Origin of the sequence: Pseudoxanthomonas sp. (genome assembly GCF_027498035.1) — a bacterium.
Classification (GTDB): Bacteria; Pseudomonadota; Gammaproteobacteria; order Xanthomonadales; family Xanthomonadaceae; genus Pseudoxanthomonas_A.
On record NZ_CP114978.1, the window covers coordinates 1,723,983 to 1,954,668 of the forward strand.

Genomic DNA, 230,686 nt, shown 5'->3' on the forward strand with positions numbered 1-230,686 from the left:
GCCGCCGCGCAACCGCAGATTCAACAGGCCATCTTCCCCCGTGGAGAAATCCTCGATGGTCGCCTCGGTGCCGTAGGCGGCGGGCGTGGCCGGCTTGCCGGCTTCCTCGCCTTCCAGGATCAGACACACGCCGAATCCGCGACCACTGCGCCCGCATTCGCGGATCAGGTCCAGGTAGCGGCGTTCAAACACACGTAGCCCCAGCCCGGCACCGGGCAACAGCACGGTATGCAGCGGGAACAGCGGCAGGGATTCGGAAGACGGCATGGCTTCAGTGTAAACACGGCGCGGCAGGCAGGCCTGCACATCGCCTGGACGGAAAGGTCAGGCCCGCAGCGTGGCCAGGAAACGGCGCGGCGCGCCATCGAACCCGCCATTGGACATGAAGACCACCTGGTCGCCCGCCCGCACCAGGCCACGCAGCGCTTCGATCAGCGCATCGGTGTCGGGCACGGCGCGCGCATCACCACGCACCTGCGCAATCACCTTGCCCGCATCCCACGCCAGCTCCGGGCGATGCAGGAACACCACCGCGTCCGCGCCATCGAGTGACGGCGCCAATGCGTCGGCGTGCGCACCCAGACGCATCGAATTGCTGCGCGGCTCCATCGCCACCACGATCCGCGCATCGCCAACCTTCGCGCGCAGCCCCTCGAGCGTGGTCGCAATGGCGGTGGGGTGATGGGCGAAGTCGTCGTACACGGTGATGCCGTCATGCGTGCCGATCACTTCCAGTCGGCGCTTGACGCTGCGGAACTGCGCCAGCGCCGGCAGCACGGTGGCGATGTCCACGCCCACCGCATTGGCCGCGGCCAGCGCTGCAAGTCCGTTCAGCACGTTGTGCCTGCCCAACAGCGGCCAGTGCACTTCGCCGATCTCCACGCCGCTTTTCAGTACGGCAAACGCGCTGCCATCGGCGGCGATCAGGCGCGCACTCCAGTCCAGTGACGCATCGAAACCGAAGCGCTCCACCGGCGTCCAGCAGCCCATCGCCAGCACTTGTTCCAGGCGCGGATCGGCGCCATTGACGATCAACCGGCCATTACCCGGCACGGTGCGGACCAGATGATGGAACTGGCGCTGGATCGCGGCCACGTCCGGGAAGATGTCGGCGTGGTCGTACTCAAGATTGTTAAGGATCGCCACCGTCGGGCGGTAGTGCACGAACTTGCTGCGCTTGTCGAAGAACGCCGTGTCGTATTCATCGGCCTCGACCACGAACTCGGCACCCCGGCCTAACCGGGCGGAAACCCCGAAATCCTCGGCCACGCCGCCGATCAAAAAGCCTGGCGTGCGCCCGGCCGCTTCCAGCAGATAGGTCAGGATGGTCGTGGTGGTGGTCTTGCCGTGGGTGCCGGCCACGGCCAGCGTGGTGCGCCCCGGTAGCACCGCTTCGCTCAACCACTGCGCACCCGATGTGTAGTGGCGACCGTCGTTGAGTACCGCCTCCACCGCCGGATTGCCGCGCGACAACGCGTTGCCCACCACCACGGTGTCGCAGTCGGCCGAGATGTTCTGCGGCAGGTAGCCCTGCGCCAGGTCGATGCCCAGCTGCTCAAGCTGGGTGGACATGGGCGGGTAGATGGCCTGGTCGCTGCCTTCGACAGTGTGGCCCAGCTCGCGGGCCAGGGCCGCCACGCCACCCATGAAGGTGCCGGCGATGCCCAGGATATGCAGTTTGCTCATGGCGCGATTGTCGCCGATCACGCCGACCGGCACGACCTTCGCCCATGAAAGAACGGCAGGACGGCCGTTTCCCACGACACAGCCGCCCGAAGGGTGGCGCACAGGGAGGCATGCATGAAAAAGGCGCCTTGCGGGCGCCTTTTTCTTCATCGCGGAACAGGCATTCAGGCCTTGGCAGGCGCCAGGGCGTCGGTCAGGCGCTGGGTGACCTCGTCCAGCTCGCCCACGCCGTCGACCACGGTCAGGCGACCCTGTTCCTTGTAGAAGCCGATCACCGGCGCGGTGCTGTCGGTGTAGACCTGCAGGCGCTTGCGAACCGATTCCGGGTTGTCGTCGGCGCGGCCTTCGGCCTGGGCGCGGCCGGCGATGCGCTCGACCAGCAGTTCAGTCGGCACTTCCAGCTGCACGGCGGCGTCAAAGGGCTGGCCGATACGCGCCAGCAGCTGGCCCAGCGCGTCGGCCTGGGCCAGGTTGCGCGGGTAACCATCCAGGATGAAGCCGTTGGCCACGTCGGCCTGGGCCAGGCGCGATTCCAGCATGCCCAGCAGGATGTCGTCGGACACCAGGTTGCCGGCATCCATCACCGCCTTGGCCTGCTTGCCAAGCTCGGTGCCGGCGGCCACTTCGGCACGCAGCAGGTCACCGGTGGAAATGTGCGGGACTTTCAGGAAGTCCTTCAAGCGGGTGGCCTGCGTGCCCTTGCCCGAGCCGGGCGGTCCCAGAAGTACCAGTCGCATCGTGTCGCTCCAAAACATTCAATGAGGAAATCGGGGGAGCGAGACCGGGCTGCCAGCCTGCGGGCGGCGCCAACACGGTCCTCGCATCGATATGGGAAGCTTACCCCATCCGGTTCAGACCCCAAGGCGAGACGATGGTGGAATCCACTCTTCTATATGCCCAGTCCGGCGGCGTCACCGCCGTCATCAACGCCACCGCCTCGGGCGTGATCACCGAAGCCCGGCGCCGCAGGATCAAGGTCCTGGCGGCTCGCAACGGCATCCTGGGCGCCCTGCGCGAGGAGCTGATCGACACCTCCAGGGAATCCGCCGCCGCGATTGCGGCCCTGGCCCATACCCCAGGCGGGGCCTTCGGTTCATGCCGGGTCAAGCTGAAATCGCTGGATGCCGACCGCGCCCGCTATGCGCGCCTGCTCGACGTCCTGAAAGCGCACAACGTGCGCTGGTTCCTCTACAACGGCGGCAACGATTCGGCCGACACGGCCTGGAAGGTCTCGCAGCTTGCGCAGGCCTTCGGCTATCCGCTGACCTGCGTGGGCGTGCCCAAGACCATCGACAACGACCTGGCGGTGACCGACACCTGCCCGGGCTTCGGCTCGGCTGCCAAGTACACCGCCGTGTCGGTGCGCGAAGCCGCGCTGGACGTGGCCGCGATGGCCGAGACTTCGACCAAGGTGTTCGTCTACGAGGCCATGGGCCGCCATGCCGGCTGGCTGGCCGCGGCGGCAGGGCTGGCAGGCGCTACGCCTGACGATGCACCGCACATCATCCTGTTCCCCGAGCGCCCCTACGACGAAGCCAGCTTCCTGGCCCAGGTCGACAAGGTTGTGAAAAAGGTCGGCTACTGCGTGGTGGTGGCCAGCGAAGGCATCCGTACCGCCGATGGCAGCTTCGTCGCCGATGCCGGCGGCGCCAAGGATGCCTTCGGCCATGCACAGCTGGGCGGCGTGGCCTCGTATCTGGCCGGCCAGGTCAAGGGCACACTGGGCCACAAGGTCCACTGGGCGCTGCCCGATTACCTGCAGCGTTCGGCCCGGCACATCGCCTCGAAGAACGACTGGCTGCAGGCGCAGGCCGTGGGCAAGGCTGCCGTGCAATACGCATTGAAAGGCATGAACGCGGTGATGCCGGTGATCGTGCGCACGTCCAATGCACCGTATCGCTGGAAGATCGAACCGGCGCCGCTGTCCAAGGTCGCCAACCACGAGAAGACCATGCCCGCCAGCTTCATCCGCAAGGACGGCTTCGGCATCACCGCCAATGCACGCAAATACCTGGCCCCGCTGATCAAGGGCGAAGCACCTCTGCCCTACGGCAACGACGGCCTGCCCAAATACGTGACGCTGAAGAACGTGGCAGTCAAGAAGCAGCTGCCGGCCTGGGAAGACTGAGTCCGCGACCTGGATGGCGGATGTGGCACACGCCGCCATCCATCAACCCGCTCAGCGGCAGGCCTTGCCTTCCACTTCCAGTACCGCGGCGTAGGCCGGCAATGCAGCCAGCTTGCCGGCCGCGGCCTGCTGCTTGGCGTCTTCCAGGTAGATGCGGGCGCGGTCCTGGCCGTCCAGCTTGAGCGCCTGTCCGGCCGGCTTGCGCCAGACATGGACTACAGCCTGCTGGCCGCTGCAGCTGGCCGAGGGCACCTTGATGATGTCGTTGAGCTTCCAGCCCCTGGCGGCACTGGGCTGGACCTTGGCGTAATCCATGAACACCGCGCGCGCCTGGCAGTTTGGACTGGTGCGCATCACGGTCATATCGTAGGGCTTGGCCGGATCGCCGGTGAACTTACCCTCCATCCGGGCGCAGGCTTCGGGAATCTGCCGCAGCGTGTGCAGCGCGCCATCGGCCTGGGCGGTCCCGACCGGGCGCTGGATCTCGGGCGTTTCCTGGGCCGCGGCCGCCAGCGGCGACAGCGCGAGCGACAGGATGGCCAGGCGGAAATGGATGGATGGCATGAGCGGCTCCACAACTGGAAAGTTCGCCGGAGGCTGCCATGGCGTCCCTGAACGCGCGGTCGGGCGCTGCTCTTCGGCGCATGCCCCATCGCGGGCTCAACCAGCGGGCGTGACCGGCATCCCATGCCGGCTGCGTTCCTAGGAAAAAGCCGACGTCCTGCAGCTCCCCGCGCGAGGAGCGCGACCCATCGGCATCCCCCAGGCTTTTCCAGGAATGCGCCCCATGAAGATCGTCATGCTGACCGTGCACGAGGCCACCTCGGCCCGCAAGGTGGATTTTCACTTCTGGACCGACGTGCTCGCACGCCGCGGGGACAGGGTCGATTTCGTCACCGTCGGCATAAGCCCGCTGACCATGCTCAAGCGCCAGGGACGCCAGTTCCAGGGGCCGTTCAATGTGTGGCGAGACGTGGCGCCGCAGGTCCGCAAGCACCTATGGCGCCCGCTGTTCCACCCGATGTCACTGGGCAAGTCCGTGCTGAACACGTTGAGCAAGCCACTGTTCGCGCTGTATCCCATGCTGCTGTCGCGCAAGCTGTTGGACGGGATCGCCGATGCCGACGTCTTCATCGTGGAAAACGGCGCAGGCCTGTGCCTGGTGCCGACGCTGGCGCGCAAGTTTCCCCGGGCACGCTTCATCTACAGCGTGTGCGACCGCATCGCCACGTTGAACTACCACCCGATCATCCTGGAAGCCGAGCGCACCGCCCTGCCCTACTTCGATCTGGTGCGCGTGCCTGCCGAGGTGATGGTGGCCGACTACCCCACCGCCCGCAACGTGCGCTACATCCCGCACGGCCTGGACAAGGCCCTGTTCGACGAACACACCGCGTCGCCCTATCCGGTCGGCACCTGCAACGTGGTCAACGTGGGCGACATGCTGTTCGACGCCGATGCAATCACAACCATGGCCAAGGCCGAGCCGTCGGTGACCTTCCACCTGTTCGGCAAGAAAGCGTGCATCGATGAGGTACTGCCCAACGTGGTCACCCATGGCGAAGTGCCGTTTGCCACGATCGTGCCCTACATCCAGCATGCCGACGCGGGCGTGGCCCCATACCGGCCCGCCATCAATGCCGACTATCTGAGTCAGTCGAGCATGAAGATGACCCAGTACACCTACTGCCGGCTGCCGATCGTGGCACCTGACTTCGCCGCGCGCAGCACGCACATGTCGGCTTACGTCCCGGGCATGCCGGACTCCATCGTGGCTGCCCTGCGACGTGCGCTGACCTACGACCGGAGCAGTATCGACAACAACCAGGTGCTGGATTGGGATGACGTGACACAATTGATGCTGGCCCACGGCAACGCATCACAGACGGTGTTGAGCGACACCGCAGGGGCATCATCTACGGCGACGTTGGCGACATCCGTACTTGCAGCCGACATGGGCATGCCCGCCGGCGCCTGACCCCCTGCGTCTCGTGCGGAATGCGCCCTGGAAACCTCATCCCCTGGCGCGTCCCGCAAGCGTTGCCTGCTGCGCGTCCGCGGCACTGCGTCATGACCCCCGACTGGACCGGCCTACACTCAAGGCCGGCACGCAGCGCGCACCGCGCGGCCAATGCCAAACGCGCCACCGCCGCTTCCGGCTGGTGGTTGCAGTCCATCAGCCTTGGGAGGGGTCATGCTGGAACACTACGGTCTTGAGCTGGCATTGGTGTGCGCGGCGGTTGCGATCGCGTACGGCATCGTTTCATCGCGGTGGGTATTGTCACGCCCGGCCGGCAACGCGCGCATGCAGGAAATCGCAGCCGCCATCCAGGAAGGCGCACGCGCTTACCTCAACCGTCAGTATCTGACGATCGGCATCGTGGGCATAGTGCTGTTCGTGCTGGTCGGGGTGTTCCTCAACTGGCCCACGGCGATCGGCTTCGCATTGGGCGCCGTGTTGTCGGGTGCAGCCGGATACATCGGCATGAATGTCTCGGTGCGCGCCAACGTGCGCACCGCAGAAGCCGCACGCCACGGCATCAGCGCGGCAATGGATGTCGCATTCCGCGGTGGCGCCATCACCGGCATGCTGGTGGTCGGCCTGGGCCTGCTGGGCGTGGCCGGTTACTGGGCCGTGCTGACCCACCACATGGGGTTGAGTGGCGAAGCGGCATTGCATGCCCTGGTCGGGCTGGCGTTTGGCTCGTCGCTGATCTCGATCTTCGCGCGGCTGGGTGGTGGCATCTTCACCAAGGGTGCAGACGTCGGTGCGGACCTGGTGGGCAAGGTCGAAGCCGGCATTCCCGAAGACGACCCGCGCAACCCGGCCGTGATCGCCGATAACGTCGGCGACAACGTTGGCGACTGCGCAGGCATGGCCGCCGACCTGTTCGAAACCTATGCGGTCACCGTGATCGCCACCATGCTGCTCGGCGGCCTGATGGCTGCAGAAGCAGGACCGAACGCCGTCCTCTACCCGCTGGTGCTGGGCGGGGTGTCGATCATCGCCTCGATCATCGGCGCACTGTTCGTGCGGGTGAAACCCGGCGGCTCGATCATGGGTGCACTCTACAAGGGCGTGATCGTCTCGGCCGTGCTGGCGGCCATCGCCTTCTATCCGGTCACCACCTCACTCATGCGCGATGCGGCCGTCGGTGCGATGCCGCTGTACGGCTGCGCACTGATCGGGCTGGTGCTCACCGGGGTGATCGTGTGGATCACCGAGTACTACACCGGCACTCAATACAAGCCGGTGCAGCATGTCGCATCCGCATCGACTACCGGCCACGGCACCAACATCATCGCGGGCCTGGGCGTGTCGATGAAATCCACCGCGATGCCGGTGATCGCGGTCTGCGCCGCGATCTGGGGGGCACATGCACTCGGCGGGCTATACGGCATCGCGATCGCCGCCACCGCGATGCTGTCGATGGCCGGCATGATCGTCGCGCTGGATGCTTACGGCCCGATCACTGACAACGCCGGCGGCATCGCCGAGATGGCCGAACTGCCGTCGGACGTGCGCGCGGTGACCGATCCACTGGATGCCGTCGGCAATACCACCAAGGCCGTCACCAAGGGCTATGCCATCGGCTCGGCCGCGCTGGCTGCGCTGGTGCTGTTCGCCGACTACACCCACAACCTGGCGACCGCGCACCCCGGCTCGATCTACACCTTCGACCTGTCCGACCACCGGGTCATCATCGGCCTGCTGATCGGCGGCCTGATTCCCTACCTGTTCGGCGCGATGGCGATGGAAGCGGTCGGGCGCGCGGCGGGCGCGGTCGTTGAAGAAGTCCGTCGCCAGTTCCACGAGATCACCGGAATCATGGATGGCAGCGGCAAACCGCAGTACCACACCGCCGTGGACCTGCTGACCCGCGCCGCCATCCGCGAAATGATCGTACCCTCGCTGCTGCCCGTGGCCGTCCCGGTCGTGGTCGGCCTGCTGCTGGGCGCACAGGCGTTGGGCGGGCTGCTGATCGGCACGATCGTGACCGGGCTGTTCGTGGCCATCTCCATGACCACCGGCGGCGGTGCCTGGGACAACGCCAAGAAGTACATCGAGGACGGCCACTTCGGCGGCAAGGGCAGCGAGGCGCACAAGGCTGCGGTGACCGGCGATACGGTCGGCGATCCCTACAAGGACACCGCGGGCCCAGCCATCAACCCACTGATCAAGATCATCAATATCGTGGCGCTGCTGCTGGTGCCGCTGCTGCCGGCGGCAGGCGTTGGCTGAACGGGAACACAGGCCGGAACCGCCTACCGGGCGGCTTCCGGCCCACCGTCACTGCTGCGTTGCAACAGCCCTGCGCTAGAATGCCGCCCACTATCGACCAAACCTCACACTGGAGCAGTACATGGGCCTTGGCAGCGTCCCCACCGGCAAGAATCCGCCGGATGAGATCAACGTCATCATCGAAATCCCCAAGGATTCCGAGCCGGTGAAGTACGAAGTGGACAAGGAATCCGGCGCGATCTTCGTCGACCGCATCCTCTCCACGCCCATGCGCTACCCCTGCAACTACGGCTACGTGCCGCACACGCTGTGCGGTGACGGCGACCCGGCCGACGTGCTGGTCGTACTGCCGCTGCCGCTGGTGCCCGGTTCGGTCATCCGTTGCCGCCCGGTCGGTGTGCTGCGCATGAGCGACGAAGCCGGCAGTGACGAGAAGCTGCTGGCCGTGCCGGTGGACAAGGTGTTCAGCGGCTACTCGCACATCAATGACATCGCCCAGGTCAGTGGCCACTGGCTGGAGCGTATCGGCCACTTCTTCGAGCACTACAAAGACCTGGAAAAGGGCAAGTGGGTCAAGCTCGATGGGTGGGGCGGCGCCGAAGAGGCCAAGAAGATCCTGCTGGAAGCCATCGAGCGCGATGCGCAGCAGGGCCACAAGTAAGTCTTCGCTTCATGCTTGATGAAAAAGGCGCCTCACGGCGCCTTTTTCTATTGATCAGGCCGCATCCAGGATCGGCCTCCCGTGCTCCGCCCGGCCAGAACCGCCGGATGTCATGCGGCACAAGCGGGGCGCATCAGGCGCAGGACAAAGCAGCCGCCCGCCTCCCGCACGGATGCAGCGTGCAGGGAAAACGCTGATTCACTCCTTCGGCCGCTGCGCGCGCAGGATGGTCAGTCCGATCAGACGCGACACCACCAGCGCGATGTACATCACCCCGGCAAACTGCTCCAGCATCACCAGCGCGCGCGCCGGCGGCTGCACCGGCACGATATCGCTCAGACCCACTGCCGACAGCACGCTGAAACTCAGATAGAGCAGTTCCATCCAACTGCGCGGCGCAGCAGCTTCGCCGCTGGCACCGAAGCTGCCCGGATACCACTGCTGGCAGACCGAAAACGCGAACGCAAATGCCCACGCCAGCAACGTGAAGGTTGCACCGGCGGCAAACAGCTCGTCACTTGTGACCCGATGGTCTTCCAGCATGTAGGCCGTCAGGCTGGCCGCCGTGTAGAAGTACAGCAGGCACTCCAGCGCCTGGGCGAAGATCACCAGTCCGCCAATGTGCTGCACCGTTCCGGCCAGTGAGCACACCACCGACGGCACCGCGAGCAGCCAGGCAATCCAGTTCGCCGACGGACCGCGGTTGACCACCCACAAGGCAAGCGAGAGCACCACGATCCCGAACGCCCCCAGCAGCGCACGGCCGGTTGCCGTGTCCTCCACCAAGGGATACAGCACCACGCCCAGCAACTGGACCACCAGCAGCATGGCAGAAGGGTGGCGACGGAGCAGTTTCAGCGAGGGCGTCATGGTTGCGACTGGAGGGCGACAAGCGGCGATGGTACGGCCGAGCACTGCATGCCAACCGTCTGCGCCCCACCCCGGCATTGGCAAGCCGGATTTCGAGTGCCGATCAATGCCGCCTCATGACGGAAATTGCGCGAATGCGTCAATACGGCACGACATGAATGGCACCAGACCCCATTTCATGCCATGACTTATGGGGCATTGCGCCAACAACTTTCATGTGATTTTTTTCAAAAAATTTCCATTAATTGATTTTTGTCACATTTTTAACTGAAATTTGTTTCATAAAAATTCATTTATGTCTTTTGATGGCAAATATGTTTCACGACATCATTTTTTGCAAATTTACGGCAGGAATGTGTCGTTAATTTCTCGTTCGCTCGCTGTTTCGCATGCGTTACGCGGGCCGCTTCTATTGCAGAACCTGCGGTCCTTCGGCGCACGTTTCGTGCGTCGTTGACTTATTTGCCTCAATCGGGAATACACACATGAGCCACCGCCACACCTCGCGTCCCCTGCGACGCACCGCTCTGGCCCTCGTGCTGGGCGCAGCCCTCGCGCACGGCAGCGCCTTCGCACAGAGCACCTCCGGCGACATCACCGGTACAGCACCGGTCGCGCAGGGCGAGACGATTCAAGTGACCAGCATCAGTTCAGGCGTCACACGTCAGGTGACCGTCGATGCATCAGGGCGCTTTCGTGCCGCGTCACTGCCAACTGGCGCGTACACGCTGACACTCACGAATGCCAGCGGCGAAAAGTCGACGCGTAATGTCACCGTCATTGCCGGCCAGACAAGCACCGCCAGCTTCGGCGATGCCGATGCGACCAGCCTAGACCGCGTCGTGGTAACTGGCACCAACCTCAATGCGATCGACCTGTCCAGCGTCGAGTCACGCACTACCTTCACTGCTGACCAGCTCAACAGCCTGCCGGTCGGACGTGACATCACCAGCGTCTCGCTGCTGACACCCGGAACCGTGGCAGCCAGCGGCTACTTCGGCCCGGCGTCCTTCGGTGGCGCGTCGGCTGCTGAAAACAGCTACTACGTCAGCGGTTTCAACATCACCAACCTCTACGACAGCCTGTCGTTCTCGGAAGTGCCGTTCCAGGCCATCGACCAGCTGGACGTGCAAACCGGCGGCTATGGCGCCCAGTACGGCTTCTCGACCGGTGGCGTGACCAGCGTCAACGTCAAGCACGGCACCAACGAGTGGAAGGGCGGCGTTAGCTGGACCGGTGCGCCCGATTCACTGCGCGAGAATATTCCGGACACGACCCGTGGCGATGGGCAGACTGCCCGCTCTTACGAGAACAACTACAGCTCCTCGAACGTGACCACGGCATGGATTGGTGGTCCGCTGATCAAGGACAAGCTGTTCATCTACGCGCTAGGCCAGTTCAGTCAGTCGAACTCCACCAGCTATGCCGCTCGCAGCGGAACCAGCAAGACCTCGGTCTCCACCACGGCACAGGACTACGAGTCCAAGACGCCTTACTGGCTCGTCAAGCTGGACTGGTATCTGAACGACTGGAACCACTTCGAATACACCGGTTTCGACAATAGCCGCCGCTACACCTACGACTACTACAACGGCGCCTACGACGGCGTTGCCGCGGGTTCGGAAGCGCACAAGACCAAGTACCTGGGCCAGCTCGTCGGCAAGAGCGGCGGCCAGACCGACGTCTTCAAATGGACCAGCAACCTGACCGACAACCTGACTGCATCCCTGCAGTACGGCCAGATGCGGAATCAGAGCTCCGAGTTCCTGGTTTCGCCGGATGGCACCCAGAGCTATTACAGCGGTGACATCAATGGCCCGATCGGCGACTGCCCGGTCGTCTACTCCTACGATGTCGGCGGCTATCTGGGCTGCGCCGTCAGCCAGTCCTCCATCAACATGAAGGGTGGTTCGAACGAGCGTAAGGCAACCCGTCTGGATTTCGACTGGCAGCTGGGTGATCACAAGGTCGGCTTTGGCTACAGCGATGAGCGCTGGAAATCCAAAGCAGGTAGCGCGTATTCGAGTGGTGGCTACTACACGTATGACACCGATGACGATGGTGTGCCGTACGTCGACCTGTACACGTACCGCACCGGCGGCAAGGTCGAAATCGACCAGAAGTCCTGGTACATCGACGATCACTGGCAGATCACCGACAACTTCATGTTGTACGGCGGCATCCGCAACGACTCGTTCGACAACAAGAACACCGATGGCGTGAGCTTCGTCAAGCAGGACAACATCTGGCAGCCGCGCCTGGGCTTTGCCTGGGACATCCTGGGTAACGGCCGCGACAAACTCTACGGCTCGCTGGGCCGTTACTCCCTGCCGATCGCCGCCAACGTTGCGCTGCGTGCCGCCAGTGCGTCCTACTACACGGACACCTTCTACACCTACGACAGTATCGACCCTGTTTCAGGCAAGCCAATCAATCCCGTCTCTTATTTGAATGGCTCCGCAGACACCATCTCGAACGGTGAAAACGGCACGACTCCTGATCCGAAAGCCGTCGCCTCCAGTGGCCTGAAGCCATACACGCAGGACGAAGCCATCCTTGGCTACCAGCATCAGTTCTCCTCGGACATCGCGTTCCTGGATAACTGGACCGTGGGCATCAAGGGGACCTATCGCCGCATCAACAACGTCATCGATGACACCTGCGATGCACGGGCCGTCTATAACGCGGCCACTGCTCAAGGGTTGACGCTGTCGAACTGGGACAGCGAATGGGAGGTTCCAGGCAATCTGCCCGGCTGCTACCTCTACAACCCGGGAGAAGATCTCAACATCACCATGGATGTGGATGGCAACGGCACGCTGGACAACATCCATGTCGACGGCAGCGACCTGGGGCCGAAGGCAAAGCGTTACTACAAGGCCATGACCCTGAGCGCCGACAAGGCAACAGACAAGTGGTACGTCAGCGCCAGCTACACCTGGGCCAAGCTCAACGGCAACTACGAAGGCCTGGTCAAGAGCACTAACGGTCAGGATGACACCGGCACGACGTCAGACTTTGATTTCAAGGAAATCATGTATGGCGCCGACGGCTACCTGTTCAATGATCATCGCCACAGCTTCAAGCTCTATGGCGGTTATAAATTCACCGATCAGTGGTCCGTGGGTGCAAACCTGCTCGTTCAATCTGGTGCACCGATTAGCTGCCTGGGTGGCGGTTATGGCAGCTTCGGGACCAAGTATGGTTATTCGGGCGTGTTCCACACGTGCAACGCAGGTACCGACGATATCGCTAATCTGGGCAGCGCAGGCCGCACACCTTGGACGGCGACTTTCAGCCCGAACCTGAACTACACGCCATCCTGGCTGCCGGGCCTGAGCGCACAGCTGTCGATCATCAACGCGTTTAATTCGGTCAAGCCCCTGCAGGTGTATGAAACCAAGTACACGCAGAACTCGGCCGGCACGGTCACCAACTACTACAACTACAAGGTTGGCAAGTACTTCACTGATCCGCGCTACGTCCGCCTGCAGGTGCAGTACGACTTCTAAGCGGTGACCTCAAAGGCGTCTGTTCGAGCCGGATGTAGAAGAAGAACCCCGCCAGCAATGGCGGGGTTCTTTGCCTTGTCGCTGGCGCCGGCACGTATTTCATCTTTCGGCATATTCACTGCAGGACATCTTTGCGCTATTTTTCGCTCGGGAATCGAACTGACATTTTCGACAGGGGAAAGACAATGCGTGCATGGAGGCGGGCCGTTCTGGCCGCGCTGATGGGCGGCGCCTGCCTGGGCGCCATGGCCGCCGAGCCGGTACCGGTCGAGGCGTTCGCGAAATTCAGCAAGATGGAATCGCCACGACTCTCGCCCGACGGCAAATACCTGTCGGTGTCGGTGGACATGGACGAGGGACGCTCTGCCCTGGCGGTCTATCGGATCGCCGACATGACCCAGACCGCGCTGCTCAAATTCCCACGTTTCGAGATGGCCTACCAGGTCGAATGGGTGAGCAACCAGCGCCTGGTAATCGCCAAGGGCCGCAGGATCGGCACGCTGGAAAAGCCGCGCCCGTCGGGCGAAGTCATCGCCAGCAACTTCGACGGCACCAACCAGAAATACGTCTATGGCTACGAACAGCGCGCGGCCATGTCCACGCTCGACCGCGGCTTTGGCTACATCGAAGGCGTGCCGGAAGTGCCGAACGGCCACTTCTACCTGCGCCAGCTTTCGCTGGAGACACGCCGTTCGATGGTCTACGACGTGGATAGCGTGAAGCTCTCCTTCCATCTGGTCGCGGACATCGACAAGCCGGACCTGGACTTCGTGCTGGATCACACCGGCAAGGCCCGCTTTGCGGTCGGCACCGATGTCGACGACAACCCGCTGATCTATCGCTCGAACAACAACACCTGGCAGCCGATGTCCGCCACCAGCGAAGAACTGTGGCAGCCGTTCGCTTTCTCGCCCGACGATACCCAGGTCTATGGCTGGCTCACGCATCACAATGGCCCGACCCAGCTGGTGCGCAGCGACCTGCAGGGCGGCAATCGCCAGGTGCTGGCCAAGGATGACTTCGCCAGCGTCGGCGATCTGCAATGGACCCATACGCCGGGCGTGCCGTTCGCGGCCCGGACCGGGCGCGGGCCAGTGAAGTTCACGTACTTCGACACCAGTTCGGCCGATGCCCAGTTGCATCAGCAATTGACCCAGGCACTGCCCGGCAAGCACGTGGAATTCATCAACCAGAGCCAGGACGGCCAGGTGATCCTGATCGCCATCACCAGTGACAAGGATCCGGGCGCCTGGTACCTGCTCACACGCAGCGACAACAAACTGAATCGCTTGCTGACCCAACGCGAGGGCATCGATCCGGCCCGGATGGGCGAGCGCCGCTCGCAACGCTTCACGACTAGCGACGGCAAGGTGCTGGAAGCCATCCTGACCTTGCCCGCCGGCGTCTCTGACCCGAAGAATCTACCGATGGTGCTGCTGCCGCACGGTGGACCGCACGGTGTCGAGGACGACTGGGATTTCGATACCGACGCCCAGTTCCTGGCCAGCCGTGGCTATCTGGTGCTGCAGGTCAACTATCGCGGCAGCAGCGGACGCGGCTATGCCTTCCAGGAAGCCGGCTACCTCAAGTGGGGAACGCGCATCCAGGATGACCTGCTCGACGGGGTCCGCTGGACGATCGACCAGGGCATGAGCGATCCGAAGCGGATCTGCGTGTATGGCGGCAGCTTCGGCGGCTATTCGGCGATGATGACCGCGGCACGCGCGCCGGGCATGTTCCAGTGCGCCGTGGGCCTGGCCGGCATCTACGACCTGGACATGATGTACAACAAGGGCGACATCCGGACGACCGAATCCGGCCGCCACTACCTGCAGCGCGTGATCGGACGCGACCAGGCCGCGCTGGATGCCAACTCGCCGGTCAGCCTGGCCTCCAGGATCAAGATCCCCGTCCTGCTGGCACACGGCGAGGACGACCAACGCGCGCCGTTCGCCCAGGCCAAGGCCATGCGCGCGGCGCTGACGGCGGCAGGCAATCCGCCGCAGTGGCTATCCGTGCCCAAGGAAGGCCATGGGTTCTACAGTGAAGCCAACAACGTCACCTGGTTCAAAACGCTGGAAGCCTTCCTGGACGCGCACATCGGCACGGCCAGCCCCTGAGGCAGGAACGCCGGCACAGCCTGCACCGGCGCCCTCCTTCTTCGGCCGCGGTACCAGCCTTGACCACGCGCCGCAGGTAGATGCTGCGTGTTAATGCGCTGGCACAGCACCATGGTTGCCAAAGAAACAAAAATCAGCGCTTGACAGCCCCTGCAAGCCCATGTTTTTCTGCCGTCCTCATGAAGAACAGCCGTCACCCGCACCAGATCCTGCAGACCGCGCCCGCCGCGGCCTCGCTCCTCGTGCTCGTACTTATTCCCTCGCCCACCGGTGCGGAACGTACGGACGTGTAAGCAAGAATCACACGAAATCCTACGAAACCCCGCACTGCGAAGTGCGGGGTTTCGTGCTTTCAGCCCCCAAGAAAAGTTTCACCACCAACCTTCGACCGACCCACAGGACTGCCTCAATGACCGCTTCGACCTCCAATCTTCCCCAGCCCACCATCGCCATCGTCGGTTACGGCAGCCAGGGCCGCGCCCATGCGATGAACCTGCGTGAGTCGGGCTTCGATGTGACGGTCGGCCTGCGTCCAGGCGGCCCGACCGAAGCCAAGGCCAAGGCCGACGGCTTCCTGGTCAAGACCCCGGCCGAAGCGGTGAAGGACGCCGACCTGGTCGCCGTGCTGACCCCGGACATGGTCCAGAAGACCCTGTACTACGACGTGCTGGCCCCGAACATGAAGCAGGGCGCGGTATTGCTGTTCGCCCACGGCCTGAACGTGCATTTCGGCATGGTCGAGCCGCGCGCAGACCTGGACGTGGTCCTGGTCGCGCCGAAGGGCCCGGGCGCGCTGGTCCGCCGCGAATATGAAATCGGCCGCGGCGTGCCGTGCATCTACGCCGTCTACCAGGACAAGTCCGGCCAGGCCGAGCAGTTCGCCCTGTCCTACGCCGCCGGCCTGGGCGGTGCGCGCGCCAACATCATCAAGACCACGTTCAAGGAAGAGACCGAGACCGACCTGTTCGGCGAGCAGGCCGTGCTGTGCGGCGGCGCCTCGTCGCTGGTCCAGGCCGGTTTCGAAACGCTGGTCGAAGCTGGCTACCAGCCGGAAATCGCCTATTACGAAGTGCTGCACGAACTGAAGCTGATCGTGGACCTGTTCTACGAAGGCGGCATCACCCGCATGCTGGAGTTCATCTCCGAAACCGCGCAGTACGGCGACTACGTCAGCGGCCCGCGTGTGATCGACGCCGACACCAAGGCGCGCATGAAGGACATCCTGACCGACATCCAGGACGGCACGTTCACCAAGAACTGGGTCGCCGAGTACGAAGCCGGCCTGCCGAACTACAACAAATTCAAGCAGGCCGACATGGAGCATCCGATCGAAGTGGTCGGCAAGCAGCTGCGCGCCAAGATGGTGTGGCTGGCTGACAACGCACCGAAGGCAACAAACCAGGCCGCAGCCGCATGAACGCGACTGTCGCCACTGCCCCACGCAATGGCGCCCGCTGGATCGCTCACGCCCTGGAAACCGAGGGCGTGGAAACGATCTTCGGCTACCCGGGCGGCACCATCATGCCGTTCTACGACGCGCTGGTGGATTCAAAGCTGAAGCACATCCTGGTCCGCCACGAGCAGGGTGCGGCACTGGCCGCCAACGGTTTCGCGCGCGCCTCCGGCAAGGTCGGCGTGTGCGTGGCCACCTCCGGCCCGGGCGCGTCGAACCTGGTCACCGGCATCGCCGATGCGATGCTGGATTCGGTGCCGATGGTGTGTCTGACCGGCCAGGTCGCCACGCCCCTGATCGGCACCGATGCCTTCCAGGAGCTGGACGTGTTCGGCATGACCATGCCGATCGTCAAGCACAGCTTCCTGGTGCGCAGCGTCGATGAACTGCCGCATGTGTTCGCCGAAGCCTTCCGCATTGCGCGCGAGGGCCGTCCCGGGCCGGTCCTGATCGACCTGCCCAAGGACGTGCAGATCACCGATGCCTCGCATCTGCCTGACCACGTGCCTGCTGCGGTCGAACCGCCACCGGCACCGGCGGCCGATGCGATCGCCGATGCACTGGCCGCGATTGCCAGTGCGGAAAAGCCGGTGATCTACGGCGGCGGCGGGATCGCCCTGGGCAATGCGGTCGAGGCCTTCCGCCAGTTCGTCGAAGCCAGCGGCATCCCGACCGTGCTGACCCTGCGCGGCCTGGGCGCCCTGCCCGCCAACCATCCCAACTACCTGGGCATGCTGGGCATGCACGGCACCCGCGCGGCCAACATGGCCGTGCAGGAAAGCGACCTGCTGATCGTGGTCGGTGCGCGCTTCGACGACCGCGCCACCGGCAAGCTGGCCGAGTTCGCTCCGTTCGCCCGCGTCATCCACCTGGATGCCGATGCCTACGAGATCTCCAAGCTGCGCACGGCCAACGTTGCCATTCCCGGCGACGTGGCCACCGGCCTGCAGGCGCTGGGCAGCGCACGCAGCACCTGTTTCGCCTGGAAGGCACGCTGCGCCAGCAACCGCGAACGCTTCGGCTTCCGTTACGACGCGCCGGGCACCGACATCTACGCACCGGCCCTGTTGAAGCGACTGAGTGAAGTGGCACCTTCGGACGCGATCATCACTTCCGATGTCGGCCAGCATCAGATGTGGGTGGCCCAGCACTGCAAGTTCAACCACCCGCGCAACCACCTGACCAGCGGCGCGCTGGGCACGATGGGCTTCGGCCTGCCGGCAGCGATGGGCGCGCAGTTCGCCGAACCGAATCGCACGGTCGTGCTGGTCAATGGCGATGGCGGTTTCATGATGAACGTGCAGGAGCTGACCACCATCGCCCGCTGCAAGCTGCCGGTGAAGATCGTGCTGCTGGACAATTCCGCGCTGGGCATGGTCCGCCAGTGGCAGGAGCTGTTCTTCGCCGAGCGCTACAGCGAGATCGACCTGTCCGACAACCCGGACTTCGCCGCGCTGGCCAAGGTGTTCGGCATTCCAGCCCGTCGCATCGAAGTGCGCGATCAGGTCGACGACGCCCTGGCCGAACTGCTGGCCACGCCCGGTCCAGCCCTGCTGCATGTGGTCATCGACATCAAGGCCAACGTCTGGCCGCTGGTGCCGCCCAACCACGCCAACAGCTCGATGCTGGAATCCAACCCCGCAAAGGCCGCCACGGAGCCTACGTCCCATGCAATACCGGCTTGATCTGATCGTGAAACCGGCCGAAGGCGCCCTGGTGCGCGTGATCGGCATGGTGGAACGCCGCGGCTTCGTCCTGCGCGACGTGCATGCCACGCCACATGCCGATGGACGCTGGCGCCTGCAGATGCAGGTGGACAGCACGCGCCCGGCCGAAACCCTGCGCCACCAGCTGGAAAAGGTGTACGACTGCGAGTCGGTCACCGTCGGGGTGGCCGCTGCGGCCATGGTACAGACCGGAGTAGCGGCATGAAGATGTCCGCTGTTCCCTCGGAACCCGCTGTACGGAGGGGTCTTCTCGCACTCCACCGCGTTACGTGCCGCAATGCCTGACAACGGCCGCACCGGCAACATCCCCCATCGCGCTGGTGACCGTCAGGTTGCCGGCGCCGATGCGCTGGCCGCACGCCTGGGTGACACGCGGCCATGGTCGCGAAGTCAACGTGGCCTCCACACCCGCAATCGCCCAGAAGACCCACCGCTCCCCCCTCCTCCCGACGCCACCCCGCTGCAAACAACACGCCGCCCCATCGCCGTCAGGACGGCCGAAGCCGTAGAGGAATCCATCGCATGAATACCAATATCCAGACCGACAACGTACGCATTTTCGACACCACCCTGCGCGACGGCGAGCAGTCCCCCGGTTGCAGCATGTCGCCGCAGCAGAAGCTGGTCATGGCCCGCGGCCTGGCCGAGCTGGGCGTGGACGTCATCGAGACCGGCTTCCCGGCCAGCTCGCAGTCCGACCGCGAAGCCATGACGCTGATCGCACGCGAAATCCGCACGCCAACCCTGGCGGTGCTGTCGCGCTGCCTGCCCGGCGACATCGAGACCTCGCTGCGCTCGCTGGAGGCTGCCGCCAAGCCGCGCCTGCACCTGTTCCTGTCCACCAGCCCGCTGCACCGCGAGCACAAGCTGCGCATCACCAAGGAGCAGGTGCTGGCATCGATCGACACGCACGTGCGCCTGGCGCGCGCCGGCGTGGACGATGTCGAGTTCTCGGCCGAGGACGCGACCCGCACCGAAGAGGACTTCCTGATCGAAGTGGTCAAGACCGCGATTGCCGCCGGTGCCACCACGATCAACCTGCCCGACACCGTTGGCTTCACCACGCCGGAAGAAATCCGCGGCATGTTCTCGCGGATCATCGCCACGGTGCCCGGCGCCCGCGACGTAATCTTCAGCACCCACTGCCACAACGACCTGGGCCTGGCCGTGGCCAACTCGCTGGCCGCCATCGAAGGTGGCGCGCGCCAGGTGGAAGGCTCGATCAACGGCATCGGCGAACGCGCCGGCAACTGTTCGATCGAGGAAATCGTGATGGCGCTGAAGGTACGCAACGCCTTCTACAACCTGGACACCGGTGTGGACACGCGCCGCATCGTGCCCACTTCGCAGCTGCTGCAGCGCCTGGTCGGCATGCCGGTCCAGCGCAACAAGGCCATCGTCGGCGCCAATGCGTTCGCGCACGAGTCGGGCATCCACCAGCACGGCATGCTGCGCCATCGCGGCACCTACGAAATCATGCTGCCGCAGGACGTGGGCTGGCCGGACACGCAGATGGTGCTGGGTCGCCACAGCGGCCGCGCCGCGGTCGAAGCGCGCCTGCGTGCGCTGGGCTACCTGCTGGAAGAGGACGAACTGAAACTGGTGTTCGAACAGTTCAAGGCCCTATGCGAGAAGCAGCGCGTGGTCAACGACGCCGACCTGCAGACCCTGATGCAGGACGCCAGCGTCAGCGAAGGCTACCGGCTGTCGTCGATGACGATTTCCGATGTCGGCAACCGCGCCAACGCACTGGTCGAACTGTCCGACCCGGACGGCAACCGCGTGGCCGAAACCGCGCAGGGGAACGGCCCGGTCGATGCCTTGTTCGGCGCGCTGTCCGCGGCCACCGGCGTGCAGCTGACCCTGGACAGCTACCAGGTGCACAGCGTCGGCATCGGCACCGATGCGCGCGGCGAAGCCAGCCTGTCGGTACGCCATGAAGGCGTGGAGTACGAAGGCACCGGCACCAGCAAGGACATCATCGAAGCCAGCGCCCTGGCCTGGCTCGACGTGGCCAACCGTCTGTTGCGCGCGCGCCAGACCAGTCCCGCCACGCCCTCCGAAGCCGCGGCTGCCTGATCCCGTCCCTGCCATGACCACCAACACCACATCGCCCACGGCCGCCGCCGGCCAGACCTGGAACGCAACCCGCTACGCGCACGACGCCGGCTTCGTGCCGACGCTCGGCGCACCGGTCGCGGAACTGCTTGCGGCCCAGCCGGGCGAACGCATCCTGGACCTGGGCTGCGGCGACGGCGTGCTGACCGCGCAGCTGGCGGCCAGCGGCGCACGCGTCATCGGCGTCGACGCCTCGCCCGAGCTGATCGCCGCGGCGGTGGAGCGCGGTGTCGACGCGCACGTGATGGACGGCCACGCGCTGGCTTTCGACAACCGCTTCGATGCGGTCTTCAGCAATGCGGCCCTGCACTGGATGCGCGAACCCAACGCCGTGCTGACCGGCGTGCAGCGCGCGTTGAAGCCCGGCGGCCGTTTCGTCGGTGAATTCGGTGGCCACGGCAATGTCGCCGCCATCGTCACCGCGATGCGTGCCGCGCTGTGCGCCAACGATGCGGGCGAGCCGACCTTCGCCTGGTTCTTCCCGACCGCCGACGAATACACCGCGCTGCTGCAGGAACACGGTTTCGAGGTCGAGCAGATCGCGCTGATCCCGCGCCCGACGCCACTGCCCACCGGCATCGCCGGCTGGCTGCGGACCTTCGCCGATCCGTTCCTGGCTGATGTCGATGCCCAGGTGCGCCAACGCGTGCTGGAAGACACCGAAACCCTGCTGCGCCCGGCCCTGTGCGACACGCACGGCCGCTGGCACGCCGATTACGTGCGCCTGCGCTTCGTCGCGCATGCCACCACCTCCGATTTCAAGCAAGGCAATCCACAATGAGCCCAGCCCCCCGCACCCTGTTCGAAAAACTGTGGGACGCGCACGTCGTGATCCCGGAGAGCGACACCGCGCCTGCGGTCCTCTACATCGACCTGCACCTGATCCACGAAGTGACCTCGCCGCAGGCCTTCACCGAACTGCGCGCGCGCGGCATCGCGCCACATCGCCCGGACCGCACCAAGGCGACGATGGACCATTCCACGCCGACCTTGCCCCGCAATGCAGACGGCAAGCTGCCCTACTACACCGCCGCCGCGGAGAAGCAGGTCGAGACGCTGGAAGCCAACTGCGCCCAGTACGGCATCGAGCTGTTCGACATGGGCTCGGACAACCGCGGCATCGTCCATGTGATCGCGCCGGAACAGGGCTTCACCCAGCCGGGCATGACGATCGTCTGCGGCGACAGCCACACCTCCACCCATGGCGCGTTCGGCTCGCTGGCCTTCGGCATCGGCACCAGTGAAGTCGGCCACGTACTGGCCACCCAGTGCCTGCTGCAGCGCAAGCCCAGGACCATGTCGATCACGGTCAACGGTCCGCTGGCGCCGGGCGTGGGCGCCAAGGATGTGGTCCTGCACATCATCGGCGTGATCGGCGTCAACGGCGGCACCGGCTACGTACTGGAATATCGCGGCTCCACCATCGAGGCGATGGACATGGAGCAGCGCATGACCCTATGCAACATGTCGATCGAAGCCGGCGCTCGTGCCGGCATGGTCGCCCCGGACCAGGTCACCTTCGACTACGTCGCAGCCACCCCGCGTGGGCCGAAGGGCGCCGACTTCGATGCCGCCGTCGACTACTGGAAGACCCTGCGCAGCGATGAGGGCGCGACCTTCGACGCCAGCGTGGTGATCGACGCGGCCGACATCCGCCCGACCATGACCTGGGGCACCCATCCAGGCACGGCGATCGCCATCGACGCGCCGATCCCAGCCACCAACGATGCCGCCGCGCAGAAATCGCTGGCCTACATGGGCTTCGAGGCCGGTCATGCCGTGGCCGGCGCCAAGGTCGACGTGGTGTTCGTCGGTTCTTGCACCAACGGCCGCCTGAGCGACATGCGCGACGTGGCCCGCGTGCTGGCCGGGCGCAAGGTCGCCGATGGCGTGCGCATGCTGGTGGTGCCGGGTTCGGAGATCGTCAAGCGCCAGGCCGAAGCCGAAGGCATCGACGTCATCGTCCGCGCCGCTGGCGCGCAGTGGCGCGAGTCGGGCTGCTCAATGTGTATCGCCATGAATGGCGACCTGGTCGCCCCGGGCGAGCTGGCCGTGTCCACCAGCAACCGTAATTTCGAAGGCCGCCAGGGCCCCGGCTCGCGCACGTTGCTGGCCTCACCGCTGGGCGCGGCGTGGTCGGCGGTGCAGGGCCGCGTGGCCGATGTGCGCGAGATGTTCGAAGCAAATCCACAGAAGGAAGTGGCGTGATGTCCAGCCCCGAAACCACCCAGGCCGCCAGCGTGGCCTTTTCCGCTACCGTGGCCAGCGCACTGGCCCGCAGCATCCGCGACACGCCGCTGCGACCGCAGGCCGAAGCCCTGGCCGCCAGCGCCGCCGAGATCGTGGTCACGCCGCCCGTCGAAGACGCGCAGGAGGCCGTGTAATGGCCGGCCTGCAGACCGTTACCTCGCAAGCCGTGGTGCTGCGTTCGAGCAACATCGACACCGACCAGATCATCCCGGCACGCTTCCTGTCCACCACCGAACGCGCCGGCCTGGGCCGGTTCGCGTTCAACGACTGGCGCTGGAAGAGTGAAGGCGTGCCGAATCCGGAATTCGCCTTCAACCAGCCTGAAAACGCCGGCCGACAGATCCTGCTGGCCGGACGCAACTTCGGCTGCGGCTCCTCGCGCGAACACGCGCCGTGGGCACTGACCGACCTGGGCCTGAAGGCGGTGGTGTCCAGCGAGATCGCCGACATCTTCCGCAACAACAGCCTGAAGAACGGACTGATCCCGATCGTGCTGGCCGAAGCCGACGTGCAGGCGCTGATGGAGCGTCCGGATGACGAACTGACCATCGACGTGGCCGCGCGCGAACTGCGCACGCCCGATGGCCGCTGCTACACCTTCCCGCTGGACGGGTTCTCCCAGACCTGCCTGCTGCAGGGCGTGGACGAACTGGGCTACCTGCTGGCCCGCGCACCCGATATCGCACGTTACGAGGCTTCCCATGCACGCTGACATCGTCGTCCTGCCCGGTGACGGCATTGGTCCGGAAGTGGCCGCTGCCGCGGTCACCGTCCTGAAGGCCGTCGCCAAGCGCCACGGTCACGACTTCACCTTCGCCGAGCACGACATCGGTGGCATCGCCATCGACCGCCATGGCGTGCCATTGCCGGAATCCACCACCATCGCCTGCCAGAAGGCCGATGCGGTGCTGCTCGGCGCGGTCGGCGGGCCGAAGTGGTCCGACCCCAATGCCAAGGTGCGTCCGGAGCAGGGCCTGCTGGCGATCCGCCGCGCGCTTGGCCTGTTCGCCAACCTCCGCCCGGTGCGTCCGCACCCAGCCGCGCTGGATGCCTCACCGATCAAGCCACACCTGCTGACCGGCGTGGACATCATGGTGGTGCGCGAACTCACCGGCGGCATTTACTTCGGCGAGAAGACCCGCACCGCCGATGCCGCCAGCGACCTGTGCAGCTATTCGGTGGCCGAGATCGAGCGCGTCCTGCGCAGCGCCTTCCAGCTGGCCAAGGCCCGCCGCGGCAAGGTCACCTCGGTGGACAAGGCCAATGTGCTGGAGACCTCGCGCCTGTGGCGTGACGTGGCCACGCGCATCGGCCGCGAAGAGTTCCCGGACGTCGAGCTGGAGCACCAGCTGGTCGACTCGATGGCGATGCACCTGCTGGCCAAGCCGCGCGAGTACGACGTGATCGTCACCGAGAACATGTTCGGCGACATCCTCACCGATGAAGCGTCGATGCTGGCCGGTTCGTTGGGCCTGCTGCCGTCGGCCTCGCTGGGCCAGGAAGGCAAGGTCGGGATCTATGAACCGATCCACGGTTCGGCCCCCGACATCGCCGGCAAGGGCATCGCCAACCCCTACGCGACGATCCTGTCGGCAGCCATGCTGTTGCGGCATTCACTGGGCCTGGAAGACGAAGCCCAGTGCATCGAACGCGCCGTCAGCGCCGCCCTGGACACCCGCGCCTTCACTGCCGACCTGGCCAGCCCGGACATCGCCCTGTCCACCCTGCAGGCGACCGACGCCGTGATGGAGCAGCTGGACATCCACTGCTTCGTCGCCGACCTGCGCGACTGACCCGGCCCGCGGGCGTCCCGGTAACGCCCGCGGAAGCTGACGAAACAATGACGGGCATGCCAGTTCCGGCTGCCCGAGACTGTAAATATCGAACCGCCTAGTCTAGTATTAGCGGATGGCCCCGCAAGCTCCCAGCCCTTCATCCCCCGACCACGAACGCACCGCCCGTGCGCCGTCCGGCCCTGGCCGTCCCAAGGACCTGGCCAAGCGCGCCGCGATCCTGGATGCCGCCAAGGCCCTGTTCGCCCGTGAAGGCTTCGCCGGAGTCAGCATGGACCGCATCGCGGCCGAAGCCGGCGTCTCCAAGCTCACCGTCTACAGCCATTTCGGCGACAAGGAATCGCTGTTTTCCGAGTCGATCCGCACCCTGTGCGAAGAAATGCTGCCGGATGATTTCTTCAAGGTGCAGGCCGATGGCAGCCTGCGCGGCCAGCTGCGCCAGATCGCCGACGGCCTTTTCAAGCTGATGGTCAGCGACGGGGCCATCAGTACCCACCGGATCATGCTGACCCCCGGCCAGGCCGACCAGGGCCTGCGCCAGATCTTCTGGGAAGCAGGCCCGCAGCGCACCCACGATGCCTTTGCCGCATTCCTGCGCACGGCGATGGAGGACGGGCTGGTGGAGATCCCCGACGTCGATACCGCAGCCAAGCAGTTCTTCACCCTGCTCAAGGGCGAGCTGTACGCGCGGATGATGTGCGGCGTCTGCGGCCCGGTGGAAAACGAGGTCGAACGCCACCTGGACGCGACCGTGGACATGTTCCTGCGTGCCTACGCCGTGCGTTGAGCAACCCCATGCCCACAGTCCCGATGACTTCCGGCACTGCGTCGCGGCTGCCCTGCGCGGCCATCCTGATCATGCCGGACGTGCCCTGCACCGCTAGAATGCTAGGCCCCGCGCCCTAGAACACCCCCTACAAAGCACGCCCATGACGATCAATTACGCCCAAGCCCGCGAGAACATGGTGGAACAGCAGATTCGTCCCTGGGACGTGCTGGACAACCGCGTCCTCGAAACCCTGGCCACACTGCCGCGCGAAACCTTCGTGCCACCGGCGTACAGCGCCCTGGCCTATGCCGACATCGAACTGCCGCTGAGCCATGACCAGCGCATGATGAAACCGGTCATCGAAGGCCGCACGCTGCAGGCGCTGGATGTGCAGGAAGGCGAGGACGTGCTGGAAATCGGCACTGGCAGTGGCTTCATGACCGCCTGCCTGGCCACGCTGGGCCGCGAAGTGGTCAGCCTGGAACTGCACCCGGACCTGGCCGCCACCGCGCAGGCCAACCTGGACACCGCCGGCCTTGGCAGCAACGTGCGGATCGAAACTGCCGACGCCCTGACCTGGACCAGCGACCGCCAGTTCGACGTGGTCTGCGTCACCGCCGCGGTCGACACGCTGCCGGCATCATTCCTGCGCTGGCTGCGTCCGGGCGGCCGCCTGTTCGTGGTGCGCGGCCGCTCGCCGGTGATGGAAGCGGTGCTGATCCACAACGAAACTACCGGCCCGCGCGTCGAGTCGCTGTTCGAAACCGACCTGCCTTACCTGACCGGGGCCTCCCCGGTTGCGACATTCGTTTTTTGAGCGCCACAAACCTTCAAGGACTCCCGATGAGCCGTCTTCCCCTCGTTCTCGCACTCGCGTTGGCGCTGCCGTCCGCTGCTTCGGCCGCAGACCTGATGCAGACCTACGAAATGGCCCGCAACGGCGACCCGACGCTGGCCCAGGCTGAAGCCAGCCGGCTGTCGCAGAAGGAAGGCGTCGTCCAGGCACGCGCAACACTGCTGCCGCAGGTCAATGGCACGGCCTCGCTTGGCCGCTCCAGCGCCAAGGTCACCCACGGTGGCGACTGGGTGGAGAGCCCCCGCTCGCGCGACTACGCGGTCAACCTGAGCCAGAAGCTGGTGGATTTCAGCTCCTACGCCACGGTCAGGGCCCAGAACGCGCTGAGCCAGTCGGCTGACTTCGACCTGGATTCGGCCAACGACTCGCTGATCACCCGCACCTCCGCCGCCTACTTCAACGTGCTGATCGCCATCGAGACCCTGGCCTCGGCCGAGGCGGCCGAGGCGGCTTACCAGAAGCAGTTCGACTACGCGCAGAAGCGCCTGGACGTGGGCCTGGCCCCGATCACCGACGTACATGAAGCCCGCGCGTCCTACGACAGCGCGCGCGCCACGGTCATCAGCCAGCGCAACACGCTCAAGGACAGCTACGAGGCGCTGACCGAGATCACCGGCCAGCCGGTCAACAACCTGCGCGGCCTGCCGGACGACTTCAAGCCGCAGCTGCCGACCGAATACAGCGCTGAAGGCTGGGTCGACACCGCCATCGCCCAGAATCCAGCGCTGAAGTCGCTGCAGCTGCAGGTTCAGTCCGCTGAAGCCGGCGTTGCCGGCGCGCGTGCCGGCCATCTGCCGACCCTGAGCCTGAGCGGCGCCTACACCCGCAGCGCAGCCTGGGGTGGCGACAACACCGCCAGCAACATCAGCAGCCGTGGCCAAGCCGATGGTCGTTCGGTCGGCGTGACCCTGGACATCCCGATCTTCTCCGGCGGGGCGATCCAGTCGCAGGTGCGCCAGTCGATCGCCGAGCGTGACTCAGCCCAGGACGCCTATGAACTGCAGCGTCGCTCGGTCGTGCGCAATACCCGCAGCGCCTACCAGGTGCTGGAAGCGGGCATCAGCGAGATCGAAGCCCGCCGCTCGGCCGTGGTTTCGGCCCGCAGCGCCTATGACGCATCGCAGGTCGGCCTGGAAGTCGGCACCCGCACCGTGCTGGACGTGCTGACCAACCAGAACAACCTGGTCACTGCACAGCAGGAGTACTCGCTGGCCAAGTACAACTTCCTGCAGAACCGCCTGTTGCTGGAAGCTGCAGCCGGCACCCTGGACGCGGCCGACCTGCAGGACGTCAACGCCCTGCTCAGCGCCGATGCCAATGCGCGCCTGAACGGCGATGACCAGAAGATCATGGGCGCGCCGAGCAAGCTGTAACTCCCGGCCTTTGCAACACCGACAACAACAGCCGCGTACGCGGCTGTTGTTGTTTATGCGCCAGTCCCGCCCAGTGCACGCCCCCGCGAAACCACGGCACTCAGGCCTGCAAGTCATCCACCGGTTCGACCTCGGATAGCGACGATGCGCCCTGCCCCAGTCCCGCATGCGCGCGCGGGAACCACAACGTCATCACCGTCCCCACGCCCACGGCGCTGTCGACATCGATGAAGCCGCCTGCCTGGCGCATCAACGCGTACACCTGGGCCAGACCCAGGCCCGTACCCCGGCCCTCAGGCTTGGTCGTGAAGTAGGGTTCGAACAGCCGCGACATGGCTTCCTGACTCAGGCCGCTGCCGGTGTCGGACACCGACAGGGTCACGTAATCACCAGCGGCTCGGGCATGGGTTGCCCAGGCCTCGCCCACGTTGCCTTCGTCGCAACGCAGCGTGATCTGGCCAGCGCCATCGCAGGCATCCCGCGCATTGATGCACAGGTTCATCACCGCCTGGCCGAGGCTGTGGCGATCGGCGACCACCGGAAACGCCTGCGCTCGCTGCTCCACCAGCAGCTGCACGTCCGGTGGCAGGCTCTGCTGCATCAGCTCGGCCATCTCGATGGCCACATCCTGCACATCCATCGGCTCGGCCCGCACCGGGTGCTGGCGGGCAAAGCCCAGCAGGCGCTTGGCCACCGTGGTGGCATGGGCCAGCGCATCGCTGCCACGTCCCAGCAGTTTGCGCTGCAGGGGCGTCAGGGCTTCGGGATCATCGGTCACCACGCTGATGGCCGCCACCGCGGTCTGCAGCATGTTGTTGAAGTCATGGGCGATGCCGGCGACCAGCTGACCGATGGCCTCGCCCTTCTGCGCCTGCATGGCGGTGTGCTCGGCCATGGCGCGGGCCGCTTCGGCGATATCGCGCTGCTCCAGCGCCTGCAGTTCGTGGTGGCGAAGGCGCTCGCTGATCGCCTGGGTGCGGGTCAGCGTGGCCTCCAGGTATTCGTTGTACTCGCTAGTGGCGATCGCGCGGCTTTCCGCGCCCTGGAGCTGGGAAGACAGGCTCGCATTGAGCGTACGCAGGGCCTGCTCGACGCGGTGGATCTCGGTGATGTCGCGTCCGACCACCACCAGCGATTCGACCTGGCCGGCCGCATCGCTCAGCGGCCCCATCGACACCGACCACTGGCGCTCGATCCCGCCCAGGGTCGTCAGGGTGCCGGTGTACTCGCTCTGTTGCCCATCCAGGCCACGGCGCACCGCCTCGCCGACCACCGTGTGCATCTTTGCGGGCCAGAAATCCTGCCAGGCCCGGTGCACGACATCGTCGCGCCCCGAGGCGTGCAGCATCTCCAGTCCATGGCGGTTGATCGAGGCGATACGCCCGTCCGCGTCCAGCTCCAGGATGCAATCCTCGGAGAGCTCGACGATCTGGCGGTAGCGGTCGCCCGGCGGCATCGGCGCCCATTCTAGAGAGTCGCGGCACCGCGGATGAAGGGGTCACTCCGACTTCACATGGACCGAGGCAGGCTCCGAGCGTCTTTTGCCCCGGAAATCCCATGTCCACTGCCAGAACGCCGCTGATCCTCATCGTCGAGGACGACCAGGGCGCCCGGGAGATCGCAACGATGATCCTGGAAGCAGAGGGCTACCGGGTGATGGCGGCCAGTGGCGGCATGCAGGCGCTGGATGCGCTGGCCCGGGCACAGGACGTCGACCTGATCTTCAGTGACATCAACATGCCCGGCGGCATGGATGGCCTCCAGCTCGCACGCCGGGTGGCGGATCTCAATGGACACCTGCCGGTGATCCTGACTTCGGGACACGCCCTGCACAACTTCCGCGACTTCCCGAGCAATGCAGCCTTCCTGGCCAAGCCCTATAACCGCCAGGCGCTGCTCGGCGCCATGCGCAAGCACCTGGCCTCCTGACCAGCGCATCGACGACGCCCAGGGCAGGTCGTCACCCTGGCGACGGCATCACTTTTCCTTGTGCCTCGTCGCGCGGCGGAGTCCATCCGGAATGCATCCGCGCGCCCTGCAGGACGCCACTAACGTTCGCTGTAAGGCACGCCGCCCTTGGACTTCGAATCGCGCGGCGCTTCGACGATCTGCACGACCACGCCGGCCGGATCGACGGTGAAGTGTTCGGCCACCGCATCGGTGATGGCCTTCATCAGGTTCTTCTTCTGCTGCGCGGTACGGCCTTCGACCGCGAACACGACGACTTCTGGCATGACGTTGGTTCCTGCGTATTTTTAGAGGATGTGTCGTGGTCGTCAGCGGCGGGCAGCGGCGGCTTCGCCACGCATCACCGATTCGACTTCCGCCAGTGAGGCCATGGCGTTGTCGCCCGGCGTGGTCATGGCCAACACGCCGTGCGCAGCGCCCAGTTCCACCGCCTGCTGCAGGTCCGTGCCTGACAACACGCCATGCAGTAGACCAGAGACGAAGGCATCGCCGCCACCGACACGATCCAGGATGTCGACCGCGTACTGCGCCGAAAGATAGGTCTTGTCGCGCGTGCACAGCACACCGGCCCACCCGTTGCGCGAGGCATTGCTGGCATCGCGCAAGGTGAAGGCCACCGCCTTGAGTCGCGGGAACTGCTGTAGCGCGCGACGCGCCGCAGCCTGCGCCGGCACCAGATCCATTGGCGTGCTGCGCTTGCCCAGATCAGCGACCTCCATGCCCAGGCAGGCGGCGAAGGAATACTCGTCGCCGACCAGCAGGTCGCATTCGGCGGCGACCGCGCAGTTGATGCGCTGGGCGGCATCCGGATCTGGATGGCTGTTCCACAGGCTGGCGCGGTAATTGAGGTCGTAGGACATACCCACACCATGCGCACGCGCGGCGCGTACGGCGGCGACCGCCGTGCGCGCCGTGCTTTCCGACAAGGCAGCAAAGATGCCACCGGTATGCAGCCAGCGCGTGCCCTGCGCGCCGAACAGTGCTTCCCAGTCGAAGTCCTCCGGCGTGATCTGCGAAGCCGCTGAGTACGCACGATCGGACACACCCAGCGCTGCACGCAGGCCGAAGCCGCGCTCGGTGAAGTTCAGCCCCATACGCGTGTTGCGGCCAATCCCGTCGTAGTCGCGCCACAGGATCTGCGCGGTATCGGTGCCACTGGCGGCGATCATCGATTCGGCCAGGACGCCCAGCTCGCTGCGCGGCAACGCGGTCAGCGCCGCGGTGCGATGGCCGAAGGTACTGCGCAGGCCGCGGGCGACGTTGTATTCGCCGCCGCCTTCCCACACCCGGAAACTGCGCGCACTGCGAATGCGGTCTTCACCCGGATCGAAGCGCAGCATCACCTCGCCCAGTGCCACGCAGTCCCAGCGCTGCTGCTGCGCGGGCCGCAACGGGAACAGGGCTTCAGCACCACTCATTTTGCGCGACAGCCGAACAGCGACAGGTCGATGGCATTGGCCAGGCGCACGTAGCCTTCGTCATTGGGATGCAGGTGATCGCGGGTGATGTTGTCCGGCAGCGATTCGGGTCTGGTCGGATCGCGCAGGGTCTTGTCGAAGTCGAGCAGCGCATCGAAACCGCTGTCCTTTCCGCGCATCCAGGTGTTGAGAGTGGTGCGGGTCTTGGCCGACACCGGCTCATAGCGCTCCGAGCCACCGAACGGCGTCATCGTCGCCGCATACGCCTTGATGCCATGCTGGTGCAGGCGCTGCGCGATCTGCCGGTAGGCCAGGATCATGTCGTCGGCATTGCGGCCCGGAACCATCTCCGGCGCACCGCCGTGGCGGATGTCATTGATGCCTTCGAACAGGATCACCTGGTCAGCCTGCGACACCGCGATCACATCGCGATCCAGGCGTGCCAGCGCGCTGTGGCTGCGGCCCGGATCCATCACCTTGTTGCCGCTGATGCCCTGGTTGAGCACGACGAACTGGTCCGGGCACACCTGCTGCAGGCGCGTGCCCAGCAGCTCAGGCCACTGTCCGTGGCTGCCACGCGTCGCGGTGGCGCCTTCGGTGATCGAATCGCCCAGCGCCACGACAATCGTCGGCTTGGTCGCGCGTTCGGCATACACCGCCGAAACCACGTTCTGCAGGTAGGACAGCTTCACCGTGTCGGCCACCGCGGCGACCTTGCCTTCGGCCACGCGCAGTGGCGTGCGGCGCACGACGGCAATCGTCGGTTCGGGAAAGTAGACCGTCAATGCGACTTCAGCCATCGCTGGCACGGACAGCGGCACCGGGTCACTGAGCAACGCCGCGCCGATCGGCACCACGATGTCGTTGCGCCCGTCGAAGGTCACCGGCAGCGGCTTGCCCTTGCCGCCTGCCAGTTGCGCCGACAACGCACTCACCTTCAACGGCGCCACGCCCAGCTCGTTGCTGATCCGGAAACGCAGCGCCTTGGCCGAAGTGCCCAGGCGCATGTCCTGGCGCACGGTCTGGTTGGCGAACTGCACCGGCTTGTCCGGGGTGCCGTCCTTGCGGTCGGGCGCGGGCGATGCGGTCCACGCCGGGACCCACACCTGCGCACGTGCCGGCAGGGCCGCGATGCACGCGGCCATCAGAAACGGTATTGCGATGCTCCAGCGCATGACAGCCCTCCCAGGCGCGATCAGGAAAAGTAGGTGCCGCCGTTGACGTCCAGGTTTGCCCCCTGGATGAAGCTGGAGGCCGGCGATGCCAGGTAGACCGCGACATCGGCCGCCTCGGCCGCATCGCCCTGGCGACGCAGCGGCGTGGCGCCTGCGACGGCGGTGCGCACTTCCGGCTTGGTGAATTCGTCATGGAAGCGCGTGGCGATCATGCCGCAGCACAACGCGTTGACGCGGATGCCCTTGGGTCCGAGTTCCTTGGCCATGGCGCGGGTGAAGGTCATCACGCCGGCCTTGGAGGTTGCATAGATCGCTGCGCCCGGACCACCGCCATCGCGCCCGGCTTGCGAAGCGAAGTTCACGATGGATGCCCCCTCGCCCATGTGCGGAACCACTGCGCGGATGGTCAGGTAGGTCGAGGTCAGGTTGAGGTCCATGACCTTGTGGAAGAAGGCCTCGTCGATGTCGGCCAGCGGACGACGTTCGACCATGCCGCCGGCCACGTTCACCAGCACGTCGATCTTCTGCCCGAACGCAGCCTGCGTGGCCGCGACCAGGCCATCGACGGCCTTGGCATCGCTGACGTCGGCACGATGCACGATGGCCGTGCCGCCCGCGGCGGCGATCTGGTCGGCTGTCGCCTGTGCGCTGGCCTCGTCGTTGGCGTAATTGACGACGACCTTGGCGCCGGCGGCTGCCAGCTTGATCGAAACTTCGCGGCCGATGTCGCGGCCACCGCCGGTGACGATGGCGACTTTGTCTTTGAATTGCATGGGATGTCCTTGAAGTGGGGAAACGAAAGGCATTGCAGGTCAGCCGCGTCGTGCGGGACCGTCGAGCTTCCTGATCGGGCCGGTGATCCACCACGTCGCGATCAACGACAGCGGCACCAGGGCGGCAACCAGGATGAAAATCGGGGCATAGGATTTGGCCGTCATCACCGGCACCAGCCAGGTGGTGATCAGCGTTCCGGCGACCGCGGCCATGCCGCCGATGCCAGCCATCGAGCCGACGGACTTGCCGTTGAACAGGTCACCCGGCAGCGTCTGGATGTTGCCGATGGCCACCTGGAAGCCGAACAGCACCGCCGCAATCGTGATCACCGCCCACAGTGGATCGGTGGCGAGCACCGCGCCCAGCAGCGCCGGCGCCATCACCACGCAGCCCAGGGTGATGGACCATTTGCGCGCGCGATCCACGCTCCAGCCCGCCGCGATCAACCGGCCCGAGAGCCAGCCACCGCCCAGGCTGCCCAATGCAGCGCCGACGTAGGGCACCCAGGCGAAGATACCGATCTGCTTGATGTCGAAGCCGAAGGTCTCGGCCAGGTAGATCGGCAACCACGACACGAACAGCCACCAGATCGGGTCCAGGAAGAACCGTGCGATCACGATGCCCCAGCTCTGCCGGTGCGACATCAGCTGGCGCACGGTCGGCAGGTATTCCGGCACGGGATTGGCTTCGGACTGCGCCGGTTTGTCCAGGATCAGCACGCGTTCGGCTTCGCTCACCCACGGATGCTTGTCCGGGCCGGCGCGATAGATCACCAGCCACGGCAGCAGCCAGACAAAGCCCAGCGCACCGACCAGGATGAAGGTGCCGCGCCAGCCCAGCCACAGGAACAGCAGCGCGATCAGCGGTGCGGAGATGATCGCGCCCACCGAGGCGCCTGCGTTGAAGATGCCCTGCGCCAGTGCGCGCTCGCGCGCAGGGAACCACTCGGCATTGGCCTTGACCGCGCCAGGCCAGGCGCCGGCCTCGCTGATGCCGAGCATCGCCCGCACCAGGCTGAAGGACAGGATGGAATGAGTCACCGAGTGCAGCGCGATCGAGATCGACCACACGCCAATCGACAACGCAAACCCCATGCGCGTACCGATGATGTCGAACAGGCGGCCAAACACGAACTGGCCGGCCGCATAGAACAGCATGAACACCGTCACCAGCAGCGCGTAGTCCTCCTTGGTCGCGCCGACGTCCCTGGCGATCTCCGGCCACATCACGGCCAGTGCATTGCGGTCGATGTAATTGATCACCGTGGCCACGGCGATCAGGGCCACGATCAGCCAGCGCACGGACGAACGCGCGCGACTCACGGCCTGGCCTCCGGCGGCGGGGTCTGCGCGGTGCCGGACTTCTCTTCGAAGCGCGCCCAGCCGCCGCGCCAGCGGTAGTCGTATCCATTGCCGCTGACGTGGTGCTCACTCGCCGCATTGGACGGATCGTTGGCCACGCCCAGCGCCAGGGTCTTGCCACCGGCCAGGGTCAGCACGATCACATCGGCATCGCTGCCGGTGACACGCTCGATCCTGTCGATGTGGCTGTTGGCGCCGCGCACGTATTCGGCGGTGCCGTTGTATTCGCCATGTGGCTCCAGCACGCCGAAGAAGGTCGCGTCCTTCTGCCCGTCCATGCGCTGGATCAGCACCGGCTCGCGGCGCAGGTTGAAGTCCGGATCGTTCGCGCCGCTCTCGGCCAGGATCGCGCGGGTCGGCGCACTGCTGTCGAAGCGATAAGTGTAGAAGCGCCCGTCAAGCAGCCATTCCAGTGTGCGCTGCGCCGCGGCCGGCTGCGAGGTCGCATCCACCCACAGGTGCTGGTAGCCGTTGTCCTTGCCCAGCACCGGGCGCTGAGCGACGGCGTGTTCGGCCTTGAAACCCACCTGCATGATGTGGCCGTTGAAGTGCAGCGGCAGGTCGTAGCGGGCCGGCGTGTTGCCGTTGACACGCAGCAGGTCGATCACCACCGGCTCGCCCAGCTCTGGATGCGACAGCAGCGCCATCGTCCGGGTGAAGCGCACGCCGTCGTAGGCCCCTTCCATGCGCGCCGAGGTGATCTGCATGTCGCCGGTCACCTGGAACAGCAGCGGTGTCGGCGGCCGGGTCTCGCCCACCTTCCAGTCGCTGTCGAAGTGGCTGGTCTCGTTCACCACCAGCGTGTTGTGGGCTACGGTCTGCTTGGCCCAGCTCTTGTTCTCCGGCAGGTAGGTGCCGCCCTGCTTGGCCTCGACGTTGAGGAAGCGGGCCGCGCCGTAGTCGGTCACCACGCTCTGGCCGTTGTCGTAGAACAGCCAGTTGAGCTTGTCGAAGTGGCCGTGGCCCATGCCCTGGGTGGTGTTCTTCATCACCAGCGCCTGGCCGTCCTCGCCATTCATGCGCAGGATCGACATCGCGCCCTGCCTGCCATCGCCACCATCGCGCAGCAGCGCCGGACGGAAGTCGAACGGCTTGGCCTTGCCGGCCTTCAGCGCACTGGCAACCTGCAGGCCCTCGGGCGACAGCAGCACGCGCTGCTGGCGCTGTGCGATGGACAGCAACTTGGCATCGCCGGTCTGCGCGTAGGCGATGTCGATACCCGCCACCAGTTCCTCGGTGTCCAGGCCCTTGTCCAGGATCGCGTCGTTGAGCGGGAAGAAGTAACCGCCATAGCTGCTCTGCACCAGCGTATCGACTGCCTTGAGCAGCACGCCGTCGCGATACTGGAAGATCACGCGCCTGGGCTCGTTGCGCTCGATCGCATCGGCAAACAGGATGAACGGCGCCAACGCATAACGCTGGTAGTACGGTCCTTCCTCGTAATAGCCATCAGGCGAGAACAACTGGTCAATCTGCTTGAGGAAGCCGGCGCTGCCGTCTTCCCTGGTGCCCTTCAGCGCCTTGCTCACCAGCTGCGGATCGCGCAGCACGTAGCCGGTCATGCCGACCGCGGCCACCGCCCAGGTGGCGTGGTTGTGGATCTTGTTGAAGTTGTCCGCCGACTGGTCGGACATGAAGCGCGCCATCGCGCGAAAGACGTTGTCGTCGATGTTCTGGCGATCCGCGGGCGAGAGCGTGTCACGGATCGCGTCGTAACCGGCGATGGCATGCACCACCCACACCGAATCATTGAGCATCTGCCAGAACAGCCGGCCCGGCACTTCGTTGCGCCCGGCCGGATGCGGGCCGAGCGTGGGATACAGCCTGGCGTACTGCAGCAGCACGTCGCGCGCATACGTTGCGTAGCGCTTGTCGCCAGTCAGCCGATATAGCGTGCCTGCCGCTTCGATGGCCTGGTAATTGCGCTTGTGCTGTTCGTGGGTGTAGCCACCGCCCGGATCCTTCGGCACCGGCACATCGATGCCACGCTTGATCATCGCGTCCAGCTGTTTGGTCGTGCGCTGTTGCTCGCGCGCGAACATCGGTGCACTGCCGCCCTGCGCGGCCATCGCCTTCCACTCGGCCGGCGTCACCAGCACCGGCGACGCATCACCGGTCTGTTGCTGCGTGGCAGCCGACGCGGCCGGCGCCAGCACCGGCGCCGAAGCGAGTACCAGCGCGGAGGCCAGCAACAGGGACAGGGAGGTGGGTCGAATCATTGCTTTGCCTCAACCGGAAGATCGGACTGGAGCGCGGGCGTGCCGTCGAACTGGTTGCCCGCGGCAAGCAGTGTCGGTGTGCCCACCGCATGGGTGAAGCGCACGGCGGCGCTGTCACGGAAGGTATTGCCTGTCAGCCGGGCATGCTGCACGCCGTGCAGGCGCAACGACGCGTCCGTTTTGCGACCGACCTGGATGAACTGCGAATCGCGCACGTCCAGCGCCGGGCCGAAGGTGCTCTCGTCGGTGCCGCCGCGAGACAGGTCCAGCACCGGCCCGCCGATGCGGGTGAAGGTGGATCGTGCGATCTCCACGCGCTCGGCGTTGTAGGTACCGCCGTTGTCGGCGTCGGCCGCAGCGGCGATGACCCGGCCGCTGATGTCGCTGGCCTGCACGTTCCGCAGCGCGATCAGGTCGGCCATCGTGCCCTTGCCAGCGGCGATCACGTCGAAGCCGCGATTGCCATCCATGTGCTGCAGCTGGCTGTCTTCGATGATCAGCGTGTAGTTGGCGGTGTTGCCACCATCGGCAATCCGCACGACCGCGTTGCCGGCTTCGTCCGGCGTCTGCACGCCGTCGATGCTGATGCGCGCCAACCGCAGGTCGCTGCCCGGATGCAGGTCGAACAGGGTTGGCCGGCTGAAGAACAGCTGCGCCCTGCCCGATGCCGGCCCCTGCAGGCTCAACGGCCGCGACAGCGCCAGCACTTCATTGACGGTGTAGCGGCCAGCCGCCAGTTGCAGGCGGTCACCGGGCCGGGCGGCTTTCACCGCGGCGGTCAGGGTGTCTTCGCCTGGTGCGACTTTGCGGATCGCACCACTGTCCAGCGTCGCGCGCACGACGTCCTTGGGATACCAGTCCACGCCGACCGCGTCGCGCGCGATCGGCGCCAGGTCGCGCGGCGCGCCGATGTCGTCCAGCGCCTTGGCCGGCACCTGTAGGCCCGTCATCGCGCGCGTCATCGTCACGGCCTGCGCCGTGACGCCGTTCGGAAAGCCCGTCGATGCGGCCAGGCTCTGCACGTTGCCTTCGAACGTAATGCCGCCGATGTCACCCTGCACCGCCAGCGGATCGTCCTTGCCGTTGACGATCAGGTTGTTGGCGAAGCGGCTGTCTTTCGGCGCGGCGTTGCGCTCGTCGTCCTTGCCGGTGCCCAGCAGCAGCTGGCGCACGTCGACCCAGGTGTTGCGCTCGATCACGGCATGATCAACCTGGGCGTAACGGTTCTTCGGCGCATCGACCGCGCCGTACATCACGCTCAGCGCAGCGGCGAAGTTCTCACCGGCCAGGCCTTCGAAGTAATTGTCACGGATGGTCTGGTGGCCGTTGATCACGCGCACGCCGCCGGTGTGGGCCTTGCCGCCGCCCAGGAACACGTTGCGCTCGACCAGGTTGCCGCTGCCATGGCGCAGCACCATCGAGCCACGCGAATGGAAGAACACGTTGCCACGATAGATATTGCCGCCGGACTTGTTGGAGACGATCTCCACCTCGCCATCGCATCCCTCGAACCAGTTGTCCTCCACCACCGTATGCGAATCGCTCAGCGAATCGTGGCTGGTGCCGACGCGGATGGTCTCGCCGCCGTTGGACCCAAGGTTGGGCCGCGGCCCGAACCAGTTGTGGTCGATGCGGTGGCGGTTGTCCAGGCCCTGTTCGTCATCGCGTACCACCACCAGCGTGGTGCCGCGGTTGGTCTTGCCCAGCAGCTGGTTGTGGTCGAAGCGGTTGTCGTGGCCGTACAGGGCGACCCAGTGGTCGGACTCATTGCGGTCGGGCTTGCTGTAGCCGTCGATCACCATGCCGGTCACGCGACTGTGGTCGGCGCGCTCGCTACGCGAGAGACGGAACGACACCGCCTCGCCCCCCGGCGCCCAACCATCACGGAACACCAGGTTCGACACTTCCAGGTATTCGCCGGCCAGGCGCAGATCGGACTGACCACTGAGGATCACCTTGCCCGGCGTCTGCGCGGTGAGCCTGATCGGCTGGCCGTCGCGCCCCTTGGCCTTGAAGACCAGGCGCGCGTCGCGCCAGGTGCCATCGGCGAGCGTCACCGTGTCGCCCGGCTGGAGCGCGGCGACGGCGCGCTGGTACTGCGCCATGTCGTGAACCAGCAGCGTGCGTGGCTTGGGCGCCGATGCCGCCGATGCTTCTGTGGCGCCCAGCATAAGCAGCAAGGCCAACACGCCGGACGCTTGAAAACGCATGCCACTCCTCCGTTGGGCCGCCCCTCCCAGGGCCACCAGCGGGAGGGATGGTAGCAGAGCAACCCAACCCGTCAACCAATTTGCCAGTCCAACTTTTGTCTAACTGGAAAACAATATTGGCGCATTTATATGCTGCAAGTGCACATATTTATGTCGATTTATTGCCAGACCAATAGACCTTAGTAGAGTTTCAGACCAATTGGTTGACATACGAAGAAAGTCGGTGAAACCTGCCGCCGGCCCGATCCACGTCGGCATTACTCTGGGAGGAGATCACCATGCGGCACCACTTCGGAGGCCCGATCCACGGGCGTATCCGCCCCAACGCGCTTTGCAGCGCCCTGATGTACGCCCTGCTCGCCTCGACCAGTGGCGCAGCCATGGCCCAGACCAGCTCGCCGGCCAATCCGTCGACCAGCCCGGCGGCCAGCCCGGCGGCCAACACCCCGGCCGTGGCAACGACACCGGCGCAAGACAGCACCCAGGCCGCAGCCGACCCGACCACACTGGACCAGGTCCAGGTCACCGGGGTGCGCGCCTCCATCCAGTCGTCCATCGACAAGAAGCGCGATGACACGGTGATCTCCGACGTGCTGTCGGCGCAGGACATCGGCGACCTGCCGGCGCCCTCGCTGGCCGACGCCATCGAGACCCTGACCGGCGCCGCCTCCACCCGCGACAAGACCGGCGCATCGGAAATTTCGATCCGCGGCCTCGGCGCGTTCCTGAGCAGCACCAACTTCAACGGCCGCGAGATCACCAACGGCAGCGGCGACCGCTCGGTCAACTTCAACATGTTCCCCGCCGAGCTGATCAACACGGTGGCCATCTACAAGACCCAGCGCGCCGACCTGATCGAAGGCGGCGTCGCCGGCACCATCGGCCTGGAGACCGTCAAGCCACTGGACTACGGCAAGCGCGCGGTCCAGCTGGACGCCAAGGGCACCTGGGCCGAATACGACAACAAGTTCCGCGACAAGGACGGCATCGGCTGGCGCGGCACCGGCAGCTACATCGACCAGTTCGAATTCGCCAACGGCGGCAAGCTGGGCGTGTCGCTGGGCATCCAGGCGCTGGACGGCAGCGACCCGGAAGAGAGCATGACCAGCGGCTCCACCTGGTATGCCTGCGACGGCACCCAGGTGAACTACACCGGCAACTGCAGCGAGGTCGATGGCAACCAGGTTGCCGCCGGTGCGCCGTATTACCTGGCGCCAAGCAGCCGCATCTATCGCCTCAAGCAGGAGCGCAACGACCGCCAGAGCGAATTCGCCTCGGTGCAGTGGCGACCCAACGACGTGGTCGAGCTCAACGTCGATTACGAACACACCGACCGCAACTGGCACGAGAACCGCTCGGACCTGAGCCTGTCCAATACGCGTCGTTCGATCAACGACCGCGTGGTCGATGAAAACGGCGTGCTGCAGAGTTTCTCCGGCAGCACCTCGATCGATTCGACCTCGACCAAGTACGACCGCAACGAGGAATACACCGGCGGCGGCGTGAACCTGATCCTGCGCCCGTCCGCAGCCTGGGAGATCTCCACCGACCTGTCCTATTCGCACACGCTGCGCCAGGACACCCAGCGCATCACCCGCCTGCGGGCCAACCGCAACGGCATCGACGGTGTCACCCCGGGCATCAGCAGCGGCACCACCGGCTATGTCAATTACGACTGGGTCAACGATGGCGATATCCCGGGCATCACCCTGGACCCTGCGTTCGACCCCAACAACGCCGATGCCTATACCGGTGCGGCGCAGGTCAGCTCGCGCGAAACCGACAACGAGCACACCATCCGCGCCGGCCGGTTCGACGTGAGCTACATGCCCGAAGACGGCTTCCTGACGAAGATCAAGGCGGGGCTGCGTGCGGCCGAGGCCGATTACACCTACTTCGACAACACCGTCACCACGGCCATCAGCTCCACCACCGCCGCCGGTCGCGCGCAGATCATCGCGGCCAACCAGGCGTGTCGTACCGCGTTCCCGCAGAGCGATTTCCTCGAAGACGGCGGCAGCGGCAACACGATCAGCAGCTGGGCCTACTTCGATCCGAGCTGCCTGTACGAGACCCTGACCGGCAGCAGCGATCTCAACATCGACACCAACCTGGTCGATCCGAGCAACGTCGATGTAACCGAGAAGACCAAATCGCTGTACCTGATGGGCGAGTTCCGCAGCGAGCTGTTTGGCATTCCCTACTCCGGTAACGCCGGCGTGCGCTGGGTCAAGACCGACGTGCGTTCGGCCGGTGCCCGCACCGATCTGGTCATCACCGACAACGGCGACGGCACCATCCAGCTCGATTCCACCGGCAACTACCAGACCAGCGTGTTCAAGGCCGGCAACGACAAGCTGCTGCCCAGCATCAACGCTGCGTTCGAACTGCACCCGGACCTGCTGCTGCGCGTGGCGGCCTATCGCGCGATGTCGCGCCCGGACATCGCCGCCCTGGGCGCCGGCCGCACCATCACCGTCACCAATGGCGAGAGCTACGCCAACCTGGCCGACGCGCTGGATGGCATCACCGCCGCCGGCAACCCGGCTGCCGAACCGCTGATGTCATGGAATGGCGATGTGTCGCTGGAGTGGTACCCGAACGCCGACACCATCCTGGCCGGCGCGTTGTACTGGAAGCAGTTCAACGGCGGCACCCAGACCGCGCTGGTCAACGAGGCCTACAACATCAACGGCCAGAGCGTGATCGTGCCGGTGCGACAGGAAGTCACCACCGATGAAAAGAGCACGCTGACCGGTTTCGAGCTGAGTGCCTCGCACCGGTTCTCGTACCTGCCCAAGCCCTTCGATGGCCTGGGCTTCAAGGTCAGCTACAACTACGCCGATGCCAACTACGAAACCCAGGACCCGCGCCTGGGCGAGCAGCTCGACACGGCCACTGGCCTGGTCACTCCGGCCATCGTCGCGCCGGCAGGCCTGAGCGGCTATTCGCGCCATGTGCTGTCCGGTTCGCTGTACTGGGACATCGGCAAGTTCAGCATGCAGGCGATCGGCAAGTTCCGCTCGCACTACTACCAGGACTTCACCGGCAACGCGGCCCAGCAGAACCGCTATTACGGCGACAACACTGCGGTGGATTTCCGCGCCAGCTACCGGTTCGACAAACACCTGTCCATGTCGCTGGAATTGATGAACCTGACCAACGAAGCACGCGTGGCGTACCAGCCCGAATATGGCAACTTCCGCGAATACGTCACCTACGGGCGACGTGCATATCTCGGTGTACGATATCGTTTCTGAAGATAGCGGCGCGGCCCCCGGGCTGCGCCGTTTTTTTGAGCCGCGGCCCCAGGATTGGGCACACTGCCCAGCATCGGAACCGGAAGCCAACACACAGGTCTTGCAAGCATGTCGGAGAATCGTCTCTACCAGTCCATCGCCGCGGAAATCCTCAAGCTGATCGAAGCGGGGGAATTTCCACCGGGCTCGCGCCTGCCGGGCGAGCGTGACCTGGCCGAACGCTTCGGTGTCAGCCGCGTCACCATCCGCGAGGCGGAAATCGCGCTGGAAGCGCAGGGCTGGATCGCCATCAAGACCGGTTCGGGCGTGTATGTGCGTGCGCGCCCATCCACGGCCACCGGATCGCTGCCCGATGTCAGCGCGTTCGACCTGACCGCCGCCCGCATCATGATCGAAGCCGAAGCTGCGGCCCTGGCTGCCAGCCGCATCACCGACACCGAAGTGATCGAACTGGAAGGCCTGCTGGCCGCGATGATCGACCCGGCCGCCAGCGAGGCCGAGCACAACGAGCACGACCGCAAGTTCCACCTGGCCATCGCCCGCATCTGCGGCAATCCGGTGGTCGAATACTGCATCCAGCAGATCTGGCGCATGCGGACCGAGCTGCCGCGGGTCAAGCAGGTCTATGCGCGGGTCTGCCACGACGATGGCAACGCCAAGACCGATGAGCACACCGCGATCCTGGATGGCCTGAAGGCGCGCGATCCGGCCGCGGCGCGCAATGCGATGCGCGGGCATTTCCAGCGCCTGTTCGAATCGATGCTGGAAGCGACCGAAAGCGAGGCGCTGGCCGAGATCCGCCGTCGCACCCAGGAAGACCGCGAGCGCTTCCTGGCGACCACGCGGATCTGAGGCCGCCACCCATGCGACCTTCGCCGACTGGCACCACCACGCCACGGCGCTAGACTTCTGCGCACCCGGCACGGAAGACTGCTTGATCCATGACGTTCACCGATGCCCCCCTGCACGGCCTGGTCCTGGCCGGCGGCTACAGCACCCGCATGGGGCGCGACAAAGCCCAGCTCAGCTATGGCAGGCAGCCACAGCTGCAGGCCGCGTTCGCGGTACTGCAAACGGTGGTGGCGCATTGCCATGTCTCAGTGCGTGCCGACCAGCGCGATGAGCCCTTGCGCGCGCGTTTTCCGCAGATCGTCGATGCGCGCACCGACATCGGCCCGGCCGCCGGCCTGCTGGCCGCACACGCCGCCGCGCCCGAGGCCGCGTGGCTGGCCGTGGCCTGCGATCTTCCACTGCTGGATGCCGACACGCTGGAACAGCTGATCGCCGCCCGCGAACCCGGCTTCGCCGCCATCGCGTTCCGCAGCGCCCACGACGGGCTGGCCGAACCGCTGTGCGCGATCTGGGAACCGCTCGCCCTGCAGCGACTGCAACGGCAGGTCGACGACGGGCGTTACGGGCTGCGCAGCGTGCTGGCCGGCGATGACGTCCGCCTGTTGCCGCTACCGACGCCGCATGTGCTCGACAATGCAAACACCCCGGACGACCGCGCGGCGCTGCTTCGCCGCAGCGTGCTTGACCATGGCTGATCCGTGCGCGACCAACACCGGCCTGCTGCGCCATGCCCAGGCCCTGGCACGGCTGCTCCAGCACGCAGCCGTGTTGCCCGCTGAAGCCTGCGCCGCACAGGACGCCGGCGGACGCGTGCTGGCGCAGGACGTCCTTGCGATCAGCGCCCTGCCCGCGTTCGACAACGCGGCCATGGATGGTTTCGCCCTGCATGGCGAAGGACAGACATTGTCTGCCGGCAGCGTGCTGGCCATCGCCGGCACCGTCGCCGCCGGTGACGCACCACCCGCACAGATCGCCCAGGCCTGGGAAATCATGACCGGTGCACCGCTACCGCCCGGCACCGACACCATCGTCCCGGTCGAGCGCACCGAGCGCGTCGACGCACGGCATGTGCGGCTGCTGGACGACGTCCGCAGCGGCCAGCACCTGCGCCGCCAGGGCAGCGACATGCAACCGGGCGAACATCTGGCCCAGGCCGGCCAGCGCGTGGATGCCACCGTGCAGATGCTGCTGGCCGCGCAGGGCATCACCGAGGTGCAGGTGCGCGCGCGCCCACGCGTGGCGATCCTGAGCACGGGCAAGGAGCTGGTCGATGACCCGGCGGTCGCACTGCAGCCGGGCCAGATCCGCGCATCCAACGGCCCGTATCTGGCCGCCGCACTGGAAGAAGCCGGTGCGTGCGTCATCGCCCATCACACGCTCGGCGACGACCCCGCAGACTTCGCTGCACGGCTTGCACGGCTCGCCCCCGACGTCGACCTGATCCTGACCACCGGCGCGGTGTCCGCCGGCATCCACGACTTCATCCCCGCCGCGCTGCAGGCGGCCGGGGCGACCCGGCTCTTCCACAAGACCGCAATCCGTCCGGGCAAGCCCTTGCTGGCCGCGCAGTTTCCGTCCGGCGCGCTGGTGCTGGGATTGCCAGGCAACCCGGTCGCCACCGCGGTCTGTTTCCGTTTCTTTGCGGTGCCGTTGCTGCGTGCCTGGCAGGGCCTGGCCGAAGAACGTCCGCTACGCGCGCGCCTGGCTGCCGACTGCCAGGGACGCACCGGCTTCCGCCAGTTCCTCAAGGCCCGCGTGGATCACGATGCGCAGGGCCAGTTGCAGGTGCAGGTGCTGACCGGGCAGGAGTCGTTCCGCATCGGCGCCCTGCTGCACGCCAACGCCTGGGCGGTGATCGACGAGGAGGCCGGCCTGCTGCCGGCCGGCACACCGATCGAAGTGCTGCCGCGCGACGCAGGCGGCCGCTGGCACTTCGACTAGGCCGCCGCGCGCACCTGCACCGGCACCGATTTGTAGGTGGGTGTGCCGGACTGCGGATCGTGGCTGTCCAGCGGCACCAGGCAGTTGCCTTCCGGGTAGTACATCGCCGCACAGCCGCGCGGAATGTCGTAGGCCACGGCGGTGAAGCCACGCACCGTATGCCCCTCATCGGCGATGCCCGGCATGTGCGAGGCGACATCGATCGCGTCGCCATGTTCCAGGCCCATCGCAGCCAGGTCTTCGGCATTGAGGAACACCACGTCGCGCCGGCCGCGCACGCCGCGGTAGCGGTCGTCCAGGCCGTAGATGGTGGTGTTGTACTGGTCGTGCGCACGCAACGTGGTCATGGTCAGCAGGCCGGGCGGCGTGGGGCCGTCTTCGGCCAGCCCGGGCGCGACCAGGAAATGCGCCTTCGCGCCCGGCCCGCCCCAGTCGCGCTCCGACGCACCCACCGGCAGGCGGAAGCCACCCGGCGTGCGGATGCGCAGGTTGTAGTCCTTGAAGATCGGGAACACGCCCTCGATGCCATCGCGGATGCGTGCGTAATCGTCGATCAGGTGCTGCCAGTCCACCTTGGTCTCCGGCAGCAGCGCCATGGCCATGCGCGCGACGATGGCAGGTTCGGACAACAGGTGTTCCGAAGCCGGCGTCAGCCCGCCCTGCGAGGCGTGCACCATCGACATCGAATCCTCCACCGTCACCGACTGCAGGCCCGATGCCTGCACGTCACGCTCGGTACGGCCCAGGCACGGCAGCAGCAGGACTTGCTTGGCCTGGATCAGGTGCGAGCGGTTGGGCTTGGTCGCGATGTGCACGGCCAGGTCCAGCGTACGCATCGCGGCGAAGCAGGCGTGCGGATCGGGCATCGCCACGGCCAGGTTGCCGCCGAGCGCGATCAAGGCTTTCGAGCGGCCATCGCGGATCGCGCGCAACGCCTCGACCGCGTCGTGGCCGTGGGTCAGCGGGAATTCGAACCCGTAGGTCTCGCGGATGCCATCCAGCAGCGCCTGGTTCGGCTTCTCGGTGATGCCGACCGTGCGGTCGCCCTGCACGTTGGAATGCCCGCGGATCGGCGCGATGCCGGCACCGGGCTTGCCCATGTTCCCGCGCAGCAGCAACAGGTTGGCCATCAGGTGGACGTTGGAGGTGCCGGCACGGTGCTGGGTCATGCCCATGCCGTAACAGATGATGACGCGCTCGGCCTTGGCGTAGACCTGTGCGGCGGCTTCGATATCGCTGCGCGACAGGCCGGACGCACGCACGATGTCATCCCATTGCGTGGCTTCGATGTCGGCACGCAGTGCATCCAGGCCATCGGTGTGCTGCGCGATGAAGGCGCGATCCAGCAAGCCCGCGCCACCGGCCGCGATGTCCGCCGCATCGGCCTGGAACAGCCACTTCATCATGCCCTTGAGCATGGCCGCATCGCCGCCGACCTTGACCTGGTAATAGGTCTGGGCGATCTGGGTGGGGCTGTTGGTCAGCATCTCGGCCGGATGCTGCGGCGAAACGAAACGCTCCAGGCCGCGCTCCTTCAGTGGATTGACCGCCACGATCGGCACGCCGCGCTTGGCGATGGCACGCAACGTGGTGAGCATGCGCGGATGGTTGGTGCCGGGGTTGTGGCCGAAACTGAAGAGCGCGTCGCAGTGGTCGAAATCCTCCAGCGTCACCGTGCCCTTGCCCACGCCGATCGACTGCGGCAGGCCGACGCTGGTGGCCTCATGGCACATGTTGGAGCAGTCGGGGAAATTGTTGGTGCCGTACTCGCGCACCATCAGCTGATACAGGAACGCCGCCTCGTTCGACGCACGGCCAGAGGTATAGAACTCGGCCATGTCCGGGTTCGGCAGCGCCCGCAGCGCCGCGCCGATGCGGGCGAAGGCCTCGTCCCAGGTGATCGGCAGGTAGCGGTCGCTGGCGTGGTCGTAAGCCATCGGATGGGTCAGCCGGCCCACGTCTTCCAGCTTGTGGTCGGTCCACTCCCACAGTTCGGACACGGTGTGCTGCGCGAAGAACGCCGGCGTGGCGCGCTTGGTGGTGGCCTCCCAGCTCACCGCCTTGGCGCCGTTCTCGCAGAATTCGAACGATGAGGTGTCGGCCGGGTCCGGCCAGGCACAGCCCGGGCAATCGAAGCCGGCCGGCTGGTTCACCCGACGCAGCGCCCCGGCTTCGCGCCCCACGCCCATCTGGTCCTTCAGCGCCTTGGCGACCGCGCGCAACGCCCCCCAACCGCCGGCCGGACCTTCGTAGTCCTCGATCCCGGGGACGTAGCGCTCTTCGTTCTTCATGGGGTGGCCTGCGCGTTGCGTGGGGAACCAGATGCTGCCACAGGCAGGTGCCAGCGTCTGTGGAGCTCCCCGAGTCAGCTCACATGCGGACCGGTGGCGCGACGCAGTAGCGATCAATGAACTGCTGGTGGGTCGGCATCGCGCCGACACAGTGGTCCAGCACCCGCGCCACCTTGTCCACGAAGTCCCGGACCTGGTCTTCGGGGAGCGCCTCCAGCAGCGGATGTTCGCGCTGCGGCACGATGCCCTGACCGACCAGGACCTGCACCCAACTGCTGACGGCGAAAAACTCCTCGCCATTGCGGTGGTAGCGACCGCTGCCGGCGAACAGATCCATCACCTGCTGCAGCGAATCGGGGATCTCCATCGCCGCGCAATGTCGCCAGAACGCACTGTCGTCACGCGTGGTGGCCTTGTAGTGCAGGATCAGGAAATCGCGGATGCGCTCCCACTCGAACACGGTGGCCTCGTTGTACCGCCGGATCAGGGCCGGATCGAACCGGCGATCCGGAAACACGTCCAGCAACCGCAGCAGGGCGTTGTGCACCAACAGGATGCTGGTCGATTCCAGTGGCTCCATGAAGCCACTGGCCAGGCCCATGGCCACCACGTTGCGCTCCCAGAACCGCTCGCGCCGACCGGTGGCAAAACGCAGCAGGCGCGGATCAGCCCGCGGCGCGCCTTCCAGGTTCCGCATCAGCGTGTCGGTCGCCTGCGCATCCTCCATGAAGGCACTGCTGTAGACATGCCCGTTGCCGACGCGGTGCTGCAGCGGGATATGCCACTGCCAGCCAGCCGTGCGTGCCGTGGAACGAGTGAACGGCTCGGGTGGCCCAGCCGGATCGCAGGGCACGGCCACCGCACGGTCGCACGGCAACCACCGGCTCCAGTCGACCCAGGGAACGTCCAGCGCCTTGCCCAGCAACAGGCTGGCAAAGCCGGAGCAGTCGATGAACAGGTCGCCCTCGATCCGGCGTCCGTCAGCCATCACCACGGCCTGTACGAACCCATCCTGCGGGCGCAGCTGGACATCGACCACGCGCCCCTCGTGTCGGACCACGCCCTGCTGCTCGGCGCGCGCGCGCAGGTAGCGCGCATACAGGCTGGCATCGAAATGGTAGGCATAGGCGATGTCGGCCAGCGGCGAACTGGCCGGCGCATCGCTCGGCGCAGACATGAAGCGCCCCTGCCCCGCCGCCAGGTTCTGCAGCACGTAGCGACCGATATCGGCATTGGCCCGGCCGGCATGTAGTTCGCGCAACCACAACTGGTGGAACGCCAATGGCCCCATGTCATAACCGACGGCGCCAAAGCCATGCATGTACGTGTCGCCCAGCCGACCCCAGTCACGGAACTGGATGCCGAGCTTGAAGGTCCCTTGCGTGTTGCGCAGGAAATCGGCCTCGTCCAGACCCAGCACGCGCGCGTTGAACGTCCGCACGCTGGGTACGGTCGCCTCGCCGACGCCGACGATGCCGATCTCGTCCGATTCGACCAGCTGCACGCGGCAATGCGGCAGGTGGCGGATCAATGCGACCGCCGCCGACCAGCCTGCCGATCCTCCACCAACCACCACGATGCTGGTGATGTTGTCCGGGTTCATGCGTTGCTCCTCTTCTGCCACTTCCGATAAGACAAGGCCCGCTTGCGCGGGCCCGTCCTTATGCCAAGGATGAAACCCAGGACATCACCAGATCACGCGTGCGCTCAAGAACACCGTGCGCGGCGGGCTGTAACTGGTCGAAGTATTGGTGTCGTTGTAAGCCACCGAGGGCGAGTACACGTTGTTGGTGCCGTAGGTGTAGTAGTAGCTGCTGTAGTTTTCCCAGTTGAACACGTTGATCACGTCGGCACGCACCTGCACGGTGACAGCCTCGGTGACATGCATGTCCTTGGACAGAGACAGATCCAGCTGGCGGGTTCCGAAGATCGGACCACCGATCAGGAAGCGCTGGCCAGGCAGGTGGGTGAGCGAGGCAGGTGTCGGCGTCTGGTCACTGGAATAGTTTGTATCGATGACCACGTTCAGCGGCTGTGGCGTGGCCAAAGTCAGCTTGCCCGACAGGCTGATATCCCAGGGCAGGTCGTAGGTGCCCGTCAGCACCAGGCGGTGCTTCGGCACCGAGGCCAGGTTGATGAGGGGATAGTCGTAGATGGTGCCTGCATCGAACGCATAGTGCTCGTCGCCACCACGGTTACCCTGGGCGCTGGAGAAGGTATAGGCCGCCGTGAATCCCCAACCGGAATCCTTGGTGTAAGGCTTATCGGCCGACAGCAGGACCTGCTTGGCCTTGGTCTCGATCCCGTTATCCCCCAGGATGATCGAGCCGAGGCCGGTCGCGTTATGACCCCACGGCTGACTGCCATCCTGCCAGAAGCTGCCATCAGCGTAGCGGCTACCCAGGGTGAAGGCCAAGCCATCCTTGCTGTGCACGTAGGCCAGCGTGGCCGAGGTGTTCCAGTCGCCCATCTGGTGACGCAGACCCAGCGAGAACTGGTCCGAATACGGCGTCTTGAGATTGTTGTTGAGCATGTCGACTTCGGTACCCGAGCGCGAAGTCGGATCCACGACCAGCGAAGACACTGCATTGATGCCTGACAGGTACGAGGGATCCCAATTGACGCAGGACTGGGCCACCAGCGTGTCGCAAGCACCAGACTCCAGGAAGCTGATGGTGTACTGCGACAACGCGCCCTTGACCTGCTCCAGGCCCAGGTAGTCGTACAGGTTGCGGTCGTAGCTACGGCCCGCGCCACCGAACATCACCCAGCGCTGGTCGGCGTTGAAGTCGTAGGAGAAGCCAAGGCGTGGGGCGATGTTGCCCTTGTCGGCCTTGCGGTTGCTGCCGGTGCTGATGTAATCGTTCATGTCGATGCCACCCAGCGCCATCGTCTGCGCGAAGGTCTGGCCGTCCGGCGCATTCGGATCCTGCGTGTTGAGCGCATCGATCACCGCCTGCGGCGTCTTGTAATCCAGGTACGAGGGCACCTTCTCGTAATCCCAGCGCACGCCCAGGTTCAGCTGCAGGTGATCGTTGACGTCCCAGTCGTCCTGGATATACAGGCCGATCTGCTTGTCCTTGGTGGTGACGCTTGGCGAGAAGCCCGCGTAGGGATAGCTAAACACCACCTGGTACGGAATGTCGGCAGTTCCGCCGCCATCGGTGACCGCATAGTAGAAGGACGGATTGACGGTCGAGTTCTCGCTCTGGGTCAGCTCCACGTCCTTGTACTTGACGCCCATCTTGATCACGTGGTCGCCATGCCAGCTGAAGCTGTTGAAGGTCAGGTCATCCTGGAAAGCAGGACCCTTTTGGCCCTTGTGCTGGATCGACAGGCCCGAGGTCGCGTCGTCATAGATCAGCACATTGTTCTGGTTCTGGCCGGCCGTGTAGACACTCTGGCTGCCGATGGTCTTGGCAGTCGGATTGAACAGCACATCCTCGTAGGTGATGCGCGCTTCATTGAAGTAGCTCTCGCCGTAGTGCTCCCACTTCAGGTCGTAGCGATCCTCGGAATTCTTGTTGATCTTGGCTGCTTCGGCGGTGGTGTTGCCACCGACGCTGTCGATGCTGTCCTCGCGGCGCACCTTGGCGGTCAGTTCCAGGCGGTCGTTATCGCCGATTTCCCAGTCGATCTTTCCGAAATACAGGTCCTCGTTGAACGGACGGGTGATCGGGCCGTACTTGGCCTGGACCGAGGCCGGAAGATCGTCTGCATAGTTCAGATAGCTCGTATTGACCACGGCCACCGGATCATCAGGGATGACGAAGCCCTTGCCTTCGTAAGAAACGAAGAAATGCATCTTGTCCTGGATGATCGGGCCGCCCAGGGCGAAACCGTATTCGTTCTGGTGGGTCTTCTGCTTGTCGCCGCCACCGGGTGCCGCCTCGGCCACGGTCTGGGCGCGCCAATCGGAATTGGTCATGCGACCGAACACTTCGCCATGGAATTCGTTGGTACCCGACTTGGTCGCCGCCACGATCGCCGCCGAACCAACCTGGTCGAACTCGGCCTTGTAGTTGGAGGTGATGACCTTGTACTCACCGATCGCCAACTGCGGGAAAGGATTACCCGCGCTCTGCTGCTGGCCCGACACGCCGCCGAACAGATAGCTCTTCTGGCCGACGCCATCAATGTAGACGTTGACCGCTGAGGTCTGCTGGGCACCGCCGCGGATATCGCTGTGGCCCGACGAATCGGTGGTGAACTGCATGCCCGGCACGGTGTCCGCGAACTCGAGGAAGTTGCGGGTCAGCTGCGGGACGTTGTTGATCTGCTGGAGCGAGATATTGGTGCCGACTTCGGAGGTCTTGACCTCCTGCAACGGCGGCGCCTTGACCTGCACCGTGTCCAGGTTGGTGGCGTCACCGGCCGGCGCCTCCGGCGCCTTGGTCAGGTCCAGGCTCACCGAGGTGGCCACCGACAAGGTCACGGTCTTGGTGTTGCCACCAGCCTGTACCGAATAGGTGCCAGGCGGCAGGCCCACCAGCGCATAGCTGCCGTCGGCACTAGCGACCACGCGACGGCTCAGGCCGGTGGCGGTATTGGTCGCAGTCACCTCAGCGCCATGCTCAGCCTTGCCGCGAAGGGTGGCATTGGCCGACTGTGCAAAGCCGGGCATGGACGCCGCCATGCAGCCAACCAGGGCAATGGCCAGCACGCTGCGGGACGGGGTACGACGGAATGAATGCTTGCTCTTCATGACTTTGCCCTCCTTAGGGCAGTCGGAACACTTGGCTTGGGACGTCTTTGCGGGAAATCGGAACAGCGGTAATGCAAGGACCGAAAGAAGGCGATGGTCAGCCCGTGCGTCGCGCCGGGACGGCGCTGGAATCACGCACGACGAGTTGTGGCACCAGGGCCGAGGCATCCCCGGGCACGGCGGCATCGCCGCCCAACGCGGGGTGCTGGAGAAGGAGTTGCAGCGCGCGGGCGCCCAGGCTGGCGATGTCCACGCGCATGGTGGTCAGGGCGGGATTGACGTAACGCGCCATCGGCACGTCGTCGAACCCGGCCACGGCGATGTCCTCGGGCACCTGCAGGCCGGCCTTGCGCAGGGCGAACAGGCAGCCCAGGGCCATCATGTCGTTGGCGGCAAACACCGCATCCGGACGCTCGCCGCTGGCGAAGCGCTCGCCTGCCGCGTAGCCCGATGCCTCGTCGAACGTACCTTCCATCGTCCACTCCGGCCCGGCATCGGCCTCGCTGGCCAGCGCGTCGCGATACCCACGTAGGCGCTCGCAGGCGTCGAAGTTGTCGGTCGGGCCGCAGATGAAGGCGATCCGGCGATGGCCCACGTCCAGCAGATGGCGGGTCATGGCATAGGCGCCGCCGTAGTTGTCCACGTTGAGTACGGTGGCGCGCGGGCTGCCGGCGCAGTTCATCAGGACCGCCGGCACGTCCGGTGCCAGGGCTTCGTCCAGCGATTCCTCGCTGCCCAGGAATGGCGACATCACCAGCACGCCATCCACCCGGCCTGGCGTGGCCCGCAGTGCATCGCGCTGCTCGGCCAGGCTGCCGTGGCAGCTGGACACAAGCAGGTGCAGGCCGCGTTCGCGGGCGGCATGGTCGATGCCACGCATCAGTTCGGAAAAGAATTCGCCGTACAGGTCCGGCAGGACCACGCCGATGGTGTGGGTGCGGCGGCTGCTCAGCGCACGGGCCGCATGGTGCGGGCTGTAACGCAGGTCGGCGGCGACCTTCAGGATGCGGGCACGCACCTCTTCGGCCACGTACTGGCGACCATTGAGTGCCCGCGACACGGTGGCCACGGAGACCTCGGCGACGCGGGCGACATCCTTGATGGTGATGTTCATGCGTGTCCGGCCGCGCAGGCCTGGCACAGGGACGACACCAGCCAGCGCTTCCGGGATCCGGAACAGCGCTGGGACACCCCCGGTGACAAGGATGAATTACATGTGTCTTCTGGCACTGGAAGCCCCCTTCCTGGACCGCTGCCCCTTTGGCGGGCGGCACCGTATCAGGAGTTGCAAGCGCTTACATGCTGCGCCGCAAGCTGCAATTTGACGGCATGTTCTGCTAGCCACCAGAAGTCATGGCAAGCCCTTCAAATAACGGTTTTTGAAGGTTTCACCCAGCGCTTGTGTGACAGCGCTTGCGCAATTCACGCACTTGACGCCAGGTCCTCGCTGCGATGCGCCATATTGAGTGCGCAATCGGCGCACTGGTCGGACACGTCATGTCCTGCCAGACACGCCGGCGGGACCCGGACCGGACAGCACGGAACAAGCACCGAGCGGAAATAGGGAAAGCAGCCTTGCCCCCGGGCATCGACAGGCACGCTTGCTCGCCCGACTACTCCGTGCCGGAAGCGACACACGGGCTTTCCGACATACGGTCGACATCGGACACATCCATGCAGCACAGCGGCGCTACGATCAGCGGCTGGTTGCCGGGGGGTGACCACGACACGTGGCTGGGGCCGATGTCCAGTATCCAAAGAGAACTCGTGCAGGAGCGCGTGTCCGGTGTGGCATTGCATCTGGCCTGCCATACCAGCGACAGCGAAGTCGACCGCACCACCTGGGCGGCCAGCCTGCTGCTGGCCGCGACCCGCGACCTGGGCCCACAAGAGCGCTCGGCCGTACGCCGGGGCGTATCCGACCTACTGCACATGCTCGGGTTCGTCAGCCTCCGCTAGGAGCGGCACCTGTCCAGCGACCCGGGCATTGCGCACCGGGTCCATTCTTGAAGCCGGTATCCGCCGAAGTGACAGCGCCTCAGCCGGATGCGACGGCGGGTTCTCAGCTGGCCGTGCCGGTTGATGCGTCTATGTATTCCCGACGCACGCGCTTGATCCCGCACAGCAGCGCATAGCCACTGGTGCCGCAGGTTTCTGCGATCTGCGAGGGCGTGGGCAACGGTTGATGGCCCCAGAGCACGACCTTGCTGCCCACGGTGGCCTGTGGCAGGTCGGTGATGTCCACCGTCAGCATGTCCATCGACACCCGGCCGACCAGGCGCGTGGCCACGCCATCGACCACGACCGGCGTGCCGTTGGGTGCCAGCTGCGGATAACCATCGGCATAACCCATCGCAACCACGCCGATCCGCATCGACACCGGCGCGGTAAAGCGCGCGCCGTAGCCCACCGCTTCACCCGCAGGCAGGTCGCGCACCGCGATCAACCTGGATTCCAGCTGCATCACCGGCCGCAGCACGTGTGGGATCTCCGCCGTCAACGGGAACGGATTGGCGCCATACAACATCAGGCCCGGGCGCACCCAGTCGCTGTGGATGCCGGGCCAGCCCAGCAATGCCGGCGAATTGTTGAAACTGGTCTTCCCGGTGAAGCCCTGCGTGGCCTGTTCGAACACCACGCGCTGGCGCTCGCTGAAATCGCTATCCAGCTCGTCGGCGCGGGCCAGGTGGCTCATCGCCACCACCGAGGCGATCTTCGGATCGTTGGACAGCTGCTGCAGCGCACGGGCGAAATCGTCCGGTGATAGGCCCAGCCGATGCATGCCGCTGTCCAGCTTCAACCAGACGTGCAGCGGCGCGCTCGGAGTGAAGTTCGCCAATGCTTGCAGCTGCCAGGGCGACGCCACGGCGGTCCAGAGTCGATGCTGATCGACCAGCGGCAGTTCGTCGGCGTCGAGAAAACCTTCCAGCAGCAGGATCGGCGTGGTGATGCCGGCCTCGCGCAGCTCGATGGCTTCTTCGATGCAGGCCACGCCGAAGGCGTCGGCGAGCGGCTCCAGCGCGCGCGCGCAACGCACCGCGCCATGGCCGTAGGCATCGGCCTTGATGATGGCCACGGCCTTGCCGCCACCGAGTCGACGCGCCAGCAGGTAGTTGTCCTGCAACGCGCCCAGATCGATCAGAGCGCGGGCTGGGCGCATCGTGCGGCCTCTTGTCCGGCGCGCGCGGCGCCACGGTAACGGAACATGTTCAAACCTTCGGTGTCGATGGCCGGTGCCTGGCCCGCCATCAGGTCGGCCAGGTAGCGGCCCGAGCCGCACGCCATGGTCCAGCCCAGCGTGCCGTGCCCGGTGTTGGTGTAGAGATTGGCTAGCGGCGTGGCGCCGACGATCGGCGTGCCGTCAGGCGTGGCCGGACGCAGGCCGGTCCAGAACTGTGCATTGTCCAGCGCGCCGCCCCTGGGATAAAGGTCATTGACCACCAGCTCCAGGGTCTTGCGCCGCTGTGGGTTGAGCGACAGGTCGAAGCCGGCCAGCTCGGCCATGCCGCCGACGCGGATGCGCTGGTCGAAGCGGGTGATGGCGACCTTGTAGCTTTCGTCGAGGATCGTGGACACCGGCGCCATCGCCGCGTCGGTGATCGGCAGGGTCAGCGAATAGCCCTTGAGCGGATACACCGGCAGGTCCAGGCCCAGCGGCGCGACCAGCTGCGGCGAATAGCTGCCCAGTGCCAGCACGTAGCGGTCGGCGGTTTCGACCTTGCCATCCAGGCGCACGCCGGTGACACGGCGGCCGTCACCTTCGATGGCGTCGATGCGGGTGTTGTAGCGGAACTCGACGCCAGCCTGGCGTGCCATCGCTTCCAGGCGCTGGGTGAACAGGTTGCAGTCGCCGGTCTGGTCGTTGGGCAGGCGCAATGCGCCCACCAGCGGTGCGCGGGCCTGGGCCAGCGCCGGTTCGTAGCGGGCGATACCGGCCGGGTCGAGCAGTTCGAACGGCACCCCGGAATCTTCCAGCACCGCGACATCCTTGGCCGCGCCGTCCAGCTGGGCCTGGGTGCGGAACAGCTGGATGGTGCCCAGGCGCCGGCCTTCGTAATCGATGCCAGTCTGGGCGACCAGGTCGTCCAGGCAGTCACGGCTGTATTCGGACAGGCGCACCATGCGCGCCTTGTTGCGGGCGTAATGCGCGCTGGTGCAGTTGCCCAGCATCTGCAGCATCCAGGTGTACTGGCGCACGTCCATGCCCGGCTTGATCGCCAGCGGCGCGTGCTTCTGGAACAGCCACTTGAAGGCTTTGAGCGGCACGCCCGGCGCGGCCCAAGGCGAGGCATAGCCCGGCGAGACCTGCCCGGCGTTGGCGAAGCTGGTCTCCTGTGCCGGCGCCGGCTGGCGGTCCACGACCGCCACCTCGAACCCGGCCTGGGCCAGGTACCACGCCGTGGTGGTGCCGATCACCCCACTTCCCATGACCAGAACGCGCACTGTTTCACCCATGTCCGAAGGCCACCGCGGCCGTCGAAAACCTTACTGCATCCGACCCGGCAGATTGGCGGCGTTTGCTGTCGGGCAGAGGCGAAAGCTTCAGGTATCGACCCAAAACGCAGCAGAGTCTGCCGCGCAACGGCCAGCGAAAACGTACCAAAACGTAGTAGGCGCAAGGGCTTCAGCGCCAATCACCGGCCGGCGCCGCGGACAGGGCGGCAGATTCTGCCAAGCCGGGGACCTGTACGCGCACGCGCCCCGGAACGGACCCCGGACGCAGGCCATGCGCGGGGCCTACGAGGCCGCCGGCGCGTCCTGCCAGCCGCCGCCCAGCGCGGCCATCAAGGCGCTGCTCGCCTGCAGTTGGCGGGTGAGCACCTGCTGCAGGGCCAGCTGGGCCACGCGCGCGTCGGTCTGGGCGGTGACCACGTCCAGATAGCTCGCCGCACCGGCGTCATAGCGATTGCGGGCGATCTGTTCGGCCGCGGTCGCGGCGGTCACCGCGTCCTGCAGATCAACCTGCTGCAGGGCCAGCTGGCGCAGCTCGGTGAGCTGGTCCTCGACCTGGCGGATCGCGTGCAGCACCACGCCACGGTATTGCGCGGCGGCGGCGTCGAACTCGGCCTGCGCGCCCTGCTTGAGTGCCTTGCGCTTGCCGCCATCGAAGATCGGCAGGGTCGCCACCGGCCCCAGCGCCCAGTAGCGGTTGCCGGCCGCCAGCAGGTTGCCGCTGCCGGCGGTCTGGCCGCCGAGCAGCGCACTCAGGCCCAGCTGCGGGAACCATGCCGCGCGCGCCACGCCGATGCCGGCATTGGCGGCAAACACCCGGCGCTCGGCCGCAGCGATGTCCGGACGACGCTGCAGCAACGCACTGGGCAGTTCCAGCGGCACCTGCGGCAATGTCGGCTTGCTGCCGGCCGCCAGGGTGAAGCCGCTGGCCGGCTGGCCGACCAGTTCGGCCAGCGCATGCAGGGCCAGTTCGCACTGGGCCAGGTTGTCGTCACGTTCGGCCTGGGCGCTGGCCAGCTGGTGACGCGCGCGGACCACATCCAGCTCCGGGGCGATATCGCCCTGGTAGCGGTGTTCGGTCAGGGCCAGCGCCTGGCGGTAGTCGTCCAGGCTGGCTTCCAGGATCTGGCCCTGGGCCTGCAGCCCGCGCAGTTGCAGGTAGAGCGCGGTCAACTGTTGCTGCAGGCTCAGGGTGGCCGCGGCCAGGTCGTCGCCACTGGCGCGCGCGCGGGCATGGCCGGCGGCGGCGAGATTGCGCAGTCGACCCCACAGGTCCAGGTCGAAGGACAGCGACAGGGTCAGCGTGTTGCTGTCGTATTCGTCCGGCTGGGTGGTGCCGCGCAACGGACGGCGGTCGGACTGGCGCTGGCGCACGGGCGAACCGCTGGCATCGAGCTGCGGGAAGCGGGCGCTGGCGATTTCGCCGGCCGCGGCGCGGGCCGCATCGTAATGGGCCACGGCCGCGGCCAGGGTCGGGTTGGCCTGCAACAGCTGCTGCTGCAGCTGGTCCAGTTGCGGGTCCTGGTAGCGCTGCCACCAGCGGCTGTCCGGCGACGGGTTGGCCGCGGCCGGACCGGCGGACGCGTAGTGCGCCGGCAGCGCCTGCGGCGGCACCTTGTAGACCGGCGCCAGCGAGCAACCACCCAGCGCCAGGGCCAGCGTCGCCAGCAGCGGCCTAGGCAGCGGACGCATGGGCGGCTCCCTTGTCCGGGGCGGCGATGCGGACCGGGTCGCCTTCGCGCAGAGCATCGGGCGGGTTGTCGATGACGTGTTCGCCGGCCTTGAGGCCGTGGTCGATCTCCAGCGTGCTGCCCAGGTCCATGGCGATGTGGATGTCGCGCAGGTGGACGTGGTTCTGTTCGTCCAGCACCGCCACCTGGGTGCCGTTGGCGCGGAAGATCAACGCGCTGGCCGGAATCCGCATGCGTCCGTCGGCGGCCGGCAGCGGCAGTTGCACCTGCGCGTAGGCGCCGGGCAACAGCGCGCCGTCAGCGTTGTCCACGACGAACTGCGCCAGCAGGCTGCCGGAACTGCGGTCGACCGCGGCCGAGTCGCCCTGCAGCACCGCGTCGAAATACCGGCCTGGCTGGTCCGGGACCTGCAGGCGCGCGTGCAGGCCATGGGTGATGGCGCCGGCGTAGCTTTGCGGGATCGGCACCATCAGCCGCAGCTTGCGGGTGTCGGCGATGTCGAACAGTTCGCGACCACTGTCATCGGCCCGGACCAGCTGGCCGACATCGGTCAGGCGCGCGGTCAAGGTGCCTGCGAACGGCGCGCGCAGGGTGCGGTAGCTGCCCAGGTCGGTCAGGCGTTGGTAGTCGGCCTGCGCCGCTTCGACGCTGGCGTCGGCAGCCAGGGCTTCGGCATGCTTTTCGTCCGACTCCTGGCGCGACACCGAGTGGGTGCCCAGCATCTGCAGCCAGCGCGTGGCGCTGGTGCGGGCCAGGCTCGCGTTGGCCTTGGCGTGCAGCAGCGCGGCGTGGGCCTGGGCGATCTGCTGGTCCAGCTCGGGGCTGTCGATCTCGGCCAGCAGCTGGCCGGCGACCACCCTGGTGCCGATATCGGCATGCCAGGCTTTCAGGTAACCGCCTACGCGGGCGTGGATCGGTGCCTGGGTCCAGGCCTCCAGGTGCGCCGGCAGGTCCAGGTGGCTGTCGCCACCGTGCCCGCTCACCGCGGCCCAGCGGACCACCGGCAGGGCCTGGTCGGCAGTCCATTGGGCGACGTCATGCGCGCGATGGGCGCGCAGGCCCAGGCCCGCACCCACCAGGACCAGGGCGATGAGCAGGCCGGCGACCAGCGGCCGGCGCGCGGAGGTCCGCGGCTTCAAGGTGTCAGACATGGAGGGGCTCTTCCGAAGTGGCGGGACGGGAACGACGCGCGTGCACCAGTGAAAACACGACCGGCACGAACAGCAGGGTGGCGCAGGTGGCCAGCAACAGCCCGCCGATCACCGCGCGGCCCAGCGGCGCGTTCTGCTCGGTCGACAGGGCGGTGGGCAACATGCCCAGGATCATCGCCAGCGCGGTCATGCAGACCGGGCGGAACCGGGTGAAGCCGGCTTCCATCGCGGCCTTGAGTGCATCGCCGTGCACGGCCAGGCGTTCGCGGCAGAAGCTCACCACCAGGATCGAGTTGGCCGTGGCCACACCCATGCACAGGATCGCGCCGGTCAGGGCGGGCACCGACAGCGTGGTGCTGCTGAGGAACAGCATCCAGACGATGCCGGCCAGGCCCGCCGGCAGCGCGGTGATGATCACGAACGGATCGGTCCAGGACTGGAAATTGACCACCAGCAGCAGGTAGATCAGGCCGATCGCGCCGATCAGGCCGAAGCCCAGGCCGCCGAAGGCTTCGTGCAGCGCATCGATCTGGCCATGCAGGCCGACGCTGGTGCCCTTGGGCCGCAGGCTGCTGGTGTTGTCGAGCACCTTCTGGATATCGCTGGCCACCGCGCCCAGGTCGCGACCCTGGATGTTGGCGTACAGGTCCAGCGATGGCGCGATGTTGTAGTGGCTGACCACCGCCGGCGTAGTGGTGCGATGGATCTGCGCCAGTCCCCCCAGGATCTGCGCACTGCCGCCACCGCTGCCGGTGATCGGCATAGCCTGCAGCGCCGGCAGGCTGTCCAGCAGGTATTGCGGGGTGGCCGCGACCACGTTGTAGGACACGCCGTTCTTGGGGCTCAGCCAGAACGCCGGTGCGACCTGGCCGCTGCCGGCCAGCGAGGACACCATGCTGCTGGTGACGTCGCGCTCGGTGATGCCCAGGCCGTCGGCGCGCAGGCGGTCGACATCGACCTTCAGGCTCGGATAGCCGTCGGCCTGCTGCAGGCGCAGGTCGGCAATGCCCGGCACCTGGCGCAGTCGCCGCAGCAGTTCTTCGGCATACACGCGGTTGCCCTGCGCGTTGGTGCCGGAGATGCGCACGTCCAGCGGCGCTGGCGCACCGAAGTTGAGGATCTGGCTGCTGGTGTCGGCCGGAAGGAACGCAAAGGTGGCGCCTGGGAACGCAGCCGGCAGCACCTCGCGCAGGCGCTTGACGTAGCCAGCGACATCGCCGTGCCTGGGCTTGAGCGAGAGCTGGATATCGCCATCCTGCGGACCGACCGTGCCCGAGCTGCTGTAGGCGATGTTGATGCCGGTGAACGGCAGGCCCAGGTTGTCCACGACCGTGTCGGTCTCGGCCGGCGGCACCACCTGGCGGATCTTGTCCTCGATCCGGTCGAACGCCGCGGCGGTCTCTTCGATCCGGGTGCCCAGTGGCAACCGCACATGCAGCGAGATCGCGCTGGCCTCGGTCGCGGGGAAGAAATCCTCGCCCAGCGCCGGCACCAGGGCGAAGGACACCAGCACGCAGGCCAGGAAACCGATCACGAACGCCTTGCGCTGGCCCAGCACGCCTTCCAGCAGCGCCAGGTAACGGTCACGGACGGCGGAAAACCCCTGTTCGAAGCGCTGCTGCAGGGCCACCAGCCTGACCTTCCAGTCGCGCCTGGGCGCGGGCTGGTCGCCTTCGTGGTGGTTGAGGAACGGCGCCTCGGGATGATGGCCCGGGCCAGCTTCCGGCCGATGCGGCTTGAGCAGGAACAGCGCCATGGTCGGGATCAGCGTGCGCGACAGGAAGAACGAGCTGACCAGGGCGAAGATCACCGCCAGCGCCATCGGCCGGAACAGATAGCCGGCGATGCCCTGCAGCATGAACATCGGCACGAACACGATGCAGATGCACAGCAGCGACACCAGCGCCGGGCCGACGATCTGCGCGGCACCGTCCAGGATCGCCTCGCGCACGCCCTTGCCCTGTTCCAGGTGCCAGTTGACGTTCTCGATGGTGACGGTGGCATCGTCCACCAGGATGCCGACCGCCAGCGCCAGGCCACCCAGCGTCATCACGTTGAGCGTCTGCCCGGCCACCGACAACAACGCCAGGGCCGACAGCACCGCCAGCGGGATCGAGGTGGCGATGATCAGGGTGGAACGCCAGCTGCCCAGGAACACCAGGATCATCACGCTGGTCAGCAGCGCGGCGATGATGCCTTCGCGGGCGACGCTGCCGATGGCGTCGCGCACGAAGGTCGAGGCATCGCCCAGCAGCGAGATCTTCAGCGACGGCGGCAGGGTTTCCTGCAGCTGCGGCAGCATCTTGCGGATATTGCTGACCAGCGCCAGCGTGGACGCATCGCCGTTCTTCAACACCGACATCAACACCGAGTGGCCGCCATCCACGCGCACGATGTTGGTCTGCGGCGGCGAGCCGTCGCGCACGTGGGCCACCTGCCCCACCGTGACCACCGCGCCATTGACGGTACGGATGGGCAGCTCGTTCAAGGCCTCGATCGCATCGGGGCTGTTGTTGAGCAGCACCGTGAATTCCTTGGTGCCCAGCTTGATCGTGCCGACCGGCGTGATCTGGTTCTGCGCGGCCAGCGCGTTGCCCACGTCCTGCGCCGACAGGCCCTTGGCCGCCAGCGCCTGCGGGTCCAGGTCGAGCATGATCTGGCGCTGCTTGCCGCCATAGGGCGCCGGAATGGCCAGCCCGGCGATGGAGGTCAACGGCGGGCGGACGCTGTTCTGGGCCAGGTCGCGGATCTGCGATTCGCCCAGGGTCGGGCTGGAGAACGCCATCTGCAGGATCGGCACCGTCGAGGCGCTGTAGTTGAGGATCAGTGGCGGGGTGATGCCCGCCGGCATCTGCTTGACCACGGTCTGCGAGATCGCGGTGATCTGCGCGTTGGCCATGCGGATGTCCACGCCGGGCTGGAAGAATACCTTGGTCACGCCCACGCCGGGCAGCGATTGCGACTCGATGTGTTCGATGTCGTTGACCGTGGTGCTGAGCGCGCGTTCGTACGGGGTGATCACGCGGCCGGCCATGTCGCCCGGCGACAGGCCCGTGTACTGCCAGACCACGGCCACCACCGGGATGTCGACGCTGGGGAATACGTCGGTGGGCGTCCGCATCGCCGCCAGCGGCCCCACGATGCAGATCAGCAGGGCCAGCACCACGAAGGTGTAAGGCTTGTTGAGTGCGGTTCTGACCAACCCGAGCATCTAGACGACTCCGTCACCGGTGCACCACTGGAGCAGTGGCGATGGCAGGGAGTGTGGATAGGTGCGATTAACAGCGATGTTTGGCCTGGATGAAACTTATTTCATGTTGGCCGGCGCGGTGCCTACAGCAGCACCTGTCCGCTGCCGCAGTGCAGGCGCACGCGCGCGCCGCCCAGCGGGCTACTGTCCAGCGCGACTTCAAACCCGTGCAGCCCGGTGATGGCCGCCACGATCGACAGGCCCAGGCCGAAGCCGGCACGCGTTTCGCCCGCTTCACTGCGGTAGAAGCGCTGGAACACCGCGGCGCGCTCGGCTTCCGGCACGCCTGGCCCGGAATCCTGCACCTGGACCAGCGCGCCGTCCGCGCTGGGCTGGGCCGACAGCAGGATCCGTCCCCGCTCCGGGGTGAACTTGATCGCGTTGCTGAGCAGGTTGCCCAGCGCCTCGAACATCAAGCCACGGTCACCCGGCACCGGCACCAACCCGTCGTGCAGCAGCAGCTGCAAATGCTGCTGCTTCTGTTCGGCCAGCGGCACGTAGAAGGCATGCACTTCCTGCAGCAGCGCGGCCAGGTCCAGCGCGACGAAGCCGGAGCGACGCTGGTGGTCTTCCAGTTCGGAGATGCGCAGCAGCGCGCGGAAGCGCGCCATCAGCAGGTCGGTTTCGTCCAGCACGTGCTCCAGCTGCAGCGCCTGGGCACTGTCATCCTCAGCCTGGCTGCGCATGCGGTACAGCTGCGCGCGCAAGCGGGTCAGCGGCGTGCGCAGGTCGTGGGCGATGTTGTCGCAGACGCCTTTGACTTCGTGCATCAAGCGTTCGATCCGCTCCAGCATCGCGTTGACGATGCTGGCCAGCATGTCCAGCTCGTCGCGCTGGACCGACAGCGGCAGGCGCTGGCCCAGGTCACCGGCAACGATGCGCTCCACGCTGTCCTGGATCGTGCGGATCCGGCGCAGCGGCCGCCGTCGCAACAGGTGCCAGCCGATCAGGCCCGGGATCACGGTCAGCAGCACGCCCCACACCAGTGCGTCCAGGATGATGCGGGTCACCGCCATCAGCGAGCCGTTGTCGCGCACCAGCACCAGCAGGCGATCATCGCTGGTGCGCATGGCCAGCGCCTCGCTGCTGCCATACGACCGCCCGTTGGCGCCGGTGCGCTTGCCCAGGTGATGGATCCGCCCGTCCAGGGTCAGCCCGGCGGGGATCGAGTGCATCTGGCCGTACTGCGGCGTGCCATCGAGCGCGAACAGGCCGTACGCGTCGATGCCATGCACGTCATAGCGTTTGTTGCCCACCAGCGCCTGTTCCAGCGCCTGCCCGCTGAGCTGTTCGAACAGGTGCGCCCGCTGCAGCAGGCCCTGCTGGGCCAGGCCGTCCAGGTAATCGGAGACCTTCCAGTACATCACCCCCATCAGCAGGCAGCACCAGGTCGCGAACAACAGCGAATACAGCGCCAGCAGCCGGCTGGTGGACGAACGCCAGCCTTCAGACAGGTTCGGAAAGGACATAGCCAGTACCGCGCACGGTGCGGATCAGGGCGACGCTGCCGGGCGGGTCGAGCTTCTTGCGCAGGCGGCCGATATGGACGTCGATCAGGTTGGTGCCGGGATCGAAGTGGTAACCCCAGACTTCCTCGAAGATCATCATCCGGGTCAACACCTGGCCTGGGTTGCGCAGCAGGAATTCCAGCAGTTTCAGCTCGGTCGGCAGCAGGTTCAGCGCGCGGCCGCCGCGCGTGGCGGTGTGGGCCAGCAGGTTCAACTCCAGGTCGGCCAGCCGCAGCACCGCCTCGCTCGTGGCCACCATGGCCTGCTGGCCGCGCCGCAGCAGCACTTCGACCCGCGCGGCCATCTCATCGGAGGCGAAAGGCTTGGTCAGGTAATCGTCGCCGCCGGCACGCAGTCCCAGCACGCGTTGGTCGACATCGGACAACGCGCTGATCATCAGCACCGGCGTGTCGATGCCCAGCGTGCGCAGCGTGGTGACGATGGCCAGCCCATCCACGCCGGGCAGCATGCGATCCAGGGTGATGGCGTCGTAGTTGCCTGACATCGCCTTGACCAGGCCTTCGCGGCCGTCGGCGACCAGGTCGACATCGAGGCCACGGCCACGCAGTTCGGCGGCGATTTCCTGGCCGGTGACCGAATCGTCTTCGATGGACAGGACGCGGGGCATGGACGGACGTGGGTTGCGGAACGAAGGAGGCGGCCACCCAGGACGCGCGTGGATCGGCGCCTTCATAGTGCCATGCCGATGCCAGGCGACATCGACGCATGGCCGCTGCGGTTCAGGCTGTCGTGCCGAGATCTCGTCGAAACACCACCAGCACACCACCCGCATCCCGCTGCCGCAAGGCCATTGCCCGCGGGATGCGCAGCGGAACCTGCCAGCCACACTGGAACAACACGGCGCGGCGCGCCTAGACCAGCGATTTCATCGAGACATCCACCTTGACGATGGGCGACTTGATGACGATGTACGAAAAATACTTGCTGATGCCGATGTCGCGGTCGAGCAGCTGCTCGATCAGGCCCTGGTAATGCGCCACGTCGCGCACCACGAACTTGAGCAGGTAGTCGAAGCCCCCGCTGACCAGGTGGCATTCGTTGAGCTCATCGACGCTGCGCAGGCCAAGCTCGAACTTGTCGAAGTCCTCACGCCGGTGGTTGACCAGCGTGACCGAGGTATAGACCACCTGCACCCGGAACAGCTTGGCCAGGTTGATGCGCGCACCGTAGCCGGTGATGTAGCCCGCGCGTTCCAGCCGCTTGACCCGGGCCAGGCACGGGCTGGCGGACAACCCGACGCGATCGGCCAGGTCGGCGTTGGTGACCCGGCCGTTGCGTTGCAGCTCCGCAAAGGATGTTGATGTCGATGCGGTCGAGCTTGGGCAGTTTGTCCATCATCGTGGCGGGATCACGCCGCTCCGCTGCATCTGGTCGGGGACGCTGGAGCCGCGGGGTTCGATGTGGGGGAGGATCACGAGCTTGTCGTACTTCTTCAGGGACTGGAGCGCGCCGGGGGACTCCGGGAACGTCGGCCAGCTGCGCACCGACCGGCCGTAGTTTTCGCATTCATCCACCGAAACCGCAACGTCCCTTTCCCTGGCCGGGCGCTTGCGCACCACCCACGACGCCCGCCCATGGCCTGGCATGCCGCCCTGCCCCGGCGGCCGGATCAGGGCCAATCGGCCATTGACCAGGGCATGACCATCGCGTCATAGGTATCGCGGGGCCGTCCACAAGGATGCAAGACTGGACCGGCCCCGACAAACCCCTGTAAACCGATCGCGTAGCATGCCGCGACCTGCCCGCCCCCCACCACCAGAAATCCCTGCCTCGCCATGCGCCATTCCGCTGTGTTGTCGTACCGCCACGTTTTGATGGAAAGCAGGTCCGGGACAGGCACAGCGCCGCTGGCCGCGCTGCTGCTCGGCATCGCACTGTTGCTGGGCGGTTGCCAGGGCAAAGGCGAAGCGCCAACCGCCAAGGCCAAACAGGTCGAAGTCCTGGTCCTGAAACCCGAAGCAGTCGCGCTGGATGCCGAACTCGCCGGGCGCACCGTGGCTTCGGAAGAATCCGAGGTGCGGCCGCAGGTCAGCGGGGTGCTGCTCAAGCGCCTGTTCACCCAGGGCGACACGGTCAAGGCCGGGCAGCCGCTGTTCCAGATCGAACCCACGCTGTACCAGGCCGCGGCCAACGAAGCCCAAGCCAACCTGGCCACCAGCCAGGCCGCGCTGGTCACCGCCAGACTGCAGGCACAGCGCTACGAAGCGCTGGGCAAGCAGCAGATGATTTCCCGGCAGGACGTGGATGATGCGGTGGCCACTTACAAGCAGGCGGCCGCCAGTGCCGATGCCAGTCGCGCCGCGTTGGATACCGCACGTACCAACCTGCGTTTCGCCACGGTCACCGCACCGATCAGTGGCCGCATCGGCCGCGCCGCGGTGACCCCGGGCGCGCTGGTCACCGCCAGCCAGACCGATGCCATCGCCAAGATCCAGCAGCTGGACCCGATGAACGTGGACATCACCCAGTCCGGCAACCAGTTCCTGGCGCTGCGCCGGGCCATCGCCAATGGCGGCGTGCAGGCCTCCACGGCCCCGGTGACGCTCAAGCTGTCCGATGGCAGCGACTATCCGGTGGCCGGCACGCTGGAATTCGCCGACATCGACGTCGATGAAACCACCGGCAGCATCACCTTGCGCGCGCAGTTCCCCAATCCTGACGGCCAGCTGCTGCCGGGCATGTACGTGCGTGCGATGGTCGGCCAGGGCGTGCGCCAACAGGCGCTGCTGGTACCACAGACCGCCGTGGATCGCACTCCGCGCGGCGACGCGCAGGCCTGGGTGGTGGGCAGTGACGACGTGGTCCACCTGCGCGAGTTCAGGACGGTGCGCGCGGTCGGCAACCGCTGGCTGGTGGCCGATGGCCTGCAGGCCGGCGACCGGATCGTGGTCAGCGGTTCGCAGGGATTGAGCGATGGCGCCAAGGTGACCGTGACCACCCAACCGGCCACCGCTGCCGCCACCCAACAGGGCTGACCGATCCATGCTGCCGCGCTTCTTCATCCACCGGCCAATCTTCGCGTGGGTGCTCGCGATCGTCATCATGGCCATGGGCGCCATCGCGATCCGCACCCTGGCCGTGGAGCAGTACCCGGACATCGCCCCGCCGCAGGTCAATGTCACCGCCACCTACAACGGCGCTTCGGCGCAGACGGTGGAAGACAGCGTCACCCAGGTGATCGAGCAGCAGATCAAGGGCATCGACCACCTGCTGTATTTCTCATCGACCAGCTCCTCGTCGGGGCAGGCGCGCATCAGCATCACCTTCGACCAGTCCGCCAATCCGGACATCGCCCAGGTCCAGGTGCAGAACGCGGTCAACCAGGCCCTGAACCGGCTGCCGCAGGAGGTGCAGGAACAAGGCGTCACCGTGGCCAAGTCGCAGGGCGACAGCCTGATGGTGGTGGCCCTGTACGACACCACCCGCAAGATGTCGCGCGTGGACGTAGCCGATTTCCTGGTCAGCAACCTGCAGGACCCGATCAGCCGCATCAGCGGCGTGGGCGAGATCAACGTGTTCGGCGCGCAGTACGCCATGCGCGTATGGCTGGACCCGCACAAGCTCAACGCCTACCAGCTGATGCCCAGCGATGTGCGCAGCGCGATCGAGGACCAGAACACCCAGGTCACCGCTGGCGAGATCGGCGCGCTGCCGACCGGCCCGGACCAGGCGCTCAACGCCACGGTCACCGCGCAGTCGCGCCTGCAGACGCCAGAGCAGTTCCGCAACATCATCCTGACCACCCTGCCCAGCGGTGCAAGCGTGCGCCTGGGTGATGTGGCCCGTGTCGAGATCGGCGCGGAGAACTACCAGACCAGCAGCTTCCTCAACGGCTATCCGGCCTCGGGTTTCTCGGTGTCGCTGTCCTCGGGCGCCAATGCGCTGGCCACTGCCGATGCGGTGCGTGCGGAAGTCCAACGCCTGTCGCCCACCTTCCCACCCGGCATCAGGATCGCCTACCCGCGCGACAGCACGCCGTTCGTGCGGGTGTCGGTGGAAGGCGTGGTCCACACGCTGATCGAGGCCATCATCCTGGTGGTGGTGGTGATGTACCTGTTCCTGCAGAACGCCCGCGCCACGCTGATCCCGGCGATCACGGTGCCGGTAGTGCTGCTGGGCACGTTCGGCGTGCTGGCGCTGGCCGGTTTCACCATCAACACGCTGACCCTGTTCGCGATGGTGCTGGCGATCGGCCTGCTGGTCGATGACGCCATCGTGGTGGTGGAAAACGTCGAACGGATCATGCACGAGGAGCACCTGCCCCCGCGCGAAGCCACCGAAAAATCGATGGGCGAGATCACCGGCGCGCTGGTCGGCATCACCGTCGTGCTGGGCGCGGTCTTCCTGCCGATGGCGCTGTTCGGCGGCTCGACCGGCATCATCTATCGCCAGTTCTCGATCACGATTGCCTCGGCCATGGCGCTGTCGGCGTTGATCGCACTGACCCTGACCCCGGCGCTGTGCGCGACCCTGCTCAAGCCGGTGGAAAAGGAACGCAAGCCGGGCCGGTTCTTCCGCTGGTTCAACCGTGGCGTGGAACGCACCCAGGGCGCCTACCGGCGCCGGCTGGGCACCGTGCTCGGCCAGCCCAGGCGCTGGATGGCGCTGTACCTGGTGATCGCGGCGGTGATGGTGGCGCTGTACCTGCGCATGCCGACCGGCTTTTTACCGGTGGAGGACCAAGGCCAGGTGATGGTCCAGTTCACCACGCCCGAAGGCACGCCGATGGCGCAGACCGAAGCGTTGGCCGAGCAGATCAGCCACTACTTCCTGGCCGAAGAGAAAGCCAACGTGGATGCGGTGTTCCTGGTGGTCGGGCGCAACAACGCCGGCACCGGCCAGAACGCAGGCCAGGGCTTCCTGGCGCTCAAGCCCTGGGGCACGCGCAACCGCGACAACACCGCCGCGGCGATCATCGACCGCGCCAACAAGCACTTCGCCCAGCTGGGCAATGCCAAGGTCAGCGTGCTGTCGCCGCCGGCGGTGCGCGGCCTGGGCCAGTCCAGCGGCTTCGAGCTGTGGATGCGCGATACCGATGGCGCCGGCCGGACCGCGCTCAACATCGCGCAGGAAAAAGTCCTGCAGCAGGCCAGCAACGATCCACAGCTGACCGCCGTGCGCCTCAACGGACTAGGCGACAAGGCCCAGCTGCAGGTGGACATCGACCACGCCCAGGCCAGCGCGCTGGGCCTGGCGCAGAGCGACATCAATGCCACCCTGGCCACTGCCTGGGGCGGCAGCTACGTCAACGATTTCATCGACCGTGGCCGGGTCAAGCGCGTGTACGTGCAGGGCGATGCGCCGTATCGCGCCCTGCCCGAGGACATCGACCAGTGGTATGTGCGCGGCAGCAGCGGCCAGATGGCGCCGTTCGACAGCTTCGCCAGCATCCACTGGACCCGTGGCCCGCAGCTGCAGCAGCGCTTCAACGGCCTGCCCGCGGTGCAGCTGCAGGGCAGCGCGGCGGCCGGCGAAAGTTCCGGCGCGGCGATGCAGAAGATGCAGGACATCGTCGCCACGCAGCAGGGTTTCGACCTGCAGTGGAGTGGCCTGTCCTACCAGGAACAGCTGTCCAGCAACCAGACGCTATGGCTGTACGGCGCCTCGATTGCCTTCATCTTCCTGTGCCTGGCCGCGCTCTATGAAAGCTGGTCGATCCCGATCGCGGTGCTGATGGTGATCCCGCTGGGCGTGCTGGGCACGGTCGTGGCGACCACGCTGGCCGGCTTCGTCAACGACATCTATTTCCAGGTGGGCCTGCTCACCACGATTGGCTTGTCGGCAAAGAACGCGATCCTGATCGTGGAGTTCGCCGAAGCCGAAGAGAAAGCCGGCCGCTCGCCGATCGCCGCCGCGCTGGAAGGCGCACGCCTGCGCCTGCGCCCGATCGTGATGACTTCGCTGGCGTTCGTTGCCGGCGTGATCCCGCTGGCGCTGTCCACCGGCGCCGGCGCGGCCAGCCGCCGCGAGATCGGCATCAGCGTGATCGGCGGCATGTTCACCGGCACGCTGCTGGCGGTGATGCTGGTGCCGCTGTTCTTCGTGCTGGTGCGCAGGGCGCGGCCGGGGCAGGCCCAGGACGGCCACGCGACCTGAGCGGGCAGCTGATCAATCAAGCCGGCCGGCCACGGGCGACGCCAGGCTTCCACCCTGCGCGGCCACGGCGAACAGCGTCTCGCGCAGCCACCGGTGCGCGGCATCGTCCGCGTGCCGGGGATGCCAGGCCGCACTCAGGCTGAAGGCGTCCACCTCCAACGGCACCGGCAGCAGGTCCAGCCGGTCGGCGAAGCGCGCCAGGAATCGCCGGGGCAGCACGCACACGCAATCGCTGGCCTCCAGCACCAGCGGCGCCAGGTGGTATTGCTGCACCGACACCGCCACCCGGCGCTGGTACCCCTGGCGCTTGAGCAGGTCATCCATGAATCCATGGAAATGGCCGCCATCCCCGGACACGATCACATGCAGTAGCGCGCTGTACTCGGCCAGGTCCGGCGGCGCCAGGCCGCGCGGATGGCCCTTGCGCTGGGCCATCACGTAGGACTCGCGCAACAGCGGGCGCGCCTGCAGGCCCGCGGGAATGGAAAAATCGGCAGCGATCACCAGGTCGGCCTGGCCGCTGTCCAGCCGCGCGCCCAGCTGCGCCGACGCCACCGACTGGAAGCCCAGCTGCACCTTCGGCGCGCACGCGGTGATGTGGCGGATCAGGTCGATGCCCACCATCACCATGCCGTTGTCGCTGGCCACCAGCTGGAAGCGCCGCGCGTCCTGGCCGGGATCGAAGCCCACACCCTGCCCCATCGCCGCCTGCACGCCTTGCAGCGCCGCTCGCAGGCTGGGGCGGATGGCCAGCGCGCGGGCGGTCAGGATCATGCCGCGACCGTGGGTGGCGGGCACCAGCAGGCGATCACCGGTGAGTTGGCGCAGTCGTGCCAGTTGCGCCGACAGCGCCGGCTGGCTCAGGTGCAGACGTGCCGCGGCCCGGGTGACGTTGGCCTCCTCCAGCAGTACGTCCAAGGCACCCAGCAGCGCCAGGTCGGCCCCTCGCCAGGCCGAGAACATATCCACCATATTGATATCTTCCATACTGACAATCGATTTCAAAGATACCAAGCATGTCCCCAGACTGGCGCCCCGCTCACTGCAGGCGCGCCGGGCACGGCCCGCCACCGAAGCCCGCCATGCCCCAACCCGAACCCGAACGCCGCGCCCTGCGCCCCCTGGCCAGCGCCAATTTCGCCGTTGGCGGCATGTCCTATGGCGTGGTCGGCGCGCTACCCGGCTTGGCCGAGGCCTGGCGCATCTCGCCGGGCCGCGCCGCCCTGCTGATGGCCGGCTTCTCGATCAGTTTCGCCGTGGGCGCGCCGGCGCTGCAGATGCTGCTGGGCCACCTGCGCCGACGCACGCTGCTGCTGGGCGGCCTGTGGATCATGACGGCAGCCACGCTGGCAGCGGCCTGCGTACGCGATTTCCACTGGCTGCTGGCCACGCGCGTGGTGGCCGGGCTGGCGGCCGGGGCGGTCAGTCCGGTCGCCAACGCCATCGGTGCTGGGTTGGCGCCGGAAGCACGTCGCGGCAAGGCGCTGGCGGTGGTGTTCGCCGGGGTCACCCTGGCCAGCGTGGCCGCCGCGCCCCTGGCCGCGGTCCTGGCCCACGCGCTGGGGTGGCGCGCGGTGCTTGTCGCCCTCGCGGCGATGAGCGCGGGCAGCGCAACGTGGATCTGGCGCTCGGTGCAGGACCACGCGCGCGGCACCCGGCCGCGCCCGGCCGACCTGCTGGGCCTGCTGCGACGCCCGGCGCTGGCGACCGGCCTGGCGGTGATGGTGCTGCAGACCGCGGCCTTCTTCACCACCTATACCTTGATCCTGCCGCTGCTGGCCGAACGTTTCGGCGTCGGAGCGGCGCACGGCGGGCTGGCCCTGCTGGTCTTTGGCCTCACCGGCGTGGCCGGCAACCTGCTGGCCCAGCGCGTCTCGCTGCGGCATTCGGCTGATGCGCTGTTGCGCCTGGTGATGGCCGTCGCCGCGCCGGTATTCGTCGCCATCGCCCTGCTGGCGGCCCTGCACGGCGAGGACGGCCTGCGCCAGGGCGCGCTGCTGGTGCTGCTGGTGGCCTGGGCGCTGGCCCAGGACCTGTTCTATCCCTCGCAACTGCGTCGGGTGGTGTCACTGGAGCCGCTGCACACCGGCATGGCGATCGCACTGAATTCGTCCTGCATCTTCCTGGGCATCGCCCTGGGCTCGGGCCTGGGCGGCCGCCTGTCCGACCATGTCGGCCTGGTGGCGCTGGCACCGGCGTCGGCCGTGCTGACCGGGCTGGCGTTCGTCGCACTGGCCGCATCGCGGCGCCTGGCGGCCGACAAGCCTCACGCCGGAATGCCCGCGGCGTGTCCAGCCAATCCCAGGCATTGATGCCAGCAAGCGCGCCGTGATGCGCCCGGCCTTGCGCCGGACGCTGCAGCGCCGCCCTTTTACCCGCAGGCAGCAGGCATGCGCGATCCCGGGATGGGGCATCATCGAAAGCCTGCGCATGACGCGCCGCACTTCTCAAGGACCCATGATGACCTTGTCCCGCATTGCATTGCCATTCCTGTTGCTGCTGGCCAGCGCTGGCCCGATCGCACAGGCCGCCACGCCCACGGCCATCACCACCATCGAGACCGGCGAACTACGCGGCAGCACCGCGGGCGGCGTCACCGCGTTCAAGGGCATTCCATTCGCGGCACCGCCGATTGGAGAGCTGCGCTGGCGTGCGCCGCAGCCCGCAGCGAAATGGAGCGGCGTGCGCGATGCCACGCGCTACGCGGCCGATTGCATGCAGAAGCCCTTCCCCAGCGATGCCGCGCCACTGGGCACCACCCCTGCCGAGGACTGCCTGTACGCCAATGTGTGGAAGCCGACCCAGGCCAGCGGCAAGCTGCCGGTGATGGTGTGGATCTATGGTGGCGGCTTCGTCAATGGCGGCGCCTCGCCGCCCACCTATGCCGGCGCCGCGCTGGCGGCGCAGGGCATCGTGGTGGTCAGCTTCAATTACCGGGTCGGTCGCTTCGGCACGTTCGCCCATCCACAGCTGAGCGCGCAGGACCCCGATCACGGCCTGCTGGGCAACTACGGCTTCATGGACCAGCTGGCGGCGCTGCAGTGGGTCCAGCGCAACATCGCGGCCTTCGGCGGCGATCCATCGCAGGTCACGATCATCGGCGAGAGCGCAGGCGGCATGTCGGTGCACACGTTGGTGACCTCGCCGCTGGCGCGCGGGCTGTTCCAGCGCGCGGTGGTGCAGTCCGGTGGTGATGCCGGCGCGTCCAAGGGCACGCTGGATTCGGCCGAACAGGTTGGCGTGCGTTTCGCCCAGGCCAACGGGATTGCCCCGGATGACCCACAGGCGCTGGCCAGGCTGCGTGCCTTGAGCGCCGAACAGGTCACCGGCGATCTCAACCTGTCCGCGTTGTTCATGCCCAGCAGCACGCCGCCGATCTTCAGCAGCCCGGTCACCGACGGCAAGCTGGCCATCGACCCGGCGGCCGCCTACACCGCCGGCGCGTTCAGCAAGGTGCCGATGATGATCGGCGCGACCAGCGACGACATCGGCGGCAAGGACGGTTTCATGGTTGCCGGCGCGCGCAAGGCCGCCAGCCTGGTCGTGGGCCAGGGCGTCCCGACCTGGTACTACCGGTTCTCGTACGTGGCGCAGCCGGCGCGCACGCCGCAGACCCAGGGCGCGGGGCACGCCAGCGAGATCCCGTTCTTCTTCGACACCGTCGACGCCAAATACGGCAAGGCCGCCACGGCGCAGGACCGCGCGGTGGGCAGGCTGGCCAGCGGCTACCTGGTCAATTTCGTCAAGACCGGCAACCCCAATGGCGCCGGCCTGCCCGCCTGGGCACCGTACAGCGACCGGACCCACGCCATGCTGGACCTGACCGCGACCGGCAAGGCGGTGCCCGCGCCGGACCCCTGGGCGCCCTGAATCCGGCCGCAGGCGGGCGTCCGCTCGCCGTGCCAGGGCGGCGACCCCGCCCGCCCTGTCACGGCGGTGTAAACTGCCGCTCTTTTAGCTAGTCCGCAGCATGGCGAAGGCCCCTGAACGGGCATCTGTCCTGGGCCCGGCGTTCATTCGCCAACTGACGCGCCTGACCGATGTCGACGTTCCCCACACCACTCGCGTCCCCACGCTCACCGAGCGGTTGAGCCAATGGTTCGACTGGAACCGGGCCGTGGCGCTGTCCAGGGCGCTGGACGGGCAGCCGTCCGTGGCCGCCGGCGAGCCGATCCCCGCCGCAGATGCACAACGCCAGGACTGCACGCGCGTGCGCGGCGCCCTGAGCGAAGCCATCCGCGCCGACCGGGAGTTCGCCGCCCCTGCAGCGGTACAGGACCTGCCCGCGCCTCCCGACAGCATCGCCATGCCGGCCGAAGCCGACTTCAGCCGGCTGCGCCGCCGCTACCTGGACCACCAACGCGCGATGCAGGCCGCCACCGGCCGGCTGCGCGGCCAGCTGCGCGACATGCTCGCGCGGCAATCGGAACAGCAGGCCCGCCTGGCCGAGGTCGATGCGGTCATGGAGCTAACCCTGAGCGCGCGCGAGCAGACCCTGCTGGCCACGGTGCCGAACCTGTTGAACGCGCATTTCGAACGCCTGCGCGACGCCGCGCAGCAGGCTTTCACCGCTTCCGACGAAACCCCTGACGTCCCTGCCGCAGCCTCTGGCGCCTGGCTGGCCGTCGTCCGCAACGACATGCAGCGCCTCTTGCTGGCCGAACTGGATGTGCGTTTCCAACCCATCGAAGCGCTGCTGGCAGCGCTTCGCCCCCAATCCCCGGGATCCCATGTCTAGAAACATCCTCAATGCCGCCGTGTTCCTGGCCGGCCTGCTCGCCGTGTGCTGGATCGGCGTGGGCTACATCGGCTCCAATCCGCTGGGCGCGGTAGTCGCGCTGGTGATCGGCGCCTGCTACGTGGCCGGCGCGCTGGAACTGCACCGCTACTGCCAGGCCACCGCCACGCTGGTCGCCGCGGTCGCCGATGCCGATGCCGCCAAGACCAGCCTGGGCACCTGGCTCGACCGCCTGCACCCGGGCCTGCGCAACGCCGTGCGCCTGCGCGTGGAAGGCCAGCGCGTGGCCCTGCCGGCACCGTCGATGACACCGTATCTGGTCGGCCTGCTGGTGCTGCTGGGCATGCTGGGCACCCTGCTCGGCATGATGGCCACCCTGCGCGGCACCGGCCTGGCGCTGGAAAGCGCGACCGACCTGCAGGCCATCCGCGGTTCGCTGGCCGCACCGGTCAAGGGACTCGCATTCGCCTTCGGCACCTCGATTGCCGGTGTCGCAACCTCGGCGATGCTGGGCCTGCTGTCGGCGCTGTGCCGACGCGAACGGCTGCAGGCCGTGCAGCAGCTGGATGCACGCATTTCGACCACGCTGCACAGCTACTCGCACGCCTACCAGCGCGAGGAAGCCTTCAAGCTGCAGCAGCGCCAGGCCGAACTGATGCCCGCCCTGGTCGACCGCCTGCAGGCCATGGTCGCCACCCTGGAACAGCAGAACCTGGCCGCCAACGAACGCCTGCAGGCCAGCCAGGCCGAATTCCACACCCGCACCGAAACGGTTTACACGCGCCTGGCGTCGTCGGTCGAGCAGTCGATGAAAGCCGGTGTGGCCGAAAGCGCCGCCGCCATCTACACCGCGCTGCAGCCGGTCATGGACAGCACGCTGGCCGGCCTGGCGCGCGAAACCGCCGCGATGCACCAGACCGTGACCCACGCGGTCGACCAGCAGCTCGCGGGCCTGTCGACCGGCTTCGTCGCAGCGACCGCCGCAGCCAGCGAAAGCTGGCAGACGGCACTGGCCACGCAACAGCACGCCAACGAAACGATGGCCGGCGATCTGCGCGGCGCGCTGGACGCCTTCGGCGGCAGCTTCGAGCAGCGCTCGGCCACGCTGGTGGACCACGTCGCCACGCGCCTGGATGCCACCGCCGAACGCTGGAGCAGCGCGCAGGCCGGTCAGCAGCAGGCCAACGAAGCCCTGGCAACCGATCTGCGCGACACGCTCGCCGCCTTCACTGGCGCGTTCGAACAACGCTCGACCGCGCTGGTGGATGGCGTCGCAACCCGCATGGATGCCACCCACGCACGCTGGAGCGAAGCCCAGGCCGACCACCAGCGCGTCAACGCGGCGCAGGCATCCGACCTGCGCGAAGCGCTGGTCGCGTTCGGCCAGACATTCGAACAGCGTTCGGCCGCGCTGGTGGACAGCGTCGCCACGCGCCTGGACGCCAACGCGGACACCACCGCCAACGCTTGGAACGATGCACTGTCACGGCAGCAAGCGGGCAACGACGCACTCGCCGCGCGCAACCAGCAGGCGCTGGACGCCGCCGCGGCCACGTTCGAAACCCACGCCGCTGCGCTGGTCGGCAAGATGCAGCAGTCGCATGAGGCCCTGCAAGCCGCGCTGGAAGCGCGCGACGTGCAGCGCCTGCAGGCCTGGACCCTTTCGCTGGAAAGCATGACCGGCACCCTGCGCGACCACTGGGAAGCCAGCGGTGCGCGCGTGGCCCAGCGCCAGCAGGACATCTGCGACACGCTCGCCACCACCGCCGGCGAAATCACCACGCGGGCCCAGGCCCACGCCCGCGACACCATCGCCGAGATCTCGCGCCTGGTGCAGGTCGCTTCCGAAGCACCCAAGGCCGCGGCCGATGTCGTGGCCGAGCTGCGCCAGAAGCTCTCCGACAGCATGGTCCGCGACACCGCCATGCTCGACGAACGCAGCCGCCTGCTGGCGACGCTGGAAACGCTGCTGGACGCGGTCAACCACGCCTCCACCGAGCAACGCACTGCGGTCGATGCGCTGGTCACCACCTCGGCCGATCTGCTCGACCGCGTCGGCACGCGCTTCACCGAACACCTGCAGGCCGAGACCGGCAAGCTGGGCGCGGTCGCCGACCAGGTCACCGGCAGCGCGGTCGAAGTGGCCAGCCTGGGCGATGCCTTCGGCGCGGCCGTGCAGTCGTTCGGCGAAGCCAACACCAGCCTGGTCGAACGCCTGCAGGGCATCGAAGGCGCGCTCGACAAGTCGCTGGCGCGCAGCGACGAACAGCTGGCGTACTACGTCGCCCAGGCGCGTGAAGTCATCGACCTGAGCATGCTCTCGCAGAAGCAGATCATCGAGGAACTGCAACTGCTGGCAGGCCGCCAGGCCGCCGCCGGGGCCGCTGCGGCATGACCGACGAGATCGAGCTGGAGACCGACGCGGCCGCACCGGTCTGGGCGGTGTTCGGCGACCTGATGTCGGTGTTGCTGGGCGCGTTCGTGCTGATCCTGGTCGGCGTGATCGGCGTGCAGCTGCAGCTGTCCCACAAGCTGGACGAAGCGGTCAGGCAACAGCAGTTGGAAGCGCAGCGCCGAAAGACCCTTGAGCAGGCGCTGGCCGGTCCACTGGCCGCCGGACGGGTGACCCTGGTCGATGGCCGCATCGGCATCAACGGCAGCGTGCTGTTCGCGCTCAACTCCGACCAGCTGCAACCCGAGGGTCGCGAGGTACTCAAGAGCCTGGCCGGCCCGCTGGCCGCGTACCTGAAATCGCGCGACGAAATGCTGATGGTCAGCGGCTTCACCGACGACCGCCAGGTAAGCACCGGCAACCGCCAGTTCGCCGACAACTGGGAACTGTCTGCGCAGCGCGCGTTGACCGTGACCCGCGGCCTGATCGCCGAAGGCGTGCCGGTCGACGCGGTGTTCGCCGCCGCGTTCGGCGCCGGCCAGCCGGTCAGCGCCAACCGTGATGAAGCCGGGCGCGCGAAGAACCGTCGCGTGGAAATGTCGCCGGTGCCCAAGCGCGCCGAGCCCACTGCCGATGCGCGCTGACGCCTGCACCGCACGCACGACGCTGGAGGCCTGGCGCGTACAAGGCGCCGACCGCCTGGACCCGCTGCGGTTTCATTTCATGGATGCGCTGGAACGTCGTGCCGCCGGCCACGCTGGCGACGTGCGACGCCAGCTGGATGACAGACTGTCCGGGCTGCTGCAGGCCTATGCCGACGATCTGGCCAGCGCGCCGGGCCACGCCACGGATATCGCCGATGCCGCCACGCGGGAATTCCCTGCGCGCGGCCCCCTGGCCGAGCTGCTGGATCGCCTTTCCGGCGATGCGGCGATGCTGGGCAACGCCGTGACCTCGATCAGCGCCACACCGCAGCCGGCCGCGTTTCCGGAACTGCCGGCGCTGGAATCCTTCCGCAGCACCTGGAGCAAGATCCGCAGCGACAGCCAGCTGCGGCAATCACTGCAGCAGCTGCCCGAGGACGCCGGCCCGCTCAATTCCGGCGTACTGGTCCACCGCGCCATCGCGCTGATGCGCGATGTGGCGCCGGGCTACCTGCAGCATTTCCTGTCCTATGTCGACAGCCTGTCCGGCCTGGAGCAGCTGCAACAACTCGGCGCACTACCCGTGCAGGAAGCGCCGATGACCGAAGCGGCCGCCAAGCGTGCGCGCAGGAAACCCCGCAAGCCGCGCGGATGACGGGCCTGCACCCGCCCTACGGCCGCCAGTTCGCGTTGCGCTCCCAGAACGCCACGCTGCGCCGGTAAGCCTCGCGATCCAGCGATACGCCGGAGCCGCCCTCCTCCACACCCAGGGCATTACGCAGCATGGTGATCGGCGCGCCATCGGCACCTCGTCCGGCTCGGCGGTGTAGATGCAGCCGACGATGCCCCAGTCGGCCTCGATCGGCGAACCTTCCCGGGCCAGCTGCTCGCGGCTGTAGAGGATCACCACGAAGTACGCCGCCACCGGCGGCTCCACGCCTTCGAACCAGCGCACCAGCACGGGCAGCTCGGCCGCGTTGCGCGCCTCGTAGCCCGAGCGCAGCTGGTGCCGGTTGTCATCAGTGACCGGCACGGTCAGGCAGCGGGTCGAGGTCCAGTTGCGGTGCACGTGCAGCTTGCAGAACGGCGCGTAGCCATCCAGCACTTTCAGCGGCGCTTCTGCGTTGAGGCGATCCTGGAACTGCTGCGGGGTGCAGTCCTGGATGGCGTTGCCGCGCCCGCCACGGGGAAACAGGCGGGGGCGGGCGAATTCGGTCAGGACGATGGACATGGGATGCGGCGGCAGAACGGCGGCATAGCCTAACGGGCCGCGGGACCCGAATCCATGCATTCATCGCGATGAAGCGATATTATTCACCACCCTTCACCGACGCGACCCGCGATGATCCCCGTCAGCTTTGAGTTCTACCCGCCCAAGACCGACGACCAGCGCGCCCAGCTGGACCGCACCGCCGACAGGCTGAAGAAATACGCGCCGGATTATGTGTCGTGCACTTTCGGCGCGGGTGGCTCGACCCTGAGCTACACCTCCGAGACAGTGCGCCACCTCAAGCAGCACCATCGCTTCGACGCCGCGCCGCACCTGTCCTGCGTGGGCGGCAACCGCGAGGAAATCCGCGAGCTGCTCAAGCTGTACCGCGCGATCGGCTGCAAGCGCATCGTCGCGCTGCGCGGCGACCTGCCCTCGGGCATGGGCCACGCCGGCGACTTGCGCTACGCCTCGGACCTGATCGCCTTCATCCGCGCCGAACATGGCGATGCCTTCCACCTGGAAGTCGGCGCATATCCAGAAACCCATCCGCAGGCCAACGACGCGCTGGCCGACCTGAGGCACTTCAAGACCAAGGTCGATGCCGGCGCCGACGCGGCCATCACCCAGTACTTCTACAACGCCGATGCGTATTTCAGCTTCGTCGACGCGGTGCGCAAGCTGGGCGTGGAGATCCCGATCATTCCCGGGATCATGCCGATCTCCAATTTCAGCCAGCTGCGCCGGTTTTCCGAGCAGTGCGGCGCGGAAATCCCGCGCTGGATCGGCAAGCGCATGGCCGCCTATGGCGATGATGCCGAATCGGTGCGCGACTTCGGCGCCGACGTGGTTGCCGAGCTCTGCGAGCGCCTGATCGCCAGCGGCGTGCCGGGCCTGCACTTCTACACGCTCAACCTGGCCAAGCCGAGCCAGCTGGTGCTCAAGCGCCTGGGCCGCGGCTGACGCAAGTCCCGACACGGGCGATCGGCCACATTCGGTTAGGCTGCGCGCTGCGATGCGCGCGCCTGCCCTGTTCCCCCTGCTGATGATCACCATGACGGCCGCGCTGGCTGCGTCGGCGTGGCTGCAGCCGGCGACGGCGCAGACCGTGCAGCGCTGCACCGATGCATCCGGTGCCAGCGTCTTCACCGATCGTCGCTGCGAAGACGTCGGTGCAGCCAGCCGCGTGATCCGCCCCCCGGTCAGCGCCTCCGGCCAGCCGGTTGCGCCACGCAACCTGGGCTGCCCGCGCCGGCTCAGCGACCTGGTCCAGCAGATCACCGGCGCGATCGACGCGCATGACGCCAACCGGCTCGCCTCGCTGTACCAGTGGGGCGGGATTTCCGACGCTTCGGCCAATCGCCTGCTGGACAAGATGGAAACCATCGTGCGCAGGCCGCTGGTGGACATCGCGCCGATCTTCCCGGCCGTCGAGCCCACGCCCGTCGTCGATGCCGAAGGCAATGTCGTCGATGCCAATGCCGACGGCTACTACCCGCAGCTCGCACCACAGCAGAAGCGCCGACCGGTTGGCCTGCGCCTGCAGCAGGGCCTGGCCAACACCAGCACGCCATCGAGCACCGTGCTGGGCATCCGCCGCAGCGACGACTGCTTCTGGATCACGCTGTAAAGATCACTGCGATATCAGTCGGCCGGGCGGAACCGCAGCGTCGCAATCACACCGCGTTCGACACCCGGACGCACGTTGACCTGCCAGCCATACAGATCGCACAGGCGGCTGACGATGGACAGGCCGATGCCGCCGCCCTGCGAATGCCCGGCATGGGTGCCGCGATAGCCACGGTTGAACAGCTTGGCCGCGTCTTCCTCGCTCAGGCCGGGGCCGGAGTCGATTACTTCCACCGCGTCGCCGAGCACCCGCACGACCACGGTGCCTTCCTGGGTGTACTTGACCGCATTGCCGACCAGGTTGCCCAGCGCCACCGACAGCGCTGCGTCGGGCGCGTCGATCACCAGGTCCTGGTTGCCTTCCTGGATCAGTTCCAGTGACTTGCCACCGATCTGTGCACGGTGCGAATCCAGCAGCTGGTCGGCGACCCGGGCCACGTTGCTGCTGCCCTGCCCGCGCTCGTTGCGCGAGAGCAGCAGCAGCGAACCGATCAGGTCGGTGCAGGCGGCCTCGGCGCGCTGGATGCGCAGCAGCCGTGCCTGGACTTTCGGCTCCAGGTTCGGCCGGCCCAGCAGCAGTTCGGTCGCACCACGGATCACTGCCAGCGGCGTGCGCAGCTCGTGGCTGACGTCGGCGTTGAACTCGCGGTCGCGCTGGACCACCTCGGTCAGGCGGTTGGAATAATCGTCCAGCGCACGCGCCAGTTCGCCCACTTCGTCTTCCGGGAACAATGGCCCCAGCTGGGTCGGATTGCTGCTGCCGCGATACGCGCGCAGGCGCGTGGCCAGTTCCGACACCGGACTCATCACCCGCGAGGCCGACCACCAGCCGACGATCAACGACAGCAGGGTGAACAGCGCCACCGTGCCCCACAGCGTGCGCTTGAACTGCACTTCGCCCAGCGCGACCTGGCCCATGTCGTAGGTCAGGTAGAACCAGGCGGTGGGGGTCTTGCGCACACCGATGCGGAACGAGAACGGATCACCGTTCTCGTCCGTGCCGGAGATGGTGTGGATGCCGTCCTTGAGCTGGTACCAATCCGGCTTTTCCTGGGCCAGCCGCGGCAGCTTGTCCGCCGGGTACAGATAGCCCTTCATCTGCTGCACCGGTGCCGAGGTATTGGTGCCCCCGCTGACCACGAACCGCCGCCAGGATTCCTCCAGGTTGCGGTTCATCACGTCTTCGACCAGCTGGTTTTCCACGCGCTGGCGCGCCAGCACCGCCGCATAGGCGAACAGCACCGTCAGGCAGAAGCCCAACAGCACGAACGACCAGACGATGCGGGTGCGAAGGCGGCGGCGGAATTTTCGGGCACGCGCGGCACCGGGCCGCGCGGCCGTGCCGGGATCAGGCTTCGGGGGCGGCGATGCGGTAGCCGATGCCATGGCGGGTCTGGATGTACAAGGTCTCGAAAGGCTTGTCGACCACGGCGCGCAGGCCATGGATGTGGACGCGCAGCGAATCGGAATCGGGCAGCTCTTCGCCCCACACGCGGGTTTCCAGTTCCTGGCGGGTGACCACCGCCGGCGAAGCTTCCATCAGCGACTGCAGGATCTTCAGCGCGGTCGGGTTGAGCTGCAGCAGCTTGCCGCCGCGGCGCACTTCCAGCGTATCCAGGTTGTATTCCAGGTCGCCGACATCCAGCACGCGGGTCTGCACGCCCTTGCCGCGACGCGACAGTGCGTTGAGGCGCACTTCCACTTCCTGCAGGGCGAAGGGCTTGATCAGGTAGTCGTCGGCGCCCGAATCGAAGCCGGCCAGCTTGTTGTCCAGGCTGTCGCGGGCGGTGAGCATCAGCACCGGGGTCTGCTTGCGCGCTTCGTTGCGCAGCTTGCGGCAGACTTCCAGGCCGTCCATGCCGGGAAGGTTGAGGTCGAGCACGATGGCGTCGAAATCGTGGACCACGGCCAGGTGCAGGCCGGTCACGCCGTCGGCGGCGAAATCCACGGTGTGGCCGCGGTCTTCCAGGTAATCACCCAGGTTGGCGGCGATGTCGCTGTTGTCTTCAATGACGAGAATGCGCATGTCAGCAGGCCTCCTGGGAACGGATGGCCAGAAGCGGGAAGCCGCGGCGCATCGGGGAAATGAGGGTCATGGGATACCTTGGTTTGTCTTCGCAGAGCGAGTGGCGGCGGCGCTTGGGGAACAGGGCTGGCCGCGTTCAGGTGGCCGATTCTGTCACACCGCCGGTAAGCTTCCCTGCATGCCCGTTCACGTTGGACGCAGGGCTGCAGGCCCGGCCTTGCGGCCTCTGGGTCTCTGTCTGACCGCGGCGGAGGCCACCAGTTCCATAACCGCCCCGGCGATGTCCACGCCGGACACCTGCTCGATGCCTTCCAGGCCCGGCGTGGAATTCACTTCCAGCACCAGCGGGCCGCGCGCCGAACGGATCAGGTCCACGCCGGCCACGCCCAGGCCCAGCGTGGCCGCAGCCCGGACCGCCACCGCAGCCTCTTCATCCGTCGCCGTCGCAGCAGCCGCTTCACCGCCACGATGCAGGTTGGAGCGGAAATCGCCCTCCGGCGCCTGCCTGCGCATGGCCGCCACCACCCGGTCGCCAACCACGAAACAGCGCAGGTCCGCGCCCTTGGCCTCTTCCACGAATTCCTGCACCACGAAACTGGCATACAGGCCACGCAAGGTCTCGACCACGGACTTGGAGGCCGACAGTTTCTCGGTCAGCATCACGCCGGCGCCCTGGGTGCCTTCGTTGAGCTTGATCACATGCGGCGGTTCGCCCAGCAGGGCCAGCAGGTCGGTGGTGTCGTCGGGGTTGTCGCCGAACACGGTCGCCGGCAGGTCGATGCCACTGGCCGCCAGCAGCTGGTGGGCACGCAGCTTGTCGCGCGCGCGCAGGATCGCATCGGAAGGATTCGGCGTATGACAGCCCATCAGCTCGAACTGGCGCAGCACCGCCGTGCCATAGCGCGTCACCGACGCACCGATGCGCGGAATCACCGCATCGAATCCGGACAGCGTCTTGCCCTTGTAACGCAGGTCGAAGCGCCCGGCATCGATGCGCATGTAACAACGCAACGGGTCCAGCACCCGCACCACGTGACCACGCTGGCGTGCGGCCTCCACCAGGCGCTTGGTCGAATAGAGCTTGGTGTTGCGCGAGAGGATCGCCAGTTTCATGCAGCCGGTTCGGCAAAAGAAAACGGCGCCTAGCATGACATGCAGGCAACGCCGCCCAATGCGACGCCGCGCGACGATTCATCGGAACGTGGACCCGGAATGCACGCATGCAACGAGCCCGGCACCATGCGTGCAGCGCATGGCACGCACCCACGGCTGAAGGTGATGTCTGGTGTCGCCAGTTGCTGTCCTGGCAGGCAAGCGGGGCTAGGCGCCAGCCTGAGTGCCTTGCTCCAGCGCACCTGCGAACTGGCGCATCAGGCGCACCAGGTCAGTGATGTCTTCGGCGGCCCAGTCCTGAAGGATGTCTCGTGCCAGGCGCTCGCGCGCCTGGTCGATCCGGTCGGTGACCGCCTTGCCCTGCGGAGAAACCACCGCCTCGCGCATCCGGCGGTCTTCCGAATTCTCATGCCGGATCACCAGCGCCATGCGCTCGAGCCTGGACACCTGGCGGCTGATGGTCGTGTAGTCCCTGCCCAGGCGACCTGCCAGATCCACCACGCCAATCGGTCCCACCCGCTCGATCACCACCAGCAGGCGGAAGAGCGCCTGGTCCAGGTGCACGCCGGCTTCGGCGATCAGTCGTTCGTCGTTCCGCGGCCGGTTCATCACGCTCACGATCGAGATCAGGGACCGGTGGAGATCCTTCAGCTGCGCTGAGATATGTGTATCTTGCACTTTATTTTTCGCGGCCATAGCCTGCCCTCCTGATATGTGCATGTTACACATGCTTAGGAGAAACGAGATGCGTGAACCCATTGATGTCCTGATCTGTGGCGCCGGCGCCGCCGGCCTGACCCTGGCAATCGACCTGGCCCGGCGCGGGGTGCGCTTTGCCCTCATCGAGAAACGCCCCACCCCGTTCCCCGGCTCGCGCGGCAAAGGCATTCAACCGCGCACCCAGGAGGTCTTCGAAGACCTCGGCATCCTGGACCGGGCCGTGGCCGCAGGTGGCCTCTATCCGACCGTCCGCAAATACGCGCCCGACGGCAGCCATGTGGATCAGGAAGCAGCAGACGTTGCCGAGCCCACGCCTGCCGAGCCCTATCGCCTCGCGCTGATGATTCCCCAGTTCAAGACCGAAGCTGTCCTGCGGGAACGCTTGCTCGAACTGGGGCATGCACCGGTATTTGGTGTCGAGCTGACCAGGATGGTGATCGACCGCGACGGGGTTGAAGCCACCCTCACAACCCCGGATGGCACGCAGACCCTTCATGCCCGCTACCTGGTGGGGGCCGATGGTGGCCGCAGCATCGTGCGCAATACCTTGGGGATTGGTTTTCCGGGCAAGACCCTCGGCGTGCGGGCAATCGTGGCGGACGTCGTGCTGGAAGGACTGTCGCGCGATGCATGGCACAGGTTCGATAGCGGGAACGCAGGCCCCCTGGCGATCTGTCCGCTGGCAGGTACCGACCTGTTCCAGATCCAGGCACCGGTTCCCCTGGAAGGCGACATCGATCTCTCCGCGGCTGCGCTGACCGAACGCGTTGCACTGCACACCGGGCGCACGGACATCACGGTCCATTCGGTTGCCTGGTCCTCGACCTACGGCATGAATGCCAGGCTTGCCGATCACTACCGGGATGGCCCGGTGTTCCTGGTCGGCGATGCAGCGCATGTCCATCCACCCACCGGCGGGCAAGGCCTCAACACCAGCGTCCAGGATGCCTACAACCTGGGCTGGAAGCTGGCCGCGGTGCTGGCCGGTGCACCCGAGGCGCTGCTGGACACTTACGAAGCCGAGCGCCGACCGGTGGCGGCGGACGTGCTCGGCCTGTCCACGCGCCTGCTTGCAGGCATGAAGACCGGGGACAACCGGCGAACCCGTGAAGTCCAGCAACTGGATATCGGCTATCCAGACTCCGGGCTATCGCTGCCCTCGCAAGCAGCCGGCAGCAACCTGGCACCGGGCAACCGCGCGCCCGATGCCAACGTGCGAGGCGCAGGCGGCAGTCCAACCCGGCTGTTCAACCTGTTCAAGGGCACGCATTGGACCTTGCTGGTCAATGGCCCGTCGAACTTCGCGCCAGGCGCTGGCCTGCACATCCACAGCATCGGACCCGGCCTGGAGATCGAAGACCCGTTGGGCCAGTTCGCCCGGTCCTACGGCCTTGATGAAGGCACGGCCGTGCTGGTCAGGCCCGATGGCTATCTGGCGGGATGCTTCAGCGCAGACCAGGCAACGGCATTGAAGGAGTATTGGCGCCAGTGGCACGGCCCATGGCACTGAAGCGCATCGTTGCCCGGCCGCGGATGCCCCCGCTGTTCACGACGCGGGGGCGGCCGTTGATGCGCGCAGCATCAAGCGGAAATCCAGCGTCTGTTGATGCGGCACTTCAACCGCTTCTATGAGGGCGAGCACCAGATTGACGGCGCGGATGCCGATGTCCCGCATCGGTTGGCCGATGGTGGTCAGCGGCGGCGTCAGATAGCGGGACGAGGCGAGATCGTCGAATCCGACAACCGAGAACGCCTCAGGCACGCGCACCCCCAGTTCCCTGCAAGCGGCCAGAACGCCCAGCGCCATCTGGTCACTGAAGCAGAATGCAGCCGTGGGCGCAGGGGATTGGCTGAGCAGCCTGGCCGCGGCGGCATGCCCGGATTCAACCGAAAAATCGCCTGGGACGACGGTCAGCAGGCGCAGGCGGCCGCGCGCCCTGGCAGCGGCCCTGGCGCCTTCCAGCCGCTGCTGGTGCAGGGGATTTTCGGCGGGGCCGCCGACCACGGCGATCCGCTCGTGGCCCAATCCGTACAGATGCTCCATGGCGGTACGCGCGGCGGCGGCGTTGTCGATGTGCACGCTGGGAATGCCCAATGACGGATCGAATTCGCATCCATTGACGACCGGTGCATTGGCGCCAAGCTGCTTGACGATTTCGCGCGCCGTGGGCGGCAGCCGGTGCCCCAGCACGATCAGGCCATCGGCCTCGTTGCGGCGAAGCATCTGCGCGTAGCGTTCCTCGCGCTCGGGCTGGTGCTGGGTGTCGCCAAGCAGGACCGCATAACCGGCTGCCTGTGCGGCTTCTTCGGCACCCTGGAGGATCTGGGCGAAGAATGGGTTGGCGATGTCCGGCACGGTGACCAGGATCTTGCCGGTGCGCTGGGTCTTGAGCGTCCTGGCCGCGGCATTGGGGACATAGCCCAACGCGGCGACGGCCTGCTCGATGCGTGCGCGTGTGGCGGGCAGCACTTTCTCCGGCCGCGAGAGCGCACGGGAGACCGTCCCTGCCGAGACGCCAGCGTGCTTTGCGATGTCATAGATCGTGGGCATGGATCAATCCGTCAGCCTCCGATGCAATGCACAACGGAGGTGCCTACTGTCGCATGCTAGGATCGTGCAATCGATTGCATCCGGGTTGTGTGGCATGAAAACGCTCAAGGGTCCGGCGCTGTTCCTGGCGCAGTTCATCGGTGACAAGCCTCCGTTCGACCGATTGGACAGCCTGGCCCAATGGGCCTCCGAGCTGGGTTATGTCGGCATCCAGCTGCCGACCAGCGCGCCGCGACTTTTCGATCTCGCCCAGGCCGCGCAGAGCCAGGCGTATTGCGACGACATCGCCGGCATGCTGGCCCGGCACGGCATCCAGATCACCGAGCTGTCCACGCACCTGCAAGGGCAGCTGGTCGCCGTCCATCCGGCCTACGACACCCTGTTCGACGGCTTCGCGCCGCAGGACAAGCGCGGCAATCCAGCTGCACGGCAGGCCTGGGCGGTCGAACAGGTCACCCTGGCGGCCAAGGCCAGCCAGCGTCTGGGACTCAAGGCCCACGCCACGTTCTCCGGCGCGCTGGCCTGGCCGTACTTCTATCCCTGGCCACAGCGGCCACACGGACTGGTGGACGAAGCCTTCGCCGAACTCGGCCGCCGCTGGCGCCCGATCCTGGATGCGTTCGACGCCTGCGGTGTGGACCTGTGCTACGAGATCCATCCGGGCGAAGACCTGCACGATGGCGCGACCTTCGAGCGCTTCCTCGACGTGGTCGATCACCATCCGCGCGCCAAGATCCTCTACGACCCCAGCCACCTGCTGCTGCAGCAGATGGACTACCTGGGCTTCATCGATCGCTACCACACGCGCATCGGCATCTTCCACGTCAAGGATGCCGAGTACCGCCCCAGTGCGCGCAGCGGCGTGTATGGCGGCTACGAGAACTGGATCGATCGCCCGGGCAGGTTCCGTTCGCTGGGCGATGGCCAGGTGGACTTCAAGGCGATCTTCTCCAAGTTCGCGCAGTACGACTTCCCCGGTTGGGCGGTGCTGGAATGGGAGTGCTGCCTGAAACATCCCGAGGATGGCGCGCGCGAGGGTGCAGCCTTCATCCGCGACCACATCATCCGCGTCACCGAACACGCCTTCGACAATTTCGCCGACAGCGGCGCCAGCCCGGAAGCGCTGCGCGGCCTGCTGGGGCTTTGAAGCACACTTGGCCTGATCACATACCTGACCTGGGAGGGGAAGTCATGACGTCCACCATGTCGCGCCTTGGCGCGATGATGTTTCTGCAGTTCTTCATCTGGGGCGCGTGGTTCGTCACCCTGGGCACGTACCTGGTGCAGGGGCCGTTGCAGGCCAGCGCGGGCCAGGTGGCCACAGCGTTCCTCAGCCAGTCCATCGGCGCCATCGTCGCGCCGTTCCTGGTCGGCCTGATCGCCGACCGCTATTTCGCCGCGCAGCGCATCCTGGCGGTGCTGCACCTGGCCGGCGCGGTGTTGATGTGGGGCGCGTCGGTGGCGACCAACTTCGATACGTTCGCCGCCTGCGTCATGGGCTACATGCTGCTGTTCATGCCGACCCTGGCGCTGGCCAACAGCGTCGCGATGCGCCACATGCGGGTGCCGGAGAAGCAGTTCCCGCCGGTGCGCGTGGCCGGCAGCGTCGGCTGGATCATCGCCGGCGTGCTGATCGGCTGGCTGGGCTGGGAACAGGCGCACCGGCTTGAACTGACCTTCCGGATGGCGGCGGGCGCATCGCTGGTCCTGGGCCTGTATGCCTTCACGCTGCCGCATACGCCGCCGCTGGAGCAGCAGCGCAATGCAGGACTGGGACAGATCCTGGGACTGGACGCGCTGCGCCTGCTGAAGTCGCGCTCGTACCTGGTGTTCTTCCTGGCCTCGATCGCCATCTGCATTCCGCTATCGTTCTATTACAACTTCACCAACCCGTATCTCAACGACCTGGGCGTGCGCGGCGCGGCCGGACTGCAGTCGCTGGGCCAGGTGTCCGAAGTGCTGCTGATGCTGGCCATGCCGTTCCTGTTCGCGCGCCTGGGGGTCAAGGCGATGCTGGCCTTCGGCATGGCCGCGTGGGTGCTGCGCTATGTCCTGTTCGCGTATGGCGATGCGGGTTCGGGCTTCGCGCTGCTGGTCACCGGCATCGTGCTGCACGGCATCTGCTACGACTTCTTCTTCGTCACCGGGCAGATCTACACCGATGCGCACGCCGGCCCGAAGTTCCGCAGCAGCGCGCAGGGCTTCATCACGTTGGCCACTTACGGCGTGGGCATGTTGATCGGCACGTTCCTGTCCGGCGCCGTCGTGGAGCACTACACCACTGCGGCCGGTCGCGACTGGCAGCAGATCTGGCTGTTCCCGGCCGGCGTGGCCTTCGTGGTGCTGGTGGCCTTCCTGTTCCTGTTCCGTGACAAGCCCGCAGTGGCGGCTCCTTCGGCAACGCCTTGAGGAATGAAAAGATGAGCAAGCTCGGGATCGCCATCGTCGGCACCGGCATGATCGGCGCGGTCCATCGCCGCGCCGCGCTGCTGGCCGGCGCCGAGGTCCGTGGCGTGAGCGCCTCCAGCGCCGCGCGTGCGCAAGAGGCCGCGCAGGCCTGGAACATCGCCCACGCCTACCGCGATTTCGATGAAGTGCTGGCCGATCCGCAGGTCCAGGTCGTGCATGTGTGCACACCCAACCACCTGCATCGGCCGATGGCCCAGGCCGCGCTGGAAGCCGGCAAGCACGTAGTCTGCGAAAAGCCGCTGGCCACCACCCTGGACGATGCCAGGGCGCTCGCGTCGCTGGCCGCATCCACCGGACTGGTCGCCACGGTGCCCTTCGTCTACCGCTATCACCCGGTGGTACGCGAAGCACGTGCGCGCATCGCACAGGGCGAACTTGGTCCGCTGCGCCTGATCCACGGCAGCTACCTGCAGGATTGGCTGCTGGACCCGGCCAGCAACAACTGGCGCGTCGATCCCGCACTGGGCGGGCAATCGCGCGTGTTTGCCGATATCGGCTCGCACTGGTGCGACCTGGTGGAATGGGTCAGCGGCGAGCGCTTTGCCGAAGTCAGCGCTGCGTTCGAGACGGTCATTGCCGAGCGCGCCGTGGCGACCGGCAAGAGCTTCACCACGCCGGCCGCGGGCGGGCAAACGCAATCCGTCGCCAGCGAAGACGTGGCCGCGGCGATGTTCAAGACCGGCGTCGGCACGTTGGCTACGCTCACGGTGAGCCAGGTCTCGGCTGGGCGTCGCAACCGCTTGTGGTTCGAGATCGACGGCGCCAAGGCCGCGGTGGCCTTCGACCAGGAAGACAGCGAACGCCTGTGGATCGGCCACCAGGATCAGCGCGAAGAGCTGTTCTACCGCGGCCCCGGCGCAGGCAGCGCGGAACAGCGCCGGCTCGCCACGCTGCCCGCGGGCCACGCACAGGGCTACGCACAGTGCTTCGAGGCTTTCGTCGCCGACACCTATCGCGCCATCGACGCCGAACGGCCCGAGGGCCTGCCGACCTTCGACGATGGCCTGCGCTCGGCGTTGATCGTCGATCGTGTCATCGCCTCGGCTAAGTCGCGCGCCTGGACATCCATCGGCTAACGCGTTTTTCGCATCATCCATCGTCATCTGAGATCCGGGAGGACACCATGACGCTCACCCTGCCCCGCCGCGTCGCGGCCACGGCGTTGCTGCTCTGTGCAGCCCTGCCTGCATTCGCCAAAGAAACCACCGCGGCCAAGCTGCCCATCGCCGTGCAGATGTACACGCTGCGCAATATTCCCTCGCTGGAAGACCGGCTGAAGCTGGTGCACGACACCGGCATTACCGCCGTCGAGACCGTCGGCACGCAGGACGTCACCGCACCGCAACTCAAGACGCTGCTCGACAAGTACAGCATCCAGGCGATCTCGACCCATGTGCAACTCGCCGACCTGCGCAAGGATCTGGATGGCGTGGTGGCGTTCAACCGATCGATCGGCAACACCACCCTGGTTATCCCGTACCTGCAGGAAGCCGAGCGTCCCAAGGATGCTGCGGGGTGGGCTGCGCTGGGCAAGGAACTGGGCCAGCTCGCCGCGCAGGCCAAGGCCGATGGCATGACGCTGGCCTATCACAACCATGATTTCGAGTTCGTCGACTTCAACGGCAAGACCGGGCTTGAGTCCATGTTCGAAGCAGCGGGCCCCGACCTGAAGTCCGAACTCGACCTGGCCTGGGTCGCACGTGCTGGGCTACGACCCCGCCGCCTTCCTCGGCAAGCTCAAGGGCCGCGTGATCGCCGTGCACGCCAAGGACAACGCGCCGAAAGGCGAAGCACTCGAAGAACACGGCTTCGCCGCCGTGGGCAAGGGCGTGCTGGACTGGAAAAAGATCCTGCCGGCCGCCGACCATGCGGGCGTCAAGTGGTACATCATCGAGCACGACTATCCGCTGGATCCCGCCGCGGTCATCAAGACCGGCGCGGCGTACCTGGTCGAACACCTGCCAGCGGACGTGAAGCGCTAAGACACTGCATGCTCAGGCCTGAGCTCACATCACCGGTCCCTTCTGCCCTTCCTGCTGCTGGTTGCGCTGCTGATCAAGGGCAAGTTGCTCGTCGCGTTGCTGGTTGAAAGCCAGCACCTGCTGGGCGGTCTCCTGCAACGGCGGGGCCGGTTGCGAGACATCACTCATCACCCGCTGGCCTTCCTGCGTACCACGGATGCTCAGGTTGTCGCCCGCCATGGTCATGTTGCCGATCTTGCTGGGGTCGGTGATGCCAACGTCCTTGGCACCCAGCATCGCCTGGGCGACGTGGTCGTCACTGATATGGCCGGGCGTTCCACGGCGCAGGTGAGCGAACAGGATCTGATCGTTCATCGACATGGCCGCAATGCCCTGCTTCTGCTCCGAGGTGCGCTCGACCGTCGGCGCATGGCTGACCAGATGCGATGACAGCGTGGCTTCCATCTTTTCCGCGTACTGCTGCATGGAGAGCCCCTGCGCCTGTTTGGGATCGATTCTCACGCTCTGGGGCTCCACGAATGCGTTGAATTGCTGGATCCCCTCCACCTGACCATCAGCCCCCATCTTGACCCTGTGGGGATAGAGTCCTTTGGCCACACCTTCAATCAGCAGGGCGGCGGCGATCTTCTCGCTGTGTGGGCCAGGCTCGATGCCTTGCCCCACCTCCATCCGGTGGACTTCGTTCAGCAGCGTTTTGTAGCGCTGGTGGCCGGCATGGTCCGGATTGAGGAAGCTGACCTGTGGGTTGGGCGGGTTCGCGGTTGTCCGTTCGGGTTGCTGGGCTTTTTGGCGTTCTGACTCACGCTCCTGCAATAACGCGTGCGCGTGGTCGTGCTGGACCTCCGGTGTTATCGGCGCGCCGGCTTGTGAAGCATGCGCCTGCCGCTGTGCGTGATCGTCCTGCGCCAGCGCGGGGTCTTGTTCCTTTGCAGGCTGGTCCAGCTTCGGGGCGGTGACTTTCACCGTGGCCAGGGTCGGGGTGGAGACTTCGACGTGCGCCTGCCGCACTTCGGCCCTGGCCTGACGTAGCTCCTCGGAGGTGGTCACTGCGACCTGGTGGGCAACGCCATCGGCACCGGTCTGGTAATGGACGATGGGGGTATCAAAGCCGTATTGCCCGGTTTCGCTGCGCTGGAGCTGCTGCATCGTCTGCCCGGTAATGCCAGCCGCATCCCTCGTGCGCTGGGTCGCCAATGCGATGGCCTGCAGGTTGCTTTCCTGGGCGTTGAGATCGACGCCCACGTTACGGTAGCGCTGCAAGAGATCGTTGTGTTCAAGCTGCTCAGGCGTGGGCGCGGACCGCGCCTCAAGGGCCGCCAGGGTCTGCTGGGCGCGCTCAAGCGATGGCTGGCGGATCTGGTTGGTCAGTTCCAACTCCATGGCCAGGTTGCCAGTCGCCGGGCCGTTCTTGCTCGACCATTGTCCTTCCGGGCTGCGTTGGTAGGTCAGGCCGTCGTGGCCCTGCACCTGGTCAGGCTTGGCCTTGGCGAATTCAACCGCAGCCGAAATCCCAACATCGTAGTCCTGGCCGCGCTGGGCGGCGCGGCTTTCCAGATAAGTCTGCGCGAGTGCTTCGCGGCCGTTGGCGATGTTGGATTCGATGCGACCCAGGGCCTCCTGATTGAGGCGCCGGGTCTGTTCGGGGCTGGCGGTTTGCGGCGCGTACGTTCCCGAGTCATTGGGTCCGGTCACACCGGTCTTGACCAAGCGCTCCCAGCCTTCGGTTTCCGGATTGCGATGCCAGCTCTGGTTATCCAGCCCGATCTGGTCGTCAGGACTGGCCGGAAGGTTGAAGGGATCCTGCGGCGGCGGTGCTTTGCCCAGTGCCAGCTTCACGGCTACGGCATTGGCCATGGCGCCAAGTTCCCGGGACTTCACGTAACTGGCGCCCACCGCTTCCTGGGCCGGATTGTTGTGCCCGTCGGTCGTCCGATCGAACGCGGCCTGGCGCTCCCAGTCCCGGCCGTTGAACTGCCACGCCACGCCGGCCTTGTCGACCTGGTGGAAGATCTCGCGGTTCTCCTTGAGGTCCACCACCTTGTCGAAGGCCTTGCTCATCAGCAACGCATCGCCTACCACGATTGCCGCCGGCACGAAGCCGGAGGCACCCACTGCGCTGGCGGCATAAGTAGCGGTGACCCCGCCGATCCAGCCACCTGCATTGCGGGCCGCCGCATGGTTGATTTCCGACTGGGCGGCCGCGGTGTTGCCTTGTTCCATCAGCTCCGAGGCGCGGCGCGCAGTTTGCACACCCTCATACACAGTCGCGCCAACGCCCAGCGCGCCGCCTGCGAACCGGTGGGCCAGATTCGCCAGCTTTTGCTCGCCACTCAGTGGGCCGATCCCCGCGGCCTCGGCGGCGGCGATCCGCTCGATGTTGCCAGTAGGCGACGAGCCGGGCTGCTCGGGAATTGGGCCGATGCGCACAGGCGTCGAAGGACCACGAACGATCTGGTCATCGAAATGTTTGGGGCCATGCGGCAAGGCATTCTGCTGGGCGACCTGTCCAGCGGTCACCGGCGATTCCGGCGCCAACCGTGTGTTGACACCCTCCGGCGTGGCGCGGTCGACCTTTCGATCCAGCTGGTAGATCGCCATGCCCTCGTGCGAGTTGTGCACCCGGTTCAAGCGCGGATCGTGGGACTCATGCACCTTCTGGAACATCGGCGCATCCGGCCGCTGGGCGTTGAGGTAATCGCTCATCAGGTTGAGGCTGCGGGTCGACAAGCCATCACGCAGATAGCCTCCACCGATATTCGAGTGCGCCCCAGCCGTGGTCACATTGAGGAAGCGCCCATCTTCCGACAGTCCTAGCGGCATGATCCGGTCGGAAACGAATTTCACCCGCCGCTCGTCCAGCGCAGTGATCTGGAAGCCGGACACCACCGACGGCGCCAGACGGCGGTCGGCCAGTTCCTGCACGCCGGTGGAGACCGGATCGAACAGGCCCACGGCCTGCGGTGTCTTACCGGGGGCGGCGATGTGGCGGGTGTAGCGGGATCGCCCCTCCGCGTCGATGACTTCGCTCGTGGGGTCGAGAATGCCGCGTTGATCCAGTAGATTGGTGAAGATGGCGCACTGGGTGGCACCGCGACTAAAGCCGACCGAGCAGACGCGGACCTGGACATTGGGATCAGCACGTGACCAGGCTTCTGCCTTGTCAGCGAGATTCCAGTACATCTCCTCCATACGGGCTTCGTAGGTATGCCCCAAAGCGCCATCGAGCGCCTGCGTCAGTTTCTGGTCTTGGGTACCAACACCGGCGACGTAGTGTGACGAAATCTGCTTGTCAGTCGCCTGCAACGATTCGATCTGCTTCCTGAGCCAGTCCACATTGGTGGCATGCAATGGATCCTTGTCCGCATTGTTGCCCGTTCCATCGAAAAACGCGTAGAAAATCTTCTCGTGCGGATTTCCCACACCCACCAACCGTGGCACCTGGAAATGCGATAGTTGTTCGCTCGCGTCCTTGAAGGTCTGCAAGCGTGCCTCATCGACGACGAACGAGGTAACGTCATCGTCCAATGGGACGACAGGTAAGTGGTCTTTATCAGCCATCTCGGCGCTCCTTGCCGGTTCAGTAGGTGTGGGTCCAGACTTCGATCAGGTCGCGCCTCCCCATGCTGCGGGGGTTACCAGGAATTTGAGGCTCCTTGGTGGCGACAAGGGCTCGCGTGTAGACCGTGATGGTCCGGTCGTTGATTTCCATCAGCACGTCGATCGGGACCGGGTTGACCGCCTTCGCCGCCAGCCAGCCTTCGGGGATGTCGTCCTTGGGCACGTTGTGGCGCACCAGCCGATCTTTGATCAGCTTGGCGATATCCACTTCAGCGTCCAGCGGGGTTCCGTCAGCCGAGATCCAACTGACCTGAGCCGCGGGAGGGAAGCCGGTTCCCACGCCATATCCTGCGTTCCAGTTGCTTCTCCAGTCACTGCTTTCAGGCGGCCCAACGGGTTGTTCACGAATGCCGTGTTCATGCCTGTCATAGATGACGGTGCAACGTTGCACGTTATAAGCACGCGCACCAAAGCTGTGTGTCCCAAACTTGAGGGGCCACGGGTCTTTTGAGCCAAGGTTCAAACCAAACATTCGGGTCTCCTTCCCTGAGTAAACGCGGCTGATGCTAAGCCCGTGCGATGCATCGTGTCACTGGACTCGCATCCTGTGTGAGGCGAGCTGAAGTGTCGCCGCAAAACGCCGACTTCATTCCGAACATGGGCTGCACGCCTCCTGATTCCCTGGAAAGCGCTGAAACAGCTCCTACATTGCCGTTCCCGTCAAAGGCCGCGACGAACAGCTTCTCATGCGGGCCAGCCACATCCGCCAACCGCGGCATCCAGGGAAGGTCTGAATACCCCTGCTTTTGCCGGGTATGACGGCAATTGTTCAGGCCCTGGAAACGCGACAGCTGTTCGCTCGCGTCCTTGAAGGTCCGCAAGCGCGCTTCATCCGCGACAAATGAGGTGAAACCATCGTCTATTGGCACGATGGGCGAGTGGTCTTTATCAACCATGTCGGCGCTCCTTGCCTGCTCAGTAGATGTGGGTCCAGACTTCGATCAGGTCGGTGCGATGGCAGCTGCGCGGATTGCCCTGAATTTGGGGCTCCTTGGTGGTGACATGCGCCCGTGTGTAGACCGTGATGGTCCGGTCGTTGACTTCCATCAGCACGTCGATCGAGACCGGGTCGATCGCATTGGCCGCCAGCCAGCCTTCGGGGATGTCGTCCTTGGGCACGTTGTGGCGAACCAGGCGGTCCTTGAACAGTGCGCCGATGTCGATCTGCGCGTGGTGCTCGGTGCCGTCCAGGGAGACCCAGTCCACCTGGGCAGGCGGCGGAAAGCAACGGTCGACCCCGGTTCCAGCGGTCCATCTTTGTTTCCAGTCATTCGCCGGCGGCGGACCAGAGGGCTCGAACTCATAGAGCCGCGTAAACTGATCCCGGTCGTAGATCACGCTACAGCGCAGCGTATTGAAGCAATACGCCCCAAAGCTATGCCGCGTGAACTTCAGCGGCCACGGATCTTTCGAGCCGAAATTCAAACCAAACATCCGGGTCTCCTTCCTGGAGGAAATAGGCCTGATCCTAGGCGTTCGGTGCCGGCCGTGCCACGTATGGCAGCAGCCGAAAGAAGGCAGGCCAAACTTCGATCGCAGGCAGCATTACGCTGTTGGCATGCAACGGATCCTTATCGGCATCGTTGCCGCTCCCGCCGGAAAAGGCATAGAAGACCCCCTCGTGGGGATTGGCTGCATCAACCAGGCGCAGCACCTCGAGTCGCGAAAGCTGGCCGCGCGGCTGGCCTACAGCTCGCGTACCCAGATGTTGCGGAAGCTGACCTTGGCGTTGTGGTCCTGCAAGCCAATCGGCGCGCAGCCGTGCGGGAAATATGAAGGCGCACCGATGTATTCGGTCTTGCCCGACAGCACGGTGTCATCCTGCACCAGCACGCCGTTGTGCAGCACGGTGATCCGCGCGGGTGATTCGAGCCCGCCGCCCTTGGAGAAACGCGGCGCTTTCCAGATCACGTCGTAAACCTGCCATTCGCCTGGCGGACGCGAGGCATTCACCAGCGGGATCGCCTGCTTGTAGATCGAGCCCGCCTGACCGTTGGCATACGTCGCGCTGTTGTAGCTGTCGAGCACCTGCAGTTCGTACAGGCCCTGCAGGAAGATCCCGCTGTTGCCACGGTTCTGCCCTTCGAACCCCTTGGTCTCGGCGGGGCTGCGCCACTCGACGTGCAGCTGGATGTCGCAGAAGCTGCGCGTGGTCTTGATGCCCTTGCCGCCCGGCACCACGGTGACGGCGCCACCAGCCACGGACCATTGCGGCTTGCCGCCCTCCTCGCCCTCCCAGGCCGACAGATCCTTGCCGTCGAACAGCACCACCGCGTCAGAAGGCGCGGCGCCCTGCGGCGTGGCCACGGCCGCCGGCACGGGCGCCCAGACCTCGGTCTTGGCCGGGTCGCCCTTGCTATCGCTCTGCGCCAGCGCAAGGGCGGGAATCAGGGCGATGAGGCAGCCCGTCATGACGATCGGTTTCATGGTGTTCCTCCGGGGATTCGATGCGTGCACGTCGTTGGGGGCTCAGTTCGTCGCCCAGGCGGGCGTGCCCGGCGCGTAATGCAGGTCGCCGTCATAGCGCCCCGGTACCGCTTCGTAGCGCAGGACCTGGGTCGCGCCCACGGTCGAGGTGAAGAAGCCGAAGATCACCAGCTGCTTGATCATCGTGAAGTAGTGCGGCTGCCGGACTTCCGGCGTGCCGCCCTCAGGGACAACCTGGTCCCCCAAAGCCTGCGCTTTGGCTTCGTTGTCCAGCGCGTGCAGCAGTTCGGTCCGTGCTTTCGGCCTCATCGCCAGGAAGCGGCCACCGGCGCGCTTGTCGATGTCGGCCAGGCCCGCGCGGAACACTGCCTGCTGTTCGGGCGTGTAGCAGTCGCTCACGAATTGGGCCATGAACAGACCCACGCCAGCCTCCTTGGCGCCGGGTGTCTCGGTCCTGGGCAGGATGGTTTCGGCGATCTCGTCCAGCTTCGCCACCTCTGTATCGGAGAAGACGTTGTTGGCCGCGGACACGGGCAGCTGGGCCTGGCCGTACACCAGCGGCGAACGGCCGATCATCGCCATGCCGGTGGCGACCGCGATCATCTTCAACAGCGCGCGACGTTCCATCACAGGTTCCCCGCCTTGAGTTCGCGCACCGCATGGTCGGCGGCACGCGCGGTCAGTGCCATGTAGGTCAGCGATGGATTCACGCAGGCGCTGGAGGTCATGCAGGCGCCGTCGGTCACGTAGACGTTGGGCGCGTCCCAGACCTGGTTGTGCATGTTCAACACCGAGGTCTTCGCGTCACGCCCCATCCGTGCCGTGCCCATCTCGTGGATGCCCATGCCCGGCGCATAGTCGCTCTCATGGATCTTCACGTCCTTGACGCCCGCCGCCTCCAGCATTTCGGCGGCATCGGCGCCCATGTCCTTGCGCATCGCGAACTCGTTCTCGCGCATCGACACATCCATCGCCAGCACGGGCAGGCCCCACTTGTCCTTGCGGCTGCGGTCCAGGCTGATGTTGTTGTCGTGGTACGGCAGCATCTCACCGAATGCGGTCATGCCGATGCTCCAGTCGCCCGGCGTGCTCAGCGCCTCCTTCAAGCCGGCGCCGATATTGAGTTCAGCGATGTCGCGCGACCAGCCGCTGCGGCTGGCCGAGCCCTGGTAGCCGAAGCCGCGCAGGTAGTCGCGCTTCTCGCCGGCGAGGTTGCGGAAACGCGGCACATAGAAGCCGCAGGGACGCCGGCCGAAGTAGTACTTGTCCTCATAGCCTTCGACCGAACCGGACGCACCAACGCGGAAGTGGTGGTCCATGACGTTATGCCCCAGCTCGCCCGAGGACGAACCAAGCCCCCCTTCCCAGACGTCGGTGGCCGAGTTCATCAACACCCAGGCCGAGTTGAACGCCGATGCATTGATGAAGACGATGTTGGCCGTGTACTCATAGGTCTGGCCGGTTTCGGCATCGATGATCTCGACGCCACGCGCGCGCTTGCGGTCCTTGTCGTACAGCACTTCCTTGACGATCGAAAACGGCCGCAGGGTCAGGTTGCCGGTCTTCATCGCCGCCGGCAGCGTCGCCGACTGGGTCGAGAAGTACGCACCGAACGGACAGCCCAGGATGCACTTGTTGCGATACTGGCAATTGACGCGGCCCTGCTCGATCTTGGGCTCGGTGATGTTCGCCGTGCGCGAGTGGATCATGTGGCGCGTTCCGCCGAAGGCCTTCTTGATGCGCGCGGCCACATCCTTCTCGACGATGTTCAGCGGGATCGGCGGCAGGAACTGGCCATCGGGCAATACATCCAGGCCTTCATTGGTGCCGGAAATGCCCGCGAACCGCTCGGCATGGTCGTACCAGGGTGCGATGTCGGCATACCGGATCGGCCAATCGGTGGCGATCCCTTCCCTGGCATTCGCCCCGAAGTCGATGTCCGACAGCCGGTAGCTCTGCCGCCCCCACATCAGCGAACGACCGCCCACGTGATAACCGCGGTACCAGTCGAAGCGCTTGGTTTCGGTGTACGGGGAGTCCTTCTCGTTGGCCCACATGCCGAAGGTGCTTTCCGCCAGGCCGTAGTCGCGCCGCAGGACCGGATAGTCCGCCTTCATCGCCTGGGTGGCGCTATCGTGGTGCGGGTAGTCCCACGGCTCCTTCATCGCATTGACGTAGTCCTTCACGTGCTCGATGTTGCGCCCGCGTTCGAGCATCAGGACCTTGAGTCCTTTCTCGGTCAATTCCTTCGCGGCCCAGCCGCCGCTGATGCCGGATCCGACGACGATCGCGTCGTAGTGCATGTCTGCCATGGGTGTTGTGTTCCCTCGGTGGATATTTTTTTACACGTCGCAGAGGCGGACCGCCTCGCGCAGCGATGCAACGGGGTCCGCCGCGAGCGGTGTGAATTCCTGCGCCAGGTAGCCCGTGAAGCCCGTTTCGAGAATCGCGCGGCAGATGGCCGGATAGTTGAGCTCCTGGTCGTCGCCGATCTCGTGCCGCCCGGGGACGCCCGCGGTGTGGTAGTGCGCGAAATACTGGTGGTGCTTGCGAATGGTGGCGATGATGTCGCCTTCCATGATCTGCATGTGATAGATGTCGTAGAGCAGGCCGAAGTGCTGCGAACCAAGCCGCTTGCACAGCTCGACGCCCCAGGCGGAGTTGTCGCAGAGGTAGTCGGGGTGGTCCACCTTGGAATTCAACAACTCCATCACCAGCATCACGCCACGCCGCTCGGCATGACCGAGGATCCGCTTCAGGCCCGCCTCGGCATTCTTCAATCCCTGGCCGGGGTCCATGCCGTTGCGGTTGCCGGAAAAACAGATGAGGTTGCGGTAGCCGGCGTCAGCAACCAGGTCGATATGGCGGGTATAGCGCTCGACCAGCTGGTCGTGGAATTCAACGCCGGCGAAGCCATCCTTCAGGTTGATCTCGGCCCCGTTGCACATCGAACTGACCACGCCGTGCGCTTTCAGGACGGGCCAGTCTTCCGGCCCGACCAGATCGATGGCGGCAAAGCCGAGGCCCTTCACCGTCAGGCAGAGCTGGTCCACGGACTGTTGTCCAAACGTCCAGCGGGCAACCGCCTGCTTGAGATTGCCCTTCAGTGGCGTCGTTGCGCCTGCTGCACGCGCCGGGAGCAGCCCAGCCGTAGCCAGTCCAACCCCGCCGAGCATCGCAGCGCGCAATGCGTCGCGCCTTGTCGTTCCGGGGATCACGGGCTCACCTCGCCACACTCGCGACATCGCCTGTATCAGGGCTGGATGCGCCTTTGGAAATAGCATGGGACGGCTGCCAGCGGATGTCGCGCGGCCCGTGATCTTCCACCTGCCCCAGGGTCGGACGCGGGCTTGCTGAGTGATCCGATAAGGTCATTTCCCCGGCCTCCCAACCGGACACTGACATGCACAAGCCGCCCTCATGCAATCGATTGCACGATAGCAGCGAAGGGCCGGATTGCAAGGTGCTGTGCGCAAAAATCCGTGCTGCAGGGCACAACCCGCAGATTGGCTAGCGTGCTGGCATGCATGCGCTGCCGGTCATGCCCGGCCAGGCATCCGCCGTGCACGGCCTGCAGCCGACGGTGGGCCGTTCGAAGCTGCAGCTGGATACGAAGGACGCACCCGTGATGCGCGACGGCCAGACCGGAGATTCCGGCCTGGCACGAATGAAAGCGCAAATCAGCGAATCGGCAGTTCGAACGGGCCGGCCGGCAGCGCCGCTGAATCGTAGAGGTTGACGAGCGGATTGTCGGCCCACGCATAGCGCACGCGGGTCGCCTCGCTGGCGCGTTCGCCCTGCAGGCGCACCTGGTCGCCCTCGACGACGGCATGCGCATAGCGGCAACTGGCCTGAACCTCGCCGCAGAGCTCGAAGCCCAGGACATCCGGTCCACCTTGCGCGACCAGGGCGCCGTCGATCCCGCCGAAGCGCACGAGCACGTCTGGCCCCGCGTGCCAGGCACGCAGGGCAACCGGACCGCTGGATGACGAAGCCACCCCATACACTTCCGCGCGCGCCGCACGGGCCAGTCGTCGCCCGACTTCCTGCTTGTTGGCAGGATGGATGTCGCCGACTTCCCCCAGATCTACGGTGACCGCCAACGCGGCATGTGGATCGGCTGCGACCACCTGCCGCTGGGCCTCGCGAAGTTCGGCCCAGTTGCTGGTTGCCGGCGCGCTGGCCAATGCCCCGTAACCTGCCAGCTGCACCACCAGCAGCGGAAGCGCTGGTCCGAACTGCGCACGAAGATCGTCGCGCCAGGTCGTCAACCGGCGCGCATAGCGTGCGGGTTCGTGCGCATTCGATTCGCCCTGGTACCACACCGCGCCGCGCAGGCCATAGCCACCCAGCGGTGCCATCATGCCGTTATGCAGCGTGCCAAAGCCGAATGCAGGCATCCACGGCGCTGCCGGTGGCATGCCGGCATCAGGATCCTCCGCGCGCACCTGCCAGTCTGCATCCAGGCCGATTCGCGTGCCGTCGGCCAGTACCAGTGCGCGGCCCGCCGCGGGGCCGGTGATGCCGCCTTGCCGATAGGTATTCAGGACATTCAGGACAATCGCGTTGGAACCGGCTTGCAAGCTGCCGGTGGCGATTGCATAGCGGCGCTCCACGCCGGACCCGTACGTGGTCCCGACACCAGCGCCGTTGACCCACGCGGTGTCAACTTCATCCACGCGGCCCAGTTCCAGGGTGGCCGATTGCTTCGCCTGCGCCGCGGTGAGGTCAACCGTCGTCCGGTACCAGCTCAGTCCGACATGGTCCACCAGCGCAGGTGCGACCCATTGGGAAGACGGCCGCGCCGACACCCAGTGCCCGGTGTCCCGCGATCGCCATGGAAGGTCGCCAGGCTGCTGCCGTGGCCGTCCGCGCCACCAGGCCTCCCACATCGATATCCATGGTTGAACCGCCGCATCGGGATCACGCGCGTGCAGGTCGAGCAGATCCAGCCCGGCATCGGCGCCACCTGCCGCGCGCAGTGCGGACGGACTGGTCCACGCCTCGATCCTCGAGCCATTCCATGAAGCGTTGATCAGGCCCAGCGGCACGGCCATGTCGCGATGCAGTTCACGGGCGAAATACCAGCACACCGCCGAGAACGACCGTACGCTTTCCGGCGTGGCCGAGGCCCAGACGGCAGGCACGTCGAAGGTGCTGCGTGGCGTCTCGCTGCTGCCCTTCGGCACGCGCATCAAGCGAATCAACGGGTCGGCGGCGGCCGCGATCTCGGCGTTAGCGTCGAGCGCGCGTTCCACCGGAAATTCCATGTTCGATTGCCCACCGCACAGCCAGACATCGCCGACGAGCACGTCGTCGAGGTGAAGCTGGTCCTGCCCTGCCGAAACATCCAGCGTGAATGGTCCGCCGGCAGGCTGCGATGGCAACGCTGCACGCCAGTCGCCATTGGACGCGGCATGCACGCGAGTCACCTGCTCGGCAAAGCGCACGGTGACCTGCGCCCCCGGCGTTGCCGTTCCCCAGATCGGAATCGGTTGGTCGCGCTGGAAGACCGCATGCTCGGTAAATGGCGCGCCGAGCAGGATCCCGGCCCATGCCGCCTGCACCACACTCGACAACACCAGGACCAGCAAAAGGGCCTGCGCTCGCCTCGCACGCATCACGGTGCGATGACGAACAGGCCACCTGATCCCGGCGCGCGCTCAAGCGCCTGCGGTGATAGCCGCGCCCTGGCGGTGGTGACAAACAGGCGTCCGTCTTCGCCAAAACACAGGCTGCCGACGTGATGGGCCGGCACCGCCACCGAGCGCAGTACCGCGCCGTTCTCGGCCAGTTCCACCACCGCATCACCGCCCCACATCGCCACCCACAGCCGCCCATCCGGCGCGCGCGCCATGCCATCGGGCTTTCCGGGCACACCAAGGAAATCGGTAACCACGCGCGGTTCTTCCAGCCTGCCGTGCTCGATGTCCACCGCATAGGCCAGCAGCGTCCGCGCCAGCGTGTCGATCACGTATAGCGTGCCGCCATCGGCCGAGAACGCCATGCCATTGGCCACGCCGAGTCCTTCGGCCACCTTCCGGGCCGGCTGGTCGACGGATGGCGCATAGAAGAGCGCGCCCTTCCCGGCCAGCAGTCCGCGGTGCATCGAACCACCCCACAAGCCGTTACGCGGGTCGATCACCAGATCGTTGAGGCGACAGCCCGGGCCGACTTCGATCCGCGGCCCGGCCTGTACCTGGCCAGCGGCATCCAGCCGGACGAAATGCTCCTCGCCATTGCCGACCAACTGGCCGTCCACCAGGCCCAGTGCCCACACCGGCTCGGGCAATGCAGTCCGCGTGCAGGCCTGGCCATCCCAGCGCAACAGGCTCGGCCGGGTCGGATCGACCCACAACACCTGATCGTCCATCACCAGCGGCGACTCGCCGACCAGCGCCTGTGGATTGCAGAGCAATGTCGCGGGCGATGCCGTGCGTCGCTGCAGGGCCTGGGTCCAGGCCCTTGCACGCGCGCCGACCTCCGTGGCATCGCGGCCGGGCCGGTACACATCCGAGCCAACCCCGACCCCACGCACGCCGGCTTGCCACAGGCCGTCCAGTTCCTCGTGCGCGACGCCGCCAACAGCCAGCAGCGTCACGTCTGCTGGCAGCACCACCGATAGCGCCGCCAGCCGCTCGCGGGCCTGGTGCGCGGGGAACGCCTTCAGGTGCCGCGCCCCGGCAGCGATGGCGGCGAACGCTTCGCTGGGAGACGAGAAACCCGGCACCGGCACCATGCCGTGCGCCAACGTCGCGGAGATGACGGCGGCGTCGGTATTGGGCGAGACGATGAACGCACATCCCCCTTCGGCCAGGCGCGCGACATCGGTGGCGGCGACCACGGTCCCCGCGCCAATCAGCATGCGCCCTTCGAAGTGCCGGGCCAGCCGCGTGATCGTGTCGAACGGCGCCGGGGAATTGAGCGGCACTTCGGCCAGTCGCACGCCGGCATCGAACAGGGCTTCGACCACGGCGATGGCATCGTCACCGGGCAGGCCGCGAAGAATCGCAATCAGCGGAACCTCCGCCAGCCATGCTTCGAATTGCGTAAGGCGCGCGTTGCTCATGACGCCAGCACCGCGCGATGGAGCGCCATGAATCCGCGCGTCACCGCATCGTGCGATGCCAACGGCAAGCCTTGCCCACCCAGCACCGCCAGCGCCCGCGCGTACAGCGCGCAGACCGGAGCCGCGCCCACCAGTGGCACCGGCCGATCCAAGGCATCCGGCCACAGTCGCTGCACGTCCGCCAGCTCGGCACCGATCAACAGGCCACGCAACCACGACGCACCGTCATGACGCGACAGGTCACCACGGATCACCCGGGCACGCGCGCCAAACAGCAATGTCCCCAAGCCAGGCCCCGCATGAGCGGCGCGCAATCCAGCGTCGAACACCTCGCCTTCCACGGCCGGCCCGTCGACCACTGACGCAAGCAGGCCGGCGGAGGTCAGCCGGTCGAAGATCTCACCGGACATGGCGGTGAGAAATTCCACCACGGCCCCACCCTGCAATCGCACCCATTTGCTGTGGGTGCCCGGCAGGACCACCAGGCCATCGGGCGGCACCGCGCCAGCGGCCATCAACCCGAGCAGTTCGGTCTCCTCCCCGCGCATGATGTCCGGTGCGTCGTCGGCGGTCCGGCGGCAGGCCAGGCCCGGCACGATGGCGACCGCAACCTCGCCGACCTCGACGCGATGCAGGCGCTGCGCCAGCGCCGCCGGCGTTGCCGGGCAGTCCAGATAGCCAGCATCGCTCCAGCCGATGTTCGAACCGACCATGCCGCAGGCATAGCGATGCGTCGCATCAGGCCAGCGCGCCGCGAGTCCGGCCACCATCGACTGCATCTGTGAACGGTCGAGCCCTGCGATTCCGCGCGGCTGTTCGACCTGGTCCATCACCTGTCCCTCGGAGTCGATCAGGAACGCGCGGAAGTTCGTGCTCCCCCAGTTGATCCCCACGATGGGTGCCTGTGCCCCGGCCGTCATCGACGCGTCACTCCAGCACCACCATCGAGCGGAAACACCGCGCCTGTTATCCAGCCACTGCGCGACGATGCCAGGAACAGCGCCAGCTCGGCCGCATCGTCCGGCGTCCCCAGCCGCCCCAGGGGATGTCGTTGCACATTGCGATCCCGTGCCGCTTGCGGATCGTCGCTCCGTTCAAACGAGGCCTGGAGCATCGGCGTATCCACCGATGCCGGCGCGATGCAGTTGACCCGGATCCCATCGGGCGCGAACTCCAGCGCGCACGTCCGCGCTACTTCCTCCAACGCCGCCTTGGATGCCGCATAGGCCGCCAAGGTCGGTGTCGCGAAACGTGCATTGATCGAAGACACCAGCACGATGCTCCCACCGGCCTGGCACATGCCGGGCACGACCGCGCGCATCACCCGGACCGCACCGAGCACGTTGACCGAAAAGGTGTCCATCCAGAGCGCGTCGTCATTGTCCAAGGTCCCGCCCGAAGGGCAGACCCCGGCGCAGTGCACGACGGCATCGAAGGCACCGAGCGCATCGACCAGCCGACCGATGCCGGCGGCCACCGCCCCGGCATCGCCGACATCGGCGCGGGCAAATGCATCCGCGCCATGGACCACGCTCCGATCCAGCGCCGCGACCCTGGCGCCATCGGCCCGCAATCGCGACAGGACTGCCGCACCGATGCCGCTGGCGGCTCCGGTGACCAGCGCAATCTTTCCATGCATCGAGCCTTCGCTCATCTTTCCTGCATCCTTCATGCGGTCCGTGCTCAGAACCGGTAGGTCAGCAAGGCTTTGTAGGAGCGGCCAAAGACGACATTGGTCCGCAACCCCTCCTCATAGCCGTCATAGGTCCGCTGCTCGCTGTCGAGCAGGTTGTTGGCCTCCAGCTTCAACGACAGCGCATCACTGAAATCGTAGCTGAAGCTGGCCGAGAGATCCTTGTAGGTGTCGTTGTAGATGCCGGTGGCCGCCGCCGACAGGCCCACCAGGTATTCGTCGCGCCAGTTGTAGGCCACGCGTGCACCAAACGGGCCGTTCTCGTAGTAGCCAATCAGGTTCACGTTGTTCTTCGACAACCCAGGGAAGGTCAGCGCATTGCCATTGACGTCACGGATCGGCGTTTCCGAATCAATCCAGGTGTAGGTGGCGACCATGCCAAATCCTTCGAACATGCCGCTGAAGGGCACCTGCGCCAGGAACTCGGCACCACGCACGCTGGCGCTGTCGCCGTTGACCTTGCGCAGCACCAGGTAGTTGGTGCCGTTGTAGGTCTCGGCCGTCTGCTGCTGCACGATGAAGGTCGACACGTCCTTGTAGAACAGGCCCGCCGACAACATGCCCTGGCCGCCGTAGTACCACTCCAGCGACAGGTCGTACTGGGTCGCCTTGAACGGATCCAGGTCTGGCGCGCCACCGGTACCCGTGCCAAGCGATATCTGGGTGCCGTTGGTATCGAACACGGCGTTGTTGTTGAGGGTCACGCCGTTGTTGAGGTCTTCGGTGTTCGGGAACGCCACCACCTTGGCTGCGCCGCCGCGCAGCACCAGCGTGTCGCTGAGCTGCAGCCTGGCCACGCCGGAGGGCAGGAACTCGCGGTCGTTGCGACGGAACACCGACGGCTGCGCCACGCCTGCCGCATCGAGCAGGTTGCCGCGTGATTCCAGGTCGCGATCGACCATCCGCACGCCGACGTTGCCGGAGAACCCCATGCTCCCGAGGGTGGCATCCCAGTTGAGCTTGGCGTAGGCCTCCAGGAAATCCTCATCCACGCCGAAGGTGGCGGCATAGGCCAGGGCGTTGTTGCGCGGGTCCAGGCACTGCGCATTCTGCGAGATCGCCGGGATCGTGGTGAAGGTGTCGCAACCGCCGAACTGCGCCCTGTACGCCCCCAGGTAGGCGCGCGGCAGCCCTGCGAATTCACCCGTCAGGAAGTTGCCATTGCTGTAGACCCGGAGATAGTCGGCCAGCTCGGTGGCCGGAATCCCGCCGACGGGACGGATGTCGGCACGCAACGGATTCTGTTCGCTCTCCATGCGGTTGAAGCGGGCGCCGAAGTCCAGGGAGGTGAAGGCCCCCTGGTCGAACAACAGGCTCCAGTCGGTACGCAGCGCCTTGCTGTCCGTTTCGGCGCGCCAGTCATTGTCGAACATGATGGTCATGCGCCACTGGGCCGGATCGGTCACGTCGATGCCGCTGACGTTGAAGCTGCCGAAGCTGCCGCTGCGCAGGTCGAAGTCCGTCACCGAGGTCAGCCCGGCCGCCGGCGCCAGGCGCATGTAGCGCTGGTGGTAGCTCGCCGTGGACCTGGCCCAGTTGGCCTCGACACTGCCGTCCAGGCGATCGCCCACCCGGAACTTGGCGCGCAACGCCGAAGACCAGGTATCCGAATCCACGTCCGCCACTTCGGTATTGAGCAGCACCGTGCCGGTGGAGCGCCCGGCCAGCAGGATGTCGTGGTCCGAATAGACGGCATTGGTCAGGCCCGCCGCCGGATTGAAGGCGACCCAGTAGCGATCGCGTTCGGCCTGCTGGCGCGCGTAGAAGGTATCGGCGGTGATTTCCACGCCGTCTGCCGGCCGCCACTGCAGCACCGCGCTGACGCCGGTCTTTTCGCGATCATCGTCGATGTTCTGCGCGCGCATGTCGGTGCTGCCGAAGCGGGTATTGCCGTCGGCATCGGTGTAGCGGGCGTAGCCGGAGAACGTGTCCAGGCCCTGCTGCACCACCTCGCGCTTGCCGTAGGTGGCCGAGATCAGCGCGCCGAAGGTGCGGTCGGCATTGCGCATGCTGAGCAGACCGAATGCATTGCTGCCAACGTCTTTGGACAGCTCGTCGTAGGTGCCAGCCAGGCTGACCACGTTCTGGGTGACATCGCCATCCAGCGGCATGCGCGTATTGATGTCGATGATGCCGCCCAGGCCACCGGCGATCTGGTCGGCACCAGCCAGCTTTGTCACCGACAGGCGCGAGATCAACTCCGAAGGGACCAGTGAGAGCAGGCCATAGGTCGAAGTTGCCAGCTGGTCCAGGCCGTTCCCGCCGCGACCGGTGGCGTCCACGATCTGGCGGCCGTTGTACAGGATCACGTTCTCTTTCATGCCTCGGACCAGGATGTCGCTACCCTCGCCCATGCCGCGTTCCAGCTGCACGCCGGCCACGCGCGCCAGCGATTCGGCCACGTTGGTATCGGGCAGCTTGCCGATGTCATCGGCCACCACCGCATCGACGATCTGCGCCGAATCGCGCTTGATGTCGCGCGCGGCCTCCAGGCTGCCACGGATGCCGACCACGCTGACCGAATCCAGCGTTTTTGCTTCGCCCTGCTGCGGCGCGGCCTGCTCCGGAACGGATGGCTCCGCGACCACCGCCTCTGCGGGCGCGGTCTGCGCGGCGGCCATCACCGGTGCCAACAGGCACGCCCCCACGGCCATGAACAAGGTTGAACGTCGAACGTTACGCATGAGTTGGGCCCTCCCCCAAGTGTGGGACCCGGAACCAGCTCGCCTGTGATGGCCAACCCGCCCCGGGTCCAGCGCTATCCGTTAGTTGCTGCTGCGCTGCGGCTTGGCAGCGTGTCGCTAATATAGCAATATAATTTTGCCGCACACGCTGCACTGCAGCGACAACTCAAGCACTGGAAGCAAAGCCTCTCGTTTTCCGCGAAAGCTTCGTTGCTTCCATCGGTACACAAAATTCGACGAGACCACGCGCATGTCCGAGCTGCAAGGCGTTTTCCCCATCCTTCCGACCATCTTCCATGCCGACGGCAGCGTCGATGAAACCGGCACCTCCAACGTCTTCGAATACCTGCTGGGCGCCGGCGCCGCCGGCGTGGTGTTCCCAGGCCTGGCCAGCGAATACGACATGCTGACGCCGGAAGAGCGCCTCCACCTGACGGCCTGCATTGGCCGCTGGAACGAGGGCCGCGTCCCGGTGATCGTCGGCGCTAGCGCCGGATCGCTGGACCAGGCGGTGGCCTACGCCCGCGCCGGGGCCGACATCGGCGCGGCCGCGGCGATGGTGCTGACGCCCCACGCACACGCCGGCGACCCGACGGCGATGGCCGCGTTCTTCAACGACCTGCATGCACGCAGCGGCGTGGCGATCATGTTGCAGAACGCACCGGCCCCGATGGGCATTGGGTTGGGCGTGGACGAGGTCGTTTCGCTGGCCGCGCGCGTGCCGGGCATCGCGTACGTCAAGGAAGAAACCATGCCGTCCGGCCACCGCATCACGGCCCTGGGCCAGCGCACGGCCGGCTCGGTCCGCGCCGTGTTCGGCGGCGCCGGCGCCCGCTATGTCCTGGACGAACTGGCGCGTGGCGCGGTGGGCACCATGCCCGCCTGCGAGATCACCGAAGTGCACGTCGCGATGCTGGCAGCCTGGGCTGCGGGTGATCGCGAGTCTGCGCGCACGCTTTTCGAGCGCACCCTGCCGCTGCTGAGCATGCAGGCCATCTTTCGTTGGCGCCTGACCAAGGCCGTACTCAAGCGCCGCGGCCTTATCGCCAGCGACCACGTCCGCGCACCGGGCCCGGCGCTGGACAGGGAGGATCAACGCGAGCTGGATATCCTGCTCAACCGCATCGCCGACCTGGTTCCGATGGACTCGGCACCGGGCAGGACCAGGAAGCCATCCGCATGAGCCAGATCGCAAAGGTCGAGACCTTCATCCTCAGCATCCCGCGCACCACGCCCTATCTCGGCCCACTGGGCCCGGGCGAGCGGGTGAACAGCCGCGGCTACCTGGTCCGCAAGGGCAACGGCACGCTCTACCCGACCGTCGACCGCTCGGTCGTCGTCAGGCTCACCACGGAAGACGGCGCGGTCGGCTGGGGCGAGACCTACGGCATCTGCGCGCCCCGCGCGGTGTGCGAGATCATCCACGACCTGCTGGCCCCGGAACTGATCGGACGCGAACCGGAGGACGTGGAACAGGTCTGGGACGACCTGTATGGATTGATGCGGGTGCGTGGCTGCTTCGGCGGATTCCACGTCGACACCATTGCCGCGCTGGACATCGCGCTGTGGGATCTGCGTGCGCGTGCGCGCAATGTTCCGCTCTGGACCCTGCTCGGCGAACGCCAGCACGACGCCATTCCCGGCTACCTGTCCGGCCTGCCGGCGGCGACGCTGGAAGCAAAGCTGGCCATGGCGCGCGACTTCGCGGCCCTGGGCCATACCGCGTTCAAGGTGCATGCCGTGGTCAGCCACGACGGCATCGTCGAAGAGATGGCCGCACTGCGCCAGGCGCTCGGCCCCGATGCGGAGTTGATGGTCGACCTGCACTGGAAGTTCACCTGCGAGCAGGCGCTGGATCTTGCCCGGCAGCTGGCACCGCACGACATGAAGTTCATCGAGGCGCCGCTCAAGCCGGAAGATGTCCAGGGACTGATCGCACTGGGAAGTCGCAGCCCAATCCCCATCGCCGCCGGCGAGGAATGGCATACCGAATACGAAGCGCGCCTACGCCTGGCCGGCAACACCCTGTCCTACATCCAACCCGAGATGGGCCATACCGGCATCACCCAGTTCCTGCGCATCACCAGGCTGGCCAACGCGCATGGCGTGCAGATCGCGCCACACGCCACCATCGGCGGCGGATTGTTCATGGCGGCCAGCCTGCACGCGACAGCCGTCACCCCCGGGTTATGGCGCCACGAATGGCAACACTCGATCTTCTCGCGCTCGCTGGAGATGCTCGATACCGACATGGCGTATCGCGATGGGCATTACCACCTGCCCACCGGCAACGGCCTGGGCGCGGTGCCGGGTCCTGCGTTCTGGGATCACGCCGAATGGGTCGGCTGAGCCGGCCCGTCGTAAACCAGCGACAAGGGCGAGCGCCGCGCCAGACGCAGCGCCGTCCACGCCAGCAGCACGGCAATCGGATGCAGGAAGGCCATCAGCACGAAGGTGCGATCAAAGGCATGGTCTGACACCAGCATGCCAACCACCTGCGCCGAGAGCATGCCGCCCAGCGCACTGCCGCAGCCAATCAGGCCCGCGACCGATGCGATGTAGCGCGAGGGGAAGATATCCACGACCAGCGATGTCAGGTTGATCTGATAGACCAGGTGGGCAAAGGTCACCAGGCAGGCCAGGGCGAACAACACCGGGATTGAAGGATGCAGGGTGATGAAGATCCCGACCGGTGCCAGCACCGCCGCGCCGGTCATGGTGACCAGGCGCGCACGCACCGGCGTGCGGCCGCGGCGCACCAGTGCGCCGGAGATCGCGCCACCGCCCACGCTGCCGATGTCTGCGGTCACATACACGATCCAGGCCAGCGACGCGATCGTCGCCAGGCTCATGCCGCGCGCATCTCCCAGGTATTTTGGAAACCAGAACAGGTAGAAATACCAGACCGGATCGGCCACGGCCCGCGATGCCACCAGGGCCCACACCGCTGGCGTGCGCGCCAGCTTGCCCCAGACGCCTTTCATGGACGGCTTGGGTTGCGCCGCTGCCTGCGGTGACGGCTTGGGATAGGCGAACCACCAGGCCACGATCCACAGCAACCCGACGACACCGGTAATCCAGAACGCACTGCGCCAACCGTAGACCAGCGCGATGCCACCAATCAGCGGTGGCGCCACGGTGGCGCCAATCATGGCGCCCGCGGTGTACAGGCCAAGGGCCAGCCCGCGCTCACTCGCCGGAAACTGTTCGGACACCACCTTGGTGCCGACGGTGTAGTTCCCCGGCTCGCCCAGTCCAAGCGCGAACCGTGCCGCGCCCAACTCCACCGAACTGCGCACCATCCCCGTGGCGATGTTGGCCAGTGACCACCAGCCAATGAAGAGCACCAGTGCAACCTTCGAGCCCAGCCAGTCGGTCACGCGCCCCGCAAGCACGTAGGCAAACGCATACGCCAGCAGGAACACCTGGACGACCCGCGCGTACTCCAGATCGGACATATCCAGGTCGGCCTGGATGGTGGTGGCCAGGATCGACAGTGCCTGGCGATCCAGATAGTTGATGACCGTCGAAAGGAACAACAGGCCCAGCAGGACCCAACGCACCTTGCCTGTCCTGCCCGCATCGACACCCACGACCATTCGCCTTCCTCCCCACAACGAGGATCGAACGTATTGCTATTTTAGCAACATGTCAAACCGCAGTGCGGCAGAGTCTTCAGCCGATTTCCTTCGCCGCTTCGCGCAGGGCTGCAACCAGTTCCGCCGTGGCCGCTTCCGGAATCCAGCCGGACATGGCGATGCCTGCATGCACGGGATCACCCATGGCGATGGCGACGATGTGGTGGTCACGTTCGTCCGCGACATGGACCCGTGCATACCCCTGCCCGCGCGTGGCCGCAAGCGTTGCCAGCAGCTGCTCGATGCCCTGCGGGAACATCGGAATCTCGCGGTCCTGGTAGATGTCGCGCACTTCCTCGTCAGCAAGCTGGGACAGCAGGACGATGCCGATGCCGCTGGTGGTCGCCGGCAGCAGCCCGATGCGCCCCAGGCCGCGCGCGGCCTCGATCCCGGGCGGCGCATGGAACAGATAGCTGACGCTGTCATTCCAGAGCACGCCCAGGGCCACGGTATGGCCGAAGCGGCGCAGATGCTCCAGCACCGGAAGCGCCCGCCGGATCAGGCCGGAGGCGAACAGGCTCTGGGCCGCCAGCACATGCATGCCCGGACCGGGCGTGTATTTGCGGTCCGAAGTCTGGCGCGCGATGCCCAGGTACGCCAGCGTCTTCAGCAGGCGATTCACCCGGGTTGGATTCGCATCCAGCTGCCGTGCCAGCTCACGGCAACCTATGGGCTCGGCGGAAGACGCCAGCGCCTGCAGGGTCGCGATTCCGTCAATCAGACTCTGGTTCGGCTGTGCATTGGGCTTGGTACGCATCCCGGAAGCCTACTGGTCTGCCCATCGCAATACCATCTATAGCAACAGAACCCGCCTTTCCGGCGCTCAACCCATCAAGCGCCCAGGCGCGCTGGACGCCATCGAGGCCTGCTCGATACGCGCGAGATCGGTTGAATCCCGCGGCTGGACCTGCGCCTGACCGTCACTCGCCCCCGGTAACAACAAGCACCGGTGCATGCGTCGTGCGGACGATGGAGAGACGGTTCTGCCGAGCGCGCTGAGATACGTGCACTTTCCACCGGTCACGCCTCATCGAGCCGCCCCGAGACACGCTCCAGTTCGTCTACGCCTCCCGGAGCCAGATCCCGCAGCAAGTCCGCAAAGTTCATTCCGACCAACCGCCGCGCCCGCTTGAGCACCAACGGAACCGGACTGGATGGCTCGCTCCGGGCGTAGTACTCGCAGATCTCGTCGATTCGACGCAGCACGTCGGCCGCCCCGTTGATCCTGCCCGGCACAACGACCTGGACCGCCGTACCGACCGCCGAATCCGATGACGCGAACTCCCCCGCTTCGCCCTCTCCAGATGCGCCGCTTTGCCCGGTACGCGCGCCCCACTGACGGGCCACGAACGCTTCGAGATCACGCAGGTCAGACAGCAGCAATTTCAGATCCGGACCAAGCGTCCCGATCCTGTCCAGGAAGATCTGGTCGATGCCCGCAACATCCTGTCGTGCAGCCCGCAATGCCTGCAACGTCTGCTCCAACGCAACCAGGTCGCAATCCATGCAGCAGGCTTCGATCTCGGTCAAGGCTGGCACCGCACTTCCGGCAGCGGCATTGAGGACACCGGTCGCCAGGCGCAAGTCGCGCAGGCTGAATCGCCCCATCCGCGGGGATTGCACGAACGGCGCGGTCCTCAACAAGCCCAGCTGCCCCAGCGGATCCGCCAATCCGATCACCGCATTGACGCGAGCAGTAGGGTCGTCGTCATCCTCGGCATCGAGCTGCGGATGCACTGTCTCCCAGTACCGATCCAGCAATCCGTGGATCAAGGCCATTCCGTCTGCCCAACCGGCAATGCCGCGCAGGCGCGTCCAAGCCGCGGCCACGCGCATGGCCACGCGCAGGTCCCGCGAACGGGACAGCACGGCCAAACCGTGCGTTTCCACTGAAACCCAGTCCGGCTCCTCGGCCTCAATCACGCTTTCGCCCACCACTTGCTCGGCACGCACGGTGGCCTTGCGCTCCAGCGCGAGGAACTCGTTGTCATATTCCAGATCCGGGCCGCAGGGCACATCCGTGGCGAGCGGCTCAAGCAGGCTTTCCAGGTCAACGATGCTCATGGGTGTTCAACTGTTTGAAGTTAGGGTGTGTGCCTGCCGGTGCAGGTTTCTTCTACTGGTGGCAGCCTGCGTCAGGGTCGCCCGTGTCACATTGGACTTGCTGGTCGATCGGCAGGCGCAAACCTGGCTCGACGACGCCATAGCCGCGATAGTCTGCGCCGACGGCCGCCAGGTCCACGTAATGGACTTCCTGTTGACTGGTCCCTTGCACGCGCCCGGCGTAGACCGTAGTCGGTACGTTGACGCTGGCGACACCACTGATCGCAAGCAGGTTGCCGTTCCGGTCCAGACCGTAGAAGTAAGCCGGCGGCGAACCGATGGCGGCCACGTATTGCGTGGTGTCGCCGATGACGTAGATCGGCGCGGTCTTCTGGCCGATGCTGCCGCTCGCAGAGAACGTCCCGTTCCCGTCGTAGAGCCATGTGGTCCCGGCCTGGAGGATGTCCCCGCCGCGGGCCTCCAGGTAGAGATCGGCGTGACCGGCGTCGACGGTGTACGCACTGCCATCGACCGATGCCAGGGTCACGGTTTGCCCATTGGTCAGGCTGAAGCCTCCGGGCGAACTGAAATTCCCCAGGACCGATATCCGGTTGTCATTGAACTGATTGGCACTTCCGAGCGTGACCATCCCGGCGACGCTTCCGCTCAGGGTGAGTGCGGTCAAGCTTGCGCCAACACCTTCGTCGACATTGCCACTGCTCTGGAGCCAGACATTGTTGCCGGCCAGGGTGCCATTGAGGTGCAGGTCGCCATCGACATCCAGCGCGATGTCGCCACTGCTGGCCACGTTGCCAGCGATGGTCAGCGATTGCGCATTGTTCAACTTCACGGACGCGGCCTGGACGTCGCCCAACGCATCGATGTGGTTGCCGCTGCCAAGCAGGCTGAGGCTGCCACCCGCCTGGGCAGCGAATGTGCCAGCAGTCAAACCACCTGCGCCTTGCTGGATGTCATTGCCAGCGACGACGCGTAGAACACCGCCCACCTGCACAGCGTCAGTCAACGTTACGTTGCTTCCCGCATCGAGCACCGCATCGCCCGTCACCGCAGTGTCGCCTAGGGCCAGCACATCGCCTGCGCTTGCCGTCAGCGTGCTCGCTGCCACTGTGCCCAGGGTCAGGGTATTGGCATCGGCCAGCGTCACTGCGTTGCCGCTGGCATTCACCGCACCTGTGAAGTCGTTGCCGCTGTTGTCCAGGATGATGTCGCCTGTCGCACTCAGCGTGGTGGTTCCGCCTACTTTCAAGGCGCCGCTCTGGGTGATATTTCCACCACTGGTGGCCAGCAGCACGCGACTGGTGCGGCGGCTGCCCGAAGTCAGCACCGTGCCGGCTTCAAGCACCGCATCGCCGGTCACTGTCGTGGTACCCAGGGCCAGCGCATCGCCTGCGCTTGCCGTCAGCGTGCTCGCTGCCACTGTGCCCAGGGTCAGGGTATTGGTATCGGTCAGCGTTACCGCATCGCCACTGGCGTTCACCGTACCGGTGAAGTCGTTGCCGCTGTTGTCCAGGGTGATGTCGCCTGTCGCACTCAGCGTGGTATTTCCGCCTACTTCCAAGGCGCTGCTCTGGGTGATGTTTCCACCACTGGTCGCCAGCAACGCTCCGTCGATGCGGCTGCTACCCAGGTCCAGCACCGTGCCCGCTCCAAGCGTGGCATCACCGGTCACCGTCGTGGTACCCAGGTCCAGCGCATCGCCTGCGTTCGCCGTCAGCGTGCCCGCTGTCACCGTGCCCAGGGTCAGATCATTCGCGTCGGTCAACGTCACCACATCGCCACTGGCGTTCACCGCCCCAGTGAAGTCGTTGCTGCTGTTGTCCAGGATGATGTCGCCTGTCGCACTCAGCGTGGTGGTTCCGTCTACTTCCAAGGCGCCACGCTGGGTAATGCTCCCACCGCTGCTGGTCCCGGCCAGTACGCCACCAACGTTGGTGGTGCCCAGGCTCAATGTTCCGGCGGACTGGAAGCTGGCATCGCCCGTCGTTGTGGTAACTCCGGCGTCCAGCGTGCCACCTGCCACGGCGGCCAGGCTGCCTGCCGTCACCGTGCCCAGGGTCAGAGCATTGGCATCGATCAGCGTCACCGCACCGCCGCTGGCATTTACCGTGCCGGTGAAGTCGTTGCCGCTGTTGCCCAGGGTGATATCACCCACTGCACTCAGCGTGGTAGTTCCGCCCATTTGCAAGGCACCGCCCTGGGTGATGCTTCCACCACTGGTCGCCAGCAACGCTCCATCGATGCGACTGCTACCCAGGTCCAGCGCCGTGCCCGCTTCAAGCGTGGCATCGCCCGTCACCGTCGTGGCACCCAGGGCCAGCGCACCGCCTGCGCTCGCCGTCAGCGTGCTCGCTGCCACCGTGCCCAGGGTCAGGGTATTGGCATCGGTCAGCGTTACCGCACCGCCCTTGGCCGAAACCGCACTGCCGAAGTCGTTGCCGATGCCCGCCAGCTTGATCGCGCCAGTACCGGCACCGAGCGTCGTGGTGCCAGCGGCAGTCACCGTACCCGCCGTCTGGGCGATGGCCGCATTGGTGGTGGTCATCGACAGCGTGCCGCTGGCGTTCACATCACCGGACAGCGAGATCCCGTCGCGCCCGGTCAGGGCGACATCGCCACCCTGCAAAGTGCCCGTCGACGACAGTGCGCCGCCCAGCGAAGACAGCGTCAGCGCACCGGTCCCGGTGTTGATGCCAAGCGAGGACAGGGTCAGCGTCCCGCCGGCCACCAATGACACCGCGTTGTTTCCCGAGCTGGTGATGCTGGCGATGCTCAAATCGCTGGCGTCATACAGCGAAACGCCAGCGCCACTGGCGTTCACCGTACCGGTAAAGTCGTTGCCGCTGTTGTCCAGGGTGATGTCACCCGCTGCACTCAGCGTGGTGGTTCCACCTACTTGCAAGGCACCGCTCTGGGCGATGCTTCCACCGCTGCTGGTCCCGGCCAGTGCACCGCCAATGGTGGTGTTGCCCAGGCTCAATGTTCCGGCAGACTGGAAGCTGGCTTCGCCCGTCGTTGTGATAACTCCGGTGTCCAGCGTGCCGCCTGCCACGGCAGTCAGGCTGCCCGCCGTCACCGTGCCCAGGGTTAGAGTATTGGCATCGGTCAGCGTCACCGCATCGCCACTGGCGTTCACCGTACCGGCGAAGTCGTTGCTGCTGTTGTCCAGAGCGATGTCGCCTGTCGCACTCAGCGTGGTGGTTCCGTCTACTTCCAAGGCGCCACGCTGGGTAATGCTCCCACCGCTGCTGGTCCCGGCCAGTACGCCACCAACGTTGGTAGTGCCCAGGCTCAATGCTCCGGCAGACTGGAAGCTGGCATCGCCCGTCGTTGTGGTAACTCCGGTGTCCAGCGTGCCGCCTGCCACAGCGGTCAGACTGCCCGCCGCCACCGTGCCCAGGATCAGGGTATTGGTGTCGGCCAGCGTCACCGCACCGCCGCTGGCATTCACCGTGCCAGTGAAGTCGTTGCCGCTGTTGTCCAGGGTGATGTCACCCGCTGCACTCAGCGTGGTGGTTCCGCCCATTTGCAAGGCACCGCTCTGGGTGATGTTTCCACCACTGGTCGCCAGCAACGCTCCGTCGATGCGGCTGCTACCCAGGTCCAGCGCCGTGCCGGCTTCAAGCACTGCATCGCCCGTCACCGTCGTGGCGCCAAGGACCAGCGCATCGCCTGCGCTTGCCGCCAGCGTGCTCGCTGCCACCGTGCCCAGGGTCAGAGCATTGGCATCGGTCAGCGTCACCGCACCGCCGCTGGCATTCACCGGACCGGTGAAGTCGTTGCCGCTGTTGTCCAGGGTGATGTCGCCTGTCGCACTCAGCGTGGTATTTCCGCCTACTTCCAAGGCGCTGCTCTGGGTGATGTTTCCACCACTGGTCGCCAGCAACGCTCCATCGATGCGACTGCTACCCAGGTCCAGCGCCGTGCCCGCTTCAAGCGTGGCATCGCCCGTCACCGTCGTGGCACCCAGGGCCAGCGCACCGCCTGCGCTCGCCGTCAGCGTGCGCGCTGCCACCGTGCCCAGGGCCAGGTCATTGGCATCGGTCAGCGTTACCGCACCGCCCGTGGCCGAGACCGCACTGCCGAAGTCGTTGCCGACGCCCGCCAGTGTGATCGCGCCGGTACCGGCACCGAGCGTCGTGGTGCCAGCGGCAGTCACCGTACCCGCCGTCTGGGCGATGGCCGCATTGGTGGTGGTCATCGACAGCGTGCCACTGGCGTTCACATCACCAGACAGCGAGATCCCGTCGCGCCCGGTCAGGGCGACGTTGCCCCCTTGCAAGGTTCCGGTCGACGACAGCGTGCCACCCAACGAAGACAGCATCAGAGCGCCGGTCCCGGCGTCGATGCCACCGGCCGGCAGGGTCAGCGTTCCACCGGCGCTCAAAATCACCGCCCCGCTCCACGAGCTGGTGATGCCACCAATGGTCAGATCGTTGATATCGCTCAGAAGAACGCCAGCACCACTGGCAGTGACGGCACCACCGAAATCATTGTTTCCGCCGTCCAGCGCGACCCACTCGCCAGCAGTCAAGGTGCTGGTGCCATCGACTCTCAGCGCAGCACTCTGGGTGAGTCCACCACCAGCGTTGACGGCCAGTGTGCCAGCCGTCACCACGCCCAGGACCAGGTCATTGGCATCGGTCAGCGTTACCGCACCGCCCGTGGCCGAGACCGCACTGCCGAAGTCGTTGCCGACGCCCGCCAGCGTGATCGCGCCAGTACCGGCACCGAGCGTCGTGGTGCCGGCGGCGGTCACCGTGCCTGCCGTCTGGCTGATGGCGGCATTGCTGGTACGCATCGACAGCGTGCCACTGGCATTCACGTCGCCTAACAACGTGATCCCGTCGCGCCCGGCCAGGGCGACGTTGCCCCCTTGCAGGATGCCCGTTGACGACAGCGTGCCGCCCAGCGAAGACAGCGTCAGCGCACCGGTCCCGGTGTCGATGCCAAGCGAGGACAGCTTCAGCGTCCCGCCGGCCACCAATGACACCGCGTTGTTTCCCCAACTAGTGATGCTGGCGATGCTCAAATCGCCAGTGTCATACAGCGAAACGCCAGCGCCACTGGCGGTGACAGTACCTCCGAAATCATTGCCACTGTTGTTCAGTGCGATCCCGCCGCCAGCGGAAAGATTGCTGGCCCCATTGACCGTCAGTGCGCCACTCTGGGTCAGCGCACCACCGGCGGTCGCCGTCAGCATGCTTGCCGTTACCGTGCCCAGGACCAGGTCATTGGCATCGGCCAGGCTCACCGCGCCGCCACTGGCGGTGACAGCACCCCCGAAATCATTGCCGCTGTTGTTCAGCGTGATCCCGCCGCCAGCGGAAAAGTTGCTGGTCCCGCCGACTGTCAATGCGCCACTCTGGGTCAGCGCACCGCCGGCGGTTGTCGTCAGCGTGCTTGCCGCTACCGGGCCAAGAACCAGGTCATTGGCATCGGCCAGGCTCACCGCGCCGCTGCTGGCGGTGACAGCACCTACGAAGTCATTGCCGCTGTTGTTCAGCGTGATCCCGCCGCCAGCGGAAAAGTTGCTGGTCCCACTGACTGTCAATGCGCCACTCTGGGTCAGCGCACCACCGGCGGTGGCCATCAGCGTGCTAGCCGCTACCGTGCCCAGGACCAGCGCATTGGCATCGGTCAGGCTCACCGCGCCGCCGCTGGCGGTGACTGCACCTCCGAAATCATTGCCACTGTTGTTCAGTGCGATCCCGCCGGCGGCGGTCAAGGTGCTGGTGCCGGCCACCGAGACGGCGCCGCTCTGGATGATGCTTCCATTGCTGCTGGTCCCAGCGAGTGCGCCGCCAACGATGGTGGTGCCCAGGCTCAGCGTGTTACCTGCCGTGGCGGTCAGACTGCCTGCCGTCACCGTGCCCAGGGTCAGGGTATTGGCATCGGTCAGCGTGACCGCACCGCCCTTGGCCGAAACCGCACTGCCGAAGTCGTTGCCGATGCCCGTCAGCGTGATCGCACCGGTGCCAGCATCAAGCGAAGTCGTACCGGCTACGAGCATCGTACCTGCCACCTGGCTAATGGCAGCATTGGTGGTGCTCATCGAAAGCGTGCCACTGGCGTTCACGTCGCCTAACAGCGTGATCCCATCGCGCCCGGTCAGTGCGACGTTGCCGCCCTGCAAGGTGCCCGTCGACGACAGCGTGCCGCCCAGCGAAGACAGCGTCAGCGCACCGGTCCCGGTGTTGATGCCAGCCGAGGACAGGGTCAGCGTCCCGCCGGCCACCAACGACACTGCGTTGTTTCCCGAGCTGGCGATGCTGCCGATGCTCAAATCGCTACTGTCATACAGCGAAACGCCAGCGCCGCTGGCGCTGACGGCACCGGTGAAGTTGTTGCTGGTGCTTTCCAGCGTGATCCCACCGCCGGCCGCGACTGTCGTGTCGCCCATGATGGCGAGCGAGCCACCGCTTTGCTCCACGGCGCCACTGCTGCTGATGTCCAGGGTGGACGCAGCAAGATCTCCCGACAGCGAGACCGCACCGCCGGTGGCATCCACGGTGATGCCGGTGGCCGCAACCGTGCCACCCACATTGATGGCATTACTGGCAGCACCGTCCAAGGCTGCGACAAGGTCCACGTTGCCCGCTGTCAGGCTACCGCTGGTCGTCACCCCCGTCCCGGAACTGGCCAGCGCAGCCGCATTGCTGGTGTCCACCGACAGCGTCATGCCGCCATTGCCATCGAAGCCGAGCGTGCCGGCATTGATCGCCCCGAGCACGATATTGCCCGTCCCGGCATTCAATGTGCTCCCGGCGGCAACATCCACCTGATTGGCCAGCAGCCCAATGCCGCTGCCACCTGTTGCTTTCAGCGACGCACCATCGCTGACAGTCACCGTGACGCCGGTGTTGCTGCCAGCAAGCTTGTAGCTGCCACTGATGAAATCGCCATTGGTCATGCTGAGTGTGCTGGCGACCAGGCCACCGACATTGACCTGTGCACCTGATCCGAAGACCACGCCGTTGGGATTGAGTAGAAACACCAGGCCGGTGGAGTTCAGCGCACCATCGATCTGGCTCACCCCGCCCGCGGCCGCCACGCGATTGAGCGTCACGATATCGCTGCCACCTGTGATGGCGACCTGGGCTGTACTGCCGATGCTGAATGTCTGCCAGTCGAGGATGGCCTTGGTGCTGGACTGGGCGATGGTCATCGCTCCGTCAGCGGAACTGATCGCGGCCGAACCGCTGGTGATGGTGCCCCCGGTCGGCAAGGTTTGTGCCCGGGCCGGCGAGGCCAATGCCCAGGCCAACGGCAGGATCGCCAGCGACACGGTCAGCCGACGGCACGTGGCGCGCCCCCCGGCCGCATGGCTGCCAACCAGTTCCGAGGCGATCTGGACCAGGCCGAGCTGGCAGTTGAACACCAAACGATAGATACGATTCATGGCCGGCTCTCCTCAGAACGTCATGCCGAAGCGCGCGTAGACACGCACGCCGTCCTTGCCGTCACTGGCATCGGTACTGGTGGTGGGGACCGAAGCGGTCAGGTCGAGCTGCAGGTTGTGGGTCTGCGGCAAACGGAAGCTCGCCCCCACGCCGACACCGCCAAAGCGCACGGACGGATGTGCACTGGTGTCGTTGGCACCCACCGGATCAGCCTGTCCGTGGTCGGCAAACACGCTGAATTCCAGCAGGTCCCGCCATGGCCGGCCGTTGAAGGGCGAGGTGCGATCGGCAAAGCCAGGGGCATCGACGTGATACTCCAGCGAGCCGGCCCAGGCACGATCTCCCAACGCATCGGCCAACGGATACGCACGTACGTTGTCCGGCCCTCCCAGTGCGAACTGCTCCATCGGCGTCAGTGCGTCGCGGGTGTACTGGCCGGAAACGCGCAGCACCAGTCGCTGGGTCGGCGCCAGGTATTGCAGGCGGCTGTAGGACGCACGCATGACCAGAAAACGACTGTCGTGATCCGGATACAGGTCATCGGGCCTGCGCGACTGGTCATCCACGGCCTGGCGCACGCTGAGCGTCAGCAAGTCGACCCCTCGCCAGCGCACATCGGTACGGCGCATCGCAAACCCAAGCTCGGCCGCATCGAACTGCAGGTCCGACAAGACCTCACCCAAGGCACTGAGTTGTGATCGTTCGCGCAGGTAGCGGAACGAGCCCTGCATCTGCAGCGTGGAGGTATTGACGAACTTCCAGTCGGCACCGACGTACGTGTTGCTGCTTGGCCCCTGGATGCCCAGCACGGAGAACAGACCCGTGTTGACCTGCAGCTCGCTGCGCGAGTAACCGGCCAGGAACGACAGGCCCGGTACCGGCGAGATGGGAACGCTGTAGGACAAGGCGCCCTGGCGCGTGGATTCCGGCTCGAACGCGTAGGCGAAGCTGGCAGCCAGCCGATCGCCACGCCCGATCGGGTTGTCCCAGGTCACACCGGCCAGCGCGCGGTATTTCCCGGTCAGTTCCGTGCCGTAGTTGTTGACGCCAAGGTCGAAGCTGACCGGGTGCTTCTCTTCCTGTGCGGTCAGCACCAGATCAGTTTCACCATCGTTCTGGCCTGGCTGCAGGATCGATGACACCGACACGCCAGGGAGGTCATGGGCGTAGAGCATCGCCGAAGACACCTCCTGGGCCCGCAGCGCCCGCCCCTGCAGCCGGTTGAGCGCAGCCGCGATGACATCGGGATCGTAATGCGTGGTGCCCTGCACGATCACCTTGCCGATCCTGCCTTCGATGACCTGCAATCGAACGATGCGATCGGCACCGATGGTCTGCACGGGGATGATGGCGGTGGCCACCACATACCCCGCCTTGCGATAGGCCGCGGTCACCGCATTGGCTACTGCCTGCAATTGATCGAAGCGCAGCCGTGCTTCGGAATGGCCTTCAGCCAGCGCTTCGAACTTGGCATCGGCGATCTTCTGCACGCCGGCCTGGGTGATGTCACCGCCAGAGTGCGGGCCGACACCTTCGACGGCAAACCCGCGGACCGCCAACAGCGTGGCCGGCGCCTGGTCGCGCTGGGCCAGGGCTGGAACCTGATCGGTCCCGGGCTGGCCTTGGGGCGGTTCCTGCGCTGCAGCGGCGCTGCTCAAGGCAAGCACCGCCATGACGCCGGCGGCGATCAATGCAAGGCGCGTCGGCGCTTGTGCTGCCAGAACGCGCTTCGACCGCACCAGCCCCACGCAAACGCCGCCAGCAGCCTTCCGGCAACCGTACTCAAACATCAAAGACTCCCCCTAACAAAAGGCCGACAAGCGTCAGCACGAGCACCACACCGATCACGAGCAAGCCCAGGCGCCAGCGCCCTGCTCCGGTCTGCAATGCCTGGTTCGACGATGGCTCCGCACGGCGCGGCGATACCCCGTTGCGATGGGTAATGGCCGCACTGTCGGCGAGGCCATCCAGTAACTGGCGGCGACGCTGGCGATACTCCCCCTGCTGCAACCGCCCTTCCTGATAGGCGCGAGAAAGGCCGTGCAGGGTTTCATTCGCACGTTGCAGATCCATCACTTCAACTCCCTCAGCACGCGGAAGCCGACATCCGGCTGGGTATTGCCGCCATCCTGCCTCACGCTGGCCACGCTGCAGTCGCTCCAGAAGCTGGCGAAGCTGCCGCCGCGCACCTTGGTCTTGTTCCCATCGACGGTCCACTCCCACACGTTGCCGCTCATGTTCACCAACCCCCAGGGATTGGGCTGACGTCCGCGAATGGAAACCGGGGCATCACTGCCCGTGCTGGCGGTCGGCGGAACGCAGTTGCTGTCTGGCGCCTGTTTCCAGTCCTGTGCGGCCTGGGCGGCGTACAGCCATTCGGCATCGGTCGGCAGGCGATAACGCCAACCGTCGGTGGTACGGATCAGCCACCGTGCATAGGCACGCGCCTGTCCCAGGCTGACGTTGGTTACGGGCAAGCGTCCCAGCGATGGATCAGCCAGCGAGCGCACGTTGCATCTTCCGCTGGCCTTGCAATAGGCATTGAAGTCATCGACGGTGATTTCGCCACGCGAAAGTGCGTAGCGCTTGCCACCACCCATCCCGGGGACGACCACGAGCATGGGGCCGCGCTGGCCATCACCGAGCTGATCGAAACAGGCCTTGGCCGAGCCCGCCAATCCGGCCTGCCCACAGGGGTCTGGGCCATCAGGCACCGGCGGCAGCGGCAGGTCGTCCTCGTTGACGGTCGCGGTGGCGGCGGTGCCCGCGGCGGTGGAGGCCGTCGCGCCTGCGCTTCCACGCTCCGGGCGTTTGCCCGCCGGGGTCCTGGCCGCAGGCCTGCCCGACGCAGCATCGGGAGCGACCTGATCACGCGATTCAGCGCTCCCGGCCTGCGCCTGCAGGAGCGCCTCCAGACTGCCTTGCGGCAATTGGCCGCCTGCCTTCATCTGGGATTCGAGCGCCCCCATGCCGCGGGCATCGTCGCGCCATGCCACCTGCAGGCGCGTCAGCAGTTGCTGCCGGCGCTGTTCGGCCGGTGCCCGGGCATTGGCCAGGATGTCAGCCACCAGCGTGTCGCGTTCCTGCGCGGCAACCAATGCCTTGCGCCCCGGTAGCAGGCTGATCGCGTCGCGCATGATCGCCGCAGCCCCGGCGTAGTCGCCGCTGGCGGCCTTCCCGTCCGCAGCAGCGACATGCGCCTGGGCCAACAGGTCGGCCCCCGCGCCTTTCACGAATTCGCCGTCAGGCTGGAGCGCGACCAGACGTGCGTATGCCTGACGCGCTTTCTCCAGATCACCTGCCGCCGCGGCGCGGCGCAGGGACTCGGTCCGCGCGGCAATCTCAGCACTTGCACGGTCACGGGCCAGCAGCTGATCCAGCGACTGCCCTGCCTGCTGCAGCCGTTGTTGCTGCGCCTGCAGCGCCGCATCGGCAGGCACCTCGGCCAGGCCGAAGGCGGCCAATGCCTGCGCGCGGGCCAGATCAGCAGGCGCAGTACGGCTGGAGATCAAGCCCACGATGCCGCTGGCGAGCGCTTGCAGTTCCGCCGGATCGACCGGTTGCCCGGACGCCTTGAGCGCGTCCAGTGCGCTGGCCACTTGTTGCTGCCATTGCACCGTGAAGTCCGGCTTGTCAAGCAACTGCTGCAACTGGGTGCGTGCGGCACGCGCGTCCTGGGCCGGTGCGCGCGCGGTGACCGCTTCCGCCAATGCGCGTTGTTCGACCAACTGCGATTGCCGTAGCTGCAGCGGCAGCGAGTCCGGGAAACGCTGCTGCGCGACGCTCAACTGCTGCGTGGCGGCACCCAGATTCCCGGCCTGCAGGCTGGACTGGACCGCCGCGTCATAAGCCGCTTCCAACTGCGGGTTATGCAACAGCGCGCTGTCCGGATCGATCTCGCCCACGATCCGCAGACTGTCGAGCACGTTGTCGTGCTGATCGGGGAACAAAGCACCCGCGGCGATGCGCTGTTCGACCTGGCTATCCAGCCGGTTCAGTTCCCGATCGCGCTCCTGCTCGACGCGCAGCTTGCGCGCGTCCAGTTCCGGCGAATACAGGCGCAACCTGTCACGCAACGCAAAAACATCCTGCGCACGCCGATATTCGAAATGCCCTTGCGCCGGATTCCACAACGCATCCAGCCGTGCCATGAGGAAACCAATCACAGTCTGGGCATGATCGGCCAGCACGTCGCGACGGTCGCTGCTGGACAGGCCGTCCAGTGCATCCTGCGCCGCGGCCTCGTCCCGATAGTGCTTCGGGTCCGATGGATCGAAGGCCGCGATCATCGCCGCCAGATTCCGCTGGTGAAACCAGCCCATCCCTGCCCAGACGGCGCCGCCGATCACCAGCAACGCACCACCGCCGGCCGCCGCCAGTGGCATCGCGCGCTCGCGCAGCGGCACCTGGCGCATCCCATCGAGCAGGGACTGCACGTCAGCCAGGCGACCCTTTGCCTCGAATGCCACCGACTGGGCCAGCGTGCGTTGCTGCCGTCGCGTCAGCCCGGGAACCAGCGGTGGCGTCCGCCCCTCACGCAGGGCCACTTCCGCGCTGACCTTGCCAAAGGGATGCTTGCCGGTCAGCAGTTCGTAGCACACGCATCCCAACGCATAGATGTCATCGCGCGGCCCGGGCTGCTCGCCACGAATCATCTCCAGGCTCGCATATGCAGGCGTCAATGCGCCCAGCGTGGAGGCATCGAACACGGTCTGCTCGCCCTCGGCATCACCTGCATGCTTGCCGGCCCGGGCGATGCCGAAGTCGAACACCTTGGGCACACCGTCGCGGGTGACCATGACGTTGCCCGGCTTGAAATCCGAATGGACGATGCCCGCCGCGTGGGCGCGCGCGAGCGCCCGGGAAACGCCTTCGATCAGCGGCCATGCCTTGGCCAGGGACAGGCCATTGAAGGCCTGTTCGCGGATCAATGTCTTGAGGTCGCTGCCATCGACGTACTCCATCGTCATGTAGACGATGGCGCCGTCCTTGTCGAAGTCATAGACCCGCACGATGTTGTCATGCGCCAGTTGCTGCGAACGGCGCGCCTCGCGCTGCAGGGCCACCAGCGAATCCGGGTGACGGCGGAATTCGTCCGAAAGCACTTTCACCGCGACGAAAGGATCGCGATCGCGGGCTTCGATCTTGCGCTCGTCCCGCGCTAGCCAGACGACCCCCATGCCGCCGCGCCCAAGCTCGCGCTCCAGCTGGAAGCGCCCCTTGAGCAGGTCGCCCGCGCCGACGCTGCGGACCACCGCGACCTTGGCCACCGCCTTCCATTCGCTGACGCCTTCGGTCCCCGTGCCACTCCCGGTGCCGGTGGAAGCGCGCGGGTCGCCGGCAGCGGTCATCGCCGGCGCCACGCGGGTGACATCGTCTTCCTGATCGGCCGGCATCGACGGCGCGCTGGCCCCGCGCACGGAAGGCGCCACGACCGTGGCGTCGTCATCCACCGGTTCCACCGGCTCATACGAAGCAGCCCGCAGGCGATCGAGTAGCGTGGTCACCGAAATCTCGTCGAGCATCTGTTCTTCCCGCAAGCGCCACACCGTTTGCATGCCTTCATCGATCTCGCGACGCGGAAGCATGCCGCGTGCAGTCAACGCTGCAAGCACGTGCTGCAGATCCATGTGCCCATGCCCAAGGGCGTTCACCAGGTCGGCAACGCTGATCGGTTCTTCGCTCACGTCTTCAATCCTCCACACTCACCACCACGGCCGAGACGTTGTCCCGGCCCTTTCGCCCCAAGGCGAGCTGGAACAAGCGATCCACGGCCGCGGCCGGGTCGCGTATTCGTCCGAACTCGAACGCCAGCTCCTCGTCGTCGATTTCCTTGTTGATCCCGTCCGAGCACAGCAGGTATCGCGCACCCGGATCGGCCGGAACCAGCACCCAGTCGACGTACAACGCTTCCTGCGCGCCGACGGCGCGCGTCAGCGCACCCGGCGGGCCTTGTTCCGGCGTGCCGGAAAACTGGGTCTGGTCATCGCGCGCACCGGTGACGTGGTCGCGCGTGATCTGGCGCAACGGGCCACCAGCGCTTCCATAGGCACGGCTGTCACCGGCCCAACCACAAGCCATGACGTCCCTGTCCCAGACCAGCACCACCACGGTGGAGCCGATGATGTCGACCTGCCGATGGCGCGCGATCTGCAGCAGTTCGGCGTTGATCTGTACAAGCGCGTCCTCGATCGCATCGATGAAGTCGCTGAGCTGGCCACGGCGCGGCAGCGCCGCCAGCCGATCGACGATCATGCCGCTGGCCAGGTCACCCGCTGCATGCCCACCGAGCCCATCGGCGACCACCCACAGGCCGGCGTCCTCGCGCACGAGGATGGCGTCTTCATTGTGGCGCCGGACCTTGCCGGTCTCGCTCTGTCCCGCAGAACGACAGTGATGACTCATGCGATGCGCTCCGTGATGTCATCGTGACCAACTGCAGGTGCAGCCACGGCCTTGTGCCAATCGAGATAGATCGGGAGGGAGGGCAGGCCCTCCAGCAGGAACTGCGGGCCCCGTTCTGCCGCAGGCAGGACAGGCCACCACAAGCCCCCGGACACCGGCAGCGGATGCCGCGGCTGCCCCAGGGCGAGCACGCGCCTGTCGAAGCCGTCCAGGTCCAGCGCTGGATTGGCCAGCGCCTCGGTCAGCAGCAGGGCCGCACCGGTAAACCAGCCCGCATCGGCGTGGCCCTGCGCAGGCACGGCGGCCACCGTCATGGGAAACATGCGCCCGACGCGATCGGTCGCCGGCGCCGTCACGCCAGCCCAGCCCGCCGCGCCGCAGACGCCTGGCGCGAGCACGAAGGCAAGCAATGGCCCAATCGCATATGCCTGCGTCCAGGACGGCCCGTGACATTCCTTTGCCCCTGCCAGCAGGCCGGACAGATGCCCATCCCAAGGCTCGACGAAGCTCGGGGGCAAGCGGCGCTGCAGGAAGTCGCCCGCGCACGGCAGCTTGCCGAAAAAGCCCGCGCCATGCTGGCTCATGACGCGCACTTGAAACGGCGCACCGAGCCGTTGCCGAATGGATTACGCAAGCTGCCTGCCTGCAGCGGGAGCTGCACGCGGCTGCCGGAAAACTCGTAGCTCGCGGTGAAGCCCAGATCCGACTGCCGCTGCAGACGCCCAGCATCCAATGCCCGGAACAATGCCCAATCGCCCTGGAACTGCAGCGGCTGTCCCACCGGCGCACCGGAAGCATCAAAGGCACTGATCACCACCCGCCCCGGGACCGGGCCGGGCCAGCGCATCGGCATGCTTGGTGCTCCGCCGGCGGCGTACTCGTAGGTCTGCCCGTCGATCTCGACTTTCAGCCGGGCAACCTGCCCAGACAGCAGCGGGGCCTGCAGGCTGAAAGACACGTCAGGCGCCGCGCCGCCACGGAAGTATTCCTGTCCGATCCGTTGGGCCAACTGCAGCTGGGCCGGCAGGCCGGCGGGGCCGGCGGCGACCACACCCGGCCCCTGCTTCCAGCTCCAGTTCGATCCGCTGGCATCGATCATCGGCTGCATCTGCTGCCGTAACTGGTCGAACCGCCCATTGGCGCCGAAGAGTTCGGCGAAGTTCTGCAGCGGGATGGCACCACTGCTGTCGGTGAAGGGGTAACGGCCACGGGTGAACTCGCCGCACACATCCCCCACGGCCTGTTTGGCCTGGTCACCCATGGCCTGGCGCGTACCAGTCGCAACCAACGCCGCGCTGTCACCCGCCAATGCCCCGATCCAGCCGGAGACCGGAGGCGGCAAGGACTGGGCCTGTTGCCGGGCCAGCAGGACCGCCGGGCTGGGCTGGCTCGCCACGGCACTGAAGTCGCCCATGGTCAACAGCACCTTGGACAACTGATCCAGGATCGACAGCACCGCATCCAATGGCATAGCCCCGTCGCCGCCCTCGGTCAACGCATTGAGCGGAGCGAAATGCTCGGCCACCGCCTGCCCCGGTTCGAGCTGTGCCTGAGCCGGCCCGCCTTGATCGACCCCCATCGCCCTGGCCAGTGCGGCATTGCTGTGCGCCGCCACCTGGTCCTTCAGCGCGCTGGCCGGGTCCTTGGCGTCCTTGCCATCCGACGGCGGCGGCAGCAGCGCCTGCGTATTCTGCCGCACGACCTTGAGCAACAGCCGCAACGGCGAGCTGGGCCCGGCCAACCTGGCAGCGATGGCACTCGCATCTGCAACGTCAGCCGGTGCACGCAACTTGATCTCGGCCAGCAACGCGTCCCACCAGGCGACGTAGTCTTTCTCGTAGGCTGCCTGGACCTCTTCCACCAGATGCGCGCGGGCCGTCACGTCCAGATCGCGCTGGCCCAGCACCCACCCATCCTTGACGAAGCGATCCACGGCTTGGCCAATACCGGAGCGGCTGAGTTCGGCAAACACGGGCTGCGTGTAAAGCGCAGGTACCGGCGTCGAGATCGGCGTACCACCTGAACGGGTGAACACGTCCCCCAGCAGCCCCATCGCCTTGTCCAGTCGCAACGTCCCCGCGTTGCCCTGCTCCAAGCGAATGGCGCTGTAGACCAGCGTCGACAGGTCCGCGGAGCGCAGGCTCGCACGCGCCTGCTCGACCAGTTCGGGGTCCGGCGAGATGGCACGAAGCCGCATGTGCGGCTCCAGCAGCGCCTGGAAGTGGCGGGCCAGTGCCTGCTGCAGCACGCGGTCATCGGCAAACAGCGTGCGCCATTCGATCGCACCGAGGGTTTCCAGTTGCGCCGGATCCGCGTGCGCCGGCTCGGCCAGCATCAGATAGCCTTTCAAGGTGTAGTACAGCGCCTGCGGGTCCCCCGCATGCGCGCGCAAGCCCTGGCGCAGGCGCGTGGCGAGGCCCGGAACCAGCAGGGCGTTCAACTGGCGCGCATAGGCATCGTCCAACGCTTCGCTGACGCCGCCCCCCTGGTACAGGCCCCAACGCATCGACAACGGCACATGCTCTTGATGCTGGCGGGCGACGTCCAGCACGCTACTGGTTCCTTCGAGCTGTTGCAGCGCCATGGCGAAGTACTGGCTGGCATTGCCCGCGTTCGATGGATCCGCAGCGGCGGGCCTGGCATCCAGGGCTGCATGAACCTGGGCCAGATAGTCGCGATTGCGCAGATAGCTGTTGACCATTGCGCCGACCAGCACCAGCGCCAGCACGACCGCTGCGGCACACCCGCTGACCCAGACCAGGTGATGGCGCCGCTCGGTCCTCGGATCCACCCCGGCAAGTCCGGCTTCCGGAAGCACGACCCCGTGCAACAGTCGCTGGACGAAAAAGGTGCGCGTGGCCGCACCGGGCAACTGCACCTGCGCTGGTGCCAGCCCGAACGTGCGTGCAACCGCGCCCATCATGCGATCGATCGGCGTGCCTTCCTGCGTCCCGGAGGTCAGGTAGACGCCGCGCAGCAGCGGCGGGGCGCCATACGCGTGTCCACCGAATACGCCTTCGACAAACTGACGCGCGACCTCGCCCAGCGAGGCGACCTGTTGCGGGAATGCCAGGATCTGCGCGCGCCGGCGCTGGTCGCGCTCACCATGCAGGCGCGCGAGCATGCGCGCGTTGAGCCGGTCCAGCAGGACCGCGAATTCGTCTGCGAAGGCGCGCGCCGCCGAACCATCGAGCGTGCGCTCGAGCGGGAAACTCGCGCCCCAGACCTGGGCACGCTGCTCTGGATTCAGGTCATCGAAGAATGCATCGAAGCCGCCGACCAGGTCGCACTTGGTAAACACCAGGTACACCGGCAGACGGACGCCCAACTGCTCGGCCAGCTCGTCCACGCGACCGCGAACGGCCTGCACATGGGCATCGCGCTGGGCATCGTCGAGCACCAGCAGATCGGACAGGCTCATGGTGACCAGCACGCCATTGAGTGGCCGCCGCCGTCGATAGCGGCGCAGCAGGCGCAGGAAGTCGGCCCAGGCCCCGGCATCGGCCTTCTGGTCCGAATCCTGCAGCGTGTAACGACCCGCGGTATCCAGGAACACCGCTTCATCGGCAAACCACCAGTCGCAGTTCCGGGTCCCACCCACACCGCGAACGCCGCCGCTGCCCATCCTTCCGGCCAGCGGGAAATTCAACCCGGAATTCTGCAGAAGCGTCGTCTTGCCGGAACCGGGCGGACCGATCACGACATACCAGGGCAGGGCCTGCAGGCGCTTGCCGCCCCCGCGCTTGCGCAGCAGCCGCATGGCCTCGGCAAACCGCCCTTCCAGCTGCGTGCGCTCGGCCGCATTGCGCTCGTCAGCCTGCTCGCCGGCCGCAGCACCTTCCACCAGGCGCTGTGCATGGCGCGATGCGCGAAGCTGCGCCCACTGCCAGGCCAGGACCCAGCCCAGCAGCAGGACGATCACCACCACGATGCGCGCGGCGACGCTCGCCAGGGGCTGGCGCCCGCCTACCGCGATCCACGGCCCTAGCCACCAGGCCAGCGCTGACAGCAGCAGGACCCCGATGAAAGACAGCACCCAGGGAGATTTGAACAGCGCGAGAACACGGGTGGCCATCTTTTCAGTCCCCGGGCTGATAGAGGATGTCCACGCGGCGATTGCGCGCGCGGTTCTCGGGCAGGTCTGCCGGCGTGGCCAGCGGCTGGGAGGCACCGACGCCCGTCGATTCGATGCGTTCTGGCTGCGACATGGACTTGCCCAGCAGCTCGGCAACGGCACGCGCACGCGCTGCGGACAAGGCGAAGTTGTCCTGGAAGCGCAAGGACCGCACCGGTTGATCATCGGTATGGCCAATCACCATCACCCGCCCCGGCAGGCGTTCCAGCGCCGCGGCAATCTGGCCGAGTAGCGCCTGTTGCGGTGACGCGATGTCCACGCCTCCGGAGTTGAACATGGTGGCCGCATTCAGGCGTACCCGCTCGTCACCATTGGGCAATGCATCAACCGAAAGCAGGCCGCCGGCTTCCTGGGCAGCGAGCAGTTGCTTGAGCCGCAGTGGCGAACGCGTCCGCGCCGTGGCGTCGGGAAAATGCGCGTTCTCCACGCCCAGCTGCGCGGCAGCCGCACTGATCGGCGCCGACAGCGCGCTCAAGCGCGCATGCAGCCAGACCAGGACACCCAGTACCAGGCACGCCAGCACCAGCAGCAAGACCCAGCTGGGCACGCCGCGCCCCTGCCCCGGCCGGCGCTGCACGCCGCGCCAGTGCGGCGCCAGTTCGGCGACCGCTGCGCCGCGATGTTCGCGGATCTGACGGTAGAGCGTGTCCTGGATTTCGGTCAGCTGGCCGCGCCCACCGGCTTCGATCTGATAGCGGCCACTGAAGCCCAGGGCCAGGCACAGGTACAGCAACTCGAGCAGGTCGATGTGCCGCGCGGCATCGTTCTGCAGACGCTCCAGGATCTGGAAGAACTTGGCACCGCCGTAAGACTCGTTGTGGAAGCTCATCAGCAAGGTCTGTTGCGCCCAGCCGGTGCGCTCCCCCCACGGTGCACTGAGAACCGCCTCATCGAGCATGGTGCACAACACGTAACGTGCAGCGGTCACACTCTGCACGGGAAGACCGGCTTCGGTCGCCCGCGTTTCGAAACGTTTGACCTGTGCCACGGCCTGCTCGCGCAGGCGCGCCGGATCCGGTGCCTGCGCCGCATGGCGCAACTGCACCGCCAGCAACAGCAGCGGCGTAGCCGCCTGCACCAGCGGATTGACGCTGCGCCCGAGGAAATCACTGATGTCCGCGTCGCTTTCCTGGCGCGGCAGCGACACGTCGCGGAATGGACGTGGCGGCGCAGGTTGGCCGCGCATGATGGTGGCGTCATCGGGCAAGGAGGTCATGGCATCAATTCCTGATTGCCCACAACTGCATGTCCAACCCCGGCACTTCGCTGCCCATGTGCATGGCCAGGCCCCCGGAGGTCTTCAGCTCACGCCACAGCGGCGCGGTCCGGTCGAACTCGAAATACACCGCGCCGGCGTGGTACGGGATCTGGCGCGGTGCGACCGGCATCGGTAACAGGGGGATGCCTGGTAGTTGCAGATTGACCAGGTCCCGGATCTTCTCCACTGGACCGACCTTGGCCTGCGCCGGCAACCGCCGCCGCAGCTCTTCGCCAGGAAAATCCGCGCGCACCGCAAGCACCAACGCGGCGGTATCGACCAGGCCCGGATCCGGCAGCATGGCGACCCAGACGCCGTACTTGCGCGCCTGCACCGGGATTGCCAGCGCCGTTTGCTCCAGGACCGTGCTCAATGCCCCACGCAGCGCAGCGATCAATGGCTCGAAGCTTTCGGTCAATGCTTCGTGGCGATAGCCCGGCAACGCCGAGGGACGCTTCCCCGGTGCGGTGAACGTGGACAGCTCACCCGCCAGCCCGGACAGTTCACGAAACAGCACCTCGGGATGCGGCCCGCCCGAAGCACTCCAATGCGCCACGACCGGCTGCCATCGATTGATGACCTGCAACAGCAGGAAATCGGCAATTTCCGCCGCACCACCGCGATCACTCAGCGCCACCCGCGCGGCCAGGGCCTCCGCACGTTGATGCAGCAAGCCGAGCAGCTCGGTGAGAAAGCCCCCCAGGCGCACGGCCGCATGACTGCGGGTCACCGTCGGCAGATAGCCTTCATCGAGCAACACGCGCCGATCGGCACGCGACTCGACGATCCGAGCCAAGGGGATACAGGCCAGCCCTTCCAGCGGCTGCGACTGCACCTGCAGGCGACAGGCGATTCCACCGACCTCCATCAACACCGAGCCGCCGACGCTACCCGTGGCATCGGCCACCTCCGCCTCGCGCACGCGATAGCGGAACAGCTGGTCTTTCGGCGATTCGGCGCGCCCGATCTCCGGCTGGGAGGGAACCCGCAGCGGCAGGGTCAGGTAGACCGTCTGGTCGCGCCAGCTCGCGTCCACTTCCAGCGGGACCGGCAACGGGTCGTCGCCCGGCATCGAGAACGCGGTTCCGTCAGGAAAGACCCCTTGTGCCCGACGCAGCCCAAGCTTGCCGATGGCCAACAGGTCTTCGTCGAGTTCCAACTCGTCCAGTCCCCAGCCGTGCGCGTGCAGACGGCCCGTGCGCAGCTCGATATGGCGCTCCAGATACCGCTCCTGCTGCTGCAGGTGCTGAGGGCGCAAGAACAGCCCTTCGCTCCAGATCACCTTATTGTTCTGCGTCATGCGCACGTGCCGGTTGGTCATGCCGGCACGCAGTGCTTACCGGCATGAAAACGAGGGGCGGGCGATAGCGCGATTGGACGCACGATCCCCCATCTGGCCCGGTCCGGCGCAGTGGTTTAAGCAAGGCGCGTGCATGCCGGCGCTGCGGATCCCGGGCTGGCATCGAGTGTCCGGGGCGAGGCTTGCCATCGCCCGGCATTCCGTCTCAAGCGCATCCGGCGTGCTATCGCTGCGCGCGACGGGCCGACTTCAAGCGAGCCAGCTGGGCTTCATAGGCACGGGCGAACTCATCCCCGAACAGACGCCTGAAGCATTCGTCCGGATCCTTTGCCAGCACGTCGAAGTTCTCGCGATAACGCTCCCAGTAGCGCCCCTTTCCACTGAACGCATTTCTACGGCCACCATCGACCTCCTGTTCCAGGCGCCCGGGACTGAAGTGGAAAAGCGTGGCCTCGAACGCCGCCCGCATTCCGGCGAGCATGGCCATCTGGTGGCAGCGGATATCGTCGAACGCATCCTCGAACGCCGCCTCGCCAGAAAGGAACGCCCCGCCATCGCTTGCCATCAACTTCTGCAAGGCCTCGCCCGGCGTGGCGGCAAACTTCAGCGGATTGTTCTCCGAACGCTGGATCACCGTCACCGGCAGGCGGAACGTGTTCTTGATCTCGGCACGGGCCCGCAGCACATCCATCACCCCATCCACCACGATCGAGAGGATGGCGTTGATCCGGGGATCGCCAGGGAAGGCAACCTGCTCCTCCGGAGCCCCCGCAGGGGCCGCCCGTTGTGGAGGCATCGCCGCGGGCGGGCTGGCGACACGGGCAGGCTGGCCAGCGAAGTCGCCGGTGGTCATGTCCCAGTTCTCGGGTAATGCCAGGTCCTGCCCAGCCGTGCGCGGGGGATGGAAATGGTCGCTACTGGCCGGGCTGTGGTTCCAGCCGTGATCGATGGCGGCAGGTACGGGGCCAGGCGAAGCAGGATCCAGCAGCCGCAACGGGTCCAGTTCGCCAGCTCCAAGCAGGTCATCGAAATCCAGCGAAGCGGCAGGCTGCACCGATCCAATGCCACCCTGCACCGGCACCAGCCCGAACACGTCGTCCAGCCCAGGATCTGCCAGCCCAAGCGGTGGCGGCACGGGCGGCGAAGCCACCTGCGGGGGAGTAGCCGCCGGCGGTGCGGCAAACAACGTGGCATCGGGTCCGTACGACGCTTCGGCAGGAAAACTTGCGGCCGCCGCAGCCGGCGGCGCAGCGGCCTGCAACGCCACGCCAATCTCCATGTTGTCCAGGCGCAGGCGATCCCCGTCGCCCAGGGCAGCGGGTTCACTCCGCGCCAATGGCACCCCGTTGAGCAGCAGGCCGTTGGTGCTGGCGTCCTCGATGAAATACATGCCGTTGAGGAATCGCACTTGTGCATGGGTGCGCGACACCCCGGGACCGGTGAGGATCCACGCGCTCTGCTCAGACCGGCCAATGCTCCCCCCGCGCCCGTCAAACTCCACACGCGTCCGGTGGATGCCGGGCACCGCGCCACTCAACAGCGAAAGAACCAGCTTCGGGTGCGTGGCCATGATGATCTCCTGCAGGGAACTGCGGTACGTGGAAGGAATTTGGCTCAGGCGCCATGGCTACCGACGAGCAACTCCAGCGCATGCGCGGCAAATCCCCGCCGGCGCGCATCGAAGCGCTGCGGATCGACCGCCGCGAGCAGATTGACTGCCGCGACCGCCGCACGCGCGGTCAGGTCTGGGCCTGGCGTGGCCGGCACAGCCTGGTCTGCCGGCGCCAGGCTTCCGCCCGACCATCCCACCGCCGCGGCCAGCCAGGCCCCGGGCGAGGCGTAACCGCCTGCGCTCGCGAATGCGTAGGCGGCACGTCGATTGGACTCACTCGGATCGCGCAACCATCTTTCCGCCAACGCGGCGCCGGCCTTGTCCTCGGGCGGCAATGGCTGCTCGCGCGCGCACTGGCACAGCCAGGCCACCGCGTAGCGGCGCGGCAACAGACGCGCCAGCAACTTGAGTGCATCCTGGGTCAGGCCACCGGCGAGCAGCGCACGCACGGCGGCCTGCGGTGCCATGCCGGGATGAAGCAGCGCGCATCCTTCGGTACTGACTTCCATCTCACGGCACGCGGAGCTGATGGGATCTTCGGCCATGGCGGCATTCATCCGATCGTGATCAACGCAGCCGAGATCTGCGTAATGGCATCGCCCTTGACCGTGGTTACGGGCGACTTGAGCGTGCTGGTGGCTCCACCTTCCAGACTGAGCAGCGCGTCCGAATGCACCTTCAGGCTGGCGCCTGCGCCCACGTCCATGGTTGCCCCGGCCTGGATGTTCACCTGTACGCCGCCTTCGGCCTTGATGGCCTGGTCACCGTTGATGGTGATGTTGATGCCCTTGATCTGGATTTCGCCGGAGCTCTTCATCACGATGCTCGACGCGCCGGTGACCAGCTCGATCTCGCTGCCGGCATCCAGCTTGAATTTCTGCCCGACCGTGGTGGTCGCGTTGTTAGTGACATCCAGGGTGTCGTCGTGCTTGATGGTGGTCTTACGGTCGTTGTCCACCGTCTCGGTGCGGTCATGCTTGACCGTCAAGGTCTGGTCGTTATTGACCGTGGTGGCCTGGTCGTGGTCGATCTGCATGACGTGGTCGTTCTCGACCTCCTCGTGCATGTCCTTCTGGGCATGGACGAACAGATCCTCTTCGCCCCGCTTGTCTTCGAAGCGGATCTCGTTGAAGTCGTCCCCCGTCCCCTTTAGGCTGCGGCTTCGGATGCCACTCTGCGTGCGGTTGTCCGGCAGCGTATAGGGCAACGGGTTGTCGCCGTTGTAGACACTGCCGATGACCAGCGGCCGGTCTGGATCCCCATCCAGAAAGCTGACCACCACTTCCTGCCCCACGCGCGGGATGCTCTGCACGCCCCACCCCTTCCCGGCCCATGACGAGGCCACCCGCACCGGACAGGAGCGGTCGTCCTGCTCCGTGGTACTGCCATGAATCCAGTGGAACGCCACCTGGATGCGTCCCTGGCTGTCGACCTCGATGTCCTCGTCGCTCTTGCCCACCACTTTCGCGGTCTGCAGGCCGGCGATCAGCGGACGGGGCGTCCGGGCCGGGCTGCGATAACTCAGATTTCCATCCAGCGCAGTGAAATCACAGCGGACCGGCGGGCCGTCGTCTGCACTGCCCCCGGATGCACGCCCGGTCTGCTTCAACGCGATGCGCGTCGAGGTGATCAGGTACTCGCCATTGCGATCGCCCTGCATGAAGCCCTTCAGCCGGAACAACGCGCCCGTGGCGAGCTGCAAGCTGTTTGCCTGACCTTGCTGGCGCGCGTTGATGGCGTGACGCGCTTCCGCAACCACCTGGGCATAGCGACTCCCCTCGGAAACGCTCTGATGCCCCCCCGGCCAACTGAAGGACTCCAGCTCGCCGGCCTCATGGCGAAGCTGGGTCGCACCATCAGCCATCAGATCCAGGCGAGGTTTCTGCGGGTCGTAATCGGTGGACCTGTGCAGCCGGGAATGGACGCGTCGCGCATGCCCGAAGCTGGTCACCACGCCAGCACCGCCACCTCGAAGATGGCTCTCCGGCTGATAGGACTGCTCATAGGGCTCGGTGCGCTTGTGCGCGCCCAGGCCATCGGCCAGCACCATCACGTGGCGTCCATCGTGATGGACGAAGTAATAGTAAATGCCCTCCTGCTCCATCAGTCGGCTGACGAAGAAGAAATCATCTTCGTTGTACTGCACGCAGTACTCACGCTTTGGGTACGTGCCCGAGAGATGCTTTTCGATATCGGTGTAACCCACTTCGGCCAGCACGCCGGACACGATCTCCGGCACGCTCCTGCCGCTGAAGATGCGACAGTTGACACGATGGGTGCTCAACCAGGGCCGCGGCACCAGCGTGACCTGGTAGGCCACATGGCGCGACTGATCCACGCCACCATCGCCATCCTGGGAAATTTCCGCCACGATGCCGTTGAACCAACGCACCACCCGCCCATCATCCGCGCAGCCCACGGTCATGGAAGAACCCAGCAGGGATTCCAGGTCGACATCGAAGTCGTCATGCAGGCAGGTCAACCGCAACTCGAACAGCCGCCCCAGCTCCTCGCTTGCTTCCAGCGAGGAGAAGCTCAGGCCATCACCCAGATTGCTCTTGAGATTGAATGCGTAGTTGGCCATCTGATCCGCGTTGCTGAAAGCCGGTGCTCCGTGGGGCCAGGCCCCGGAGGGCATGGACGCGTGGCAGTGCGACGCCCTCCCCTGGCAGGGCCGCATGGAACGCTCGGATCCTGACACCTGCATGCGGGCAGCAAGCGTCATTCCGTCTCATCCGTCCCGCCTTGGCATGCAGATGATCGTGCTGCAATCCGATGCTGCGGCGCGACGAACGACGAGGCGGCGACTCCCGGATATCGAGCAGTTCGGTGGCTCACGCACGCCAAGCTTCAGGGGCCCGCCGGCAAATGCACTGCGCTTCCAACACCGGTCCGGGAACGTTCAACCAATCAGCACGGTGAAGCAGCCCAGCACGATCACGCCACCATGGGCGGTGCTGTCGCCAAGGCGCGCTGCGGGAAGTCCTTTGATGAAAACCTTGGTCGAGCCGGCCACGATGCTGTCCGGAGGCCCCACGCAGGTACAAAGGTCGGTGGCCCGCGCAGCAGGGAGCCCACCGATCAGGACGGTGGGCGCCCCCGGTGCGACGATAGGACCACCCACGTGCGGAACCACGCCAGTCACCATCGGACAGGCATGCATGTCAGTGAGTCGTGCAGCCGGCTGCATCACGCGCACTCATGGGAAGGCGACACGATCCTGGAGACCTTCGACCTCGATCACCCGGCAAGACATCTCAATCCATCGTCACTTCGCGCGCGGCATCGCATCCTGGCCGGCCAGTCATTCGAATCCCCCAATACAACGACAGCCCTGGCCGGGCATACAACGGACCGCCTGCATCGGATCCCGTAGCCGAAGCACAGCGCCTTATACCGGCATGGTGAAAGCGAGCCTTCCCCACCACTACCCTTTGATTCCTAGCTAAATTCGACGCTATCCACCGTCGCGGATGTGGCATTCATCGCCATCGTGCTGACGATGGCTTTCCAGCCCGTCGGACTGCGTACGATCACGCCATTTCCCGAGACGTCCCCGGCTGAATAGTCGGGCCCGAGGCTGGCGACAACCTTGCCAGCGTAGTCGATGTCTTTACCTTTCTCCGTCGGCTCGTGATAGGCGCGAAGAATTCCTCAGTCGCGCGTGATCACGAAGCGGCAGCCGGTGAATGGTGCGGTGAAAATATAGTCGGCGGTGCAGCTTGATAGATCGATACTTCCAAAAGTGGAAGGACCGGAAGAAGCGGTCTGCCCGTTCCAGTGCAGGAAATGCCCGACGATCGGGCTGCCACGGCGCCACGTCTTCGCATAAGTCCCCTCATTACCGAGGATCGTCAGTTCGACAAAGCGCCCCTTTGGCACCAGGTCGAATTCCATCTTCCCGTGTCCTTGAATGCCATTGAACGCACCGACCTTGGAATTCCTGATCATCGAAGAGCACAAGATTCCCGAGTTCTCCAGGAACAGCTCAGGATTGGCTTTGAACTTTGCATTATTTCCGTTCACAGAAAGATCACCCAAAAAACAGATTCGATTGATGCAGCTCGGACTCAGATCGCTGTCAGTTCAGTGACGGCAGCAATGGCCTGAGATCAAGCCCCCTTCTATCTACCCGGGGAGCAATCCGAATAAATCGCGATATTTATTATTTTCAACGGCGACCAGGTTGCTAACTAAAAATTTAACGAACTCCCCGCTACTGACAACGCCTAACCCCCCGAGACATTGAAAGTGCACTCTGACCCTCTGTTTCTGCGGGCAGGCACGGCCATCAATCCGCGAACACCCCGATGTGCACGGGCGGTCCATTGGAGACGTGCCTGTAGCTCGGCGAGCCGACCATTTCCCCGCCGGAAATGGCCCGCGTGACGACCACAGCCGTCTGGTAGATGTTCCAGAGGTCACCCTTCTTCACGCAGATGATGGTGTGCTCGAAATTCGTCCCAATAACACCGTCAATGGTGTCCATCGCGCTCGGCAGGTCGCTGAACTTGCCTGCAGCCTTGGCCCCCGGCCCTTCGTACGTGTCCGCTTCGATGCGGCACTTGGCGTGGCGGTCACCCGTCATGCTGTTGCCATCGGCGTCGTGGAAGAACCTGTTGACGCGCCCCTTCGCCTGCACTTCGAGCGCGCAGCCGTTCATGGGAAAGGTCACCACCAGGGTACCGTCGGGCGCTCCCCTCGGCACGTCGCAGTAACGTGCCGCCCCGTGGCCGTAGGGAATGAAGAAGTCCATGCCGCCACCGCGGGCGACCTCGATCCGGTAGGCGCCATCTTCCATTTCGCAATTCAGTCGACAGGAGCCCCCGACAGCCTCCTGCAGCGAGCCGTCGGCCGCGCGGCAAATGAAGGCCCTAGATGCGCATACGTTCTTCGGCATCGTCCGCAGCAGTTTCAACACGGACGACCCCGAATCGGTGCCGGCCACCCTGATCTTGTTGAAAAGTCCCATCACTACCCCGCCTGTTGCCGAAACCGGCTCATGTCCGCATGCCGCAGCCACCGGCCCTGCATCGCCATCGATCGGGGAAACCCCCGGCTGGCCATGTCCTCATCGCTTCTTCTCGATCAATGCATCCAGCACGTAGTTCATGGCGACACCATCCTTGTCACGCTCCCTGCCGACCGTGACGAACAGCCCGCGTTCGCCCCCTGGTCTTCAGCGGGGTAACCTCACTGTCGACCCTCCATGCCAACTGGCACCCTCCCTGATGCCCTGTGGAATACACCTCCAGCCAGATCGGAACACCAGCGGCACTGCCCGTGGACAATCGCGCCGCGCGGATATCCAAAACGTGCACGAGCCCGTCGTAATCGATTTGGCGGGCGCGATGGCGCCATACCGAGTCGCTGCCGCGCACTGTCTTGAGAAGGCGCGCGGCGTCCACCTTGTCGTACGCCAATGTAGACCGAAGAGATCACCTTTCCGCCCAGCAATCCCTTGAGCCTGCCCAGCGTACTTCCGTCGCCCGACTTGCTGCCAGTGAAGTGGCCGCCGAAAAGCGTCCCGTCCGAGGCTCGACAGACCACCGCCTGACAGGAATTCAGGCCGGGGAAACCCAGCACCGCCGAGTCCATGCCTGTCTGTTCTTCCGCCAGATAGACCGCCACTTTCGCCCCCCGCCCGACCAGAGGATGCCGGGCATTGTCATGTCGTCGCGTGCCTCGTGCTTCCCCCCCTTCCGTGGAGACGCTACAGCGTCGCTGGCACCCCTTGTCCGTACCCGTGCATCTTCTCTGCCCGGGCTGCCGCCGATCCGGCCTCCCCTACCAGGTGGGGGGCTCCGGAATGTCCTTGTCTCCGTGGCTGATCTGCCAAATGGTCAGCGATAACTTGTGTGCCATCACACCCACCAGACACGATCCGTAATTGTTTCCCGACGCATTCCGACCCTGCATGAAATGCATCATCTCGACCCGGTGCAGGTCGTTGATTTCATCCAGATCGTTGGCCCGTTGCAGATTGGAGACCAGCCCATCGCGCGAATGAGCGTTGAGTGGAACCCTTCGCCTGTCGAGGCTGTAGTTGACACTCCTGGTCACCGACGCATATCCGAACTTGTCATTGATATCCCGAGCATGCCTGTCGAGATCCATCCTTTCCTTCGAATTGAAGCTGTAGTTCGGTGGCGGCTCGGGCTGACTGACCACGCCTTCGAGCAATCCGGACCAGGACCGCTTGAATCCTTCCCAATTGGACATTTCCTCGCTTGGAACTGACATCGGACTGCCTCTTTTTTTGTATTGAAGGGGAATCAGCTTCACTACCGCCTGTCGACTTCACGCAAACCCATACGAAAACTCCCCGTCCTTGCTCCCCACCTGCACGCCAGTCATTGGCGCACCGGCGATCATCCGGTTGAGGAACTCGCGCGAGATGTCGGGCAGCATAGTGTTGGTGAGGATGGCGTCGATCATGCGGCCGCCCGATTCACTTTCGGTGCAGCGCTCGACCACCAGCTTCACCACGTCCTCGTCGTACTCGAACGGGATGCGGTAGCGGGCCTCGATGCGCTTCTTGATGCGGTTCAGCTGCAGCTTGACGATCCTGCCCAGCATTTCCGGGTTAAGTGGGTAGTACGGGATCGCCACCAATCGCCCCAGCAGCGCTGGCGGAAAGACTTTCAGCAGCGGCTCGCGCAAAGCCTTGGCCATGCCTTCCGAATCTGGCATCAGCTCCGGGTCGGCGCAGAGGCTGGCGATCAGGTCAGTGCCGGCGTTGCTGGTGAGGATGATCAAGGTGTTGCGAAAGTCGATCCTGCGGCCCTCGCCGTCTTCCATCCAGCCCTTATCGAACACTTGGAAGAACAGTTCGTGCACGTCCGGATGGGCTTTTTCCACCTCGTCCAGCAGCACCACCGAATACGGTTTGCGGCGGACGGCTTCGGTGAGCACGCCGCCTTCGCCATAGCCGACATAGCCGGGCGGCGCGCCCTTCAGCGAGGACACCGTATGCGCCTCCTGGTACTCGCTCATGTTGATGGTGATCAGGTTCTGTTCGCCGCCGTACAGCGCCTCGGCCAGGGCCAGCGCGGTCTCGGTCTTGCCCACGCCAGAGGTGCCGGCCAGCATGAAGACACCAATGGGCTTGTCCGGGTTGTCCAGGCCGGCGCGGCTGGTCTGGATGCGCTTGGCGATCATCTCCATGGCGTGGTCCTGGCCGATCACGCGCTTGCCCAGCAGTTCGGGCAGACGCAGGACGGTGTCGATCTCGTTGCGTGCCATGCGCCCGACCGGAATGCCGGTCCAGTCGGCGACCACCGCCGCGACGGCTTGATAGTCCACCGTGGGAAGGATCAGCGGGCTCTCGCCCTGCAGCTGGGCCAGTTCGGCCTGGACCTGACGCAGGCGTGCCAGCAGACCGTCGCGATCCGGTGCAGGTTCGGCTTCGGCGCGCTGTTCCAGCTGGGCCACGGCCTGGCTGTCGACCTCGGCTTCCAACACAGTGCCTGTGCCCTCGACTGGTGCATGGTTGCCGCGTAGCTGGGCGCGCAGGGCAAGTAGTTCGTCGACCAGCGTCTTCTCGGACTGCCATCGCGCTTCAAGCATGGCCAGGCGTTCGCGCTCGACGGCCAAGGCGGTCTCCACGGTACCGGCACGCTCGGCGGTCTCCACGCCTACGGCCGCCTCGCGGGTGATGATGCCCTGCTCGGTCTCCAGCGCCTCGATGCGACGGCGGCTGTCGTCCACTTCGGCCGGGACGGCGTGCAGGCTGACGGCGACGCGGGCGCAGGCGGTGTCGAGCAGGCTCACCGACTTGTCCGGCAGCTGGCGCGCGGGGATGTAGCGGTGGCTCAGCTTGACCGCCGCTTCCAGCGCCTCGTCCAGGATCTGCACCTGGTGGTGTTTTTCCATGGTGCTGGCCACGCCGCGCATCATCAGCACGCCCTTGGCCTCGTCCGGCTCATCGACCTGGATGGACTGGAAGCGGCGGGTCAGCGCTGGGTCCTTCTCGATGTGCTTCTTGTATTCGGCGAAGGTGGTCGCGCCGACCGTGCGCAGCGTGCCGCGCGCCAGCGCCGGCTTGAGCAGGTTGGCCGCGTCGCCAGTGCCGGCGGCGCCGCCAGCGCCAACCAGCGTGTGGGTCTCGTCAACGAACAGGATGATTGGTTTGGGGCTGGACTGGACTTCCTCGATCACCGCGCGCAGGCGCTGTTCGAACTCGCCCTTCATGCTCGCGCCGGCCTGCAAAAGGCCCACATCCAGGGTGCGCAGCTCCACGTCTTTCAACGCCGGCGGCACGTCACCGCGCACGATGCGCTGGGCGAAGCCTTCCACCACGGCGGTCTTGCCCACGCCGGCCTCGCCGATGAGGATCGGGTTGTTCTGGCGGCGACGCATCAGGATGTCCACCACCTGGCGGATCTCGTCATCGCGGCCAACGATGGGGTCCAGCTTGCCGCTGCGCGCCTGCTCGGTGAGGTCGGTGGTGAACTTGCGCAGCGCTTCCTGCTTGCCCATCTGCGCCGGGGCCATGGCAGCACTGGCCTCACCCGGTGCGGCAACCCCGAAGCGCGAACCATCGTTGGCGACCTGGCCGTCTTCCGGCGACCCGGCCACGATCTCCTCCAGGCCATCAGCCAGCGCTTCGGCCTTGACCTTCGCAAATTCCGCCGAGATCCCGTTGAGCGCGCTGCGCAGATGCGGCGTACGCACGATGCCGACCAACAGCGTCCCGGTACGCACCTGGGTGTCGCCATACATCAAGGTGGCGAATACCCAACCCCGCTCCACCGCCTCCTCCACCGTCGATGAAAGATCGGAGATGGCGGTCGCGCCCCGGGGCAGTCGATCCAGTGCATCGGTGAGATCGCGTACCAGATTGGATGGGTTGAGCTGGAAGTGCTTCACGATGCGGTGCAGATCCGAGTCCTGCAGCTGCAGGATCTGGTGGATCCAATGGATCAGCTCTACATAGGGATTACCACGTAGCTTGCAGAACACCGTGGCACTTTCGATGGCGCGGTAAGCGGTCTTGTCGAGCTTGCCGAACAAGGCGGTACGACTGATCTCGGCCATGGGAAAAGGGAGCTCCGTGAAGGGTGTGATGAATCGAAAGAACGTCAGGCCGCCGGGTGGAGGATGACCTCGTCGGCATCGGCCAGGTCGTAACTGCGCTGGCCCAGCCAGCTGTCCAACCCAAGGCGGCCGCCAATGCCCAAGCGGGTTCGCGGCACGTGATCCGAGCGCAGGACAAGTTGCACGTCCCACCCTGTCGCATCGCCCAGATAGCTGCGCACGGCGGCGGTCAGTGTCTTCATCGCCTGCGCCCCTGGCAGCATCTGCTGGAACTGGTCGCGCGTCAGCGGCCCCAGGCGCAGGCGCACGCGCTGCTGGGCGCCACGGACCCGCGCGCCCAACACGCTGCTCTGCCCCAGGCTGGCCACCGCCTCACCGCCGCCCAGTCGCAGATGCGCATCGGCTGGAAGCGACATCCACTCGGCAACGAATTCCACGACCTCGGCGATCGCACCGGTCACCGCCTGCACCAACGCGCGCAGACCCTCAGCGTTGCAGGCAACACCCAGCAAGCGGCCGGAGAAGTGACGCCGCGCCGCGTCGGGGAACGCATCACGCCCATCGGTGGCCGGTGTTCCGGTGCCGACCAGGGCACCCGTCCACGCAGCGAAGCGGTCCGCTTCCGGTCGGTCGGCGTGAACCACCGGCTGTGCATCGGCCCAGGCGCGATAGAACAGGCACAGCATCCGGTGATGGAACAGGTCGGCAAAGGCAGTGAAGGTGTCGTCGCGCGCGTGGCTGGCCCGGCCAATGGCGTATTCGGTCAGATGCAACGGCAATGCCCCAAAGGGGCCAAACAATCCGGGTGCCAATCCATAGAGGTGGGACGGCGTGCCTTCGGCGCCTGCCACGAAGCAGTCGACCTGCGAAGCCGCGAAGGCCAGCGAAGGCGTCTGGTGCAAGCGGACCGGCTCGTCCGCCGGGCGCGCTGCATGGCCAAGCCGGGGTTGATCCGGATGTGCCCGCTCCACGAGCCGCATGGCCGCAAAGAGCTCGTAGCGTTCTGCATCAAGTTGCAGCTGCTGCAGTTTCACAGTGTCTGCCTCAGGCCGGGACGTGCCTTCCAGCGGGCCACCTCATTGCGTTCGAGCGTGCGCAGCACGGTTTCCGTAAAGGAATTGACCGACACATAGCGCGCGAAGAAACGCTGCATCACCGTCCCCAGCAGATAGGCACCAGTGCCTTCCAGCGCGGCGTCTTCGCAGGTCAGGGTGATCTCCAGGCCCCGCCCGAAGGTGATCGGCCCCGGCACCGGAATGCGTCGCACGATCGGACGGCTGGCGACCGACTTGATGCCTTCGACCAGGCGCTGCGCGGAGGCATCGAATGGATCGCAGTACAGCGTCAGCATTTCGCGCAGCGCAGATGCCCCCGCGCCCGCATCGTCATCCAGCAGGGAGAGATAGTTGAGCTGGAGATGGCTCAGCAGACGCCAGGCCGTCTCGTCGCCGCCCTGCGCCGTGCGCGGACGCGAAGGCCCGGCCACGCATCGTACCGACTGGACTGGCGCAACACCCTCGAGATTGAAGTCCGTTTTTCCCTTGCCCACCGGCATCTGCAAAGGCAGGTCGCGATTGGTGCACAGCATCTGCATGCCCAGCTGACGCAACGATGTAGGCAACGGCTTGTCGGTATCATCGACCAGACTGATGAACATCTCATTGCCGATGTAGCTGGACCGTGCCCCGTCCCGGCGTTGGCGCGTGGTCAGCAGCCGCGGCTCGCGACGCGTGGTGAAATAGGCGCGCTGCTGGCTGTGCCAACGTTGCAGACCTCCGCCATAGAACGGCTCGAAACGCTGTTCCGGCTCCTGACGATCCCCGTAGCCATCCACAGCCTGCAGGCTGTGCACTTCCAGATCCAGCGGACGCGTCCTGTCCGGCACCACGTGATACTCGCTGCAACCGGGCTCCAGGTGAATCCGATCGCCGCGGTGCGGGAAGAGGTTGATCGCTGGGGTGCAGAACAGACGGAAGTTCTCGACGCTGATGGCGTTGTGGAGTGCCGGATTCCCCTGCTCCAGCAGCACCACGATCTCGAAGGTGCTGCCTTCGGCACGGCGCAGCAACGGTTGCAGGCCATCGAAATTGGCAAACAGGAAGCGCTGCGGCAACGCGAAATATTCCTGCAGCAGGCGATAGCCACTGAAAGATCGATCACCGTAGGGAATCAGCGACTCGGCATCCTCAAAGCCGGTCCCAGCCACCGCAGACGGCGGGCGATACAGACTAACCGGTCCGTTCGCCCCCACTGCACGCACCACAAAGCCCGCGTTACGCCCGAGGATGCTTTCGTACAACCGGCGCGGCTGTTCGTCCGCACCCGCCAGGAAGATGGGCAGCGCATCAAGCGCCAGCATGGCCACGTGCACGCCGGCCAGCGTTTCCATGCGCAGGCGAATTCCCGCACGCACGGCACGACCGCCAGGCAACTCGATGCCTGCCGCAGCCAGCGCCGCGGGCGTATCGAGATAGCGGGCCTCACGCAATGCCAGCGGCCATAAGGTGACATCGTGCGCGGTGCGGAACTCGCATGCCGTTCGCTCACCCGGCGCAAGCTGGCTGCGCAGGACGCTTTGGCGCGGCACCCGGTGCCCGCTCGCCAAGGCGGCCTCACCGGCATCAGGCTGCAGCTGCACGACCGCCATCGATGGAATCGGAGCAAGGTAGTGCGGGTACAGCATTTCCAGCAGATGCTGGGTGAACACCGGGTACTGCGCATCAAGCTTGAGCTGGACACGCGCGGCGAGAAAGGCGAAGCCCTCGAGCAAGCGCTCCACGTACGGGTCCGCGCATTCGAAGCCTTCCAACCCAAGCCGACCGGCGATCTTGGGATAGGCATGGGCGAATTCGCCGCCCATTTCACGGACGTGCTGGAGTTCGCGGTTGTAGTAGGAGAGCAGGCGCGGATCGATCATCGGGCGCGCCTCAACCGTAGCTTTCCGTCAGGTCGACGCGGCCGTTCTCCAAATCCACCCTTGTCTTGAGGTACAACCGCATCGGAATCGGCTGCGCCCACATTTCCGATCGAATATCGAAAGACAGACTCGTCTGATCCATCCGATCTTCATCCATGTGCACGTCCACCTGCAGGGTGGCCGGCGTCAGCCTTGGCTCGAATGCGAGGATTGCATCGCGGATGCGCCGCTTCAGCGCCTCCACGTCCGCGCCGCGCAGGCTTGTCCCGCATAAATCCGGGATCCCGTAATTCAGCACCGAATCTGCGACCTGCGGATAGGCGCCAAGATCGGCGCTGGCTGAAAGCTGCACCGTATTGAGAAGCCAACCCAGGTCACGCATCACGCACTCGCGCAGGCGTGCGGCGTTGATCACCCGACGCTCGCGACTCTCGTCCTTCTGCTCCGGCGCATCGTCGGTGAGGCGATCGAGCAGGGAAGGTTGCAGTCGCTCTGTGGTGGTGAGTTCAGCCATGCTGGCTTACACCGTGCCGAAGTCGATGCGACGCACGTCCAGAAGCGCATATTCATCGGCATCGGTGGCCAGCAGCCGCTGTCCTTGGCCAGCGAAGTGGCCCTCTGCCAACTGGCGCCAATCCGTCCGCCGTGACAACCGGAGCGCATCATCCTCATCGCCGTCACTTCCCGGATAGCGCACCGGGACAACACCCATCGATTGGCCTCCGTGCGTCCAGGTCACCTTGACCTGGGCCCAAAGCAGGTCGCACAACGAAGCAGGCGCACTGAACTCCAACGCCGACACGCGTGCAAACGGCACCCAGGCGTATCCCCCGTGCACGATCATCTCCAGGCACGGGCCGAAGCGACTATCGGCATCGGCAATCCACTCGAATGGCACGCCATCGATGCTTCCCGCGGTGGCGGGCGCCTGTACCAGCGCCTCCGCACGCATCGTCGCCGCCGCCTCAGCGCGCCCGGAGGCATCAAGCTGCTGCGCCTGCAACAGCAATGCGATCCACGGCTCCGGCTCGCCGATCACCGTGGGCAGGTATTGGCCCGCGAACACGGCTGCGCGAACCCGCTCGCCATCCAGTGCCAGCTTGTACGCTGCGGCCATCGGCAGTTGTGATGCATCCAGCTGTGCCGCCGTCTCCAGTTGGCGAGCGGCACGTTCCCATTGACCGCTCGCTGCCAGGAGCTGAAACAGGAACACGCGTGCCGAAGCGTTTGATGCCTCGGCGCGAACCTGCGCCATCAACGCATCAAGCGCGGCCTGCAACCTGCCCTCGCGCAGCAGGGCTTCCGCCTGCGTGGGCGCCAGCTTTCCGATGGTGGAGACGTTGGCGCCCATGTCCCGGACTCAGACCTTGTTGACGCCCTGGATGTCGTAGGTAAACGGCTTGGCTGCGCCATCGGGCTTGCCGTCCGCCTTCTGCGGCTGGAACTTGTAGGCGAACTTGCCGAAATGCAGGGTGATGTTCTCGGTCAAGCGGTCCTCGCCGCCCGAACCACCGGTGGACACCGAGGTGACCATCACGCCGTTGCTCAACTCCAGGGTCAGGTAGTCGGTCTGCTCACCGGTGGCGTTGGTGATGAACAGAGTGGCCGTCTCCAGACGGGCGCCGGTGGCGCAGGCCTGCAGCAGCGCGTGCGAGCTGGCATCCACGTACTTGGTGACCGAGATGTCCTGCACGTGCGCCTTGCCACCCGAACCGGTGGCGCTGTTGTGCAGATCGGCGCTGTTGCTCACGCCCCAGGACCAGGCCAGGACCGGCACTTCGCCCTTGTGCTTGTTGTGACTGGACGAGCCCTCGATCTTAACCGAGCCGCCATCGAACTTCAGATGCATGTCAAACGCCATGATGCGTTACTCCTGTGATGGAACACATTGAAAGTGGGGAGAGGCCGCCTCCAGCGGCCCCTGTATGCCGACGAACGCCGTGGAATCAGGCCTTCTCGGACGGCAGCCTGGACACCAGGCGCAGCGAGACGGTCAGGCCTTCCAACTGGTAGTGCGGCTTGAGGAAGAACTTGGAGCTGTAATAGCCCGGCGCGCCCTCCACCTCCTCCACTACAACCTCGGCGGCCGCCAGCGGGTGGCTGGCCTTGTACTCCTCGCTGGAGTTGGCCGGATCGCCATCGACGTAGTTGAGGATCCAGCGCTGCAGCCAGCTCTCCACCTGCTCACGGCTGGAGAACGAGCCGATCTTGTCGCGCACGATGCACTTGAGGTAATGCGCGAAACGGCTGCAAGCGAACATATACGGCAGGCGCGCGGCCAGCGCTGCGTTGGCAGTGGCGTCCGGATCATCGAACTCCGCCGGTAGATTGAGCGACTGTGCACTGATGAAGGCGGCCATGTCCGAGTTCTTGCGATGGACCAGTGGCATCAGGCCCATCTTGTCCAGCTCGGCCGAACGGCGATCGGTGATGGCCACCTCGGTCGGGCACTTCATGTCCACGCCGCCGTCATCGGTCGGGAAGGTATGCGTCGGCAGCCCTTCGACCGCACCGCCGGACTCCACGCCGCGGATGCGCGAGCACCATCCATAGGTTTTGAACGAACGGTTGATGTTCACCGCCATCGCATACGCCGCGTTCTGCCAGCTGTACTTGGATGAGTCGGCGCCCGTGGTGTCCTCCTCGAAATCGAACTCCTCCACCGGCTCGGTCTTCGCACCGTACGGCAACCGCGCCAGCGTGCGCGGCATGGCCAGCGCCAGGTATTTGGAATCATCCGAGCTGCGCAGCGAACGCCATGACGCGTAGTCGGGCGTGGAAAAAATCTTGGCCAGGTCACGCGGATTGGCCAGTTCGTTCCAGCTATCCATGCCGATCAAGGTCGGTGCCGCTGCCGCGATGAAGGGCGCGTGCGCGGCGGACGCGACCTGCGCGATGCCATTCAGCAGTTCGACGTCCTGCGGACTGTGATCAAAATAGTAGTCGCCCACCAGGCAGCCATAAGGCTCGCCGCCCAACTGACCATATTCTTCTTCGTACATCTTCTTGAAGATCGGGCTCTGGTCCCAGGCCGTTCCCTTGTAACGCTTGAGCGTCTTGCCAAGCTCCTTCTTGGAGATGTTCAACACCCGGACCTTCAACTGGGTGTCGGTTTCGGTGTTGTTGACCAGGTAATGCAGGCCGCGCCAGGCACTTTCCAGCTTCTGGAAATCCTCGTTGTGCATCACCAGGTTGAGCTGCTCTGTGATCTTGCGATCAATCTCGGCGATATATGCCTTGATGGTCTGGGAAACATCCTCGCCGATGACATCGGCGCGACTCAGCACCTGCTCTGCCAGCGTGCGCACCGCCGACTCGACCTCCTCCTTGGCACGCTCGCTCTTGGGTTTGAATTCCTTGGTCAGCAGTGAGGAAAAGTCACCAGCTTCGAGGGTCTGTGTGGCGACCTGTTCGGCCGCGATCTGGGTCGACATGCGCTTATTCCTTGTCTTCTGGCTTGGCTGCGGACACCAGCGACTGCAGCAGTGCCGGATCACGGATGGCCTGTGCGATGAGGTTCTCCGCGCCGGCTTTTCCGTCCATGTAGGTATCGAGGTTCGCCAGTTGCGTGCGTGCCTCGAGCAACTTGGCCAGCGGCTCGACCTTCCTGGCCACGGCCGCCGGAGAGAAGTCATCCATGCTTTCGAACGTGATGTCGACCGCCAGACTCCCCTCGCCCGTCAAGGTATTGGGAACCGCAAAGGCCGCGCGGGGCTTCATCGACTGCAGGCGACTATCGAAGTTGTCGACGTCGATCTCGAGCGCCTTGCGCTCTTCCAGCGAGGGCAGCTCGCCGGCATTGGCGCCGGAGAGGTCCGACATGACCCCCATCACGAAGGGCACCTGCACTTTCTTCTGCGCGCCGTAGACCTCGACGTCGTATTCGATCTGCACACGCGGCGCCCGGTTGCGGGCGATGAACTTCTGACTGTTTGCCATGGCGGTTGGCTCCTGGAGGAAGAGTTCTGACCAGGAGCGAGGCCTGTCGGAAGGACGCCATCGCATCGATGCAGCGCGATGACCCCGACAGACCCCTCGTCCGCATGCCGGAGTCGCCTTCCATGCAAAAGCAGGAGAAGTCTCCGACCCCGCGCTGCCTGGGTCCCTACGCTGCCCACCTCGATGGCTGGGCGCATGCGCCCGTCCGCGGACGTGTCAGGCAGCGTGTGGGGCAACTCTAGGCAGCGCCCCATGGATCCACCCGTCAATCCGTCTCAGTCCCTCCAGCGCAACTGCATGAAGATCCCGTGATGGGTTCTCGACGCTTTTCCCGATTAAGGAGTCAGTCCCTCGATAACCGGGGGCCTGAAACAGGGGGAGCACACGATGGGCCAGATGGCATGCAGCCTGGGAGTTGCGGCAACGCAAGCAGCCGCGATCACGGGTGAAGACAAGGACTGGCGGCGGACGACGCTGACCAAACGGATCATTTCCCACATCGACAACCACTTGTTCGACGCGGAACTGTCCGGCGACACACTGCAGAGAACCTTCCATCTGTCACGCGCCACGCTTTACCGCCTCTTCCAGAACATTGGCGGGGTTGCACACCATATTCGTGCCCGCCGCCTCTCCTGGGCCCACGCCTACCTGCGCGATCACCCGGATTGCAGCATCACCTGGGTGCTTTACGAGGCCGGCTTCAATTCCGAACGCCAGTTTCAACGAGCCTTTCAGGCGTATTTCGGCATGGCGCCGGCCTGCTGGCGCAAGCGCTGCCAGGACTCGCATCCGCAGCATGCTGATGAGGCGCGGACGGCAAGCAAGGAACACCTGGACAGGGGCGCCTTTCGTAACTCATCGGACGCCATCCCCCATAGCAATGACCGGGGCGTTTACGAGCAGCTACGGGCAATACACGGCTGAGTTCCGGCCTGACGCAGTGATGCAGGCGGTCGCCCACGCCCTCCGTCAAGCAGGCACATCGAAATACGCGATAGATCCTCTCGGGATTCCAGTCCGGCCGCGTCCTGCGCAGCTGATCGCAGCGTTTCCAGAAGCCGGATAGCGGCGCTTCCAGGAAGCGCCGCGATTCAAGCGATCAATCCGGCATCGCGCATTTTTCAGTCCAATGACTGCGCGTATCACGCCGTTTTCGATGGGCCGACACAAATACATGACCTACACGGCAACACCAAATGATTAATCTACAAAAATATCCAGTTGGCGCCGATGATTTCAGGGGCCGTATACAAGCTCACCGCGCTCTACACCACCCAATGCACAAGACCCTGCCCATATACCCGGCGAGATCCGCGTCAGCCTTTTCCTTGCCAACCCATAAATCTTGTGCACCCACTCCCTACTCTCATCCAACTCCTTAGAGCTCAGGTCCGGATCCGCTTTCAAGTTCGAATACCATAGCCGCCCCCTCTTCAATGTCCTGCCATCCACCCAGGGGCGACCAAATTCAATAAATCCTGCGCCCGGATAAACCGTGGAATTTAGTTTTGCAAAACCTTCCTTATTGGAAATCAGCCCAACCCTCGCCAAGTAGCTGGCCCGCCAATCACCATCGATGTACCCAAGATGGCGGGAGATATGGTATCCCCGCACTCCGTTGCGAACCAACAAAACCATACAAACGGTAGACCGAATTTCCTCCAAGAGAGAAACCTGGTCTTCATCAGTAAGATAAAAATTGATCTGAATTCCCATTATTAATCGCAAGGATAATCATGCATGGGAACGCCGCCCAACTGGATTTGACCACATCATCGCGCGAGCGAGGTATCCACACATATTGTGCAGGCACACCCATGAGCCTGATGCCCATCTAGATTGCGGCCCGACTGGCCCCTTGGCAGATAGAACCAACCGATTCGCCGCATAGCACGGCGGGAACACTCAGCACCAGAAAGCCAAACTTTGTGCTATCCACTTCATGCCTTGGCCAAACCTGCCAATCTGTGGTTTGGCGCACAAGCAGCCTGTGTTCCTGAAGGCATAAGTTGGCCGCCAATTAAAAGCGTAAGTTGGCGGGATAGGCCAAGATAGAAGTTCGGCCCCCATCGGCTCGATCCAATCAGGTCGATGAGCGGCTATGCTTCGAGCAGGCTCACTTGCTTGAACACAGTGCAAGACATCACAGAAAAGGCCCTGGCCGACCAGATACGCCGATTCATAGGCGTCGTAGTCTCATATGTGATCCCTCTGATCGCGATCGTCGTTCCGACGCTCTATTTTGTAGGCCGCTTGCACCGCGAGGCCTACTGGCGCTCGTTCGGTGTGTCTGCAAGCATCATGAAATATCCGTCAGAGGACTACGTCTATTTCGGCTTTAGCCTTGTCATCAAGTCTGTTCTAAAGGCCTTCTCTTGGACTCCATTCGGCGCACTGGGAGTTTGGGCTGCTGCAATGCTCTCGGCGCTGCTAATCCTGATACTTGTAAGAGCGCTACAGCTGGCCTTCGAGAGATGGCTTAGGAAGAAGGCGCTAACCATCCGGCGTGCGCGGCGTCGATCACCAGGATCACGAAAGAGTCCTGCGTGGCGATATCTGGCGACTCTGTGGCCGTTACAGTGGATAAACACTGGTTTCCTTGGCTTTTTGATCGTCTTGATGGCGATTTTTGGATCAGTTCTACTGGCCGATCACGTAGGGAAGGACGACGCGAAGCAAGACCGAGCGTACTTCACAGGATCGGGCACGGTTGGAAATTATGAAACAAGACTGCTTGCTCACATCAAAGGTGAGGACGAAGCCCAGAGCGGAGTTGTAATTGGTTGCTCAGAGGCGTGGTGTGCTCTAGCTCGCCGTGGCGACGTTGTCGCAGTCGCCATTTCAGACATCGAGCGATTCGACCATTGCGCCAAATCAATCAAGCTCAAGAACGAAAATTGGGTGTGTGATCCCATGGGAAATGTCACGCCCTGATTTCTGGCCTTCTCTGATCAATGAGCGAAATGCGCGCAATGAAATTCTAGCGAATTTCGTACCAGGCGAGTCCGTGGTAGCCCTGCGGGTGGGAAACCGTCGTGTAAATCTGTTGGCCGCTAATCTCAAACCAAGCAAGTCCGTGATATCCATCGGGATGGCATACGGTTGTATAGATCTGGTTGCCTCTGATCTCAAACCATGCGAGCCCGCTGTATCCATCGGGATGGCTGACGGTTGTATAGATTTGATTGCCTCTGATCTCAAACCACGCGAGCCCGTGGTATCCATCGGGATGACTAGTTGTCGTGTAGATGCCTGCCATCTAGATGCCTCGACTGTAACCATTGGGAAGATTGCCGGTCCAAAGTGCCATTTCGCATCCGCTTTGATCCATAACTTTCATCGCGCGAAGTTCCGGGTGCATGTCGAGCAGTTGGGACAGCTCAAGCAGAACGTCCTCCGGAATCGCACACTGACCAAGCCAAGAGACATCTGACCCTCTGCGTAAGCGGTCCAAGCCCTCCAGTTGGCTTACTCGCGAAACTTGGTAACCAGTGCCTGAAGACCTCAAGCTGAATTCGAGAATCTGAGCGCTATGGTCTTCGGCCGGATAGTCAGTGTCTGCCATTTTTATCAGTTCCTTTGCAGTGGGAAGCTCATCTACTAGGCGACATGCATCTGTGGCAGTCACAGATCATTCGGGAGTCGAAGTGCGATATAAATATATCAATCAAATCAATGACTTGCATTGTACGGCATTGTGCGGTATTTGTTCGTACTGGCAGCTCTTATACGGATAGAACGGGACTAACAGTGGCCAGTTCAGACGAGATAGCAATGCCGCGCCCAGAAGCCGCTCAGTGGAGCGCGTTGCCGTCTGGAGTAATTATCCCGAACAGCCCGATTCTTTCGGCGGCGGACACCGCACGCCTGATGGGTTTTCCGTCACGCGAGGCGTTGGCCAAGGCGCGTCGAACGGGGCGTCTCGAGGTTGAGATGTTCCAGCTGTCGGGCCGTCGTGGCTGGTTCGCCCGAAGAGAAGAGATCTGCGCCTGGCTACAGCAATCGCTGAACAATAAGGAGGTGGCCTCATGAGCTAGTTAGCCACGGGGCCCTCAAAAGCAAAGGCCGCACATTTGCAGTGTGCGGCCTTTGGTCTAGCGTACGGATTCTCGCCCGTCGCTAGATATTGCGAGCAGCCCTCCAGGTAAGTCAAGCCCCGCGGCCACTGCCGCGTGCCTTCTCTTTTCTCCGCCGCGGGCCACCGCGGTGCAGGAGGTCGTATGCCTATCACTGCTGCCGAATTCAGGAACTATGCGAGACGTCTGGGATTGTCAGAGCTCGCGATCGACTATGTGAGCCAAGCTAGGTCTAGCGCACCCGCCCGTAGAGTTGAGTCGAATGAGGTAAACAACACCGTCTGGCGCTATCCGAGCGCCAAGATGGGGACCACCGTGGCATTGGAAAGCTCCGAAGAGTTCACGCTCGCCATCCAGTTGGAATATGACGAGGAGGTCCTCGAATACTGGGAGCAGCCGCCCAGCGTTGCTCTTGCTGTTAGCGATAAGAGAGGTCGTCTTAGCCGCCGTCACTACGTTCCGGACTTCCTGGTGATTAGGCGAAGTGAAGTCCAGGTCGTCCAAGTCAAACCCGCCGATCAATGCGAGCGACTGTCTCATGAGTACCCGCATCGCTGGAGCTGGAGCAAAGGGGTAGCTGACGACACCGCTGCTTCTGAACGCTTCAAAGAATTGGGCTTGCCTCATCTAGTCTATTCAAGCGGTCAGGCACACAAAATCCGCGCGGATAATTACCGTTTGTTGCTTCATGTTCGAGGTGCGGGCGTCGAACTGGAGGTCGCGAGGCGCCTATGTAAGGCCGTAGCTGCGCTCTCTGTCGATGCAGTGATCAGTATGGGGCAGCTCATGCTCTCTTCTGGCATTACGACAGCCACGCCGGTAGTGCGACTCGTGGAGCTCGGCGAACTCTTCACTGACCTAGACCGTTGGAGACTGTCCGCGCCAGACGAGTGCTTCATTTCGCGATCCAAAAATGCAATAGGAGCACACGTTTCCGCACAGATAGCACTAGCAGGCGCCGGTGGCATGGTGAGCCAGCTGTCGAGCGCGGAGCTACAGGAGGCCCATCATCGACTTCTCACCATACGTGGAGAAATTCAGACCCACAGGTCCCGCAGAAGTATCAGCCGGTGGAGGAAGAGGCTGCAAGCATCAGGAGGAGACGTCCTCGGTCTCAGGCCACACCATCGCAGCAAGGGAAACCGGACTCCGCGCCTCTCTGATGGCGAGGAGGGCTTACTCACATCATCTTTGCGGGAGCACTACCTTAGCCACCTCTGCACTTCACGCTTTGCGGCTTACGGCCAATACCTAGTCGACCATCAAGAGGCTGTTGCAAGAAAGGCGCTGCCTAAGTCCTCAGTACCAGTCGCATATCCAACGTATGTGGCCCGAATCAAGCGTATTCCTAAAGAACAGTTGGCGGCCGAACGCAGCGGTAAGCGCGCCGCCGCCGCTGCAGCGCAACCTGTTGCTCCGATCTTTAAGCGCCTTTCTTCCATCAGAGCCTTCGAACGTGCGCATGTTGATCATTACCTCTGCGACATCCATGTAGTGATCGCGGAAGGGGAAAAGAGATACACGCGACGCCCTCAACTTACAGCGATGCGCGACGAAGCGACTGGCGCTGTGCTCGCTGTATCACTAAGTTTCATGCCTCCAAGTCGTCGGAGTTGCCTTTCTGTCATCCGAGACTGTGTTAGACGACATGGGCGGCTACCAGAGACGATCGTGGTCGACAACGGAGCGGAGTTCCATTCCGAGTACTTCGAAGTCGTACTTGCTCGGCTAGGCGTGGCAATTCAGCGTCGACCACCAGGGCGTCCCAGGTACGGAAGCACGATCGAAGCATGGTTTCACTCCTTAAAGGCGTTCTTGAGCGCACAACATGGCAACACCAACAATGACGCTAGGGGTCGTTCTGCAGTCGCAAGTCACAAAGGAAGAGCACATGCAGCTTGGACGCTCTTTGAGGCTTATAGCGCAATCGATCGGTTCGCGTTTGAGCTCTTCAATTCGAGTGCGGCACGCAGCGACGTCGATAGTCGATCCACCAAGTCAGAAAACGCCCTAGCGCTCTTTCCTGAGAGTGGTGTGTCGGTCGCATTCGACTCCGAATTCTTGGCGCTTACTGCGGTGCCGCTCAAGAGACCGCTTAAGGTGGATTTCGCGCGCGGAATTCGTCACCTCGGCCGTTGGTTCAGTCACTCAAAGCTATTCGAGTCAAAAAATTATGACACGAGACTCAGGGTCTTCGAAGAGCCTTGGGATATGAATACCTTGTATGCAGACGTAAACGGCGTGCTGGTCCCGTGTCGTTACGCTTCTCTGTCGACAGTTGACCTCACGAAGGACTTCGCTCCTGCTCTCGAGTCCATCAGAAATCTAGAGTGCTCGGATGTGCGCGGCTTGCTTTTGAAGGAGCAAACCGTTACATCGGCCAGGCTGACCAGGCTACTTGCTGAGGGAACCCCTGCGAAGACAGCTACGCCAGAGAAGGCCACGCGATCGACAACAAGAAAAAGGCCGAAGAAACGCCATATTGCGGCCGCGGCGCTCAAGACGGAGTACTGGTCATGAAGCCCCTTCGCGACAGCATCGCCAATGCCAAGGTGAGACACCTACACTTCGACCAGACCATTAAAGCTACCGTTTCGCAAATAACATTTGCCGTACCAGGCACCGTTCTGGCGCTCGTGGGTCCAACTCGGGTGGGAAAAAGTACGGCCATCCGTGCGGCGGCGAAGCAGGTCTATCCGAGGACGAAGGATGGATACATCCCCTACGTGATCGTCGACTGTAGTCGGACCGATGCTGGCTTTATGTCGATGCGATATCTGACGCTTGACCTACTTGGTCAGTTGGAGCATCCGTTCTACGGTGCATCGAGCGGCAAGTCCCGCGTATCTCAGACCGAAACGAACGCAAGGCTGGCACTCCGCAGAGCGGTCAAGTACAGAGAGACCAAGCTGATCATCGTTGACGAAGCGCATCATCTGCTGAGGATCAAGAATAGCGGCGGGAGGGAGGCCGCGCTTGAATCGCTGAAGTGCTTAGGCAACGAGACTGGCGCGGTGATCGTGCTGGTTGGGAGCTACGAGTTACTGAAGGGTTGCTTCTGTTCCGCGCACTTCAATGGCAGGCTCACGCTAATTGAGTTTCCTCGCTATGGCACAAGCGATCTTCAAATGAAGCAGTTTGAGTCGATCCTGGCGACCTTCGATCAGCTTCTTCCATGGGCAAAGGACAATTCGCTCCTTTCAATGAGCGACCTTGTCTACGACGGCACTCTAGGCTCGTGTGGCCTTGTCACTAGCTGGGTTCTCGCGGCACTTGGGAAGATGGATGCCTCAGGTGCTACGCGCCTAAGGAAGGAGCACTTTCGGAACGTACGCTATCTGCAGCAGATCGATGCCATAGCCAGTGAGATCAACTATGGAGAGAATGTTCTGAGGCCTGTCGAGAAGGAAGGCCATGGAAAAGATGCGAGCAGCACATCTTCAACAGATGAGAGGGGAGTGGGCCGGAAATTTCGACGCCTGAAGCCAGGCAGGCGAAACCCGGCGCGTGACTCCATCAGTAGGCCTAAGGTGGTGCCATGACGCGATACTTCTCGTTGCGGCCTGTCGCGCTCGGGGCGCTTGAGGTGGAGTGCCTTTCATCTGTATTGCAACGTCTGGCTGTGGCGCATGGCGTCACTCGACACCAATTTGTAACAAACGTCCGCGATTGGTGGGAGGTCGAGCGAAGCAGATATCTTCCCCGCTGTGAGGAATTGCGTTGGGATGGATATAGTCCCAATGTGACGCTGGCGATTGAGGCCCTGCGCGACGCGCTTGGTGTTGATCTCACAGGGTGCACCTTGCTGCCGCTCAGGAATCTATGTGCGGCGAACTGCATCGGCTCGATCGCTCACTCGCGGTCTTGGTGCCCGGGTTGCTTCAATGATGACATCGCATCTGGCGAGCCAACCTATGATCGCTTACTGTGGCGGGTACAAGGCTACATGCGCTGCAGTTTGCATAAGCTCCGCCTGCGCTTGAGCTGCCCACATTGCGGCGGGTGTCAGACCAGCGACAGAAGCCGGGAGGAGCTCCATGTCTGCGTATTCTGTAGGCAGAGTCTCGCGGCGAAAGTCACGAGGGCGGAGTACGCGCCCCGGCCCGAATTTGGCGAGGACAGGGTCGAAGCGCTTGTTCGCGGCATCTCCTCAATAGGCGCGGCAAAGCAGCAGCCGATCCGAACGTTCCTCCAGGATATAGATGATGCTGACAAATACGTCGCCAAACATTTGGGCGATATTATTCATAACCGGAGGCTTCCCGCCAAACCGCAACTGACCACGCTGATCGCTGTGGCGACACACTTCGGCGTCGATGTCATCCAGCTCATCACGGACCCCGCAGAAGCGGCACGTCAGGCGACCCTGAACATCAAGCGGCCGCCCAAGACGCGAGCTACTAGGCCATCCTCACATCTACGGCATAAGCGAACCGCTTGGTTTAAAACCAAGCTTGAGTTGGCGATTCAAAGCGGCCCGCCATTCCCATCCACGCAAGAGCTCTGCAGGAACAATGACTTCAGCCACTCGGCTGCTCTTGGCACCTTTCCTGACCTAACGGCTGAACTCGGCAGAAAATACATCGAGTGGAAGAAAAGCAAGGCCAGTCAGCTGAGAATAAAGGCGATCGTTGCGATCGCCGCGCGAGCAGATATGCGTGCGCAGTTGACCATCAAGGAATTCGTGGCCCAGGTCTGCGCGGCGTCTGGTGCGCCGGTGCACGTCGTCAGAGGGCTGGTCGATTGCAGCTCAGATAGCCCGTAACAGATCTTTGGCTCGCACCGGATTCTGACTTTTCTTTAGCTACTGGCGGCGCTAGAAAGCGGGCTATAGAGAGTAGTCTTCGCAAGCACGACCATAAATAGAGATAGCTCGCCACCCGCTCAGCAAACTTTGGCCTCTACGACGATTTCAGTTGATGCGTCAGAACGACCCTGCTCGCCGCGGTGCCGCGGGTCGAGGTGAAATTGATAAATGAGTCGTTCCTGGGCCTCGGCGGCATTCGTGATCGTCGAGCTTTAGCGCTGGATCTCCATCAGCGCGTCGGGCAATGGACTGGTATCCCCCAATGTTTCAGCGCCGCGGCTACCAAGACCCAGCGTCGCAGCACCCTGTGCCCCGTCGCAGCAGGGAAATTGCGATGTCCGATCCGAGTCGGATACTGCCATGGCCTCGGGATGACGGATACCTGTCAATAGCTGAAGCTATTCAGGCTAAGGATTAGAGTTCGTGAGACCTCCTCAATTGTCAGTGCGGAGGCAGTGCGCGTAACAATCCAGCCATGCGAGTTACCAGCTACAAGAGCAACGCCCCACATGCTAAATTCGAACAAGACTTTGAAAGAACTTTTCGATGGCCCATCCCGCTCAGCGTGTATTCGTCGACGCGAACACTTGGATCACTTGGGGATATGAGTTCGGCAAAGCCGAAGCATCCACGCTCCAAGATTTGGTCGAGCATGGTCTTGTGCGCGTGCTCGTTACCGACCTGACCATTACAGAAGTCGTCAAAAGATTCACAAAGATCGAATTTGACAAGGTGGAGCCGCTCACTAAAGCCGAGCTGCGCACTGCGGCGAAGCGACATTTGGAACTCGAAATTCCAGAGATCGATCGAGACAAATTGAGGCAGAAAATCTATAAGCAGCAGTTGGATGCAGTGACCGGTGCGTTGAAGGGTCGCTTCAAGGTAGATATCACAAGCGTCGATACAGTCAAACCATCTGCGGTGCTGGAGGATTACACCCATGGTAAGGGGTTGTTCGGGCCTTCAGCGAAAAAGGACCAGTTCCCGGATGCCTTCATTTTCGCTGCGATTTCAGCGACGACTTCGAAAGACTCTTCGCTGCTTGTTCTTTCACAAGACGGCGACTTCACTGACGCATGTGGCAAGCACAAACACATCGCGCGCGTGAGTACGATGCCCGGGTTGCTTGAGGCACTTGGCCTGCAGCCTGAAGACAAAGCGTTGATGGAAGTCATAGAGGCAGAACCTGTGCTTTTCGAAGAATCGATGACCGAAGCGCTTGCTGACCATACACTTGATGCGGACGACATCGAGGATGCCGAGATTGAGCTCCTTGAGCTTCTGCGCATTGATGATTTGGAGGTGCGCTCGCTCTACCGGATTATCGAGGGCGAGAAGACGTATATCGGATTCGGGAATTGCTCAGCCGAGTTGGAAGTTGGCTTCTCTCATCCAGACTGGGACAACGCGATTTGGGACAGCGAGGACAAGCGCCTGATCCCGTTCGAGAACGTGGATGGCAAGACCAACGCGTCGACCAGGGACTTTGCGTTTAGCTTCCTAGTCGACATGGAAGATGGAAAGCCAGTGAGCGTGTACGACTGCGAGGTCCGCGAACTCTGGAGCGTTTATCTCAGCCTTCAGCCTTACGACCAGTATCGGTAGCTTCAGCATCGCCTGCTGTCTTGCAAAGCTAGCATCAAGAGCTGCGTATGCGCGGAGCTGCTGGTCAACTAGCTGGAAATTGAGTGGTAGGCCAGACGCCCGTCTGAAACGGTCTCGTCGTAGCGCTCCACAAATTTGTTGAATTTATCCGGGCTTGCGCTGTAGGTCTGGAGCCACTTCGCCTGCGCCTGGGCGAATACATTGATCAGACCACGGAAGTCAAAATAGTAGGCGCTGCCTGTGTCCGGCAGCGCTGCTTGCGAGTTCCCGATACGGAAAGAAATCCGACGCACCCTGCTTTGCTTAACTGCAGACGAACTGATGTTGGTCATGTGCAGAAGCCCGTTCCGCAACTCCCACAGCTCCTCAGCAGTGATGCCTAGAGGATCTAGATCGGCATAAGCGTGCAGCCAACGCACGAAAGTTGGTGCACCTCGCTCGTCCCCAAACTCGATGTATGCGATGCTGTCGATGCAGCTCAGCAGCAACTTCATCGACGAGACGTACTGTTGGGCTTGGAACGTCAACTTGATGGCGGCGAAGTAGTCATCATGGATTAGCTGCGATAAATCGATGCCTCTGTCACTTGTGTACTTGACTAGCCAATCCACCATCTTTCCGTGCTCTCCGGCAGCTTCGCTGGCCTCACTTACATCAAAATCGCCATGTTGCGAAGTGTGGTTGAAGTGAGTTTTCCCATTCAATACCGGGGTGACTACCATCAACGGTGAGAGGCCAGCACCAGCATGCTGCAATACCTCGTCGTATAGCATCGTGGCTGTACCGAGCCGGCAGCGGGTGTTGTACTCGTGTATCGAAAAGGATGTGCGCAAATTCAGCTTGGTGGCACGCTGAAGGTCGGCCTTCACCATCTTAGTCAGTCGCTGTAGACCTTCCTCGTCACTTCCTGTGTGGGCATGCACAGCGTAACCGGCCCTGGCGCAGCGCCCCTTGGGGTCGAAGAACAGGTAGATGTTGTAGATATCCTCGACCACTCCGGCTTCCCTAGGAATGCCCTTCTCTCGGCCCGGCCCACTGCATGAAGCACAGCTCCGTCCCTACACCCAAGAGGTTAGCAGACAAGGTTCTGGAGTGATCCAACATGGCAGGATCGGACCGCGATTTGTGAAATCCAGCGATGAGACTAGCCTCTTAAGTCCTTAGCGAAACGCCGCGCCTCCTGCGTTCCCACAGCCGCGCGTTCTGGATACCGGGGTTGTAGGTATTTAGAATATTAGCCATCTGCAAAGCTCCGGCTACCAAACGGCAGCCTCAAATATGTTGCATCGGCCGTCTGAACCCACGGTTTGATGCTGCCACGGCAGAAGGAAGACGGCTACCGGCCGAAAGTAGGGCGTGGTGTTGGCATGCAGACGCTTCTGATCGTTATGTCAGGGTGTCCACCAAAGCGAAGGAACTACCGGCTAGGCTTGAACGAATTTTTAGATGTCAGGTGGATAACTACGTGAGCTTTTTCCAGCCTGAATCTGTCTTCGAAGAATAAGCTTGCCAATCCATGAGCGGCCTACGCTGCATTTCTCTACGCAAGAAGTTCATAACATGTAGATAGAAATGCAGAAACGTATCGATCTGTTCGCCGCCGTTTGTCTTAGCGGTTTTGCTTCCGGGTCGAATCATCCCGCTACTAAGAACATAGACGATGTCAATTAGATCGAGTGTTCCAGCTGCATCTCTCGATGCCGACTCAATTCGCTTGAACTCCTTCTCCATCCAGTCTTTCTTTCCAAGATCTGAGTCGTACGAAAAAACTGTGTAAAGGCATCTCAATCTCCCATCTTCTGCTCGCGCTCCATCAGTTCTAGCGCCTATAAACTGATGCTTGAACGGCCTGAGACGCCGCACTTTTGCCGCGGCCGCATAACAAGTGTTCAGCTCGCTCTGAGATACGATGCTCTTGACTTCGACGACGGCCAAGAGACTTTCGGCCGGCACCAAAACATTCTCTGATTGGACGGCGATTGGCGCAGCGATATCCGAGTCATACATGATCAAATCAAGTTGACCGCTTCTCCTGCCGTGGTGGTCAATTGCTTCACCTTTCGATACTGCGACATTGCTCGGGAGATGTTTTTTGAAAAAGTTTGCCAATGCGGCTGCTCTTTCATCACCCCGGATGCCCTTGTGCTCAAAGGCTGCCGCAGATTTTTTTGCCAAATGCAGCTCATCAGCCGCGGATTCAAGAATCGCCCGAAATGCTTCATTTGCTTTGCTTGACCCGCGTGACATGAGTCCCCCAATGACATCTAACGCTTGAATTAAGCCCAGCCACGAAGTGGCTTCGGCTTGCACGAATTGTTAGCACTCACCCCACGACCACTAGCTCGCATGAGAAGTACGTTCGTGCAAGATATGCAGCCGACTCTATCGGATTGCGTCTCTCAGCGATGGCTTGGGCATCCGCGGTCGGACCAGCCCCCAACCCTTCCACGCCGGAGCGCCTGCGTACTACATCAACCATTTTGCGGGTCAGGGCAGAAAGACCTTCCTCTCCTAAGTCTCGACCTCGATCTAGATTGCGCAGTGTCTCTAATGCAGACGTCAAGCTTGTTCGTTCAAGCTTCTTCGGTTCCTCCGAGCATCGATACCCGTATGTGCTGTCTTTCTCGAAGACGACATAGTGGTCATCTGGGTCTGGTAGAGACCCAATGGCTGAGGGAGCAAATGCCGCGGAGTTATTGACAACGGTGCGAGTCAAGTAGTGGCGATTCAGCTCTCTTGGGAGATGAAACTCTGGTGCAATGTAATAGACAGCCTCCCCCGTGGCCTCAAGGTCAAGAAGAAGTTGGTGTTGTTGAGAGTGCCTAAGTGGACGTAGGTGCATCCGGTAATAGGGGAGCTTCAGGGAAAGAGAAATATGCTCTTTGGCACTCTTGCGACTCAGGTAGTCACTGAGTTTGAATTGCAAGAATACTGGGGTTCCTTTAAAGGGGATCTTTACGTCGTATCCACCGCCCTTCTTTCCTTCTTCATACAGCGAAGGGAATGTGGGCGCACCAACAACTCGAGACTTATGCTTCGCAACGAGCTCCTCAGTAACGGCGTATCCGTAGGAGAACTCAGAAATATCGGGTTTCAACGGCGCATCCTGTGAGTGCCAACTACCTAATAGCCGGATCCCTGGGTCCGGTTATGCGACTTATCAACAGCGCACCGTATGGTGAGCTGTTCCCTTGATACGACTCGATCTTAGGTCGACTTGGCCCGGCTAACAAGCCGACGTATGACCGAATCAACGAGACCGGCACTAACTATGCCGAAGGTCCGCTTTGGGTCGGACGCTGCCATGCCGGCGTGACGCCCGCTACCGGCCGAGAGCCGACACCGATGGCGCGTGTGCTCCGCGAGTAACATAAGCCACATCAGCGTGGCTAGCGGGCATCAGAGCAGTGGCGCCTCAGAAGTCATGGACGCACTTTTTCTCAAGGGGTCGGCGTGTACATCTCGAAAATTGAGATTGAGAACTTTCGCCTGTTTGGCTCCGGGGCACAGGCCTTCACCTTGGCTCTCAATCCCGGCTTGACCGCGTTAGTTGGTGAGAATGATGCAGGCAAGACCTCCGTGATTGACGCGATACGATTGGTGCTGGGGACACGGGATCAGGAATTGCTTCGCATCGAAACTGCGGACTTTCACCAGCCCGCGGGCGGGCAGACCCGAGCAGACCAGATCCTTATACGGCTGCAATTCCGCGAGCTAACGCTTGCCGATCGAGGTGCATTCGCGGAGTACCTTACCTATGAGCAAATTGGTGAAAAAGCCGACACGACCCTGATCATCACGTGGGTAGTCAGACGCAACACCAAGGACAACAGCTCGCGACGTACTTTGCCGCCGGAGTGGCGGACGGGCGCGAATGGTGATGGTCCCATGCTCGACTCGGGCGCCCGATCGCTACTGATGGCGACATATCTACGACCGCTTCGTGACGCCGAGCGCGCCATGAGTGCGGGACGCGGTTCCCGGTTGTCTCAAATCCTTCAGCACTCCAAGGAAATCAAGTCGACCGGCGTCGGCTTCGACAGCAAGACCAGCCCCAGTCCCGATCCCAAGACGCTTAGCGTTCTGGGCTTGGGCGACTACGCGAGCTTTCTATTCGGCGAGAGTGAGGGAATCAAGAGCGCCCGCAAGCGCCTCAACGACGAGTATCTCGAACCCTTGTCGTTTGCGAACGACTTGCTTAAAGCCAGCATCGGCGTGAGTCGCGCCCTGGACGATGCTCTGCGCCTACGGCAGCTGCTGGAAAAGCTTGAGCTTGTGCTGGCAGGCGAGGCGGACCAGAACAGCGTCCACAGCCGCGGACTGGGCTCCAACAACCTTCTCTTTATGGCCTGTGAGCTGCTCCTACTGGCCACGGAAAGCGACGGCTTCCCGCTGCTGCTCATTGAAGAGCCCGAAGCGCATCTGCACCCGCAGCGGCAGGTGCGGCTAATGTCCTTCCTGCAGTCACAGGCCGCCCAGCGTCGGCCCGATGGCCAGCAGATCCAGATTATCGTGACCACGCACAGCCCGAATCTTGCGTCCGAGCTAAAGCTAGGTAATCTGGCACTCATCGAAGGCGCACGCGCGTTCCCGCTGGGCGAGGGCCATACTCAGCTCAGTAAGAACGACTACCGCTTCCTGGAGCGCTTTCTCGACGTCACCAAGGCCAACCTGTTCTTCGCCCGAGCGGTGCTCATAGTCGAGGGCGATGCGGAGAACATTCTGGTGCCAGTGATCGCCCAACTGCTAGGCCGGGACTTTCGACGTTACGGCGTGTCCGTTGTCAACGTCGGTGGCTTGGGTCTTGGGCGCTACGCGCGCATATTTCTGCGTAAAGATCCGGTGACGGATGGCGAGATCAACATTCCCGTCGCCTGCGTCACCGACTTGGACGTCATGCCGGACAACGCACCGTGGATTGTCGGGAAACTGGCAGCGGGCGAAGCAATTCCCACCCGGCCGCCGTCCAAGCGGCAATGGCGGGTCAAGCAGGACTTTCCAGGGGCTGCGTTCGATGAGCTGCGGCAGAGCAAGCGTGAAAAGGCGAGCGGACAGAAGGTGGAAACCTTTGTCGCCGACGAATGGACTTTGGAGTTCGACCTGGCTTACTTCGGATTGGACCAGCTGGTGTGGTGCGCCGCCACGCTAGCTTTAAATGAGGAAGCGATCCAGGACGATAAGAAGGCGAAAGCGGACGTCATCCACACCGCCTCCGAAGAATTCAAAGCGCTCGGAGCAAGGCAAATGGACCGAGCGACGCGTGCGGCCCACGTCTATGCGCGGTTCGCGTCGGAGGGCGCGTCGAAGGCAATCGGCGCGCAGTACCTCGCGGAACTACTTGAGACCGCGGTGGAAGCTGCGACGCTCAGTCCAGAGGAACTCCGCAAGAGCCTGCCGCCTTATCTGGTCGCGGCAATCGCCCATGTGACCGATCCTTTCCCGCCCGCACCCGCACCCGCACCCGCACCCGCGCCGGCAGGCGGAGAAGGCAGTGCCGAAGTGGCTGCGACGGCAGGATGAGCGAGTGGCTTGCCAGCCTTATTCATGAGAGCGATGTCCGTGTGGCCTCGCGTCTGATGGGACTGGGCCCTGATGGGTTCGCGCCGGTCGGCGACGACGATAGTCGCCTGCAGGCGATGCTCACGCTTGACTCGGCCGATTTCGAAGCGTGCCCAGGGAGTGGCAAGACGACGCTTCTGGTGGCCAAGTTAGCGGTCCTCGCGATGCGATGGCCGCACCGCCAACAGGGCATCTGCGTGCTATCGCACACCAACGCAGCGCGCAACGAGATCGGAACTCGGCTCAGCAGTTCTGCCGCCGGCATCGCCCTACTGCGCTATCCTCACTTCGTCGGCACCATCCATTCGTTCGTGAACGAGTTCTTGGCCGTGCCGTGGCTTCGGTCCAAGGGCAATTCCGTACGGGTGATCGACACCCAGGTCGCGCTTCGTCAGCGCATGGGGTCCCTCGCGCCCAAGTGGCGATACGCGATTCAACAGAGGAATCTCAAGCCGTACTGCCTCATCTACGAGCGGCCCGACTACACAGGCGACAACAAGGGCGGCTTGGGGCCCGCCACGTCCACCTACCAGGCCCTGGTTGGCGTGGCCCGCCGCTCGAGCGAACAGGGCTTCTACTGCTTCGACGAGATGTTCGTGTGGGCCAATGAGTTGCTCGATGCGCGTCCTGATGTCGCGCAGACGCTACGTAGGCGCTTTCCTCTCATCTTCATTGATGAGGCCCAGGACAACAGCAAGGAGCAGGCCGCGCTGTTGCATCGGATTTTCACCGACGGAGATGCTCCGTCGCGTCGTCAGCGCTTCGGCGATTCGAACCAGGCGATCTATAGCCGACCCGAGCAGGTCGGCGCGCAGATCGACCAGTTCCCGTCGCCCCCCATACATACGCTCCCGCGCAGCTATCGCTTCGGCCAAGTGCTGGCGGACCAGGTCAAAGGCCTTGGGGTGCTACCGCATCCTCTGATCGGGGCTGGGCCTGCTAATGCACAGGGCCGCACTGAACCGCTGCCGTCCGTTCTATTTCTTTTCGATGATCAAAGCATCAACGAGGTCCTGCCCCGTTACGGCGCGCACCTGGTGACCAACTTCGACACCGCCGCGTTAAGCCGGGGGATCTATACGGCTGTCGCGGGCGTCCACAAGCTCGAAAAGGACGCCAATTTGCCGCGTGCCATCGGACACTATGCGCCGACCTACAACGCTGCCTATGCACGCAAGGAATCGGCGCCTGAGACCTTTCTGCAGTACTTCGCAAAGGCCAGAGTCAAGCTGGTCGAGAGCTTAAATACACATAGCATTGTGAATGCCCTGGCGTCAGCGCTCGTCGCAACCAGCAATCTTCTTGGTACGGCGCCCCCGCCCATGAGCCGCAAATCCGCTCACCGAAGAATGATTGAAACATTGGAAGGGGCATCGGCGGCGGCCGACTACGCGTGGCTCGTAGAGCATGTCATCGCCGTGCGGGGCGCGCTTCGAGAAGACGAATGGCAGGCCAGCATTCTGCCGCGGGTTTTTGCCATCGTCACAACCCTCAGCAATGCGCCCTACTTGACCCCGGAGGCAGAGCGCTTCCTGGCCTGGCCAGCCGATCACGCGGTTCATCACGAAGATGCCGCGTCGACAGCGCCGCAAGTGAACGTCTTTGCTTATCCGCCCGACGCACCCAAAGTGCACGTGCGGCTGGGGTCCATCCATTCGGTCAAGGGAGAGACGCACACAGCCACGCTTGTTCTGGAGAGCTTCTTCCACCAGCATCACCTGAGCGAACTCAAGCCGTGGCTTTTGGGCGAGCGCGAAGGCGGCTTCCGCCAAGGCGCGCGAGGTAAGACCATGCCCGAGGGAACACGGATGCTCGGCCGATTGAAGTTGCACTACGTGGCAATGACGCGACCGACTCACCTGCTCTGCTTGGCCATGCGCAAGGATGCGTTCAGTGACACTGAACTCAATCGGCTCACACAGCGGGGCTGGAAGATCGTGGATTGCTGCGCAAGTGAAGGGGGCTAGTATGCTTGGACCGCGCTTCCGCTATGCGGACGACCGCTTTGGGTCGGGCGCTGCCCTGCTGGAGCTGCGATTGCGGCCCGAGGCGGACTTGAGAAGCGCCCGCGAGAAGCCGATCTAGCGCTCGCCGTACTCCGTGCAGTCGAGCAAAGATCCATCGGTTTGCGGGTCGGCTTCTAGAACGCCAAGGATCGGATAGATCATCATTTTTGGTGGCCTAGGGCGTGTTAGACCCCGTATCCAAGGGCGTTGAAGCGATTGTTCAGGCCGGGGATGTCCAGCGTCAAGAGTTGCGATCAGGCGATGTCCGCAACGGGTCGCAACCTGCCTGCGGGCTATCAGTGCGCTATCCGAGATAACTTGCGCTTCAACCAAGATGAAGGAAAGAACGGTTGAATCAAGCTTCCGTTGCAGACTCGAAATTTGTCTCATTCACAAGACCGAGCCGGCGCAACTCGCCTAGGATGATGGGGCTTAGCGTAGTGTTGGCCGGATCCAAGTCAGTCAGCAATTTCCTTGCGCCAGCGGCGGTCAAGGTTTCACCATGTGGCGCAAGAGCCTCAAGTGCTGCGGCAGCGATTCTCGAAAGCCCCAGTTCTACGTAGGCGGTCCCAGCTTCAGTGGAAACTCCGAGTTCCAAAGCGAGTGCGAACGGATAGACGTTCGGAACAAGGGCTTCGTTCCCAGTATCGCGCAACGCAAGGAGCAAGACGTCTCGATAAGCTTTGCCTAGCTGCACAAACTGGAATCTAACGACATCCTCAATGAGCGAGAACGCCTCATAGATGTGTTGGTTGATAGTCTTCGGCTTCGGTGGCTTCTTTCCTTCGGCTTCGGCTGCGGCTGCCTTTTTTTCTTCCGTCCTCGTACGACGCGCAGCCCACAGTTTCAGCATCACAGGGTAGGGCATGCCCTTCATCCACCAGATGGCCAACGGCGCAGCGAGCAGCCCGAACTTCATCGACTTGTCCGTCGCCAGTTCGACCATGCGACCGAAAATCTTCTCGTAGTGCCCTTTGGGTGCGTCGGCCGGCGGGACGGGAATCAACTCGTGGACAGCGCCCTCGCCAATCTTGGTTACGAGGAAGTCGTAGAGTTTGCGCAACCCGAACGGGTCAATGGTCCAGTTCTCTACCAAGATGTCATCCGGTAGCCTAATGGTCGCGTAAGCGCTTTCCGCAGCGCCAACTAGGTCATCAACAATCGCGTCCTCCGACGACGGCATTACGCGGGCAAGATAGGTCTTGAGGTCCTTGCGCGCTGCATGTGCCACAAGGAGGCCGGCACACGCGCGAATGCGGAATGTCTCGGGCTTGCTGATTTGCTCTGATGGCATAACTCCGTCGCGCAACGCCTGAGCAACCGCTGCTCCATCGTTGACAAGAGTCTCAGCGAGGGCCGGCTTGACTTGGAACGGCACGAACTTATCCATTGGCTTCGTGCCCCACTCCTCATAGTTGAGAAGGAATACGTTGCCAACGATGTCGTGGTTGAGCCTGCCGGCACGGCCTGCGAAGTTCCATAGCAGTGCCGGATCCAGTAACTTTCCCGCACCCCGAGTGGGGGTGTCGATGAATACGTTGCGAGCCGGCAAGTTGACTCCCTGGGCAAGAGTCGTTGTGCAGACTAGGTACTTGACCCCGCCCTCGCTTTGCTTAAATGAGGTCTCTATAGCCTCGCGAAGCAGGCTAGGCATGCGACCGTAGTGGTAGGCGACGCCTTGCAGCACCATGGATGCCAGCTGGTACTCAGGGTGGACGTGCTCTTCGATGAATGAGGACAGCGCCTCCAGCGACGCGTCTTTGAGCTCTCTTCTCCTTGATTCCAGAAGGGTGTTGAGCTGCGCTGCAGTCTTTTCCGCCTCCCGGGCGCCGGTCTCGTAAATGAGTGACCCGTCATTGCCGCCCAATTCGATAGCGATGTTGGCAAGGCGGCTGGTCTTGCTTTGAAGGGACTGTTCGACCCTCACGTTGCCCATCGGCATTCGAACGCCTTCGCGCCCCATCAGGGCCATGTTTAGCTCGAAATGATTGCCTTTGACCTTGCTGAGAACAATGCGATTTTGTTGGACCGGCGACAGTTTGGTTGAGAGTTGCACCAAGTCAGTGACACCAAAAGACCGGGCCACCGCCGGCATCCCCTCCGCGCCAGGTGCTAGCAGAATGACCTTTGTTGCTGAGGATCGCTGGGCGATCCTTTCAAGACAGTCCTGAAGAATCATACCTCGCGCGTCGTCAGCGATGTTCTGAGCCTCGTCGACGACTACGATGTTGAAAGACAAGTTGTCCGGCGCCAATGAAAGAAGGCTGCTGAGTCGTTCCTGCGTGAGTACGTAGATTTGCTTCGGCCGATCAAGCTGATCAAGAGACGGGATCGCCGAAATTCTGACGTCAGTTTGCCCACTGAATCGAGCGTGCAGTTTGCTCTCGACCTCTGACAGCAAGGCACGCGTCGGCGTCAGGTACACAGCGGTGAAGTGCTCGCTGCTCTCGACTTGCCGGCAAAGGTGTTCGAGCACTAAGAAAGACTTGCCAGCCGACGTCGGCGCGGTGATGACTTGGGCGGCCGTTGTCGACAGGTTCTTCCAGACCATTCGCTGATACGCAGTGAGTACGAGAGTCTCTTTTCCAATCTGGAGACTGTTGGCCCGCTCTGATATTCGGCGGTTGACAAGCCCAAGCAGGGTGTCGTCGCCCTTGCCGATGTTCCGCTCAGCGAAATTCAGACTAGGAAAATTTCCCAGCTCACTCAGGAGGTCAAGCGCGCGCCCACGCGTCTGTCTGTCCTTGGCAATCAGCAGGGACTGGATGGCAATCTCTTGAGCCTGACGGTGCAGGGTTTCATCTTCGGTCTGAACGAATACCTCGGCACAGTACAAAAGCTTGGCAAGTTCGTCGGGGTCGACTTCCTTCGTCTCAGGGGCCTTCTCAAGCGTCGTGGAGACGCCTGCCGACTGCAGGCTGGCCAGCAGCCTCCAATACTTGTCGTTGGTTGTGAAACGCTGTGACAGTTCGAGGGCAAACGAGCTCATGATTGTATTTGTTTTGGTACATGGCCCATGGCGCCGTAAAACAGCTCGCGCACTTCATTCGTATCGGGGACGACAACGAAGTAGACGATGCACTTGTTGGGATCGGCACCGCGGTCGGTGAGGTGTTTCATGGCAGCATTCTGGTGATGTTCAAGTTCCTGCGAGTAGATAGCGGCAAGCTCCTTCTCATGAAAGCCAGGGTGCTGCTGGCTGTTCACCGGAGGGAGATCCTTGAACAACTTGTCGTCCGAATACAGCACCACTCCCACGTAGCGTTCGCGCTTGGGAACGTCGTCGGGGGACGCCATGACGTCGAAGTAGCGCAAGGCGATCTTGCGGCTCTCCTCGTCCAATGTGTCGAGATTTCCTAGGTCCCTGACGATAGAGTACTCACGACGGTATTGCTTTTTGTTGGAAGCGAAGTCCGCGACCGACTCCGCGAAGTCAGCGGCACCGCCGTTGGCGGTCTTGCTTAGCTTTGACTCCAAGAAATAGATCACTAGCCAGCCTCCCTCGACGGCGGCATGAATGCCGTCGAGGCCATGCACAGGCATGTTGCTATTCGTCTTCAATGACATCTTGGCGGCAAGCTGCGCCGCGCCCAGCTGCTCGATGGCTATGCAATAGGCAAGAACTTCGCCCACTTCGCTCGAGCGGTGGGGGTACCTCTCGTTGAATTCTAGAAAAGCATCGCGTGCCGCCTCCGCGATTGAGAGTGAAACGCTCATGTCGCCAGGTGGGAGGGCGGCCTGCTCAGCGGCGAACTCAAGCCTCCGCTTGCGAGATAGCGCGTAGTTTGCCGTTCTGCTCCAGAGATATCGGGCAAGACTTTGTACGTTCGCTATGTTCTCTTGGAGCCGTACGTGCATCAGACTGGTCGCCGGCTGCGACGGATCCGCAGAGGAGGTCGTCAGAGCGACGTAATTAGATAGCTGAACTTGGTCTCTGAGCGCGGCCAAGTCTGCCTCGAGCTTTTCCAGTCCATCTTTGGACTCCCCCATCCCGCGTTCCCTTTCCCTGTCACAAGGCCTTTTGCCGGACACCGATTATTACGCGAACTCTTCCCAAGCATTCGTCCCGCTTGGTACCCGGCGCCGGTGAGTATGGCAGCAGTCTGGCATGCTGTAATCCTGGGCTTCAGCGATGCTGCTAGGCGAGCAGTCGTGCATGCTGGCGGCTAACTAGATATAGGTTTGATGCAGTCACGCGCGAATTCATGCTGCTGCCGCAGCCGACTGCTACCGCTGCACAGCAGGCGTTGACCGGGGCGTTGCAAGCTACTGCAACGGGTCGGAGCGGTCATATGCGCATGGGATGCGCGCGACAGGCTTTGGCGCAAAAAAATTCAGGCCCTTTAGCTTGCATGCCGCCGTTACTCGCCTTAGCTTTTCTAGATGCTTTCTCGGCGCAAAGCGGAGGAAAGGTTGAAGAGTGTTGGCGCCGTATCGCTCGCTCTGGCGGAGCGCCGGCATGCCGTAGAGCAGTCAAAGGCACACTACCGAGTGCTGCGAAGTATCCAGCGTCAGATCGCTTTGGATCTTGCCGGGTTGCAGCAGGAACAAGCCACGAAGATCGTCAAACGGGCCTTACGCAACATCGTCGTATTGGAAAGCCGTGGAGTCTCCAGCCCTTACTGCGGTAAAGCTTGGCGGAGGATATTGGAAGATCCCGCCAAGCGGATCCCTAAGATGTTTCGCGGGCACATGGCAGATGCGCTGGCGCAGAACTCGCCGTTTGGCTTTCTATACCGCCAGCCATAATTCCGTAAGCAATTGTTCCGGATGTGATTTTTACGCGATTTTGCGGCACTTGTCTGACCTTGCGCCATCAGTGTCGCCGGTTGCAGCGGACAACATATGCCTACATTTACACAATAAGTTGTCCGATCCGGCCAATTTTTGCTTACAAGAACAGCCTGCGCGCCACCAGAAGGTGCTGGGCCCACCAGGACTCGAACCTGGAACCAAAGGATTATGAGTCCTCTGCTCTAACCATTGAGCTATAGGCCCGCGTGCGCTGCATTGTACCGGTCGCGGTCATGGTCGAAACCCCTGCACCGGGTGCATCGGGCTTGAGTTACGGTGCCGGCTGGGCGCTTGCTTCTGCCTCGGCTTCGATGCGCTGACGCAGGCGGCCGGCGCGCAGCAGGATCGGCGGTGGCACGGTTTCCTCGGGAATGCTGAGGATGCGCAGGCGACGCAGGAACACCCCAGGCACGCGCGATGAAGTCAACGCCACGATCGGGATCGAGAACACCAGGCCGACAATCACCGGCGACATCCAGGCCAGCAACGCCGGCGAGACGAAATACGCTGCCGCCCCCATCAGCACGCCGGACAACGACAGCCCGCCGTAGCGCTTGAACAGCGTGGACCACGGCATGCTGCCGTCGTCGCGGCGCTGCGCATCCCAACCCGAATCCTTGCCAGCCAGCACTTCGGCCACGCCACGCGACTGCACGTACATCACGATCGGCGCCATCAGCGCGGCCAGCACGCTCTCGATCACGATGCTGATGATCATGCGGAACCAACCACCACAGCCACGCCGCACCTTGGTATCGGCCAGCACCGCCAGATAGCCCATCACCTTGGGTGCGAACAGCGCGAACAACGTGGCGCCGAACACGTAGACGATGCGCTCGGGGTCGAGCGTGCGCCAATAGGACGCCGGCGAGAAATGCGTCAGCTCCTGCAGACTCACCAGTGCACCGGCCTGCTCCAGCGGAATGGCGATGCCGACCAGCATCATCAGCGCCCACATCGGCGCGGTCAGATAGTGGCCGATGCCGATCAGGAAATGGGTGCGGCTGATCCAGTGCATGCCGCGCGTCGGCAACACGCCCACGTGCTGCAGGTTGCCCTGGCACCAGCGGCGGTCGCGCACCAGCAGATCGGTCAGCGACGGCGGGCCTTCTTCGAAACTGCCGCCCAGGGCAGGCGTCATGTGGCAGGCCCAACCGCCCCGGCGGATCAGCGCAGCCTCGACGAAGTCGTGGCTCAACACATGGCCGTTGAATGGACGGATCCCGCCCAGCCTGGGCAGGCCGGCGTGATCGGCAAAGGCCTGGGTGCGGATGACCGCGTTGTGGCCCCAGTAATTGCTCTCGGTGCCGTGCCACCAGGCCACGCCATGGGCGATCACCGGCCCGTATACGCGGCCGGCAAACTGCTGCATGCGGGCGAACAGGGTGCTGCCGTTGACGATCAATGGCAGTGACTGGATCAGGCCCACGTCCGGGTGTGTTTCCAGACCCCAGGCCAGGCGCACGATGGTGTCGCCGGTCATCAGGCTGTCGGCATCCAGGATCAGCATCTGCGGGTAGGCGCCGCCGAAACGGCGCACCCACTCGGCGATGTTGCCGGCCTTGCGCTCGCTGTTGTCGGCGCGGTGCCGGTAATACAGGTTCGGCGCGCCGCCCAGGCGTTCGCGCAACCGGTGGAACTCGGCCACCTCGTCCATGCGGATCGGGCCACGCGTGGTGTCGCTGAGGATGAAGAAATCGAACTGCTCCAAGTGCCCGGTCTCGCGCACCGATTCGTAGATCGCCTGCAAGCCGGCCATCAGGCGCTGCGGCTCTTCGTTATAGGTCGGCATCAACAGCGCGGTGCGCTGCCTGGGCGTGGGCAGCGGATCTTCCGGACGCAGGCCCAGGCGCCGGCGGCGACGGGTGACGATCAACAGGAAGCCCGCCAGCGCGCTGACGAACGACAGCGACACCCACGCGAACAGCAGCGTGAAAATTCCCAGGAACACCACTTCCAGCACGCCCAGGCCATCGGTCGCCATCACCCGGAACATCTGGTACAGCCCGGCCAGGGTGATCGCAGCGGTGCCACCGAAGACATAGAACCGGCGCATGGCCATGTTCGGCGGGGCCGAGGGCATGGGCGGACTACGCAGCTTACCGGTGCGCAGTGACTGCACAGGCATGTCCATCGGCGCAGGCGCAGGCATCAGCTCGTAGGCCAGCGCCTCGTCGGTGAGCGGAATGTCCTGATGCGGGACGAGGATGGGTTCGACGGTCTTCATGCGGTCCAGCACGGCAAGCGGCGGCCCGCGACCGGGGCAGGCATCGCAGCCGGGTGTGGACCGGCCGACGTCGGCATCGGGGTCATGGTGTCGGGGGAAGCGGGAGCATGGCCACCAGAATACAGGCGCGGATAGGCAGGCTGTATGCCGCCGCCCTGCGGCGTCTTCCGATCTCCTTGAAGGCGACGGGACGCGGGAATTACCCGGCGCAATGCAGCGGTCTGTGCCGGCGCGTCATGGAAAGCTTGGCTGCGGCGCACGCAGTCTCCTGATGGGCAGTGGGGAACGCCCGCGGCATGGTAATCGACGATTCGTTAGCGCCAGGGCATGGCACGCCGGCGATACAACGCAACAGGCCCGCCAATGGCGGGCCTGTGCGTGGATCCTTCAATCGCCCGAAGGCGAGGGAGGGATGATCAATCGATGTCGAGGAAGCTGCGCAGCGTTTCCGAGCGCGACGGGTGACGCAGCTTGCGCAGCGCCTTGGCCTCGATCTGGCGGATGCGCTCGCGGGTGACGTCGAACTGCTTGCCGACTTCCTCGAGGGTGTGGTCGGTATTCATGTCGATGCCGAAGCGCATGCGCAGCACCTTGGCTTCCCTCGGGGTCAGGCCCGCGAGCACGTCGCGCACCGTTTCCATCAGGTTGATGTTGGTGGTGTTCTCCACCGGGGACTCCACATTGGTGTCCTCGATGAAATCGCCCAGGTGCGAATCCTCGTCGTCGCCGATCGGGGTTTCCATGGAGATCGGCTCCTTGGCGATCTTCATGACCTTGCGGATCTTGTCCTCGGGCATGTCCATTTCCTTGGCCAGCTCCTCCGGCGTGGCCTCGCGGCCGTACTGCTGGAGCATCTGGCGGGAAATGCGGTTCAACTTGTTGATCGTCTCGATCATGTGCACCGGGATACGGATAGTGCGCGCCTGGTCGGCGATCGAGCGGGTGATCGCCTGGCGGATCCACCAGGTGGCGTAGGTCGAGAACTTGTAGCCGCGACGGTATTCGAACTTGTCCACGGCCTTCATCAGGCCGATGTTGCCTTCCTGGATCAGGTCGAGGAACTGCAGGCCGCGGTTGGTGTACTTCTTGGCGATGGAGATCACCAGGCGCAGGTTGGCCTCGACCATTTCCTTCTTGGCCTTGCGCGCCTTGGCTTCGCCATAGGCCATCTGGCGACTGATGTCCTTCATGTCGGCCAGGGTCAGCATCAGGCCCTTCTCGACCTCGATGGTGGCTTCCTGCTCGGCGATGATCTGGTCCTTGACCTCACGCAGGCCCGAAGACCACTTCTGCTTGCGCTTGAGCGCTTCGTCGACCCATTCCAGGTTGGTCTGGTTGCCTTCCCACGAACGGATGAAGTCCTTGCGCGGCATGCGGGCGGTGACCGTGGACAGGTGCAGCACGCGGCGCTCCTGGTCCTTGATCTTCTGCAGCACGTCGCGGACGTTGCGCACCAGCGTGTCGGTCAGCGCCAGCGGCAGCTTCAACGTGACGAACATCTCGGCCATTTCCGTACGCAGCTTGGCGCCGGTCTTGAAGCTGGTGCCTTCCTTCGCGTAGCCCTTCTTGAACTTGGCCAGGGCCACCGACAGCACGTCCATGCGGCGCGCGACCTCTTCCGGGTCCGGACCGGTCGGGCCGGCTTCTTCCTCGGCGGCGTCATCATCATCGCCATCGTCGTCGCTGTCGTCATCGCTATCGCTGTCGGCCGCTTCGGTGGTGGCGGCAGCCGGCGGCTCCGGCTCTTCGACCTGGTCGTTGAAGCCCACGATCACTTCGGCCAGGCGCTTCTTGCCAGCCTTGTGCAGCTCGTAGTCTTCCAGCACCAGCTCGACGATGGACGGCAGCAGGCCGAGCGAAGCCTGGACCTGGCCCAGGCCTTCCTCGATGCGCTTGGCGATGGCGATTTCGCCTTCGCGGGTCAGCAGTTCGACCGTGCCCATCTCACGCATGTACATGCGGACCGGGTCGGTGGTGCGACCACCCTCGGTATCGAGCGAGGTCAGCGCGGCAGCGGCTTCTTCGGCCGCGGTTTCGTCGACTTCACGGTTGCCGGAGGCTTCGCCAGCCAACAGCAGGGTTTCGGCATCCGGTGCGACTTCATGGACAGCGATGCCCATGCCGTTGATCATGCCGATGATGTCTTCGATCTGCTCCGGATCGACCATGTCGTCGGGCAGATGATCGTTGACCTCGGCATAGGTCAGGTAACCTTGCTCGAGACCCTTGCTGATCAACAGCTTGATGTCGGATGCCTGGGCAGGACGTTCGTTGGCCATGGGTGCTTGCGCCGCCTAAAAAGAAAGGTCAGGAGAACCACGTATTATACCAGCCGGACCGTGTCCAGTCTGGCGCGTGGCGTTCAGGTTTCGGTTTTTCGCGCGGAAGTCAGCTCCGCAGCAGGAAGGTCACCGGGCCGTCGTTGACCAGGTCCACCACCATGTGGGCGCCGAAACCGGCCGGTTTCCACCCCCGGATGGCGTTGCCGGCAGATTTCCACCAGTTGATTGAACCCGCGTTCAGCCTGTTCCGGCGGCGCGGCGGTGGTGAAGCTGGGCCGCATCCCGGACTGCGTATCGGCCGCCAGGGTGAACTGGCTGACCAGCAGCAAGCCGCCGCCCGTGTCGGCCAGCGACAGGTTCATCTTGCCGGCGGCATCGCCGAACACCCGGTAGCCCAGCAGGCGTTCGGCCATGCGCGCGATCTGGGCCTGGCCATCGCCCGGCTCCAGTCCGACCAGGGCCAGCAGGCCTGGCCCGATGGCGCCAACGGCTTCGCCATCCACCACGACCGATGCGCGGGTTACGCGCTGGATCAACGACAGCATGCGGGTCTCCTACGGGCTTGGCCCGCCAAGGTGCGGACCGCGGCGGTGCTTTGCAATGCCAAGGCGGCGGGCCAGTCGATAGACTGGCTGGATGAAACCGACGACCTGGGCCGAGGCCGCGTATCGCGCCACAGCCGCCTTCACCTCCCTGCCCTGGCCCCTGCTGACCCGCCTGGGCAATGGACTGGCCTGGACCTGGGCCAAGCTGGACGCCCGCGAAAGCCGCGTCACCCGACGCAATCTGGAGCTGGCCTATCCGGAACTGCTGCCCAGCCAACGCGCGGACCTGCACCGCCGGATCCTGCGCGGCACCGCCCGCCAGGCACTGGAAACCCTGCGTTTCTGGACCCGGCCGCACGCCGAAAACCTGGACCGCCACCTGCGCCAGCGCCACGGCCAGGACCTGTACGACGCGGCGTTGAAGTCCGGTCGCGGCGTGATCGTGGCCGCACCGCACTTCGGCAACTGGGAGCTGCTGAACCAGTGGCTGGCTTCGCGCGGGGACATCGCCATCGTCTACAAGCCGCCGTCGTCCGGCGTGGGCGACGCCTTCCTGCAGCGCGTCCGCGGCGCCGAGAACATCCGCCAGGTCCGCGCTGAAGGCCCGGCCGTGCGCCAGCTGTTCAAGGTCCTGAAAGAAGGCGGCGCGGTCGGGATCCTGCCCGACCAGCAGCCCAAGGCCGGCGATGGCGTGTTTGCGCCATTTTTCGGCGTGGACGCGCTGACCATGACCCTGGTCAACCGCCTGGCCGAGCGCACCGGCGCGATCGTGCTGCTGGGCTGGTGCGAACGTGTCGGCGCCGGGCTGGACTTCGCCCTGCATGTGGAACCGACCCCGCCGGGGATCGACGACAAGGACGCGCAAGCCGGCACCGCCGTGTTGAATGCACAGATCGAACGCATCGCCCGGCGCGACCCGGCCCAGTACCAGTGGACCTACAAGCGCTACACGCTGCGTCCGCCGGGCAGCGGCGAAACCGATCCGTACTGGACCGCCAAACACCCGCACTGAGCTACAGATCACGGCGAAGGCGCATCACGGGGCCGCACCGTTCCGTGGGCGGCTTCACACCTCGCCGGTCGGGTGGGCGAAAATGACCGCACGTTCGCGCCGTTCGATGGCGTGGATGCTGCAGGCTGGAGATCGCCGCCGACCGCCTCCATCTGGTTGGCTGGCGCCTGGCCTGCAGGCACCTCCCGTCGCTGACGCTTTCTTCGTGCATGCCATGACCGCTTCCGATTCCGCCGCCCTGTTTGGACACCCCGACGCCGTCGCCTGCGAACGCGCCGTGGCCGAACTGCGCAGCGGTCGCCCGGTGGTGGTCCATGATGGGTCGGGCAGCCAGACCGCCGTGCTGGCCGTGGATGGCGCGACGCCGGCAACCTTCGCCGGTTTCAGCGCCGCCAGCGATGGCGACATCGCGCTGACGTTGACCCCGACCCGCGCCCGCCTGCTGGGATTGACCGCGCCACGCGGGGCCCGCCTGGACCTTGCCGACCACGCTTTTGAATCGCTGGCCAGGCTGAGCTATCTGCCGGTGGCGGCGCCGCATACGGCGAACTGGTCACGCGGCAGCGAGCGCGATGCCGGCGGCCTGGAAATCGCCAGGCTCGGCCTGCTGTTGCCTGCCCTGCTGGTGCACGACATCGCCGCCGGCGCCTCGCCCTTCGATAGCAGCACGCGGATTTCGCTGGAACAGATCGCCCAGGGCGCCGCGCAGGCCGGCCAGGGCTGGGAACTGGTTGCGCGCACCCATGTGCCGTTGCGCGACTTCGGCGATGCGCAGTTCGTCGTGTTCCGCGGCGGCGTGGCCCAGCGCGACCAGGTCGCCATCGTCATCGGCACCCCGGATTTCAGCCAGCCGGTACCGGTCCGCGTGCACTCCTCGTGCCTGACCGGCGACCTGTTCGGCTCGCTCAAGTGCGACTGCGGCGACCAGCTGCGCAACGGCCTGTACAAGCTGGCCGAACTCGGCGGCGGCGTGCTGCTGTACATGGACCAGGAAGGGCGCGGCACCGGCATCGCCGCCAAGATGCGCGCTTACGGCTACCAGCATGAAGGCCTGGACACCATCGACGCCGATGCGCTGCTGGGCTTCGGCCCGGATGAGCGCCGCTACGACGGCGCCGCGGCGATGCTGCGCGGCCTGGGCATTGCGCGCGCCCGACTGCTGAGCAACAACCCGGAAAAGGTCGATCGCCTGCGCACTGCCGGCATGGAAGTCACCGAGCGGATCCCGGTCACCGGCCGCATCACCAGCGACAACGAGGCCTACCTGCGGACCAAGGCCGCGCGTGCCGGCCATGCGCTGGATGTGGACGCGCTGATCGCTTCGCTGTCGTAGCGGGACTCTGAAGTCGGGAAAAGCGATCTCCTTTTACCCGTCATTCCCGCGCAGGCGGGAATGACGGGTAAAGCCGAGGGCGGCAAGCTTTTCGAGGTCCGAGGTCCTAGTCCCCGCAATGGTAGGCTCCAGTGCGATGACCGGGCTGGGAGGACCGGCCGGTGCGCTGCATCGGCCCTGCCTCGATGCGCCGGTGGTTTCCACACACCGTTCCCAGCAGGTCCACGCGTTGCAAAGCTCCCCCGCACCCGATGATCTTCCTTCGCCCGTTGACGATGCGGGCGCCGTCGCCTCGTCCGGCACGCCCAATGGCCTGCCTGACGGCTGGCAGCAATTGCCACCGCGTGGCGCCAAGATGGCCGCGGCCGGCGCGTTCCTCGGCACGCTCTGCGCATTGCTGGTGGCCGCGTTGGTGGCACGGCTGACCGCGCATGTCGCCCTGCCCTGGGCGTGGATCGCCCCGGCCGGCGTGGGGGCGGCCTTGCTGGGCGCGGTGATCGCCTATCGACGCCACCGCTACACCCGCTGGCGCCTGGACGAACAAGGCTTCGCCCTGATGCAGGGCCGGCTGTGGCAGAGCGAAACCCATATCCCGATTTCGCGCGTGCAACACCTGGACGTGCGCCGCGGCCCGCTGGAACGCGCCGCGCGCCTGTCCACGCTGGTGGTCCACACCGCCGGTACGCGCCTCAATGCGGTGTCGGTTTCCGGCCTGGACCAGCGTGACGCCGAGCGCCTGCGCGACCGCCTGGCTCATCAGCTCGACCACGACGACGACGCGTTGTGAGTGCCATGGCGGACGCCGCGCCTTCGCCACCGCGCGACCAGCTGCTGCATCCCTGGTCGTGGCTGTTCGTGCTGCTGCAACAGCTCAGGCAGTTCCTGCTGCCATTGATCGCACTGGTGGTCTTCGGCGGGCGCGACGGCGAACGCGACTACTACGACAACGTCGCCACACTGGTAGTGATGGCGATCCTGGTCGGCGTCTCGCTGATGCGCTACCTGACCTATCGCTACCGCATCGGCAGTGACGGATTGAGCATCCGCAGCGGCCTGTTCAACCGCAGCCGGCGCGAGATTCCCTTCGCCCGCATCCACAACGTGGTGGTCCATCAATCATTGCTGCACCGGCTGTTCGGCGTGGCCGAGCTGCGCCTGGAATCGGCCGGTGGCGCCAAGCCCGAAGCGCAGATGCGCGTGCTGCGGTTGGACCAGGCGCTGGCGCTGGAACAGCTGGTCCGCCACCGCGGCCAGGCCCCGGTCGAACAGGCCGGGCCGCCCGACAGCACCACGCTGCTGACCTTGCCCGCGGGCGAGATCGTGCGGCTTGGACTGATCTCCAACCGCGGCATGCTGGCGATGGCCGCCACCGCCGGCGCGGCGTACCAGCTGTTCCCGCAGAAGGTGGTCGCCAATGCCATCGAAGACTACGGCCGCCAGGTCTTCGGCTATGCCAGCCACCTGCACATGGGCTGGCTTGCCGGCCTGATCACCATCGCCAGCCTGCTGCTGTGGGCGATCGCGCTGCTGCGCCTGCTGTCGATCGCGCTGGCGGCGGTGCAATACCACGGGTTCCGGCTGAGCGAGACCGATCACCGCTTGACCGTCGAACGCGGCCTGCTGGCACGCGTGCGCACCAGCGCAGCGCGCCGGCGCATCCAGTCCTGGACCCTGCGCGAAGGCCTGCTGCACCGCTGCTTCAAGCGCCGCAGCCTGGGCATCGACACCGCCGTGGTCGAAGCGCATGGCGAACAGGGCCGCTCGATCCGCGAACTGGTGCCGCTGGCCACCGTGGACACCTGCGATGCGCTGGTCCGGCACGTGCTGCCCGGGGTGCAATGGCCCCCGCAACAGTGGCAGGCGGTGCCGGTGCGTTATTGGTGGCGACTGTGCCTGTGGCCGGCATTCTGGCTGGCCTGCCTGACCGCCGCGCTGTGGCCGCTGGCCGGAGCCTGGAGCCTGTTGTTGCTGCTGTGGTTGCCGTGGTCGGCGTTCAAAGCCTTCCGGCAGATGCAGCGCATGGGCTGGAGCGTGGACGCGCGACTGGTCACCGTCCGTGGCGGCTGGTGGACGCGCTGGTGGCGCTTCGCCGAAATCGACAAGCTGCAGGCGCTGCGCCTGAGTCGTTCGCCGCTGGACCGCCGTTGCGGCACGGCCTCGCTGCTGCTGGACACTGCGGGCGCGTTTGGCGACGGCCCCCGCTTGAAGTTGCGCTTGATCCCGCTGGAACAAGCCCGCGCGCTGCATGACCAGCTCAGTCGCACGCTGGCCCAACGCCGGTTGCGCTGGTGATGCGCGCGGAATGACTCAGCGCGCGCCGCGGCCCCAGTAACCCAGCTCCTTGCGGATCTGCAGCGCGCGGAACCGCGCACCGAACGGCTTGGGCTTCAACACGCCGAGTTCGCCAGACAGGAAATCCTCGGTCGCCGCGATCACGCGTTCGGACGAATGCCCATCGCGATCGGGATGGATCGAGCCGGCATAGCGCACGATCTCGGCCATCAATGCCTGCGTCGGCGCCAGCGCTTGCCGCAGCAGCTGCGGCAACCGATCGGCGTCGTCGAAATCGAGCATGTGCGGCTTCGGCGCTCGGTTGCGGAAAGTCACCACCGGTTTGTGCTGGACGATGAACTCCGAAACGATCGACGAGGTATCGGACACCAGCACATCGGCGGCGCGCTGCGCAGCCATGACCTGCTCGGGTTCGACGAAGGCTGCATTCGGCCCGGCCAGCGCGCGGTAGCTGGCGAACAACTCCGGCGGGCACTTGGGATGCAGGGTCAGCAGCCAGTAGCGCTCGCCCAGGGCGATGTCGGCGGCAATCTGCTCGATCAGCAACGGCGCGGCACTGAGCCGTTCGGTGAAGGTCGAGCCGAACAGGATCACCGGCCGCTCCCCGGCCGGCGTACGCAGTGCGGCACTGGCGCCGCCATCGTCGCGGAACAGCGGGTCCAGCTTCGGCCAGCCGGTCTGGGCCACGGCGAAGTGGCCTTCGCGCTGGGCCAGTTCGCGGAACGGCGCGGTGGTGGCCGGCCCCTGCGTGCAGTACAGATCGAACAAGCCACGCACGCGGAAATGCCCGCGCGTATCGGCGCGCTTCTCCACGTTGAACCCATGGAACAGCTGCACCTTGGCCCCGGACACGAATGGCGGCACCCAGTTGGCCGCGCTGAACACCGCGCGCGGCCGCAACGCGACGGCGGCCTTCAGATCAACCGGATGCACGAAAGGCGCGACCTGGGCCTCCAATCCACGCGCATTGCCCTCGAACCAGGCGCTGACCCGCTGGCCGGAGGCGTGCAGCGCCTGGGCCAGAGGCGCCAGAATAGGCAAGGCGTACCGTTCGGTCGCAAACAACAGGTAATCAGCCACACCATGTCCTCGTCACCACACGGCCAGCGGCCGCGCATTTCGGCCTGCATTATCGCGTTCAACGAAGCCGACCGCATCGGCGACTGCCTGGACTCGCTGGCGTTCTGCGATGAATGCGTGGTGGTGGACTCGGGATCGACCGATGCGACCGCCGCGATTGCACGGGAGAAGGGCGCGAAGGTGTTGCAGCGCAACTTCGATGGCTACCGCAGCCAGAAGGATTTCGCCGTGCAAAGTGCCGCCCACGACTGGGTGCTGTGCCTGGATGCCGATGAACGCGTGGACGCGACGTTGCGCGCATCGATCCTGGCCGCGCGCGACGGGGGATTTGCCGGGCCTGCGGGCTATCGCTTCAACCGGCTGTCCGATTACTTCGGCAGGTTCCTGCGCCATGGCAATGCGTATCCGGACCAGGTGCTGCGGCTGTTCGACCGCCGCCGCGGTGGCTGGCGTGGCCAGCGCGAAATCCACGAAGCGGCCAGCGTCGATGGCGCGATCCAGGCCCTGGCCGGCGACCTGGTGCACTTCCCCTATCGCTCGCTGGAACAGCAGCTGGCCAAGACCCAGCGCTATGCCTTGATGATGGCCCAGCACGAATTCGCGCGCGGCAAACGGGCGTCGTGGGCCAAGCTGGTGGTCTCGCCGGCGTGGCGCTTCTGGCGCGGCTACGTGTTCCGGCTGGGCTTCCTGGATGGCTGGCGCGGCCTGGTCTACGCCTACGTGCGTGCCAACTACGTGCGCCAGAAAGCCATCATGCTGTGGTTGCTGCAGCATGGGCAGCCGGTGGAAACCCCGCGCCGGGACTGAACCGGCTCAGAGCTTGGCGGGATCTTCGCGCAGGCTGAAACCCAGCAGCACGCCGACCAGCACCAGGAAACTGCCGCCGCTGAGCTGGTGCGCCCACATCGACTGGCTCAGGCCACACAGCACGAAGGTGGTCACCACGGCCAGTCCGGCCAGCGCCGCGCTGCGCGAACGCCGCGGGAAGGGCCGCACCAGCACCTGGCGGGCAAACAGCCAGGCCGGCACGCCGTACAGCGCCAGCAGCGCCAGCAGGCCGGGAATGCCCATGGTCGCGCCCCATTCGGGGAAATCACTATGCGCATGGCCCAGGCTGCACCACCTGTCGGGGTCCGGCACCTGGCATTGCGGGGCGGCGTGGACGACACGTTCGAATCTCCCAACGCCAGCGCCGGTCCAGGGGCGAGCCTGCATCTCACCGGTTGCCAGCGCGAACAACTCCAGGCGCGCGCCGGAGGACGAATCCGGGTCGCCGGCCGCATAGCGCAGCATGTCGACCTGCAGCGCCTCGACCCGCTGCTGCACCTGCGGCAGGACCACCGCGAACGCAGCCACGGCCAGCAGCACCAGCATCGCGGCTTCAACCCGATGCCCGCGCCCGCTGGTAATACGCACGAACAAGGCGATGATCACCACCAGCGCGGCCGCCGGCCACGCCCCGCGCGTCCCGCTCAAGCCGATGGCCACCAGTCCGGCGCAGGTGGCGGCCACGGTGATCAGGAATCGCCCTGACGGCCGCAGAAACACCACCAGCGCCAGCAGCAGCACGGCCATGTCGGCGAAGGTGATGGCATTGTTCCAGCCGTCTGCGCGCGGCAGGTGCTGCATCGTCTGCACGAGCGCCACGATGCACGCACCGAACAAGCCGAGCACCGCACCGCCCCACAGGGCCGCGCGCGGCGGCGCCAGGCCAAGCACCATCAACGCCGCCATCGGAATCATCAGGACCCGGCCACGGCTGCCGGCTTCCTGCCAGGTGTCGTGATGGACCAGCACCGAAAAGCTGACCACCGCCACCACGAACAACACGACCAGCAGCATCGCCAGCACCGGCCAGCCAGCGGCCTTGCGCGCACGCCATATCCGGTCCGGCGCCAGCAGCGCCGCGACCAGCGTGCAGCAGGCCGCAGGCGTCAGCCCCCACGGCGTGGCGATCAGGCAGGCCGGCAGCAGCACCAGCGCCAGCGCGTAGAACCCGCGTGCGACGCGCAGCCGCAATGCGTCGGGGAACGGTTGGTCCAGGAACACCCTGTCGACTTGCAGGCGCATCGATCCTATTTACTCCGCATATCCCGAACGCGACCTCACTCGTTCTGCGCTTCGATCTGCGCGGCCCGCGCCGCGTCGTCGAATGACACTTCCGGCGAGGCCGGGCAGTTCACCCGTGCGGCCATCGGCACCAGCCACCAGCCGCGCCGGTTGGAGTTGGCGACCTGTTCGGCAATCGTGCGGTCCACGCAGGCAGGCAACGCCACGTCCTGCACCAGCAGCCAGCGGTTCGCCGGCACCTGCGCCTGCCAGGCCAGGCCGTGCCGCAGCTGCTCCTTCCACGCCATCCGAAAACCGAAGGTGGTCGTCCGCGACTGGGTCATCAGCAGGTTCTGTTCCTTCCAGGCGACCAGGCCCAGTTCGGCATCGGGGCCGATGCGCCGGGCCACGTCGCGCATCACCCCACGGGCGGAACTGGAATCGTTGACCAGCGGCGACACGGTGATGCCGTACATCACCCACACCGCCGCCAGCACCGAGAACAGGGACTGCACCGGCCGGCCGCGGAACCACAGCAGACTGCCCACGCCCCAGGTGCCGATCGCCACCAGCACCCAGGCCAAGGTGCCGGTGGTCGCCAGGTCCATGCCGCGCTCCAGACGCAACTTGCGTTCGAAACCCGGCTCGCCGGTCAGCATCGCCACGCCCATGCCCAGCATCGCCACCACCAGCAGGCCGGCGAAGGCATACAGCAGCGCACGCGGCAGCTTCAACTTCACGATGCCCGGCAACAGCGGCGCCAGCGCCAGGCACAGCATCGGCAACGCCGGCATGATGTAGACGTCGCGCTTGCCGTGCGGGATCGAGAAGAACACCAGCACGATCAGCCACCACGCAATGGGCAGCAGGTAGCGCGGATCGTGGCGCAGGCGCAGGCGGCGGCTCCATGGCGCGATGGCCCAGGGCAGTGCCAGGATCGTCGGCGCCCACATCGCCAGCACGGTCAGGAAATACCAGACCGGCTGCGGGTGGTCCCAGGACCTGGCGTAACGCTTGGCGGTCTGCCGGATCAGGATGTCTCGCAGGTAGGCGCGGTGTTCCGGATCACCGGACAGCCAGACCGTCATCAGCATCGGTACCAGCCAGATCGAGACGGCCAGGAGGAACGCCAGCGGCCCCAGCCAGAACCGCTTGTCGCGTGCCCAGACCTTGACCCCCGGCCAGCCACGGACCGACGCCACGGCCGCCGGCAGGATGACCAGCAACGCCAGGAATCCCACGCCCTTGGTGATCGTGCCCAGGCCGGCGAAGAACCAGCCCAGCACCCACATCTTCCAGTCCGGCCCCTTGAGCAGGTGGCGGATCAGGCCGTAGTTGGCCACGGTGATCATGCCCAGCACCAGCGCGTCGATCTGCGCGCGCTTGGCCTGGAAGGTGAACTGGAACGCGAACAGCAGCGCCCAACCCGCATACAGGCCGACCTTGCGTGTCCACAGTCGCTGGCCCAGGTCCTTGACGCACCAGATCGCGACCATCGTGGCCACCAGCGAAGGCATCAGGAACGCCACCCGCCAGTTGCCGGTGAGCAGGTAGAACAAGCCCTGCAGCCACATCAGCATCGGCGGCTTGTCCGAGTACAGCTCCACGCCGCGATGCGGGAAGAGCCAGTCACCGCTGGTCACCATCTGCTGGGCCACCAGCGCAAAACGCGGCTCGTCGGCCGGCCAGGGATCGCGCAGGCCGATCCCGGCCCCGATCACCAGCAACGCGGCGATGAACAGCAGCCAGGCATCGAGGGAACGGGAGCGGGTGAAGGTCATTGGACGCATGGCGCGAAATGATAACGACGGGATGTCAGAGGACCGTTGTCGTCAGCCAGGCAATGTGCGGGATTCAATCCGCGGCCTTGCGCAGCCGGGCATAGAAGAATCCGTCCATGCCGCCCTCGCCGGTCAGCCGCTGCCGGCCCACGCCGCTGGCATGGCCGAACGCAGTGCCAGGGTCATCAGATTGCACATCGGCATGACGCGCCAGGAACGCATCGACCTGGCGCGCGTTCTCATCGGCCAGCAGCGAGCAGGTCGCGTACACCAGCGTGCCGCCCGGCTTGAGTACGGCCCAGGCCGCCTCCAGCAGGCGCGCCTGCAACGCGGTCAGCGCGGTGATGTCCTCCGGACGCCGGTGCAGCAGCACGTCCGGCTGGCGGCGGACGATGCCGGTGGCCGAACACGGCGCATCCAGCAGCACCGCGTCGAACGGCGTGCCGTCCCACCACGCATCCAGGCTGGACGCATCGGCCGCCTGCAACGTGGCCTGTACGCCCACCCGCTCCAGCGTCTGGGTGACCTGGCGCAGGCGGCGCGCATCCACATCCAGCGCGGTCAGCGCCAGCGCAGGTTCGCGTTCGAGCAGATGCGCGGACTTGCCACCCGGCGCGGCGCAGGCATCGAGTACCCGCGCGCCCGGCGCCAGGTCGAACAGGCCGGCGACCTGCTGGGCCGAGCCGTCCTGCACCGACACCGCGCCCTCGGCAAATCCGGGCAGCGAGGCCATCGGCACCGATTCGGCCAGGCACAGCGCGTCGGGCAGCCCCTCGAAGGCCTGCGCATCGATGCCGACGTCAGCCAGCTGCGCCAGGTATGCGTCGCGGCTGCCCAGACGACGGTTGACCCGCAGCCACAGCGGCGCGGCCTGCGCGGTGGCGGCGAAGATCTCCGTCGCCTGCGCCGGCCAGTCGCTGCGCACCTGCTGCTGCAGCCAGGCGGGCCAGGCATCCGCCGGATCGCCGTCCGCAACACCTTCGCGCTGGGCGCGGCGCAGCAACGCGTTGACCATGCCGGCCTGATGCGGGCGGCCGAGCGTGCGCGCGGCCTCGACCGTGGCCGACAGGGCCGCGTGCGGTGGCAGCTCCAACCCATCCAGCTGCGCAAGCCCAGCCAGCAGCAACGCGCGCAGGTCGCCATCGCGCGGGCCGAGCGGACGGGTCATCCAGCCCGCCAGCGCCGCGTTGTAGGCACCCCGCCGGCGCAGCGCAGTGAAGCAGATCGCCTCCAGCAGGGCGCGGTCGCGCACGTCGGCCAGCTGCGGCAACGCGGTGGCCAGTTCGCCCTTGAGCGAGCGGCCACGGTGCAGGACCGCATCCAGCACGCGGGCCGCCATCACCCGCACGACGACGCCAGCCTGGGTGGTGGTGTTCATGCGCCGGCCAGATCGCGGCGCGCGTTGAGGTAATCGGCCGCGGTGATCGCCTTGCCGCCTTCGCGCTGGATCACGCGCAGGCGCAGCGCACCCTCGCCGCAAGCGATGTCCAATCCTTGTCGCGTGGCCGCCAGCAGCGTGCCCGGCGCAGCCTGATGGCGCAGGTCCAACGCCACCGCGCCGTGGATGCGCAGGCGTTCACCGGCCACCGCGGCCTCGGCAATCGGCCACGGCACGAAGGCCCGGACCTTGCGCGCCAGCGCCTCGGCCGGCTGGCTCCAGTCCAGCCGCGCCTCGGCCTTGTCCAGCTTGTGGGCGTAGCTGACACCTTCAGCCGGCTGCGGCGTGGGGATCGGGCGCATGCCGGCACGCAGCAGGCCCAGGCCATCGGCCAGCACCTGCGCGCCCAGTTCGGCCAGGCGATCGTGCAGCTGGCCGCCGGTGTCGGTGTCGTTGATCGGCGTGGCCTGCTTCAGGATCACCGGGCCGGTGTCCAGGCCGGCTTCCATCTGCATCAGGCAGACGCCCGACTCGGTATCGCCCGCCTCGATGGCGCGCTGGATCGGTGCAGCGCCGCGCCAGCGCGGCAACAGCGAGGCATGCACGTTCCAGCAGCCATAACGCGGGATCTCCAGCACCGCCTTGGGCAGGATCAAGCCGTAGGCGACCACGATCATCACGTCCGGCGCCATCACCCGCAGCGCGGCCTGGGTTTCGGGATTGCGCAGGGTTTCCGGCTGCAGCACCGGAATGCCGCGCTGGACCGCTTCCAGCTTCACCGGCGAAGCCGACAACCCACGTCCGCGCCCGGCGGGCCGGTCCGGCTGGGTGTAGACGGCGACCACTTCGTTGTGGCGCACGGCCGCACGCAGCGACGGCACGGCGAAATCCGGCGTGCCGGCAAAGACGATCTTCATGGAGATGAAACCTGCGACTGCAGAAAGGAAAAGGCCGGGGGCGATGCCCACCGGCCTGCGAGGCGGCGCAACCCGGCGCCAGCCATGGCCATCAGGCCGCGTTGCGCTTGGCCTTGGCCAGCTTCTTCTTGACCATCTCGCGCTTGAGCGGCGAGAGGTAATCGACAAACAACTTGCCTTCCAGGTGGTCCATCTCATGCTGGATGCAGACCGCCAGCAGGCCATCGACCTGCAGTTCCTGCGCCGCACCGGTGCGGCCCAGGAACCTGACCGTGATCGCATCGGCGCGGGTCACGTCGGCGAAGATCCCGGGCACCGACAGGCAGCCTTCCTGATAGACCTGTTCGCCAGCCTTGGCGACGATTTCAGGGTTGATGAACACCTGCGGGGCGTTCTTCTCCTCGCTCACGTCGATCACCATGAAACGCTCATGGACATCGACTTGGCTGGCGGCCAGGCCAATGCCCGGCGCGTCATACATGGTCTGGAACATGTCATCGAGCAGGGTCTGGAAGCCGGAGTCGGCAATCCGTTCGGCGGTGACCGGCACGGCGCGGGTGCGCAGGCGCGGGTCGGGGAATTCGAGGATTGGGAGCAGTGCCATGGTGACGACCTAGATGGGGTGCCAGCGCGGGTCCGGCAAGTGCAGGGCCATTCTAGCGCAGCGCCGTATCTCAGGCTTGCGCTGGCCCGGGGTTTCTGGACTATAGTGCGGACCGCCTGTTGGGGAATCAGGTACATACCGCCATGTTCAAACACTTCCGTACAGCTGCGGCTGTTGCGTTCCTGACCCTTGCCACCTACGCCACCGCGCAGGAAATGGCCGGTGGCCACCCCGACACCTACGTGGTGAAACGGGGCGACACGCTGTGGGACATCTCCGCACGCTTCCTCAAGAAGCCGTGGCTGTGGCCGGAAATCTGGCAGGCCAACCCGCAGATCGCCAACCCGCACCTGATCTACCCCGGTGACGTCATCAGCCTGGCCTACCTGGACCGCGTCGCGGTGCAGCCTGGTCCGCGCGAGGAAGCCCCGATCACCGGCCTGCCGCTGTCGGACATCGAACCGTTCCTGCGCAACATGCGCATCGTCGACAGCTTCGAGGAGCTGCCGTACGTGGCCGGCCTGCAGGACGACCGCCTGCGCGCCTTCGGCGACCAGGACGTCTATGCCGTGGGCCTGGACGCGCCGCAGGTTGGCCAGCGCTATGCCGTGGTTCGCCCGACCAAGCTTTATGACGAGCCCAAGCCCAGCACCGACCTGAACGACAAGGGCCGGCGCACCCTGGGCGAAGGCAGCCTGTGGAAGCAGACCGAAGTCCCGAACGAGCACAGCGAGTTCCTGGGCTACGAACTCGAGCAGATGAGCATCGGCGCAGTGACCGCGGTCGATCCGGACGGCCATGCCACCACGCTGAAGCTGGAAGGCAACGGCCGCGAAGTCCGCGCTGGCGACCGCCTGATCCCCGTCGAGGCCCAGCCATACGACCTGCAGTTCTTCCCGCATCCGCCCAAGACCGCGCTGGAAGACGGCAAGGTGCGCATCATGTCGATTGCCGACACGATGAACTATGGCGGCGAGCATGACGTGGTCGCTATTTCCGGCGGCAGCCGTGAAGGCCTGGACAACGGCACCGTGCTGTCGATCTGGCGCCCGGGCAGCTACAAGCTGGACCCGTTCCATGGCCAGACCTCGCGCGTGGCCGAAACCAAAAAAGCCGGCCAGGGCCGCAACAAAATGCCGGACGAATACATCGCGCACGTGATGATCTTCAAGACCTACGAGAAGGTCAGCTACGGCCTGATCATGGAAGGCTCGGCACCCTCGCGCGTCGGCTACTTCCTGCGCGACCCGGATGCCGGCCAGGCCGGCATGGCGACCGCCAGCCTGAACTGAATCGGGGTTTTCCTACGCAATACCGCGACGGCGCCCGAGGGCGCCGTCGTCGTTTCCGAGCCATGCTGGACGACATGGACACGGACGCCCATGCGCTGCTCACCCTGATCCTGGCCGGCGGCAGCAGTGCTGCACGACGCCAGTTGCTGGACACCCATGGCGACGCCACCCGCGTACTGAAGGCAGGCCGCAGCTCGTGGCGTGCCGGCGGCCTGAGCGAGGACAGCTGCTCCCGGTTGCTCAAGCCTGACAGCGAGGCCTTGGGGCGTTGCATTGCCTGGCTGGAAGGACCTCATCGGCACCTGCTGCACTGGCAGCACCCTGACTACCCAGCCCTGCTGCGCCAGACCAGCAGTCCACCCCTGGCCCTGTTCGTCGAGGGTGACCCCGACCTGCTCTGGCATCCAGGCGTGGCCGTGGTCGGCAGCCGTTCGCCCAGCAGCGGCGGCCGGGACAACGCCCGCGACTTCTCCCGCACCCTGGCGCTGAGCGGACTGGCCATCTGCAGCGGCATGGCGGCCGGCATCGATGCGGCGGCTCACGAAGCCGCACTGGCAGTACCCGATGGCCACACCATCGCCGTGGTCGGCACCGGCCCAGACCTTGCCTACCCCAGGTCCCACGCCCGCCTACGCGACCGGATCGCAACAGCCGGGGCGCTGGTCAGCGAGTTCCCGCCCGGGACCGAGGCACGGCCGGGACACTTCCCCAGCCGCAACCGCCTGCTGGCGGGATTGAGCCTGGGCACGCTGGTGATCGAAGCAGCCGAACGCTCGGGTGCCCTGATCACCGCACGACTGACAAGCGAGGCCGGGCGCGAGGTCTTCGCCATCCCCGGCTCGATCCACAACCCGATGGCCCGCGGCTGCCACCGACTGATCCGCGACGGCGCGGTGCTGGTCGAGCGCCCGCAGGAGGTCGTCGACGGGCTCGGGCCGCAGGCCGAAGTACTGGCCCAGTCCCTGCGCCAACGACTTGCATCCACCCCGGACCGCCCCCATCCAGAGGCCTCGACCCAACCAGCGCCCCTGGACCCCGACTACCAGACCTTGTGGATGGCGCTCGGGCATGACCCTACCGGTATGGATGCGCTGGTCGCGCGAACCCGATTGACGACTGCCGAACTGTCCTCCATGCTGCTGGTCATGGAACTGGATGGGCAGGTAGCGGTCGAACACGGTCGCTACTCACGCAGATCGTAGTTTTCCCACCTCCACAGTGCTTTGGAAGCACAGGCCGAGGGCAATGAAAGAGAGCATCCTGGACGTCCTGCTTTACCTGTTTGAACACTACTTCACCGAAGACGCCGATCCGGTCCGCGACCGCGACTCCCTTCAGAACGGCCTGATCCAGGCCGGCTTCAGCCCCACCGAAATCAACAAGGCCTTCGACTGGCTCGATGCGCTGGCCGAACAGCGGCCTGCCGCCACCGAACCGCGCGTGGACGGCCCGATCCGCATCTTCCACGGCCCGGAGCTCGAAAAGCTGGACGTGGAAGGCCGTGGCTTCCTGATGTTCCTGGAACAACAGGGCATCCTGGATGCCGACCAGCGCGAACTGGTGCTGGACCGCGCCATGGCCCTGGACCAGGACGAACTGGACCTGGACGACCTGAAATGGGTCGTGCTGATGGTGCTGTTCAACCAGCCCGGCTCCGAAGCGGCCTATGCCTGGATGGAAACCCAGATGTTCGCCGACGAACCCGAGCCTGTTCACTGACGTTGCAGGCCTGATCGCCGGGCAACCCCGGCACCGCATGGATGCCGGGGAATGACGTGACACAGTGGTATTACAGCAATGGCGGCCCGCCGCAGGGCCCGTTGGCCGAACAGGCGCTGGCCGCCGAATTCCGCGCAGGCCGCCTGCAGTCACAGCATCTGGTCTGGCGTGAGGGGCTGCCCGAGTGGCAGACGCTGACCAGCTGCATGGCCGAGCTGGGCCTGGCCACGGCGATCCCGCCGCCACCGCCCGTGCTTCCTCCACCGCCGCCACTTCCACCCAGGACGAGTCCCGCCAGCCCTGCCGGCCCACTGCCACGGCGCGGACTCTCTGGCTGCGCGATCGCCGCACTGGTCGTCGCCGGTTGCGCGATCCCGGTGCTCGCCATCCTGGCCGCCATCGCGATACCGGCCTATCAGGGTTACGTGTCGCGCGCAGCCGTCGCCCAGGCGATGTCTTCGGCCTCCCCGGCCAAGCTGCAACTGCAGATGTCGATGATCGGACAGCCCGCCGGGCAATGCCCGGTCAACGGACAAGGGGCGCTGCGTGCGCCGGAGGATTACGCTGACCAGGGCCTGGCCAGCATCACCTTCGGCAAGTTCGAAAGCGGCGACTGCGGTCTGCAACTGGTGCTGCGCCAGCACCAGCATCGCCAGCTGGACGGCAAGCGGATCTGGCTAGAACTGGAACCCGGCCTGGCTGGCGGCTGGCGATGCCACTCCGAGCTCAAGGACAAGTACCTGCCAGCCAGCTGCCGCAGCGCGCAACACTAGGCCAGCCCGCGCGGCTGGGTTAACGTCGCGCCGTAAAATTCCAAGAACAGGTGGGGAAAGGATGTTGAACTGGTACTACGCAGACCGTGACCGCCAGCGTCACGGTCCCATGGATGGCGCGGCCTTGGCGCAGCACTTCCGCGATGGACGCATTGGCCTGGACGCGCTGGTCTGGCGCGACGGCATGGCCCAATGGCAGCCGCTGGGCGAACTGGCGGGAGAGCTGGGGTTGCTGGCAGATGCACCACCACTGCCTGGCCGGGCGGTTGATCCACCGACGTCCCTCGCGACCGAGGCCACCCCGGACGGCCGCGCCGTGTTCACCGCCAGCGAACCGGCCTACCAGGCACAACGCGATGCAGATGCTTTTGCAACCGCGACAGCCTCGGCAGACAACCGCTCGCCCTACTCCGCGCCCAGCGCTGCCCTGATCGGCCACGGTCATGTCGTCCTCGGCGGCGAAGTGGTCTATGCAGGCTTCTGGAAGCGAGTGGCGGCCTATGTGATCGACGCCTTCGTCGTAGGCCTCGTGGGCGGCATCATCGGCGCGATCATCGGCGGAATCATGGGCGCCGCCTTTGGTTTAGGTGGCGGAATGGAATCAGGCGGACTACTCGCCATCCAGATCGTGGTCCAACTGGTCTCCCAGGCCCTGACCGCCTGTTATTACGCTTATTTCCATTCTTCGAACAACCAGGCCACGCTGGGGAAAATGGCCGTCGGCATCAAGGTGGTGAACAACGTTGGCGAACCCATCTCCTTTGCCCGTGGCATTGGCCGTTACTTCGCCCTGATCCTGAGCAGCCTGACCCTGTGCATCGGCTTCATCATGGCCGGCTTCACCGAGCGCAAGCGGGCCCTGCACGACATGATCTGCGGCACCCTGGTCGTGGACCGCTGGGCCTTCACCGACCAGCCCGAGCTGCAGCGCCACGAGCTGGGCGGCGTGACCATCGCCATCCTCATCATCTTCGGCCTCCTGGCCCTGCTGGGCGTGGTCCTGGTGGCGGTCATGATCGCCGCCATCGGCTCTGGCCTCGGCCGCTAGCAGCGCCGGCCTGAACGCCGCGCTTGACAGCCGGGGCAGGCCCGTGATTCCACTATAAATAGAGAAAAGCTGAACGCCCGGCGCCGAAAGGCCCGGGCGTCGCCTTCTGTCCCCCTTCCATCTGGCGCACACTCGCCGCCCCGCGCGGCCCGACTCGAACTCCTTATCTAATGCCCAAGCACCTGCTCATCGTCGAATCGCCGGCCAAGGCCAAGACGATCAACAAATACCTCGGCAAGGACTTCACCGTCCTGGCCTCGTACGGGCATGTGCGCGACCTGGTGCCGAAAGAGGGCGCGGTCGACCCCGACAACAACTTCGCGATGCGTTACGACCTGATCGAGAAGAACGAGAAGCACGTCGAAGCCATCGCCAAGGCCGCCAAGGGCGCCGACGACATCTTCCTGGCGACCGACCCGGATCGCGAGGGTGAAGCCATCAGCTGGCACATCGCCGAGATCCTGAAAGAACGCAACCTGATCAAGGACAAGCCCATGCACCGGGTCGTGTTCACCGAGATCACCCCGCGCGCCATCAAGGAAGCCATGACCAAGCCGCGCGCCATCGCCGGCGACCTGGTCGATGCCCAGCAGGCGCGCCGCGCGCTGGATTACCTGGTGGGCTTCAACCTGTCGCCGGTGCTGTGGCGCAAGGTGCAGCGCGGGCTGTCGGCCGGCCGCGTGCAGAGCCCGGCGCTGCGCATGATCGTCGAGCGCGAGGAAGAAATCGAAGCCTTCATCGCCCGCGAATACTGGTCCATCGGCGCGGCCTGCGCGCATCCGTCGCAGCCCTTCGCCGCCAAACTGGTGAAGCTGGACGGGCAGAAGTTCGAACAGTTCACCGTGACCGATGGCGACACCGCCGAAGCCGCGCGCATGCGTATCCAGCAGGCCGCGCAAGGCATGCTGCATGTCACCGACGTGGCCAGCAAGGAGCGCAAGCGCCGCCCGGCCCCGCCGTTCACCACCTCCACGCTGCAGCAGGAAGCCTCGCGCAAGCTCGGCTTCACCACCCGCAAGACCATGCAGGTCGCGCAGAAGCTGTATGAAGGCATCGCACTGGGCGACGAAGGCGCGGTCGGCCTGATCAGCTACATGCGTACCGACTCGGTAAGCCTGTCGCAGGACGCGCTGGTCGAGATCCGCGATGTGATCGCGCGCGATTACGGCACCGCATCGCTGCCCGACCAGCCCAACACCTACCTGACCAAGTCCAAGAACGCGCAGGAAGCTCACGAAGCCGTGCGCCCGACCTCTGCGCTGCGCACGCCGGCACAGGTCGCCAAGTTCCTGTCCGACGACGAGCGCCGCCTGTACGAGCTGATCTGGAAGCGCGCGGTGGCCTGCCAGATGATTCCGGCCACGCTCAACACCGTCAACGTCGAGCTGGCCGCCGGCAGCGCGCACAGCTTCCGCGCCAGCGGTACCACCGTGGTCGTGCCCGGCTTCCTGGCCGTGTACGAAGAAGGCAAGGACAGCAAGGGCGCCGACGACGAGGACGAAGGCCGCAAGCTGCCGGCCATGAAGCCCGGCGACAGCGTGCCGCTGGACCGCGTCATCGCCGAACAGCATTTCACCCAGCCGCCGCCGCGTTTCACCGAAGCGGCGCTGGTCAAGACGCTCGAGGAATACGGCATCGGCCGTCCCTCGACCTACGCCTCGATCATCCAGACCCTGATCTTCCGCAAGTACGTGGAGATGGAAGGCCGCAGCTTCCGTCCGTCCGACGTGGGCCGCGCGGTCAGCAAGTTCCTGTCCGGCCACTTCACCCAGTACGTGGACTACGACTTCACCGCCAAGCTCGAAGACGAGCTCGACGCGGTCAGCCGCGGCGAAGAGGAATGGCTGCCGCTGATGGCACGCTTCTGGGGCCCGTTCAACCAGCTGGTGGAAGAGAAGAAGGAATCGGTCGACCGCGCCGAGGCCAGTGGCGCGCGCGAGCTGGGCACCGACCCCAAGACCGGCAAGCCGGTCAGCGTGCGGCTGGGCCGTTTCGGGCCGTACGCCGCCATCGGCAGCACCGCCGAGGACGCCGAGGACAAGCCCAAGTTCGCCTCGCTGCGCCCCGGCCAGTCGATGCACACCATCTCGCTGGAAGACGCGCTGGAGCTGTTCCTGATGCCACGCGCCCTGGGCGATGACAAGGGCGAGGCGGTCAGCGTCGGCATCGGTCGCTTCGGGCCGTTCGCCAAGCGCGGCAGCACCTACGCATCGCTGAAGAAGGAAGACGACCCGTACACGATCGACCTGGCCCGCGCGGTCTTCCTGATCGAAGAGAAGGAAGAGATCGCGCGCAACCGGATCATCAAGGAATTCCCGGACAGCGAGATCCAGGTGCTCAACGGCCGCTTCGGCCCGTACATCAGCGACGGCAAGCTCAACGGCAAGATTCCCAAGGATCGCGAGCCGGCCTCGCTGACCCGCGACGAAGTCATCAAGCTGCTGGAAGAAACCGGCAAGCCAGTGCGCAAGGGCTTTGGCGCCAAGAAGGCCGCGGCCAAGAAGACCACCAAGACCGCGCAAAAAGGGGCCAAAGCCGAGCCGGCCGAAAAGAAGCCTGCCGCCAAGAAAGCGGTGAAGAAGGCGGCCAAGAAGACGGCAAAGAAAGCCACCAAGAAGACCGCGGCAAAGAAAGCCGTGGCCAAGAAGGTGACCAGCAAGGAAGCCGCGCCGTTCTGATCGGCGTGGACTGATGGGCATCCGCACGCTGTCACTGGAAGCCGCTGCCGCGCTGCTGCACGAGGACGGCGTGGTCGCCTATCCCACCGAAGCGGTCTGGGGCCTGGGCTGCGACCCGATGTCGCGCGCGGCGGTGGAAAAACTGCTGGCGATCAAGCAACGCCCGGTCGACAAGGGCCTGATCCTGATCGCTGCCCGCGTCGATCAGCTCGACGATGTGCTGGACTGGTCGGCGTTGCCGGATGAACGCCGCGCTGCGGTGATCGACAGCTGGCCGGCGGCCAACACCTGGATCGTGCCGGCGTCGGCCAACGCGCCTGCCTGGGTCACCGGCGCGCACACCGGCATCGCGGTCCGGGTCAGCGCGCATCCGCAGGTGATCGCCCTGTGCGGGGCCTTCGGCGGGCCGCTGGTGTCCACCAGCGCCAACCTGACCGGCTTGCCTGCGGTGACCTCGCAGGATGCACTGGACCCGGCCCTGCTGGAACGCCTGGACGGCCTGCTGCCCGGCGCGACCGGCGGACTGGATCGCCCCAGCGTGATCCGCGATGCCCTGACCGGCCAGGTCCTGCGCGGCTGAATGACCGGGGCGCACGCCCTTCCCCGCCCGCACGAAGCCGTGCAAGATGCCGGCATGTCGCGGCTGCTGCCCCTGCTGTCGTTGTGTGTCCTGACCGGGCTGACCGTGTCCGGCGCAGTGCATGCCGGCGACGACCAGGTCACGGTCTATCGCTGCGAAGCCAGCAGCGGCAAGGTCACGCTGGGCGATGCGCCCTGTCCCACCGGCCAGCACCAGGAAGTGCGCGAGATGCTGCGCCCGCAGGATCCACCGCCCGCACCCACACCCGTCGTCGCACCCACACCGCCACCTGCCGCGCCGATCGTGCGTGACGTGGTGGTCTACCGGACACCGCCACGCCCCATGTACGAATGCACCACCGCCGATGACGGCAAGACCTATACCAGCGATAACGGCGACGGCAATCCGCGCCTAGTCCCGGTGTGGTCACTGGGCTACGTCGGCAATGGCTCGGTGGTGACCGGTAACACCTGGATCCACGACACCTGCCACCAGCTCCCGCAGGCCGACGTCTGCGACCGCCTGCGCGATCGCCGCTACGAGATCCAGCGCGCGTACCACAGCTCGCTACAAAGCGAGCGGCAGCTTCTGGACAAGGAACAGCGCGGCCTCGATGCCCGCCTGGGCAACGATTGCGAAGCAGGTTGATGTCGATGAAGGGATGGGCGTGCGTCGCCCTGTGCGTGGCCGGACTTGCTGCCGGCGACGCCGTGCGGGCACAGACCACGATCTACCGCTGTACCGACGCCAAGGGCGAAATGACGGTACAGAACGCGCCTTGTCCTGAAGGCAGCAAGCAGGACAAGCGCGAAGTGAAGGACGTGGCCACCCAGCCGCTGCCGGCATCGCTCAAGTCCGCACCGGCGCCGGTCCGTGCCACATCCGCATCGGAGGCACCGGCGGCAACCCTATCGTCAAGAACGAAAACGCCACCGCCGCTGCACCTGAGCGCCAAGCCGGAGACTCCGGTGGTAGCCGCACCGTCCGGCCCAGCCACCACCATCTACCGCTGCACCGATGCTGGCGGCGAGATGACCGTGCAGAACGCGCCGTGCCCGAAGGGCAGCAAGCAGGACAAGCGCGAGGTTCGGGAAGTGACCAGCATGCCGTTGCCGGGCAACGCCGCGGCCGTGCGGCAGGCCCCGCCGATGGCAGCATCCGCCGACGCGGCTACGCCATCGCTGCGCGCGGATGGCGCGCGTTCCAATGCGCTTGCCGTCCCACCATCCGACGAAGCACCGCAAACCCTGCAAACGATCAACGGCATGACCCTGATCGAGGACCCGACCCTGCACAAGGACGATGCCGCCGCCGATGCGCTGGCCGGTCGCAATAACAGCACGGCCGACACCGCCGATGCCAGCCGCGTCACCGGCAACGCGCCACCGATCCTGTTTCAGTGCACCACCTACGACAGCGGCAGCTATCTCACCGAGGATGCAGAACCGCAGTCACGCTGCGCGCCGCTGAAAACCGTCGGACTGGATGGCAATGCGTTCACCGGCTCAGGCAAGGCCTGCCAGGTGATCCACGACGTCTGCGCACGCGTGCCCGACCAGAAGCTGTGCAGCGCCTGGAAAAAGCGCCTGGGCGAAACCGAAGTGGCCGCCCACTACGCCAAGCCGGAAAACGAAGCGCGCAACCAGGCCGAGTACCAGCGCGTGCTGCGCATCGTCAACGACGCCGGTTGCGTCGCACGCTGAGGTCGCCGGGCCGAGGCAAGCGTTTTCCGCCCTCCCCTGTAGAGCGGAGCTTGCTCCGCTGGCGCTTTCCCAGCACCCTGGACGAGGAGCAGCGGAGCAAGCTCCGCTCTACAACAGCGCTACTGCGGGGAAGCGCCCGGCCAGCACATAGCCCGCGTAAGCGACAGCGCGTCACCACAAGAACAGGCAGACATCCCCTTTCTCTTGTCCGCCAGAAACACTGCCTCGAATCACCAGCAGCACGGGATGCCTGCAACCCGGGTGCGCTATCGCTTACCCGGGCTACGGCGCCGTAGGCGGATCGATCAGCCCGCCTTGTCGCTCACCAGCTGCACCACGCTTGAGAAATCCAGGCCGCCGCGGCCGGCCTGTTTGTTCATGGCGTAGAGATTCCGGGCCAGTTCGCCCAGCGGGATCGTCGCGCCAACGCCCATTGCCGCCTCCACGGCCAGGCCCAGGTCCTTGAGCATCAGGTCGTTGCCAAAGCCGCCGCTGTAGCCACGCGAGGCCGGGGCGTTTTCCAGCACGCCTGGCCACGGATTGCAGACCTCGGTGGCCCAGCTGCGGCCGGTGCTGACCGCCATCATCTGCGACAGCACTTTGGGGTCCAGGCCGTGCGCCACGCCCAGGCCAATGGCCTCGCCAGTCACGGCCATGATCACGCCCAACGCCATGTTGTTGCACAGCTTGGCGACCTGGCCAGCGCCACTGGCACCGACGTGGAAAATGTTCCTGCCCATGCCCTGCAGGATCGGGCGGGCGCGCTCGACCGTGGCTTCGTCGCCACCGACGATGAAGGTCAACGTGCCACCCTGCGCACCGGCCGTACCACCGGAGACCGGCGCATCCAGCATCGCCAGTCCGCGTGCGGCTGCCGCTTCGCCCACCTTGCGCGCGGTGGCCGGGGCGATCGTGCTGCTGTCGATCACCAGCGCGCCGGCCGGGATCTTTTCCAGAATGCCACCCTCGCCCAGGTACAGGCCTTCGACATGCCGGCTCGCCGGCAGCATCGAGATCACCACTTCAGCGCCTTCCAGCGTGTCGATGGCAGAGCTTGCGACCGTGGCCCCGGCCGCCTTCGCAGCCTCAAGCGCGGCCGGCACCAGATCGAACACGCGCAGCGTGTGGCCGGCCTTGACCAGGTTGGCGGCCATCGGGCCACCCATGTTGCCCAGACCGATGAATGCGATACGGCTCATGTGAGTGTTCTCCTGAGATGTAGAGGCGTAGGGCGGGTCTTGACCCGCCACCGCGGCCCACCGCAATGGGTGACCGATAACATCGCGGCGGCCATGGGAGGCGGATCGAGACCCGCCCTACGACAGGTCGGCCAGCGGATGCACGCCGTCCGGCCAGGGCGAAACGAAGAAAGTGTCGGCCCAGCGCGCGTCGGCCTGCGCCAGCGTCGTTGGGTTCCAGTGCGGCGTGCGGTCCTTGTCGATCAGCAGCGCGCGGATGCCTTCGGCAAAGTCGCCGTGCGCGGCCACGTGCAACGCGGCGATGCATTCCAGTCGAAACGTCTCAGCCAGCGTCAGGTCCGCAGCGCGGTGCTGCAGCTCCCACGACAACCGGGCCGAACCCGGCGCGCCTGCCGCCAGCGCGGCCTGCGCGGTCTGCAGCCACGGGTCATCGTCGCTCTGTGCAGCGGCAATGGTCGCCACGACCTGCTCCAGTGAGCCGGCTTTCACCCACTGCTCGATCGCTTCGGCATGCGCCTGCAGCGGACCGGCTGGCGGCTTCATCGCCATGCCGTTGAGCAAGGCCGTCAGTGCCGCACGATCCGCCGCAGCCTCGCCGGTCCAACGCTGCGTGCCCAGCGCATCGAGTACCGCATCGGCCTTGCTGCTCTCGATGCAGACATCGGCCAGCCCCGCACGCATCGCATCGCCGGCGTTGAGCGGCGCGCCGGTCAACGCCAGGAACAACCCGGCGCCATGCGGCACGCGCGCCAGTAGCCAGCTGCCGCCGACGTCCGGGAACAGGCCGATGGTGATCTCCGGCATCGCCAGCTTCGAGCGCTCGGTCACCACGCGATGGCTGGCGCCGGACATCAGACCGATGCCGCCGCCCATGACGATCCCGTGACCCCAGCACAGCAGCGGCTTGGGATAGGTGTGGATGCGGTGGTCGAGGCGATATTCCTCCTCGAAGAACGCCACCGCGTAGCTGTTGGTGGTGATGTCGTCGCTGCCGCTGGCACGGTAGTCGAGCATGCTGCGATACAGGCTGTGCAGGTCACCGCCGGCGCAGAAGGCTTTCTCGCCCGCGCCACGCAGCACCACGCAGGCGACGGTCGCATCGTCGGCCCATGCGATCAGCTGCGCATCCAGCAGGCGCGTCATCTCCAGCGACAGGCCGTTGAGCGTCCTGGGGGCATTGAGCGTGGCGATGCCGATGCGCTTTCCGTCAACGCCTTCCCGCGTTTCGAACAGTACCGGCGCTTCGATCAGGGTCTGCGCGAGATTCATGCGTTGGTCCACTGCGCGGCGCGCTTCTCGAGGAAGGCATTGACGCCCTCGGCCTGGTCGGCGGTGTCGAACAGATCGACAAAGGCCTCGCGTTCGGCGACCAGTGCGCTGGCGAAACTGCCACTGCGCGTGGACTGCACCAAGGCCTTGCACGCCGCGACGCTGGTGGGGCTCTGCTTGCCGCACTTGTGTGCCCATTCGATAGCACGCGCCTTGCCCTCACCCTTCGGAACGACCTCCTCGACCAGGCCGATGCGCTGCGCGGTGGCGGCATCGACACGCTCACCGAGCAGGATCATGCGCTTGGCCCAGCCCTCGCCGACCAGCCGTGGCAGCGCCTGTGTGCCTCCCGCACACGGCAGCAGGCCCACGGTCGCCTCCGGCAACGCCAGCTGTGCATGCTCTTCGGCGATGCGTAGGTCGCACGCCAGCGCGCACTCCAGTCCGCCACCCATCGCATAGCCGTTGATCGCGGCGATGGACACGCCACGAAAGGCCGACAGCGCTTCGAACGCCTCACCGAAGCGGCGCGCCGCTTCGCGCGCGTGCGCCTTGTCGCCCGACGCGAACTGCTTGAGGTCGGCACCGGCAGAAAAGAACTTCTCGCCTTCGCCGGTGATCACCAGCACATAGATCTCGCGGTCGGCATCCAGCGCCTTGATGAGATCACGCAGCGCAGCCAGGCTATGCACGGTCCAGGTGTTGGCCGGCGGGTTGGACAGCGTGACGATGGCGACGTGGCCATCGGCTTCGACCTTCAGCCCGGTATGTTCGGCGTTGCGCCAGGTCATCGCAGTGCCTCGTCGGTGGCCAGCAAGTGGCGCGAGATGATGACGCGCATGATCTCGTTGGTGCCTTCCAGGATCTGGTGCACGCGGCAGTCACGCAGCAGGCGCTCGACCGGGTATTCGCGGATATAGCCATAGCCGCCGTGCAGCTGCAGCGCATCGTTGCAGATCGAGAACCCCGCATCGGTGGCGAAGCGCTTGGCCATCGCGCACCACACGGTGGCATCGGCGGCTTTCGCATCCAGCTTGCGCGCGGCGGTGTGGACCATCTGCCGCGCCGCGACCAGTTCGGTGGCCATGTCCGCCAACTTGAACTGCAGCGCCTGGAACTCGCCCAGCTTCTTGCCGAACTGGGTGCGTTCGCCCATGTAGCGGCGCGCCGCATCCAGCGCGCCCTGCGCCGCGCCCAGCGAACAGGCCGCGATGTTGATGCGGCCGCCATCCAGCGCCTTCATCGCCAGCTTGAAGCCGTCGCCTTCGCTACCCAGCAGGTTGGCCGCCGGGATGCGCACGCCTTCGAAGGTGATGCCGCGGGTGGGCTGGCTGTTCCAGCCCATCTTTTCTTCCTTGCGGCCATAGGTGATGCCCTTCGCGTCGGCCGGCACCACGAACGCACTGATGCCACGCGCGCCGATGTCGCCGGTGCGCGCCATCACCACCAGCACGTCGGTCGCGCCGGCACCGGAGATGAAGGCTTTCGAACCATCGAGCACGTACGCGTCGCCATCGCGCACCGCGCGGGTCTTGAGCGAAGCCGCATCCGAACCTGCACCCGGTTCGGTCAGGCAATACGAGCCCAGCTTCTCGCCCGCCGCCAATGCCGGGCACCACGCATCGCGCACCGCCGTGGTGGCGTTGCTGGCGATCAACCAGGTGACCATGTTGTGGATGGTGATGAAGGCCGCCGTGGACGGATCGACCGTGGCGAGTTCTTCGAACACCACTGCCGCGTCCAGCCGCGTCATGCCCAGCCCGCCGGCGTTTTCGGGCGTGTACAGCCCGCAGAAACCCAGCTCGCCGGCCTTGGCAATCGTCTCGCGCGGGAAGATGCCTTCGGCGTCCCATTGCGCGGCGTAGGGCGCCAGCTCCTTGTCGGCGAAATCACGCGCAGCCTCGCGGAAGGCAAGCTGCTCTTCGTTGAGTTCGGCGGCGTCGTGCGGGAGTTTCATCACTGCATTCATCACAAGGTTCCGTCGGTTATTTCAGGCTGATCGTGGTGTTGACGCCGTGGCTGAGCGTGTCGTCGTCGAACCAGCGCGCGGTCACGGTCTTGGTCTGGGTGTAGAACATCACCACCTGCTTGCCGTAAGGGCCCAGGTCGCCCAGCTTGGAGGCGCGCGAACCGGTGAAGGAGAACAGCGGCACCGGCACCGGGATCGGTACGTTGATGCCCACCTGGCCCACGTCGATGTCTTCCTGGAACTTGCGGGCAGCCGCGCCGGACTGAGTAAACACGGCAGTGCCGTTGCCGTTGGGATTGGCGTTGACGAAGGCGATCGCTTCTTCCAGCGTGTCCACCTCCGCAATCACCAGCACCGGCCCGAAGATCTCTTCGTCGTAGATGCGCATGCCCGGCTTGACCCCGGAGAAGATGGTCGGCCCGACGAAATTGCCCTGCGTATGGCCTTCCACCTGCGGCTTGCGGCCATCCAGTTCCAGCGTGGCGCCTTCGCTGATGCCCGATTCGATCAGCGATTCCACCCGCGAACAGGCCGTGGTGGAAATCAGCGGGCCGACATCGACGCCCTTGGCGTCGCCCGGGCCGACCTTGAGCGTTTTCGCCTTGGCGACCAGGTCGGGAATCCACGACTTCGCCTCGCCCACCAGCACGAGCGTTGAAGCCGCCATGCAGCGCTGGCCGGCCGCGCCGAACGCCGCGCCCGCCATCGCATTGAGCGTCTGCTCCTTGTTGGCATCGGGCAGCACGACCGCGTGGTTCTTCGCACCCATCATGCATTGCACGCGCTTGCCGGCCAGCGAGGCACGGTTGTAAACGTGGGTGCCGACCTTGGTCGAACCAACGAACGACACCGCCTTGATGTCCGGGTGATCGCAGATGGCGTTGACCACTTCTTCGCCACCGTGGACGACGTTGAGCACGCCCTTGGGAATGCCGGCTTCCAGGGCCAGCTCGACCAGGCGCATGGTCACCATCGGGTCCTGTTCGGACGGCTTCAGGACGAAGGTGTTGCCCGTCGCAATGGCCATCGGGAACATCCACAGCGGGATCATCGCCGGGAAGTTGAACGGGGTGATGCCTGCGCACACGCCCAACGGCTGCAGCACGCTGTAGGTGTCCACGCCGGTGGCGACGTTGTTGGCCAGCTCGCCCAGCTGCAGGTTGCCGATGGCGGCGGCGTGCTCCACCACTTCCAGGCCGCGGAACACATCGCCCTCGGCGTCGGGCAGGGTCTTGCCCTGTTCGGCCGTGAGGATCGCCGCCAGCTCGGCCATGTTTTCGCGGATCAGCTGCTGGTACTTCAGGAAGATGCGTGCGCGGGTGCCGATCGGGGTCTTGCGCCAGGTCTTGAAGGCTTCCTTGGCCGCGGCCACGGCCTGGTCGACCTCGCCCACGGTGGCGAACGGCACCTTGGCCAGGACGTCCTGGGTGGCCGGATTGACGACGTCCTTCCAGGTGGTCGTGGTGGATTCGACGAAGGCGCCGTCGATCAGCAGGGACACGCGGGGACGTTCGGCATTCATGGGAATCAACGGCCTGATGGCAAGAGAGATTCACATTGTTTGCAAATATCACGCCGCGATCAGCCGATTTTTTGCTTAATCTGGCGAACGGAAGCGCACCATTCTGCGAAGATTGTGAATATGACCCGTCCCCATCGCCAGCTCGGCCTGCGCCTGCAGCGCCTGCGCCAGCAACACGGCCTGACCCAGGCCGAGCTGGCGCAGCAGCTTGGGCTCTCGCCCAGCTACCTCAACCAGATCGAGCGCAACAAGCGCCCGCTCACCCCGGCCGTGCAGCAGCGGCTTCGACAAACCCTGGGCGACACCGCCGGACTGTTCGACAGCGACGACCCGGCCGCCCTGATCGATCCGCTGGCCGACACGCTGCTGGCGCTGGGCCAGCCGGGCGTGACCACGGCCGAACTGCGTGCCCTGGCCGGCAACCTGCCGCAGGTGGCGCACGCGCTACTGGAGCTGCATCGCCAGCACCGCGCCCTGCGCGAACGCACCGCCGCGCTGGAACTGCAGGTCGGCACCGACCCGGCCGCGCCGACCCTGCTGCCGGCCGGCGACCAGGTGCGCGACTACTTCAACCGGCTGCGCAACCATTTCCCCGAGCTGGACGACCTGGCCGAAAACCTGTTCGCCGAACTCGGCCTGGTCGCCGGCCACACCGCGCCGCGCCTGCGCCAACTGCTGGCCGACCGCCACGGCGTGCTGGTGGAAGTCGGCGCCTCACCCGGACACGACAAGCGCGCCTTTGATCCCGACGCGCGCGTGCTGCACCTGCCCGATTACCTGCGCCCCGGCCAGCAGGCCTTCCAGATGGCCGTGCAGCTGGCACTGCTGGAACACACGCCGCTGATGGATGTCTTGATCGCACGCGCCGGTTTCCATGATGCCGAACGCATCGCGCAGGGGCGCATCGGCCTGTCCAACTATTTCGCCGGTGCCCTGGTGATGCCCTACGGCGAATTCCTGCGCTGCGCCGAGGAGAGTCGCTACGACATCGAGTGGCTGGCGCACCGCTTCGGCGTGGGCTTCGAGGCGGTCTGCCATCGCCTGTCCACGCTGCAGCGCGAAGGCGCGGCCGGGCTGCCGTTCTTCTTCATGCGCGTGGACCGCGCCGGCAACGTGTCCAAGCGCCATTCATCGACCGACTTCCACTTCTCGCAGGTCGGCGGCTCGTGCCCGCTATGGATCGTGTACGAAGCCTTCAACCAGCCCGGCCGCGTGCTGGCCCAGGTCGCGCGGATGCCCGATGGGCGCCGGCATTTCTGGATCGCCCGGCAGGTCAGCAGCGGACCGGTGGGTCATGGGCAACCGCGCAAGACCTTCGCCGTTACCCTGGGCTGCGACCTGCGCCACGCCGACCGCATGATCTACGCCCGCGGCATCGACACCCGCACCGACAACGCCGTCGCCATCGGTCCGGGTTGCCGGACGTGCGAATGGAATGACTGCCTGCAACGCGCGTTTCCGGCGCTGCCGCAATTGCGAGGCATCGGCCAGTAGCAGACCATTTCGCACCGCGCACGACGCACGGGCACGTCGCGCCACACACTTCAATCCTGCGGATACCCCTGCCTTTCGCCTCGTTGATGACGCATGCCATGAACACGCCTTCGATACCGAAATCACTGCGCAGTTCCGGAATGGGGCTGGAGCAGTACCTGCCCGGCCGCAAGGTGGCGCAAGGCAGCGGCCGTGCGTGGCGAGGGCTGGATGCGCAGATCTTTCTGCGCCCGGCCGTGGGGCGCGAAATGCTGGTCCCGTCGGTCATCGAACCCTTGATCGCCTTCATTCTTCAGGGCGATGCCACGCTGGAAGAACGCGAGCTTGATGGCCCATGGACCGCCACCCAAGCCTGTGCTGGCACGGTGTATCTGACCCATGCCGACCGCGCGTACCACCTGCGCTGGCGCGCACAGAACGACGCGCCGTTCGAAGTTCTGCAGCTGTATCTGGGCGCGTCCCTGCTCGATGCCGCAAGCAAGGCACTGGGACTGGACGCGGCGACGCTGAAAATCGCCGACGCCTGCGACAACGACGACAGCTTCGCCAAGGCCACGCTCACCGTACTGGCCCAGGAGCTGCGTCAGGGCGAGCGCGCCTGCCCGCTGTTCGTGCAATCGCTCGCCAACAGCCTGACCGTCCATCTGTTGCGTACACACGCGACCACCCGCGCGCAGCCTGCGCGTGCCGATGCAAGGCTTCCCAACTGGAAACTCCTGCGCGCCACTGACCACATGGACCGGAACATCGCCAAGGCCTTCGACCTGCAGGCGCTCGCCGATCTCTGCGGAATGAGCAGATCGCATTTCAGCCGCGCCTTCCACGGCTCTACCGGGCAACCGCCTTCAAGCTGGTTCATCGCCCGACGCATCGACATCGCAAAAACCCTGTTGGTGGAGACCACGGACAGCATCACCGACATCGCGCTGAGCGTGGGCTACGACAATCCCGGCCACTTCTCGCAAGTCTTCCGCAGGCGCACCGGCATGCGCCCCTCGGCATATCGGGACACCTGAAACGCACCGCAAAATCACCACAACGCCCGCAACAGCGCAAACGCGCCAGACAACTGGCGTCACTACTGTTCTCCCCATCAATTCCGCCCGCACGGGCAACAGATGGAGAACGTCATGTCACACCACAACACCGTTGCATTCATCACTGGCGCATCCAGCGGCATCGGCGCCGCCACTGCGCGCACCTTGGCCGCACAGGGCATCATCGTCGGACTGGCTGCGCGCCGCGCAGAACGCCTTGAAGCACTGGTTTCGCAGATCCAATCCGATGGCGGCCAAGCCATCGCGCTGCAGACCGATGTCACCGATCCGGCGTCTTGCCAACACGCGGCGCAAACACTGGTCAAAGCCCATGGCCGCATCGATGTGCTGGTCAACAATGCCGGGCTGATGCCGCTCTCGAACATCGATCAATTCAAGACCGATGAATGGAAGCGCATGATCGATGTCAACGTGATGGGCGTGCTCAACGCCTCGGCCGCCGTCCTGCCCCACATGATCCGCCAGCACTCCGGACATGTGTTCAATCTTTCCTCCATCGCGGGCCGGAAAGTCTTCGCCGGCCTGTCGGTGTACTGCGCCTCGAAATTCGCCGTCGCCGCCTTGTCCGAAGGCATGCGTCTGGAGCTGGCACCCAAGCACAACATCCGCGTCACCTGCATCCAGCCTGGCGCGGTGAAGTCCGAACTCTACGAGCAGATTTCCGACGCCAACTACCGCAAGCAAATGGATGATCTGGCAGCCAGCACGACCTATCTGGAAGGCGAAGACATCGCCAGCTCGATCCTCTTCGCCTTGAACGCCCCGGCACGCATGGATGTCTCGGAGATGTTCATCATGCCGACCGAGCAGGGCTGGTAACGGCGGCGACAAGACCTTCGCCGTCACCCTGGGCTGCAATCCGCACCACGCCGACCGCATGGTCTACGCCCGCGGCATCGACACCCGCACCGACAACGCCGTCGCCATCGGCCCGGGTTGCCGCACCTGCGAATGGAACGACTGCCTGCAACGCGCGTTCCCGGCGTTGCCGCAGTTGGGGGCGGTGGTGCGGTGACCGGGCGCGCTGTTCATGTAAGCCTACGGGCATCAATCAGATCACCATCGAAGAAGTGCACTCTGACCCCGATCTCCTGTTCAGTCCGTTTCCCGGCGCGCCTGGATCATCTTCCAGCCGTTCCCGGACGGATCGCGGAAGCCGGCATCCATGCTGCCGTAGCGCTCCACCGGCTCCTGCGTGAACTCCACGCCGAGCGCACGCATCCGCTCGTAGGCGGCGCGGCAGTCCTCCACGTCCAGCACTAGCGGCGGCATGGCGCCCTTGGCCACGATCTCGCGCAATGCCTGCGTGGTATCAGCATCGTGCACCGGCGGCCCAGGCACGAACAGCCCCAGCTGGAACGACAGCCGCTCCGGGTGTCGTACCGTCAGCCAACGGTAGTCGCCGTTGCGCACGTCGGCGTGGACGCGAAATCCCAGCTTGTCGACGTAGAACTGCAGCGCTTCGTCCTGGTCACGGACATACAGCCCGACCACTCCCACACCCTGGCTCATGTCGCCTCCCATCGTTTGGATGCTGGGATGCTAGCGCCCCAGCTCCCGCCGCCGCTTCTCCGAAACTGCGGTGATGAGGACCGGCCGGCCGGAAGCACTGGCGTAGCAGACCGGCACCCGGTCCAGCGTGTGCGGCGCGGCGCGTGCGCGATGCTCTCCCGGGCTTTCGCCGACGATGTCGCGGAAGGTGCGACCGAACGTGCCCAGGCTCTTCCAGCCGGCCTGGAACGCGATCTCGGTGATGGCAAGTTCCGTCTCGCGCAGCAGCGCCGTGGCCCGTTCGATCCGGCGCGTGAGCAGGTAGCGGTGCGGTGGTACGCCGAAGGCCTGTTTGAACGCGCGCGCGAAGTGCGCCTCGGACACGCCACTGACCTGCGCCAGCCGCCGGACCGGCCAGTCCTGGTGTGAGGCAGCGTCCATTCTGTCCCTCGCGCGCAGCAGGCGGCGCAACAGCCGTGGGTCCTGACCGGGCCGTGCGGATGGCCCTGCACTCGTGGGCGACCGACTGAGTGTTCTGCTCATAGCGCACCGTCTTGCATTGGGAACAGGGCCAGAGTGTAGTTTCTGAAGATTTTGCAATTAACTCTGCTGATGGACCTTGACCCGGCTTTTGATCTGGCAGGCCGTAAAGCGCGCCGAGCACCGCAGGCTGGTCGGGCCGAAGAGGTGCGGATGTCTGAGCGCAGCGAGTTCCCGCACCCTGCTGGGCAAGCGAGGCGTACAGCGCACCGATGCGCAGCATCGGCGCGTGTCCGGCGAGGACGGCTTTGGCTACTGTTCCCATGACAAAGGCAGCGCGCGCCCGAAGACGTGAAAGTTCTGCTGCCCTGAAAAACTCAACGCAACGCCCTTGGATCCCCGCTTTCGCGGGGATGACGAAATGCACGCAGCGTGTATCCCACGAAGAAAGCGCGCGTCTGGATGACCTGCCATCTGATGGATGAGGGCAAGTCCGGACTATCGAAGACGGCAGCATTCCTGATGCCGTGACGGCGGAATATTGCCGCGATGTAGCTGGGCTAAGCTTGCCGCCCGGCTTCGCCACGCTTCGCTGCACATGACCCACACTCTCCCGCGCCTGCTTGCCACCCTGCTCCTGTCGGCCATCGCCCTGCCCGCCTGGGCGGAAATCCCGATCTACAAGGTCAAGATCGTCAACACCTATCCGCACGACACCGCCGCGTTCACCGAGGGACTGTTCTATCTGGATGGGCATCTATACGAGAGCACCGGCGAGCAGGGCGAATCCTGGGTGCGCAAGGTCGAACTGACCACTGGGAAGGTGCTGCAGCAAGCCGATCTGCCTTCGCAGTATTTCGGCGAGGGCATCGTGGCTCACGACGGCAAGCTGATGCAGCTGACCTGGCGCAGCGGCGTGGGCGCGGTACGCGACCTGAAGACGTTCGAGATCACCGGCAGCTTCCGCTACTCCGGCGAGGGCTGGGCGCTGACTCGTGACGACCAGCACCTCTACATGAGCGATGGCACGCCGACCATCCGCGTGCTCGATCCGGTCAGCCTGATGCAGATGGACAGCATCAACGTCACCTCAGACGGCAAGCCGCTCCAGCGCATCAACGAGCTGGAATGGATCAAGGGCGAGCTGTGGGCCAACGTATGGATGACCGACCGCATCGCGCGGATCGACCCCAAGACCGGCAAGGTCATCGGCTGGGTCGACCTGAAAGGCATGTTCGATTACCACGCGCTGCCCAACCCCACCGACGACGTGCCCAACGGCATCGCCTACGACGCCGAACACGACCGCATCTTCGTCACCGGCAAGCGCTGGCCGAAGCTGTTCGAGATCAAGCTGACTGGGCCGCACTGATCGCTTTGCAGAACCGGGGTCAGAGTGCAATTTTTGACTGAGGAAATTGCACTCTGACCCCGGTTCCCCTGACCCCGGTTCCCGACGGATACAGATCCGACGCGATCTCACCAGAAACCGCTTTCATCAAGACCGCTTCGATGCTTTCAACGGAAACCGCCAACACCGGCGTTCCGTTGAGTGGGAATGCGCGTAAAACGGCGATTGTCCGCACCACGTCAACTCTGGTCTGATCGCGTGCCCCGGCAGGTCACGCACCTGCCACGCGCGCGTCGCAACACACTGCTGATCGCGCCGCTTCCCTCTTCTACGCAAAGTCCTGAATCCATGAGCGCACAACCGAAACCCGATACCGCCACCGACAACCGCCAGGCCGCCTTGGACTATCACCGCTGGCCGCAGCCGGGCAAGCTGGAAGTGGCGCCGACCAAGTCGGTCGGCACCCAGCAGGACCTGGCGCTGGCCTACTCGCCCGGCGTGGGCTATGCGTGCGAGGCCATCGTCGCCGACCCGGCGCAGGCGCACTTCATGACCAGCCGCGGCAACCTGGTCGGCGTGGTCACCAACGGCACCGCGGTGCTGGGCCTGGGCAACATCGGCCCGCTGGCCGGCAAGCCGGTGATGGAAGGCAAGAGCATCCTGTTCAAGCGCTTCGCCGGCGTGGATGCATTCGATATCGAACTGGACGCAAACGACCCAGAGAAATTGATCGAGATCGTCGCGGCGATGGAGCCGACCTTCGGCGGCATCAACCTGGAAGACATCAAGGCGCCGGAGTGCTTCGTCATCGAACGCACGTTGGCTGGCCGCATGAACATCCCGGTCTTCCACGACGACCAGCACGGCACTGCGATCGTCGTGGGCGCGGCGGTGACCAACGCGCTGCAGCTGGTCGGCAAGCGCATCGAGGACATCCGCCTGGTCGTGTGCGGCATGGGCGCGGCGGGCGTGGCCTGCGTGGACATGCTGGTGTCGCTGGGCCTGCAGCGCGCCAACATCCTGGCCGTGGACCGCAGCGGTGTGATCCACAGTGGCCGCGACAATCTGGACGTGAGCAAGGCGGCTTATGCACGCGACACCGACGCACGCACGCTGGCCGACGCCCTGCACGGCGCGGACCTGTTCCTGGGCCTGTCCGGCCCGGGCACGCTGACCGCGCAGATGCTGGCGACCATGGCCGCTGATCCCATCGTGCTGGCGCTGGCCAATCCGTATCCGGAAATCCTGCCGGCCGAGGCGCGCGCCGTGCGCAGCGACGTGATCGTCGGCACCGGCCGCTCGGACTTCCCCAACCAGATCAACAACGTGCTGTGCTTCCCCTACCTGTTCCGTGGTGCGCTGGACTGTGGCGCTTCGCGGATCGACACCGGCATGAAGGTCGCCTGCGTGCACGCACTGGCACAGTTGGCCCTGACCCAGACCGATGCGCAGGGCAACGCGCTGTTCGGCCGCGAACGACTGATCCCGCACCCGCTGGACCCGCGCCTGCTGGTGGAACTGCCGGCCGCGGTGGTCCAGGCCGCGATGGCCAGCGGCCTGGCAACGCGTCCGATCACCGACATCGACGGCTATCGCGTCCGCCTGGCGCAGCTGGCCAGGGACTTGAAGGCCCGCTGGGATGCACCGCAGGCCTGACCGCGCGGCCATTCCCAGAGACGAAAAGGGCGCCACAGGGCGCCCTTTTCGTACTGCACCGATCACGCCCTGCATCAGAAGCGGAACGTCACCCCAAGCGTCAGCCCGCGGCCGTAGCGGTAGTAGCTGTTGAGCAGCAGCGGGTTGCCGTTGATGCTGGTGGTCTGCGCGTCGTTCAACAGGTTCTGGCCTTCCAGCGAGACGGTGAACATGTCGTTGATGTTGTAGGTGATGTGCGCGGTCAACCAGGTGATCGGATCGGCCTCTTCGTTGTAGCCGGCACCCAGCACGTTGACGGCGGTGACGTAGCCATCGGTATGGTCGGCTGTCACGCCCAGGTCCCAGGGGCCCTTCTCGTACATCAGGCTCAGCGAATACACCGACGGGGCGATGCCTTCCAGCGGGCGCTTTTCGTTGCCCACCCAGCTCTCGGACCAGTTGCGTGTGTACTGCGCGCGGAAGCCCAGGCCGTTGTCCCAGAAGTGCTGCAGGCCGGCCTCGATGCCGTGGACCTTGGCGTAGTCGCCATTGATCGGGCGCATGACGTTGAACAGGGTCGGGCCGGTGGTGACTGCGTTGCCATCGGCATCCACGATCGGACCGACGCCGATGTCCTGGCCGGTTTCCCAGCTGGTGGTGATCTGGTTCTCGATGCGCTTGTAGAACACCGCCAGGTTGGCGATGGAGTGCTCGGTGAAATACCACTCCAGCGAGGCATCGCCCTGCTTGGCGGTGTACGGCTTCAGGTCGACGTTGCCGCTGTAGACCTTGGTGAACTCGCCCCAGGACACGCTCTCGGTGGTGCTGGTCGGCGCCAGCTGTTCCACCGACGGACGCGCCATGGTCTTGGCCGCGCCCAGGCGCAGCTGCAGGTTGTCGGACAGGTGCCACACGAAGTTGGCCGACGGCAGCACATAGGTGTAGTCGGCCTTCTGGCTGATCGCGGTGGGATCGGCGTAGGTCGCGGTGTAGTTGAACGCGCCGTTCTCGGTGATGCTGGTGATCTGCGCGTCCCAGGCCTGCGAGGTGGTGTCGGTCTTGACCACGCGCACACCGATGTTGCCGTCCCAGCGCTCACCGGACATGTCGGCCTGCACGTAGAACGCAGTGGTCTTTTCGGTGACACGGTAGCTCTGCAGCGGGTTCCACTCCGGTGCGGCGAAGCTGTAGTCATAGGCCGTGCCGTCGGGTCGCGTGCCGTTGTAGGCGGCCAGCGCAGCCTCGTAGGCCGGCACGTTGAACGCCAGCAGGCTGCGCGGGAAGCTGGAGTTCACCCCGCTCATGAAATTGGCCAGCGAATACACCGAGATCAGGTTGCCACCCAGGTCGCCCACGTTGATCGCGTTGTCGCCGGAGTAATAGTCGGCGCCGCCGCTGAGCGTGTTGTTGATCAGGTCGCGCGACTTGCGGCGGTCGGTCAGGTTGACGCCGAACTTCAGATGATCGACATGGCCGGCACCGATGAATAGATCGCCGCTGAGCGTGCCACCGTTGATCTTGTCATCAATGTTGTCGCCAGCCAGTTCGTTGTAGTGCGTATTGAAATCGCTGGCACCGAACTCGCCATTGGCCAGGCCCGTGGCCAGGTCGCGGCCGTCGTCCAGCGTGGTGGTCACGTTGGGAATGCCCGCACTGCTCAGGTCGATACGCGTGGTGTTGGGCTGGTTCATGCGCAGGACCACGTAGCTGTCCTGGCCGCCGGAATGACGCTTGGACGTGGAGCGATACACGTCGCCGGTCACGGTGAAATCGTCGGTGACCTTCCACTCGGCGTTGGCGCCGTACAGCGCGGTGTCGACCACGCGGTATTCGGTCTGGTTGAGCAGCTCCGGGTTCAGGCGCAGCTCGGGATCGGGATTGTCCAGGGTCAGGCCGGTGACGATGCCGTTCTGCACGGTGACATTCGACCAACGACCCGGCGAGAACAGCGGGTAGTACGAGAGCTGGTAGCCGACCTGCGGCGAATCGAGCTTGGTCTTCAGGCCATCGACGACCAGCTTGAAGGAATCATTGGGCCGCCACTCGAACTTGCCGGAAAACGCAGTGCGCTTTTTGTCTTCCAGGATCGAGCCGACCCGGAACTGGCCTGGCGCGATCAAGCCGTACTCGTCCGGGTCCAGTTCGCCATTGTTGTTGAGATCGATGTTGCCACCCCAGGCATTGCCGCCCCAGCTCGGATCGGACGGATCGGGGTTGCGGGTCCAGCCGCCGTCGTTGCCGGCGGTGTCGGTGCGGTCCTTGCGGCGCGCCGAGACCACGCCCAGGATCACGCCCATCGTGTCGTCGGCGAAGGTGTTGCTGTACACGCCGGAGAACTTGCGCCCATTGAGGTCGGACATCGTGTTGCGGTCACCTTCGACGCGCACCACGCCGTGCTGGCCTGGCTGATCGAACGGGCTGGCCGAGCGCAGGTTGACCAGGCCGCCGATGCCGCCTTCCAGGTTCGCCGCCTCGGCGCCCTTGATCACATCGGCGCCGCTGATCACATCCGCCGGCAACACGTCGTAGGCGAAGTCGCGTCCGGCGCCGTCGGTGGCCAGGATGCGGCCGTTGAACGTGGAGAGCGTGTACTCCGGGCCCAGGCCGCGCACGCTGACCTTCTGGCCTTCACCGCCGGCGGTACGGCTGATCGACACGCCGGTGATGTGGCTGAGCGAGTCGGCCACGTTGTTGTCCGGGAACTTGCCCAGCTCCAGGGCGGTGATCGAATCCTGCACCGTGGATGCATCGCGCTTGATGTCGTTGGAACGGCTCAGGCTGGCGCGGACGCCTTTGACCTGGATGCTTTCCAGGTCGATGGGTGTCTGGCCCTGGGCCTGGCCGGCATCGGCCGTGGAGGGATCAGCAGCGCCAGGTGTGGCGTCGGGTGGAGCAACCTGGGACCAGGCCGTGGCCGGCATCAACAGGGCAAGGGCAATTCCATGGCACAGACAGTGGCGATGCAGACGGACGGCGTTCACGGCGGTCTCCTGGAGCTAGGAAGGCGGTAGTGGGGGCCTGGGTGGGTTAAACAACGAAACCGAGCCTATATGAGGTTTCGTTTTGTATCAATAGCGAAATTTAACGAAATGTTCGTATACTTCTGACCGTTTGCCCAGGAGCCCCCATGTCCGCCACCCGCGACACCAGCCAGCGCCGCCTGCAGATCAGCGAACTCGTCCGCCAGCACGGCAGCGTGCAGGTGACGGCACTGGCGCGCCAGTTCGGCGTGAGCATGCAGACCGTGCGCAAGGACCTGCGCTACCTGTCCGAGCGCGGCGTCATGGCGCGCGCCTATGGCGGCGCGATCGACAGCAACGTGGTCGGCAACGGCCAGGCCGAGCCCCATTACGAAGCCAAGCGGACCTCGCACCTGGAAGAAAAGCGCCGCATCGGCGCGCGGGCGGCAGCCATGATCAAGCCCGGCGACACGGTGGCCATCGATTCGGGCACCACCTCGATCCAGCTGGCCGAAGCGCTGCCGGACATCGAGGTGACCGTGGTGACCAACGACTTCGGCGTGCTCACTGCACTGACGCCCAAGTCCAACATCAACATCGTCATGCTCGGCGGCGAACTGCGCCGCAAGAACATGGCCTTCTATGGCGGCCTGACGGTAGAAGCGCTAGACGACCTGCACGTGGACCTGCTGTTCCTGGGCGTAGACGGCTTCGACCTGGAGCGCGGCATCACCACGCACTACGAACCCGAAGCGATGCTCAACCGCAAGATGGTCGAGGCCGCGCGCTCGGTCGTGGCCATCACCGACAGTTCCAAGTTCGGCAAGGTCTGCCTGCACCGGATCATCCCCGTCTCCGACCTGAGCACGCTGATCACCGACACCGGCGCACCCGATGATGTCGTCCAGGCCTGCCAGGCGCTGGGCGTGGAGTTGATGCGCGCCTGATTGATCCTGCGGGCACCGATTCGTCGACGATTGGGCCGCCTCATGCGGTCGCCGCCACAGCGTCTCCTGTAGAGCCGAGCTTGTGGCAATCCCATCCTGGGGACTCGGCTGCCTTCCGGCCAGATCAGGAAAGCCCCAGCGGAGCAAGCTCCGCGCTACAGGGCTGCCGACTGGTCCTTCAGGCCGAATTCGCGCACCGCATTGCGGTAGTAGATCTTGTCGATCACTTCACGCGGCAATGCCAGGCCGGGCACGTCGGCTTTCAGCATCTCGATGCGCTGCGATTGGCCCGTGGCCAGGTAGCGCCAGTCCGATGACCAGTACGCATGCGCCTCGGCCTTGAACACCACCGGATCGGCATCCGGCGCCTGGGTCAGGTCGGTGCCGTACATCAACCGGTCCTGGTAGCGGATGAAAAAGTCGCGCACCTTCTCGCGGTTGCGGATCGACTGGTACTGCACCTGGCTCATGCGCGCAGCCAGGTCGACCGTGGCATTCGGGTAGCGATCCAGGAACGCGGCCAGCACGTCCACGTCGTATTCCAGGCTGGCCATGTGCGCGCCGACGAACTTGAGCTGCGGATGGGCAGCGACGAAGCGGTCGCGCGCAGCCATCAGGTCTTCATGCGACGGCATCTCCGGATGCAGGTACATGTAGTAGTCGGGATGCTTGGAGAAGTATTCGCGGTCGTTGTCGGTGGTCATCTTGTCCAGCGGCAGCCAGCAGTTGTACGGCTCGGCCTGGTGCGCGATCAGCGGCACACCGAGTGACTGGATGTGGTCGGCCACCGGCGACAGACCCGGATCGTCGAGCTTGATCAGTTGGCCTTTCGCGTCCTTCTCGACCATGCCGATGTTCTTCCACACCTTGACCGCACTGGCGCCTTCGGCCACTTCGTCGTCCAGGCGCTTGTTGGTACGAGCCAGCCAGTCCGGCGTACCGAAGCCTTTCATGGAGAAGGTCGCCGCCCAGTGGAAGCGCTGCGGATCGTCCTTGGCCAGCTGCAGCGCCGCCACATGCTGCAGTTCGATGCCGGGGAAATCCGGGTAATCGACATTGATCGACAGCAGCTCGAAATTGTCTGCGCGCGCCTGCTGCAGGAACATCGGATCGGCACCATTGGCGTGCACATGCGCGTCGAACTTGCGCACCTTGGCGAAGTCGGCCAGCGAATACGGCGCATCGCTGGCGACCGGCTTGGGCGCCGCTGCCGCTGCTGGTGCCGCGCCACCCACCTGAGGCGCCGGAGGCGAACAGGCCGCCAGAGCGAGAAACCCCATCGACGCACACATCGCCAGCATTCGCGGAACCAGATTCATCGCATCTCTCAGTGATAAAACGAAACTTAAAGAAACCATATCGCAACAAAACGCTTGCATCAACCGTCCCGCCTGACGCAGAATCCGGCCAACTCAACCGGATTGCCCTCATGCCACCGATTGGACGTCGTACCGCCCTGAAACTCGTGGCCGGCAGCATGGCCGGTGGCATGGCGTGGGCCACCCTGCCCTGGGCACAGGCTGCAGCCAAGCGCGGGAACGTGACCGTCCAGGATGCACGCCTGACGATCAGCTTCGACCGTCGCCTGCATAGCGCCCTTGCTTCAGGGGGCACGGTGCTGACACCGTACCAGCCCAGCGAAAGCCTGTTGCTGGCCAACGGTGCGATGGAAGATTTCGCCCTGACCGGGCAACACGAACTGGCCGTGGACGATGCCCGGCATGGCCCCGGCCACCAGCTGATCGTCACCGGGCGCTCCGAGCGCGGCATCGAAAAGCAGGTCGCCGTGACCTTCTTCGATGCGTTGCCCGGCATGGCCGTGCTGCAGACCCGCTACCTCAACCAGGGCCAGGCGCCACTGGACGTGGCCGGCTGGCGCAACGCCGCGCATGAACTGGGCGACGCGCCGGGCGGCTTCTGGAGTTTTTCCGGCGCCACCCACACCGACCGTCGCGACTGGGTCCAGCCGCTGACGGCCAACTTCGACCAGCGCAACACCTTGTCGATGGATTCCTCCGATTACGGCGGCGGCACGCCGGTGGCCAACCTGTGGCGCCGCGACATCGGCCTGGCCGTGGGTCATGTCGAGCCCGTCCCGCGCCTGATCGACCTGCCCGTCAGCAAGACGCCGAAGGGCGCCAGCCTGGCGGTCGAATCGTTGCAACCCAGCGTGCTGGCGCCGGGCCAGAGCCTGGTCACCGAGCGCACCCTGCTGGCCGTGCATACCGGCGATCACTTCGCGCCACTGCAGCAGTACCGGCAGTTCATGCAGGACGAAGGCATCGCCGGGCCGCAGGCGCCTGCTTCGGCGTTCGCGCCGATCTGGTGCGCCTGGGGCTACGGGCGCGACTTCAACGTCGAGCAGATCCTGGCGACGCTGCCCAAGGCCAGGGACCTGGGCTTCGAATGGGCCGTGCTGGATGACGGCTGGCAGACCAATGAAGGCGACTGGAAGATCGACACGCGCAAGTTCCCGCGCGGCGATGCCGACATGCGTGCGTTCACTGCCGAAGTCCGCAAGCACGGCATGCGTCCGCGCTTGTGGCTGGCGCCGCTGGCAGCCGACCCGGGCAGCGACGTGCTGCACGACCACGTGGACATGCTGCTGCTGGACAAGGACGGCGCCTTCCAGACCGTGACCTGGTGGAACGCGCTGACCCAATGCCCGGCCTACCAGCCAACCATCGATTTCTACGTCGCGCTGGTGAAGAAGGCGATCGGCGACTGGGGCTTCGAGGGCATCAAGCTCGATGGCCAGCATCTCAATGCGGTGGCGCCCTGCTACAACCCGGCGCACAAACACGCGCACCCGACCGACTCGGTCGAAGGCCTGGCCACGTTCTGGAAGGCGATCCATGCCGCCGCGCGCGAAGCCAATCCCGAGGCCGTGGTGGAACTGTGTCCATGTGGCACCGCGTTCGCCTTCCACAACCTGCCGGCGACCGACCAATTCCCGGCGTCCGATCCGCTCTCGTCCTGGCAGGTGCGCAGCAAGGGCAAGAGCGTCAAAGCACTCATGGGCCACACCAGCAGCTATGCCGGTGACCATGTGGAGCTGTCCGATGGCGGCGATGACTTCGCCTCCAGCGTCGGCATTGGCGCGGTGATCTCGTCCAAGTTCACCTGGCCCAGGGATACCGAGCACCCGTCCGAACCCCTTCCGCCCGGCGGCTTCGTGCTCAACCCCGAGCGCGAGGCGCTGTGGCGCAAATGGGTCGGCCTGTACAAGCAGCACATGCTGCCGCAGGGCGAGTACCTGGGCACGCTGTACGACATCGGCTTCGACAGGCCCGAAGCGCACGCCATCCGCAAGGATGCTGCGATGTACTACGCCTTCTACGCAACGCAGTGGAGTGGCGCGGTGCAGCTGCGCGGCCTGGGTGCCGGCCGTTACCAGGTGCGTGATCTGTTCAATGAGGTGGACCTGGGCCAGGTCGATGCGCAGGCCAATACCTTGAAGGTCGACTTCAAGCGCTTCGTGCTGCTGCAGGCCACGCCGCTCGGAGCCGACGCATGAGCACGCCCGCAATCAGCAGCGCGGTGACGCCGCGCCGCCGCCCGTGGCTCGCCTTCGCCCTGGCCACGGTCGCGCTATGGGGCGTGTGGGGCGCGCTGTCGAGCCTGTCGGCCGAACACGGCTTCCCCGACACGCTGGTCTACTGCGTGTGGGCACTGACCATGATCCCGCCGGCGCTGTACATCCTATGGCGCAGCGGCTGGTCGCTGGAACGCTCGCCGCGCGCGGTCGGCTACGGACTGACCATCGGCCTGCTCGGCGCGGGCGGCCAGATGCTGCTGTTCCACACGCTGACCATCGGGCCGGCGTACTTCGTGTTCCCGATCATCTCGCTCTCGCCGGTGGTGACCATCGCGCTGTCGTTCGTGTTCCTGCGCGAACGCACCGGCTGGCTGGGCACGCTGGGCATCGTGCTGGCGCTGGTCGCATTGCCGCTGCTGGACCTGTCGTTCGGTCGCGGCGCGGGCCAGGGCCTGGGCTGGTTCCTGCAGTCACTGCTGATCATGCTGGCCTGGGGCGTGCAGGCCTACTTCATGCGCCTGGCCAACAGTACGGTGCGCGCCGAAAGCCTCTTCTTCTACATGACGGTCGGCGCCCTGCTGCTGGCACCAGTGGCGTTGGCGATGACCGACTTCAGCCAGCCGATCAACACCGGCATCGACGGCCCGTGGATGACCGCGGCAATCCAGCTGCTCAACGCCATCGGTGCGCTGACCCTGGTCTACGCCTTCCGCTACGGCAAGGCGATCGTGGTGGCGCCGCTGACCAATGCCGGCGCGCCGCTGGTGACCGCAGTGCTGTCGCTGGTCTTCGCCAGCGTGGTGCCCGGCCCGCTGAAGATGGCCGGCCTTGCGCTGGCGCTGGTCGCCTCGCTGCTGCTGGTGCTCGAACCCGAGCGCGATCCCGACGCCCCCCTTTCCTGACTGGATGTTTCCCCCATGCAAGTGCTGCTTGACCTCATCGCGCGCCACAAACGGGGCGACGCCACCGGCGTGACCTCGGTCTGCTCGGCGCATCCCATCGTCATCGAAGCCAGCCTGCGCCATGCGCTGCGCAAGCAGCAGGCATTGGTGCTGTTCGAAGCCACCTGCAACCAGGTGAACCAGGACGGTGGCTATACCGGGATGACGCCGATGGACTTCGTCGCGTTCGTGCACGGCATCGCCGAGCGCGTCGACTTTCCGCGCGACCGCATCGCACTGGGCGGCGATCATCTCGGCCCCAATCCGTGGACCTCGCTGGACGCCGCCACTGCGATGGACAAGGCCGAAGTGATGGTGGCCGCCTACGTGGCCGCGGGTTTCCGCAAGATCCACCTGGACTGTTCGATGGCCTGCGCCGGCGATCCCGAACCGCTGCCCGAAGCGGAGATCGTGCGCCGCGCGGTGCGCCTGTGCAGCGCCGCCGAAGCCGCCTACGCGGCATCCTCCGGCGAAGCACCGGTGTATGTCATCGGCACCGAAGTGCCTGTCCCCGGCGGCGCCACCGAATCCATCGAAGGCCTGGCGTTGACCACGCCGGAGGCCGCGTTGGCAACCATCGAAGCGCACCGCGTCGCCTTCATCGAAGCCGGGCTCGAGCCCGCCTGGCAGCGGGTGATCGCATCGGTCGTGCAGCCCGGCGTCGAGTTCGACCACCACGCGGTAATCGACTACGACCCGGCCAAGGCCGTGGCCCTGAGCCAGGCCATCGAAGCCGTGCCCGGCATGGTGTTCGAAGCACACTCCACCGATTACCAGACCCGCGACGCACTGGCTGCACTCGTCCGCGACCACTTCGCCATCCTCAAGGTCGGGCCCGGCCTGACCTTCGCCCTGCGCGAGGCGCTGTGGGCGCTGGATGCCATCGAATCGGAATGGATCGAAGCCCCGCATCGCGCCGGCCTGCGCGATGTCGTGATCGAACGCATGCTCGCCCAACCCGGCCACTGGCAGCGCTATTACCACAGCCAGGGCCACGCGCTGGCAGTGGACATGCATTACAGCCTCAGCGACCGCATGCGCTATTACTGGCCCGATCCGGCCATCGAAACCGCGCGGCTACAGCTGTTCGACAACCTGCGCCGCAATCCACCGCCGATCTCACTGATCAGCCAGTTCCTGCCGCATGCCTTGCACGCACTGCGCAGCGGAAGTGCCACCCGCGATCCGCTGTCCCTGGCCATGGCCCATATCAGCGCCGAACTCGACGACTACCACCATGCATGCCACCCCCATGACCAACACTGAGCACCTGGGCATCACCGAGGCCGAGCTAATCGCCTCCGGCGCGATCTGGACCGCGCGCGAGATCGAACAGCAACCGCGCATGCTGAAACAGACCCACGAGCTGGTGGCTGCGCTGCATACCCGGCTCCAGGCCTTCGCCGGCCCGATCACGGGTAATCCTGCGGCACGCGTGATCCTCACCGGCGCCGGGACTTCAGCCTACATCGGCCAGTGCCTGGCACCGCTGCTGGACCGCAAGCTGGCCGCACGCGTGGATGCCGTGCCGACGACCGACATCGTCTGCGCGCCGCAGCTGTACCTGGACCCGGAGCAGCCGCTGCTGCTGGTGTCCTTCGGCCGCTCGGGCAATAGTCCGGAAAGCCTGGCTGCCGTGGAGCTGGCCGAGTCGCTGGTGCGCGAGGTGCGCCACCTGGTGATCACCTGCAATGCCGGGGGCGCGCTCAACAAGGTGCCGGTCGCCCATGCGCAGACCCTGCTGCTGCCGGAAGAAACCCACGACACCAGCTTCGCGATGACCTCGTCCTTCAGCTGCATGATGTATGCGGCGCTGGCGGCGCTGCTGCCGGCCGCTGCGATGGACACGCGCATCGGCGGCATCGTCCGTGCCACCGAGCGCGTGATCCACGAGACGCTGCCCGTGCTGCAGGCACTGGCCGAAGGCCGCCATGACCGCGTGGTCTACCTGGGCAGCGGCCTGCTGCAGGGCCTGGCGCGCGAAGCCACGCTCAAGCTTGGCGAACTGACCAACGGCGCGGTCGTCACCTGCTTCGATTCGCCCTTGGGTTTCCGCCACGGCCCCAAGACCTTCGTCACCGACCGAACGCTGGTGGTGGTGTTCGTCTCCAACGACGTCCTGACCCGTCGCTACGACCAGGACCTGCTGGACGAACTGCGCCGCGACGGCTGCGCTGCACGCGTGATCGAAGTCACCACCCAGCCACGCAGTGACGCGATCAATGACAGCATCGTGGTGCCCGGCATGGCCGGTGCCGACGACGTGGACCTGCTGTGGCCGTACATCGCCGTGGCCCAGCTTTATGCCTTCCTGACCTCGCGCGTGATGGGCGTGACGCCCGACAATCCGAATCCGGCCGGCATCGTCAATCGCGTCGTCCAGGGCGTGCGCCTCTACGCGTTGCCCGCATGAGTCAGGCGCTCTTCCTTGGCGTCGATGGTGGCGGCACCAAGACCCGCTTCGCCCTGGTCGATGGCGTCGGCACGCTGCTGGCCGAGGCCCAGTTGGGCACCACCTACCACCCGCAGGTGGGCCTGGACGGCGTGCGCCGCATCCTGGGCGAAGGCGTCGGCGATGTGCTGGCGCAGGTGCAGCGCAACACCGGCGATATCGTGCAGGCGTTCTTCGGCCTGCCAGCCTATGGCGAGGACAGCCGCGCCACCGCCACGCTGCAGGCGATCCCGGCGCAGGTGCTGGGCCACGACCGTTATGCCTGCGACAACGACATGGTGTGCGGCTGGGCCGGTTCGCTGGCCTGCGCGGACGGCATCAACATCATCGCCGGCACCGGCTCGATGGGCTACGGACGACGCGGCGTGGCCGCGGCCCGGGCCGGCGGCTGGGGCGAGGCATTTTCCGATGAAGGCTCGGCCTACTGGATCGCGATCCAGGGCCTGAGTGCCTTTTCGCGGATGAGCGATGGGCGCCTGCCGCGCGGCCCGCTGCATGCGCTGCTACGCGCGCATTTCAACCTGGACGACGACCTGGACATCTGCGCACACGTCTATGGCGAAGGCGTCGGCACGCGCGGCGACCTGGCCCGCCTGTCGGTGCAGGTCGCGCAGGCCGCGCGCGAAGGCGACGCGGTGGCCATCGCGATCTTCGAACGCGCAGGAGAGGAACTGGCCACCATCGCCGATGCCCTGCGGATCGCCCTGGGATTCGAAACTGGCGAGACCGTGCCGCTGTCGTATTCCGGTGGCGCGTTCAGCGCCGGCGAACTGCTGATGCAGCCGTTCCAGACGGCACTGGCCGCCACCCATGGCGGCTTCGAATTGCGCACGCCGCTGCACGCGCCGCACTACGGCGCCGCGCTGTACGCCTTGCGCCTGGCCGGGACGCGCGTTGAGATTCCCGACTCGCCCGATTACCTGTAGAGCCGAGCTTGCTCGGCTGGGGCATTACCGGGGAGAGCCCCAGCCGAGCAAGCTCGGCTCTACAAGGGCCCATCGCCCTTCGTATCCACGTCCGCCGCACAGGACACCCACGATGACACGATGGCTGCTGGCACTCCTGCTCTCCACCACGACGGCCATGGCCAGCGGCTCCGAGCGACACGACGCGCTCCAGCCCAGCGGCCGCTTCAGCGTTTACGGCCATGGCGCGGCCGCCACGCCGCCGATGGGCTTCAACCCCTGGAATGCCTTCCGCACCGAAGTGGACCAGGCGCGGATCGAAGCGGTGGTCGATGCGATCCAGCAGCGCGGCCTGCAGGCCGCCGGCTATCGCTACATCAACATCGACGACGGCTGGTGGCTCCGGCGCAAGGCAGACGGGCAGATCGAGATCCGCACCTCGATGTTCCCCATCGCCAAGACAGGTGATGGCGGCACCAGCTTCCGCGCCTGGACCGATGCACTGCACGCGCGCGGCTTCAAGGCCGGCCTGTATACCGATATCGGACGCAATGCGTGTTCGCAGGCGTTCGACCGGCACAGTCCCAACCTGCCCGTGGGCAGCGTGGCCGAACGCGAGATCGGGTTGCAGGGCTTCGAAGCCTCCGACCTGGAAGTGATGTTCCAGGACTGGGGCTTCGACTACCTGAAAGTGGACGCCTGCGGCCTGGCCGACTTCGGCGCCGGCAGCGAACCGGTCGTCGAAAGCGGCCATCGCGCCCTGCGCCCGCTGATCGTGCGCGACGATGTCGTGCGCACCGACCGCGACGCGGTGGAAACCCAGTACGCGCGCGTGGGCCGGCTGCTGGCCGACCTGAATCCCGACAACGACTACGTGCTGTCGATCTGTCCCTGGGGCCAGGCCGACGTGCGCCGCTGGGGCGGCGAGCACGGCAACCTGTGGCGTACCAGCCCGGACATCGAGCCGACCTGGGACAGCATGCTGCACAACTTCGATTCGGCTTCGCGGCGCGAGCTGTATGCCGGCCCCGGACGCTGGAACGATCCGGACATGCTGGCGGTGGGCCTGGGTGATTTCGATGCGAAACACCTGGCCCAGGCGCGTACGCATTTCTCGCTGTGGGCGATCCTGTCGGCGCCGCTGCTGTTGGGTTTCGACGTGCGCCACGCGCCGCAGCCCCTTGTCGAACTGCTGACCAATCCGGAAGTCATCGCGGTCGACCAGGACCCGGCCGGCAACCAGGCGAACCTGGTGGTGGATACCGATGGCATCCAGGTGCTGGTCAAGCCACTGGCGACGCGTGGCGAACGCGCCGTGGTGCTGTTCAACCGCGGCAACAGCAAAGCTGTTGCACAGGTCGACGCCGCGCAGTTGAAACTGCAACCGGACAGCTTGCTACACGCCCGCGACCTGTGGCGCCGCCAGGATCTCCCTGCACGCACTGGCCCGCTGCGCTTCGCTTTGGCACCGCGCGAAACGGTGATGCTCAAGGTCAGCGGTACGCCCGTCGTCTCGTCCGGCCAGCTGTTGAGCGAGATGACCGGGCGGATCCACGTCGCCGCAGATGGCCTGCCGGGCTACAGCCTCGATCTGGCCGCAGCGGCAGGCACGCCGCGCGCGGACTTCACCCCCGACGGACAACCGCTGCGCATCGCTGGCACGCCGTATCGCTACGGCATCGGCATCCATGCCGATTCACGGCTGGAAGTGCGTACCGACGGCGGGTTCTCGCGCTTCATCGCATCGGTGGGCCTGCAGGACGGAGAACCGGCACACGCCGGAAAAGTGATCTTCCGCGTCTACGGCGATGCAAGGCTGCTGTACGAAAGCGCGCCGCGCGCGGCCGGTGAGGCACCGCTGCCGATTGATCTGCCGATATCCGGCGTCGGCGTGCTTGAACTGGTCGCGGTCACTGGCGCCCGGGCGGGCACGCTTCCACCCGTGGTCGCCTGGGCCGATGCCCGCCTGCGCTGAGGGAGGCCTGAGTCACGCTCGTCATTGCCGCGGAAGCGGGAATCCATGGACTTTGATTTCGATGGGTTAACGTCCATGGGTCCCCGCTTTCGCGGGGATGACGAGCAAGAATCGAGCTGTCCGGCGTTCCCCCTGGCCACCTCGTGACGAGCGACGAATGCGTCCACCCAGCCACAAGTTCGGCGTTACGGAATCAAGGCCCGCCGGCCAAGCCCACTCTACTCAAAACCCGAAGCGCCCGAACCCGCCATCGACCGCGAGGCATTCGCCGGTGATGTAACTGGCCGCCGGCAGGCACAGGAAGGCAATCGCGCCGGCCACGTCTTCCGCCTCTCCGATGCGTTGCAACGGGGTGCGGGCCAGGACCTGTTCGTAGTGATCGGTATCGGCCAGCGCGGCCGCGGTGCGTGCGGTGCGGATCGCCCAGGGCGCCACCGCGTTGACCCGGATGCCGTCTTCGGCCCACTCCGCCGCCAGGCTACGGGTGAGCTGGTGCAGCGCGGCCTTGGCCATGCCGTCGACCGTGGCGCCACGCACCGATGACAGCCCGCTGACCGCACCGACGTTGACGATGCTGCTGGTCGGATGTTTCGCCAGCAGCGGCTGCGCGTAGCGGCATAGTTCGAAGGCGGAAAACAGGCTGGTTTCGAACACCGCACGCCAGCCGTCCTCGTCGATCTCCATCGCTTCGCCGCGCTGGGTCGCACCGACCGCGTTGACCAGGATGTGCAAGCCCTCGCCCTGGTCTTCCACCCAGTCCAGCAGCGCGCGGCGTTCGTCATC

At 65.3% G+C, this 230,686-nt stretch carries 170 protein-coding genes, 1 tRNA gene and 6 pseudogenes (2 of these 177 only partly in view); 77 read left to right on the top strand and 100 right to left on the bottom strand.

The genetic code is table 11. The features are described 5' to 3' along the window. The 3 genes from O8I58_RS07545 to O8I58_RS07555 all read right to left on the bottom strand — a co-directional run. Positions 1 to 267: the 5' portion of an LON peptidase substrate-binding domain-containing protein gene (locus tag O8I58_RS07545; protein ID WP_298321935.1), read on the bottom strand. 312 nt of this gene lie to the left of the window's left edge; 267 of the gene's 579 nt are visible here — the first part of the coding sequence; the start codon lies at positions 265 to 267; its stop codon lies off the left edge, out of view. A 57-nt stretch (positions 268 to 324) separates the two neighbouring features. Then, a complete protein-coding gene (mpl, locus tag O8I58_RS07550) occupies positions 325 to 1,686 on the bottom strand; it encodes a UDP-N-acetylmuramate:L-alanyl-gamma-D-glutamyl-meso-diaminopimelate ligase (protein WP_298321937.1) in 1,362 nt (453 codons plus the stop codon). 164 nt (positions 1,687 to 1,850) lie between these two features. After that, positions 1,851 to 2,423, bottom strand: a complete 573-nt coding sequence (locus O8I58_RS07555; RefSeq protein WP_298321938.1) for an adenylate kinase — start codon at positions 2,421 to 2,423, stop codon at positions 1,851 to 1,853. Between the two features lie 134 nt (positions 2,424 to 2,557). On the opposite strand from O8I58_RS07555, the gene O8I58_RS07560 reads away from it, so the two are divergent. Continuing rightward, positions 2,558 to 3,814 carry a 6-phosphofructokinase gene (locus tag O8I58_RS07560; protein WP_298321940.1) on the top strand — a complete coding sequence of 419 codons (1,257 nt, stop codon included), beginning with the start codon at positions 2,558 to 2,560 and terminating at the stop codon, positions 3,812 to 3,814. Between the two features lie 51 nt (positions 3,815 to 3,865). Here O8I58_RS07560 and O8I58_RS07565 read toward each other — a convergent pair whose 3' ends face one another. Continuing rightward, positions 3,866 to 4,378 (bottom strand): hypothetical protein, encoded by a 513-nt coding sequence (locus O8I58_RS07565; RefSeq protein WP_298321942.1) that lies wholly within the window; start codon positions 4,376 to 4,378, stop codon positions 3,866 to 3,868. A 223-nt stretch (positions 4,379 to 4,601) separates the two neighbouring features. Between O8I58_RS07565 and O8I58_RS07570 the strand changes: the two genes are divergently transcribed. The 3 genes from O8I58_RS07570 to ppa all read left to right on the top strand — a co-directional run bounded on the left by O8I58_RS07570 (position 4,602) and on the right by ppa (position 8,718). Continuing rightward, a complete protein-coding gene (locus O8I58_RS07570; protein WP_298321944.1) occupies positions 4,602 to 5,792 on the top strand; it encodes a GumK N-terminal domain-containing glycosyltransferase in 1,191 nt (396 codons plus the stop codon). 216 nt (positions 5,793 to 6,008) lie between these two features. Continuing rightward, the gene (locus tag O8I58_RS07575; protein ID WP_298321946.1) at positions 6,009 to 8,057 is read left to right on the top strand and encodes a sodium-translocating pyrophosphatase; all 2,049 of its coding nucleotides are present in this window, start codon (positions 6,009 to 6,011) and stop codon (positions 8,055 to 8,057) included. Positions 8,058 to 8,178: 121 nt separating this feature from the next. After that, on the top strand, positions 8,179 to 8,718 hold the full coding sequence (ppa, locus tag O8I58_RS07580; RefSeq protein ID WP_298321948.1) for an inorganic diphosphatase: 540 nt from the start codon (positions 8,179 to 8,181) through the stop codon (positions 8,716 to 8,718). 198 nt (positions 8,719 to 8,916) lie between these two features. Here the strand turns inward: ppa and O8I58_RS07585 are convergent, their stop codons facing one another. After that, positions 8,917 to 9,588, bottom strand: coding sequence for an ion channel (locus tag O8I58_RS07585; RefSeq protein WP_298321950.1), 672 nt, complete (start codon positions 9,586 to 9,588; stop codon positions 8,917 to 8,919). Between the two features lie 485 nt (positions 9,589 to 10,073). Between O8I58_RS07585 and O8I58_RS07590 the strand changes: the two genes are divergently transcribed. The 14 genes from O8I58_RS07590 to O8I58_RS07655 all read left to right on the top strand — a co-directional run bounded on the left by O8I58_RS07590 (position 10,074) and on the right by O8I58_RS07655 (position 27,559). Continuing rightward, positions 10,074 to 13,100, top strand: coding sequence for a TonB-dependent receptor (locus tag O8I58_RS07590; protein ID WP_298321952.1), 3,027 nt, complete (start codon positions 10,074 to 10,076; stop codon positions 13,098 to 13,100). A 185-nt stretch (positions 13,101 to 13,285) separates the two neighbouring features. After that, complete coding sequence (locus O8I58_RS07595) at positions 13,286 to 15,220, top strand: alpha/beta hydrolase family protein (protein WP_298321954.1); 1,935 nt, start codon at positions 13,286 to 13,288, stop codon at positions 15,218 to 15,220. Positions 15,221 to 15,629: 409 nt separating this feature from the next. Beyond that, the gene (gene ilvC, locus O8I58_RS07600) at positions 15,630 to 16,637 is read left to right on the top strand and encodes a ketol-acid reductoisomerase (RefSeq protein ID WP_298321956.1); all 1,008 of its coding nucleotides are present in this window, start codon (positions 15,630 to 15,632) and stop codon (positions 16,635 to 16,637) included. Further along, on the top strand, positions 16,634 to 18,358 hold the full coding sequence (gene ilvG, locus O8I58_RS07605; RefSeq protein ID WP_298321958.1) for an acetolactate synthase 2 catalytic subunit: 1,725 nt from the start codon (positions 16,634 to 16,636) through the stop codon (positions 18,356 to 18,358). Before ilvC ends, ilvG begins: the two co-directional genes overlap by 4 nt. Next, positions 18,342 to 18,605, top strand: coding sequence for an ACT domain-containing protein (locus O8I58_RS07610; RefSeq protein ID WP_298321960.1), 264 nt, complete (start codon positions 18,342 to 18,344; stop codon positions 18,603 to 18,605). The genes ilvG and O8I58_RS07610 overlap by 17 nt, the downstream gene beginning before the upstream one ends. 317 nt (positions 18,606 to 18,922) lie before the next feature. Next, positions 18,923 to 20,479: a 2-isopropylmalate synthase gene (locus O8I58_RS07615; protein WP_298321962.1), complete on the top strand. Its 1,557-nt coding sequence runs from the start codon at positions 18,923 to 18,925 to the stop codon at positions 20,477 to 20,479. 13 nt (positions 20,480 to 20,492) lie between these two features. Then, a complete protein-coding gene (locus O8I58_RS07620; RefSeq protein WP_298321964.1) occupies positions 20,493 to 21,299 on the top strand; it encodes a class I SAM-dependent methyltransferase in 807 nt (268 codons plus the stop codon). Beyond that, positions 21,296 to 22,726 (top strand): 3-isopropylmalate dehydratase large subunit, encoded by a 1,431-nt coding sequence (gene leuC, locus O8I58_RS07625; protein WP_298321966.1) that lies wholly within the window; start codon positions 21,296 to 21,298, stop codon positions 22,724 to 22,726. The genes O8I58_RS07620 and leuC overlap by 4 nt, the downstream gene beginning before the upstream one ends. Then, the gene (locus O8I58_RS07630; RefSeq protein ID WP_298321969.1) at positions 22,726 to 22,902 is read left to right on the top strand and encodes a hypothetical protein; all 177 of its coding nucleotides are present in this window, start codon (positions 22,726 to 22,728) and stop codon (positions 22,900 to 22,902) included. Before leuC ends, O8I58_RS07630 begins: the two co-directional genes overlap by 1 nt. After that, positions 22,902 to 23,480: a 3-isopropylmalate dehydratase small subunit gene (gene leuD, locus O8I58_RS07635; protein ID WP_298321972.1), complete on the top strand. Its 579-nt coding sequence runs from the start codon at positions 22,902 to 22,904 to the stop codon at positions 23,478 to 23,480. The genes O8I58_RS07630 and leuD overlap by 1 nt, the downstream gene beginning before the upstream one ends. Then, positions 23,470 to 24,561: a 3-isopropylmalate dehydrogenase gene (leuB, locus tag O8I58_RS07640; RefSeq protein ID WP_298321974.1), complete on the top strand. Its 1,092-nt coding sequence runs from the start codon at positions 23,470 to 23,472 to the stop codon at positions 24,559 to 24,561. The genes leuD and leuB overlap by 11 nt, the downstream gene beginning before the upstream one ends. 115 nt (positions 24,562 to 24,676) lie before the next feature. Beyond that, complete coding sequence (locus tag O8I58_RS07645) at positions 24,677 to 25,348, top strand: TetR/AcrR family transcriptional regulator (RefSeq protein WP_298321976.1); 672 nt, start codon at positions 24,677 to 24,679, stop codon at positions 25,346 to 25,348. A gap of 142 nt (positions 25,349 to 25,490) precedes the next feature. Further along, positions 25,491 to 26,147 (top strand): protein-L-isoaspartate O-methyltransferase family protein, encoded by a 657-nt coding sequence (locus tag O8I58_RS07650; RefSeq protein ID WP_298321978.1) that lies wholly within the window; start codon positions 25,491 to 25,493, stop codon positions 26,145 to 26,147. Positions 26,148 to 26,173: 26 nt separating this feature from the next. Next, positions 26,174 to 27,559 (top strand): TolC family outer membrane protein, encoded by a 1,386-nt coding sequence (locus O8I58_RS07655; RefSeq protein ID WP_298321980.1) that lies wholly within the window; start codon positions 26,174 to 26,176, stop codon positions 27,557 to 27,559. A 100-nt stretch (positions 27,560 to 27,659) separates the two neighbouring features. Here O8I58_RS07655 and O8I58_RS07660 read toward each other — a convergent pair whose 3' ends face one another. Beyond that, positions 27,660 to 29,015 carry a PAS domain-containing hybrid sensor histidine kinase/response regulator family protein gene (locus O8I58_RS07660; protein WP_298321982.1) on the bottom strand — a complete coding sequence of 452 codons (1,356 nt, stop codon included), beginning with the start codon at positions 29,013 to 29,015 and terminating at the stop codon, positions 27,660 to 27,662. A 101-nt stretch (positions 29,016 to 29,116) separates the two neighbouring features. On the opposite strand from O8I58_RS07660, the gene O8I58_RS07665 reads away from it, so the two are divergent. Then, positions 29,117 to 29,488 carry a response regulator gene (locus O8I58_RS07665; protein ID WP_298321984.1) on the top strand — a complete coding sequence of 124 codons (372 nt, stop codon included), beginning with the start codon at positions 29,117 to 29,119 and terminating at the stop codon, positions 29,486 to 29,488. A 119-nt stretch (positions 29,489 to 29,607) separates the two neighbouring features. On the opposite strand, the gene O8I58_RS07670 is transcribed toward O8I58_RS07665, so the two are convergent. From O8I58_RS07670 to O8I58_RS07700, 7 genes are read right to left on the bottom strand one after another with little or no spacing between them, the layout of a single operon-like run. After that, on the bottom strand, positions 29,608 to 29,793 hold the full coding sequence (locus tag O8I58_RS07670) for a tautomerase family protein (protein ID WP_298321986.1): 186 nt from the start codon (positions 29,791 to 29,793) through the stop codon (positions 29,608 to 29,610). 42 nt (positions 29,794 to 29,835) lie between these two features. Further along, positions 29,836 to 30,945 (bottom strand): sugar kinase, encoded by a 1,110-nt coding sequence (locus O8I58_RS07675; RefSeq protein ID WP_298321988.1) that lies wholly within the window; start codon positions 30,943 to 30,945, stop codon positions 29,836 to 29,838. Further along, complete coding sequence (locus tag O8I58_RS07680) at positions 30,942 to 32,090, bottom strand: GDSL-type esterase/lipase family protein (protein ID WP_298322835.1); 1,149 nt, start codon at positions 32,088 to 32,090, stop codon at positions 30,942 to 30,944. The genes O8I58_RS07675 and O8I58_RS07680 overlap by 4 nt, the downstream gene beginning before the upstream one ends. A 50-nt stretch (positions 32,091 to 32,140) precedes the next feature. Beyond that, positions 32,141 to 32,893, bottom strand: a complete 753-nt coding sequence (locus tag O8I58_RS07685; protein ID WP_298321990.1) for an SDR family NAD(P)-dependent oxidoreductase — start codon at positions 32,891 to 32,893, stop codon at positions 32,141 to 32,143. Positions 32,894 to 32,932: 39 nt separating this feature from the next. Further along, complete coding sequence (locus O8I58_RS07690) at positions 32,933 to 34,216, bottom strand: MFS transporter (RefSeq protein WP_298321991.1); 1,284 nt, start codon at positions 34,214 to 34,216, stop codon at positions 32,933 to 32,935. Next, on the bottom strand, positions 34,213 to 36,474 hold the full coding sequence (locus O8I58_RS07695) for an alginate lyase family protein (protein ID WP_298321993.1): 2,262 nt from the start codon (positions 36,472 to 36,474) through the stop codon (positions 34,213 to 34,215). Before O8I58_RS07695 ends, O8I58_RS07690 begins: the two co-directional genes overlap by 4 nt. Beyond that, a complete protein-coding gene (locus O8I58_RS07700; protein WP_298321995.1) occupies positions 36,471 to 38,684 on the bottom strand; it encodes a polysaccharide lyase 6 family protein in 2,214 nt (737 codons plus the stop codon). Before O8I58_RS07700 ends, O8I58_RS07695 begins: the two co-directional genes overlap by 4 nt. Before the next feature lie 344 nt (positions 38,685 to 39,028). On the opposite strand from O8I58_RS07700, the gene O8I58_RS07705 reads away from it, so the two are divergent. The 4 genes from O8I58_RS07705 (at position 39,029) to glp (ending at position 44,737) form a co-directional block, all read left to right on the top strand. After that, a complete protein-coding gene (locus O8I58_RS07705; protein ID WP_298321997.1) occupies positions 39,029 to 41,944 on the top strand; it encodes a TonB-dependent receptor in 2,916 nt (971 codons plus the stop codon). 108 nt (positions 41,945 to 42,052) lie between these two features. Beyond that, positions 42,053 to 42,796 carry a FadR/GntR family transcriptional regulator gene (locus tag O8I58_RS07710; RefSeq protein ID WP_298321999.1) on the top strand — a complete coding sequence of 248 codons (744 nt, stop codon included), beginning with the start codon at positions 42,053 to 42,055 and terminating at the stop codon, positions 42,794 to 42,796. 89 nt (positions 42,797 to 42,885) lie between these two features. Next, entirely contained in the window at positions 42,886 to 43,491 is a 606-nt protein-coding gene (locus O8I58_RS07715; RefSeq protein WP_298322001.1) for an NTP transferase domain-containing protein, read from the top strand. Continuing rightward, positions 43,484 to 44,737, top strand: a complete 1,254-nt coding sequence (gene glp, locus O8I58_RS07720; protein ID WP_298322003.1) for a molybdopterin molybdotransferase MoeA — start codon at positions 43,484 to 43,486, stop codon at positions 44,735 to 44,737. Before O8I58_RS07715 ends, glp begins: the two co-directional genes overlap by 8 nt. On the opposite strand, the gene O8I58_RS07725 is transcribed toward glp, so the two are convergent. The 4 genes from O8I58_RS07725 to O8I58_RS07740 form a co-directional block, all read right to left on the bottom strand. Next, positions 44,734 to 47,028 (bottom strand): FdhF/YdeP family oxidoreductase, encoded by a 2,295-nt coding sequence (locus O8I58_RS07725; protein ID WP_298322005.1) that lies wholly within the window; start codon positions 47,026 to 47,028, stop codon positions 44,734 to 44,736. The genes glp and O8I58_RS07725 overlap by 4 nt on opposite strands. Before the next feature lie 79 nt (positions 47,029 to 47,107). Then, on the bottom strand, positions 47,108 to 48,631 hold the full coding sequence (locus O8I58_RS07730; protein ID WP_298322007.1) for a tryptophan halogenase family protein: 1,524 nt from the start codon (positions 48,629 to 48,631) through the stop codon (positions 47,108 to 47,110). An 84-nt stretch (positions 48,632 to 48,715) separates the two neighbouring features. Beyond that, positions 48,716 to 51,733, bottom strand: a complete 3,018-nt coding sequence (locus O8I58_RS07735; protein WP_298322009.1) for a TonB-dependent receptor — start codon at positions 51,731 to 51,733, stop codon at positions 48,716 to 48,718. 97 nt (positions 51,734 to 51,830) lie between these two features. Beyond that, positions 51,831 to 52,847 (bottom strand): LacI family DNA-binding transcriptional regulator, encoded by a 1,017-nt coding sequence (locus O8I58_RS07740; protein ID WP_298322011.1) that lies wholly within the window; start codon positions 52,845 to 52,847, stop codon positions 51,831 to 51,833. Positions 52,848 to 53,476: 629 nt separating this feature from the next. Here O8I58_RS07740 and O8I58_RS07745 point away from each other — a divergent pair. Then, complete coding sequence (locus tag O8I58_RS07745) at positions 53,477 to 53,692, top strand: hypothetical protein (RefSeq protein ID WP_298322013.1); 216 nt, start codon at positions 53,477 to 53,479, stop codon at positions 53,690 to 53,692. Between the two features lie 103 nt (positions 53,693 to 53,795). Here the strand turns inward: O8I58_RS07745 and alr are convergent, their stop codons facing one another. The 9 genes and pseudogenes from alr to O8I58_RS07790 form a co-directional block, all read right to left on the bottom strand. Beyond that, positions 53,796 to 54,893 (bottom strand): alanine racemase, encoded by a 1,098-nt coding sequence (alr, locus tag O8I58_RS07750; RefSeq protein WP_298322015.1) that lies wholly within the window; start codon positions 54,891 to 54,893, stop codon positions 53,796 to 53,798. Further along, positions 54,872 to 56,176 (bottom strand): D-amino acid dehydrogenase, encoded by a 1,305-nt coding sequence (locus tag O8I58_RS07755; protein WP_298322017.1) that lies wholly within the window; start codon positions 56,174 to 56,176, stop codon positions 54,872 to 54,874. The genes alr and O8I58_RS07755 overlap by 22 nt, the downstream gene beginning before the upstream one ends. A gap of 294 nt (positions 56,177 to 56,470) precedes the next feature. Further along, complete coding sequence (locus O8I58_RS07760) at positions 56,471 to 57,877, bottom strand: efflux transporter outer membrane subunit (RefSeq protein ID WP_298322019.1); 1,407 nt, start codon at positions 57,875 to 57,877, stop codon at positions 56,471 to 56,473. Further along, the gene (locus O8I58_RS07765; protein WP_298322021.1) at positions 57,861 to 59,027 is read right to left on the bottom strand and encodes an efflux RND transporter periplasmic adaptor subunit; all 1,167 of its coding nucleotides are present in this window, start codon (positions 59,025 to 59,027) and stop codon (positions 57,861 to 57,863) included. Before O8I58_RS07765 ends, O8I58_RS07760 begins: the two co-directional genes overlap by 17 nt. Beyond that, positions 59,020 to 62,238, bottom strand: a complete 3,219-nt coding sequence (locus O8I58_RS07770; RefSeq protein ID WP_298322023.1) for an efflux RND transporter permease subunit — start codon at positions 62,236 to 62,238, stop codon at positions 59,020 to 59,022. The genes O8I58_RS07765 and O8I58_RS07770 overlap by 8 nt, the downstream gene beginning before the upstream one ends. Before the next feature lie 122 nt (positions 62,239 to 62,360). Then, positions 62,361 to 63,746, bottom strand: coding sequence for a sensor histidine kinase (locus tag O8I58_RS07775; protein WP_298322024.1), 1,386 nt, complete (start codon positions 63,744 to 63,746; stop codon positions 62,361 to 62,363). Then, positions 63,724 to 64,413 carry a response regulator transcription factor gene (locus O8I58_RS07780; RefSeq protein WP_298322026.1) on the bottom strand — a complete coding sequence of 230 codons (690 nt, stop codon included), beginning with the start codon at positions 64,411 to 64,413 and terminating at the stop codon, positions 63,724 to 63,726. Before O8I58_RS07780 ends, O8I58_RS07775 begins: the two co-directional genes overlap by 23 nt. Before the next feature lie 244 nt (positions 64,414 to 64,657). Continuing rightward, a pseudogene (locus O8I58_RS07785) lies at positions 64,658 to 65,141 on the bottom strand (winged helix-turn-helix transcriptional regulator). Continuing rightward, entirely contained in the window at positions 65,141 to 65,425 is a 285-nt protein-coding gene (locus O8I58_RS07790) for an HAD family hydrolase (RefSeq protein WP_298322029.1), read from the bottom strand. The pseudogene O8I58_RS07785 and the gene O8I58_RS07790 overlap by 1 nt, the downstream one beginning before the upstream one ends. Before the next feature lie 195 nt (positions 65,426 to 65,620). On the opposite strand from O8I58_RS07790, the gene O8I58_RS07795 reads away from it, so the two are divergent. Together O8I58_RS07795 and O8I58_RS07800 are read left to right on the top strand one after the other, a co-directional pair. Continuing rightward, positions 65,621 to 66,781: an efflux RND transporter periplasmic adaptor subunit gene (locus tag O8I58_RS07795; RefSeq protein WP_298322031.1), complete on the top strand. Its 1,161-nt coding sequence runs from the start codon at positions 65,621 to 65,623 to the stop codon at positions 66,779 to 66,781. 7 nt (positions 66,782 to 66,788) lie between these two features. After that, a complete protein-coding gene (locus tag O8I58_RS07800) occupies positions 66,789 to 69,902 on the top strand; it encodes an efflux RND transporter permease subunit (protein WP_298322033.1) in 3,114 nt (1,037 codons plus the stop codon). A gap of 12 nt (positions 69,903 to 69,914) precedes the next feature. Here the strand turns inward: O8I58_RS07800 and O8I58_RS07805 are convergent, their stop codons facing one another. Then, the gene (locus tag O8I58_RS07805; protein ID WP_298322035.1) at positions 69,915 to 70,889 is read right to left on the bottom strand and encodes a LysR family transcriptional regulator; all 975 of its coding nucleotides are present in this window, start codon (positions 70,887 to 70,889) and stop codon (positions 69,915 to 69,917) included. Between the two features lie 95 nt (positions 70,890 to 70,984). Between O8I58_RS07805 and O8I58_RS07810 the strand changes: the two genes are divergently transcribed. From O8I58_RS07810 to O8I58_RS07835, 6 genes are all read left to right on the top strand, one after another. Continuing rightward, positions 70,985 to 72,214 (top strand): MFS transporter, encoded by a 1,230-nt coding sequence (locus tag O8I58_RS07810; protein WP_298322037.1) that lies wholly within the window; start codon positions 70,985 to 70,987, stop codon positions 72,212 to 72,214. Between the two features lie 148 nt (positions 72,215 to 72,362). Then, a complete protein-coding gene (locus O8I58_RS07815; protein ID WP_298322039.1) occupies positions 72,363 to 73,772 on the top strand; it encodes a carboxylesterase/lipase family protein in 1,410 nt (469 codons plus the stop codon). Positions 73,773 to 73,872: 100 nt separating this feature from the next. Next, positions 73,873 to 74,640: a DUF3348 domain-containing protein gene (locus O8I58_RS07820; RefSeq protein WP_298322041.1), complete on the top strand. Its 768-nt coding sequence runs from the start codon at positions 73,873 to 73,875 to the stop codon at positions 74,638 to 74,640. After that, the gene (locus O8I58_RS07825; protein ID WP_298322043.1) at positions 74,633 to 77,035 is read left to right on the top strand and encodes a DUF802 domain-containing protein; all 2,403 of its coding nucleotides are present in this window, start codon (positions 74,633 to 74,635) and stop codon (positions 77,033 to 77,035) included. The genes O8I58_RS07820 and O8I58_RS07825 overlap by 8 nt, the downstream gene beginning before the upstream one ends. Continuing rightward, entirely contained in the window at positions 77,032 to 77,676 is a 645-nt protein-coding gene (locus tag O8I58_RS07830) for an OmpA family protein (protein WP_298322045.1), read from the top strand. Before O8I58_RS07825 ends, O8I58_RS07830 begins: the two co-directional genes overlap by 4 nt. After that, positions 77,666 to 78,331 carry a DUF2894 domain-containing protein gene (locus O8I58_RS07835; protein WP_298322048.1) on the top strand — a complete coding sequence of 222 codons (666 nt, stop codon included), beginning with the start codon at positions 77,666 to 77,668 and terminating at the stop codon, positions 78,329 to 78,331. The genes O8I58_RS07830 and O8I58_RS07835 overlap by 11 nt, the downstream gene beginning before the upstream one ends. 16 nt (positions 78,332 to 78,347) lie before the next feature. On the opposite strand, the pseudogene O8I58_RS07840 reads toward O8I58_RS07835, so the two are convergent. Continuing rightward, positions 78,348 to 78,907 (bottom strand): annotated as a pseudogene (locus tag O8I58_RS07840) (DUF3228 family protein). Positions 78,908 to 79,018: 111 nt separating this feature from the next. Between O8I58_RS07840 and metF the strand changes: the two are divergent. Together metF and O8I58_RS07850 are read left to right on the top strand one after the other, a co-directional pair. Then, a complete protein-coding gene (metF, locus tag O8I58_RS07845) occupies positions 79,019 to 79,849 on the top strand; it encodes a methylenetetrahydrofolate reductase [NAD(P)H] (protein ID WP_298322050.1) in 831 nt (276 codons plus the stop codon). Between the two features lie 52 nt (positions 79,850 to 79,901). Next, positions 79,902 to 80,516: a hypothetical protein gene (locus O8I58_RS07850; RefSeq protein WP_298322052.1), complete on the top strand. Its 615-nt coding sequence runs from the start codon at positions 79,902 to 79,904 to the stop codon at positions 80,514 to 80,516. A gap of 14 nt (positions 80,517 to 80,530) precedes the next feature. Here the strand turns inward: O8I58_RS07850 and O8I58_RS07855 are convergent, their stop codons facing one another. The 4 genes from O8I58_RS07855 to O8I58_RS07870 form a co-directional block, all read right to left on the bottom strand. After that, entirely contained in the window at positions 80,531 to 81,901 is a 1,371-nt protein-coding gene (locus O8I58_RS07855; protein ID WP_298322054.1) for a sensor histidine kinase, read from the bottom strand. Further along, positions 81,864 to 82,541, bottom strand: a complete 678-nt coding sequence (locus O8I58_RS07860; protein WP_298322056.1) for a response regulator transcription factor — start codon at positions 82,539 to 82,541, stop codon at positions 81,864 to 81,866. The genes O8I58_RS07855 and O8I58_RS07860 overlap by 38 nt, the downstream gene beginning before the upstream one ends. 186 nt (positions 82,542 to 82,727) lie before the next feature. Further along, positions 82,728 to 83,654, bottom strand: a complete 927-nt coding sequence (gene rimK / locus O8I58_RS07865) for a 30S ribosomal protein S6--L-glutamate ligase (RefSeq protein WP_298322058.1) — start codon at positions 83,652 to 83,654, stop codon at positions 82,728 to 82,730. Between the two features lie 207 nt (positions 83,655 to 83,861). Beyond that, positions 83,862 to 84,263 carry a MarR family winged helix-turn-helix transcriptional regulator gene (locus O8I58_RS07870; protein WP_298322060.1) on the bottom strand — a complete coding sequence of 134 codons (402 nt, stop codon included), beginning with the start codon at positions 84,261 to 84,263 and terminating at the stop codon, positions 83,862 to 83,864. A gap of 103 nt (positions 84,264 to 84,366) precedes the next feature. Between O8I58_RS07870 and O8I58_RS07875 the strand changes: the two genes are divergently transcribed. Then, a complete protein-coding gene (locus tag O8I58_RS07875) occupies positions 84,367 to 85,884 on the top strand; it encodes an FAD-dependent oxidoreductase (protein WP_298322062.1) in 1,518 nt (505 codons plus the stop codon). 36 nt (positions 85,885 to 85,920) lie between these two features. On the opposite strand, the gene O8I58_RS07880 is transcribed toward O8I58_RS07875, so the two are convergent. Continuing rightward, a complete protein-coding gene (locus O8I58_RS07880; protein WP_298322064.1) occupies positions 85,921 to 86,925 on the bottom strand; it encodes a LacI family DNA-binding transcriptional regulator in 1,005 nt (334 codons plus the stop codon). A 94-nt stretch (positions 86,926 to 87,019) separates the two neighbouring features. On the opposite strand from O8I58_RS07880, the gene O8I58_RS07885 reads away from it, so the two are divergent. The 4 genes and pseudogenes from O8I58_RS07885 to O8I58_RS07900 all read left to right on the top strand — a co-directional run bounded on the left by O8I58_RS07885 (position 87,020) and on the right by O8I58_RS07900 (position 91,376). Next, a complete protein-coding gene (locus O8I58_RS07885) occupies positions 87,020 to 88,072 on the top strand; it encodes a sugar phosphate isomerase/epimerase family protein (protein WP_298322066.1) in 1,053 nt (350 codons plus the stop codon). Between the two features lie 44 nt (positions 88,073 to 88,116). After that, a complete protein-coding gene (locus O8I58_RS07890) occupies positions 88,117 to 89,334 on the top strand; it encodes a nucleoside permease (protein WP_298322068.1) in 1,218 nt (405 codons plus the stop codon). Positions 89,335 to 89,345: 11 nt separating this feature from the next. Next, positions 89,346 to 90,470 (top strand): Gfo/Idh/MocA family protein, encoded by a 1,125-nt coding sequence (locus O8I58_RS07895; protein ID WP_298322069.1) that lies wholly within the window; start codon positions 89,346 to 89,348, stop codon positions 90,468 to 90,470. Between the two features lie 47 nt (positions 90,471 to 90,517). Continuing rightward, a pseudogene (locus O8I58_RS07900) lies at positions 90,518 to 91,376 on the top strand (sugar phosphate isomerase/epimerase). A 24-nt stretch (positions 91,377 to 91,400) separates the two neighbouring features. Here the strand turns inward: O8I58_RS07900 and O8I58_RS07905 are convergent. The 13 genes from O8I58_RS07905 to O8I58_RS07965 all read right to left on the bottom strand — a co-directional run bounded on the left by O8I58_RS07905 (position 91,401) and on the right by O8I58_RS07965 (position 108,867). Continuing rightward, on the bottom strand, positions 91,401 to 94,934 hold the full coding sequence (locus O8I58_RS07905) for a phospholipase effector Tle1 domain-containing protein (RefSeq protein ID WP_298322071.1): 3,534 nt from the start codon (positions 94,932 to 94,934) through the stop codon (positions 91,401 to 91,403). Between the two features lie 19 nt (positions 94,935 to 94,953). After that, positions 94,954 to 95,466, bottom strand: coding sequence for a hypothetical protein (locus tag O8I58_RS07910; protein ID WP_298322073.1), 513 nt, complete (start codon positions 95,464 to 95,466; stop codon positions 94,954 to 94,956). A 34-nt stretch (positions 95,467 to 95,500) separates the two neighbouring features. Next, positions 95,501 to 95,890, bottom strand: coding sequence for a hypothetical protein (locus O8I58_RS07915; RefSeq protein ID WP_298322075.1), 390 nt, complete (start codon positions 95,888 to 95,890; stop codon positions 95,501 to 95,503). A gap of 19 nt (positions 95,891 to 95,909) precedes the next feature. Continuing rightward, complete coding sequence (locus O8I58_RS07920; protein WP_298322077.1) at positions 95,910 to 96,428, bottom strand: hypothetical protein; 519 nt, start codon at positions 96,426 to 96,428, stop codon at positions 95,910 to 95,912. 252 nt (positions 96,429 to 96,680) lie between these two features. Beyond that, a complete protein-coding gene (locus O8I58_RS07925; RefSeq protein ID WP_298322837.1) occupies positions 96,681 to 97,406 on the bottom strand; it encodes a 3-keto-disaccharide hydrolase in 726 nt (241 codons plus the stop codon). Positions 97,407 to 97,463: 57 nt separating this feature from the next. Beyond that, positions 97,464 to 98,048, bottom strand: a complete 585-nt coding sequence (locus tag O8I58_RS07930; RefSeq protein WP_298322079.1) for a gluconate 2-dehydrogenase subunit 3 family protein — start codon at positions 98,046 to 98,048, stop codon at positions 97,464 to 97,466. After that, complete coding sequence (locus O8I58_RS07935; protein ID WP_298322081.1) at positions 98,048 to 99,733, bottom strand: GMC oxidoreductase; 1,686 nt, start codon at positions 99,731 to 99,733, stop codon at positions 98,048 to 98,050. Before O8I58_RS07935 ends, O8I58_RS07930 begins: the two co-directional genes overlap by 1 nt. Positions 99,734 to 99,763: 30 nt before the next feature. After that, on the bottom strand, positions 99,764 to 100,597 hold the full coding sequence (locus O8I58_RS07940; protein ID WP_298322840.1) for a hydroxypyruvate isomerase family protein: 834 nt from the start codon (positions 100,595 to 100,597) through the stop codon (positions 99,764 to 99,766). Between the two features lie 504 nt (positions 100,598 to 101,101). Further along, positions 101,102 to 103,003: a sialate O-acetylesterase gene (locus O8I58_RS07945; protein WP_298322083.1), complete on the bottom strand. Its 1,902-nt coding sequence runs from the start codon at positions 103,001 to 103,003 to the stop codon at positions 101,102 to 101,104. Between the two features lie 38 nt (positions 103,004 to 103,041). Beyond that, positions 103,042 to 104,490 (bottom strand): 2-dehydro-3-deoxy-6-phosphogalactonate aldolase, encoded by a 1,449-nt coding sequence (locus O8I58_RS07950; protein ID WP_298322085.1) that lies wholly within the window; start codon positions 104,488 to 104,490, stop codon positions 103,042 to 103,044. Then, on the bottom strand, positions 104,487 to 105,410 hold the full coding sequence (locus O8I58_RS07955) for a 2-dehydro-3-deoxygalactonokinase (protein ID WP_298322087.1): 924 nt from the start codon (positions 105,408 to 105,410) through the stop codon (positions 104,487 to 104,489). Before O8I58_RS07955 ends, O8I58_RS07950 begins: the two co-directional genes overlap by 4 nt. After that, positions 105,407 to 106,144, bottom strand: a complete 738-nt coding sequence (locus tag O8I58_RS07960; protein WP_298322094.1) for an SDR family NAD(P)-dependent oxidoreductase — start codon at positions 106,142 to 106,144, stop codon at positions 105,407 to 105,409. The genes O8I58_RS07955 and O8I58_RS07960 overlap by 4 nt, the downstream gene beginning before the upstream one ends. A gap of 29 nt (positions 106,145 to 106,173) precedes the next feature. Next, entirely contained in the window at positions 106,174 to 108,867 is a 2,694-nt protein-coding gene (locus O8I58_RS07965; protein WP_298322096.1) for a TonB-dependent receptor, read from the bottom strand. 250 nt (positions 108,868 to 109,117) lie between these two features. Between O8I58_RS07965 and O8I58_RS07970 the strand changes: the two genes are divergently transcribed. Next, entirely contained in the window at positions 109,118 to 110,050 is a 933-nt protein-coding gene (locus O8I58_RS07970) for a dihydrodipicolinate synthase family protein (protein WP_298322098.1), read from the top strand. Then, on the top strand, positions 110,047 to 111,216 hold the full coding sequence (locus O8I58_RS07975; protein ID WP_298322100.1) for a mandelate racemase/muconate lactonizing enzyme family protein: 1,170 nt from the start codon (positions 110,047 to 110,049) through the stop codon (positions 111,214 to 111,216). The genes O8I58_RS07970 and O8I58_RS07975 overlap by 4 nt, the downstream gene beginning before the upstream one ends. Here O8I58_RS07975 and O8I58_RS07980 read toward each other — a convergent pair. The 27 genes from O8I58_RS07980 to tssB form a co-directional block, all read right to left on the bottom strand. After that, the gene (locus O8I58_RS07980; RefSeq protein ID WP_298322102.1) at positions 111,195 to 112,466 is read right to left on the bottom strand and encodes an MFS transporter; all 1,272 of its coding nucleotides are present in this window, start codon (positions 112,464 to 112,466) and stop codon (positions 111,195 to 111,197) included. The two genes, O8I58_RS07975 and O8I58_RS07980, sit on opposite strands and share 22 nt — an antisense overlap. A 76-nt stretch (positions 112,467 to 112,542) precedes the next feature. Then, positions 112,543 to 113,262, bottom strand: a complete 720-nt coding sequence (locus tag O8I58_RS07985; RefSeq protein ID WP_298322104.1) for an IclR family transcriptional regulator — start codon at positions 113,260 to 113,262, stop codon at positions 112,543 to 112,545. Positions 113,263 to 113,525: 263 nt separating this feature from the next. Then, positions 113,526 to 114,569 carry a type VI secretion system protein TssA gene (tssA, locus tag O8I58_RS07990; protein WP_298322108.1) on the bottom strand — a complete coding sequence of 348 codons (1,044 nt, stop codon included), beginning with the start codon at positions 114,567 to 114,569 and terminating at the stop codon, positions 113,526 to 113,528. 52 nt (positions 114,570 to 114,621) lie between these two features. Continuing rightward, positions 114,622 to 121,968: a two-partner secretion domain-containing protein gene (locus O8I58_RS07995; protein ID WP_298322109.1), complete on the bottom strand. Its 7,347-nt coding sequence runs from the start codon at positions 121,966 to 121,968 to the stop codon at positions 114,622 to 114,624. 12 nt (positions 121,969 to 121,980) lie between these two features. Further along, the gene (locus tag O8I58_RS08000; protein WP_298322111.1) at positions 121,981 to 123,642 is read right to left on the bottom strand and encodes a ShlB/FhaC/HecB family hemolysin secretion/activation protein; all 1,662 of its coding nucleotides are present in this window, start codon (positions 123,640 to 123,642) and stop codon (positions 121,981 to 121,983) included. Positions 123,643 to 123,751: 109 nt separating this feature from the next. Then, positions 123,752 to 124,042 carry a hypothetical protein gene (locus O8I58_RS08005; protein ID WP_298322113.1) on the bottom strand — a complete coding sequence of 97 codons (291 nt, stop codon included), beginning with the start codon at positions 124,040 to 124,042 and terminating at the stop codon, positions 123,752 to 123,754. Continuing rightward, positions 124,042 to 127,656: a protein kinase domain-containing protein gene (locus tag O8I58_RS08010; protein ID WP_298322114.1), complete on the bottom strand. Its 3,615-nt coding sequence runs from the start codon at positions 127,654 to 127,656 to the stop codon at positions 124,042 to 124,044. The genes O8I58_RS08005 and O8I58_RS08010 overlap by 1 nt, the downstream gene beginning before the upstream one ends. Before the next feature lie 4 nt (positions 127,657 to 127,660). After that, positions 127,661 to 128,374, bottom strand: a complete 714-nt coding sequence (locus tag O8I58_RS08015) for a PP2C family protein-serine/threonine phosphatase (RefSeq protein ID WP_298322116.1) — start codon at positions 128,372 to 128,374, stop codon at positions 127,661 to 127,663. Continuing rightward, positions 128,371 to 128,958, bottom strand: coding sequence for a type VI secretion system-associated protein TagF (gene tagF, locus O8I58_RS08020; protein ID WP_298322118.1), 588 nt, complete (start codon positions 128,956 to 128,958; stop codon positions 128,371 to 128,373). Before tagF ends, O8I58_RS08015 begins: the two co-directional genes overlap by 4 nt. Further along, positions 128,955 to 132,449: a type VI secretion system membrane subunit TssM gene (gene tssM / locus O8I58_RS08025; RefSeq protein WP_298322120.1), complete on the bottom strand. Its 3,495-nt coding sequence runs from the start codon at positions 132,447 to 132,449 to the stop codon at positions 128,955 to 128,957. The genes tagF and tssM overlap by 4 nt, the downstream gene beginning before the upstream one ends. Before the next feature lie 4 nt (positions 132,450 to 132,453). Beyond that, entirely contained in the window at positions 132,454 to 133,725 is a 1,272-nt protein-coding gene (gene icmH / locus O8I58_RS08030) for a type IVB secretion system protein IcmH/DotU (RefSeq protein ID WP_298322122.1), read from the bottom strand. Positions 133,726 to 133,729: 4 nt separating this feature from the next. Continuing rightward, entirely contained in the window at positions 133,730 to 135,067 is a 1,338-nt protein-coding gene (gene tssK / locus O8I58_RS08035; RefSeq protein ID WP_298322124.1) for a type VI secretion system baseplate subunit TssK, read from the bottom strand. A 223-nt stretch (positions 135,068 to 135,290) separates the two neighbouring features. Beyond that, positions 135,291 to 136,637 carry a type VI secretion system-associated FHA domain protein TagH gene (gene tagH / locus O8I58_RS08040; RefSeq protein WP_298322126.1) on the bottom strand — a complete coding sequence of 449 codons (1,347 nt, stop codon included), beginning with the start codon at positions 136,635 to 136,637 and terminating at the stop codon, positions 135,291 to 135,293. Positions 136,638 to 136,681: 44 nt separating this feature from the next. Continuing rightward, positions 136,682 to 137,224: a DUF6931 family protein gene (locus tag O8I58_RS08045; protein WP_298322128.1), complete on the bottom strand. Its 543-nt coding sequence runs from the start codon at positions 137,222 to 137,224 to the stop codon at positions 136,682 to 136,684. Positions 137,225 to 137,232: 8 nt separating this feature from the next. Then, the gene (gene tssI / locus O8I58_RS08050) at positions 137,233 to 139,263 is read right to left on the bottom strand and encodes a type VI secretion system Vgr family protein (RefSeq protein WP_298322130.1); all 2,031 of its coding nucleotides are present in this window, start codon (positions 139,261 to 139,263) and stop codon (positions 137,233 to 137,235) included. Positions 139,264 to 139,581: 318 nt separating this feature from the next. Continuing rightward, positions 139,582 to 139,869: a PAAR domain-containing contractile injection system baseplate protein gene (locus tag O8I58_RS08055; RefSeq protein ID WP_298322132.1), complete on the bottom strand. Its 288-nt coding sequence runs from the start codon at positions 139,867 to 139,869 to the stop codon at positions 139,582 to 139,584. Positions 139,870 to 140,333: 464 nt separating this feature from the next. After that, positions 140,334 to 140,576 (bottom strand): hypothetical protein, encoded by a 243-nt coding sequence (locus O8I58_RS08060; RefSeq protein ID WP_298322134.1) that lies wholly within the window; start codon positions 140,574 to 140,576, stop codon positions 140,334 to 140,336. 394 nt (positions 140,577 to 140,970) lie between these two features. Continuing rightward, positions 140,971 to 141,651: a hypothetical protein gene (locus O8I58_RS08065; RefSeq protein WP_298322137.1), complete on the bottom strand. Its 681-nt coding sequence runs from the start codon at positions 141,649 to 141,651 to the stop codon at positions 140,971 to 140,973. Positions 141,652 to 142,466: 815 nt separating this feature from the next. Further along, the gene (locus tag O8I58_RS08070) at positions 142,467 to 142,964 is read right to left on the bottom strand and encodes a hypothetical protein (RefSeq protein WP_298322140.1); all 498 of its coding nucleotides are present in this window, start codon (positions 142,962 to 142,964) and stop codon (positions 142,467 to 142,469) included. 15 nt (positions 142,965 to 142,979) lie between these two features. Then, positions 142,980 to 145,718 carry a type VI secretion system ATPase TssH gene (tssH, locus tag O8I58_RS08075; RefSeq protein ID WP_298322142.1) on the bottom strand — a complete coding sequence of 913 codons (2,739 nt, stop codon included), beginning with the start codon at positions 145,716 to 145,718 and terminating at the stop codon, positions 142,980 to 142,982. Between the two features lie 44 nt (positions 145,719 to 145,762). Continuing rightward, positions 145,763 to 146,752, bottom strand: a complete 990-nt coding sequence (tssG, locus tag O8I58_RS08080; protein ID WP_298322144.1) for a type VI secretion system baseplate subunit TssG — start codon at positions 146,750 to 146,752, stop codon at positions 145,763 to 145,765. Then, positions 146,749 to 148,632, bottom strand: coding sequence for a type VI secretion system baseplate subunit TssF (gene tssF, locus O8I58_RS08085; RefSeq protein ID WP_298322843.1), 1,884 nt, complete (start codon positions 148,630 to 148,632; stop codon positions 146,749 to 146,751). Before tssF ends, tssG begins: the two co-directional genes overlap by 4 nt. 13 nt (positions 148,633 to 148,645) lie before the next feature. Then, positions 148,646 to 149,149 carry a type VI secretion system baseplate subunit TssE gene (gene tssE, locus O8I58_RS08090; RefSeq protein ID WP_298322146.1) on the bottom strand — a complete coding sequence of 168 codons (504 nt, stop codon included), beginning with the start codon at positions 149,147 to 149,149 and terminating at the stop codon, positions 148,646 to 148,648. A 6-nt stretch (positions 149,150 to 149,155) separates the two neighbouring features. Continuing rightward, positions 149,156 to 149,986 carry a type VI secretion system accessory protein TagJ gene (locus O8I58_RS08095; protein WP_298322148.1) on the bottom strand — a complete coding sequence of 277 codons (831 nt, stop codon included), beginning with the start codon at positions 149,984 to 149,986 and terminating at the stop codon, positions 149,156 to 149,158. A gap of 9 nt (positions 149,987 to 149,995) precedes the next feature. Beyond that, positions 149,996 to 150,496, bottom strand: coding sequence for an Hcp family type VI secretion system effector (locus O8I58_RS08100; RefSeq protein ID WP_298322150.1), 501 nt, complete (start codon positions 150,494 to 150,496; stop codon positions 149,996 to 149,998). An 85-nt stretch (positions 150,497 to 150,581) separates the two neighbouring features. Then, positions 150,582 to 152,069, bottom strand: coding sequence for a type VI secretion system contractile sheath large subunit (gene tssC / locus O8I58_RS08105; RefSeq protein WP_298322152.1), 1,488 nt, complete (start codon positions 152,067 to 152,069; stop codon positions 150,582 to 150,584). 4 nt (positions 152,070 to 152,073) lie between these two features. Beyond that, complete coding sequence (gene tssB / locus O8I58_RS08110; RefSeq protein WP_298322154.1) at positions 152,074 to 152,574, bottom strand: type VI secretion system contractile sheath small subunit; 501 nt, start codon at positions 152,572 to 152,574, stop codon at positions 152,074 to 152,076. Between the two features lie 387 nt (positions 152,575 to 152,961). On the opposite strand from tssB, the gene O8I58_RS08115 reads away from it, so the two are divergent. Next, complete coding sequence (locus O8I58_RS08115; protein ID WP_298322156.1) at positions 152,962 to 153,501, top strand: helix-turn-helix domain-containing protein; 540 nt, start codon at positions 152,962 to 152,964, stop codon at positions 153,499 to 153,501. Between the two features lie 58 nt (positions 153,502 to 153,559). On the opposite strand, the pseudogene O8I58_RS08120 reads toward O8I58_RS08115, so the two are convergent. Next, positions 153,560 to 153,758: pseudogene (locus O8I58_RS08120) on the bottom strand (IS3 family transposase); the annotation flags it as partial. Positions 153,759 to 154,701: 943 nt separating this feature from the next. Between O8I58_RS08120 and O8I58_RS08125 the strand changes: the two are divergent. After that, the gene (locus tag O8I58_RS08125; protein WP_298322158.1) at positions 154,702 to 155,511 is read left to right on the top strand and encodes a hypothetical protein; all 810 of its coding nucleotides are present in this window, start codon (positions 154,702 to 154,704) and stop codon (positions 155,509 to 155,511) included. Positions 155,512 to 155,557: 46 nt separating this feature from the next. Here the strand turns inward: O8I58_RS08125 and O8I58_RS08130 are convergent, their stop codons facing one another. Next, complete coding sequence (locus O8I58_RS08130; RefSeq protein WP_298322160.1) at positions 155,558 to 155,836, bottom strand: hypothetical protein; 279 nt, start codon at positions 155,834 to 155,836, stop codon at positions 155,558 to 155,560. 491 nt (positions 155,837 to 156,327) lie between these two features. On the opposite strand from O8I58_RS08130, the gene O8I58_RS08135 reads away from it, so the two are divergent. The 4 genes from O8I58_RS08135 to O8I58_RS08150 all read left to right on the top strand — a co-directional run bounded on the left by O8I58_RS08135 (position 156,328) and on the right by O8I58_RS08150 (position 163,065). Beyond that, a complete protein-coding gene (locus O8I58_RS08135; protein WP_298322162.1) occupies positions 156,328 to 156,609 on the top strand; it encodes a hypothetical protein in 282 nt (93 codons plus the stop codon). 2,560 nt (positions 156,610 to 159,169) lie between these two features. Next, positions 159,170 to 160,195: an ATP-binding protein gene (locus O8I58_RS08140; protein ID WP_298322164.1), complete on the top strand. Its 1,026-nt coding sequence runs from the start codon at positions 159,170 to 159,172 to the stop codon at positions 160,193 to 160,195. Then, on the top strand, positions 160,192 to 161,418 hold the full coding sequence (locus O8I58_RS08145; RefSeq protein WP_298322166.1) for a TniQ family protein: 1,227 nt from the start codon (positions 160,192 to 160,194) through the stop codon (positions 161,416 to 161,418). The genes O8I58_RS08140 and O8I58_RS08145 overlap by 4 nt, the downstream gene beginning before the upstream one ends. A 588-nt stretch (positions 161,419 to 162,006) precedes the next feature. After that, positions 162,007 to 163,065: a PIN domain-containing protein gene (locus tag O8I58_RS08150; RefSeq protein ID WP_298322169.1), complete on the top strand. Its 1,059-nt coding sequence runs from the start codon at positions 162,007 to 162,009 to the stop codon at positions 163,063 to 163,065. 68 nt (positions 163,066 to 163,133) lie between these two features. On the opposite strand, the gene O8I58_RS08155 is transcribed toward O8I58_RS08150, so the two are convergent. From O8I58_RS08155 to O8I58_RS08165, 3 genes are all read right to left on the bottom strand, one after another. Continuing rightward, positions 163,134 to 164,060, bottom strand: a complete 927-nt coding sequence (locus O8I58_RS08155; protein WP_298322173.1) for a hypothetical protein — start codon at positions 164,058 to 164,060, stop codon at positions 163,134 to 163,136. 466 nt (positions 164,061 to 164,526) lie between these two features. Then, positions 164,527 to 165,375 (bottom strand): DUF6602 domain-containing protein, encoded by an 849-nt coding sequence (locus tag O8I58_RS08160; protein ID WP_298322175.1) that lies wholly within the window; start codon positions 165,373 to 165,375, stop codon positions 164,527 to 164,529. 13 nt (positions 165,376 to 165,388) lie between these two features. Beyond that, on the bottom strand, positions 165,389 to 166,162 hold the full coding sequence (locus O8I58_RS08165) for a hypothetical protein (protein ID WP_298322177.1): 774 nt from the start codon (positions 166,160 to 166,162) through the stop codon (positions 165,389 to 165,391). 356 nt (positions 166,163 to 166,518) lie between these two features. Between O8I58_RS08165 and O8I58_RS08170 the strand changes: the two genes are divergently transcribed. After that, positions 166,519 to 168,585, top strand: coding sequence for an ATP-dependent nuclease (locus O8I58_RS08170; RefSeq protein ID WP_298322180.1), 2,067 nt, complete (start codon positions 166,519 to 166,521; stop codon positions 168,583 to 168,585). After that, entirely contained in the window at positions 168,582 to 170,591 is a 2,010-nt protein-coding gene (locus O8I58_RS08175) for a UvrD-helicase domain-containing protein (RefSeq protein WP_298322182.1), read from the top strand. The genes O8I58_RS08170 and O8I58_RS08175 overlap by 4 nt, the downstream gene beginning before the upstream one ends. Before the next feature lie 394 nt (positions 170,592 to 170,985). Here O8I58_RS08175 and O8I58_RS08180 read toward each other — a convergent pair whose 3' ends face one another. Both O8I58_RS08180 and O8I58_RS08185 read right to left on the bottom strand, forming a co-directional pair. Further along, a complete protein-coding gene (locus O8I58_RS08180) occupies positions 170,986 to 173,619 on the bottom strand; it encodes a DEAD/DEAH box helicase (RefSeq protein WP_298322184.1) in 2,634 nt (877 codons plus the stop codon). Continuing rightward, a complete protein-coding gene (locus tag O8I58_RS08185) occupies positions 173,616 to 174,620 on the bottom strand; it encodes a HamA C-terminal domain-containing protein (protein WP_298322186.1) in 1,005 nt (334 codons plus the stop codon). Before O8I58_RS08185 ends, O8I58_RS08180 begins: the two co-directional genes overlap by 4 nt. Positions 174,621 to 175,043: 423 nt before the next feature. Between O8I58_RS08185 and O8I58_RS08190 the strand changes: the two genes are divergently transcribed. Beyond that, positions 175,044 to 175,379, top strand: a complete 336-nt coding sequence (locus O8I58_RS08190) for a hypothetical protein (RefSeq protein ID WP_298322188.1) — start codon at positions 175,044 to 175,046, stop codon at positions 175,377 to 175,379. A gap of 176 nt (positions 175,380 to 175,555) precedes the next feature. Here O8I58_RS08190 and O8I58_RS08195 read toward each other — a convergent pair. The 4 genes and pseudogenes from O8I58_RS08195 to dtd all read right to left on the bottom strand — a co-directional run bounded on the left by O8I58_RS08195 (position 175,556) and on the right by dtd (position 180,478). Next, a tRNA-Ile gene (locus tag O8I58_RS08195) sits at positions 175,556 to 175,628 on the bottom strand. 67 nt (positions 175,629 to 175,695) lie between these two features. Beyond that, positions 175,696 to 177,576 carry a glucans biosynthesis glucosyltransferase MdoH gene (gene mdoH, locus O8I58_RS08200; protein ID WP_298322847.1) on the bottom strand — a complete coding sequence of 627 codons (1,881 nt, stop codon included), beginning with the start codon at positions 177,574 to 177,576 and terminating at the stop codon, positions 175,696 to 175,698. A gap of 491 nt (positions 177,577 to 178,067) precedes the next feature. Beyond that, a complete protein-coding gene (rpoD, locus tag O8I58_RS08205; RefSeq protein WP_298322189.1) occupies positions 178,068 to 179,930 on the bottom strand; it encodes an RNA polymerase sigma factor RpoD in 1,863 nt (620 codons plus the stop codon). Between the two features lie 109 nt (positions 179,931 to 180,039). After that, positions 180,040 to 180,478: pseudogene (gene dtd, locus O8I58_RS08210) on the bottom strand (D-aminoacyl-tRNA deacylase). A gap of 91 nt (positions 180,479 to 180,569) precedes the next feature. Here dtd and O8I58_RS08215 point away from each other — a divergent pair. The 4 genes from O8I58_RS08215 to O8I58_RS08230 all read left to right on the top strand — a co-directional run bounded on the left by O8I58_RS08215 (position 180,570) and on the right by O8I58_RS08230 (position 185,115). Next, positions 180,570 to 181,490, top strand: coding sequence for a lauroyl acyltransferase (locus O8I58_RS08215; RefSeq protein WP_298322190.1), 921 nt, complete (start codon positions 180,570 to 180,572; stop codon positions 181,488 to 181,490). 214 nt (positions 181,491 to 181,704) lie between these two features. Further along, on the top strand, positions 181,705 to 182,823 hold the full coding sequence (gene ribA, locus O8I58_RS08220; RefSeq protein WP_298322191.1) for a GTP cyclohydrolase II RibA: 1,119 nt from the start codon (positions 181,705 to 181,707) through the stop codon (positions 182,821 to 182,823). Positions 182,824 to 183,178: 355 nt separating this feature from the next. Next, complete coding sequence (locus O8I58_RS08225; RefSeq protein ID WP_298322850.1) at positions 183,179 to 183,610, top strand: PH domain-containing protein; 432 nt, start codon at positions 183,179 to 183,181, stop codon at positions 183,608 to 183,610. Between the two features lie 5 nt (positions 183,611 to 183,615). Next, positions 183,616 to 185,115, top strand: a complete 1,500-nt coding sequence (locus O8I58_RS08230; protein ID WP_298322853.1) for a PH domain-containing protein — start codon at positions 183,616 to 183,618, stop codon at positions 185,113 to 185,115. A 15-nt stretch (positions 185,116 to 185,130) separates the two neighbouring features. Here O8I58_RS08230 and O8I58_RS08235 read toward each other — a convergent pair whose 3' ends face one another. Beyond that, a complete protein-coding gene (locus tag O8I58_RS08235) occupies positions 185,131 to 186,195 on the bottom strand; it encodes a CDP-glycerol glycerophosphotransferase family protein (protein WP_298322192.1) in 1,065 nt (354 codons plus the stop codon). Between the two features lie 3 nt (positions 186,196 to 186,198). Here O8I58_RS08235 and O8I58_RS08240 point away from each other — a divergent pair, with 3 nt between their 5' ends. After that, positions 186,199 to 187,002 (top strand): glycosyltransferase family 2 protein, encoded by an 804-nt coding sequence (locus tag O8I58_RS08240; protein ID WP_298322194.1) that lies wholly within the window; start codon positions 186,199 to 186,201, stop codon positions 187,000 to 187,002. A gap of 6 nt (positions 187,003 to 187,008) precedes the next feature. On the opposite strand, the gene O8I58_RS08245 is transcribed toward O8I58_RS08240, so the two are convergent. The 5 genes from O8I58_RS08245 to def form a co-directional block, all read right to left on the bottom strand. Beyond that, positions 187,009 to 188,265 carry an O-antigen ligase family protein gene (locus O8I58_RS08245; protein ID WP_298322197.1) on the bottom strand — a complete coding sequence of 419 codons (1,257 nt, stop codon included), beginning with the start codon at positions 188,263 to 188,265 and terminating at the stop codon, positions 187,009 to 187,011. A 35-nt stretch (positions 188,266 to 188,300) separates the two neighbouring features. Next, the gene (locus O8I58_RS08250) at positions 188,301 to 190,025 is read right to left on the bottom strand and encodes an ArnT family glycosyltransferase (RefSeq protein WP_298322854.1); all 1,725 of its coding nucleotides are present in this window, start codon (positions 190,023 to 190,025) and stop codon (positions 188,301 to 188,303) included. Positions 190,026 to 190,098: 73 nt separating this feature from the next. Continuing rightward, complete coding sequence (gene rsmB, locus O8I58_RS08255; RefSeq protein WP_298322198.1) at positions 190,099 to 191,403, bottom strand: 16S rRNA (cytosine(967)-C(5))-methyltransferase RsmB; 1,305 nt, start codon at positions 191,401 to 191,403, stop codon at positions 190,099 to 190,101. Further along, on the bottom strand, positions 191,400 to 192,320 hold the full coding sequence (gene fmt / locus O8I58_RS08260; RefSeq protein WP_298322200.1) for a methionyl-tRNA formyltransferase: 921 nt from the start codon (positions 192,318 to 192,320) through the stop codon (positions 191,400 to 191,402). Before fmt ends, rsmB begins: the two co-directional genes overlap by 4 nt. Positions 192,321 to 192,411: 91 nt before the next feature. Next, positions 192,412 to 192,924 carry a peptide deformylase gene (gene def / locus O8I58_RS08265; protein WP_298322202.1) on the bottom strand — a complete coding sequence of 171 codons (513 nt, stop codon included), beginning with the start codon at positions 192,922 to 192,924 and terminating at the stop codon, positions 192,412 to 192,414. A 143-nt stretch (positions 192,925 to 193,067) separates the two neighbouring features. Here def and O8I58_RS08270 point away from each other — a divergent pair, with 143 nt between their 5' ends. From O8I58_RS08270 to O8I58_RS08310, 9 genes are all read left to right on the top strand, one after another. Then, entirely contained in the window at positions 193,068 to 194,216 is a 1,149-nt protein-coding gene (locus O8I58_RS08270; RefSeq protein WP_298322204.1) for a LysM peptidoglycan-binding domain-containing protein, read from the top strand. Between the two features lie 74 nt (positions 194,217 to 194,290). Next, positions 194,291 to 195,418: a DNA-processing protein DprA gene (dprA, locus tag O8I58_RS08275; protein WP_298322206.1), complete on the top strand. Its 1,128-nt coding sequence runs from the start codon at positions 194,291 to 194,293 to the stop codon at positions 195,416 to 195,418. A 43-nt stretch (positions 195,419 to 195,461) separates the two neighbouring features. Beyond that, a complete protein-coding gene (locus O8I58_RS08280) occupies positions 195,462 to 195,935 on the top strand; it encodes a DUF494 family protein (protein ID WP_298322208.1) in 474 nt (157 codons plus the stop codon). Between the two features lie 56 nt (positions 195,936 to 195,991). Further along, complete coding sequence (locus tag O8I58_RS08285; RefSeq protein ID WP_298322210.1) at positions 195,992 to 196,708, top strand: GYF domain-containing protein; 717 nt, start codon at positions 195,992 to 195,994, stop codon at positions 196,706 to 196,708. Positions 196,709 to 196,769: 61 nt separating this feature from the next. Beyond that, positions 196,770 to 197,756, top strand: a complete 987-nt coding sequence (locus O8I58_RS08290; RefSeq protein ID WP_298322212.1) for an RDD family protein — start codon at positions 196,770 to 196,772, stop codon at positions 197,754 to 197,756. Positions 197,757 to 197,926: 170 nt separating this feature from the next. Further along, complete coding sequence (locus O8I58_RS08295) at positions 197,927 to 200,434, top strand: DNA topoisomerase I (protein WP_298322214.1); 2,508 nt, start codon at positions 197,927 to 197,929, stop codon at positions 200,432 to 200,434. Between the two features lie 13 nt (positions 200,435 to 200,447). After that, positions 200,448 to 201,014, top strand: a complete 567-nt coding sequence (locus tag O8I58_RS08300; RefSeq protein WP_298322216.1) for an L-threonylcarbamoyladenylate synthase type 1 TsaC — start codon at positions 200,448 to 200,450, stop codon at positions 201,012 to 201,014. Positions 201,015 to 201,068: 54 nt separating this feature from the next. Further along, the gene (locus tag O8I58_RS08305; RefSeq protein ID WP_298322219.1) at positions 201,069 to 201,662 is read left to right on the top strand and encodes a DUF4124 domain-containing protein; all 594 of its coding nucleotides are present in this window, start codon (positions 201,069 to 201,071) and stop codon (positions 201,660 to 201,662) included. Between the two features lie 5 nt (positions 201,663 to 201,667). Then, complete coding sequence (locus tag O8I58_RS08310) at positions 201,668 to 202,717, top strand: DUF4124 domain-containing protein (protein WP_298322221.1); 1,050 nt, start codon at positions 201,668 to 201,670, stop codon at positions 202,715 to 202,717. Between the two features lie 305 nt (positions 202,718 to 203,022). Here the strand turns inward: O8I58_RS08310 and mmsB are convergent, their stop codons facing one another. The 5 genes from mmsB to O8I58_RS08335 form a co-directional block, all read right to left on the bottom strand. Further along, positions 203,023 to 203,916 carry a 3-hydroxyisobutyrate dehydrogenase gene (gene mmsB, locus O8I58_RS08315; protein ID WP_298322223.1) on the bottom strand — a complete coding sequence of 298 codons (894 nt, stop codon included), beginning with the start codon at positions 203,914 to 203,916 and terminating at the stop codon, positions 203,023 to 203,025. A 117-nt stretch (positions 203,917 to 204,033) separates the two neighbouring features. Further along, positions 204,034 to 205,185 carry an enoyl-CoA hydratase/isomerase family protein gene (locus tag O8I58_RS08320; RefSeq protein WP_298322226.1) on the bottom strand — a complete coding sequence of 384 codons (1,152 nt, stop codon included), beginning with the start codon at positions 205,183 to 205,185 and terminating at the stop codon, positions 204,034 to 204,036. After that, positions 205,182 to 205,976 carry an enoyl-CoA hydratase gene (locus O8I58_RS08325; RefSeq protein WP_298322229.1) on the bottom strand — a complete coding sequence of 265 codons (795 nt, stop codon included), beginning with the start codon at positions 205,974 to 205,976 and terminating at the stop codon, positions 205,182 to 205,184. Before O8I58_RS08325 ends, O8I58_RS08320 begins: the two co-directional genes overlap by 4 nt. Further along, positions 205,973 to 207,154: an acyl-CoA dehydrogenase family protein gene (locus O8I58_RS08330; protein WP_298322231.1), complete on the bottom strand. Its 1,182-nt coding sequence runs from the start codon at positions 207,152 to 207,154 to the stop codon at positions 205,973 to 205,975. The genes O8I58_RS08325 and O8I58_RS08330 overlap by 4 nt, the downstream gene beginning before the upstream one ends. A gap of 16 nt (positions 207,155 to 207,170) precedes the next feature. Beyond that, a complete protein-coding gene (locus O8I58_RS08335) occupies positions 207,171 to 208,676 on the bottom strand; it encodes a CoA-acylating methylmalonate-semialdehyde dehydrogenase (RefSeq protein WP_298322234.1) in 1,506 nt (501 codons plus the stop codon). 114 nt (positions 208,677 to 208,790) lie between these two features. Between O8I58_RS08335 and O8I58_RS08340 the strand changes: the two genes are divergently transcribed. The 4 genes from O8I58_RS08340 to O8I58_RS08355 all read left to right on the top strand — a co-directional run bounded on the left by O8I58_RS08340 (position 208,791) and on the right by O8I58_RS08355 (position 212,243). Further along, positions 208,791 to 210,170 carry a helix-turn-helix domain-containing protein gene (locus O8I58_RS08340; RefSeq protein ID WP_298322236.1) on the top strand — a complete coding sequence of 460 codons (1,380 nt, stop codon included), beginning with the start codon at positions 208,791 to 208,793 and terminating at the stop codon, positions 210,168 to 210,170. A gap of 98 nt (positions 210,171 to 210,268) precedes the next feature. After that, entirely contained in the window at positions 210,269 to 211,186 is a 918-nt protein-coding gene (locus O8I58_RS08345) for a helix-turn-helix domain-containing protein (RefSeq protein ID WP_298322238.1), read from the top strand. 114 nt (positions 211,187 to 211,300) lie between these two features. Next, positions 211,301 to 212,047: an SDR family oxidoreductase gene (locus O8I58_RS08350; RefSeq protein ID WP_298322240.1), complete on the top strand. Its 747-nt coding sequence runs from the start codon at positions 211,301 to 211,303 to the stop codon at positions 212,045 to 212,047. Further along, positions 212,004 to 212,243, top strand: coding sequence for a short-chain fatty acyl-CoA regulator family protein (locus tag O8I58_RS08355; RefSeq protein ID WP_298322242.1), 240 nt, complete (start codon positions 212,004 to 212,006; stop codon positions 212,241 to 212,243). The genes O8I58_RS08350 and O8I58_RS08355 overlap by 44 nt, the downstream gene beginning before the upstream one ends. A gap of 80 nt (positions 212,244 to 212,323) precedes the next feature. Here O8I58_RS08355 and O8I58_RS08360 read toward each other — a convergent pair whose 3' ends face one another. Both O8I58_RS08360 and O8I58_RS08365 read right to left on the bottom strand, forming a co-directional pair. Continuing rightward, positions 212,324 to 212,740: a VOC family protein gene (locus O8I58_RS08360; RefSeq protein ID WP_298322243.1), complete on the bottom strand. Its 417-nt coding sequence runs from the start codon at positions 212,738 to 212,740 to the stop codon at positions 212,324 to 212,326. Positions 212,741 to 212,770: 30 nt separating this feature from the next. After that, positions 212,771 to 213,160, bottom strand: coding sequence for a helix-turn-helix transcriptional regulator (locus tag O8I58_RS08365; protein WP_298322857.1), 390 nt, complete (start codon positions 213,158 to 213,160; stop codon positions 212,771 to 212,773). 637 nt (positions 213,161 to 213,797) lie between these two features. Here O8I58_RS08365 and O8I58_RS08370 point away from each other — a divergent pair. Both O8I58_RS08370 and O8I58_RS08375 read left to right on the top strand, forming a co-directional pair. After that, entirely contained in the window at positions 213,798 to 214,571 is a 774-nt protein-coding gene (locus O8I58_RS08370) for a glutaminyl-peptide cyclotransferase (RefSeq protein WP_298322245.1), read from the top strand. 327 nt (positions 214,572 to 214,898) lie between these two features. Continuing rightward, positions 214,899 to 216,161 (top strand): annotated as a pseudogene (locus O8I58_RS08375) (malic enzyme-like NAD(P)-binding protein); the annotation flags it as partial. A 119-nt stretch (positions 216,162 to 216,280) separates the two neighbouring features. Here O8I58_RS08375 and O8I58_RS08380 read toward each other — a convergent pair. After that, positions 216,281 to 219,166, bottom strand: a complete 2,886-nt coding sequence (locus O8I58_RS08380; protein WP_298322247.1) for a TonB-dependent receptor — start codon at positions 219,164 to 219,166, stop codon at positions 216,281 to 216,283. 146 nt (positions 219,167 to 219,312) lie between these two features. Between O8I58_RS08380 and agaR the strand changes: the two genes are divergently transcribed. Then, complete coding sequence (gene agaR / locus O8I58_RS08385; RefSeq protein WP_298322249.1) at positions 219,313 to 220,092, top strand: transcriptional repressor AgaR; 780 nt, start codon at positions 219,313 to 219,315, stop codon at positions 220,090 to 220,092. A gap of 155 nt (positions 220,093 to 220,247) precedes the next feature. On the opposite strand, the gene O8I58_RS08390 is transcribed toward agaR, so the two are convergent. Next, entirely contained in the window at positions 220,248 to 221,411 is a 1,164-nt protein-coding gene (locus O8I58_RS08390; protein WP_298322252.1) for an amidohydrolase family protein, read from the bottom strand. 110 nt (positions 221,412 to 221,521) lie between these two features. On the opposite strand from O8I58_RS08390, the gene O8I58_RS08395 reads away from it, so the two are divergent. The 6 genes from O8I58_RS08395 (at position 221,522) to O8I58_RS08420 (ending at position 229,903) form a co-directional block, all read left to right on the top strand. Further along, positions 221,522 to 223,609, top strand: coding sequence for a glycoside hydrolase family 36 protein (locus O8I58_RS08395; RefSeq protein ID WP_298322253.1), 2,088 nt, complete (start codon positions 221,522 to 221,524; stop codon positions 223,607 to 223,609). Next, on the top strand, positions 223,606 to 224,532 hold the full coding sequence (locus tag O8I58_RS08400) for a DMT family transporter (RefSeq protein ID WP_298322255.1): 927 nt from the start codon (positions 223,606 to 223,608) through the stop codon (positions 224,530 to 224,532). The genes O8I58_RS08395 and O8I58_RS08400 overlap by 4 nt, the downstream gene beginning before the upstream one ends. A 15-nt stretch (positions 224,533 to 224,547) precedes the next feature. Continuing rightward, positions 224,548 to 225,837 carry a D-tagatose-bisphosphate aldolase, class II, non-catalytic subunit gene (locus O8I58_RS08405; RefSeq protein WP_298322257.1) on the top strand — a complete coding sequence of 430 codons (1,290 nt, stop codon included), beginning with the start codon at positions 224,548 to 224,550 and terminating at the stop codon, positions 225,835 to 225,837. Beyond that, entirely contained in the window at positions 225,824 to 226,984 is a 1,161-nt protein-coding gene (locus tag O8I58_RS08410; RefSeq protein WP_298322259.1) for an SIS domain-containing protein, read from the top strand. Before O8I58_RS08405 ends, O8I58_RS08410 begins: the two co-directional genes overlap by 14 nt. Beyond that, a complete protein-coding gene (locus O8I58_RS08415) occupies positions 226,981 to 227,949 on the top strand; it encodes an N-acetylglucosamine kinase (protein WP_298322261.1) in 969 nt (322 codons plus the stop codon). The genes O8I58_RS08410 and O8I58_RS08415 overlap by 4 nt, the downstream gene beginning before the upstream one ends. 112 nt (positions 227,950 to 228,061) lie before the next feature. Then, positions 228,062 to 229,903, top strand: coding sequence for an NPCBM/NEW2 domain-containing protein (locus O8I58_RS08420; RefSeq protein WP_298322263.1), 1,842 nt, complete (start codon positions 228,062 to 228,064; stop codon positions 229,901 to 229,903). A gap of 222 nt (positions 229,904 to 230,125) precedes the next feature. Here the strand turns inward: O8I58_RS08420 and O8I58_RS08425 are convergent, their stop codons facing one another. Continuing rightward, positions 230,126 to 230,686: the 3' portion of an SDR family oxidoreductase gene (locus O8I58_RS08425; RefSeq protein WP_298322265.1), read on the bottom strand. 216 nt of this gene lie beyond the right edge of the window; 561 of the gene's 777 nt are visible here — the last part of the coding sequence; its start codon lies off the right edge, out of view; the stop codon is at positions 230,126 to 230,128.

What these genes read in the sequence shown, in the direction of transcription:
- mpl (WP_298321937.1), bottom strand. Translation starts at nt 1,686, where the DNA reads ATGAGCAAACTGCATATCCTGGGCATCGCCGGCACCTTCATGGGTGGC.
- O8I58_RS07555 (WP_298321938.1), bottom strand. Translation starts at nt 2,423, where the DNA reads ATGCGACTGGTACTTCTGGGACCGCCCGGCTCGGGCAAGGGCACGCAG.
- O8I58_RS07560 (WP_298321940.1), top strand. Translation starts at nt 2,558, where the DNA reads ATGGTGGAATCCACTCTTCTATATGCCCAGTCCGGCGGCGTCACCGCC.
- O8I58_RS07565 (WP_298321942.1), bottom strand. Translation starts at nt 4,378, where the DNA reads ATGCCATCCATCCATTTCCGCCTGGCCATCCTGTCGCTCGCGCTGTCG.
- O8I58_RS07570 (WP_298321944.1), top strand. Translation starts at nt 4,602, where the DNA reads ATGAAGATCGTCATGCTGACCGTGCACGAGGCCACCTCGGCCCGCAAG.
- O8I58_RS07575 (WP_298321946.1), top strand. Translation starts at nt 6,009, where the DNA reads ATGCTGGAACACTACGGTCTTGAGCTGGCATTGGTGTGCGCGGCGGTT.
- ppa (WP_298321948.1), top strand. Translation starts at nt 8,179, where the DNA reads ATGGGCCTTGGCAGCGTCCCCACCGGCAAGAATCCGCCGGATGAGATC.
- O8I58_RS07585 (WP_298321950.1), bottom strand. Translation starts at nt 9,588, where the DNA reads ATGACGCCCTCGCTGAAACTGCTCCGTCGCCACCCTTCTGCCATGCTG.
- O8I58_RS07590 (WP_298321952.1), top strand. Translation starts at nt 10,074, where the DNA reads ATGAGCCACCGCCACACCTCGCGTCCCCTGCGACGCACCGCTCTGGCC.
- O8I58_RS07595 (WP_298321954.1), top strand. Translation starts at nt 13,286, where the DNA reads ATGCGTGCATGGAGGCGGGCCGTTCTGGCCGCGCTGATGGGCGGCGCC.
- ilvC (WP_298321956.1), top strand. Translation starts at nt 15,630, where the DNA reads ATGACCGCTTCGACCTCCAATCTTCCCCAGCCCACCATCGCCATCGTC.
- ilvG (WP_298321958.1), top strand. Translation starts at nt 16,634, where the DNA reads ATGAACGCGACTGTCGCCACTGCCCCACGCAATGGCGCCCGCTGGATC.
- O8I58_RS07610 (WP_298321960.1), top strand. Translation starts at nt 18,342, where the DNA reads ATGCAATACCGGCTTGATCTGATCGTGAAACCGGCCGAAGGCGCCCTG.
- O8I58_RS07615 (WP_298321962.1), top strand. Translation starts at nt 18,923, where the DNA reads ATGAATACCAATATCCAGACCGACAACGTACGCATTTTCGACACCACC.
- O8I58_RS07620 (WP_298321964.1), top strand. Translation starts at nt 20,493, where the DNA reads ATGACCACCAACACCACATCGCCCACGGCCGCCGCCGGCCAGACCTGG.
- leuC (WP_298321966.1), top strand. Translation starts at nt 21,296, where the DNA reads ATGAGCCCAGCCCCCCGCACCCTGTTCGAAAAACTGTGGGACGCGCAC.
- O8I58_RS07630 (WP_298321969.1), top strand. Translation starts at nt 22,726, where the DNA reads ATGTCCAGCCCCGAAACCACCCAGGCCGCCAGCGTGGCCTTTTCCGCT.
- leuD (WP_298321972.1), top strand. Translation starts at nt 22,902, where the DNA reads ATGGCCGGCCTGCAGACCGTTACCTCGCAAGCCGTGGTGCTGCGTTCG.
- leuB (WP_298321974.1), top strand. Translation starts at nt 23,470, where the DNA reads ATGCACGCTGACATCGTCGTCCTGCCCGGTGACGGCATTGGTCCGGAA.
- O8I58_RS07645 (WP_298321976.1), top strand. Translation starts at nt 24,677, where the DNA reads ATGGCCCCGCAAGCTCCCAGCCCTTCATCCCCCGACCACGAACGCACC.
- O8I58_RS07650 (WP_298321978.1), top strand. Translation starts at nt 25,491, where the DNA reads ATGACGATCAATTACGCCCAAGCCCGCGAGAACATGGTGGAACAGCAG.
- O8I58_RS07655 (WP_298321980.1), top strand. Translation starts at nt 26,174, where the DNA reads ATGAGCCGTCTTCCCCTCGTTCTCGCACTCGCGTTGGCGCTGCCGTCC.
- O8I58_RS07660 (WP_298321982.1), bottom strand. Translation starts at nt 29,015, where the DNA reads ATGCCGCCGGGCGACCGCTACCGCCAGATCGTCGAGCTCTCCGAGGAT.
- O8I58_RS07665 (WP_298321984.1), top strand. Translation starts at nt 29,117, where the DNA reads ATGTCCACTGCCAGAACGCCGCTGATCCTCATCGTCGAGGACGACCAG.
- O8I58_RS07670 (WP_298321986.1), bottom strand. Translation starts at nt 29,793, where the DNA reads ATGCCAGAAGTCGTCGTGTTCGCGGTCGAAGGCCGTACCGCGCAGCAG.
- O8I58_RS07675 (WP_298321988.1), bottom strand. Translation starts at nt 30,945, where the DNA reads ATGAGTGGTGCTGAAGCCCTGTTCCCGTTGCGGCCCGCGCAGCAGCAG.
- O8I58_RS07680 (WP_298322835.1), bottom strand. Translation starts at nt 32,090, where the DNA reads ATGGCCGCGTGCATCGCGGCCCTGCCGGCACGTGCGCAGGTGTGGGTC.
- O8I58_RS07685 (WP_298321990.1), bottom strand. Translation starts at nt 32,893, where the DNA reads ATGCAATTCAAAGACAAAGTCGCCATCGTCACCGGCGGTGGCCGCGAC.
- O8I58_RS07695 (WP_298321993.1), bottom strand. Translation starts at nt 36,474, where the DNA reads ATGATTCGACCCACCTCCCTGTCCCTGTTGCTGGCCTCCGCGCTGGTA.
- O8I58_RS07700 (WP_298321995.1), bottom strand. Translation starts at nt 38,684, where the DNA reads ATGCGTTTTCAAGCGTCCGGCGTGTTGGCCTTGCTGCTTATGCTGGGC.
- O8I58_RS07705 (WP_298321997.1), top strand. Translation starts at nt 39,029, where the DNA reads ATGTACGCCCTGCTCGCCTCGACCAGTGGCGCAGCCATGGCCCAGACC.
- O8I58_RS07710 (WP_298321999.1), top strand. Translation starts at nt 42,053, where the DNA reads ATGTCGGAGAATCGTCTCTACCAGTCCATCGCCGCGGAAATCCTCAAG.
- O8I58_RS07715 (WP_298322001.1), top strand. Translation starts at nt 42,886, where the DNA reads ATGACGTTCACCGATGCCCCCCTGCACGGCCTGGTCCTGGCCGGCGGC.
- glp (WP_298322003.1), top strand. Translation starts at nt 43,484, where the DNA reads ATGGCTGATCCGTGCGCGACCAACACCGGCCTGCTGCGCCATGCCCAG.
- O8I58_RS07725 (WP_298322005.1), bottom strand. Translation starts at nt 47,028, where the DNA reads ATGAAGAACGAAGAGCGCTACGTCCCCGGGATCGAGGACTACGAAGGT.
- O8I58_RS07730 (WP_298322007.1), bottom strand. Translation starts at nt 48,631, where the DNA reads ATGAACCCGGACAACATCACCAGCATCGTGGTGGTTGGTGGAGGATCG.
- O8I58_RS07735 (WP_298322009.1), bottom strand. Translation starts at nt 51,733, where the DNA reads ATGAAGAGCAAGCATTCATTCCGTCGTACCCCGTCCCGCAGCGTGCTG.
- O8I58_RS07740 (WP_298322011.1), bottom strand. Translation starts at nt 52,847, where the DNA reads ATGAACATCACCATCAAGGATGTCGCCCGCGTCGCCGAGGTCTCCGTG.
- O8I58_RS07745 (WP_298322013.1), top strand. Translation starts at nt 53,477, where the DNA reads ATGTCCAGTATCCAAAGAGAACTCGTGCAGGAGCGCGTGTCCGGTGTG.
- alr (WP_298322015.1), bottom strand. Translation starts at nt 54,893, where the DNA reads ATGCGCCCAGCCCGCGCTCTGATCGATCTGGGCGCGTTGCAGGACAAC.
- O8I58_RS07760 (WP_298322019.1), bottom strand. Translation starts at nt 57,877, where the DNA reads ATGCGTCCGCTGCCTAGGCCGCTGCTGGCGACGCTGGCCCTGGCGCTG.
- O8I58_RS07765 (WP_298322021.1), bottom strand. Translation starts at nt 59,027, where the DNA reads ATGTCTGACACCTTGAAGCCGCGGACCTCCGCGCGCCGGCCGCTGGTC.
- O8I58_RS07770 (WP_298322023.1), bottom strand. Translation starts at nt 62,238, where the DNA reads ATGCTCGGGTTGGTCAGAACCGCACTCAACAAGCCTTACACCTTCGTG.
- O8I58_RS07775 (WP_298322024.1), bottom strand. Translation starts at nt 63,746, where the DNA reads ATGTCCTTTCCGAACCTGTCTGAAGGCTGGCGTTCGTCCACCAGCCGG.
- O8I58_RS07780 (WP_298322026.1), bottom strand. Translation starts at nt 64,413, where the DNA reads ATGCCCCGCGTCCTGTCCATCGAAGACGATTCGGTCACCGGCCAGGAA.
- O8I58_RS07795 (WP_298322031.1), top strand. Translation starts at nt 65,621, where the DNA reads ATGGAAAGCAGGTCCGGGACAGGCACAGCGCCGCTGGCCGCGCTGCTG.
- O8I58_RS07800 (WP_298322033.1), top strand. Translation starts at nt 66,789, where the DNA reads ATGCTGCCGCGCTTCTTCATCCACCGGCCAATCTTCGCGTGGGTGCTC.
- O8I58_RS07805 (WP_298322035.1), bottom strand. Translation starts at nt 70,889, where the DNA reads ATGGAAGATATCAATATGGTGGATATGTTCTCGGCCTGGCGAGGGGCC.
- O8I58_RS07810 (WP_298322037.1), top strand. Translation starts at nt 70,985, where the DNA reads ATGCCCCAACCCGAACCCGAACGCCGCGCCCTGCGCCCCCTGGCCAGC.
- O8I58_RS07815 (WP_298322039.1), top strand. Translation starts at nt 72,363, where the DNA reads ATGACCTTGTCCCGCATTGCATTGCCATTCCTGTTGCTGCTGGCCAGC.
- O8I58_RS07820 (WP_298322041.1), top strand. Translation starts at nt 73,873, where the DNA reads ATGGCGAAGGCCCCTGAACGGGCATCTGTCCTGGGCCCGGCGTTCATT.
- O8I58_RS07825 (WP_298322043.1), top strand. Translation starts at nt 74,633, where the DNA reads ATGTCTAGAAACATCCTCAATGCCGCCGTGTTCCTGGCCGGCCTGCTC.
- O8I58_RS07830 (WP_298322045.1), top strand. Translation starts at nt 77,032, where the DNA reads ATGACCGACGAGATCGAGCTGGAGACCGACGCGGCCGCACCGGTCTGG.
- O8I58_RS07835 (WP_298322048.1), top strand. Translation starts at nt 77,666, where the DNA reads ATGCGCGCTGACGCCTGCACCGCACGCACGACGCTGGAGGCCTGGCGC.
- metF (WP_298322050.1), top strand. Translation starts at nt 79,019, where the DNA reads ATGATCCCCGTCAGCTTTGAGTTCTACCCGCCCAAGACCGACGACCAG.
- O8I58_RS07850 (WP_298322052.1), top strand. Translation starts at nt 79,902, where the DNA reads ATGCGCGCGCCTGCCCTGTTCCCCCTGCTGATGATCACCATGACGGCC.
- O8I58_RS07855 (WP_298322054.1), bottom strand. Translation starts at nt 81,901, where the DNA reads ATGGCATCGGCTACCGCATCGCCGCCCCCGAAGCCTGATCCCGGCACG.
- O8I58_RS07860 (WP_298322056.1), bottom strand. Translation starts at nt 82,541, where the DNA reads ATGCGCATTCTCGTCATTGAAGACAACAGCGACATCGCCGCCAACCTG.
- rimK (WP_298322058.1), bottom strand. Translation starts at nt 83,654, where the DNA reads ATGAAACTGGCGATCCTCTCGCGCAACACCAAGCTCTATTCGACCAAG.
- O8I58_RS07870 (WP_298322060.1), bottom strand. Translation starts at nt 84,263, where the DNA reads ATGAACCGGCCGCGGAACGACGAACGACTGATCGCCGAAGCCGGCGTG.
- O8I58_RS07875 (WP_298322062.1), top strand. Translation starts at nt 84,367, where the DNA reads ATGTGCATGTTACACATGCTTAGGAGAAACGAGATGCGTGAACCCATT.
- O8I58_RS07880 (WP_298322064.1), bottom strand. Translation starts at nt 86,925, where the DNA reads ATGCCCACGATCTATGACATCGCAAAGCACGCTGGCGTCTCGGCAGGG.
- O8I58_RS07885 (WP_298322066.1), top strand. Translation starts at nt 87,020, where the DNA reads ATGAAAACGCTCAAGGGTCCGGCGCTGTTCCTGGCGCAGTTCATCGGT.
- O8I58_RS07890 (WP_298322068.1), top strand. Translation starts at nt 88,117, where the DNA reads ATGACGTCCACCATGTCGCGCCTTGGCGCGATGATGTTTCTGCAGTTC.
- O8I58_RS07895 (WP_298322069.1), top strand. Translation starts at nt 89,346, where the DNA reads ATGAGCAAGCTCGGGATCGCCATCGTCGGCACCGGCATGATCGGCGCG.
- O8I58_RS07905 (WP_298322071.1), bottom strand. Translation starts at nt 94,934, where the DNA reads ATGGCTGATAAAGACCACTTACCTGTCGTCCCATTGGACGATGACGTT.
- O8I58_RS07910 (WP_298322073.1), bottom strand. Translation starts at nt 95,466, where the DNA reads ATGTTTGGTTTGAACCTTGGCTCAAAAGACCCGTGGCCCCTCAAGTTT.
- O8I58_RS07915 (WP_298322075.1), bottom strand. Translation starts at nt 95,890, where the DNA reads ATGGTTGATAAAGACCACTCGCCCATCGTGCCAATAGACGATGGTTTC.
- O8I58_RS07920 (WP_298322077.1), bottom strand. Translation starts at nt 96,428, where the DNA reads ATGTTTGGTTTGAATTTCGGCTCGAAAGATCCGTGGCCGCTGAAGTTC.
- O8I58_RS07925 (WP_298322837.1), bottom strand. Translation starts at nt 97,406, where the DNA reads ATGACGGGCTGCCTCATCGCCCTGATTCCCGCCCTTGCGCTGGCGCAG.
- O8I58_RS07930 (WP_298322079.1), bottom strand. Translation starts at nt 98,048, where the DNA reads ATGGAACGTCGCGCGCTGTTGAAGATGATCGCGGTCGCCACCGGCATG.
- O8I58_RS07935 (WP_298322081.1), bottom strand. Translation starts at nt 99,733, where the DNA reads ATGGCAGACATGCACTACGACGCGATCGTCGTCGGATCCGGCATCAGC.
- O8I58_RS07940 (WP_298322840.1), bottom strand. Translation starts at nt 100,597, where the DNA reads ATGCTCGGCGGGGTTGGACTGGCTACGGCTGGGCTGCTCCCGGCGCGT.
- O8I58_RS07950 (WP_298322085.1), bottom strand. Translation starts at nt 104,490, where the DNA reads ATGAGCAACGCGCGCCTTACGCAATTCGAAGCATGGCTGGCGGAGGTT.
- O8I58_RS07955 (WP_298322087.1), bottom strand. Translation starts at nt 105,410, where the DNA reads ATGACGGCCGGGGCACAGGCACCCATCGTGGGGATCAACTGGGGGAGC.
- O8I58_RS07960 (WP_298322094.1), bottom strand. Translation starts at nt 106,144, where the DNA reads ATGAGCGAAGGCTCGATGCATGGAAAGATTGCGCTGGTCACCGGAGCC.
- O8I58_RS07965 (WP_298322096.1), bottom strand. Translation starts at nt 108,867, where the DNA reads ATGCGTAACGTTCGACGTTCAACCTTGTTCATGGCCGTGGGGGCGTGC.
- O8I58_RS07970 (WP_298322098.1), top strand. Translation starts at nt 109,118, where the DNA reads ATGTCCGAGCTGCAAGGCGTTTTCCCCATCCTTCCGACCATCTTCCAT.
- O8I58_RS07975 (WP_298322100.1), top strand. Translation starts at nt 110,047, where the DNA reads ATGAGCCAGATCGCAAAGGTCGAGACCTTCATCCTCAGCATCCCGCGC.
- O8I58_RS07980 (WP_298322102.1), bottom strand. Translation starts at nt 112,466, where the DNA reads ATGGTCGTGGGTGTCGATGCGGGCAGGACAGGCAAGGTGCGTTGGGTC.
- O8I58_RS07985 (WP_298322104.1), bottom strand. Translation starts at nt 113,262, where the DNA reads ATGCGTACCAAGCCCAATGCACAGCCGAACCAGAGTCTGATTGACGGA.
- tssA (WP_298322108.1), bottom strand. Translation starts at nt 114,569, where the DNA reads ATGAGCATCGTTGACCTGGAAAGCCTGCTTGAGCCGCTCGCCACGGAT.
- O8I58_RS07995 (WP_298322109.1), bottom strand. Translation starts at nt 121,968, where the DNA reads ATGAATCGTATCTATCGTTTGGTGTTCAACTGCCAGCTCGGCCTGGTC.
- O8I58_RS08000 (WP_298322111.1), bottom strand. Translation starts at nt 123,642, where the DNA reads ATGGCGGTGCTTGCCTTGAGCAGCGCCGCTGCAGCGCAGGAACCGCCC.
- O8I58_RS08005 (WP_298322113.1), bottom strand. Translation starts at nt 124,042, where the DNA reads ATGGATCTGCAACGTGCGAATGAAACCCTGCACGGCCTTTCTCGCGCC.
- O8I58_RS08015 (WP_298322116.1), bottom strand. Translation starts at nt 128,374, where the DNA reads ATGAGTCATCACTGTCGTTCTGCGGGACAGAGCGAGACCGGCAAGGTC.
- tagF (WP_298322118.1), bottom strand. Translation starts at nt 128,958, where the DNA reads ATGAGCCAGCATGGCGCGGGCTTTTTCGGCAAGCTGCCGTGCGCGGGC.
- tssM (WP_298322120.1), bottom strand. Translation starts at nt 132,449, where the DNA reads ATGGCCACCCGTGTTCTCGCGCTGTTCAAATCTCCCTGGGTGCTGTCT.
- icmH (WP_298322122.1), bottom strand. Translation starts at nt 133,725, where the DNA reads ATGACCTCCTTGCCCGATGACGCCACCATCATGCGCGGCCAACCTGCG.
- tssK (WP_298322124.1), bottom strand. Translation starts at nt 135,067, where the DNA reads ATGACGCAGAACAATAAGGTGATCTGGAGCGAAGGGCTGTTCTTGCGC.
- tagH (WP_298322126.1), bottom strand. Translation starts at nt 136,637, where the DNA reads ATGGCCACGCACCCGAAGCTGGTTCTTTCGCTGTTGAGTGGCGCGGTG.
- O8I58_RS08045 (WP_298322128.1), bottom strand. Translation starts at nt 137,224, where the DNA reads ATGGCCGAAGATCCCATCAGCTCCGCGTGCCGTGAGATGGAAGTCAGT.
- tssI (WP_298322130.1), bottom strand. Translation starts at nt 139,263, where the DNA reads ATGGCCAACTACGCATTCAATCTCAAGAGCAATCTGGGTGATGGCCTG.
- O8I58_RS08055 (WP_298322132.1), bottom strand. Translation starts at nt 139,869, where the DNA reads ATGCAGCCGGCTGCACGACTCACTGACATGCATGCCTGTCCGATGGTG.
- O8I58_RS08060 (WP_298322134.1), bottom strand. Translation starts at nt 140,576, where the DNA reads ATGGAATTCGACCTGGTGCCAAAGGGGCGCTTTGTCGAACTGACGATC.
- O8I58_RS08065 (WP_298322137.1), bottom strand. Translation starts at nt 141,651, where the DNA reads ATGGGACTTTTCAACAAGATCAGGGTGGCCGGCACCGATTCGGGGTCG.
- tssH (WP_298322142.1), bottom strand. Translation starts at nt 145,718, where the DNA reads ATGGCCGAGATCAGTCGTACCGCCTTGTTCGGCAAGCTCGACAAGACC.
- tssE (WP_298322146.1), bottom strand. Translation starts at nt 149,149, where the DNA reads ATGGCTGAACTCACCACCACAGAGCGACTGCAACCTTCCCTGCTCGAT.
- O8I58_RS08095 (WP_298322148.1), bottom strand. Translation starts at nt 149,986, where the DNA reads ATGGGCGCCAACGTCTCCACCATCGGAAAGCTGGCGCCCACGCAGGCG.
- O8I58_RS08100 (WP_298322150.1), bottom strand. Translation starts at nt 150,496, where the DNA reads ATGGCGTTTGACATGCATCTGAAGTTCGATGGCGGCTCGGTTAAGATC.
- tssC (WP_298322152.1), bottom strand. Translation starts at nt 152,069, where the DNA reads ATGTCGACCCAGATCGCGGCCGAACAGGTCGCCACACAGACCCTCGAA.
- tssB (WP_298322154.1), bottom strand. Translation starts at nt 152,574, where the DNA reads ATGGCAAACAGTCAGAAGTTCATCGCCCGCAACCGGGCGCCGCGTGTG.
- O8I58_RS08115 (WP_298322156.1), top strand. Translation starts at nt 152,962, where the DNA reads ATGGGCCAGATGGCATGCAGCCTGGGAGTTGCGGCAACGCAAGCAGCC.
- O8I58_RS08130 (WP_298322160.1), bottom strand. Translation starts at nt 155,836, where the DNA reads ATGGCAGGCATCTACACGACAACTAGTCATCCCGATGGATACCACGGG.
- O8I58_RS08140 (WP_298322164.1), top strand. Translation starts at nt 159,170, where the DNA reads ATGAAGCCCCTTCGCGACAGCATCGCCAATGCCAAGGTGAGACACCTA.
- O8I58_RS08145 (WP_298322166.1), top strand. Translation starts at nt 160,192, where the DNA reads ATGACGCGATACTTCTCGTTGCGGCCTGTCGCGCTCGGGGCGCTTGAG.
- O8I58_RS08150 (WP_298322169.1), top strand. Translation starts at nt 162,007, where the DNA reads ATGGCCCATCCCGCTCAGCGTGTATTCGTCGACGCGAACACTTGGATC.
- O8I58_RS08175 (WP_298322182.1), top strand. Translation starts at nt 168,582, where the DNA reads ATGAGCGAGTGGCTTGCCAGCCTTATTCATGAGAGCGATGTCCGTGTG.
- O8I58_RS08180 (WP_298322184.1), bottom strand. Translation starts at nt 173,619, where the DNA reads ATGAGCTCGTTTGCCCTCGAACTGTCACAGCGTTTCACAACCAACGAC.
- O8I58_RS08185 (WP_298322186.1), bottom strand. Translation starts at nt 174,620, where the DNA reads ATGGGGGAGTCCAAAGATGGACTGGAAAAGCTCGAGGCAGACTTGGCC.
- mdoH (WP_298322847.1), bottom strand. Translation starts at nt 177,576, where the DNA reads ATGCCTGCGCCTGCGCCGATGGACATGCCTGTGCAGTCACTGCGCACC.
- rpoD (WP_298322189.1), bottom strand. Translation starts at nt 179,930, where the DNA reads ATGGCCAACGAACGTCCTGCCCAGGCATCCGACATCAAGCTGTTGATC.
- O8I58_RS08215 (WP_298322190.1), top strand. Translation starts at nt 180,570, where the DNA reads ATGAAACCGACGACCTGGGCCGAGGCCGCGTATCGCGCCACAGCCGCC.
- ribA (WP_298322191.1), top strand. Translation starts at nt 181,705, where the DNA reads ATGACCGCTTCCGATTCCGCCGCCCTGTTTGGACACCCCGACGCCGTC.
- O8I58_RS08225 (WP_298322850.1), top strand. Translation starts at nt 183,179, where the DNA reads ATGGCCGCGGCCGGCGCGTTCCTCGGCACGCTCTGCGCATTGCTGGTG.
- O8I58_RS08230 (WP_298322853.1), top strand. Translation starts at nt 183,616, where the DNA reads ATGGCGGACGCCGCGCCTTCGCCACCGCGCGACCAGCTGCTGCATCCC.
- O8I58_RS08240 (WP_298322194.1), top strand. Translation starts at nt 186,199, where the DNA reads ATGTCCTCGTCACCACACGGCCAGCGGCCGCGCATTTCGGCCTGCATT.
- O8I58_RS08245 (WP_298322197.1), bottom strand. Translation starts at nt 188,265, where the DNA reads ATGCGCCTGCAAGTCGACAGGGTGTTCCTGGACCAACCGTTCCCCGAC.
- O8I58_RS08250 (WP_298322854.1), bottom strand. Translation starts at nt 190,025, where the DNA reads ATGACCTTCACCCGCTCCCGTTCCCTCGATGCCTGGCTGCTGTTCATC.
- rsmB (WP_298322198.1), bottom strand. Translation starts at nt 191,403, where the DNA reads ATGAACACCACCACCCAGGCTGGCGTCGTCGTGCGGGTGATGGCGGCC.
- fmt (WP_298322200.1), bottom strand. Translation starts at nt 192,320, where the DNA reads ATGAAGATCGTCTTTGCCGGCACGCCGGATTTCGCCGTGCCGTCGCTG.
- def (WP_298322202.1), bottom strand. Translation starts at nt 192,924, where the DNA reads ATGGCACTGCTCCCAATCCTCGAATTCCCCGACCCGCGCCTGCGCACC.
- O8I58_RS08270 (WP_298322204.1), top strand. Translation starts at nt 193,068, where the DNA reads ATGTTCAAACACTTCCGTACAGCTGCGGCTGTTGCGTTCCTGACCCTT.
- dprA (WP_298322206.1), top strand. Translation starts at nt 194,291, where the DNA reads ATGGACACGGACGCCCATGCGCTGCTCACCCTGATCCTGGCCGGCGGC.
- O8I58_RS08280 (WP_298322208.1), top strand. Translation starts at nt 195,462, where the DNA reads ATGAAAGAGAGCATCCTGGACGTCCTGCTTTACCTGTTTGAACACTAC.
- O8I58_RS08290 (WP_298322212.1), top strand. Translation starts at nt 196,770, where the DNA reads ATGTTGAACTGGTACTACGCAGACCGTGACCGCCAGCGTCACGGTCCC.
- O8I58_RS08295 (WP_298322214.1), top strand. Translation starts at nt 197,927, where the DNA reads ATGCCCAAGCACCTGCTCATCGTCGAATCGCCGGCCAAGGCCAAGACG.
- O8I58_RS08300 (WP_298322216.1), top strand. Translation starts at nt 200,448, where the DNA reads ATGGGCATCCGCACGCTGTCACTGGAAGCCGCTGCCGCGCTGCTGCAC.
- O8I58_RS08305 (WP_298322219.1), top strand. Translation starts at nt 201,069, where the DNA reads ATGTCGCGGCTGCTGCCCCTGCTGTCGTTGTGTGTCCTGACCGGGCTG.
- O8I58_RS08310 (WP_298322221.1), top strand. Translation starts at nt 201,668, where the DNA reads ATGAAGGGATGGGCGTGCGTCGCCCTGTGCGTGGCCGGACTTGCTGCC.
- mmsB (WP_298322223.1), bottom strand. Translation starts at nt 203,916, where the DNA reads ATGAGCCGTATCGCATTCATCGGTCTGGGCAACATGGGTGGCCCGATG.
- O8I58_RS08320 (WP_298322226.1), bottom strand. Translation starts at nt 205,185, where the DNA reads ATGAATCTCGCGCAGACCCTGATCGAAGCGCCGGTACTGTTCGAAACG.
- O8I58_RS08325 (WP_298322229.1), bottom strand. Translation starts at nt 205,976, where the DNA reads ATGACCTGGCGCAACGCCGAACATACCGGGCTGAAGGTCGAAGCCGAT.
- O8I58_RS08330 (WP_298322231.1), bottom strand. Translation starts at nt 207,154, where the DNA reads ATGAATGCAGTGATGAAACTCCCGCACGACGCCGCCGAACTCAACGAA.
- O8I58_RS08335 (WP_298322234.1), bottom strand. Translation starts at nt 208,676, where the DNA reads ATGAATGCCGAACGTCCCCGCGTGTCCCTGCTGATCGACGGCGCCTTC.
- O8I58_RS08345 (WP_298322238.1), top strand. Translation starts at nt 210,269, where the DNA reads ATGAACACGCCTTCGATACCGAAATCACTGCGCAGTTCCGGAATGGGG.
- O8I58_RS08350 (WP_298322240.1), top strand. Translation starts at nt 211,301, where the DNA reads ATGTCACACCACAACACCGTTGCATTCATCACTGGCGCATCCAGCGGC.
- O8I58_RS08355 (WP_298322242.1), top strand. Translation starts at nt 212,004, where the DNA reads ATGTCTCGGAGATGTTCATCATGCCGACCGAGCAGGGCTGGTAACGGC.
- O8I58_RS08360 (WP_298322243.1), bottom strand. Translation starts at nt 212,740, where the DNA reads ATGAGCCAGGGTGTGGGAGTGGTCGGGCTGTATGTCCGTGACCAGGAC.
- O8I58_RS08365 (WP_298322857.1), bottom strand. Translation starts at nt 213,160, where the DNA reads ATGGACGCTGCCTCACACCAGGACTGGCCGGTCCGGCGGCTGGCGCAG.
- O8I58_RS08370 (WP_298322245.1), top strand. Translation starts at nt 213,798, where the DNA reads ATGACCCACACTCTCCCGCGCCTGCTTGCCACCCTGCTCCTGTCGGCC.
- agaR (WP_298322249.1), top strand. Translation starts at nt 219,313, where the DNA reads ATGTCCGCCACCCGCGACACCAGCCAGCGCCGCCTGCAGATCAGCGAA.
- O8I58_RS08390 (WP_298322252.1), bottom strand. Translation starts at nt 221,411, where the DNA reads ATGAATCTGGTTCCGCGAATGCTGGCGATGTGTGCGTCGATGGGGTTT.
- O8I58_RS08395 (WP_298322253.1), top strand. Translation starts at nt 221,522, where the DNA reads ATGCCACCGATTGGACGTCGTACCGCCCTGAAACTCGTGGCCGGCAGC.
- O8I58_RS08400 (WP_298322255.1), top strand. Translation starts at nt 223,606, where the DNA reads ATGAGCACGCCCGCAATCAGCAGCGCGGTGACGCCGCGCCGCCGCCCG.
- O8I58_RS08405 (WP_298322257.1), top strand. Translation starts at nt 224,548, where the DNA reads ATGCAAGTGCTGCTTGACCTCATCGCGCGCCACAAACGGGGCGACGCC.
- O8I58_RS08410 (WP_298322259.1), top strand. Translation starts at nt 225,824, where the DNA reads ATGACCAACACTGAGCACCTGGGCATCACCGAGGCCGAGCTAATCGCC.
- O8I58_RS08415 (WP_298322261.1), top strand. Translation starts at nt 226,981, where the DNA reads ATGAGTCAGGCGCTCTTCCTTGGCGTCGATGGTGGCGGCACCAAGACC.
- O8I58_RS08420 (WP_298322263.1), top strand. Translation starts at nt 228,062, where the DNA reads ATGACACGATGGCTGCTGGCACTCCTGCTCTCCACCACGACGGCCATG.